The sequence below is a fragment of the Mesorhizobium sp. WSM4840 genome (assembly GCF_055811755.1).
Window position 1 is genome coordinate 1 of sequence record NZ_JBVVQD010000015.1, and the last position, 173,640, is coordinate 173,640.

A 173,640-nucleotide genomic window follows, 5' to 3' on the forward strand; every position below is an offset into this window, starting at 1 on the left:
GTGGGCGGGGGTGGGCGTGCCCGGATTGTAGGAAATCCTACGCGCGCCGGCTGCGTCGCGTCTACCAACCGGCGGTTGGAATGCTCAACTCGGTGAGCCTTGCTTTACCCGGTCCTACCGCCCCAGCGCTTGTTTCGAAACCGACAGAAGTTCTTCTTCGTCCACCACTCCGGCCATGTAGTTGGCAATAATTCGGGACGCGAGCGCTTCACGTCGATGCGCAGATTCACTGTCAATCTTCAACCGCTCGAACACCCGCGCCAGTAGGGCCAACTCGGTCGGGTTGAAGACACCCGCATGCTCGGCTTTTCCACCAATCGGCATGACAAACCCCCTTCGCCCAGAGATTTTGTTCGTGCGTCATTATCATACACCAAAAAACCGCACCCCGTTGCAGAATCGCAGACGCGAGATGCGCCCCTCGCGGAAGATCTGCGAGCGGGCGAGGACGACCCCACATCAGATCTTCAGCAACCCCGTCGAATTTCTTGAGGCCTTCGCTGGGAGGCTTCTGCTTATGAAGTCCCTGTTCCGTTGCAGCCGCCTCGAAAGCGGCGAACGCAGCTTGGTGACTGCAATGTCCGGCCAGGCATTCCTCGATCATTCGGATTGCTTCAAGCCGGGACGGGTTGTCCATGGATGGCCATGGTTGCTGAAGCGCTTTCGCAGCGCCGGCTATCGACGCGACCACCACCGGCGTGTGATTCAGGTAGATTGTAATCGGGACAAACGCCGTCATTTTTGTCGCTCACCAGGATCGAAGGCGGTTAAACGCGAAGACATGGCGGTGGTTGCATGAACATGCATCGTGAATTCAGAGCGGCGCTGCCCGACGCGATCGAGGCTGAACACGCGGTGCCAACACGCAGGGGTTGCACGTCCGACGAGCCTTGATCGTATCGGTGCCATGAACGAAGAAGCCCGCGCCCCACGGAGGGGAAGGACGCGGGCTGATCGGAGGGGACAATCCGATCTCGCAGCATTCCTATGTGCACAGGAAATATTACCGCAGGAGGCGAACGTCTTGCGCGTGCCAGTGTTCCATACGGAAACAAAAAGTCCGCCGCACCTAAAGCGCGACGGGGCGATCAAGCGATCATCGAGCGCGGGGTGGGTCGGGATTTGCCCGGTTCGCGAATCGTGAAAAATGATAGGCTGCCGGCTGCGTCGCGTCTGCCGACCCGACGCGGAGCATTTCGAGCATTGCCACTAGACAATCCTTCGGGCCGAAAGTGTTACCCATGTCTCCGGTATAAACCGTAACCTATGTGTCCAGAATGGACCTTGAAAATACTGGCGATCCCGACAGGATTCGAACCTGTGACCATCGGCTTAGAAGGCCGGTGCTCTATCCAGCTGAGCTACGGGACCGCTGGGCCGACGCCAAGGGCCGGCTGAGTTATGCGCTGGGACGGCTGCCCGGCATTTGCCGGTCAATGTGTCCAGGGCGTCCTGCGGTCATAGCGGAAATTTTCCGCATAGGAAATCTGGCGGCGCTTGGATTCCTTCGGCTCCTCGACACGGTAGGCCAGCCCCTCTTTCTCCGCATAGGCCACCGCCTCTTCCCGGGTATCGAAGGTGAGCCTGATCTGGCTCCGCATGTCACCCGACGTGGTATAGCCCATCAGCGGATCGATTTTCTTGCGCATCTCGGGATCGAATTCCAGCACCCAGTGGCCGGTCTTGGCCTTGCCGGACTGCATCGCGGTTTTGGCTGGGCTGAAAATGCGCGCGGACATGGACACCTCGTTGCTACGTGCAAGCGGCACCGCCGCTGTATTCCCGTCATTACTGCGCAATGCCGCCGGCGGCAAGGCCGCTGCCTGCCGTACCCCTTCGGTACGGCGGGCCACCGACGATGATCGCGCGAGGGTTCACGGCAAAAGAACCCATCCCCTCAATCAGCCTGAGCAGTTTGCTACAACGCAGAACTAACAAGGAGCGGCCACCGCTGTGGACGTTCGCCGGCCTGACCTTGCTAGCCGGCGGGCCTGCGGTTCTCGGCATGTGGCTCGGCAGCCTGGCCTATGCGCCGCAATGGTCGGCGCTGGCGCTTGCCATCGGCGCCGGGACGATCCTGCAGGTCATCGTCGAGGTCGGCGCCTATCTGATGCGCCGCAGCCAGAAGGGTCTCGATGCCTTCTTCACGCCGCCGGTCCTGGGTGGGCTGGCGGCCGGCGTCGCCTTCATGTATGCGACAGCCGCCTGGTGAAGGTCTGACCGGACAGGAACCTGGGCGCCGAGACGGCGCTGCGAAACCGTTGCGACCCGGCTGGCTGCATTTCCGGCCCCGCTCTCGGCTCGGGCCTACCGTTTGTTCCGTTCTCGTCTTTTCAAGGGGTTGCGCAGCCAAGCCCGCAACCTATAGCCCGCAAGGACTCGGGCCGCGGTAATCAGCTCTTAGCGGGAGCTGCCGACGAGCACGTTGTGTCGGGCGCCCAAGGCGCTTGGCCAATCCCAAAGCAAATCGTTCTCGTCTCGCTTTGGGACAATGGATTGGCATCTGAATTGCTACATCTGAATTGCTAATTGAGTCTCGCCAGCCACAGCGCTTGCGAAGGGGACGGAAATGGGCTTAGCCGAAGACTTGTCTGATGTTGCGCTCACATTCGAATGTCCGGATTGCTCGCATCCGGCGGTAAGGAAGGGCTCTGCGCTAAAAACGATCGCGCACTTCAGATGTGACGGGTGCAACGCCAAGGTGCGGATCACTTACCCGCAGAAGCTAGCGATCTTTGAAAAGCACAAGCTATTGGCTGCCCGAGGGGTGTTTGCGATTGGCTAGCTAAGCCTTTTCCAGGTTGTCGGTCGCGCGGATTTCGAGAACAAGATGCAGAATTCTGAGGATGGTCTCGTTGGTGGATCGCTCAATTCAAGCAGCTTTCTTGCTGGCGAAGCGGTTGATGTTCCAAGCACCGCCGCCGGTTGACGCGCCGCCGACTAGTTGAACGCGAGCCGGTAGCGCCAGAGGGCGACAAGGCGCGGCTACTTCATTTTTCTATCCATGAGGAGCGCGATGAACAGCCGTGGGACTTTTGGTGGACTTTTCGTGCAACTCCCTGTCACTGTATTGCGTTCGTTCCGTTTTTGTCGTTTCGGGGGTTGCCTTCCAAAGCCCGGAACCCTATAGCCCGCAAGGACTCGGAGTGTAGCGCAGCCTGGTAGCGCATCTGGTTTGGGACCAGAGGGTCGGGAGTTCGAATCTCTCCACTCCGACCATTCATTCACACCGCGACGAGCAGCAGCCGTGCCGGCGCAGCTGCGCCGGACAGCATCTGCGACGGACGAAGCACCCCAGCGACCGACGGGCGGCCCGTATTTCCGGGCGTGCCCGCCTGAAGCTGCGAGGCGTCAGCCTTGGATGAACGCCAGGAGATCCGGATTGATGATCTCCGGGTGGGTGGTGCACATGCCGTGCGGAAGGCCCTTGTAGACCTTGAGCGTGCCGTGCTTCACCAGCTTGGCTGCAAGCAGAGCGGAGTCGGCAATCGGCACGATCTGGTCGTCATCGCCGTGCATGATCAGGACAGGCACGTCGAGCTTCTTCAGGTCCTCCGTAAAGTCGGTCTCGGAAAAAGCCTCGATGCAGTCGTAATGGGCCTTGGCTCCGCCCATCATGCCCTGGCGCCACCAGTTGTCGACAGCCCCTTGCGAGACCTTGGCGCCCTCGCGATTGAAGCCGTAGAACGGGCCGGCCGGCACATCCCTGTAGAACTGGGCGCGGTTGGCGACCAAAGCGGCACGGAAGCCGTCGAAGACCTCGATCGGCAGGCCGCCGGGGTTACTGTCGGTCTTGAGCATGATCGGCGGCACCGCGCCGATCAGCACCGCCTTGGCGACGCGTCCCTCGCCACCGTAGCGGGCAACGTAACGCGCCACCTCGCCGCCGCCGGTCGAGTGGCCGATATGGACGGCGTTCTTGAGATCAAGGTGAGCGACCAGAGCCGCGAGATCGGCGGCATAGGTGTCCATCTCGTTACCGGTTGCCGTCTGTGTCGAGCGACCGTGCCCGCGCCGGTCATGCGCGATCACGCGATAGCCCTTGTCGAGGAAGAACAGCATCTGGTTGTCCCAGTCGTCGGCGCTGAGCGGCCAGCCGTGATGGAACACGATTGGCTGCCCTGTGCCCCAATCCTTGTAGAAGATCTCGGTGCCGTCCTTGGTGGTGAATGTGCTCATCGTCGTACTCCGTGATGTGGTTGGCTGGATGGGCGGGGGAAGGTTCGTTCCTTCTGTGGACAAGCTATTGCAACGGAGTCATGGTGAGGATTGGCAAAACAGACATTGTACATGGCAAAACTGACAAATGATTGCGGCGCGTGATCCGGTCGAAATCGGCCTCGTTGTATATCCTGGCGTTCAGGGAGCGGCCGTTCTTGGGCTGACCGATCTCTTCCAGCTGGCCAACCGGCTGGCTGCCGAACGGTCGCCGGACGTGCTGAGACTTCGTGTCAGCCATTGGCAGTTGCAAGAGGCGAGCCAAACCGTCATCCGCACCTTCGACAGCGAGCCCGGCCCCGGCCACGGACCTGCCATGGTCATCTTGCCTCCGACCCTGGGTGATCCGATTCCGCGCGAGGCGGCCGCGCCCTATGCCGACTGGCTCAGGGCCCGCCATGCGGCGGGCGCGACGCTCGGCTCGGTCTGCGCCGGCGCCTTCGTGCTTGCCGAGACCGGTCTGTTGTCGGGTCGTGCGGCGACCACGCACTGGGCCTATCGCGACGCGCTGGCGATACGCTTCCCCGACATCGTGCTGGATGCCGACAAGCTGGTCATCGACGATGGCGACATCATCACCGCCGGCGGCTACATGGCCTGGACCGATCTCGGCCTGAAGCTCGTCGACAGGGTGCTCGGGCCGACCGTGATGATAGAAACCGCCCGCTTCATGCTGGTGGACCCGCCGGGGCGCGAGCAACGCTTCTATAGCCCCTTTGCTCCCAGGCTGAGCCATCGCGACGAAGCTATCCTCAAAGTGCAGCACTGGCTCCAGGCGAGAGGCGCGCGCGATGTGACGCTTGCCACCATGGCGGAGCATGCGGCCTTGGAGGAGCGGACCTTTTTGCGCCGCTTTCGCAACGCCACCGGCCTCAAGCCGACCGAGTATTGCCAGCACCTGCGCGTCGGCAAAGCGCGTGAGATGCTGGAAGCGACGACCCGATCCATAGACCAGATCGCCTGGGATGTCGGCTATGACGATCCTGGCTCCTTCCGCAAAGTTTTCGCCAGGATAACCGGCCTGGTGCCCGGCGATTACCGCAGGCGCTTCGGCGTGGAACGGGCGGCGCCGCCGGACGGTGGGATCTGAACGTGGCGGCAGTGGCGGCACTACCCGACGGCTGCGCGAGGCGATCGGACTGAAACGGAAGCGCGGGTGAGCCAATGACTGACCGATCGATCACGAGTTGCGACGAATGCGGCAGCACATATTTCGTCGAAAGCAGCGCAATGACCAGCCTTTGTGCTGAATGCGCGTTTCATCTCTATGGATGCCCGCCTGCGAACATCAGTTCGAAAACGGCCGATGCACAGGCTGCGGGTGGAATGGCTCTCGGTCAAAATCTATCGCCGACATTATCTCGTGGGAGAGCTCATAGGCGGGAGCGTCGACCTCGTAGCATTGTCGCGCGCATCTGGCGCAGACAACCCATGTTTAACGAGCGCTTTCGACGAGACGATTTGCCTGTCCCTCAACCTGAGCGCCAAATTCTGCAATGGCAAACGAAATGATGCTGCTTAGGCGTGGCGCCATGCGTCGGTCACGGTGGTAGATGAGAGACATGGGCCGTTCATTCAGGTGCCAATCCGGGAAAAGCCGGACGAGAAGGCCAGCGCGTATATCCGAAGTCAGCAGTATGGATGGTTGCATAATCACGCCCAACCCAGCACGCGCAGCCATGCGGACAGCCTGACCACTATTGACGGTGATCGAGATTTTGGGAGCGACTTCGACCAGATCCTTGCCTTTCGATAGCCTCCAGGGCGACCGGGCTGCAGGGGTAAAGCCGATGGCTTCGTGGACGGAAAGCTCGCGAGGATGATCCGGGGTGCCCATGCGGGCAAGGTAATCCGGTGCAGCACAAATCATCATTCGATAGGGAGCAAGGTGACGAGCAATAAGGCGGCTATCCGGCAACGCTCCAATGCGAAACGCGATGTCGAAGCCTTCTTCCACGATATCGACATTGCGGTCGGTCAACGTGATATCCAGCGTCACGTCAGGGGCAATGTCGCGATAACGCTGCAAAGCTGGCATTAAAACCTCCGTCCCAAAAGTCGTCGGCGCTGTGATCCTCAGTTGCCCGCGAGGTATCGTCTGAGATGCCTCTGCGTCCTGATCCGCAACAGCCACACGATCCAGGATGTCCCGGCACTGCTCGACATAGCTCGTGCCAAAATCCGTCAAGCTCTGACGGCGGGTGGTCCTATTCAGAAGGCGTGTGCCGAGCCGCTCCTCCAGCGCGGCCACATGTTGCCCCACCATCGCTGGCGATATGCCGAGTTTTGCCGAAGCAGCGCTCATTGAGCCCTCTTGGACCGTCGCCACAAAAACCTGCATGGAGCGAAAAAGAGCCATTCGATACTTCTGCTTTCAAATGAATAAGCGTTTTGCCGAATTATCATGAGATAGCACAGGAATTACAGCTGCCATGTTGCAATTCACCGAAGGAACAAAGACATGGCACAAACCAGATTCATGGGCAAAACGGTTCTAGTTACGGGTGCGGGAACGGGTATGGGGCGGGCCGCTGCCCTTCGGCTGGCTGACGAAGGTGCACAGATTGCCCTTGTCGGACGCCGTTACGATCCGATCAGCCAATTGCAGTCGGACATCGAGGCAGCAGGCGGCAACGCAGTCGCGATTGCTTGCGATATTGCTGACAACGATGCAGTCGCGGCGACTGTAGGGATGACAATTGAACGCTTCGGGAGACTGGATGCCGTATTCGCCAATGCCGGAATTTTGGGCGACTTCAAACCATTGGCAGTGACCGACGCGGATGATTTCGACGTGTTGATCGGCACCAACCTTCGGGGGACGTTCTTTACGATCAAGCATTGCCTGCCGTTTCTGGAAGGCGGCAGCATACTCATCAACGCCTCCTGGACGGCGGGCGCAGTGATGCCGGGGGCCGGGGCTTACGCGAGTACAAAGGGCGCATTGCTTGCCATGATGCGTACGTTCGCGGTCGAGCAAGGCCCTCGGAACATCCGGATCAATGCCATCAATCCGGGTATCATTCTGACCCCGATGGCGGATGATGTCATAGGCCCTGTTTTTGCCAAGCGCCTAGCCGCCCACACGCCCCTCCGCCGTAACGGCGTATCAGAAGATATCGCAGGTACAGTTGCTTGGTTGCTTTCAGACGATGCAAACTTCGTCACGGGGCAAGAGATCACTGTCGATGGTGGGTACACTATCGGGGGGCTCCGGCCGTAGGTTGATCCAACCGGCATCCGTTCCCTGACCTAATCCAGGATCGCACCTTAAAGAACGCTTTCGATATCGGTCTTCGAAAAGTCATCAGCGCCGTAGAGGAAATCCTGGCTTCGCGCGGCGGATGGCCCGGCCTTTGCCTTTTCGGCGCCGGATGCCCGCATCGCCTCCAGCAATGCCCGGCAGCTTTTCCTGTCCGGCATCGCCTTGATGGCAACCAGGCGCACGGCCGCATGACCGTGACGGGTCAGAATGACTTCGTCACCTGCCTCGGCACGACGCACCAATTCTGTCAGCTGTCCCTTGGCGTCTGTAACGGATACCTGCATCGGCCCCTCTTCTATGGACCATCCTCTGGTCCATATTTACGAGGAAAATAGCCCGTTCACGGTCCATTATAACGGCCAAAGACGGCGCGGGACTACGTTTATCCGTGAGCGCGGTTGCCAGTGCCGTACGCGCGACTACCGACCCCTCATTGAAGGCAAGCTCGCCGGGAAGAGAACCCCAACCGCCTCATCTCCCGGCGAGCCTACAACCTGATTTGATACGCAATCAGGACCGGGGTTAGCCGGCAAGACTGACGTTGCAAGACAGATGCCAGTCTTCGTTTCCCGAAATGGAACACCGGCAGGGGTGGTCATTTTCCGCGTTCGACCAATCGGTGTTTCGACTTTGACGTAGCGTCCGGCGTCGTGTCATCCTGCGGGAACGGCGGGACGCCGATGTGAGGCGGGGCAAGTAGAATGAATGCTTCCTACCCTGGTGAAGAAGCAACAGCCGAACAGGTACTGGGACTCGCAAGCGAATTCAGAAATGCAGCGATCCGCCTGCTGGAACATCGACGCAAGGGTAACGCGCTTTCCCTGGTGCCCTGCCGTTTCACCGCCCTTCACGCAATCGAACTCTACCTCAATGCCCATCTCCTCCTGACTGGTTCTGATCATAAGGCGTTGCGTGGTCTGCAGCACGATTTTGCGACACGTACCGCAAAGGCGATCGCCTCGGGGCTGGTCCTGCGGAACGCACGGCACACCATCTGTCCCAACTTACTGGAAACCGAGAATATTTAGTGACGCGATACGGTCCAGAGATGACCACCGCCCTGTCGCAAATCAACAGGCTGATACGACTTTAAATGAAGTTGCGGCGAAAGTGGAAGAGCCTGCAGCCCTCCGAGGCAGCACGCCAAAGCCCACTGCAGTCTAAATCTCAAACTCGCCCTGCCCCTCATCCATGGCGCTGACGGTTTCGGCGGCGAGCGCCCTCGTGATCGGCGTCTTGCGCTCGAGCGCGGTGCGATCCAGCCGCTCCACCACCCGCATCGCTGTTGCCAGCGAGCGCTCGATGCGGCGCACCAGATATTGCACGACATGCGGCTCGACTTCGACCTGGCGGTCGGCGAACAGTTTGGTGATGACGCCGGCCAGCAAGAGATCGTCGGGCTCATGGATCTCGACTGTCGCCGCCGCCTTCAGCCGCGAAGCGAGGTCCGGAAGACTGACGCCCCAGGCGGACGGAAAACGCCGCGCGGTCAGCAGCAAGGTCGAGCCGGCCCCGCGCACCGCGTTGATCAGATGGAACAGCCCCTCTTCATCGACCGGACCGGCATCGACATCGTCGATCAGTGCCGGCCGCGCGCCGAGGCTGGCCATGCAGTCGCCGATCCGCCCGGCGTCGACCTTCACTGCGCCGGCGCGGGCGCGCCAGATCGAGGCCAGGTGGGTTTTTCCAGAACCAGCCGGACCGGCGAGCACGACCACCGGCGACGGCCAGTCCGGCCAGCGATCGACCAGCGCCACCGCTTGGCTGTTGGTGCCGGAGACGACGAGTTCGTCGCGCGAATAGCCGGTGCCGTGGCCGAGATCGAGCGGCAACTGGCGCGGCGGGTCGATCTTGTTGTTGTCCGGCATCTGGCTCAACTGCGCGGTCCACCGCTCCCGCGGCGACGCGCCGGCAGCGGCGGGACAGGTTCGGTGTTGTGGCCCTTGTAGAGCGGCGACTCCAGGTATCGAGCGATGGCAAAACGCACCAGAACGGCAACGGCGGCCGAGGCCGGCACGGCGATCAGCAAGCCGACGAAGCCGAACAGCGCGCCGAAGGCAAACAGCGAAAACATCAGCCACACCGGATGCAGGCCGACGCTTTTTCCGACCAGCCTCGGCTGCAGGATGTTGCCCTCGATGAACTGGCCGACGAAGAACACGCCGGCCACCGCCGCGACCATGGTCCAGTCCGGCCAGAACTGGACGAAGGCGACGCCGACGGCCAGCACCAGCCCGGTCAGCGAGCCGACATAGGGAATAAAGGAGATCAGCCCGGCGAACAGGCCGATGAGGATGCCGAAATTCAGGCCGGTCAAGGTCAGGCCGGTGGCGTACATGGCGCCCAGTACCAGGCACAGCGTGCCCTGGCCGCGCACAAAGCCGGCGGTGGCGGTGTTGATGTCGTTGGCGATTGCCCTGACGGTCTGGACATAGTCGCGCGGCACCCAGCTGTCGACAATCGCCACCATGCGGTCCCAGTCGAGCAGCATGTAGAAGGCGACGACGGGCGTGACGACGAACAGGCTGACCACCGACACCAGCGCCACGCCGGAGCTCCAGATCGAGGTGAACACCGTGGTCAGCAGGCCGAAGCCGGAGGTCAGCAGCGAGTTCAACCCTTCGCGCAGGCCATTGGCGTCGACGCCGAATTGCTCTTCCAGCCATCTCGGGTCGAAGCTGGTGATCAGGCTCTGCAGCCGGGTCAGGTATTCCGGCAGCTTGCTGGCGAAATCGGCCATCTGCGAAGCCAGCACCGGAATGAGGATGACGAAGGCCAGCACCAGAACGACGATGAAGGCAAACAGGATGACAATCGTCGCCATCAGCCTGGACAGGCCGAGCCGCTGCAGCCGGTCGGCGACCGGGTCGAGGAAGTAGGCGAGCACCATGCCGGCGACGAACGGCAGCAGGATGCCGCTGAAGACATAGAGAAAGATCGCGAGGATGATGGCGCTGATCAGCCAGAAGCGGATCTGGCGGCGAAACACGCCGGACGCGGCAGCATCGGCAGCCGCAGCCTCGGCCGCCGCGTCGATGTCCTGGTCAGGTGCCCGGTGTGGAGCCTTCGCCATAGCCGCTCATATGCCTCAGCCAAGCCACGAGATAGGCCGCGGCCGAAGCCACGGTCAAGACCCCGGACAGCAATATGAGTACCGGCCTGAGCGGGTCGAGATTGATGGCGAGGGCAAGTTCGCCCAGCACCACCGCCGCCAGCCCGATCTGGATGGCGGTGTTGGCCTTCGACACGAACAGCGGCTTCATCTCGACCGGGTGGGTCATGACGGTGGACAGAACGACGGCGCAGACGATCAGTGCATCGCGCGACACCATGGTGACGACCAGCCACAGCGGCAATTCACCGATGAAGCCAAGCACCACGAACACCGAGACCAGCAGCAATTTGTCGGCCATCGGATCGAGATAGGCGCCAAGCTGGGAAAACTGATTGAAATGGCGGGCAATGAAACCGTCGACGCCGTCGGAAATGCCCGCAATCAGGAAGCCGGCGAAAGCCCAGTCCCAGCGCGCCTGCAGCATGGCCAGCACCACGCCCGGCACCAGCACGAAACGCATGATCGTGATCATGTTGGGGATGGTCAAACGCATATCCCGTCGCTTCTGTTTTGATGATACATGATGGAGATGGGAGGGTAGGGCAAGTGAGAGCGACGCAGAAGCTGCCAATCTCGCCCCTTGTGGAGGAGAGATTGGCTGTGTTCAAGGCTTTCGCCAATCGCCAATGTTGGAGATTTGCCTGAAGCCTCTGTCCACTCTTTTGTGATGCCGAAAGTGCCTGAGCCAGCCGTTATCCTTGCGAGGCGCAGCCGTTCATGCGAAGAGCCCCGGAAAGCAGGAAAGAGTGATGAGCAAGCGCAAGAACGGGCTCACCTATGCCGAGGCGGGTGTCGACATCGATGCCGGCAATCTCATGGTCGAGAAGATCAAGCCGCTGGTGCGCGCGACGCGCCGGCCGGGCGCCGATGGCGAGATCGGCGGCTTTGGCGGCCTGTTCGACCTCAAGGCCGCCGGCTTCATCGACCCGGTGCTGGTCGCCGCCAATGACGGCGTCGGCACCAAGCTGAAGATCGCCATCGATGCCGGCAAGCACGACACGATCGGCATCGACCTCGTCGCCATGTGCGTCAACGACATCGTCGTGCAGGGCGCAGAGCCATTGTTCTTCCTCGACTATTTCGCCACCGGCAAGCTCGACCCCGACCAGGGTGCGGCGATCGTCGGCGGCATCGCCGAGGGCTGCCGGCAGGCCGGATGCGCGCTGATCGGCGGCGAGACGGCGGAAATGCCCGGCATGTATCACGGCAACGACTACGACCTTGCCGGCTTTGCCGTGGGCGCGGCCGAACGCGGCCAACTGCTGCCGACCGACGACATCGTCGAGGGCGACGTGCTGTTGGGACTGGCCTCGTCGGGGCTGCATTCAAATGGCTTTTCGCTGGTCCGCCGCATCGTCGCCACCAGCGGCCTTGCGTGGACCGATCCAGCGCCCTTCAACGATGAAGCCACGCTGGCCGAGGCGCTGCTCGAGCCGACCCGCATCTACGTCAAGTCGATCCTCAAGGCGATCCGTAACACGCATGGCATCAAGGCGCTGGCCCATATCACCGGCGGCGGTTTCCCGGAAAATATCCCGCGCGTCCTGCCGAAGGATTTTTCCGCCGAGCTCGACCTCGACGCCATCGAAGTGCCGGCGGTGTTCTCATGGCTGGCGAAGACCGGCGGCGTGGCGCCCGAAGAGATGATGCGCACCTTCAACTGCGGCGTCGGCATGATCCTCGCCGTCGCCTCCGGCCAGGCGGCACAGGTCGCGGCCGTGCTGCAGGAGGCCGGTGAGAGCGTGACGCCGATCGGCCGCATCGTGCCGCGCCGCAACGCCGGCGTGATCTATCGGGGCTCGATCGGCCTATGAGCGCGCGCAAACGCACCGTGGTGCTGATTTCGGGACGCGGCTCCAACATGACGGCGCTGATTGCCGCGGCCAGCAACCCGGACTATCCGGCCGAGATCGTCGGCGTCATTTCCGACCGGGCCAATGCCGCCGGTCTCGGTATCGCGGCGGCGCGCGGCATCGCCACCAAGGTGATTTCGCGGGCGGACTATAGCAGCAAGGAAGCGCATGACGGGGCGATTGACGCCGCACTTGTCTCGTTCGGCGCCGAGTTCGTGGCGCTGGCCGGTTACATGCGCATCCTCGGCGCGCGCTTCGTCGAGAAATGGCTGGGACGGATGATCAATATCCACCCTGCCCTGTTGCCGGCCTTCAAGGGGCTGGATACGCATGCGCGAGCTATCCGCGCGGGCATCCGCATCCATGGCTGCACGGTGCATTTCGTCACGCTGGACATGGATGACGGCCCGATCATCGCCCAGGCCGCTGTGCCGGTGATGGTCGGCGACAATGAGGATACGCTCGCCGCGCGCGTGTTGAAGGCCGAGCACCGGCTTTATCCGCTGGCGCTCGGGCTGGTCGCCGAAGGCAAGGCGCGAATGGAAGGCGGTCGCACCGTGCTGGCCCACTTCGCCGACGATGCCGACAACAGCACCTCCGTGGTGATGGCCCCCGATCCGCTGCGCGAGGAGACCGACCTCGAGCATCTGGCGCGCATCACGCCCTGAGGCCCATCCTTGAAGATGGTGGCAATTATTGCCACCATCTTGGCAAGGAGACAGTTTGATGGCGACAGTCGAAAAAGTCAGCGTGGCGCTTTCCCCGGAACTGCTGGACATGGTCAAGAGCGCGGCGGCCAGCGGGCAATACGGTTCGGCAAGCGAAGTGATCCGCGAGGCTCTCCGCGAATGGCGCCTTCGCCAGCCCTTGCGCGATGCGGAAGCGCAGCGGCTGCGGAAAGCCTGGACGGAAGGGCTGGAGAGCGGCCTCTTCGCGCCTTTCGACATCGAGGAGATCAAGCTGAAGGCGCACAGCCGGTTCAGCGACGCTGCCAAAAAAACACCACGGCGTGGCTGACATCCTCATTGTCCGCAGCCCGGCCGCCGAAGACGATCTGATCGACATCTGGTTTGGCATTGCGGCGGAGCTTGCCGCGGATCGCTTTCTGGACGCGATTGCGGCGCGCATCCTGCAATTGGAGACATTCCCGCAATCCGGTCGCCAGAGACCCGACATCGGTGCCGAAGTGCGAGCATTGACGATCGGCAATTATCTCGTGCTTTATCGCCTTGCCGAACAGCGCGTCGAAGTCGTTCGCGTCGCGCATGGCGCACGCGACGTCTCAACATTATTTTGACAGATGCAGACAGGCAAATGGATCTCTTCGACAGCGCTATGCGGGCAAAAGGTGATCTGGCCGGTGCCTTCGAGTATGATGAGGCAGACAATCCAACGAATGCCACGGCGTACTTCTATCTGTATCGAGTCGAGGACGGGCGAGTGGGTTCCGTCATCGATGCAATTCACATTCGATCGGGCGATTGGGCCATTACTGAAGCAGACATTTCGGTCAAGTGGGATAAGGATGAACGGCGCGTAGGTTTGTTCATCTTTGGTGCGCTTGGGCGACCTTTGATACCGCCATGGGCACAAAACATGGCGGCGGATATGGGAAAGACTTTCAGCCCGACATTCCTTGGTCTTAAATTGAACTCATGAAACAACTCCTTCTTCTGCGTCATGCCAAGTCGAGTTGGGACGATCCTGACCTTATTGACTTCGACCGGCCGCTTTCCGGGCGCGGGCTGAAGGCCGCGCCGCTGGTCGGGCGCGAACTGGCCAGGCAGGGCTGGCTGCCGGACCTGGCGCTGGTATCGCCCGCGTTGCGCACCCGCGACACATGGCGGCTGGTCTCGGCGGAATTGCCGGCGAAAACGCCGGCCAAATTTGTCCAGGCGCTCTACGAGGCCGGTGCGGCAGACATTCTCGCCAAGGTACGGCAGGCAAAAGCGGCAACAAGCAGCCTTTTGGTGATTGGCCATAATCCCGGCCTGGAGGAATTCGCGCGCCGGCTTGCGGGCGCCGGATCGGATGCCGCGGCACTCAAAAAGCTTGAAGAGAAATTCCCGACGGCAGCCCTGGCCCGCTTCGTTTTCGACGGTGACTGGGCACGGCTGGCCCTCGGCGATGCGCGGCTGACACACTGCGTTTGGCCGAAGGACCTGCGCTAAACGAGGGCTGTGACTTGATATACAAAAGCAGGAACGGCGGGCCAAGCCCGCCGCTCTTTGAGTTCCGAAGCTTGAGGATTTAGCGGCCCCAGTTGCCCCGGCCGGACTGAGGCACGACCGGTTCAGTCGTGCCGGGCTGGATCGTCGCGTTGGTATTGACGGTATTGTGCTCGGCCGTAAACGGCTTGCGGATCGAACCCGTGAACATATTATCGACAACAGGCGCATTGCCAACAGGCGCGGCCGGCTGGTTGACGCCGTCCGAACCATAATGGTCGCTGCCGGCAAAGGCGCTGCCCGTGGCAATGAGGATGGCGGCAGCGGTGAGAGCAATCTTGGTCATTTCAGGTACTCCAGTACTTTCATACTTTCAGTATTGTTGTCCGTCTCGTGGCGTGCCTTGGGAGGATTTCGCGTCGCTCGGACCACCCCGAGGTGGGTTGGCCATGCAGCAGTTTCCAATCACAAAGATGTTCCGGCCACGCCCTGAACCGGGTGCTTGAAATCCGCTAAAAGGCTTCCTTCGCCACAATCTTTGAACTTCTTCTCAATGCTTTAGGCGAATACGTCTGCCGCGCGGCCTGGCCATTTGCTGAGCCGACGTTCACTCTATCTTGCACAATGCGTCAACAAAAACGAACCGATCGGTTCGATTTCCTGCACAAATGAAATCGCAGATCCGCCGGTTTTGCGCTGCCGCTCTAGACGTGCACGTCACCAAAGGAGAGTTCGCCCTCGTCGCCAGCGGTCAGGAACGCCGTGACCAGCAGGCCGGCATATAAGGCGGCGACCAGCACGACGATGACCAAGCCGGGAATGGGCCCCAGAGCAGCGCCGGCAACGGCCTCGCGCACCGAGCTGACAAAGTCGATGCGGACACCTTCGGTTAGAAGACTGGGGGTCGACAGTTTCAGGATCCAGGCCAGCAGCAGGATCAGCAGCATGTGGATGTAGTTTCGACGCAGACGGCGCGCCAACGCCGCTCGTTGCGAAATGAGGAATTTTGGAGTGCGCAGGCTTTCGCCGACGACCAACAGCCAATCGGACGCGAAGTCCGGCTGCGGCGAGAATATCTGCGCGAAATAGTGCCGTTCGAACTGGCGCACGCGGGCCCGGTAAACGTCGAAGAAGCGATATCGCCGCGCTTCTATCCACAGCAGCAACAGGACAAGCAGCATGGCAAAAAGCAGCACGCCGTGATGCGCGCTGGCTGTCGAAAGCGAGATGGACAACATCGCCGCAACGACCGTTATCGCCCAATTACTCGTCCGGTCCAGGCGATCGCGCCACCCCGTCATGCGCAGAATCTCGGCGCGATGAAAGTGCGACATCGTGGTTGCGAGTTCGCCGGGCGAAAGCGTTCTTCCAATGGGGTCCGGCGCTGCCAACACTTCTGCCATCACCATGTCTCCACCGCCACGCAAAAACGGCTGGTTGGATATATCGTTCCGAGGCCTCACTTCGCCGCGCGCAGCCAGACCTTGTTGTCGTGGAACGCAGCACCGCCATAGGGCGCCGGCGCATCGGCGCCGGTCAGGACGTTGATGCCCTCGCCGCGCTCGTGGGCGCTGTTGGGCCAGATGCCTTCGGCGACCACGACGCCGCGCTTGACGCCGTCGAACAATCTTGCGTGCAGCACGACTTCGCCGCGCGCATTGCCGATCTCGACGCGGTCGCCATTGGCCAGCCCATAGGCTGCCGCATCGTCCGGATGCAAAAGCAGTTCCGGCCGGCCCTCCTTGGCCTTCGACACCGGCGTCTCCGAAAAAGTCGAGTTGAGGAAATTGCGCGCCGGCGAGGTGGTCAGCCTGAACGGATGCGCCGCATCCGCCACCTCGATCAGGTCGACGTGGTCGGGAAATTCCGGCAGGCTTGCCACCGGCCCGAACAGGCCCATGCTTCTCGGCGGCCGGTTGGGCGCCGCCTGCCCGGTCCAGTCGGCGCGGAAGCGGAATTTTCCGTCCGCGTGGCCGAAGCCGCTGATAAAATGCGCCGCCTCGAAATCCGGCTGCAAGTCGACCCACTTCTCTTCCTTGAGGCTCGAAAAACTACCCAGGCCGCGCTTGCCCAAAATGATGTCGATGTGCTGCTGCTCGGTCATGCCGAAGCCAGGCTTGTCGCCAACGCCCAGCCTTTTACCGAGTTCCTCGATGACGAAATGGTTGCTGCGCGGCCCTTCCGGCGGGTCGATCAGCTTCGGCCCGAGCGTGATGTGCTGGTTGCCGCCGCCCTTGTAGATGTCGTCATGCTCTAAAAACATCGTCGCCGGCAGCACGACATCGGCGAGTTTTGCGGTGTCGGTCATGAACTGCTCGTGCACGCAGGAAAACAGGTCGTCGCGCAGAAAACCCTGCTTCACCAGCCGCTGCTCCGGCGCGACATTGACCGGATTGGTGTTCTGGATCAGCAGCGCGGTCACCGGCGGGCCGCCATAGAGCGCATCCTCAGCGCCGGTCAGCACCGGGCCGATGCGCGAATGGTCGAGATGGCGGATCGAGGGGTCGCGCATCCGCGTGCCTTCCAGCAGTTCCTGGTTCAGCTTGAAGATGCCCGAATTGGAATGGAAGGCGCCGCCGCCCTCATACTGCCAGCAGCCGGTGACCGCGGCGATCGAGGCGGCGGCATGCATGTTGACCGAGCCGTTGCGCTGGCGCGAGAAGCCGTAGCCGAGGCGGAAATAGGTTTTCTTGGTCGTGCCGACGAGGCGGGCGAAGGCCTCGATCTCGTCGACCGAAAGCCCGGTGATATCAGCCGCCCATTGCGGCGTCCTCGTCTGAAGATGCGCTTCCAGACCGTGCGGGTCGTCGGTGTATTTTTCCAAATAGGCGCGGTCTGCCATGCCGTCACGGAACAGCACATGCATCACCGCGGAGGCCAGCGCGCCATCGGTGCCGGGCTTCAGCACCAGGCCGAGATCGGCCTGCTTCATCGTCGCGTTTTCGTAGACGTCGATGACGACGATTTTTGCGCCGCGTTCCTTGCGCGCCTTGATCGCGTGGGTCATGACGTTGACCTGGGTGACCACGGCATTGGTGCCCCAGACCACCACGCAGTCGGACTTGGCCATCTCGCGCGGGTCGGGACCGCGCAACGCGCCGGCGCCCATCATCCAGCCGGTCCAGGCCAGATTGGTGCAGATCGACCCGAAGAAGCCGGAATACTTTTTCGCGTGGCGCAGCCGCTCGATGCCGTCGCGCTGCACCAGCCCCATCGTGCCGGCATAGTAATAGGGCCAGACCGTCTCCGAGCCGTATTTTGCCTCGGCCTCGATAAACTTTTCGGCGACGAGGTCGAGTGCGGCCTCCCAACTCGCTTCCTTCCAAAGGCCCTCGCCCTTGGCGCCCGCGCGGATCAGCGGCTTCAGCAAGCGGTCGGGATGATGGACGCGGTCGGCATAGCGGGCGACCTTGGCGCAGATGACGCCTGATGTGTAGCTGTTGGCCCTGGCGCCATGGACGCGGCCGATGCGCTTGCCGTCGAGCAGCTCGACCTCGAGCGCGCAGGTCGACGGGCAATCATGCGGACAGGCCGAATGGCCGATCCTGAGCTTGGCGTGCTGATTCATGGGAGCAGACTAGTCGGTTGCGAAAGCGGCGTGTAGGGCCAGATGCAGCGCTAACTTGCTTCTCCTTGCTGAGGCAAGCTGAAAATCTGGCGACCGCCAGCGCGGAGCCGTTAGAACTGCGTCGTCAACGCCGTCAGCCACTCGGGCGAAGCGTTGACGAGTGCGGTTTCCAACGCCTTGTCGAACCCAGACAGAATCGCGGCGGCGGTCATCACCAGCAAGACGCCTAAAGCGACCTTCAGCCCGCTGCCGGCGCCTGCGATGTGGCTGCGCCAACTCAGCAAGGTCTCGCGGGACAGTAGTCCGAGGATCAGCAACGGCACGGCAGCACCGAGACCAAACAGCACCATGGTGACCCCAACCTGGCCAAGGTCTTGGCCCTGCGCTGCAAGGACGGAAGCGGCACCGAGAGTCGGGCCAACGCAAGGGCTCCACACCGCGCCGAGCAGCAGACCGACGCCGAACTGCCCCCAAAGGCCAACGGAGGAAAAGCCGCCAAACCGCTGCTCGACCCAGTTGCCGGCCGGACCGGCCGCAAGCGCGATATGCGCCAGGAATGCCGGCACGATCAATATCGTGCCGAGGACGAGCATCAGAACTGCGGCGGCGCTGCGAAAGACACCGCCGTCAAGCCCGACGGAGAACCCGATCGTGGCGACAAAAAGCCCTATGGCCGTGAAGGATATGGCAAGTCCTGCGGCCAGCGCGATGGGGCCATAGCGATGCTGACTGACGGCAGCACCGAGCACGACCGGGATCAGCGGCAGCACGCATGGCGACAGCGTCGACAGCACCCCGGCCAGGAACGAAAATATGAAGCCGAGTAGCATCGCCGCCGCTCAGATCGTTTTATCAAGCAATTGCTTGATGGCATCCGCCTTGGTCACGCCAACAAGCCGACCGACTTCCGTTGCGCCCTTGAAGGTGATCAGCGTGCTCTGCATCCGCGCACCAAGAGCCCGAACAACCTCTTTTTGGGAATCGAAATCGACTTCGAAAACGGCCAGGTTTGCGTGCTCGGGCGCAGGCAGCAACCGGCCGAGCACCCGCTTCTGCGCCTTGCAGATCGGACACCAGCTGGCGGTGATCTCGACCAGGATCGGCTTGCCTGCCTTTTGCGCCTCTTCGAAGGCCTGCCGTGTGTAGGCCATGCGGCTGGCAGCCAGCGCCGCCGGAGCCGAGGCGAGGCCCGATATTGCGGTCAGGCCGATGAGGAAGGTGCGACGGTCTAGCATTTCTTGACTCCTGAAGGTGTCGGCGGGCAAGTAATCCCGCCATGGCGGACATGAGGATACGGTCCGTTGTTCGCGCCAGCGACGGCGAACGTTACAGGCTCACGGTAATGTTACCGAGGCCGCCCTTCGCTTGTGTCCACGTGCATTCGACGCCGTCAGCAGCCATCAGGTGCTGACGCCAAGCGCACCAGTGGCTTCAGCAAGCGCTCGGGATGATGGACGCGGCGGCGTAACGGGCGACCTTGGCGCAGATGACGCCTGATGTGTAGCTGTTGGCCCTGGCGCCATGGACGCGGCCGATGCGCTTGCTGTCGAGCAGTTCGACCTCGAGCGCGCAGGTCGACGGGCAATCATGCGGACAGGCCGAATGGCCGATCCTGAGGTTGGCCTGTTGATTCATGAGGCCAAACTAGCCGTTTATGGCGGCGGCGTGTAGGGCCAGATGGGCCTTCCCTTCTCCCCTTGTGGGAGAAGGTGGCCGAGCCCACGGGTCTTGCCTCCGGCAAGCCCGAGGACAGGCTCCGCTCGGCCGGATGAGGGGTGCTCCAGCTTGGCACCGACCGCACTCCGTCCAACACCCCTCTTCCGGCTCGGCGCTACGCGCCGATCCACCTTCTCCCACAGGGGAGAAGGCAGAGGGGCGTCGCGCTACTCCGCGGTGCCTTCCTCGTATTCGGCCGACATCGACAGCCATTTTTCCTCGTGGGCGGCCAGCGTCTGGGCCAGCTGCGAGCGCTCCTTGGCCAGCCGCGTCGCCGTTGACGGATCCTTTTCATAGACCGCCGGATTGGCGAGCTCGTCCTCGATCAAGTCGATGCGCTTGCGGATGCGGTCCATCAGCGCTTCAGTGGCGCGGATCTCCTTGGCCAGCGGCTCGAAGGCGGCGCGGCGTGCGGCCGCATCGCGGCGGCGGTCGGCCTTCGAGGCCTTTTCGGCCTCGCGCTTGCCGCGGCGGTCGCCGGACACACCGGTGACCAGCGTCTTGTAGTCATCGAGGTCGCCGTCATAGGGGTTGACCGCGCCACCCTTGACCAGCCACAGCCGGTCGGCCGTCGCCTCGAGCAGATGGCGGTCGTGCGAGATCAGGATGACGGCGCCGGGAAATTCGTTCAGCGCATGGATCAGCGATTCACGGCTGTCGATATCGAGATGGTTGGTCGGTTCGTCGAGGATGAACAGGTTTGGCCCCTCGAACGCCGACAGGCCCATCAGCAGCCGCGCCTTCTCGCCGCCGGACAGGTCCTTGGCGGCGGTGTTCATCTTCTCAGTGGTCAGGCCGAACTGGGCGACGCGGCCGCGCACCTTCGATTCCGGCGCTTCCGGCATCAGCCGGCGGACATGCTCATAGGCATTTTCGTTCGGTCGGAGATCGTCGAGCTGATGCTGGGCAAAGATCGCCACCTTCAGCCCCGGTGCCACCGTCATGGTGCCGGTCTCCTGCTTCAGCCGGCCGGACAGCAATTTGGCGAAGGTCGACTTGCCGTTGCCGTTGGCACCGAGCAGCGCGATGCGGTCGTCGGCATCGATGCGCAGCGTCATCTTCTTCAGGATCGGCTCACCCTCGACATAGCCGACATTGACGCTGTTGAGCGCAATGATCGGCGAGGCCACCGTCTTCACCGGCTCGGGAAAGGAGAACGGCCGCACGTTGTCGTTCACAATTGCGGCGATCGGCTTCATCTTCTCCAGCGCCTTGATGCGCGACTGGGCCTGCCTCGCCTTCGAAGCCTTGGCGCGGAAGCGCTCGACGAAGGATTCCATGTGCTTGCGCGCGGCTTCCTGCTTGACCCTGCCCTTCTCCTGCAATTCGCGCTGCTCGGTGTATTGGCGCTCGAACTGGTCGTAGCCGCCGCGCCAGAAGGTCAGCTTCTTCTGGTCGAGATGGACGATCGAGTTGACGGCGCGGTTGAGCAGGTCGCGGTCGTGCGAGATCAGCAGCACCGTGTGCGGATATTTCGACACGTAGTTTTCCAGCCATAGCGTGCCTTCGAGGTCGAGATAGTTGGTCGGCTCGTCGAGCAGCAGAAGATCGGGCTCGGCAAACAGCACAGCGGCGAGTGCGACGCGCATGCGCCAGCCGCCAGAGAAGGACGAGGCCGGCCGCCGCTGGGCGTCGTCGTCGAAGCCGAGGCCGGCGAGGATGGTGGCGGCACGTGACTCGGCCGAATGGGCGTCGATATCGGCCAGCCGCATGTGGATATCGGCGATGCGGTGCGGATCGGTCGCCGTCTTTTCCTCCTCGAGCAGTGCGGAGCGTTCAAGGTCGGCCTTGAGCACGATCTCGATCAGCGGTTCCTCGGTGCCGGGCGCTTCCTGCGCCACCTGGCCGATGCGCGTGTTCTTCGGCAGGCCGATCGAGCCGGTCTCGGAGGCGAGGTCGCCGGTGATCGCCTTGAACAAAGTCGTCTTGCCGGTGCCGTTGCGACCGACAAGCCCTGCCTTGCTGCCGGCCGGCAAGGTCAGCGAGGCATGGTCAAGAAGCAGGCGTCCGGCCATGCGGAGCGAAAGGTCGTTAATGATCAGCATGGCCGCGCTTTTGCACGGGACGTCAGCGCTTCGCAAGACCTTGAGCGCCGCTTGGCCGCATAAGGTATGAAAATGCCCGCGCGGCCGGTTGCTTTATGCCGCGGTGGGGAAGACGATTGATCCGATCGCCGGCCTCGCCGGATCAGAGGCCAGCTTTGAATTGGGCCGGGACCCTGCTGCGACGGCGCGGCGCCTGGCGAGCATCGACTTCTCGCATCTGAAAATTGCAGTTTTGTCACATTTGTCAGTTGATTGCCTGTTCAAGGCGGTGGTCTTCCGCGATCACCCCATGACGCAACGGCAAGACTCAGCTATCTCTACGTATGCGGCGGACCTGATACCCGCCTGGCCGGCGTCATCGCTCCCCTCCCAAGCGGCGCCGGCCACCTTTCCTACTGCGTTCCATCACTGCGCCGACGGCGTGCCGGGTTGATCATCGCCTGACGTCGAGTTGGGTGCAGGGTCGACCTGCGGGTTTTGATCGGCGCCGGGGGCCTTTGTCGGTGGGATGTTGTTATCGCAAGCCGCGACAGCCAGCGCCACCGCCAAAGCCAGCGAGATTGATAGCTTGTTCATCGCAACCTCCTGTCACCGGGCAAACGAGACGGTGCCGATTTGGTTGCACGCTCAGGCAGAGCTCGGGGCCTTTGGAAAGCGGGGAACAAAACGCGGCCTCTTCGGTTGGTTCATACCAGTGGAGAAAATCATGATCCGTCTGCTCATAGCCGGAGCCGCGATTTACGTGGCCTACCGCATAGTCAGGGAAATCATTGACGAAGTGCCCGACGACTTCGATCCGCTGTTGCTGCCGCCTCCCGATGACGACAAGTCGTTGCCGCGGCAGTCGGCGGCGATGGGCGTAGAGCCCCAGCGCTAGGCCCAGTTCATCGGCTGGTGCGCCAGTAGAATCGGACGCATCGGTCGCAACTTTCACGTCGAGAGCGTTGCGAACAAAGCAGAAACGATGCTTGATGGGCAATGAACCTCGCTGCCCGTGATTCGACCTTCCGGCCTGCCTATCTCGCAAAGCTGAATGCCGAGCAGTGCCTTGCCGTCGAGCATGGCGACGGCGCGGTCGCCGGGCCGTTGCTGGTGATCGCCGGCGCCGGCTCCGGCAAGACCAGCACGCTAGCGCATCGCGTCGCGCATCTGATCGTCAGGGGCGCTGACCCCAGGCGCATCCTTTTGATGACGTTTTCGCGTCGTGCCGCATCGGAAATGGCCAAGCGGGTCGAGCGCATCGCCGGCGAGGTGCTCGGCCGGGACGCTTCCATTATCACCGATGCGCTGAGCTGGGCCGGCACATTTCACGGCATTGGCGCCAGGCTGCTGCGCGACTATGCGCTGGAGATCGGCCTCGATCCGGCCTTCACCATCCATGACCGAGAGGATTCGGCCGACCTGATGAACCTCGCCCGGCACGAACTCGGCTTCTCGAAAACCGAAGGCCGTTTTCCGACCAAGGGCACGTGCCTGGCGATCTATTCGCGTGCGGTCAACGCGCAGGCGCCGCTCGGCGAGATTCTCGGTTCGGTGTTTCCCTGGTGCGCGGGTTGGGCAGAACAGCTTAAGGCGCTGTTTGCCCGATATGTCGAGGCCAAGCAGGCGCAGAACGTGCTCGATTACGACGACCTGCTGCTCTACTGGGCGCAGATGGCCGGCGAGCCGGAGATATCAGCGCATCTGGGTGGGCGTTTCGACCATGTGCTGGTCGACGAATACCAGGATACCAACCGGCTGCAGGCATCGATCCTGACGGCGCTGAAGCCCGACGGATCCGGGCTGACGGTGGTCGGCGACGACGCGCAGTCGATCTATTCGTTTCGCGCCGCGGAAGTGCGCAACATCCTCGACTTCCCCAAACAATTCGCGCAGCCGGCCGAGATCGTCATGCTGGAGCGCAACTACCGCTCGACCGAGACCATCCTGGCCGCCGCCAATGCGGTGATCGGCGAGGCCTCGGAGCGCTTTACCAAGAACCTCTGGTCGGAGCGCAGATCGACCGAAAAGCCGAAGCTGGTCAGCGTTCGCGGCGAGGCCGAGCAGGCGAGTTACGTCTGCCAGGCGATCCTGACCGAGCGTGAGGCCGGCACGGCGCTGAAGGCGCAGGCCGTGCTGTTTCGCGCCTCGCACCACAGCGGGCCGCTGGAGATCGAGCTGACGCGCCGCAACATCCCGTTCGTCAAGTTCGGCGGGCTGAAGTTCCTCGACGCCGCCCATGTCAAGGACGTGCTGGCGGTGCTGCGCTTCGCCGAAAACCCGCGCGACCGCGTCGCCGGTTTTCGCGTGCTGCAGCTTTTGCCCGGCATCGGCCCTTCGGCGGCTTCGCAGATCGTCGACACCATGGCGACGTCGCTCGACGAAGCGATGGGGCTGGCGCGCTACCGGCCGCCGCAACGCGCCGCCGACGACTGGCCGGGTTTCGTCGCGCTGTTCTCGCAGCTTCGCACCGGGTCGGGAAAATGGCCTGTTGATCTCGAACAGGTCAGGCTCTGGTATGAGCCGCATCTTGACCGCATCCACGAGGACGCAACGACGCGCCGGGCCGATATTCTGCAGCTCGAACAGATCGCCTCGGGCTACGCCTCGCGCGAGCGTTTCCTCACCGAGCTGACGCTCGATCCGCCGGATGCGACCAGCGGCGAGGCCGGGCCGCCGCATCGCGACGAGGACTATCTGATCCTGTCGACCATCCATTCTGCCAAGGGCCAGGAATGGAAGAACGTCTTCGTGCTCAACACCGTCGACGGCTGCATCCCTATCGACCTCGCCGTTGGCAGCAAGGCGGACATCGACGAGGAGCGCCGCCTGCTCTACGTGGCGATGACGCGGGCCAAGGACGGCCTGCACCTGGTCATGCCGCAGCGCTTTTTCGTCCACGGCCAGGCGGCGCGCGGCGATCGTCACGTTTACGCTTCGCGCACCCGCTTCATCCCGGCCTCCTCAGCGCCTTCGAACAGACATCGTGGGCGAGCGTCCAGGTCAAGGACGATCCGCGCCGCCAGCCGCAAGTGCGCGTCGACCTTGGCGCCCGCATGCGTGACATGTGGAAATAGGCCGCCTCTTCGGCACGGCGCTCATGCCAGGGGACTTGGTGGCGAAAACCAAATTTCGGCAACATGGAACCTGATGCCGCAATCCGCGTTTCTGGGCGTCCGATTCAGATCGGAGAGCGGCGTCCGCCGTCACCTCCGCCCAATATGAGAGGCCAGAATGCACGACACGATGCCCTTCACCCCGGTCGCCGTTACCGTCGGCGCCGGCCATAAGCGCATGCTCGCTTCGCTCTTCGACATGCATGAGTTCCTGACCGAGTTTCCGCCATCGCGACGACGCCTGAGCTATGGCGCGGCCGTGAAAGCCTGCGAGGCGGCACGCGCCGGCGAGATCTCGCCCGAAGCGGCACGCGATGCCTTGGTCACCTTCGCGGTGACGGCAGGCATTCTCTGGCCTTCCGCCCAGCCGGCGGTCTCGGTCAAGCCGGTCGCCCGGGGCCAGGGCGGATACGCCGCCTGACTGGCTAGGCCCCTTTTTCGACTATGGCCCGTCGAAGATGCTGTTCGTCTTCGACGGGTTTTCCAGTCAATTCGATCCGGATAATCCGAAATCAGGCGTAGGCGCGCCCCTCTTCGCTCCTCTGGAACAGCGTCAGGTCGAGTGGCACCGAAGGCCGGCCAAGAACGGTCAGGATCGCGTGCGCCTGGCCGCGGTGATGGGTCTGGTGGTTGAAGAAATGATCGAGCGCCGGCGCCAATCGCTGCGAGACGGTGCGCATGTCGGAGACGGTCATGTAGGAGAAGCGGCCGGACAAAGCCTTGTCGCTTAACGCCCTGACCCAGTCGATGATCCTTTTGTCTTCGGCCTCGCGCGCTAGCCGCAAACCCGGCAAGGCACGGTGCAGGATCGTGTCGAGCCTGGCCGGCGCGTCGCCCTCGCCGGTAAAGCGCCTCATCCAGATGCGGTCGGCGGTCAGAAGGTGGTTGAGCGTGCCCATCATCGAGCCGAAGAAAACCCCGACATTGCGGTGGAATTCCTCCTCATCGAGATCGGCGGCGGCATCGTAGATGCGGCTATTGGCCCATTGATTGTAAGCCGCAAACATCATGAAGTGCTGTTTCATCTTTTTCTCCCGACCCGCGAGACCCCGTTTCGGGTGCCTACCCGCATCTGCCCGAAACATCGCTCTAGTAGACCGCAAGGAAGCTGCCGCCAATGACCATTCTGCTCTATGACCTCGTCGGACGCGATACCGCCCGTCCGTTCAGCCCGCATTGCTGGAAGGCGGCGATGGCGCTCGCCCACAAGGGGCTCGACATCTCCACCGTGCCGACACGTTTTCTCGAAGTGCCGACAGTTGAAGGCGGCGTTTCGAAGCTCGTTCCGGTGATCCGCGACGGCGAGAAGGTGGTCGCCGATTCCTTCGCCATCGCACTCTATCTCGACGAGGCCTATCCCGAGCGGCCGACATTGTTTTCCGGCGACGGCGGCAAGGCGATGGCGCGCTTCATCGAACGCTGGTCGCAACTGACCATCCATCCCTATGTCACCACTGCGGCGATCATGGACCTACACGCCATGCAGGACGAGGCGAACGCCGCCTATTTCCGCCAAAACCGCGAGCAGCGCTTCGGAAAGAGACTGGAAGAGGTCATGGCGGCGCGCGACGCCGGCCTTGGCGCCTTCCGCGCCTCGCTGGAACCGTTGCGCTCGACGCTCGCCTATCAGCCGTTCATCGGCGGCCAATCACCGCTGTTTGCCGACTACATCGTCTTCGGCGCGCTGCAATGGGCGCGCATCGCCTCCCCCTACCGGTTGCTCGACGACAGCGATGTGGTGGCGCAGTGGTTCGAGCGCTGCCTCGACCTGCATGATGGCCTCGGCCGCAAGGTGACGGCGGCCGCCGCCGCCGCATAGGGGAGTAAGGCAGTAAGGGAGTAGGAAGTAGGGAGTAAGGAGTAAGGAGTAAGGAGTAAGGAGTAAGGAAGTGCCGTAGTAGTTCTCAAAGGAGAAGGCCGTCAGGATGACGATCGTCGTCATCCACGGTGCATCATTCTTTCGGGGAAAGTTCAGGGCGCCGTTCAATGCCACAAAGATATCGATCGGCGCACTTGCCGTGGCAGCTGCCTTCACTGAAATGCCCGCTCTCTCGAGTTTTTCCAGGAAAGCCATCGTCACGAAGCCGCCCTGCGACCACCCGGCTAGGAAAAGTCCGGCGCTCCCAATCTTCAGATGATCAAGCACGGCCCGGCTTGCTGCCAGCATGTCGAAAGTGGCCTGGCCTGCTGATGGCTGCCCTTCACCAGATAACCCTCGGGCTCGTCGGAGTCCCCCAAACCAAAATAGTCCGCGCCGACAAGGACGTATCCTTGGCCGGCGAACTGAGCGATCATTAGCTGGGTTTCCGGGGACTGATCCGGAAATGAGGGCACTTCCTGTTTTCCATACGCGGTTCCGTGCTGGTATGAAATCATCGGGAAGGACGTCCCGTCCCTGTCAGGAACGGCAATGAGCCCGGTTGCGGTGATCGGCTTGTTGCCGCGCTCTGGAACAATGGACGAATAGGTGACGCGGTACAGCCGGACAGCGTTGCGGGCCGGACTGTAGGTCTCGGACAGCCCGGCGAACCGATGCGTATCGGTTTGGAGTATTTGGTTCAGCCGATCGACATCCCAGCGATCAAGATATTCGTATTGCACATCGGAGGTGACCCTCTGACCGGTCGCTCTCCTGTGCTGCGCAGGGCAAGCAAGCCAAGGCATTGGCTAGGAGAAGCGCAACGAATGCGAACGTCCGAACAAGACTCGTCATTTGTCGTGTCCCATCAACAGGTGGCGCGTCACTTCGATTGTCAGCGCGCCGATACGTCCCGCTGATAATACGACTTTATCGGGTCGTCGTGTAGCCGCTTTCTCCAATCGGCCGCTTAAAATGACAACCGAGATGCGCCAGAGTCTCCGCTAAATCAGAGCGCCGCTTGTCTCAAATTCCCTTGCGAAGTGTTGAGAACGAATGTCCTGCGCGCCATCGGCAAAAAAATGTCTGCCCCGGCGGGCAGACATCAATAAGCTGGATACCGGTAGGCGAAACCCTAATTCGCGATAATGAACACTCTCCAGACGTTCATCGCCATCATCGCGCCGCTCCTAATCCTCGTGGCAGCGTTGTATGTCCTGTCGTTATGGTTCTAAGTGATGGCGGTGGATCCGCTTGGGCCTTTCGGGCAGTGACCTCGAATGCAAGCCGCGCCTCTTCGCGATCGCCTTGCGTCAAGTCTGCTATCAGCATTTCGGCGGCCGCTTATTAACTCCAGTCGCACAACCGTGTCACCTTGAGCTGATAGACTACGGACCCTGACATCCTGCTCGGCCATCTCGGCCTTGAGCAGTTGCGACAGCTTCGGGATGGCGGGAGCCCTGTGAGTTCTGCGACGGCCTGTGCCATGCCGTGCATCTTGGCTTTCTGAGCATGCCGACGATGGCGGCGCTTGCGCGATCATGACGAGCATCAACCTAGCGTCCGCCGCTCTTCACGACATGGATAATGCCGCTGATTGCGCGACGAACATCGACGCGCGGCCTGCCTCGGGAGTCAGTCCGCAGATGTGGTTCAAGCAGCCCAAACTGCTCCTCGCCGAGCCAGAAATGTTCGCGATTGATAATTGGTCTCCCCCTCAGAGATCCGCGCAGCCTGCTGCTTATAATCACAGCCGTCTCGATCGACCGTTTAAGGCTTCAGGTTTCCAGGCTGCCCTTCGACTGTCAGGCCATCTTCCTCTCGCCACCCGCAGATTGCAGCGACCATCTGCACAGCGGCCGATGACCTATGGTGCCGCGATAGCCGGACAGGACTCTTGCCGACCTATCGGCAGAAGAATGGACGCGTGGGTTGTACTTGCGATCTGTCAGCCGCGGCGGTCAGGAACTCCCGATCGCGGGCAATTTAGCCCTGCAGCGAGGCGACCTGCTGCGTTTGGTCGGCCCGGAGCCGGTAGTGCAGAAAGCCGCTGCCACAATTGGCACCATCGTTGCTCCGCACCACGCTACCGATTTCATCGTGCTGGGCCTGGCGATCTTTTTCGGCGGTGCCGTCGGTGTCCTGCTGACTTTTTTGGTCGGCGGCATCAAAATCTCGCTAAGTACCAGCGTGGGCACTTTGCTCGCCGGGCTTCTGGTCGGCCATTTGCGGACTCGTTACCCGCTGTTCGGGCGCATTCCTGATGGCGCCATAGCGTTCATGACATCTCTTGGACTCGCAGCTTTCATCGGGCTGACCGGAATCCACGCCGGGCCGATCTTTCTGTCGGCTCTTAAGGAGGCGGGCCTCGGGTTGCTGCTCGGAGGCATGGTGGTGACCTTGGCGCCACAGATCGTGGGACTGGCGTTCGGCCATTTCGCCTTGCGCATGAATCCGATTCTCCTGCTTGGAGCGTTGACGGGGGCGCAGACGGTGACCGCAGCAATGGCCGCCATCCAGGAGCGATCAGGAAGTGCCGTAGCGGTGCTTGGCTACACGCCAGCATATCCAATCGCAAACATCCTGCTGACAACTTGGGGAACGATCGTGGTCGCGGTAATTGCTAGCTGAAAATGGCATGAAAAGGTTGCTAGGCGAGAACGACGTCGCCAATCCCATCAAAGTCTATCCAAGTGAAGCCCAGCGAGATGGTGTTGGAGATCAACGCTAACGTAATCACCTCGGCGGGGCGCTGATGTCCTTTAGGTTCGGACGGGATGAAACCTCCTATGGATTGCGGCAAGCATAGGATGCCGGGCTCGCTTACGCTGGCGCTACGGTCGAATTTCAGTAACGCTCGCTTCCCAACATGTCGCAGCATACAAAGGCCGGCGTCGAATTCATTCCCGAAAAATGGCGGAGGGTCCGGAGTGCGGCTGCGGAAGTCAAAATCCTCTGACGGATTGCAAACTTGAAATCGGAATGGCCAAGGCCATTCGATTCGCGTCGGGCGTCCAACACTCTGGTCCGCCAGCTTTCCGCCTTCCCTGAAACCGCGCTTGGGGGTATGGGACGCTTTCCACGATTTCGTAGCTAGAAATGCAGATAGATGCTCACTCCTGAGCCATTGTAATAGTGCGGGTAGTAACCACGGTGGCCGTAATAGGGGCTAAAGCCGTAATAGGGGCTAAAGCCGTAGTAGGGGCGATAAAAGGGTCGGTAGTAGGGCCTATAATAGCGGCGCGGGTAACACCCATAGTAGCCACACCCCCGCAATGCGTACCGTCGGTTCCAGTGACGACCACCCCGCCAGTGACCATAGTTGTGTCGCCAGTGTCTACGATGCCAAACCTGTTCGACGGCGCTGTTCTGCACCTGCTCAGATTTCGGAATAGAGAGAGGCGCGGCATTCAAAGGCAAGGCAAAAGCCGTACCGAAAACTGCGGCCACAAGGACAGACAAGAGCTTTTTCATGGCCCTCCTCCTTCGCTGGGCCAATGTTACACCATGGAACCTGAACCGCCGATGAACGCGGGCGCGCCTGATCCGACTGTGAACCAAAATAGCCCGGCCAGCATCGCCTGCCCTCCTGCCCTCTCCCCTACTCCCTTTAGCAAAGGCAGCACGACATCATGACCTCAGGACCGGAATTCCCAGACGATTTTCGCGCCGAGCTGGTCAATCTCTTCCTGTGGCGGCGGGACGTCAGGCGATTCAAGCCGACGCCGCTCCCAGATGGCGCGCTGGAGCGGCTGCTTGACGTCGCCAGCATTGCGCCCTCGGTCGGGCTGAGCCAGCCCTGGCGTTTCGTCATGGTCGAGAGTGCTCAGTGCCGCGCCGCCGTCAGGGCATGCTTTGAGCGCTGCAATGCGGAGGCGCTCGCATCTTTCGGCGGCGAACGCGCCGCGCTCTATGCGCGCCTGAAACTTGCCGGCCTGAACGAAGCGCCCTGCCAATTCGCGGTTTTCGCCGACCGCGCGACAGAACAGGGGCATGGGCTCGGCCGCCTGACCATGCCTGCGACCATCGAATATTCGGCGGTGATGGCAATCCACACCTTTTGGCTGGCGGCGCGCGCGGAAGGAATAGGCATGGGCTGGGTCTCGATCCTCGATCCGGCCGAAATAGCGACGATCCTGGACGCGCCGCCGGAGTGGACGCTGATCGGTTACTTCTGCGTTGGCTACCCGAGCGAGAACCACAGCGTGCCGGAACTGGAACGGGAAGGCTGGGAAGTCCGGCGCGCTCCGATGGTGATAAGGCGGTAGTGCAACGGCGACGCTGCCATCCTCTCTTGCAGGGAAGAATGGATATCATGGGATGGTTTCGCCGATCGCTGCGTTGCCAACAAGACACCATGGCAAAGCCAGCCGTGACGGCCTTGATCTGAGGAAGGGCACAAAATGTTTCGCTACGACGTGCAAGCCGAGATCTGGGTCTATCCAGGCAAGGGCGGCTGGCATTTTGTGACGCTGCCGCCGGAGCTTGGGGCACGGATCAAGACGGCGATGGCGGGGATGGCACGCCCCTGGGGCTCGCTTGGCGTGGAAGCCGTCATCGGCCAGACCAGATGGCGGACATCGCTGTTTCCCGACAAGAAATCCGGCAGCCTGCTCTTGCCGATCAAGACGGCAGTGCGGGTCCGCGAAGGCCTCCGGGCTGGCGACACGGCCAAGCTGACGATCGAGATGCAGTTATGACAACATTGGTTCGGGCCGACGGCGATGCGCCATCCGGCGCAGAAATGAGCGCCGCGCCGGCCTCCCCTTGGCAAGCCGGCGGGCGGCTTGTATAGAGCCCGCCACCCTCAATTCCACTCTCCATCACAAGGACGACCCTATGGCGCTCGAACGCACCTTTTCCATGATCAAGCCGGACGCGACCCGGCGCAATCTCACCGGCGCCATCACCCAGATGCTCGAAGAAGCCGGCCTGCGCGTCATCGCTTCCCGCAGGGTGTGGATGAGCCGCCGCGAGGCGGAAGGTTTTTATGCCGTCCACAAGGAGCGCCCGTTCTTCGGCGAGCTGGTCGAGTCCATGTCGTCGGGCCCGACCGTCGTGCAGGTGCTGGAAGGCGAGAACGCCATTGCCAAAAACCGCGACGTGATGGGCGCCACCAACCCGGCTAATGCCGCCGAAGGCACCATCCGCAAGGTACACGCGCTGTCGATCGGCGAGAATTCCGTGCACGGCTCCGACGCGCCGGAGACGGCCGCGCAGGAGATCAAATACTGGTTCTCGGATACCGAGATCGTCGGCTGAGTCGATAGTCCGTCACGACGTCATATGCAAAAAAGGCCAGCGCCATGCTGGCCTTTTTTTGTTGCGGCGATCCAGCGCCCGGACGCCGGGCCGACACCTCCAACTGCGCATGATGCTCAAAAACCGAAACCGGTTTTTTGAGCGATCAGGTCGCAGCATTGAACCGCAGGATGACGCGGTCGTCCTTGTCGACGATGATGAGCTTGCCGGCGTCGATATGGTAAGATGCCGCCTTGGCCAGCGCCGCGAACAGCGCCTTTTCCTCGGCCATGATCTCGGACGCGCAGGCCTTGAAGGTCGAACCGATGTCACTGACGGCGATCGTCGAACCATCGACTTTGGCGGTGGCGAAGTAGACGTTGCAAGGGCCGCTGCCGCCGGCCTTGCCGGCCTCGTCGATCCTGAACGTCGCCTGCGGCTCGGCGATCACACCAATGCCGTCGATATACTCGATCAGCCAGCTCTGCCCGAACACCGGGGCCGCTGCCGGCTCCTCGCTCGACGTCACCATCTTCAGCATGATGGTCTGCGGCGCGTCGCTCAGCGGATCGACCTGGTGGCGCGTATCGGAGATGAACAACAGCCTGTCGTCGACGGTGATGCGCGCCTGCAGCGCATAAGTCATATCAGGCCCGATCACCGACGGGTCGAAGCTGATCTCGAACTTGATCGGCACCTGGCCGGCCGGCGCCACCTTGTGCTCGCCGATGACAGCGGCCGGCGCGTCGGCCAGCGAGACATCGGCAAGCTGCACTGAAAGCACGGCGTTGGGCGGCAGCGCAATGCGCTCGCGATACGTCACCTCGCCCTTCAGGGTCTTCTCGGCAGCGACGGACAACCCAGGCACCACCAGTATACCAACGACCAGCGGCACGAGACCGAAGATGAAGAACTCGGCGATCCTGCCCAGCATGATCCTGCTCCCCATAGCGCACCAAACTGGTCGGAAGGTCTCGCAGGATTGCGGTAGTTCCGTGGCGCCCCACACGGACTATTCGCACGGCGGTGCCTTCCGGCGGCTTGCGGCCTTGTCGGCCTCCTTGGCGTGACCGGCAAAATTTTGCTCAAGCCAAGCCCCAGGCGATCACGAAGTCGTGTTCCCAAACAGATGTAACACAGGGAACTTCCGGACCGAACTGACCAATGCGCGCTTGAGGAACGGCGCGCTCAACAACCCAACCGGAGGTGAAATCATGTCAACAAGATCAACCGTGAGTGCGGCCCTTCTGGCCAGCGCCGTTGCCACGGCTCTTGCTTCTTTTGCGACGGCCGCGCCGCTGACCGAGGCACAGGTCAAGGCGGCGATGGATGCCGGCAAGGAGAAGTGCTTTGGCGTCGCCATGAAGGGGCAGAACGACTGCAAGGCAGGTGCGGGAACCACATGCCAAGGCACCTCGACTGTCGATTACCAGGGCAACGCCTGGAAGTTTGTCGACGGCGGCACCTGTACGACGATGGACCTGCCCGGCGACCGCAAGGGCTCGCCCACGGAGCTGACCCGCGACATCCCGTCGTAAGCAATGCAACCTGCCCGGAAAGCGGAGACGAAGATGAACGGACTGGCCACTTACCCAGCATCCCCCATGTCGAAAACCTCGCGCTTTCCGGCGCACCCGGTCGCCGGCCTTGCCGGCACCAGTTTCAAGCACGAACATTTGCAGGCAATCATTGCCGGCGGCAGTAAGGACGGTTTCTTCGAGGTCCACGCCGAAAACTACATGGGCGCCGGCGGCCCGCCGCACGATGCGCTGACTAAGATCCGCAGCGACTATCCCGTTTCGCTGCACGGGGTGTGCATGTCGATCGGCGGACCGCGGCCGCTCGACAAAGCGCATCTCGGTCGTTTCAAGGCGCTCGTCGACCGCTATGAGCCGGCGCTCGTTTCCGAGCATCTCGCCTGGTCGACCCACGACACCACCTATTACAACGACCTGCTTCCCCTGCCCTATACGCCGGCAACGGTTTCGCGCGTGGCGGATCACATCGACGAAGTGCAGGGGACGATCGGCCGCCCGATACTGCTCGAGAACCCCTCGACCTACGTCCTTTTCCCGGCATCGACTATGAGCGAGACGGATTTCATCCGAGAGCTGGTGCGGCGTACCGGTTGCGGCTTGCTGCTCGACGTCAACAACGTCTTTGTTTCAGCCACCAATCACGGCTTTTCAGCCCTTTCCTATCTCGCGGATTTCCCGCTTCAGAATGTCGGCGAAATCCATCTGGCCGGGCACGCCGAGCAGGAGGATGACGAGGGCGATCTGCTGCTCATCGACAGCCATGACGGCCCGGTCGCCGACGCGGTCTGGAAGCTTTTCGATGTCGTCATCGGCCGATGCGGGCCGCTGCCGACGCTGATCGAATGGGATAGCGACATTCCCGATTGGCCGGTGCTCAAGGCGGAGGCCGCCGCCGCCCAGGCGATCCTCGACCGTCATGCCGACAGCTTGTTCGGAAAAGCCCATGCCGCAGGATGAGCTCCAGTCGCGCGATCTCGGCCGCCGGTTCGACTATGCCGCGGCATTCACCGCCGGTTTGCTCGATCCTGACCGAGCCCCCCCTGAGGTTGTCTCGGGGCCGAACGGCAAGGCTCCGATCAAGCGATATGCCGTCTACCGCAACAACGTCACGGTCAGCCTGATCGATGCGCTGGCCGCCAGCTTTCCAGCGACGCTGCGCATCACTGGCCCGGACTTCTTTCGCGCGATGGCGCGCTTTCATGTCCGCGAAACGCCACCCACCTCGCCGCTCCTGTTCGAATACGGCCGCGACTTTCCCGATTTCATCGAGCGCTACGAATACGCGCAGTCGATGCCGTGGCTGGCCGACGTGGCGCGCATGGAGCGTGCCTGGCTCGACGCCTATCATGCCGCCGACGCGGAACCGTTGGCTTCCGGAGCACTGGCGTCGATCCCGCCCGAACGACTGGCCGATACCGTGTTTGTGTCGCACCCGGCAACGCGCGCCATTCGCTCGCACTATCCAGTCGTGACGATCTTTGCGGCCAACCGGAGCGACGGTCCTGTCGGGCGAATCGACGCGGGCGGCCCTGAAGATGCGCTGGTCACGCGGCCCGGGCTCGAAGTCGTTGTTCGCCGCCTGCCGCCCGGCGGCGCGGTTTTTCTGGATCGTCTCATGGCAGGCGAACCACTCGGCGCGGCGGCCGCAACAGCATTTGCGGAGCATGCCGAATTCGACCTTTCCGCCAACATTGCCGGCCTGCTGCAAGCAGGCGCCTTCACAGCGGCACACCAGGGAGGGTGAGCATGACGAACCATGAGCGGAACGTCAGCACCGGGCAGCGAGGGATCGCCGCCCTCGCCGAGAGGGTGAATGCCGCCCTTCGCACGAGTGCCACACCGTCGCTGACGCAGCTCGTCCTGCGCTGCGCGCTCGCCGTCCCGTTCTGGCGGTCCGGCGTCAACAAATGGGACGGTTTTTTGCAGTTGAACGATGTCGCCGTGCTGCTTTTCACCTCGGAGCTCAAGCTGCATCTGCCCGGCGGCCCTTACGACTTCCCGGCACCTGGGCTGGTGGCGTTCGCCTCAGGGTTGGCGGAAATCCTGTTGCCAATTCTTCTCGTTCTCGGCCTGGCGACACGACTGGCGGCATTCGGCCTGCTCGTGATGACGCTGGTCATACAGCTCACCGTGCCGGACGGCTGGCCGCTGCACATCACCTGGGCGGCTATGGCGCTCGGCATCATGGCGTGGGGACCCGGCCGGATTGCGCTCGATCACTGGATCGGCACTGACAACGGCTGATCGGGGGTTGATGGGATTCCCACCCCTGCGGCGATGACGCGAAGCATCAATTTCGTTTCGGCACGGCCTGCTTCCAGCGGCTTGCCGCCTCGTCGTCGGCCTCCTTGGCGTCGACCCAGCCGCCTTGCGAGCCGTCGGTATGGTGTTCCTTCTTCCAGAACGGCGCGCGCGATTTCAGATAGTCCATCAGGAAGCTCGCCGCCTCGAACGCCGCCTGCCGGTGCGTGGAGGCTGCTACCACCAGCACGATGTTCTCACCGGGCGCGATCCTGCCGTGGCGATGGATGGCGGTAAGCCCCTGCAGCGGCCAACGGCTGATCGCGTCGGCGGCGATGCGGCCGATCTCGGCCTCGGCCATGCCAGGATAATGTTCGAGTTCGAGTGCCGCCAGCCTGCCCGCTTCATCGCGGCAGAGACCCGAGAAAGTCACCACGGCGCCGATGTCGGCGCGGCCTTGCGTCATCTTGGCGATCTCGGCGGCGACATCGAAATCCTCCGCCTGGATGCGCACCATCGGCACCACCGCGCCGGGCATTTCAGCCACCCGTCATCGGCGGGAACAGCGCAATCTCGCGCGCGCCTGATATCTTCTCGCGGTGCTCGACATGTTCCTGGTTGATGGCGACGCGGATCACGTCAGGATATTGCAGCGCGTGCTCGTACTCCTCGCCGCGCGATTTCAGCCAGCGCAGCAGGTCGGCCACGGTCTCGATGCCGGCGGGCAGCTCGACATCCTCTTGCGGCTTGCCGATCCGCTCGCGCACCCAGGCGAAATAGATGAGCCTCGTCGACATCCTACTCATCCATGATGTGTTTGAGGCCGGCGCGGAAATAGTCATAGCCGGTGTAAAGCGTGACCAAGGCGGCGATCCACAACAGCACCAGCCCGGTCTGGGTGGTCAGCGGGAAGATCTTGTCGCCGGCAGGTCCCGCGAGCAGGAAGGCGATGGCGACCATCTGAATGGTGGTCTTCCACTTTGCCAGCTGCGTCACCGGTACCGAGACCTTCAGCGCCGCCAGGTATTCGCGCAGGCCCGAGACCAGGATCTCGCGGCACAGGATGATGATCGCTGCCCACAGCGACCAGCCGGCGATGCCGGCATGCCTATCGGTGTCGGCCGCCAGCAGCAGCAGGCACGTGGCGACCAGCAACTTGTCGGCGATCGGATCGAGCATCTTGCCGATATTCGAGGTCTGCTGCCAGGCGCGCGCCAGATAGCCGTCGAAATAATCGGTGATCGAGGCCAGCAGAAAAATGATCAGTGCCGACCAGCGGGCGAAGTCGCTCGACTTCAGATGCCCTTCGAGAAAAAAACACAGCACAACCAGCGGCACCGCGAGAATGCGGACGTAGGTGAGCATGTTGGGCAAGTTGAATGCGCGCTGGGCCATATTTTTGGGAACTCTTTCTGCCTGCCTACTCAAATCAGAAGCGAATGTGGGGGGTCAACAGGCGATAGTCGATGGATCAACTGAAAATAGCCGAATCCATCAGCTCTCGTGGAAATGGTTGTAGACCAGCTTCGCCACCTGCTCGGATATGCCGTCGACCTTGACCAAATCCTCGATCGCAGCGCGGCTGACCGCCTTGGCGGTGCCGAAATGCATGAGCAGCGCGCGCTTGCGGCCCGGGCCGATGCCGCTGATCTCGTCGAGCGGGCTCTTGACCATCTCCTTCTTGCGGCGGGCGCGGTGCGAGCCGATGGCGAAGCGGTGGACCTCGTCGCGCAGCCGCTGGACGAAATAGAGCACCGGGTCGCGCACGGGGAGCGAAAACGGCGGCTTGCCCCTCACGAAGAAGCGTTCGCGGCCGGCGTCACGGTCCTGGCCCTTGGCGATGCCGATGGCCTGGACACGGTCCTCGATGCCGAGATCGGCGAGTATCTTGCGCACTGCCGTCATCTGGCCCTGGCCGCCATCGATGAGGATGACGTCTGGCCAGGCCGGGAAGCCGCCCGCATCCTCGATACCGTCGCCCTGTTCGGCCAGGGTGTCGTCCGCCGCCTGTTCGCTCTGCGGCATATCGCCATGTTCCTTCAGCAGCCGGGAAAAACGCCGCTCCATCACCTCGCGCATCATGCCGAAATCGTCTCCCGGCGTGATCTCGGTCGAGCGGATGTTGAATTTCCGGTACTGGTTCTTCACGAAGCCTTCCGGCCCGGCGACAACCATGGCGCCGACGGCGTTGGTGCCCATGATATGGGAGTTGTCATAGACCTCGATGCGCACCGGTGTTTTTTTCAGGCCGAAGGTCTCGGCGAAGCCGGTGAGCAATCTCCCTTGCGTCGAGGTCTCGGCCAGCCGGCGGCCGAGCGCCTCACGGGCATTCTGCAAGGCGTTGTCGGTCAAATCCTTCTTTTCGCCGCGCTGCGGCACCGAGATCGCCACCTTGCGACCCGCACGGGTGGAGAGCGCCTCCGCCAGCAATTCTTGGTCCTCGACGCCATGCGATAACAGGACGGTGCGCGGCGTCGGCTTGTCGTCATAGAATTGCGCCAGGAACGAGCCCAGCACCTCGGCTGCGTCCAACGCCGGATCGGCCTTGGGGAAATAGGCGCGGTTGCCCCAGTTCTGCCCGGTGCGGAAGAAGAACACCTGGATGCAGACCTGGCCGCCTTCCTGGTGGATGGCGAAGACATCGGCCTCGTCGACGGTCTGCGGGTTGATGCCCTGATGGCTCTGCACATGCGACAGCGCCGCCAGCCTGTCGCGATAGATGGCAGCGCGCTCGAAGTCGAGGTTTTCCGCAGCCTGCTGCATGGCGGCGGAGATATCGGTCTTCACCTTCTGGCTACGGCCGGACAAGAAGTCCTTCGCCTCGGCGACCAGCCTGGCATAGTCACTATGCGAGATTTCGCCGGTGCACGGGCCGGCGCAGCGCTTGATCTGGAACAGCAGGCACGGCCGGGTGCGGTTCTCGTAGAAGGAGTTGGTGCAGCTCCTGAGCAGGAAAGCGCGCTGCAGCGAATTGATGGTGCGGCCGACGGCGCCGGCCGAGGCGAAGGGACCGAAATAGTCGCCCTTGCGCGAGCGCGCGCCGCGATGCTTGTAGATGCCGGGCGAGACATGATCGCCGGTCAACAGGATGTAGGGGAACGACTTGTCGTCCCGCATCAGCACATTGAATCGCGGCCGCAAGCGCTTGATAAGGTTGGCTTCCAGCAGCAGCGCTTCGATCTCGGTGCGGGTGACGACGAACTCCATCGTCGCCGTCTCGCGCACCATGCGGCCGATGCGGCTGGTGTGGAAACGGCCTTGCGCGTAATTGGTCACCCGCCTCTTCAGGCTGCGCGCCTTGCCGACATAGAGCACGTCGCCTGCGGCATTCATCATGCGGTAGACGCCGGGCGCGTTGGGCAGCCGTTTGACCAGCGTCTGGATGACTTCGGCGCCGACCATGCCGTCGGCATCGCCGGCATGCGGCGTCCAATCGATGGCCGTGAAGTCGACGTCAGGGCCGCCCGAACCAGGAGCTGACGGTTCGACGATCTCCTCCGCCGCCTCGTCCTCGAGGTCGACATCGGGGGGCAGATCGTCGGCGGTGCCGCCTTGTTTGTGTTTCTGGTCCATGGGACTCATTCGACAATGCCTGTCACATCCGGTGTCTGCCATGCAAGGTGCTGGCCGCCGTCGAGTGCGATCATCTGGCCGGTGACCGAGCGCGCGCCCCAGAGATAGCGGATGGTGGCGCCGAATTCAGGCAATTCCGGGCCGCGCTTCAGGATCAGCCCGTCGACCTGCGCGGCAAAGTCGCTGTCGTCCTGGCGCGCGCTCTTCAGCGTCGGGCCGGGGCCGATGGCGTTGACGCGAATGCGGGGTGCCAGCGCCTGCGCCATCATCTGCGTCTCTGTCCACAATGTCGATTTCGACAGCGCATAGGAGAAATAGCGTGGCGTCGGGCGCCAGACGCGCTGGTCGATCATATTGACGATCAGCCCTTCCTGGCCTTCCGGCAGCGCGCGGGCGAATTCTTGCGCCAAAAGTGCCGGCGCCTTCACATGGACGGCGAAGTGACGGTCCCAGGCAATCCAGTCGACGTCCTGAACCGTGTCGTCCACGAACAGCGAGGCATTGTTGACCAGCAGTGTAACAGGCCCGAGCGCGGCTGCGGCGCGGCCGATCAGGTCGCCGACCGCGGCCATGTCGGTCAGGTCGGCGGCGACCACAGCGGCGCGACCATCCTGGCCAAAATGGCCGCCGTTGATCCGCGCAGCCAACGCTTCCGCCTCGGCCCGCGAGCGGTTGCAATGGATGGCGACAGCAAAACCGTTCGCGGCCAGATCCTCGACGATCGCCTTGCCGATCCGCTTGCCCCCGCCCGTCACCAGCGCCGTTCCAGCGGCCTTGCTCATCCTGTCAATCCTCAATGGGCTTCGATTTCAGCCAGTCGGCGAAATATGGCCGGCCAAGCGTTAAATGCCGTTCGGACCTTGGGCAGCATTGTGGCAAAGCGGCCGGATCGGTCTTTCGACTGTGGCCGGGACTCGGCCGTCAGACCGCAATATAGGGCTCCGGACCCCTTGCTCCAAGCGGTGTTCAGCGCGGCACGGCAAAGCCTCCTGACACTATCTGTTGCGCAGATACAACGTCAAAATTCAGCCTCATTCGTGCCCGGTAATGACCCAAGTTCAGGTTCGCTTCAGCCGCATTTCGACACGACATTCGGAACCGTTGAGCGCCAGACCCGTTTATCCCCCCGGCGGGTTGAGGGCGCTTGTGAAAAGCAAGCCTGTGCCTGTGGCTTAAGGAGTAAAGAACAATGCAAGCCAATCTTAAATTTGCGCGACCGCTGGCGGTGGCGTTTGGGCTCTTCGCCCTCGGCGGAACCGCCTATGCTGCTGACGTCATCTCGGAAGAGCCGCCGGCACCCGCCCCGATCGCCGAACTTCCGGTCGCTTCCTGGGCCGGTCCCTATGCCGGTGTGAGCGTCGGCTACGGCTTCAGCGGTCACGCCGACGCCGAGGATATCGGCACTGACGTCGACACCGATGGATTCGTCGGCGGCGTCTTCGGCGGCTACCAGTGGCAGCAGGAGAACTTCGTGTACGGTGCTGAAGCCGATATCGGCTATAGCGGCATCGAGGGCGACGATGGTGGCGTCGAGGCCAAGGGCGGCTTCGAAGGCTCGCTGCGCGCCCGCCTCGGCTACGCCGTCACCCCGGAAATCCTGCTCTACGGCACCGCCGGTGGCGCGCTCAAGAACCAGGAGATCGAAGCCGCTGGTTCCAGCGACGAAAACACCATGCTGGGCTGGACGGCCGGCGTCGGTACCGACATCAAGATCACCGACAATGTGTTCGGCCGTGTCGAGTATCGCTACACCGACTTCGGCGACAAGGACTTCGACGGTATCGGCAAGGTCAAGTCGAGCGACAACCGCGTCACCTTCGGCGTCGGTATGAAGTTCTAAATTCGTCCAAGCCACGACACGAAAAAGCCGGGCCTCGTGCCCGGCTTTTTTTGATCTTTTCTCTGGCTGGGTGCCAACCAGCTCACGCCGGGACGCAGGGTTTCAGCTCCGGAAACTTCTCGTCGAAGCGCGCTGCCCAGCGGACCAGCCGGCTGCGGCCCTTTTCCCATTTTCCGGCAAAGCGCAGCGAGAGATAGCCAAGGCAGGCGCGCAGCGCCAGTTGGCCGGCGGTGATCTTCTTCGGCAGCTTTGGCGGATTGGCGTTGAGCAGATCGAGCGCGTTGGTTATCTTCGCCCACTGGCGGTCGAGCCAAGGCTGGTAGACCATGTCTTCGGGGCGCGTGCGCCGCTCATAGACCATCGACAGCGCGCAGTCGCAGATGCCGTCGGCCAGTGCCTCCAGCACTTCTGCCTCAAGGCGCCTGTCGGGATTGCGCGGGAACAGCGCGTTCTTCGACATGCGGTTGAGATGCTGGGTAATGGCGCGGCTGTCGTGGACCGAGCGGCCGTCGTCGAGCACCAGCACCGGGATCTTGCCGAGCGGATTGGTGTCGATCAGCTCGGCTGGCTTGTCTTCGGTTTTTATCGGCACGAGATCGACTGCGATGCCGGCATAAAGCGCGGCCATGCGTACCTTGGAACTGTAGGGGGACGTGGAAGCGTAGAGCAGTCTGGGCATGATCGGGTTCCTGGTTGCCGAGTACAGAGCGCGTGGACGCGCAAAGAATGCTGTAGCACTTAGAATTTGCGCATGATCCATTTCCGCGACACTGTTGGCCGGGCATGCCGGCATGATCAACAGCCCACAGGCGGAAAAACCGGGCGCCACGGCAAACGACCGTTCCTCTGCGATCTTGAGGCAATGAGCGGTACGGCAGTTGCAGCCCAAGAGAATCTGAACAGGTCAGACAGACCCGGAACCCAGTCACCGGTCTTGCACCGAGAATTCCTCTGCGGGCACAGAGAAATGCCCCACCGGACTTCGCCGTGCGGCGAAGTCCTGGGAGCTGCGAAAAGCTGTCTTCGCTCCGCCTCTATTCTTGCCCGAGCACTGACCCTGCGAGCGAGGCGCCTGTCCGGCACCCGCCCTTAACGGTCTTCTCCGCGAGCGAAGAAACGCGATTACTTCTTGGCCTTCGCCTTCGCGGGCGCTGCCTTCGCCTTCGGCTTGGCCGCCGGCGCTGCTTTCTTCACCGCTACCGAAGACTTCGCTGCAGCCGCTTTCTTTGCCGGCGCAGCCTTCTTGGCCGGTGCAGCCTTCTTTATCGGCGCAGTCTTGGCAGGTGCTGCTTTCTTCGTTGCCGGCTTCGCCGCGGCTTTCGCGGCCGGCTTCTTGGCCGGCGCTGCTTTGGCCTTGGCTGGTGCTGCTTTCTTCACTGCCGGTTTTGCCGCGGCTTTCGCGGCCGGCTTCTTGGCCGGCGCTGCTTTTGCCTTGGCCGCGGCGGCCTTCGGCTTGGCAGCAGGTGCTGCTTTCTTCACAGCGGCCGCGGCCTTTGCCGCCACTGCTTTTACTGGTGCCTTCTTTGCCGGTGCCTTCTTTGCCGGTGACTTGGATGCCGGCGCTTTGGATGACTGTTTAGCCATATCATGCCCCTTAGTTGTGCCGACGGCCGTTAATGACCCGGCGCGTAATGCATATCTGACTCGCGCTTGTCTAGCCAGCGAAGCATTAGCATGATTTTTTCAGTTTAAGTTTTGGTTACAGGCGACACACGCTCGTGCTGATTTCGCAAAATGCCGTTGCTGCTCTTCGATCTTTGCCGACGGTTTGCTACAGACATTGTGCGCGCTTTGCCGGACCAATCTTGCTACGAAGCGCTGAAGGTTAGCAAGCGTTTTGCTCGTTGATCATCGACCGGCAACACCATGATGCGGCTGCTTCAACGATCTCATCGTCTTGTCAACCGGACGATCTACACAAGCTGCAAAAGCAGAACGCGGGCCGCTCTGCGCCAGGACCTTGCCTGCGTTCGAGAGGGGCAATTTTTTGCTAAGGTTGACAGATTACTCTATTCGGCAGAGTATTCTGCAGTATCCGGGAGAAGCGCATGTCATTCGGGCAAGATCAAGCGGCGCTGTCCCAGATCAGTGAGACTGAACGCCGGACACCACAGCAGGCCCGATGATGGCTGCCGACGAAATCATCCACCAGAGCGTGCGTCTCAGGATCATGGCCACGCTGAATTCTCTGGAAAGGCGCAAAGCGCTGGAATTCGCCCGATTGAAGGCCATCGTCAATGCGACCGACGGCAATCTCGGCGCGCATATCGATACGCTTGCCAAGGCAGGATATGTCGATGTCGAAAAGCTGTTTGTCGGACGCCGGCCGCAAACGCGGGTCAAGGCGACGTCAATCGGACGGCGCGCCTTTCGCGGTCACGCCGCCTTCCTTCGCGCCATCCTCGATGAGGCGGAGCAGCCAGGTAAACGCGTTCAGCGCAGGACTCGGCAGCGGCCGTTGTAGACCATCCAGCGGTCGAAGCCCGAGACGCAGAATTCGACATTGTCGCCGATCGAGGCAAAGCCCTGCCCTTCCTCGATCAGATACCAGATGGTACGGGCGTGGCCGTCGGACAGGCTGACGGTGGCGCCGCAATAGCGGCGGCCGATCGGCCAGGTTTCGTTGGCCGGCAGATAGCGGTGCTGATGGATCCCCTGGAAATCGGCGATCTCAACATCGGGCAGGTTCGGGACGTGGTGCACCTGGTAGGAGAAGCGGCTGGTGATCTTGTTCAGCACCCAAGCCTCACCGCAAACGCCGCTATCTTCGTCGACGTAGACGGCAAGGTCGGCCGCCTTTGCTGCCTGTGTGACAGCGAGGGACGTGCCGAGCGGCGTGCAAAGGGCGATCAGTGCGGCAAGGGCGGATTGGGCGAAGCGAGTCATGGCAGCCTCTTATGGTCGATTGCGCGCACTGTGCGGATTCGCTTGCGCGCGGTCAAGCGGTTGTAGAGACAATGGTTTCCTAGTTCGAAATCGCCTTCAGCCAGGACAGGCGCGCGAATACCTCTGCCGCCCTACGCCGCCAGCCATTCCAGCGTCCAGTGCGCTGGTTTTTCAACGACAAGCAATGTGTGCAAGGCCGGCAGCAGCGTGCGCAATTCGCCCTCCAGCGTGAACGGCGGGTTGACCACCACCATGCCGCTGCCGTCGAGGCTGGGCTCGGCCGATGGCGGCCTGATCTCGAAGCCGATGTCGAGCAGCTTCGGGACGCCTGACTGCACCAGCGCCTTCCGGAAGGCGGCGACCGCCTTGCGGTCCTTGACCGGATACCACAAAGCATAGATGCCGCCGGGCCAGCGCTTATGGGCTTTCCGCAGCCCGTCGACGAGGCGATCGAACTCGCCCTCCTCCTCGAACGGCGGATCGACGAGTACGAGGCCGCGCTTTTCCTTCGGCGGCAGATGCGCGCCGAGCGCCAACCAACCGTCGAGCTCGATCACCCGGGTCTGGAAATCGCCTTGGAATAGCGCCCTCAGTTTCGCGGCATCCTGGCGATGCAATTCGATCGCCGACAGCCGGTCCTGCTTGCGCATGAGATGACGCGCGATCAGCGGCGAGCCGGGATATTGTTTCACGCCGCCTTCGGGATTGAGCGAACGGACAGCTTCCAGATAAGGTGCCAGTAGTGCTGCCGCAGGGGCGCCGATCTCGGCGCCGACCAGCCGGCCGATGCCGCCTTGCCATTCGCCGGTCTTTTGCGCTTCAGTCGACGCCAGGTCGTAGCGGCCGATGCCGGCATGGGTGTCGATGACGCGAAACGCCTTGTCCTTCTGTTTCAAATATTCGACGAGCCGGCTCAGCACGACATGCTTGACGACATCGGCGAAGTTTCCGGCGTGATAGGCGTGGCGGTAATTCACGAGCTAACTCGAGCCCCTGCCCCAGCGCGGCGGTGGCGGCTGCGAATTCGGATTTTGCGGTCGCCGCCCGCCGAAACGCAACGCCAGCAGCAGCCCGATCAGGCCGGCCGCCATCAGCGAGAAGCCGACCGGCCGCGCCCGGCGGTCGATCTCGCCGACACCGGAGCGCAGCACGAGATCCACCGCCCGCATCTCAATGCCTTCGGCGTCGCCGGGGCCGACGGTGAAGATGTAGGGGCCAGGGCTGACCATCGGGATCAGTCCTGCCTCGTCGCGAAAGATCTTGTCCGGCAGTTGCGGGCTGACCTGGCGCGGATTTTCCGAATGGGTGAACTGCAGTGTCGAGGCGAGCACCGTCCTGCCACCGGTGGCGGCGGTCAGCGTCAATACGGTGCGCTGTTGCGATACGACGATGCGTTCGGTCCTGGCGGTAAGATCGACCAGCACCCGCACCGGCGCGTCGCGGCCGGACAGCGGCACCGTCACCGGCCTGAACCGGCCCTGTTCGTAGACCCGCCAGGTGCCGATCTCATGGCCGGAGAAATTGGTCATCGCCCAGGGATAGACGACGCCGATGCCGGTGCCGGCGAGCAGGATCAGAAGAAACAGAAAGCGCATGCGCTCGACTACCTAGCCCTGTTGTTGTTTGACCATGATCTCGTCCGAAAACCGGTTCCCACTTTTTGCTTCGCTGACCTTCGGTTCGGGATCATGATCTAGCGCCGCCGCGGGCGCGTTCCATCTCGTCCCAGGAGCCATGTCGACGCCGAGATCGAATGTCGTATCGAATTCGGCGGTGCCAAGATAGGACAATAGCATCGGACCCAAAGGTGGGAACCGGTTTTGGGAAAATTCGAATGATCGGAACGGCCGAAAGGGGGGATCAGCCCTTCCCCTTCTGGAGGATCGATTCCGATGCGCGCTTTCCAGTCTCATCGAACAGATGCAAATGTTGCGGCGGGAATGCCACCGTCACCGTCGGACCGGCCGTGAGCGCGGCCCGGTCGAGCGTGAAGACGTTGAATGGCAGGCCATGCAGGCCGAGATGCAGGATGATGCCGAAGCCGGTCGGCTCGATCAGGTCGACCGTCGCCCTCAGGCTGCCCTCCGAGGCCGGCGATATCTCGACATGCTCCGGCCGGATGCCGAGCGTTACCGCCGCGCCTTCCTCGAGTTGATAGGCTGACGAAAGCGCAATCAGCGTTCCGTCAGGCAATCGTGCGCCGGCCGTGCCTGCGCCGACCTCGTAGCGTGCCGACAGAAAATTCATGGCCGGCGATCCGATGAAGCCGGCGACGAACAGGTTGGCGGGGCGATCGTAAAGCTCCAGCGGGCTGCCGACCTGCTGCACCACGCCCTCATGCATGGCGACGATCCGGTCGGCCAAGGTCATCGCCTCGATCTGGTCGTGGGTGACATAGATCGAGGTCGCGCCGAGATCGCGGTGCAGCTTCTTGATCTCTGCCCGCATCTGCTCGCGCAAGCGCGCGTCGAGATTGGACAGCGGCTCGTCGAACAGGAATGCCTTGGGCTGTCGCACGATCGCGCGGCCCATCGCCACGCGCTGGCGCTGACCGCCCGACAGTGCCTTCGGCCGCCGCGCAAGCAGCGGCTGCAGCTCAAGCTTCCTGGCCGCATTGCTGACAGCGGCCGTGATCTTCTCGCGGGCGGCCTTACGGATCCGCAGGCCATAGCTCATGTTCTCGGCGACATTCATGTGCGGGTAGAGCGCGTAGGATTGGAACACCATGGCGATGTCGCGGTCCTTGGGCGCCCGCTCATTGACGCGCATGCCGTCGATCCGGATCTCGCCTTCGGTCACCTCCTCGAGCCCGGCGATCATGCGCAGCAGCGTGCTCTTGCCGCAGCCCGACGGCCCCACCAGCACCACGAACTCGCCGTTCTTTATCGACAAGTCGACGCCGTGCAGCACGGAGACGATGCCGAAATTCTTGCGGACGTTGCGGATGTCGATCGATGCCATGAAACCTCACTCAGCCCTTGACCGCGCCGGCCGTCAGGCCCTGGACCAGATAGCGCTGGATGAACAGGAAGAAGAGGCAGGCCGGGATCAGCGCCAGTACGCCGGCCGCCATCATCTGCCCGAAATCGACCGAAAATTTCGACACGAAGGTGAGCAGACCGACCGGAAACGTTGCGGCGCTGTTGCCCGAAATCAGCATCAGCGCGAACAGCAGCTCGCTCCATGCGGCGGTGAATACAAAGCCCAGCGTCGCGGCGATGCCGGGCAGCGTCAGCGGCAGGATGATCTGGCGAAACGCCATGAACTGCGTGGCGCCATCGATCTTGGCCGCCTCCTCCAGTTCCTTGGGAATGCCGTCGAAGAACGACTGCATCAGGAACGTCGCGAAGGGGATGTTGAAGGCGGTGTAGACGACCACCAGCCCGGTCAGGCTGTTGGTCAGCCCGAGCGGCGAGAGCATCTTGAAGATCGGCGCGACCAGCATCACCAATGGAAACATCTGGGTGAGCAGCATCAGCGCGACCAGCCAGTATTTGCCGCGGAAGGTGAAACGCGACAACGCATAGCCGGAGAGGGACGCGAGCAGCGTCACGATCACGGCCGTTGCGCCGGCAACGATCATGCTGTTCCTGAAGAAGACCGGGAATGCGCTGTGGGCGAGCACGAAACGGAAATGTTCAAAGCTCATCCGCGACGGCCACATCCGCACGCCCTCCGAATAGAGCAGGTCGTTCGGCGTCACCGATACTTTCAACAGCCAGAACAGCGGGAACAGCGCAAAGACCACGTAGCAGAGGATCGCAAGGCGGTGCAGCGCGGTGCCGAAGGTCGAATACCTGTTCATCTGGTCATCCCCCGACCCATCACGACCGATCCATCAGGACTTGCCGCAGCATGACGATCAGCATCGAATAGGCGAGCAGCAGGACGAGCAGCACCAGCGCGATGGCCGAGGCGTAGCCGAAATCAAGGGCTCTGAAGGCCTGCGTGAAGATGTAGCTCGCGACGATCTGCGTGCGGTCGGCCGGCCCGCCGCTGGTCATGACGATGATCAGGTCGGCGAAGTTCGAGATCCAGACAGTGCGCAACAGCACGGTGATCGCAATGGTCGGCGCCAGGAATGGCAACGTGATCGACGTGAACCGCCTGATCGCGCCGGCGCCGTCGATCGCCGCCGCCTCGTAGAGGTCGCGTGGGATAGCCTGAAGCGCGGCCAGCAGCGTGATGGCGAAGAAGGGAATGCCCCACCAGACGTTGGCGATGATCGGTCCCCACATGGCGAGCTGCGGATTGGAAAGGATGTTGGCCGGCTCGCTCATCAGGCCGAGCGCATAAAGCCAATGCGGCAGCGGTCCGATGACGGGATTGAACAGCCACGCCCAATTGAGCCCGGTGAGGAAGGTCGGCACCGCCCAGGGCAGGAACACCAGCGCCTGCGCTATGGCGCGGCCGGCAAACGGCCGGTCGAGCAACAGCGCCAGGACCAGGCCGAATACGAACTGCAGGAAGACGGACGCGCCGGTCCACCACAGCGTGTTGCGCAGCGCCCGATAAAAATTATCGTCGTCATAAAGGGTTCGAAAATGATCGAGCCCGACATACCCGCCAGAGAAGGGATTAAGCAAGTGCACGTCACGGAAGGCGTAGGACAGGCCTAGCACCAGCGGCGCCAGCATGATGGTGACGATCAGAATCAGCGCCGGGGCGGTGTAAAGATATGGCTCGGCGTGGCGCGTGATCCGGTCGACCAGCGACCGGCGGCGCGATTCCGGGAACCCGGCGGTGGCGTCAAAAACCATCAGCTAACGCTTTCGTTCCAATTGGACATCCTTCCAATCGACCATGGACGAGGCCTATCGGAGCCACCCGGCGATGGGCGGCTCCGATGCTCTAGGTCCGCCGTTTATTTCTTGGCCAGGTACTTCTGCTGCGCCTTGGTCAGATAGTCGGCCCACTGGTTGGCCATTTCCTCGGGCGTGATGTCGCCGAGCAATGCCTGTTGACTGGTCTTGATGACCATCGAGTCCTTGAAGAAGGCGAACTCCTCGAGATAGGTCGGCATGACCGTCGGCACCGCATCCTTGTCCTCGAGTTCGGCGAACCAGCCCTTGAACTGCTCGCTTGCGTAGAAGGGATCCGTTTCGGCCGACTTGTGGACCGGCAGCGCACCGGTGCGCTTGTTCCACTCGACATTGCCCTCGGGCCCTTCAAGCGTTTCGATCAGCTTCCAGGAGAGGTCCTTGTTCTGGCTTGCCGCCATCATCGACCAACCGGCATAGCCGATGGTCGGGAACGTCTTGCCGGACGGCCCCTTCGGCATGGTCGTGACGCCGTAGTCTTCCGGCTTCATCCGCTCGGCGATTGCGATCAGCGCGTCTGGATCCTGATCAAGCATTGCGCAGGTGCCGGTGTAGAATCCGGCGACGATTTCGTTAAAACCCCAGTTGACGCTGTCCTTCGGTGCCAATCCCTTCTTGTACAGGTCGACGACCCAGGTCAGTCCCTTGACCCAGCCTTCGCTGTTCATCGTCGAGGTGCCGTCTTCATTGAAGAACTTGTTGGACCCGGCCATGGTTGCGCCGAACATGATCCAGCCGTTGAGGCCGCCCGGCCCGCCGCGCAGGCAGTAGCCATATTTGCCTGGAAGCTTGGATACTTTTTCCGATGCCGCCACGAACTCGTCCATCGTCTTGGGCGGCTCGGTGACACCAGCCTCCTGGAACAGCTTCTTGTTGTAGAACATCGCCCGGAGATAGAAGCCGTAGGGCAGCATGTAGGCGGTGTTGTTCACGTCGCGGCCGAGTTCGAGCGCGCGATCGGTGAGGCCCGAGGTGTGCTCCCATTTGGCAAGATAGGGTTCGAGGCTCTCGAGAAGACCGTTGTTGGCATAGAGCGACAGCCAGGTGTCCGGCATCTCCATGACGTCGGGGATTTCGCCGGCGGACACCATGGTCGCGAATTTCTGGAACGCCTCGCCCCAGGGCAGCGAGATGACCTCGACCTTCGTGCCCGGGTTGGCAGCCTCGAATTTGGAGACGATCGATTTCAGGGTTTCGGTGCGTTCGGGGCTGGTGATCACCTCCACGAGCTTCAGCGTCGTGTCGGCGAGTGCAGCACCCGACATCAGTACGGTGGCGAATGCGGCGATAAGAAGCTTCTTCATTTTCCGTTCCCTTCTTGTCTGGTTGCTTCAGGTCTTTTCTTCGGAAGCGGCTGTGATAGCCGTTTCCAGGTCACTCCACAGCGCCTCGGTTCCCTCGAGGCCGACATGGAGACGCACGGACCGCGGATGGACGCCGAACGCCATCGCGGAATTGGGTTGGGCCTTCTGCTGCAGCACGACCTCGCCGGGCACGATGAGGCTTTCGTGGCCGCCCCAGGACACGCCTAGCTTGAACAGCTTGAGGTGGTCGGCAAACGTCCGGATGTCGATGCCGTCGCGGAAGACAAATGAGAACAGGCCCGACGTGCCGGTGAGCCCCGCAGGAAGCAGGTTGGCCAACCCCGGATGGCAGACCTTCTCGACGATCGGATGATCCTGCAGGCGCCGTGCGATTTCGAGGCCGGAGGCCTGATGCGCGCGCATCCGGATCGGCAGTGTGCGCAAGCCACGAATCAAGAGCCAGGCGTCGAATGGCGACAGCTTGCCGCCGAGATATGGGTAGGCTTCGCCGCGGATGCGGCCAATCAAGTCCTTCGAGCCCGCGACCACGCCGGCGACGACGTCGCTGTGGCCACCCAGATACTTGGACGCGGAGTGGACAACCACATCGACGCCGAGCGACAGCGGCCGCTGGAAGACCGGGCTGGCCCAGCTGTTGTCGATGATGGTCGGGATGCCGCGGGACTTTGCCAGCGCAGCGAGCGCACCGATGTCATGGGTTTCCATGACCCAGCTGGTCGGGCTTTCCATATAGAACAGCTTGGCGTCAGGCAGGGCGCTCGCGACAGCGGCTTCGTCGCGCCCGTCGACATAGGTCACCTCGATGCGCATGCGCGCGAGCAGCGTCCCGAACAGCCGGAACGCGTCCGGGTAGATATGCCTGACCGCGACGATGCGGTCGCCCGGCTCGACGAAGCTCAGCACTGCCGACGAGATGGCGGACATGCCGCTCGCAAAACCGATCGCGTCCTCGGCGCCCTCCAGCTTTGCCAGCATTTCCTCGAACATGCGCACGGTCGGGTTTAGCCCGCGCGTGTAGGTCGGCCGCACCTTTTCGCCGCGGTACGTCTCGAGCATCTCGTCATAGTTCGGGAAGGTGAAGAGCGAGGTCTGCACGATCGGCGGCACGACGGCATCGAAGGCGTTGCCCTCGTCATGCGCGGCGATCAGCGATGCCTGGTCGAAAAAATCGGGACCGTTCATTTCGACATTTCCTCGATATCCTCTTCCACGATCTCGAGGATCTTCAGCGTTTTTCCCCGCGCCAGCTCCGCGTCCCTGGCGACGATGGCATCGAACAGTTCGCGGTGATACGGGAACGATCGCCGCGCGAAATCCTGCCGGTCAAAAGGATGGTCCCAAAAGCGCTCGAACGCTTCGCGCATCTGCCCCAGGAGCTGCCGGAAAAGCGGGTTGTGCGTGGCGTCGTAGACGGCCAGGTGAAAGGCCAGGTCTTCCGGACCCGACGTGCCGGTGGCGAGATGGACGCGCTCCATCTCGATGAGTTTTTCCTCGATCGTCCGCAGATCGTCGACAGTCCGCCGCCGCGCCGCGACCATGCTTGCCTCGGCCTCGATGCCGCGGCGTACCTCGAGGGTGTGCAAGAGACCATCGCGCAGCTCTGCCGTATCGAGCGACAGCGGCAAATGGATCGTGCCGGCGGATATCGGCTTGAGCAGATAGGTGCCGCTGCCTTTGCGGGTCTCGGTGACGCCGAGCGCTTCGAAACGCCCCATCGCCTCGCGTATCGTCGAGCGCCCGACGGAAAGCGCGGCCATCAATTCGCGTTCGGTCGGAAGCCGGTCACCGCTCTTCAACGCAGCGCGCTCGACATAGTCGGCCAGCGCTTCCATGACCTGCTTGCCGCGATCCAATGGCGGGAGCGTGGCGATTGCCACACGCGTAGCAGATGCCCCGGGCAGTTCGCCGCGCGCTCGCATGGGAACCTACATACAAAATTGGTCTGACATCTTAGCAGATTTGCGCGCGGCCGACCTTTCGTCAAGTGCCCTGGGCAGTGTCTCAGTTTGCATTTCGGCTCACGACCCGCTGTGGAACCTTAAACCTTGCCGCAAAGGCTTCCGCTGCGACGTTGCAAAAATCAGGTGCAAAAACTGTCGTTTAAACGGGGATTTTGCGACAGTCGCTTTGAGCCAGAGCTACCGTTCAGCCTCATCCTGGAGAGAGGCCATCGAGGAGGAAACCGAGGCCTTTCCGGAAGGTGCCGCCCCAATCGTTATCCAACAGCAGACGAGAGCGTTCGATTGTCGGGTAGCGTTCGCTGAGACGTGTAAGGCGTTGCTGCGCGGCGACCCTGTCGTCGTCCGAGAGGTCGAAGCTCGCCCGGGTGATGGTGGCGCCCATCACATAGTTCCAGAGCGACCATATCGCGACGTTCACATCTGCGTCCGCAACCCCGGCTCTGGACAAGGTGTTGCTCAGCAGTTCCAGGCGACTGAGTATGTTCGGGCCGAGTGCCCGGCGCGGCAACAGCGATGCCGACCAGGGATGGCGCAGCATGCTGGCGCGCCAGTCTTCGAGCATATGAACGACTTCTCCGCGCCAGTCTCGAGACTCAACCATTTGCGGCGGTCCGCGATATTCGAGCACCGAGTCGAGCGCCAGATCAAAGACATCCTCTTTGTTGTCGACGTGCCAATACAGGCTCATCACGCCCGAACCGAGGCGATCGGCCAGCCGACGCATCGTCAATCCGTCGACTCCCTGGGCGTCCAGCAGTTCTACCGCGGTCGCCACGATGCGTTCCCGAGAGAGCGGCGGTTCACTGCGCGGCTCCTGCACGGGCTGGAGCCGCTCATTTATCCCTCGTTTGCTCCGGGCGCCGCTGCGTTTTGCAGCCATCCGTCTCCCTCGCTGTTCAGAACGTCGATTTTGAACCGGCAACGCGACGAATGTCGATCTTGAACGATTGACTCGTACGGCGTACCATACGATGACTCGTACATCGCACGAGTCATCGTATGGGCGATACGGTTAAAGTTCAATCATGCCGGCCGCGAGGGTACGTTGCTCGCAGAGCCAAGAGAAAATCATGTCACGCGCAAATCAAGCATCTGCTTATCGGAGGGCTAATCATCATGACCATTGGAGTTCCCGCTGCGACAACAGCGAGTGAGAAGGATCTCAAGCTGACCATCGTCAATCCACAAAACCTCTACGACCCGTCGCCGAATGGCTACAGCACGGCGGTGATCACGCCCCGCGATGGCCGGGTGGCCTACATCTCCGGACAGGGCGGCCAAGACAGCACGGGAGCCTTGTCGCCCGACTTCGCTGTCCAGGTTGGGCAGGCCTACGCAAATTTGCGTACCGCCCTCGATGAGCTCGGTGCCAGGCCGGATCAGGTCGCCAAGCTCACGGTCTTCGTGGTCGATCACGATATGTCCAAGCTTGAGGTGTTGACCAAGAACGTCAAGAAAATGTTCGGTGAGGCGCTGCCGGCGCAGACCCTGATTCCCGTTCCCAAGCTTGCAATTGACCCCATGCTCTTCGAGGTGGAGGCCGTCGTCATTCTGGAGTAGTGATGCCGGTCGCCCTTCGCACATATCCTGAGCTTCGCGATAGTTTCACCCTGTCCATCCGGTCAATGGTTTGCCTGTCGCAAATGTCCCTCGCAAAAGTGGGTGTCTCGCGACCGATTTTTGCGACAGCCGCAAGAGGCGCTCGCCACCCGAATGCGACGGTCATGTATTGTGCGGATCGAGGAGCCGAATGTGATGGCATTGGATGGTGTACGTGCCTTGGTATTCGACGTATTCGGCACTGTCGTCGATTGGCGCAGCGGCGTGGCGCGCGAAGCTGAATCGTTCCTGAAGCGGCATGGAGCAGTATCCGCCATTCCTACCGCTTTCGCGGATGCGTGGCGCAGCCGTTACTCCCCAGCGATGGAGGAGGTGCGCAGCGGCCGGCGGCCTTTTACACGGCTCGACGTGCTGCATCGGGAGAATCTGGAAGCTGTTTTGCCAGAATTCGGGGTCGACCCGGCTTCGGTGCCAGCGTCCGAACTGGACGAACTGAACCTGGCATGGCACCGATTGGAGCCATGGCCGGACGCGGTGGCCGGCCTCACACTGCTGAAGGCCCGCTATATCATCGCACCGCTCTCGAACGGTAACATCGTCCTCATGCTCAACATGGCGAAGCGTAGTCGCATCCCCTGGGATGCGATCCTCGGCGCCGAAGTCGTGCAGGCGTACAAGCCGATGCCGCAAGCCTATCTTCGCACCGCTGACGTCCTGGCAATGAAGCCAGCTGAGATCTGTCTTGTGGCCGCCCACAATGGCGACCTTGCAGCGGCTCGGGCATGCGGATTGCGAACAGCCTTTGTCCCGCGTCCGACCGAGCACGGGTTAGCGCAGACCACGGACTTGCACCCTGATCAGGCCTGGGACCTGGTGGCCAGCGACTTCATTGACTTGGCTGAACGGCTTCAGGTGTAGCGCGTCTCAACGATCAGCAAACCACCCCCTTCAGTGTTCTTCCCGGTTTCGGTCCGATGCTTTCTTCGGCGTCGTGAGCCAATTGCTCCGCGATCTATCCCGGGTTGCGGATAGCCAAGATGGCAGGCTTTACTACGCCTTGCGTTCCCAGCGCCGGTCCCGCCCTTCACCGAGCGACTGCCAGAATCCCGAGCACCGACGCGACGGTAGCGAGCAGGATTCGAACGTTGTGGACCATGAGCCAGGTGTCTAGCCGGGCGGGCACCTGATCCAGGGGAATCGACTTGGTGGCGAATTGCGCGTTGGTCGGAAGGAACCAGGCCATAGTGAGAACCAGAACGGCAGCGACACAGGCGATCGCCCCGATCCACAGTGCACGTAGTCCTCCCTCGCTCCAGCTGAGCCAGAGCGAACCGATCAGGCCGATGAGGGTCGGAACGACGACAAGGGGGATCGTCCTTATGATGAACCGGTCGTTCTGGCTAAACCAATCGAGGAATTCGGCAGCCGGAAGGCTCTTCCAGTAGCCGCCCAACGTTACGCCGATCGTCAGCATGACGCCGGCGAACATCGCCGAACCAGAGATAGCGAGAATGTTGAATAGGAGTCGCAACGGAATCTCTCCTGCCTTTCTTTTCTTTCGATTTTGATGACTTCGAATTCTTGCTGACGCCACGCCTACGCGAGGCAGACGCCCGCCACGCCGACTTTTTGAAACAGGTGCGGGGAAGCGACCGCCGAAGCTTGATAGACTGAGAGTTTCGCCCTGAACTCCGGATGCATGAACGCAGTCCGGAAGTCTGCTGTCGATCCCCAGACGGCATAGTTCAGATAAGTAGGACTTTCGCCGACCGCGCGGTGAAGCTGGGTCGAGATGAAACCCGGCTGCTGTTTCATGAACAGCGCATCGTCCTGCCAGGCTCGGAGAAAGGTCTGTTCGTCCGCCTTGTCGAGCGTGAATACGTTCACGAGCACGACGGAAGCAGCATCGATTGCGATCTGACGTTCGATCGGGAATGCAGGGTCCAGTGGGCGCATAAGAGACATGATAGGTTCCTTTCCAATTTGGTTATACGATGTCGATCTGGTATGATGCACACGTAGCTAATTGACATTATAATGTCAATACCATCCTATGGTGACAAATGGACGAAACAACGAAGACCCCAAATCGAACGCCGGCGGGTGAAGCCTTGACCGATCTCATTCTCGGCCTGTTCAGGGTCAATAACCTGACTTTGACGTGGGGCGATCGGCTCGTGGCTCCGCTTGGGCTGACCAGCGCCCGTTGGCAGATCCTCGGCGCCATTGTCGCAGCCGAACGCCCGCAGCCGGTCGCGTGGCTCGCACGCGATCTCGGTGCCAACCGCCAGAACGTGCAGCGCATCGTCAACGATTTGGCGAAGGAAGGGCTCGTCAGGTTCGAACCCAATCCGCATCACCGCCGCGCGCACCTTGTCGTGCTAACCGATAAGGGACAGCAGACCTATGATGCCGCGATCAGATTGTACGAACCACGGGTCAACACGCTCGCGGAGGGGTTTCCCATCGAAGACCTCGAAACGGCCGGCCGTGTCATGAAGGCGCTGCGGAAGAAATTCGAAGGAGAAGAAGATGCTGAAGAGCAGAGCTGATCGCTACGGCACGATAGCGGTCTCAATTCACTGGCTGAGCCCCTTCTGATTCTGGCCCTGCTGGGCTCCGGCTTTCAGGCAGCGAAGGCCATGGATGCGGCCACCACTGCGGTTTCCTCCGTGTCACATTCCGGTAGCGATCATAGTCCTGCTTCTCTCACGGCCTTCCGTATCGTCTGGTGGCGGCGGTTCGATCGGAAGCCGTTTCCTCTGGAGGGATCGCCTCGCTCGCAGGAGCGTGTCGCGTGCTGGGTTCACGTCGCCTTCTACGTTGTCATTCTGCGTATGGCTGCCAGCGGCATCGGGATAGCCAACGCGGCAGCTTTACGCCTTGCGTTCCCAGCGCCGGTCTGAAGACTGCTGCCAGTAGGTGACCGCGTGGCCGGCTTCCTTCATCGTCTTCCAGTGCGTGCGCGCCGCCTCGACCTGGGCCGCATCGTGGCCGTCGAACAGGAACACGGCGCGTTCATAGCCGAGAAGCTCCGGCGGCACCGCGCCGTCGACCAGGAAGCGTATCTGCGCTTCGTTGGGGTTGTCCTGGCCGGTTGTCAAAAGGATCGGCTGCTCGGCCAGATAGGATTCGCGGTCGGTCGCATGCGCCAGGAAGGAATCGTCTCTGAAAATCCAAAGATGCTGGTCCAGCGCGTCGCGCCGCTCCTCGGTGCCGGTCTGCACCACGGCGCGCCAACCGCGATCGACGCTGCGCTCGAGCAGGCCGGGCAGCGCATCCTCCAGAGTCGATTCGGTCAGGTGGTAGAACAGGACGTCGGCCATGATTGCGCCTTGAAAGGCCTCACCCCTCGTAGTTGTCGCGCACCAGCCGGTCGAGCAGTCTGACGCCGAAGCCGGAGGCCCATGACTGGTTGATCTCGCTGGACGGCGCGCCCATCGCGGTGCCGGCGATGTCGAGATGCGCCCAGGGAGTATCCTTGACGAAGCGCTGCAGGAACTGCGCCGCGATGATGGCGCCGCCATAGCGGCCGCCGATGTTCTTCATGTCGGCATTTTTCGAATCGATCAGCTTGTCGTATTCGGTGCCGAGCGGCATTCGCCACACTCGTTCCTGCGTCGCCTGCCCGGCGCTCGTCAGCCTGTTCGCCAATTCGTCATTGTTGGAGAACAGGCCGGCATAATGCTGGCCGAGCGCGACCATGGTGGCGCCGGTCAGCGTCGCCAGATTGACCATGAATTTCGGCTGGAAGCGATCGTTGCAGTACCACAGCGCATCGGCCAGAACCAGACGGCCTTCGGCGTCGGTGTTGAGCACCTCGATGGTCTGGCCCGACATCGAGGTGACGATGTCGCCGGGGCGCTGCGCATGGCCGTCAACGGCATTTTCCACCAGCCCGATGACGCCGACGACATTGGTCTTGGCCTTGCGGGCGGCCAGCGCGTGCATCAGCCCGGTCACGGCCGCCGCGCCGCCCATGTCGCCCTTCATGTCCTCCATGCCGGAGGCCGTCTTTATCGAATTGCCGCCGGTGTCGAATGTGACGCCCTTGCCGACGAAGGCAATCGGGCTGTCCTTGGCCTTGCCGCCGTTCCATCGCATGACGGCCAGGCGGGCGCCACGCGGCGAGCCTTGCGCAACGCCGAGCAGCGCGCCCATGCCGAGCTTCTTCATCTCCTTCTCGACCAGGATCTCGACCGTGACGCCGAGCGCTTCCAGTTCGTTGACGCGGGCGGCGAATTCCACCGGCCCGAGTATATTGGCCGGTTCGTTGACCAGATCGCGCGCCAGCAGCACCCCGTCGATTACCGCCGCCTCGTCGGCGAATGCCTTTTTCGCCGCAGCCGGATCGGTGGTATGGATGGTCACCTTGACCGGCTTTTTGGGCTCGGCCTTGTTGCCGTCGCGCTGGCCGTCGCCATTCTCCTTTTTCGTCTTGTACTTGTCGAAGGCATAGCTGCGCAGAAGGATGCCCGCGGCAAGCTGTGCCGCTTGCCTGCCGCCGACGTCAGCACCCGGCAGATCGAGCACGACGGCCACCTCTGTCGCCTTGCGCAGGGACGCAGCGATGGTGCCGCCAAGCTTGAGCCAGGCATGGTCGTCGAGCCCCGAGACCTTGCCGGCGCCGACCGCCACCAGCCGGTCGAGCGATGTGCCCTCCGGCGCCAGCACTTCGACCAGGCCGGCGAATTTGCCGGAAAAGTCGGCCACCGGAAACGCCCGCTCCAGGGTCTTTGCCGGATCGCAAGCCTTTGCAGCATCGCCGAGACCGCCATCGTTGGCCGCCAGCACGAAGACACTGCCCTTTTTGGGCGCTGCGAATTTGGCGAAGGCGATCGAAGGTCTCGAAGTCATCATGTCCTGCTTTCGGGAACGGCGTTGGATTTTTGGGAGAGTGCCTTGGCGAAACTAGATATTTGGCTGTTTCCGATCGGAAGCACCACCCCAATTTTCAATCATCACCCCTGCCTGACGATCCTCCTGCGCGAATGCGTTGGCCTGAATTCGTGCGTTTGGCGAAGCAACCGCGAATGCTTGGCCGCATGCCGGTAAACCACAGGCCGGGCAATTTCGGGTTCGTCTCGCCGCCGTCGCAGCTACGGCGGCCAGGACCGTGATCGGCGCGACATTTGGTCGTTTTCCGGCATTTGGCAAGACTTTGCCGGAATCCGATCCCATATGGCGGATGGAATCGATGGCGATTCGTCGCGGCACGGCCCCGCTTTCCTGCCGCAACGTGTTGTTAACCATTGATGTTCGCCCTTTCTTATCCATTGCCGCCGACACTCCGGCCCACCGGAAATATCGATCTGGGACGGGAACCAGATCGAACCGCCAACGGACCGGTTGTAGAGTCGTCGCCGGGCGACTACCTTGTCTGGAGGCATGATGCCGTTCGGCAAAATCGAGAAAAGCCTTCATGAAGGTCGTTGAACGCTACATCATGCGTCGTGCGTTGGCGGTCTTCCTGGCAGCGCTCATCTGGACGCTGGCGATCGTGTGGACGACGCAGGTGCTCGCCCGCATCGACCTTGTCACCGACAGCGGGCAGTCGGCGCTGACCTTCTTCGAAGTCGCTGCGCTGATCATTCCGTCGATCGTCCCGATCGTCGTGCCTTTCGCCCTGGTGGTCGCGGTCGCCCAGACACTGAGCGCGATGAATTCCGATTCTGAGCTTGCCGTCTTGAACGCCGCGGGCGCTTCGCGCTGGACCATCGTCAGGCCGATCATGCTCCTGGCGCTGGCGGCCAGCATCTTTTCGTTTGCCGTCGACAACGGCGTCGACCCCTATGCACGACAGAAAAACCGCGAGCTGGTGGCGTCTTCGCGTGCCGATCTTCTGTCGCTGATTATCCAGGAAGGCACCTTCCGCAAGATCGACGACGGCTTGTTCCTGCAGATTGGCGAGCGGCTTCCGGACAACCGCCTTGGCGGCATTTTCGTCGCCGATTCACGCGAAGAGGGCGTCAACCTTATCTACTACGCCAAGAGCGGCGCCATCATCGATAGCGGCGACGAGAGGGTGCTGATGATGAACGACGGCGTTATCCATCGCGAAACGCTGGCCGGCGATCTTTCGGTCATCCGGTTCACCTCCTATGCCTTCGACCTGTCCGCCTTCATGTCAGCCTCATCGGACGTATTGCTCTTGCCGAAGGACCGGACGACCCAGTACCTGCTCAATCCCAGTCCGAACGACAAGATATTCCAGAAAAGGCCGAACAAGTACCTGGCCGAGCTCCACCAGCGTTTTTCCGAATGGTCCTATTCACTCGTTTTCGCGCTGATCGCGCTTGCAGTGGCGGGAGACGCGCGCTCCCATCGCGAGGCGCGCATTCATCCGCTGATCACGGCCATCGCGATTGCGCTTTTCGTGCGCTGGCTTGGTTTCTTTGCCGCCGGCAAGGCCGACAACGTTCCGCAATACACCTATATGGTCTACGGCGTCCCTATCGTGGCGTCCGCAGTCGCGACATGGTTCATCGTCTCCAACCGGACCATGGAGCTGCCGGTCGCCTGGGCCGACTGGATGACGAATTTCGCCGGCCGCTTCGGTGACGGCTGGAGCGCCCTGAAGCTCCGCTTCGCCAGGCGCGGCGCTTCTGGCCAAGGGGCCGGCTGATGGGCTGGATACGCTAATGGGCTGGACTCTGGGCAGATACTTCTTCTTCCGCTACGTGACGATCACCATCTGGTTCTTCATCGGCCTCCTGGCGCTTGTGTTCCTGATCGACTTCACCGAGCTTTCCGGCCGCACGACCGGCTTGCCGGGTTTTACCTACGGCACGGCGTTCGCCATTTCAGGGTTGCGGATGCCGATGATCATGCTGCAGACGGTGCCCTTCGTCGGCCTGTTCTCGGCGATGGCAACGCTGGTCTCGCTCAACCGCAGATATGAACTGGTCATCGCGCGTTCGGCCGGTGTGTCCGCATGGCAATTCCTGCTGCCGTGCTGCATCGGGGCGCTGCTGTTCGGGGTGTTGTCGGTCGGCGTCATCAACCCGATCGCTGCGCATGCGTTTTCCTGGTCCGAAAAAATCGAAACCCAGCTCCGCTCCGGCAAGTCGACCACCGTCTCGGCCGACGCCGAGCCCTGGATCCGGCAGAAAACCAGTTCCGGCGATACCATCATCGGCGCGCGCGCCATTCTCAATCAGGGCCTGGAGATGGCCGACGCCGTCTTCTTCGTCCTCAACCCGCAAGGTGACATCGTCGAACGCAAGGACGCGGCGCACGCCTTTTTGCGGGACGGCTACTGGGAACTGCAGGACGTCAAGGTTTTCCGGGACGGCAACATCCAGTCGGTGGCAAGCGACCGGGTGCCGACCAATCTCAAGCCCGAATTCGTGCAAGAGCGGCTGGCGCGCCCGGAAACCATTCCTTTCTACGATCTGCCCGGCAAGATCGAGGTTGCCCGCTCCTTCGGCCTCAAGGCAAATGCCTTTGCCATGCAGTTCGATTCGCTGGTGGCGCTGCCGTTCCTTCTCGTCGCCATGACGCTGATCGCCGCAACGGTGTCGATGCGATTTGCGAGGATGGGCCAATCCGCAACGATGATTCTGGGTGGCGTCCTGGCCGGGTTTCTGCTTTATGTCGTGACAGTGCTGGTCAAGGCATTCGGCGTGGCGGGATTCGTACCCACAGTCGTGGCTGCATGGGTTCCGGTTGTCGTGGCTATGTTCTTCGGGGTGACTTTCTTGCTGTACAAGGAAGACGGCTAGTGAGGGGGGCGGTTTTACGCATCCATAGGCAGGCCGGTTTGGCGCGCCTCTATGGGGCGAGCGCCTTGGCATGCCTGCTCGCTTGCGTCGTCCCGAATATCCCGGCTTTTGCCCAGGATATCAGCGACATGGCAGCCGACGTTCCCGCCGGCTCGCAAATGCTGCTGGCGGCGGATACGCTGGTCTATGACAACGACAACCAGACAGTGACGGCCGTCGGCGGCGTGCAGATCGATTACGGCGGCAACCGCCTCGTCGCCCAGCGGGTCGAATACAATCGCAACACCAAACGCCTCGTCGCCAGCGGCAATGTCGAGGTCATCAACAGCGACGGCACCAAGATCTATTCGCAGCACGTCGACATCACCGACGATTTCGCCGACGGCTTCGTCAACGCGCTGCGTGTCGAAACCGTCGACAAGGCTTATTTCGCCGCCGAAAGCGCGGAGCGCATGGGCGGCGTGTTGACGACGTTCCACAACGGCGTCTACACGGCGTGCGAGCCGTGCGAGGACAAACCGGACAAAGCGCCTACCTGGCGCATCAAGGCCAGAAAGATCATCTGGAACGGCGAAAAGAAGACGGTTCGCTTCGAGAATTCGAATTTCGAGTTCTTCGGCTTTCCGCTCGCCTATCTGCCGGCCTTCGAGATTGCCGACCCGACCGTCAAGCGCAAGAGCGGCTTCCTGATTCCAGGCATCGCCTACGAGAGCGATCTCGGCATCGGCGTCAAAGTTCCCTATTATTTCGCGCTCTCACCAACTTACGATCTCACCGTCACCGGCAGCGGCTATACCAAGCAGGGCTTCCTCGGCGAAGCCGAGTGGCGCCAGCGCTTCAACAACGGCCAGTACAGCCTGAAGATCGCCGGCATCCGGCAAGAGGATCCCGACGAGTTCATCAACAGCGACGGGCACAATGTCGATTCGGGTGCGCCCGGCGACCCGAACAAGTTTCGCGGCATGATGGGCACCAAGGGCCAGTTCGCTATCAATCCGCGCTGGGACTTCGGCTGGGATGTCCTGTTGCAGACCGACAAGAACTTCTCACGCACCTACGCCATCGAGGACTTCAACGACAGCGTGCATCGCTCCTCGATCTACCTGACCGGCCTCAACGGCCGCAACTATTTCGACGTGCGCGCCATGCGCTTCGAGGTCCAGGAAGAGACACTCCCTGACGATCCGACCGCACTCGCCGGCAAGCAGCCCTGGGTGCTGCCCTCGCTCGACTACGCCTACATCCCCGACATGGCGGTGGGCGGCGGGCAGTTGTCGTTCAATGTCAACGCGCAGACCATCAGCCGCGACAGGCTGGATACGGTCCTTGCCGATCCGAACAACAATGCATCCGTCAACAGAGTCCGCGGCATCGAGGGCCAGTCGGGCCGTCTCACCGCCGAAGCGGAATGGAAGCGCACCTTCACCACCGATGGTGGGCTGCTGCTGACGCCGCTGCTGGCGCTGCGCGGCGACGCAGGCTATGTCAATGCCTCTTCGGGATCGCTCAATGCCATCAATCAGATGGCGTCTAACCTCGGCGTCGACGACGATATGCGATCGTCGCTCGCCCGCTTCATGGCGACCGCCGGGCTGGAAATGCGTTGGCCGGTGCTGTTCTCGTCGACCAGTTCCAGCCACATCTTCGAGCCGATGGCGCAGGTGTTCGTGCGTCCGAACGAGCAATATGTCGGCGGCCTCGCTGTCCCCAACGAGGACGCGCAGAGCTTCGTCTTTGACGCCACGACATTGTTCGAGCGCGACAAGTTCTCCGGTTACGACCGCTTGGAAGGCGGCACGCGCGCCAATATCGGGCTGCGCTATTCCGGCGCCTATGACAATGGCTGGAGCACCAACGCGCTGTTCGGCCAATCCTACCAGATTGACGGCCAGAACTCCTTCGCGGCGCCGGACCTTGTCAACGTCGGCGCCGATTCGGGCCTCGAGAACGCGACCTCCGATTATGTCGGCCTTGTCGGCTTCAACAGCCCCAGGGGGCTTTCCGGCTCGGTCAGCGGCCGCTTCGACGAGCAGAGCTTCGAGGTTCGCCGCGCCGAGGTGAAGGCAGCCTATTCCGGCCTGCCGATTTCGTTCAGTGCCAAATACGCCTTCATCCAGGCGCAGCCACTCTATGGCTTCACGACCGATCGCCACGAGGTCACGCTCGGCGCGTCGACGCAACTTGCAGAGAACTGGCGTGTCTTCGGAACCGGCACCTACGATCTGGAGCAAAGCGTCCTTGTCAAGGACGGGGTCGGCTTTGCCTATAGTGATTCATGCTTCACCTACTTGATGACATTCTCGGAATCCCGCGACCTGAGCACCAAGGAAGTGTCGCAGAACATCGGTTTCAACCTGTCGTTCCGCACGCTCGGCGATTTCGGCTCGACACAAAGTTCCATCGACACTGTCCAGTAGCAGACGACTGGCCAGCAGCAGACGATCGGAACGGGCGGCCGGCCAACGCATCGGCCCGAAATCGGGAATTGATTTTCGGAAAGCACGATTCAAAGTGTCAGAGCGTATCTTGTACGTCCAAGTGGACGCACATCGCTTCTGACGACATCGTTTCGCCGCATAGGGCAGGCACGGATTCCAGCTCCCTCAAAATGGGATAGAATTGGGCCGGAACCGAGATAGAATTGGGATGCTTTCGATGAGGAAATACCTCTTTTCGGCAGGGTTCGCGCTGCTGGTGGCGGCGACCTCGGCCTCGATCACCATGATGACGCCGCCGGCTTTCGCCAGCCAGATAAAATACGTCGTCAACAACGTACCGATCACCACCGGCGACATCCAGCATCGGGCTGCCTTCCTGCGCCTGCAGCGCAAGAAAGGCGACGCCGCCGAGGAGATGATCGAGCAGACGCTGCGCGTCGCCGAAGCCAAGCGTCTCGGCATCCGCATCAGCGACGCCCAGGTCGACGCCGCCTATCAGCGCTTTGCCACGACCAACAAGATGCAGCTCAAGCAACTCGACGGCGTCATGGCGCAGTCCGGCGTCGGCAAGGAGCATTTCAAGGAATTCATCCGCTCCCAGATGGCCTGGAACCAGGCGCTGACCGCGCGCCATCGCTCCGACAGCGGCGGCGCCATGAGCGAGCAGGACGTGGTCAGGCGCATGCTCGACAATGGCGGCACCAAGCCAACCGCCATGGAGTACATGCTGCAGCAGGTCATCTTCGTCGTGCCGGCGGCCGAGCGCAGCGCGACGCTGGCCAAGCGCAAACGCGAGGCCGACGCCATGCGCGCCCGCTTCAACGGCTGCAACACCTCGCGCGAATTTGCCAAGGGCCTGATCGACGTCACCGTTCGCGATCTCGGCCGGATACTGGCGCCGCAATTGCCGCCGGACTGGGCCGACCAGATCAAGGCCACCAAGGTCGGCGGCGCCACCGCCACGCGCGAAACAGACCGCGGCGTCGAGTTCATCGGCATCTGCTCGTCGCGCGAAGTGTCCGACGACAAGGCCGCCCAGATGGTGTTCCAGAGCGAAGGCTCGAGCGGCAAGGATGCCGACGAGCTCACCAAGAAGTATGTCGAGGAGTTGCGGAAGAAAGCCCGCATCGTTGAGCGCTGAAGTCGCCAGAGGCAGAGCTTCCGCTGGCGCTGAGCGCCGGCGATCCATCCGGCGTCGGGCCGGAAATCGCCATTGCTGCCTGGCAGGCGCGCGACAGCGCCGGTGTGCCGCCCTTCTATCTTATCGCCGATCCGGCGTTGATCGCCGCACGGGCGCGCCTGCTCGGCGCCGATGTGCCAATCACGGAGACAATGCCAGCCGAAGCGGCGCGCGTCTTTACACGCGCGCTGCCCATCATGCCGCTTGCCATCCGCTTCGTCGACAGCCCCGGCCGGCCGGACCCAGCCAACGCCGCCGGCATCATCGAGGCGATCGACCGCGCTGTTGACGACTGCCTTGGCGGCCGCGCAGCAGCAGTCGTCACGTGCCCGATCGCCAAGAAGCCGCTCTACGATGCCGGCTTCCATTTCCCCGGCCACACCGAATATCTGGCGCATCTGGCGACGCTCCACACCGGCGCAGATGCGATGCCGGTGATGATGATCGCCGGTCCCGAGTTGCGCACGGTTCCGGTCACCATCCACATTGCGCTGCGCGAGGTGCCGAAAACGCTGACGACGGAGTTGATCGTCGCGACCGCCCGCATCACCGCCGCCGACCTCGAACACCGCTTCGGCATCGCCAAGCCGCGGCTTGCCATTGCCGGCCTCAATCCGCATGCCGGCGAAGGCGGCGCGATGGGCGCCGAGGACGAGCGCATCATCCGCCCGGCGGTCGACAGGCTGAGGGCGGAGGGCATCGACGCCTTCGGGCCGCTGCCGGCCGACACGCTGTTCCATGCCCGCGCCCGAGCCGGCTACGATGTGGCGCTGTGCATGTATCACGACCAGGCGCTGATCCCGGCCAAGGCGCTGGCCTTCGACGAGGCGGTCAACGTCACGCTCGGCCTACCCTTCATCCGCACCTCACCGGATCACGGCACCGCCTTCGATATCGCCGGCAAGGGCATAGCCCGGGCCGACAGCCTGATCGCGGCGCTAAGGCTCGCCCGCAGGCTTGCCGACACCGGGACGAGGGCTGCCGCCGCATGAGCCTGTGCATGAGAGCGGTCGCATGAGCATCGACGGGCTGCCGCCGTTGCGCACGGTGATCGAACGCCATGGGCTGCAGGCGAAAAAGGCGCTCGGCCAGAATTTCCTGCTCGACCTCAACCTGACCGGCAAGATCGCGCGCGCCGCCGGCGACCTGAAGGACGCCACGGTGATCGAGGTCGGTCCGGGTCCCGGCGGCCTGACCCGGGCGCTGCTTTCCCACGGCGCCGGTCGGGTCATCGCCATCGAGCGCGACGAGCGCTGCCTGGCAGCGCTCGTGGAGGTGTCAGATCACTATCCGGGCCGTTTGGAGATCATTGCCGGCGATGCGCTGAAGACGGATTTTGCAGCGCTTGCCAAAGGGGCACATGGGGGCAATGGATCTGTGAGGATCGTCGCCAACCTGCCCTACAATATCGGCACCGAACTTTTGATACGCTGGCTGACCGTCGCCGAGTGGCCGCCCTTCTACGCATCGATGACGCTGATGTTCCAGCGCGAGGTGGCCGAGCGCATCGTCGCCCGCCCCGGCAGCGATGCCTATGGCCGGCTGGGCGTGCTGGCAGGCTGGCGGACGGAGGCAAAAATCGCTTTCGACGTGCCGCCGCAAGCGTTCACGCCGCCGCCCACGGTTGTGTCGTCGGTGGTGCATCTGGTGCCGCGGGCGAGTCCCCTGCCCGCCGAGGTCAAGAAGCTCAGCCGCGTCACCGAAGCGGCCTTCGGCCAGCGCCGCAAAATGCTGCGGCAGAGCGTCAAGAGCCTCGGCGGCGAAGCCCTGCTCAGCCGCGCCGGCATCGATCCGACGCGGCGGGCGGAAACCTTGAGCGTCGAGGAATTCGTGCGACTGACCAACGCGGTGTGATTGCGCCGGCCCCTAGTCCGTCTTCTCGTCGAGCAACGCCGAGACGAAATCGAACAGGCCGGGCCGGCGATCGCGTCTGAGCCGCTCGGCGGTGACGATGCCGCGCACTTCGGCGAAGGCACGGTCGAGATCGTCGTTGATGATGACGAAATCATATTCCTTCCAGTGCTCGATCTCGTTGCGGGCGTTCTTCAGACGCGTCTCGATCACCGATTCCTGGTCCTCGGCGCGGCGCTTCAGCCGCGCCTTCAATTCTTTCATCGAGGGCGGCAGGATGAAAATCGAGACGATGTCGGCGCGCATCTTCTCCTTGAGCTGCTGGGCGCCCTGCCAGTCGATGTCGAACAGCATGTCGCGGCCCTGTGCCAGCGCCAGTTCGGCCGGTTCACGCGGCGTCGCATAGCAATTGCCATGCACTTCGGCCCATTCGAGCAGTTCGTCTGAATCGCGCAGCCGCTCGAACTCGCGCATGGTGCGGAAATGATAGTGGACGCCCTCGATCTCGCTGCCGCGGCGTGGCCGCGTGGTGACGGAGACTGACAGTTCGAGACTGGAATCGCTCTCCAGAAGATTGCGCGCGATCGTCGACTTGCCGGCGCCGGACGGCGACGACAGCACGAGCATCAGACCCCGGCGGCGAATGCGGGAACCCAAATCCCTGGCAACCATAGGCTCCTTGGCAACCATCAGGGTTACTCCAGATTCTGGACCTGTTCGCGAAACTGGTCGACCACCGCCTTCAGCTCCAGCCCTATGGCGGTGACACCAGCGGCGTTCGACTTCGAACACAGCGTATTCGATTCGCGGTTGAATTCCTGCGCCAGAAAATCGAGCTTGCGGCCGATGGCGCCGCCGCCTGCCAGCAGCACCCGGCCGGACGCCACATGCGTCTTCAGCCGATCGATCTCCTCGCGGATGTCGGCCTTGGTGGCCAGGAACGCCGCTTCCATATGCAACCGGCTGGCGTCGAGATTGGCGGAGGCATCCATCAGCAGCCGAACCTGCTCGGCAATCCGTTCGCGGATCACCGCCGGCTCGCGCGACGGATCGGCCTCGGCGCGCAGCGTCAGCGCCTCGATAGCGTCGATATGGCCGGACAGTAGCGAGCGCAGGGCGGCGCCCTCGCCCTGGCGTGCCTGCTCCAGCCCGCCCAGCGCCACTTCGAGCGCCGAGAGAATTGCGCTGTCGAGCACCGCCCGCGCCTCTTCGGTTTCGGTGGTTTCGGGGATGTCGAGCACGCCGCGTAGCGAAAGCAGCCCGTCGGCTGTCGCAGGCGCTGCGCCGAACTGCTCCTGCAGCCGCTTGGCCAGCCGTGCCAGATCCCTAAGGAAGACCTCGTTGACCACTGGCTGCGCCTGCTGGCCGGCGGCGCGGCCGACGGTCAGCGTTGCCTGGAAATTGCCGCGCGCAAAGCGCTTTTGCACCGTCTGCCTGACGGCCGGCTCCAGTCGCTCGAGGCCCTGCGGCAGCCGCAGCCTGACCTCGACGCTCTTGCCGTTGACCGACTTGACCTCCCAGGCGATCGACGTGCCGTCATGTTCGGCGACGGCCCGCGCAAAACCGGTCATGCTCTGCAAATTCATAATGCCCTTGCTTCCCCCTGGCGCATGATCCCGGAAGCGGTTCCGGGCCAGATCATGCGCGGCTTCAAAATGCCGGAGCGCCTCTTCGCGCCGGATCGGACGCAGACGCTCCTGATCTCAAAATCAGCACGTCCGCTGCCGTCAACGAATCGGAGGGACGATCCCAGAACCGTCCGGCGCTACTGCGGCGCCGCTCCCGCATCGCCATCGCCGCCGTCAACCGGCGCATCGGTCTGACCTTCCACCTTGGCGGCGTCGGCCTTGGCAGCACCGGCCTTGGCGGATTCGTCGGCCAGCTTCTTCTGCAGCGCCCGGTAACGGGCGACGTTCTCATTGTGCTCGGCGAGCGTCGCGGCAAAGACGTGACCGCCGGTGCCGTCGGCGACGAAATAGAGGTCGTCGGTCTTCGACGGGTTGGCTACCGCCTCCAGCGCCGCACGGCCGGGATTGGCGATCGGCGTCGGCGGCAGGCCATTGATCAGATAGGTGTTGTAGGGCGTCGGCTTCTTGATGTCCGACTGGTAGATCGGGCGGTCGGCGGGTTTGCCCTTGCCGCCGAACAGACCGTAGATAATGGTCGGATCGGACTGCAGCCGCATGCCCTTGGCCAGCCGGTTGAGGAAGACGGCGGCGACCCGTGAGCGTTCGTCGCCCTTGCCCGTCTCCTTCTCGACGATCGAAGCCAGGATGACGAAGTCGTCGACATTGGCCAGAGGCAGATCGGCGGCGCGCCGCTGCCAGACATCCTCGACCAGCTTCTTCTGATCCGCCAAAAGCTTCTCGACCATCTGCTGGCGTGTCGCGCCGCGGGTGAAACGCAGCGTGTCGGTGGCAAGGCTGCCCTCGGGTGGAATGGTCGCCGGCATATCGCCGTCGAGCGCTGCCTGATCGGCGATGCGCTGCAGCGCCTGCTCGACCGTCAGTCCCTCGGGGACGGTCAGCGAATACATCACCGACTTGCCGCTCTTCAGCAACTCCATGATGTCGCGCATGGAGGCCTGCGGCTTGATCTCGTATTCGCCGGCCTTCAGTTCCGAATCATTGCCAAAGGCACGCACGCCAAGGCGGAAGATGCGCGCGTCGCTGATCAGTCCGCGCCGCTCGAGCTGCTCTGCAATTTCCTGGACGCCGGTGTTCGGCTTGACCAGGAAGGTGTCGGCATTGGCCGACGGGCCGGGCTCGTTGAATTCCTGCTTGCCGAAATACAATGCAAAACCGGCCGCCAGAACCAACAGCATCACCAAGGAGATGACGAAGTTCATAAACACGACGAACTGGCTGCGCGAGGCGCGCGAGCGCTTGGGCGGCGGCGTGCCGGCTTCAGGCCGCAATGCTTCGCTGGCCGTCTTCGGCATGATCGGACCCGACGGTGCGGACCGTTGCCCGAATTCCCCATTGTCCGCCGAATTTGTGCTCATGGCGCCCTACCGTTTGATCGTGCAACGAATCCCCTTGGGCACAGTAGGGGCGAATATGGCAAAATTGACGGCACGCATAGACCGTGCCGGTCGGCGGACCGGTCAGCCATTGTAGCGCTGGAAGACCAGCGAGGCGTTGGTGCCGCCGAAGCCGAAGGAATTGGACAGCGCCACGTCGACCTGGCGGGCGCGCGGCTTGTGCGGCACCAGGTCGATCGCCGTTTCGCGCTCCGGGTTGTCGAGATTGATGGTGGCCGGCGCGATGTTGTCGCGAATGGCGAGGATCGAAAAGATCGCCTCGGCGGCGCCCGCCGCACCCAGGAGATGGCCTATCGACGACTTGGTCGACGACATCGATATTTTCGACGCGGCATTGCCTACCAGCCGCTCGACGGCGCCGAGCTCGATCGTGTCGGCCATGGTCGAGGTGCCGTGCGCGTTGATGTAGTCGACGTCTGCGGGCGTCAGCTTGGCCCGGTTCAGCGCCGCAACCATGCAGCGGAAGGCGCCGTCGCCATCTTCGGCCGGCGCGGTGATGTGATAGGCATCGCCGGTCAGGCCGTAACCGGTGACCTCGGCATAGATCTTGGCGCCGCGTGCCTTGGCGTGTTCCAGTTCCTCCAAAATGACGACGCCGGCGCCTTCGCCCATGACGAAGCCGTCGCGGTCGCGGTCATAGGGACGCGAGGCCGTTTCCGGAGCGTCGTTGCGGTCGGTGGACAGCGCACGGCAGGCTGCGAAACCGGCGATCGACAGCCGCGTCACCGGCGCCTCGGTGCCGCCCGCGACCATCACGTCGGCATCGCCCCACATGATCAGCCGAGCGGCGTCGCCGATGGCATGCGCGCCGGTGGAGCAAGCGGTGACGACGGCGTGGTTGGGGCCTCTCAGCCCATGCCGGATCGAAACCTGGCCGGAGACGAGATTGATGATCTGGCCGGGGATGAAGAACGGGCTGATGCGGCGCGGTCCGCGCTCCTTCAGGATCAACGCGTTCTCGGCGATGCCTTCGATGCCGCCGATGCCGGAGCCGATCAGCACGCCGGTGGCGCACTGTTCCTCATGCGTCTTCGGTGCCCACCCCGAATCCTTCAGCGCCTCGTCGGCGGCCGCGAGCCCGTAGAGGATGAAGTCGCCGATCTTGCGCAGTTCCTTCGGCTCGAGAACGGCCTCGGGATTGAAGGTGGCGTCCTCACCATTACCGCGCGGAATGACGTGGGCGACCTTACAGGCAAGATCCTCCACCTCGAACTCGGTGATGCGCTTGGCTGCGCTGCGGCCGGTAAGAAGCTCCTTCCAGCCATGCTCGAAGCCTACGCCGAAGGGCGAAAGCAGCCCAAGGCCCGTGACGACGACACGCCTCATCGCAGGTCCTCCTCGGTGATGACTGCAAATAGCGTCAGGCAGAAGCCTTATCGATGTACTTCACCGCATCGCCAACAGTCAGGATGGTTTCGGCCGCATCGTCCGGGATCTCGACGCCGAATTCTTCTTCGAACGCCATGACGAGTTCGACCGTGTCGAGACTGTCCGCGCCCAGATCATCGATGAAGCTCGCCTGCTCCGTCACCTTGTCGGCATCGACGCCAAGGTGCTCGATAACGATCTTCTTGACGCGCTCTGCGGTGTCACTCATTTGGGCATCCTCGTCTTTTGTTTGTCTGTCTTCGTTAGCGGGCAGAATGCCGCTAATCAAGCTGAAAGATGGTCCGGCCGGAAACGCAACAGCACCGGGCCGGTTTTTGCCCGAACCGCCGGGTTGCGGGCCGCATTACACGAAAATCGGCCTGGGTCCAAGGCGAAAAGGGGTGTTTTCCCGCAACTGTCAAATCATCGCCATGCCGCCATTCACGTGAATGGTCTGGCCGGTGACATAGGCAGCTTCGTTGGAAGCGAGGTAGGCGACGGCGGAAGCGACTTCGGCGCTGGTGCCCATGCGCCGTGTCGGGATCGCTGCCATGATCGCCTCTTTCTGCTTGTCGTTGAGCTTGTCGGTCATCGCCGATTCGATGAAGCCCGGAGCGACGCAGTTGACGGTGATGTTGCGGGTGGCGATCTCCTGCGCCAGCGACTTGGAAAAGCCGATCATGCCGGCCTTGGAGGCGCAGTAATTGGTCTGGCCGGGATTGCCGGTGACGCCAACCACAGAGGTGATGTTGATGATGCGGCCATGCCGGCGCCGCATCATCGGATGGGTCAGTTCGCGGGTCAGCCGGAACACGGCGGTCAGATTGACTTCGAGCACCGTATCCCAGTCGGCGTCCGCCATGCGTACGAACAGACCGTCCTTGGTGATGCCGGCATTGTTGACGAGAATATCGACGCCTTCGAGATCGGCCTCGACCTGCTGGCCGAGCGCCTTGACCTCGTCGCGATTGGAAAGGTTCGCCGGGAACAGCTTGACCCGCTCGCCGAGCTCGGCCGCCAGCGTCTCCAGCTTTTCGACGCGGGTGCCGTGCAGGCCGACAACGGCGCCCTGCGCATGCAGCACCCTGGCGATAGCCTCGCCGATGCCTCCCGATGCGCCTGTGACGAGCGCCTTGCGGCCGGTCAATTCGAACATGTCTTGTCTCCTGATCTAAGAGAACACCCTACACGGGTGGGGTCAAATCTCGGCGGTTATGCGAGCGCCGCCAGCGCCGCCTCGACATCCGCCGCCGTGCCGACAGCGCCGGTGGCGATATCGCGGTTGATGCGCCGCGCCAGTCCCGACAGCACCTTGCCGGCGCCCACCTCGTAAAGTGTCGCAATGCCATTTGCGCCGAACCACTCCACCGTTTCGCGCCAGCGCACGCGGCCGGTCACCTGTTCGACCAGGCGGCGGGCGATTGCGTCCGGATCGCTGGACGGGGTGACCGACACGTTAGAGACTACGGCCACCAACGGCGCGTTCTTCGTGACCTCGGCCAGCGCATTGCGCATGACCTTGGCCGCCGGTGCCATAAGCGCCGAATGGAAAGGTGCCGAGACCTGCAGAATCAGCGCCCGCTTGGCGCCTTTATCCGTGCACAGCCTCGCCGCCAGTTCGACCGCCGCCCTGGCGCCGGAGATCACCAGTTGGCCACCGCCATTGTCGTTGGCAATCTGGCAAACTGAATCTTTGGCTGAACCTTTGGCCGCTTCAGCGCAGGCGTCTTCGACATCGGCCTGTTCCAGCCCGATGATCGCCGCCATGGCGCCCTCGCCGGCCGGCACTGCCGCCTGCATGGCATTGCCGCGGATACGCAAGAGCCGGGCGGCATCGGCGACCGAAACGAAACCGGCGGCGGCAAGCGCCGAATATTCGCCGAGCGAATGGCCGGCGACATAGGCGACCTTGTCCTTCAGCGAGAAGCCGCGCGATTCCAGCGCCCGGATCGCGGCAAGTGACACAGCCATCAGCGCCGGCTGGGCATTGGCGGTCAGCGTCAGCGTCTCTTCCGGCCCTTCCCAGATCAGCTTCGACAGGTTTTCGCCGAGCGCGTCGTCGACCTCTTCGAAGATCTTCCGCGATTCCGGAAAGGCGTCGGCGAGGTCCTTGCCCATGCCGACAGCTTGGCTGCCCTGTCCCGGAAAGGTGAATGCAACGGCCATGTGTGGCTCCCAACCGGCTGATTTTTTCCTGCCTGTGACGCAAGGCGGGCGGGCAAGTCAAGTCCGGTATCGGCCCGACCCGGGCCACTCCGGCTCGGTATTGCTGGCCGAGTACCTGTTCCAAAAGGCTTTTTATCGATCACTCATGATGAAAATCGCTCACGATTCGTTTGCTGGCTCTTCTTATTTCAGCCACAGGCGCTAGCTTTTCGTGACATATCGATGACAGCTCAATGACGCTTTTGTGTATGGTCGGGGGAATTGTAAGGTGGCAAGGACTAGGAAGGGCGCTGGCAAAGCCGCGCCACAGTTTCTGGAAGGCGATCCGGCCACCGGCTATCTGCCGGGCCGGAAATGGCCTGTTATCCGTTATGGCCTCGTCAGCCTTCTCGCCGCCACCATCCTGGTTTTTGCGATCGAACTGATCGTGCGCGGCGACTTTGCCGGTACCGTCGCATTCTTCCTGCAGCCCTTCAAGCCGGGCTGGACCACCATCATCATCTTCGCGCTGATTCTGATCGGCCTCGACGCAGTGCTCGGCCGCAGCCACCAGAGCCTGATTATCGTCGCGCCGCTGACCCTGGCGCTGGCCTTCGTCGGCCATCAGAAATCGCTTTATCTCGGCGATCCGCTCTATCCGACCGATTTCCTCTATTCACGCCAGATCGTAGCGCTGATGCCGCTTCTGGTGCGCGAACGTCCGGGAACCGCCATCGCTCTGGCGGTCGGCATCGTTGGCAGCCTCTCGCTGCTCGTTTATGGCTGGCGGCTGTGGCGCCGCCGGGTACCGGCGCTCGGTCGCAAGGGGCGGCTGGCCAGGCTGACGCTGACCGTGCCGCTGCTCGCCTTCTTCGTGTCGATCATGGATTACGCGACGTTCTCGTGGACCCGCGACCGGCTGCAAATCATCCCGATCATGTGGGACCAGAAAGAAAATTACGCCTCCAACGGCTTCGCACTGGCCTTCGCGCTCAACGTGCCGATGGCCCATGTCCCCGCGCCTGCCGGCTACTCCGACAAAGCGATCGCGGCGATCGAAAGGCCTGATGTGAAGGCATCGGTACCGACCGAGAAGCCAGATATCATCATCGTCATGAGCGAATCCTTCTGGGATCCGACCGAACTGCCCGGCGTCACCATCACGCCCGATCCGATTCCCAACGTGCGGGCGCTGCGCTCTGGCCACGTATTCTCGCCCGAATTCGGCGGCATGACCGCCAATGTCGAGTTCGAGGCGCTGACCGGCCTTTCCAACGCCTTCCTGCCGGCCGGCAGCATCCCCTACCAGCAATATGTCCGCGCGCCGGTGCCGTCGATGGCAACGTTCCTGAAGAGCCAGGGCTATGAGACGCGCGCCATCCATCCGGGCACAAGCTGGTTCTGGAACCGAACGCCGGTTTATGCGGAGTTCGGCTTCGATGACTTCAAGTCCGAAGAAAACATGCCATATCTCGAAAAGCGCGGGCCGCTAGCGTCGGACGCGGCAATGACCGACGAGATCATCCGCGAAGCCGACGCCACGGACAATCCGTTCTTCTACTTCGCCGTCAGCCTGCAAAACCACGGACCCTACGAACCGAATCGCTACTACAATCCGACCCACAAGGTGCAGGCTCCGACCAGCCAGTGGGCAAAGGATTCGCTGCTGAGCTTCACGGAAGGCGCATCCGACGCCGACAAGAGCCTCGAGCGCCTTGTCGAATGGGCGAAGAACCGGCGGCGACCGACGGTCATCGCCTTCTTCGGCGACCATCTGCCGCCGCTCGGTCCTGTCTATGTCGAGACCGGCTTCCTCAAGGATAACGTCGCGCCACGCAAGGAGCCGCCCGACCAGATGCTGCTGCATCACCGAACACCGCTGATCGTATGGTCCAACCGCACCGGTCCGGTCGCGGACATGGGCACTGTCAGTCCAGTCTTTCTGCCCTACCATGTCCTGACCACGGCCGGGATCAGCCACCCCTATTACACCGGCTTCCTCGGCCAGATGCGCGAGCGCTACAGCGTCGTCGACCGCAATTTGTTGATGACGCCGGCGGGCGAGGCCACGCCGGACTGGGCGCGCAAGAAGAAAATCGACCCGGCCATTCGCGATTTCCGTCTGCTGCAATACGACATGATGTTCGGCAAGCGCCGCGCAGCGCCCGATTTCTTCCCGGAAACGGTGAAGAAGCTCGTTCCGCATACAAGCTGAAGATGCCGCGACATGTCGCCCTCGCGGCGGCGGATTTTCGGCTCGCCCTTGCCTTGCGGCCAAATTCCTGTATAGACGCCCGCAATCTGCCGGTCCTTGCTGGGGGCTGAACGGAGGGCCGGAGGTTTTTTCGAAACCTTCGTGTGGAGCCAGAAGCGCTTCCGCCTCCCGTGTCTCCGCTCTCGACCGTCTCGTCATGCTCCTTTCTTCCCCGCCCCCTAGGGATCGGCGGGTCAGAGAAGTTGCAGAGGCTTTTGCCGCCGGGAACCGGGAGAGAAACGAAGAAAGGCAATAGAACAATATGGCTCTTTACGAACATGTGTTTCTTGCCCGGCAGGACCTCTCGCAGCAGCAGGTCGATGCGCTTGTCGAACAGTACAAGGGCGTCATCTCCGCGAATGGCGGGTCCGTCGGCCGGGTCGAGAACTGGGGACTGAAGTCCCTCACCTACCGGGTCAACAAGAACCGGAAGGCATACTACACGCTGATGGACATCACCTGCCCGCCGGCCGCACTCAACGAGATGGAGCGTCAGATGGGCCTGTCCGAGGATGTGCTACGCTTCCTCACCATCAAGGTCGATGCGCATGAGGAAGGCCCGTCGGCGATGATGCAGAAGCGCGAGGAGCGCTCGGAACGCGGCGGCTTCGGCGACCGTGACCGCGGCCCGCGCTCGTTCGGCGACCGCGATCGCGGCGACCGTGGCGATCGCCCGCCGCGCAGCTTCGGTGGCGACGCCGGTGCAGAACGTGGTCCGCGCCGTCCGCGCGAAGGTGTTGAAGGGGGTGCAGAATAATGGTCGACATCAACCAGATCCCGACCCGGCGCCCGTTCCACCGCCGCCGCAAGACCTGCCCGTTCTCCGGCGCCAACGCGCCCAAGATCGACTACAAGGACGTACGTCTGCTGCAGCGCTACATTTCCGAGCGCGGTAAGATCGTGCCGTCGCGCATCACCGCCGTCAGCCAGAAGAAGCAGCGCGAGCTCGCCAAGGCGATCAAACGCGCCCGCTTCCTCGGCCTGCTGCCCTACGTGGTTCGCTAGCACTCTTTCAGCGGGCGGTTCGCCGCCCGCTTTTCCCACGGCGACGGGCGCCGCGGGGTTGCCATCAAATCCCGGGTTGAGGTGAAGACCTCTAACTGCCGCGACAGGCAGGACAGCGACACAGGCGGCGACGCCCTCAGCTTCCTGACCTGTTCCAAACAATTCGGCGTCGATGCCAGCGATTTGGCGCCCAAACGAAGGAACAAAACCATGGACGTCATTCTTCTCGAGCGCGTTTCCCGCCTCGGTCAGATGGGCGATACCGTCAAGGTCAAGGATGGATTCGCCCGCAACTTCCTGCTGCCGCAGGGCAAGGCGCTGCGCGCCAACGAAGCCAACAAGAAGAAATTCGAAGGCCAGCGCGCCCAGCTCGAAGCCCGCAACCTCGAGCGCAAGTCCGAGGCCATGCAGATTTCGGAAAAGCTCGACGGCAAGAGCTTCATCGCGGTGCGTTCGGCCGGCGAAACCGGCCAGCTCTACGGCTCGGTGTCGACCCGCGACATCGCCGAGTTGCTGACGGCGGAAGGTTTCTCGGTCAACCGCAACCAGATCCTGCTCAACCAGCCGATCAAGACCATCGGCCTTACCAATGTGGCGATCGCGCTGCATCCGGAAGTCGAGGTCACCATCACGCTAAACATCGCCCGCACGGCCGACGAAGCCGAGCGCCAGGCCAAGGGCGAGACGCTGACCACCGCCGAAGCCATCTATGGCGAAGACATCAACGACAATGCCCGCCCGGACAACTTCTTCGACCCCAATGCCGAGTTCGAAGGCGGCGAAGACAACGGCTGATTGCACGTCACAAGCGTCAGAGCGGCGCTTTAAAACGTTTCGTCGGCTTCCAATCATTTCTGGACCAATGCCCAGGCCCCTCGCCTGGGCATTTTTGTGCCAAAAGGAACTTTTCGAACCCCTATATGTTGAGGCAGACTACAGCGCCGCGCGTCCTTTGGACGCGGAAAGGATTCTGTAGAACTTTGGTTTGGCGCATGATCCTTTCCGAAAATCGATTTCGATTTTCGGGGTCATGCGCCAAGACAGCGTGTCTGACCGAGAGGGGACATTGGTCATGAATATTCTGCTGAAACGCATTCTCGACCGCCTGGTGCGCACCGGCAATCTCAAAGTCACCGGACCGAAAGGCCTCTCGGTGATCTTCGGCGACGGCAGCGGCGATCTGGTGCACATGCACATCAAGACCGCGCATGCCGAGCGCGCCATCACCTTCGATCCGATGCTGGCGGTGCCGGAAGCCTATATGGACGGTGAACTCGACATACTCGAGGGCGGCGTGCTGGGGGTGATGCGCATCGCCTTCCAGAACATGGGTAGCGGCGGCATCGACGCCACCTGGTCGAAGGCGATCGAGGGCCTGCGCCACGCCTTCCGCCGCCTGCAGCAGATCAACACGGCGGCGCGCGCGCGCCGTAACGTGCAGCGCCACTATGATTTGTCGGGCGACCTCTACCGGCTCTTCCTCGACGAGGACATGCAGTATTCCTGCGCCTATTTCGAGCAACCGGACATGACGCTCGATGAGGCCCAGGCCGCCAAGAAGCGCCACATCGCCGCCAAGCTCAGGCTGAAGGCCGGCCAGACGGTGCTCGACATCGGCTCCGGCTGGGGCGGGCTCGGCATCTATCTCGCCAAGTCCTTCGACGTCGACGTGCAAGGTGTGACGTTGTCGACCGAACAGCATGGCGTCGCCACCGACCGCGCCCATGCGCAGGGGCTGGAAAACCGCGTGCATTTCGAAGTGAGGGATTATCGCGAGCTCAACGAGCGCTTCGACCGCATCGTCTCGGTCGGCATGTTCGAGCATGTCGGCGTCAACCACTACCGCACCTTCTTCGACAAATCGGCGACGCTTTTGAAGCCGGACGGCGTCATGCTGCTGCACACGATCGGCCGCTCCGGCGCGCCGTGGGCAACCAGCGCCTTCATCCGCAAATACATCTTTCCCGGCGGCTACATACCCTCGCTCTCTGAAGTAATGCCTGCGATCGAAAAGTCGGGCCTCATCGTCACCGACATCGAAATCCTGCGGCTACATTATGCCGAGACGCTGAGGCATTGGAGCGAGCGCTTCGCCGCCAATCGCGACAGGGCCAAGGCGATCTATGACGAGCGTTTCTGCCGCATGTGGGAGTTCTACCTGGGGGCCTCGGAAGCAGCCTTCCGCTGGCAGGATCTGGTGATCTTCCAGATCCAGATTGCCAAGAAGAACGACACGCTGCCGATGTCTCGCGACTATATGGCTAAATGCGAGAAGGCGCTGGAGATGCGCGACATGGGACATCGCCCAAAAGCCCCTGCCGCCAAGCCCGCGCGGCGCCGCAAGGTGGCTGATACGGAATAGACTGTCGACGATCACGCCATTGCCGCTTGCCATTGCCGGCCGGCACGCTGAAAAAGGTCTCGTCGTCGCCGCGGGACCTTTTTTCATGACCTATCTCATCTACATCGTTGCTGCCCTTGCCGAGATAGCCGGCTGCTTTTCGATCTGGGCGTGGTGGCGGCTGGAAAAGTCACCGTTGTGGCTGGCGCCGGGCCTGGTCTCGCTCGCTTTGTTCGGCTTCCTGCTGGCGCTGGTAGACATCAGCGCGGCGGGCCGCGCCTATGCTGCCTATGGCGGCATTTACATCGCCGCCTCGCTCGGATGGCTGTGGCTGGTGGAAGGCGTTCGCCCCGACCGTTGGGACCTCGCCGGTTCCGCGCTCTGCATCGTTGGCGCTTCGGTCATCCTGCTCGCACCTCGGGGTGCCTGAGCTATGGAACTGCCTATCCCGCTTCGACAGGGCGTCGAGCGCCTCCTCGAAAAAGTGCCGCTGCCGACGCTGAAGCAAGCGGCAAAAACGCTGTCGGACCGCTACCGCGCCGAACTGCGCGACGGGCGCCTGCACATGGCCGAGGAGATGGCGGTCAAGGCCTATCTGGCGACGCGGCTGCCGGCAACCTATGCCGCCGTCCATGCCAGCCTCGATGCGGTCAGCGAGCCAAGGCCCGATTATGCGCCCAAAAGCCTGCTCGATGTCGGCGCCGGCCCTGGTACCGTGCTTTGGGCTGCGCTCGATCTCTGGCCCGACCTCGAGCAGGCGGTGCTGATCGAGGCGAGCGCCGCGGTGCGCCGGGTCGGCGAGGCGCTTGCCACTGAGGCGATGACGGCCAGGATCGCCTGGCTGGCCGGCGATGTCACCATCGACCTTGCCGATCTCAAGCCGGCCGAGCTGGTCACCTGCGCCTATGTGCTGGACGAGATCGGACCGGCGTCGCTGCCAAAACTCATCGACCGGCTCTGGCACCTGACCGACGACACGCTGCTGGTCGTCGAGCCGGGCACGCCGGCCGGATGGCAGCGCATTCTTGCCGTGCGCCGGCAACTGATCGAGGCGGGAGCGCATGTGCTTGCGCCTTGCCCGCATGAGGAGCCCTGCCCGCTCGTGCCGCCCGACTGGTGCCATTTTTCGCAGCGCGTCGCGCGTTCGCGCCTGCACCGGCTGGCCAAAGACGCCGACGTGCCATGGGAGGACGAGAAATTCATCTATCTCGCCGCCTCCCGCCAAGCTGTTGCCCCACCGCAGGCGCGTGTGATCGCACCGCCGAAATCAGGCTCCGGCAAGGTCCTGCTGAAACTTTGCGAAAAGGACGGCAGTGCCGATGAGAAACTGTTCACCAAGCGCGACGGCGATGTGTTCAAGGCCGCCCGGCGGCTGGGCTGGGGCGACGCGCTGCCGGAGTGATTGGCAGCTATTTTCCTGTTTTGTTCTCGCCCGAGAACGGCTAAGCTCGCCGTCTTGATTCGAGTCAATCAAGATTCTTTCCACCGAAAAACCTCGGCTGTGAATCGCGGGCACCAAAGCTGATTGGACGGGGACTGATGCAGATATGTCATCACCGACTTATCCCGTTCTGATATCGAAAGACCGGGATCGAAATCGGGGACATCATGGCAGAGGCAGCGCGAAAATTCGGCGTGGCGGAAACACCACTCTATCGGGAGGCGCCGAACAACATAGAGGCCGAGCAGGCGCTGCTCGGCGCCATCCTCGTCAACAACGACGCCTTCTACCGCGTCTCGGACTTCCTGAAATCCGGCCATTTCTACGAGCCACTGCATCGCAAGATCTTTGAAGTAGCCGCCGAGCTCATCCGTATGGGCAAGATAGCGACTCCGATCACGCTGAAGACCTTCCTGCCGGCCGACGAGAAGGTCGGCGACATGACGGTCGCGCAATATGTCGTGCGGCTGGCCGTTGAGGCGGTCACCGTCGTCAACGCCGCCGACTACGGCCGCGCCATCTATGATCTGGCCACACGACGCGCGCTGATCACCGTCGGCGAAGACATGGTCAACATCGCCTATGATGCGCCGGTCGACATGTCGCCGTCCGAGCAGATTGAGGATGCCGAGCGGCGCCTGTTCGAACTGGCCGAAACCGGCCGCTATGATGGCGGCTTCGAGAGCTTCACCGACGCGGTCAAAACCGCCGTCGACATGGCCAACGCCGCCTATATGCGCGACGGGCACCTGTCGGGCGTCGCCACTGGCCTGCGCGATCTCGACCGCCGGATGGGCGGCCTGCAGCCGTCCGATCTGATCATCATCGCCGGCCGCCCCGGCATGGGCAAGACATCGCTTGCCACCAACATGGCCTTCAACATCGCCGAGGCCTATGTGCCGGCGCAACAGGCCGACGGCTCGTTCAAGGCGGCCAATGGCGGCGTCGTCGGCTTCTTCTCGCTCGAAATGTCATCGGAACAGCTCGCCACCCGCATCATTTCCGAGCAGACCGAAATCCCGTCGTCAAAAATCCGTCGCGGCGAGATCAGCGAGATGGACTTCGAAAAGCTAGTCGCCTGTTCGCAGACCATGCAGAAGATCCCACTGTTCATCGACCAGACCGGCGGCATTTCTATTGCTCAGTTGTCTGCCCGCGCGCGTCGTTTAAAGCGCCAGCGCGGCCTCGACGTCATCGTCATCGACTATATCCAGCTGATGCAGGGTTCGAGTGCCAAATCCTCGCAGAACCGCGTGCAGGAGATCACCGAAATCACCACCGGCCTGAAGGCGCTGGCCAAGGAGCTTGCCGTGCCGATCATCGCGCTGTCGCAGCTGTCGCGCCAGGTCGAAAGCCGTGACGACAAACGCCCGCAGCTTTCGGATCTGCGTGAATCGGGCTCGATCGAGCAGGACGCCGACGTGGTGATGTTCGTCTATCGCGAGGAATATTATCTGAAGAACCGCGAGCCGAAGCCGGGCACCGACGAATACATCAAATGGGAACACGAGATGAACGAGATGCGCGGCAAGGCCGAGGTCATCGTCGCCAAGCAGCGCCACGGACCGACCGGCTCGGTCAGCCTCGCCTTCCAGGGCGAGTTCACCCGCTTCTCCGACCTCGCCGAAGAGCATCATATTGCGGAGAGGTTTGAGTAGACATGGGTAACCGTTTCGGGTTTCCGGCCTCTCTTGCTCACGCGCTCCTAGGCGCGGCTGTCTTGCCCGGGATCGCTTCCGCTTGTTCCATGCCTGCCGGCTGGACGCCGCAGCGAGCATTTGCAGAGGCGGCCTTGGTGTTCCATGGCCGGGTGACAGCCACGGAGCTTAGTTCAACAAAGCTTGGGGATGTCCCAGCCGACGCGGGCGATGGCCGGATACTGGTTAACGTACGCTACGAGACAATCGAGGTGTTCAAGGGCAAGCCGGAAGCGAGTGGTACGATCTCTACGACCACGCTGATCATGGGAGGATGTGGTGTACCCGTCCTAACCGGCCAGCATTTCCTGTTTTATGTTGACGGATTTGATGAGAAGGCGCGGAAAGGCCTGCCTGAACTTGCCGGCCAGACACAAGGTATGATCTCCATCTACGACACGCAGATGTTACCGCCCAATCCTGAGTTGCTCGACGAGGCGCTTGCCGAAGTCCGCGCTCACGCCAAGAAGCACTGAATTGCATCCACACTCTCCAAACCACGCTCGGATACGTGGACAGTTCCAGTCAGCCACCATTCAAAACTGGGTGCGGCTCCATGGCTAAATCCCGCATCCAGTTCATCTGCCAGAATTGCGGTTCGGTGCATCAGCGCTGGGCCGGCAAATGCGATGCCTGCGGCGAGTGGAATACGCTGGTCGAAGAAGGCACGTCCGGCGGCATCGGCTCGGGTCCGGCCAACACCCGCAATGCCCGCAAGGGCCGCGCCGTGGTGCTGACGACTTTGTCCGGCGATATCGAGGATGCGCCGCGTATCGTCTCCGGCATCGGCGAACTCGACCGCGCCACCGGCGGCGGTTTCGTGCGCGGCTCGGCCCTTCTGGTCGGCGGAGATCCCGGCATCGGCAAGTCGACGCTGTTGACCCAGGCTGCCGCAGCACTGGCGTCCAAGGGCCACCGCATCGTCTACGTCTCGGGCGAAGAGGCGGTTGCCCAGATCAGGCTGCGTGCGCAGCGGCTCGGCGTCGCCTCGACCCCGGTTGAGCTTGCCGCCGAAACCAATGTCGAGGACATCCTCGCCACCATCGCCGACGGCAAGCGGCCGGACCTCGTGATCCTCGATTCGATCCAGACCTTGTGGACCGACATGGCCGATTCGGCTCCCGGCACCGTCACCCAGGTGCGCGCCGCCGCCCAGGCGATGATCCGCTATGCGAAATCCACAGGCGCGGCGATCGTGCTCGTCGGCCACGTCACCAAGGAAGGCCAGATCGCCGGGCCGCGCGTCGTCGAGCATATGGTCGACGCGGTGCTTTATTTCGAGGGCGAAGGCGGCCACCACTACCGCATCCTGCGCACGGTCAAGAACCGCTTCGGACCAACCGACGAGATCGGCGTCTTCGAAATGTCTGATATGGGCCTGCGCGAGGTCGCAAATCCGTCCGAGCTTTTTCTCGGCGAACGCCATGCGAAGGCGCCGGGCGCCGCGGTTTTCGCCGGCATGGAAGGCACCCGCCCGGTGCTGGTCGAGATCCAGGCGCTGGTGGCGCCGTCGTCGCTGGGCACGCCGCGCCGCGCCGTCGTCGGTTGGGACGGCGCCCGGCTGTCAATGATCCTCGCCGTTCTCGAAGCCCATTGCGGCGTCCGCTTCGGCACGCATGACGTCTATCTCAACGTCGCCGGCGGCTACCGTATCTCGGAGCCGGCTGCCGATCTGGCGGTAGCGGCCGCACTGGTTTCCTCGCTCACCGGTCTTGCCCTTCCCGCCGATTGCGTCTATTTCGGCGAAATCAGCCTTTCGGGCGCCGTGAGGCCGGTTGCGCATGCGCAGCAGCGCCTGAAGGAAGCCGAAAAGCTGGGTTTTGGAAGCGCGGTTCTGCCCTTGGGCAGCGAGGAACTTGCCGGCGGGATAGGGGCCGGCGCTTTCCAGCCCACCGAGCTTGCCGATCTCGTGGCGCGCATAGCCGGCTCACGGCGCAGCCGCGCCGACGAGCAAGAGTGACGCGGCTCATGAAGTGGGGCAAAAGACATGCCGATTACGCTGCTTGACGGAATTCTCGTCGGCTTCACCTTGGTCTCGGCGATGCTCGCCATGGTTCGCGGCTTTTCGCGCGAGATCCTCTCCGTCGTCTCCTGGATAGCGGCGGCGGCTGCGGCGTTCTTCTTCTACCAACCGGTCCTGCCTTACGTTCAGCCCTATGTCGACAATGAGAAGATTGCCATGGTGGTGGCCGCCGGCATCGTCTTCATCGTCGCGCTGATCGTCGTCTCCGTCATCACCATGAGACTCGCCGACTGGATCATAGATTCCAGGGTCGGCGCGCTCGACCGCACGCTCGGTTTCCTGTATGGCGCGGCGCGCGGCATCCTGGTCGTCGCGGTGGCCCTACTGTTCTTCAACTGGCTGGCCGGCCCGAAGGCTCCGGGCTGGGTCGCCAACGCCAAGTCGCGGCCGCTGCTCGAATCGATCGGCGCCAAGCTCGAAAGCCTGCTGCCCGAGGATCCGGAAAACGCGATCCTCAACAGGCTCAATCCGAATCAGCCGGCACCCGAGACCGGAGCCGAGACACCTCCGGCGGCGGACGCACCCGCGGCGGACGCACCGGCAACCGGCGACGATGCTCCGGCGCTCGACGGCAGCGAGACCAACGCGCCACCAGCCGACAATGCACCGGCCAATCCGGCGCCGGCAAACTGACGATCATGTGAAAGCGGCAAACTCTACGTTGCTCTCGAGCAGTCATCACACTATATAGCGACTTTAGCGGAGCTGAAGATGGCAGACGCAGACGACTTGCTTTCCGCCGAAGCTGACGATCATTTCCATGACGAATGCGGTGTGTTCGGTATTTTTGGCCGGCAGGACGCCGCGGCTATCGTCACGCTCGGCCTGCATGCATTGCAGCATCGCGGCCAGGAAGCAGCGGGTATCGTTTCCTATGACGGCACCCAGTTCCATGTCGAACATCACGTCGGCCTGATCGGCGACACCTTCACCAAGCAGCGCGTCATCGACAGCCTGCAAGGCAACCGCGCCATCGGCCACACGCGCTACGCCACCACAGGCGGCGCCGGCCAGCGCAACATCCAGCCGTTTTTCGCCGAGCTCGCCGATGGCGGCTTCGCCGTCGCCCACAACGGCAACCTCACCAACGCCATGACCGTGCAGCGCGCGCTGCAGAAACAGGGCGCGATCTTCTCATCGACCTCCGACACCGAGACGCTGCTGCATCTGGTCGCTACCAGCAGGGAACGCGATCTCAACTCGCGCTTCATCGATGCGGTGCGCCAGGTCGAAGGCGCCTTCTCGCTGGTGGCGATGACTTCAAAGAAGATGATCGGCTGCCGCGATCCGCTCGGCATCCGGCCGCTGGTGCTCGGCGATCTCGACGGCGCCTGGATCCTGGCTTCCGAAACCTGCGCGCTCGACATCATCGGCGCGCGTTTCGTGCGCGACCTGAAGCCCGGCGAGATGGTCGTCGTCACAGCCAAGGGTATCGAGAGCCTGTTTCCGTTCGAGCCGCAGAAGACCCGCTTCTGCATCTTCGAATATGTTTATTTCGCGCGTCCGGATTCGTCGGTCGAAGGCCGCAACGTCTACGAAGTTCGCAAGCGCATCGGCGCCGAGCTGGCGCTGGAAAGCCCGGTCGAGGCCGACATTGTCGTGCCGGTGCCGGACAGCGGCACTCCGGCGGCGATCGGCTTTTCGCAAGCCGCGGGCATCCCGTTCGAGCTCGGCATCATCCGCAATCACTATGTCGGCCGTACCTTCATCCAGCCTGGCGATTCGATCCGCCACATGGGTGTCAAGCTCAAGCACAATGCCAACCGCCGCATGATCGAAGGCAAGCGCGTGGTGCTGGTCGACGATTCGATCGTGCGCGGCACCACCAGCCAGAAGATCGTGCAGATGGTGCGCGATGCCGGCGCCAAGGAAGTGCACATGCGCATCGCCTCGCCGCCGACGCGCGCTTCGTGCTTCTATGGCGTCGATACGCCGGAGAAGTCGAAGCTGCTTGCGTCGCGCATGTCGGTGGAAGAGATGGCCGAGTTCATCCGCGTCGATTCACTCGGTTTCCTGTCGATCGACGGGCTCTACCGCGCCGTCGGTGAGGCCGGCCGCGACAATGAGCAGCCGCAATTCTGCGACGCCTGCTTCACCGGGCAATATCCGACCCGGCTTGCCGACTTCGAAGGTTCGGACAATGTGCGCACGCTGTCGCTCTTGGCGGCAGGAGGTTCGTAGGTCTTGCTGCAACCCGCGAATTTCGCCGGTTTGCAAATTTCGTCGCGATTGCTGTGTCGCGCCCCCTCTGTCCTGCCGGACATCATAGAGCGCTAACCTTCGGAGCTGCCCGGTGACCCCTGCCCTCGACCTTTCCGGCCGCGTCGCGGTCGTCACCGGTGCCTCGCGCGGCATCGGCTACTTCATCGCCCTGGAACTTGCCGCTGCCGGAGCGCATGTCATCGCGGTTGCCCGCACCGTCGGCGGGCTGGAAGAACTCGACGACCAGATCAAGGCGGCGGGCGGACAAGCTACACTTGTGCCGCTCGACCTTGCCGACATGGCCGGCATCGACCGGCTGGGCGGCGCCATCCACGAGCGATGGGGCAAGCTCGACATCCTGGTCGCCAATGCGGCCGTGCTCGGCGTCATCTCGCCGATCGGCCATGTCGAGGCCAAAACCTTCGAAAAGGTGATGACCATCAACGTCACCTCGACATGGCGGCTGATCCGCTCGGTCGATCCGTTGCTCAGGCTCTCCGATGCCGGCCGCGCCATCGTGCTTTCCTCCAACGCCGCCCATTCGGCGCGGGCCTTCTGGGCGCCCTATGCGGCGTCGAAGGCGGCGGTTGAGACGATGATGCGTTCCTGGGCGCATGAGACAGAAAACTTGGCCCTCAGGGTCAATGCCGCCGACCCCGGCGCCACCCGCACCGCCATGCGGGCGCAGGCGGTGCCCGGCGAGGATCCGGAGACGCTGCCGCATCCTTCAGAGATCGCCAAACGCATCGTGCCGCTGGCCAGCCCTGCGCTTAGGGAAACCGGGCTGATCTTCCAGGCCAAGCACAGCCGCTTTGTCGCCTACCGGCAGCCGGAGTAGACGCATCGCGCATGTTGACGGAAGAATTGCGCCGCCACCGACGTTATTGGAACGCCAAATTTTCCCAAACGGAGGACCACCATGCGCAGACTGCTTGTCGTCACCGCCGCTGCATCGCTAGCAGCCGTCGGCGTCGCATTCTCACAGGATGCGACGATGAGCTTCTTCGTCACTAGCGTCGGCTCGGGCAAGGGCGCCGATCTCGGCGGCCTCGCGGGCGCCGATGCGCATTGCGGCTCGCTGGCTGAAGCGGCCGGCATCACGGGCAAGACATGGCGCGCCTATCTCTCGACCAGCGACACCGACGCACGCGATCGCATCGGCAAGGGACCGTGGTTCAACGCCAACGGCGTCAAGATCGCCGACGATGTCGCTTCGCTGCATAGCGATGCCAACGCCATCACCAAGCAGACGGCGCTCGACGAAAAGGGCGAAATGATCAACGGCCGCGGCGACAAGCCCAACCGGCACGACGTGCTGACCGGCTCCAAGCCCGACGGGACGAAAATCGCCGACCAGACCTGCGGCGACTGGACGCTCAGCGGAGCAGAAGGTGCAGCGATGACGGGCCATCACGACCGCACCGGTCTCGACGATTCGGCCGCCGCCAAATCGTGGAATTCCTCGCACGCCTCACGCGGCGGCTGCAGTCAGGAGGCGCTGAGGAGCACCGGCGGCGACGGCCTGTTCTACTGCTTTGCCGTAAACTGAGCCGTTCCAACAGACGTAGGACATTCACGCGGGCTGTGATGCCGTGGCGAACCACCGCGCCCGGCCGCGCTTTCGTCGATTGCCCAGAGTTGATAGGATCGCCCGACTCCCACAACAAACGAGGAAATCCCATGGCGGCTCCGAGCGTAGCGTTGGTCTGGTATCTGGTGATTGCCGGCCCGCAAGGCGGCATGGTGGTGCTGCCCAGCACGTTTGACACCCGCGAACAGTGCACCTCCGCCGTCACCGAATATCAGAAGCAGCCAACGCCGGCCGGCTGGTCGGTGCAGTGCGTGCCGAGCGCCTCGCCCTTCGCCGACGAGGGCGAAAGTGAATAAAACTGGCAGCGCGCGTTTCAGCGGCGCGCGCTCACCGTCAGTTCCGGCCTGGCATTGATGGTCTGGAACACCACGCAGTAGCGTTCGGTCAGCTTGAGCAGCGTGTCGACGCGCTCTTGTGGCTCGTCACTGTCGAGGTTGAAATTCAACCGGATGGCGCGGAAGCCAACCGGCGCATCTTTTGCCACGCCTAAAGTGCCGCGAAAATCGAGATCGCCTTCGGCCTCCACCGTGGCGGCGCCGAGCTTGAACTCCAGCGCCGTCGCCACCGCCTTCAGCGTCACGCCGGCGCAAGCGACCAGCGCCTCCAGCAGCATGTCGCCCGAGCACAGTTCGAGCCCGGAACCGCCGGTCGCCGGATGCAGCCCGGCAACGGCGAGCGCCCTGCCGGTCTCGACCTTGCAGGCGATCGACTGGTCGTCGATCGAGCCCTTGGCCCGAAGCGTGATCAGCGCGCGCGACGCGTCATCGCGATAGGCCTCCTTGAGCGGCGCCTGCATGGCCTTCAGTCCGGTCGCGTCCATGTCCAACCCTTTTCGGCAGTCGGCTTTATCGCTCGTCAGGATACTCGAATAGAACCGATACGGCCTAAAAACTTCGATTTCACGACGTTTGGACCGTAGTGACAAGCTGTCCAGACATTGCTGCGTCATTAGCAGAAAAAACGGTCGACCAGCAGGGCCACCGCGCCGCGAAGTGTTTCTTGGCGCGGCGCTGATCTTTGGGGCCGGCCTGCTGATCATCGGCAACGAACATTTCCACAAGCAGCTGTAGGATGCGCCAACCGCTGCTGACAGTACGATGTCAGGACAAGGCAGCATAGTCTGGTGACATGACGGGATCCCTAAGCATGCCTGACACCGCCGCCGAGCGCACCCTTGGCATCATCTTGGTTTCGGCGTCGGCGGCGGTGTTCGGCCTCACCGGCGTATTGACCAAGTCGATCCATGCCGACCCGCTCACCATCACCTGCTGGCGCGGCTTCGTCGGCTCGATCCTGATCACCCTCTATGTGCTTTGGCGCCGCCGCCGCTCCTTCAGGCGTGAAAGCCTGCGCCTCGGCTGGCGCGGCTGGCTGTTGGCGATCGAGGGCGCGCTGGCCAGCATCGCCTTCATCTCGGCGTTCAAATTCACCTTCGTCGCCAATGTCGCGATCATCTACGCCACCGCGCCCTTCGTCACCGCGCTGCTTGCCTTCATGCTGGTCCGTGAGCGCTTCCGACTGCAGACGCTTGCCGCCGCCGCCGTGTCGCTCAGCGGTGTGGCGATCATGGTCTGGTCCGGCTTCGGTACCGGCCATCTGTTCGGCGACGGGCTGGCGCTGCTGATGACAATCGGCAGCGCGCTCTACATGATCATGGTGCGCGCTTTCCGCGACACGCCTGTGGTGTGGGCCGGAGCGGTGTCGGCGTTTCTTTTGTTCGTGCTCGGCTGGTTCGTCACCGATCCACTGGCGGTTTCGGCCAGAGACGCAGTGCTGCTCGTCACCTTCGGCATGTCGTTCGCGCTGGCCTCGATCCTGTGGACGGAGGGCGCACGGCTCATCCCGGCAGCCGAATCCGGCCTGCTAGGCTCGGCTGAAGTACCGTTCGCGATCCTGTTCGCCTTCCTGTTCCTGGCCGAAGTCCCGCCGGCCGCCAGCATGATAGGCGGCGCCATCGTGCTCTGCGCTGTGTTCGCCCATGCCGGGCGCGACTGGCACGTGGCGAGGCAGCGCTCTGCCTGAGAAAAACTGCCCCTGAAATAAATTTGTAAAGTCATGGAACCATCATCGGGTTCAAGCATTGTTGGGTTCGACGGGTCACCCCAAGTCCCCCCAAACCCCTCGGCCCGTCTAACCTAGAGCCGACCGCAAGGTCGGCTTTTTCTTTTTGCGAAATCAGCTTGGTGCGCCTGCCAAGGCAAGGTTGCCGCTGAACAGCGCAGCCAGATGCTGTGCCGGGGGCTCGGCATCCTGGCGCAGCCGGATGGCGAACTCGGCGATGGGAACCGGCGGCAGGCCAAGGTCGCGCGGTGCCTCGACGATGCCGGAATGGGCAAAGCGCGCCGTCCGGAGCGTCAGAGCAATGCCGGCATTCACCGCTGTGCGCAGTCCTGCCAGGCTGGCACTGCCGGCGGCGATGCGGTAGCGGCGGCCGGTCGTGTCGAGTGCCGCGATCGCTGCTTCACGAAAGCCGCAACGCGGATCGAGCAGCGCCAGCGGCAGCTCGTCCTGGCGCGAAACCAGCCCCTTTTGCGAACAGAGCCAGACCATCGGCTCGCGGAGCACGCCGACTTCGTCCGGCGCCGGCGCCTGGCGCATGGCGATCGCCAGATCGAGGGTGCCGGATTGCAGCGCCTGCGCCAATTCGGCGGAGCGGCCGACGCGCAATTCGATCCTGACGCGTGGATGACTCACGGCGAAGGCCCTGAGCAAATCCGGCAGGCCGCTGTCGGCGAAATCTTGTGTCGTGCCTATGGCCACGCGCCCATCGGCTCGCACGCCCTTGAGGGCCAGCCACGCCGCGCGATGCACTGCCAGGATACGCCGTGCGTGGCCGACCAGATCCTCCCCGGCCGGCGTCAGGACGCGGCCCCGCCCCTGCGGCACCAGAAGCGGTTCGCCGACAATATCCTCAAGCCGCTGCATCTGCGTGGTCACCGCCGACGCCGAGCGGCCGACAACTGACGCCGCCTGCGCCAGCGAGCCGCCATCGACGAAGGCGAGAAAGGTTTTGAGGAGATCGGGGTCGAGCATTCGCATAATTCGATAATATCAAAGTGTTTGCCAAAAACAATTTGATTTTCATAATGAAAGAGCGATGGCAAAGATTTCTGACGGCGAAGAGATGCCGCGTAACCCGAGGAGAAAAATTATGCCGATCATCAATGTCAGCGTCACCGGCAGGCCCGATGCCGCTCTGTCCGCCACCATCGCCAGGGAAGTGACCGAACTGACCGCAATGCATCTGCGAAAGGATCCGACCATCACCGCGGTCGCCATATCCTATCTCGACCCGCAGCATTGGTTCGCCAGCGGCAAGTCGCTGGCCGAGCACGGCGCCAAGACCTTCTGGCTCGACATCAAGGTGGTCGACGGCACCAACACCAAGCTCGAATTGGAAGCCTATCTCAAGGCGATCTTCGCCGCCTTTGGCCGCATGCTGGGTGAGATGCACGAAGAAAGCTACGCCTTCGTGCACGAAGTGCCGCCCGCCGCCTATGGCTATGGCGGCAAGACACAGGAATTCCGTTTCATCAGCGGGAGGTTGAAAGCGGCTTGAAGGGCGCCGTTCAGTTCCACGCTCATCCCGCAAGTCATATTAGCGACGGTGAAGCGTAACAGGCCTGCAGCCAGCCCTGGTCGAGCAGCATTGACGTTGAGCCCACTTCGTCTAGGTTCTCATTGAAGCGGCCAGGAAAGAGCCGCGACGTGAGAATCCGTTGGGAGAGACGCGGCATGACCCTGACACTGGCGCTGCTTGCGGGCCTCGTCGCGGCCTGGCTGCTGATCGCCGTGGTGGAAAAATTCCGCCTCGGCCTGCGCTTCACCCAGGCGCTGCTCTACGTGCCGTTCAAGCTCGCCTACCGGGTCGCCGATGATCGTATCAAGATCGCCCGCAGAACAGCCGCCCCGGTCATTTACGTCATTTCGCACCAGTCGCGTCTCGAACCGGCGCTGATGCTGTCACTGCTGCCGGAAGACACCCTGCACATCCTCGACGAGGTCTCGGCGCGATCGCCCTGGCTCGAACCATGGCGCGAGCTTGGCCGCACCATCGCTTTCAACGCCGAGCATGTCTTCGTCAGCCGCCGGCTGGTGCGGGTGCTGAAGGGCAAGGGCCGCCTTGCCGTCTATCTGCCGGATGCGGTCGAGCCTGATATCAAGACATTTCGCCTGTTTCGCGCCGTCACCCGCATCGCCATGCAGGCCGACGCCCGCATCGTGCCGATCTTCGTCGCCGGTGCGCGCACTCTGCCGGTATCGCTGACGCCGGCAGACAAGGCGCCCCGGCGCTGGTTTCCCCTTCTGTCGATCAGTGTGCTGGAGCCAATGACCATCGCCGAGCTGGTGGCACGAAATCCTGAACAGTCCTCGAACACCAATGCGCTGTTCGACCGTGTCGCTGAAGCCCGCCTTTTCGGCAGCGATCTTAACCGCGGCCTGTTCCTCGCCATACGCGACGCCGCCGACCGTGTCGGCGCCTCGCATCCTATCGTCGAAGACGTGGTCAGCGGCACGCTGAACTACAGAAAACTGTTCATCGGCGCGCGTGTGCTGGGCCGCCGCTTCGAGGCGGTGACGGCGCCGGGCGAAGCGGTTGGACTGCTGCTGCCCAACGCCAATGGCGTCGTGCTGTCGCTCATTGGCCTGTTGTCGGCGAGCCGGGTGGCGGCGATGATCAACTACACCGCAGGCCCGGCCAGCGTGACCGCCGCCGTGCGCACGGCGGAGATCCGCACCGTGGTCTCGTCGCGCGCCTTTGTCGACAAGGCCAGCCTCGCTGACATCGTCGCGGCGGTAGAAGAAGGCGGCGCCAAGCTGTTGTGGCTGGAGGATGTGCGGGCCAGCGTAACCGTACTGGACAAGCTCGCTGCCGCCTTGCTGTGGCGCTGGCCGCTACAGCGGCAGAATGCCGCCAAGCCAGGGGTGATCCTGTTCACTTCAGGCTCGGAAGGCACGCCCAAGGCGGTGGTGCTGTCGCACAGGAACCTTCTCGTCAACGCCATGCAGGCCGAAGCCCGCATCACCATCTCACCGGCCGATATCCTGCTCAACGTGCTGCCGGTGTTCCACTCGTTCGGGCTCACCGGCGGCACCATCCTGCCGCTGGTCACCGGAGTGAAACTATTTCTCTATCCCTCGCCGCTCCACTACAAGCTGATCCCCGAGGTCGCACGCAAGGCAAGGCCGACCGTCATGTTCGGCACCGACACGTTCCTCGCCAACTATGCGCGCACCGCCAAGGACGGCGACTTTTCCAGCCTGCGCTTCATCGTCGCCGGAGCCGAGGCTGTGAAACCGGAGACACGCCGCGTCTACCGAGAGCGTTTTCAGGCCGAGATCATTGAGGGTTTCGGCCTGACCGAGGCGTCACCAGTCGTTGCCGTCAATACCGCCATCCACGGCCGCGACGGCACGGTCGGGCGGCTGTTGCCGGCCATGCGCATGAAGCTCGAGCCGGTCGAGGGCATTAGCGGCGCCGGACGGTTGTGGCTCGACGGGCCGAATTTGATGATGGGCTACATGACATCAGATAGGCCCGGCGAATTGCAGCCGCTCGACGGCTGGCACGATAGCGGCGACATCGTTTCGGTCGACCGCGAAGGCTTCATCACCATTCGCGGCCGGGCCAAGCGCTTCGCCAAGATCGCCGGCGAGATGGTGTCGCTGGGCGCAGTTGAGATGCTGGTGCAGTCGCTATGGCCGGAAGAGCACCACGCTGTGGTGGCGGTGCCGGACAGGCGCCGCGGCGAGCGCATCGTGCTGGTCACCACCGCTGATGACGCCGACCCCGATGAATTGCGCAAATTTGGCAGACAAGCCGGTGCCGCCGATTTGATGGTGCCGAACGACATCGTCAAGGTGGAGGAAATCCCGGTGCTGGGTTCAGGCAAGACCGACTATGTCTCGACCCGCAAGCTGGCGATTGACCGGCTGGGGCTCAGCGCGGCAGCTTAGCGCTTAGAGGACCACCACTGACAACAGCAGGATGAACCCGACCGCCATCATCAGCAGGCCCGGCCAGTTCTGCGACAGGCCGAGGAAACCGAGGCCGCGCCGCCGCGGCTCAAGTGTTGGGCCTGGCGTTACGAGATTTGGCGTCGAGCTATCCGCCGCCGTGCGAACAGGTGCCGGTTCGCTGAGCCGCCCGCGCCATAGGGCTGCGCCAGCCATGTACACAACGCCAGCGACAATGAGCAACGCACCAATGAGGACGACAGCCATTTCTCCTCACTCTTCTTCAACTCCTGCGCCTGGCACAGCAACTTGAGAGGTTGCAGCAAGGCGCTTCGCGAGGTCGCTCGCCTCGCCCGCTGAGACAAAACGGTCAAGATACCCGGCAGGTTCCCGCTAGAGCGGGATGCGTCCGAATTGAACTGGGCATCCCGCTCTATCTATTTGTTTTAGCCGCAATTTCTGCGACGCCAAGTGATTCCACTTGGCTGCAAAATGCTCGAGGTGACCGTCGGAGCGAATTGGCGACAGGCCTGTCAGCCGATGTCTGAAGGCGGCACCTTCTCGCCCTCGCGCTTGGCGCGCCTGGAATAGGCGCGCACGCTGAACGGCAGGAACAGCAGATAGCCGGCGACCGACGCTGTCAGCGTGTACCAGGGGTAGGTCATCAAAAGCAGGATATAGAGGACGACGCCGAGGATGATCGGCAGCACCTTGTCGCCCGGGACTTTCAGGCTCTTGCCGGAATAGACCGGCAGCCGGCTGACCAGCAGGAAGGCGACCAGAACGGTGAAGCCGGCGGCGACGAAGGCGGCAGGGCGGGACGGCTCCACGCCAAGCCGCAGGAAGTACAGATAAAGCGGCAGCATCACCAGCACTGCACCCGCCGGCGCCGGCACGCCGACGAAATACGAGGTTTGCCACTGCGGGCGATCTGTTTCTTCGTCGAGCACGTTGAAACGAGCGAGTCTCAGCCCGCAGGCGATGGTGAACAGGAGCGCGGCAATCCAGCCCGGCGAGCCGGCTTGGTCGAGCAGGAAGGCGTAGAGCACCAGCGCGGGAGCTACGCCGAAATTGACGATGTCGGCCAGCGAATCCATCTGCGCGCCGAATTTGGACGTCGCCTTCAGCATCCGCGCCAGGCGGCCATCGATGCCGTCGAGGAAGGCGGCGAGCAGCACCATCACCACTGCCGGCTCGAAACGGCCTTCGAAGCCGAAGCGGATGCCGGACAGGCCGGCGCAGATGGCGAGCACGGTGACGAGATTGGGCAGCACCATGCGCATCGGGATTTCATGGATTCGCGGACCGCCGCTGCCATGCGCCTCGAATTTCTTGAACGGCGCGCCCACGGCTCAGGACACCCGCACGAGCGGCGTTGCGGCAATGCCGCCGAATTCGGCCAGTATGGTTTCACCACCGACCGCGGTCTGGCCGACGGCGACACGCGGCGTTGCGGCCGACGGCAGGAATACGTCGACGCGCGAGCCGAAGCGGATCAGCCCAAAGCGCTCGCCGATGCCGATCGTGCCGCCGGTCTCGGCCCAGCAGACGATGCGCCGCGCCACCAGGCCGGCGATCTGCACCGCGGCCACCGTGCCGTTGGGGCTGTCGATGACCAGGCCGTTGCGCTCGTTGTCGGCGCTCGCCTTGTCGAGTGCGGCGTTGAGGAACTGGCCCGGCCGATGCTCGATCCTTGTGATGCGGCCGCGCACCGGCGCCCGGTTCACGTGGCAGGAAAAGACGTCCATGAACACCGAGATGCGGGTCATCTCGCCGCCGCCGAGGCCAAGTTCGCGCGGCGGCACGGCCGGACCGACCGCCGTGATGATGCCGTCGGCCGGGCTCACCACCAGCCGGTCATCGACAGGCGTGACGCGCTCGGGGTCGCGGAAGAAATAGACGCACCAGGCCGTCAGGATCAGGCAGACCCAAAACAGGATCGAAGAGAAATAGCCGAGGAAAAGCGTCACCGCTGCGAAGGCGGCGATAAACGGATAGCCTTCGCGATGGATCGGAACGAACGTTTTCTTGATCGTGTCGACGAGGTCCATGGAATGGAAACAGCCTAGTTTCAGGTCCGGCCTCAATAGCGGAAACACCCTGTGGCCGCAACGCAACAATGAGCGAAAGCCGGTTCGGCGGCGGTTGCGTTGGGGCACGTATCCGGTTCACGCATATTGGAACCGATCCGGCCTTTGCGAAAAACCGTCGCAGTTGTCGGCGCGCGGCATCCTCGCCCGTCCTTGGTGAGAGGCGCTTTATATCGGCCGAGTGGGGCGCCTACGGCACGAAACCTGGGAGCCCGCAATGCCGTCGCAGAAATTAGCAGCCAAAGAAGCAAATGTCGTGATGAACGGTCTGGCGTTCGGCGAGTCGCCGCGCTGGCATGATGGCAGGCTTTGGTTCTGCAACTGGGGAACCGGCCAGATCATCGCCGTCGATGCCGACGGCAACAGTGAGGTCAGGCTCACTGTGCCGGCCACCCTGCCCTATTCGATCGACTGGCTGCCGGACGGTCGCCTGGTCGTCGTCTGCGGGCGTGAGGGGTTGGTGCTGCGGCAAGAAGCAGACGGTACGCTGGCCACCCACGCCGATCTGCGGGGTTTTTCAACGAGCCCTTGGAATGAGATCGTCGTCGACGGGCGCGGCAACATCTACATCAATGGCGGTGGGCCGGCGCCCGCTCCCGGCCAGCATTTCGGCCCCGGCACCATCGTGCTGATTGCGCCGGACGGGTCGGTGCGGCAGGTGGCGGACAAGATCGCCTTCGCCAACGGGATGGCGGTGACGCCTGACAACAAAACGTTGATCGTCGCTGAATCCCACGCCAACAGGCTAACCGCCTTCGACATCGCCGCCGATGGCAGCCTCGCCAACCGGCGGCGATGGGCCGACCTCGGCAACGGCTTTCCAGACGGCATCTGTCTCGATGCCGAAGGCGCTGTCTGGTATGCCGACGTGCCCAACCGGCACTGCGTGCGCGTGCGCGAAGGCGGCGCAATGCTCGAGAGTGTCGATGCCGATCGCGGCTGCTTTGCCTGCATGCTCGGCGGCGCCGACGGCAAGACACTGTTCATCGTCGCCGCCGAATGGCGCGGCTTCGAACACATGATCAGCGATGCCCGCACCGGCCAGGTGCTCAGCATCGAGGCTTCCGCACCGGGCGCCGGCTGGCCATAAGGGCTACGACACTTCCGAGGGGCGGCGGCGGACGACGACGCCGAACTCGTCGCGCTCGCGAGCAATGCGCAGCCGCTCCTCGGCCTCGGTTGCCTCACGCTGGCGGTCCCACATCGACGCGTACAGACCGGCCTTGCGCATCAAGGCGGCATGCGTGCCACGCTCGGCGATCTGGCCGTCCTGCAGCACGATGATCTCGTCGGCCGAAATCACCGTCGACAGCCGGTGGGCGATGACGATGGTCGTGCGGCCCTTACTGACGAGGTCGAGCGCCGCCTGGATCTCCTGTTCGGTATGGCTGTCGAGAGCCGAGGTCGCCTCGTCGAGCATCAGGATCGGCGGCGCCTTCAAAATGGTGCGGGCGATCGCCACGCGCTGCTTCTCACCGCCCGACAGTTTCAGCCCGCGCTCGCCGACCATCGAACGGTAGCCGTCGGGCAGCCGCTCGATGAATGGCCCGATCTGAGCGAGTTCTGCCGCCTTGTGCACATCCTCCTCGCTGGCATCGACGCGGCCGTAGCGGATGTTGTAGGCGATGGTGTCGTTGAACAGCACGGTGTCCTGCGGCACCATGCCGATCGCCGCGCGCAGGCTCTCCTGCGTCACGTCGCGAATGTCCTGGCCGTCGATCAGTATCTTGCCGCCCTGGATGTCGTAAAAGCGGAACAGGAGCCGCGAAATGGTCGACTTGCCGGCGCCCGACGGCCCGACAATGGCAACCGTCTTGCCGGCCGGCACTTCGAAGCTGATGCCTTTCAGGATCTTGCGGTTGGGATCGTAGGAAAACTGCACGTCGCGGAACTCGACCTTGCCGGCGCCGACGACCAGCGGCCTGGCACCCGGCTTGTCGACGATCTCCTGCGGCACATCGAGCAGATCGAACATCTGCTCGATGTCGGTCAGACCCTGGCGGATTTCGCGATAGATGAAGCCGATGAAGTTGAGTGGCACCGAAAGCTGGATTAGCATGGCGTTGATGAAGACGAAGTCGCCAACCGTCTGCGTACCAGCCTGCACCTCCAGCGCCGAAAGGCACATCACGATAACCGTGCCGAGACCGAAGATGACGCCCTGGCCGAAGTTCAGCCAGCCGAGCGAGGTCCATATCCTGGTGGCGGCGGTCTCGTAGCGCGCCATCGAACGGTCGAAGCGCTCGGCTTCCATGCTCTCGTTGTTGAAATATTTGACCGTCTCGAAATTGAGCAGCGAATCGATCGCCTTGGTGCTGGCGTCGGTGTCGCTGTCGTTCATGTCGCGGCGAATGACGATGCGCCAGTCGCTCGCCCTGATGGTGAACCAGATGTAGAGCCAGACCGTCACCGCCACCACGGCCACGTATTTCCAGCCATAGGTGACGGCGAAGATGGCGGCCGTCAGCGCGAATTCGAGGATGGTCGGCAAGGTGTTGAGCACGGTGAAGCGGACGATCGTCTCGATACCCTTGGTGCCGCGCTCGATGATGCGCGACAGGCCGCCGGTGCGGCGCTCGAGATGGAAGCGCAGCGACAGTTGATGCATGTGGATGAAGGTGCGGAAGGCGAGCTGGCGCACCGCATATTGTCCGACGCGGGCAAACAGCGCGTCGCGCAGCTGGTTGAAACCGAGCTGCACCAGCCGCACGACATTGTATGCGATGACCAGCATGACCGGCGCCAGCAGGAAGGCCGGCAGCGGCGGCACCGACTTGGCATCCCCGGCTAGCGCATCGGTCGCCCATTTGAAGAAATAGGGGCCGGCAACCAGTGTCAGCTTGGCGACCACCAGAAGCACGGTCGCCCACACCACCCGCGCCCGGAGGTCGGCCCGGTCGGCCGGCCACATATAGGGCCAAAGATTGCGCAATGTCTTGACGGTCGAACCGGATTCAGCGGAAACGGTTTTTTCGGCCATTTTTATCGCCTTTTTCTTATATCTCACTGCTTGACCGTCACCTTTTCCGAAACCGGCTTCCACTTTTCGCTGACGCGGTCCTTCGATTCGGGATCATGATTAGCGGCCGGTGCAGCACGAATTGACGAGCGCGGCCAGCGATGCGGAAACATCGGCGAGCGCATCGCCGTCGACTTCATAGCGCGAGCGTTGCCGGTCCGGCTCGTAGCGGACCAGCCCGGCCTCGACCAATATCTTCAGGTGCTGCGAAACGGTGGACTGCGCCAGGTCGAGATGGTCGACGACCTCGCGGCAGCAGCAGGAGCGGCTGGCCGACAGATGCCGGAGGATCTCGATCCGGGCCGGATGCGAAAGCGCGGCGAGCTTCGCGGCGACGGACTGGCTGTCGGCGAAGCCACAGGTCTTCTCGGTCAAGGGAGCGTTCATCGTCTATCGGCGATAGACGATGAACGAACTTTCCGCAAGAGAGCCTAACGAAGAAAAAAGATTTCTGCTGGACCTCTAGTTGGACTTGGCAGGGGCGGTCGTCATCTGGTCGCCCATCGCCTTGAGGTTGGCGGCTTCGCCTTCCTGCGATTTTTCCGGGACCTTGAACACCTGCCCCGGCCAGATGCGGTCTGGATTCCTGATCTGATCCTGATTGGCGAGGTAGATGGTCGAGTAGCGCACGCCTTGGCCATAGACGCGCCGCGAGATCTGCCACAGCGTGTCGTGGCGGCGGATGATGACGGCGCCGTCGGCGTGTTCGAGCTTCGGTGCCGCGGTCTCGGGAATTTCAGCCGATGTGGCAGGTGGAGCAGGCGCGGTCGTGTCCGCGGCGGCGGGCGGCTTGGCAGGCTTCTGCTCGGCGGGCGCCACGGCGGCGACCGACTCGCCCGGCTCGCGCTCGAACGGCACGGCGGCACGGGCCACCACCTTGACCCCGTCGGCATCGAGTGCGTCGACATGGATGGTGTAGGTGCCGACCGGAATGTTGCGCGTCACCTCGACCAGGAAGTGGCCGTCGGGCGAAGTTTTCGCGTCGCCGAGCAAGATGTCGTTGGCATAGGCGCGCACCTTGCGGCCTGGATCGGCGAGCCCGGCGACGAAGATCTTGTTGCCGTCGATCTCGATCGCTTCGACGATGATCTTTGGCCCTGCAGCTGGTGTTGCCGGTGCGACCGGCACGTCCGGAGCCGGCACGGGGACGGCTTCGACAGTGGCCGGCGCCGTGGCAGCCGGTGCGCCTGGGGCTGGTGCCGCGGCAGCGGGGTCCCCGGCAGCCGGAGCGGCCGCCTTGTCGCCGGCAGGGCCTTCAGGCTTCTTCCCGGGTGTAGGAACGGTGAGCAATTCGGAGGGCTTGCCCGGCTCCTCGATCATCGCCAGCACCTGGCCAGCAGGACTCTGGGGAATCGAGACGACGGCTGTCTGCGCAGAGGGGGTCACGACATTGCCGGTCATCGAACGCAGCGCGATCGTGTAATCGCCGGGTTTCAGCGGATCGTCGAGAACGATGGCAAAAGCGCCATCGGCACCGGCGACCGTCGAGCCGAGAATCGTCGAACCGTTGAGAATCTCGACCTTGGCGTTGGGTGCGGCATTGCCGGCGACGACGATAGAGCCCTTGATTTCGACCCGAACGATATCGAAGGTCGGCGCGATCGCATCGGCCGCGGCCGGCGCTGCCGGTGCCATCGCATCTGAGGCCGGCGCGGGCGGAGGCGGTCCATCGGTCCCCGGCTCGGCCGGCTTCTTCACCGGCGGCGTCAGTGATGCCACTTCCGCCGGTGGCGCGCGATTGAGATACGGGTCGAGCGCGCCCGATACATAGGCGGTCCCCGCCGCGGCGACGGAGCCGCCGACGGCGAACAAAAGCGCCTTCATTGGATTAATCGTCATATTTCCCTGCCCTTAGCCACCTAATGCCGGTCTAGCCTGTTTTGCCCAAACCGACAAGAAAAAGGGGACTGACAAGAAAAAGGGGCCAGCAAGAAAAAGCCCGCCCGGGCTTGACCGCGAATAAAGACCCAATCACCAATCATCTCATGAACACGATTCGATCTATCTGCGTCTATTGCGGCTCGTCTCCAGGCCGCGATGAAACCTATGCCAAGGCCGGACACCTGCTTGGGCGTTCGATCGCCAAGTCCGGCCTGCGTCTGATCTATGGCGGCGGCACCAGGGGCATCATGGGAGCCGTTGCCGAAGGCGCGTTGCGGGCTGGCGGCAAGGTGACGGGCATCATTCCGCGCTTCCTGATCAACAGGGAGGCCACCGAAACCGCGCTTAACCGGCTCGACGAGCTCGTGATCACCGACAACATGCACGAGCGCAAGCATACGATGTTCGAGAAATCCGACGCCTTTGTGGCGCTGCCGGGCGGCATCGGCACGGTCGAGGAAATCATCGAGATCATGACTTGGGGCCAGCTCGGCCATCATCGCAAGCCGATCGTCTTCGGCAACGTTGGGGGATTCTGGGATCCGATGCTGGCGCTGCTCGACCATATGATGGCCGAAGGCTTCATCCATACCGCGCAGCGAGTCAGGCCGCTGGTGGTCGACGATCCGGAAGCGATCGTCGCCGCCATCATGGTCGCCGGATCATCGGTCGACGCACCGACCGAAGGTGTGCAGTCGGTAATCGACAAGCTTTAAGGCAATAGGGGAGTAGGGAGTAGGTAGTGAATGCCGCTCATGAACTCCCCTATTCCCCTATTCCCCTATTGCCGACGAAGGCGCCGTTGCCGTAGGCCGGACCGAGCGACGCGCCTTTGGAAAAGGTCAGTCCCAGCGAGGCGGTATGGGAACCCAGCGCATAGTCGGGCTTGACCGCCCTCGCCACGAGATCGGGGCGCTGCGGCTTGACGCGTTCGTCGACGTTCTGTCCGTAGTAGCTGTAAGGCCAGCCGTAGAAAGCGCCGTACCGAGGTCATGTAATCCGGCACGAGATCGTCGCCGATTTCGTCACGCCCGTTCACGGCGACCCAAAGCTCGCCAGTTTCAGGGCTCCAGGAAAGCCCGTTCGGGTTGCGCAGCCCTGACGCGAAGACCCGGGTACCGCGGGTCGACCGGTCCACTTCAAGGACGGCGGCGCGGTTCTTCTCCGCGGCCATGCCGTTTTCTCCAACGTTACTGTTGGAGCCGACGGTGACATAGAGCTTGCGTCCATCCGCACTTGCGATCACATCCTTGGTCCAATGATGATTGAGATCTCCGGCCGGTAAGTCGACGATCTTTTCCGGCGGCGTTGTGGCTCGGGTCTGGCCATTGGAGTAGGGGAAAGCGACAAGCGCGTCGGTATTCGCTACATAGAGCCTGCCTTTGGAAAGCGTCATACCGAAGGGTGAATTGAGGCCTTCTGCGAACGTCCTGCGCACATCCGCAATGCCGTCGCCATTGGCTTCTGGGTGGCGTCGGCGATATCGCTGGTTGTCGCGGCGGTCGTCTATCTGTTTGTCAGGCGGCTCGGTCGAGGGATATAGCGGCAACGGTTACAAGGTTGCGCGAAAGTCCTCGATGACAGTGCCGGCGGCGCGCACCTCCGCTTCGTGGTCCGGCTCGCGCCACGTCTCGGCAAGGGCTGCCGCGTACCATTCGCGCATCGCCGGCAGAGCCAGCAATCGCGCCGGATAGGCGGCAGCTGCGCCCTCGAAAGACAGTCCGTAGGACTGAACCCTAAACGCCACCGGGCCAAAGAAGGCGTCAACGGCGGTGAAGCGATCGCCAGCTAGGAACGGTCCGCCGAAGTGGCGCAGCCCATCGCCCCAGAGATCGCCGAGACGGAAGAGGTCGTGCTTCAGCGCATCGGACATCGGCACCGGCGCGACGCGGACACCGCAATTCATCGGACAGGAGCCGCGCAAAGCGGTGAAGCTCGAATGCATTTCGGCCGCAGCCGACCGCGCCCAAGCTCGCGCCTTCGCGTCGGCAGGCCAGACGCCGGCGTGGCGCTCGGCCAGATATTCGGCGATGGCGAGCGAATCCCAAACCGTCCAGCCGTTGTCGATCAGGCAAGGTACGCGGCCGCTGGGCGAGAACGGCCGGTAGAGGCTCCAGCTCGATCCGGTCGGAAACGGTGTCAGCCGCTCCTCGAAGGGGACGTCCAATGTCCGCATCAGCACCCAGGGCCGCAGCGACCACGACGAATAATTCTTGTTTGCTATGTGTAGCACGTACATCGAAAATCCCTCGTCCTAACGCACTGCCGGCCGGATCTCGCGGCCGCGGAACATCGACCAGGAGTAGATCGCCAGCGCCGTCCAGATCAGGCCGAAGGCGACGGCCTGGGTGCTGCCGAAGGGCTCGCCGAAGATCAGCACGGCAATCAGGAACACAATGGTCGGCGCGATATACTGCATGATGCCGATGGTGGAGAGGCGCAACAGCTTGGCCCCGAAGCCAAACAGCAGCAGCGGTACGGCGGTGACCGGGCCGCAGCCGATCAGCAGTGCGGTATCGTTCAGCGAACTGGAGACGAAATGGTCCTGCCCGGTGACGATGAGGAAGATGATGTAGCCGAGCGCCGGCACCGACAGCAACAGCACTTCGAGCAGAAAGCCCTGGCTCGGACCGATCGGCAGCGTCTTGCGGAAGAAGGCATAGGCGGCAAAGGAAAACGCCAGCACCAGCGACACCCAGGGCAGCTTGGCGGCGTCGATCGTCAGCACCGCGACCGCGATGGCCGCCAGCACCACCGCCGCGACCTGCAGCCGGTCGAGCCGCTCGCCGAGCAGCAGCGCGCCGACAACGACGCTGACAAGCGGGTTGATGTAGTAGCCAAGCGCGGTCTCGATGGTACGGTCGACCGCGATCGCCCAGACATAGATGCCCCAATTGACTGAAATCAGCGCCGCCGTCAGCGCCGCCATCGAAATGATGCGCGGGGAACGCAACGCCGCTTTGAAATCCGCCGTGCGGCCGGCCCAGATCAAAACGGCCGCCGCGATCGGCACTGACCAGACGATGCGGTGCGCGATGACTTCGACCAGCGGCAGATGTGCGACCGCCTTCATGTAGAAGGGCAGCAACCCCCACAGGAGATAGGCGCCCAGTGCCAGCAGAAACCCACGCCGGGCCTTTGAGTCTGCTTCGAGCTGAATTGCTTGCGTGGTCATGGCCCAACGCTATGCGCCAGCCGCCGTGCCAAGACCATCGCAAAGTTCTGATGGATCAATGGACTTTCGCTGATGGTTCAACCCTACTCTGCCGCGACCAGCCCAGCCAACTCGCGGTTCTTCATCAGCTTGTAGACGATCGAATCCATCAGCGCCTGGAACGAGGCGTCGATGATGTTTTCTGAGACGCCGACCGTCCACCAGCGGGCGCCGGTGCTGTCATGCGATTCAATCAGCACGCGGGTGATCGCCTCGGTGCCGCCATTGAGGATACGCACCTTGAAGTCGGCAAGCTCGAGGTCGGCGATCTCGTTCTGGAATTTTCCGAGATCCTTGCGCAGCGCGATGTCGAGCGCGTTGACCGGACCGTGCCCCTCCGCCACCGACATCTTCTCCTCGCCGTCGACCAGCACTTTGACGATCGCCTCGGAGACCGTCTTCAGCTGGCCGTTGGCGTCGAAGCGGCGCTCGACCATGCAGCGGAACGAGGTGACGCTAAAGAATTCCGGCAGGCCGTGCAGCATCTTGCGCGCCAGCAGCTCGAAGCTGGCGTCGGCGCCTTCATAGGCATAGCCCTCGGCCTCGCGCTCCTTGACCACTGATATTAGCGCATCGAGCCGGTGGTCGTCCTTCGGCATTTCGATGCCGCGCCGTTTCAACTCGGCGAGGAAATTGGCCTTGCCGCCCTGGTCCGAGACCATGACGCGGCGGCGGTTGCCGACCGCTTCCGGCGGCACATGCTCGTAGGTGGCCGGCTCCTTGGCCAGCGCCGAGGCATGGATGCCGGCCTTGGTGGCGAAGGCGGAAGCACCGACATAGGGCGCCTGCGCTTCCGGCGCACGGTTCAACAATTCGTCGAAGGCGCGGGAAAGGCGCGATATGCCGGCCAATGCTTCGGCCGAGATGCCTGTCATAAAACGGTTGGAAAAGGCCGGCTTCAGCGCCAGCGTCGGCACGATCGAGATCAGATTGGCGTTGCCGCAGCGCTCGCCGATGCCGTTCAGCGTGCCCTGGATCTGGCGCACGCCGGCCTCGACGGCGGCCAGCGAATTCGCCACCGCCTGGCCGGTGTCGTCATGGGCATGGATGCCGAGATGGTCTCCGGGAATGCCGGAGGCGATGACCTTCTCGACGATAGCACGCACTTCCGACGGCTGCGTGCCGCCATTGGTGTCGCACAGCACCACCCAGCGCGCGCCGGCGTCGTAGGCGGTCCTGGCGCAAGCGAGCGCATAATCGGGATGGGCCTTGAAGCCGTCGAAGAAATGCTCGCAGTCGACCAGTGCTTCCTTCCCGGCAGCAACCGCCGCCTCGACCGAGGCCTTGATCGCCTCGAGGTTTTCTTCGTTGGTGCAGCCCAGCGCGACGCGGACATGGTAGTCCCAGCTCTTGGCGACAAAGCAGATGGCGTCCGACTTCGACTGGACCAGTGCGGCAAGGCCTGGATCGTTCGAGATCGACACGCCTGCCCGCTTGGTCATGCCGAAGGCGACGAATTTGGCACTGGCCGTGCGGTGCTCGGCGAAGAAAGCGGTGTCGGTCGGATTGGCGCCAGGATAGCCGCCCTCGACATAGTCGACGCCGAACCCGTCGAGCAGCCCGGCGATGGCAATCTTGTCCTCGACCGAAAAGTCGATGCCCGGCGTCTGCTGGCCATCACGCAGTGTCGTGTCGAAGAGATAGAGGCGCTCGCGGCCCATGCTCATTTCCCCGCAAACCGATCCGTCGCCCGGATCAGCCGGTCGAGGATGCCCGGCTCCGAATAGGCATGGCCGGCACCCTCGATCAGGTGGAAATCCGCCTTCGGCCACGCCCTGTGCAGCGCCCAGGCATAGCGCGCCGGGCACGGCATGTCGTAGCGGCCATGAATGATGGTGCCGGGGATATCCTTCAACTTGAAGGCATCACGCAGCAATTGCCCTTCCTCCAGCCAGCCGGCATGGACGAAATAATGGTTCTCGATTCGGGCGAAGGCGACGGCGTAGTCGTCTTCGCCAAACCGGCTGCTGGTTTCCGGATCGGGCAACAGCGTGATCGTCTCGCCCTCCCACAGGCTCCAGGCGCGGGCGGCCTCGACCTGCGCCTTGCGGTCGCTGCCGACCAGCCGCTTGCGATAGGCGGCCATCATGTCGCCGAACTCGGCCTCGGGGATCGGCGCCAGGAAGCGCTCCCATTTGTCGGGAAACATTTCCGAGACGCCGAACTGGTAATACCATTCGAGTTCCGCGCGCGTCAGCGTGTAGATGCCGCGCACGACCAGTTCGCTGACCCGCTCGGGGTGCGTCTCGGCATAGGCCAGCGCCAGTGTCGAGCCCCACGAGCCGCCGAACACCAGCCATTTGTCGAAGCCGCACATGTCGCGCAGGCGCTCGATATCGGCGACCAGATGCCAGGTGGTGTTGGCCTCGAGCGAGGCGTTTGGCGTCGACTTCCCGCAGCCGCGCTGGTCGAACAGGATGACATCGTAAAGCTTCGGATCGAACAGCCGCCGGTGCTTCGGGGAAATGGTGCCGCCCGGTCCGCCATGCAGGAATACGGCCGGCTTGGCACCCCTGGTGCCGGAACGCTCCCAGTAGACCTGATGGCCGTCGCCGACATCCAGCATGCCGGACTCGTATGCCTCTATCTCCGGATAGAGGGTGCGCAGTTCACTGCTCATAATTTCAGGCCCTGCTGCGGCCAGTTGGCCGTCTCGTGATCCGGATGCTGGAAGGAGATGATCGATTCCTGCCGGGTGTAGTAGTCGGGATCGTCATGGACCGGCGCGTCGAAGATCTTCTCCACCCAGGGCAGCCGGGCGGCGTAGTTGACCTGGATCTGCGGTGCGAGGTCGGAGCGATCGTCAAAAGCGCCGATGGCGATCTCAAGCCCGCCGGGCTGCCTGTAGGTCAACGGCGTGCCGCAGCGGGCGCAGAAGCCGCGATCGATGTTGACCGACGACTGGAAATAGCTCGGCTCCTCGCGCACCCATTCGACGCCGTCCTTCGGCACCGTCACCAGCGCGCCGAAGAAGGAACCGAACTGTTTCTGGCACATGCGGCAATGGCAGATGGACGGGCGTCCAAGCGCCCCACGAATGCGGAAACGCACGGCGCCGCACTGGCAGCCGCCGGTTCGAACGGTTTCGGTCATGATCTTTCCTCCGGCGGCCATTGTTCGGTGTCGTGGTCGGGGTGCTGGTAAGAGACGAGGTCGGCGAGATACGAGGACGACGAAAAATCGGCCATCGTGTCCTCGCCGGGCAATTCGTGGATGTGATCGACATAGGGGAGTTTTGCTTCGATGCCCCACTGGATGGTCGGCGCGATCTCCTCCGGATCGTCGAAGGCGGCGATGGCGAGTGCGATGCCGTCGGGCGCCTCGAAGGTCAGCGGCGTGCCGCAATCGGCGCAAAAACCGCGCCATGCGGCGTTGGAGGAGCGGAAGCGTTTGGGCTCGCCGCGCGTCCAGTCGAGTTTTGCGCCACGCACGGACACCAGCGGCAGGTAGAAATTGCCGCTTGCCTTCTGGCACATGCGGCAATGGCAGACGGAGGCGTCACCCAGCGCGCCTTCGACACGGAAGCGCACGGCGCCGCACTGGCAACCGCCTGTGTAGACTGGTCTGTTGTCTAGGCTCATTGCTTCACTCCGGGGTATGGCAGACGGCTTCGACATTGTTGCCGTCGGGGTCGAAGACAAAGGCGCCATAGTAGTTCGCATGATAGTGCGGACGCAGGCCCGGCCCGCCATTGTCCTTGCCGCCGGCAGCGATGGCGGCGGCGTGGAAGGCATCGACCTCGGCGCGGCTGCGCGCGGTGAAGGCGACGTGCTGGCGGTCCTTCGGCTTGTCCTTGCCTTGATGCAGCCAGAACACCGGCCGGTCACGGCCATAGCCGCCGACCTTCGCACCGCCGGTATATTCCTGCGGCACCATGTAGAGCAGCGAGGCACCGAGCGGCGCCATCGCCTTATCATAGAACGCCTTCGACGCGTCGAAATCGGAAACGGTGATGCCAAGATGATCGATCATCTTTTTACCTCCCAGGTGGTGATGCGGGCGCTGGTGACGGGGTCCTTGCCGTCCTTCAACTGGATACCTTGCGCCAGCAATTCGGCGCGGATGCGGTCGGCCTCGGCCCAATTTCCAGCAGAGATGAGGGTCAGGCGTTTGGCGATCGCCCTGGCGATGGCGTCTTCATCGACTTTGGCCGGCGTAACGTCGAAGCCAAGGAACAGCAACGCCGCCTTCAGCGAAGCGGCAGCATCGTTGCCCGCTGCGGCAGCGTTACCGCCACCGGCAGCATTGAAATCCACAGCCTCGCCGGCCAACTGCGTCAGCACCTGGAACGCAGAATAGGTTGCGAGATCGTCCGACAGGGCTTCCACCACTTCCACCGGCAATTGCATTGCCGCCGCCGGTGCGATATCCGCCGCCCGCTTCCATTTACGCAGCGTATTTTCCGCCTCTTCCAGCTTGCGCACGGAAAAGTCGATCGGCTCGCGATAATGCGTCATCAGCATCGCCAGCCGCAGCACCTCGCCCGGCCATTTGCGGCCACCAAAGGTCTCGGTCTCCAGCAACTCGTTGATCGAGTAGAAGTTGCCCAAGCTCTTGGACATCTTCTGCCCCTCGACCTGCAGGAAGCCGTTGTGCATCCACACTTTTGCCATCACATCGGTGCCGTGGGCGCAGCGCGACTGGGCGATCTCGTTCTCGTGGTGCGGGAAGATCAGGTCGAGCCCGCCGCCATGGATGTCGAAGACCTCGCCGAGATAGGCGGCCGACATCGCCGAGCACTCGATGTGCCAGCCCGGCCGGCCCCTGCCCCACGGGCTGTCCCAGCCCGGCTCTTCCGGCGAGGACAGCTTCCACAGCACGAAATCGCCAGGGTTCTTCTTGTGTGGATCGACGGCGACGCGAGCGCCGGCCTGCTGTTCGTCGAGATTGCGCTTCGACAATTGGCCGTAGTCCGGCATCGAGGCCGTGTCGAACAGAACTTCGCCTGCCGCAACATAGGCATGGCCGCGTTCGATCAACCGTTGAATCAAGGAGATCATGTCGACTTTGCCATCGGCGCGCGGCTCGACGAATTCGGTGGCGCGCGGCTCGACCGTCGGTTCCAGGCAGCCGAGCGTTGCCACATCCTTGTGGAACTGGTCGGCGGTTTTTTCGGTGACCCGCCGGATCGCCTCGTTCAGCGACAGCTTTCCCGAGGCAATCTCGCCGCCGAAATCGCGCAGTGCGCGGTCATTGATCTTGTCGTCGACATCCGTGATGTTGCGTACATAGGTGACGTGCGCTTGCTCGTAGAGATGGCGCAGCAGACGGAACAGCACGTCGAAGACGATCACCGGCCGCGCGTTGCCGATATGGGCAAAGTCGTAGACCGTCGGGCCGCAGACATACATGCGCACATTGCGCGGATCGATCGGGAAGAAATCCTCCTTGGTCCGCGTCAGCGTGTTGTAGAGGCGCAGGCCCTGCGATGCGTCAGACATTCGTGCCTTCCCGGTGCGTTACTTTTTGGCTGGGCCCACTTGCGCCGAGACGCAAATCAGGCACCAGCCTGCTGGCCGGGGCGTTTGTCCACTCTAGAAGGAAGATAGGCGAAAACGTCCGGACCAGCGCGAAGCTAGCCAATAATGCAAATGCCACAAATGGCGAAAGACGTTCTCATGAGCGGCTTTATCGCCTCACCCAGTGTTGCCGTCAAGTCGCAACTTTCGGCAAAAGAGTCGCTGGATCACAGGTAATGACGCAGTGAAACATTTTATTAAACATCTCGGCACAGTCATGAAACATTCGCCGGCTAGATCACCAGATGTCACGATTTGGTCGGATTCGACCAGCAAACGCGGACACGAAGACGTTACCAGGGAAGAGAAAAATGCCCCGAACCAAGCAGGACTCCAGCAGTGCCAAGCAACCGGCGCTCGCCAGCCAATACCGGGCGATCGGCCCGGCCGCGATCGTCGCCGCCCTTCTCCACACAGCGAAGAAGAAGAAGCCGGTGCAGAAGATCATATCGCCGCGCGCTGCCTGATGTGACGTGCGGCCGGCCGGTCGCCAGTAAATGGGGTGCCGGCAATGAAGGCGCTGAAGCGCCCCAGGAAATAGCAGCTACTGCTAAAACAAGGTCATCTGATTGTCGTCCGCGCCGGGCTTCTGGCGCCTGGCCTTCCCGGGCTCCGGCCCCACGACGCCCCCCTGAATCTCCGGCCCGGTGTTGGCGACCTTGTTGACGAGGTCGGAAACCGGAACAGCCTCGAAGAAATCGAGCAGTGCCGGTCTGAGCAGGTCGGCCACGTCGCGCGGCTCCAGCGTGCGGCAATCCAGCCAGCGGGCGAAATCCTGCGGATCCATCACCACCGGCATCCGGTCATGGATATGGGCGATGTCGGCATTGGCGTTAACGGTCAGGATGGCGCCGGTGTCCATCTCCGAACCGCCCGGCTCGGCATAGGTCTCGATCAGCCCGGCGAAGGCGACAAGCCCGCCATGCTTAGGCCGCACCCAATAGGGCTGCCCCCTCTTGCCGCCCGATTGACGCCATTCGTAGAAGCCGGAAGCCGGGACCAAAGCGCGGCGATGGCGCATGGCGGTGCGAAACGAGACCTTTTCCGTTGCTCCCTCCGAGCGGGCGTTGAACAGCAGCGGAAACTCACGCGTGTCCTTCACCCAGGCTGGAATCAGTCCCCAGCGCACCAGCATCGGCTGCCGGTCAGGCAGATTCGAGCCTGACGCCTGCGGCAAGCCTGCAATCGCCATCAGGACCGGCTGCGTCGGCGCGATGTTGTAGCGGGCCGGAAAATCCTCCAGCTCCGTCAGACCGAGAAAGGCGGCAGTCTGGTCCGGCGTGGCGGTCAAGGCGAAGCGTCCGCACATAAGCTAAAAACTCGTTGAATTGGTCGGATGCGAAGGTGGCAATGGAACCGGCGTTGCGCAATCGCTAATGCTTCTTCAAGCCGACCGGTCCACAACGGGCTGCAGCAAATGACGATCGGAGATCCATGGACGAGATGCGCGAGATACTCCCGGCTGTCTCGGTCGCCATTGTCCGCGGCAACACGGTGCTGCTGGTCAAGCGGGCGCGGCAGCCTTCGCAAGGATTCTACGCGTTTCCAGGCGGCAAGGTCGAGGCCGGCGAGACGCTGCAACAAGCCGCGCAGCGCGAATTGCTGGAAGAAACCGGGTTGCAGGCTCACAACTACCGCCCACTTCGGGAAATCCACATCGACGGCGGCAGCGACGGACACCCGGTCGACTATCTGCTGACGGTGTTCGGCGCCACCTATGTCGGCGGCGAGCCCGTAGCCAGCGACGACGCCGAGACCGCCGCCTTCTATACGCTCGGCGAAATGACGGCGCTGCCGCTTGCCGCTTCGGTGTTTGCCGTTGCCGAAGAATTGCTCAGGAATGCAGGGGCGTAACCTCCAAAATCGCCTTGCAGCCGACAAATTGTTTGGCCACATAGACTTATGATCCGCGCATCGCTTTTCCTTGCAGCTTGCCTCGCCGCCAGTACGGCAATCGGCGCGCGGCCGGCGCTGGCCGCCGAGTCGCCGTTCGAGCCGGGGCTGATGCGGCTGGCGGAAGTGCTTGGGTCGCTGCATTTCCTGCGTAATCTGTGCGGCGAGAAGGGCGACCGCTGGCGGGTCGAGATGGAGAAGCTGATCGCTTCGGAAAATCCGGACCCGGAGCGGCGCGCCCGCTTCATCGCCAGCTTCAATCGCGGCTACCGCTCCTTCGGCGGCACCTACACGCAGTGTACCGCCTCGGCGACCGAAGCCATCAGCCGCTACATGAAGGAAGGCGAGACGCTGTCGCGCGACATCGCCTCGCGCTACGGCAACTGACCTTGGCACCCCCTGCTTGTGTCCGGTGGCGTCTTAGTGCAATCCTTGTGTTGCACTTCTGCAACGGCATTAACGAAACGTTACCGCGCGGATGTGGAATTAACTCAAACTGAAGGTTTTCATCCCGCTCGCCGGCCTAATCGGCTAAGTTTGAATCGGATCGAACGCAGGTTTGCAAAACGTGACGAGCCCTTGTCGAAACGACCCTAGAAATGTCGTATTTACAAGTACTTACTTAACCTGCGTGTAAAAGGGACAGCCCAAGCCTGATCCGCATCTGCCGGATCGCCGCTTGAAAAGGGTGGACATCGCAATGGAACATGGCGTCAACGACATCGACGCGCTGGTCAGGGAAGAAAAGCGCCTGACTGCCGTGGAAAGCCACAGCGAGGCCTGGGCGGAAGGGCTTTCGGCCGGAATCGAGCCGGAAATCATCGCCGAGGCGGCCCTTGAAACCGCGTTCGGCGAAATGCTGCGCGCCAATGGCGAGACCTCGGCCCTTGCCCTGCTCGACCGCATGCGTGAAAAGGTGATAGCCGGGGCCTTCGAACCAGGACGGCTGCGGCACTGAACCGGCATCAGGCTCTTTGACCACGTGCCGCTTGGGCGGTCATGCCCCGGGCACCTGGGCGGGCCTGGGCACCTGTAAGGGCCTGGGCATCTGTAAGGGCCTGGGCATCTGGACGGAATCATGGAGAGGCAGGCGGTGAACTTTTCGACGTCAGGCCAGCCGCGTGGCTTGGCCCTCAGCATCCGGCTCGCCGCTTTTTGCGCCGCGGTTCCGCTCGCGCTTTGCCTCGCAAGCAGCCCCGGATATGCGCTGAGTGAAATCAAGCGCGAGGACCTTCCTTCGCCGGTCGCGCCGCCCGCCGACGACGACATGCCGCCGCCGGGAACTGCGGTGCCGATGCCCGACCCGCTCGCCACGACGCCGCCTGCGGCTAGCCAGCCAACGCCCCCCGACGAGCGGGAACAGATCGAACCGGAGAGGCCAACAGACGATGGTGGCATAGCCAATCCGCAAGTCGACCCGGATGAACCCTTGCCCGAGGTCGTCTACGATCTCAGCAAGCTGCCGGAGCCGGTCAGGCGCATGCACGATCTGATTATCGGGGCCTGCAAGAGCGGCGACATCGAAAAGCTCCGGCCGCTGATCGGCCAGGGCGATACGATGACCCAATTGTCGCTGAGCGAGATCGAAGGCGACCCGATCACCTTCCTGAAAGGTCTTTCGGGCGACACGGAAGGCCAGGAAATCCTCGCCATCCTGGAAGAGGTACTCAGTGCCGGCTATGTCCATGTCGATGTCGGCACGCCGCAGGAGCTCTATGTCTGGCCATATTTCTTCGCGCTGCCGCTGGACAAGCTCGACGCCAGGCAGCGGGTCGAGCTGTTCAAGATCGTCACCGCCGGCGACTATGACAGCATGAAGCAGTTCGGCGCCTACATCTTCTACCGCGTCGGCATCACGCCGGACGGACAGTGGACGTTCTTCGTCGCCGGGGATTGAGCGGCTTGAAAGTCCGACGCTCTAGACCGCCAGCGCCTCGGAAAACTCCACCGCCCGGCCCTGCCCGGGCGTGACGATCTCGCCTTCCCACATCACGCGGCGGCCGCGCACGACTGTTCCGACCGGCCACCCGGTCACTTCTCTGCCGTCATAGGGCGTCCAGCCAGCCTTCGAGCCTGCCTGCGCATTGGTGATGGTCTCGCGACGTTTCAAATCGACGATCGTGAAATCCGCGTCGTAGCCGGCGGCGATGCGGCCTTTGCTGGCCATGCCGAAGATACGCTGCGGGCCGTGGCTGGACAGGTCGACGAAACGTTGCAACGTCAGCCGGCCGGCATTGACGTGGTCGAGCATGATCGGCACCAGCGTCTGCACGCCGGTCATGCCCGACGGCGAGGCCGGATAGGGCTTTGCCTTTTCGGCCAGCGTGTGCGGGGCGTGGTCGGAACCCAGCACATCGACGATGCCTTGCGCAATGCCGTGCCAGATGCCGTCGCGGTGGCGTGCTGCACGCACAGGCGGGTTCATTTGGATCAGCGTGCCGAGGCGTGCATAGTCGTCAGCGCTCAGCGTCAGATGATGCGGTGTCGCCTCGCAGGTCGCGACGTCCTTGTGCCGTTCGAGGAGGGCGATCTCCTCGGCGGTCGAGATGTGCAGCACATGGATACGCGCGCGGGCTTTGCGAGCAATGCGCACAAGGCGCTCGGTGCAGCGGAAGGCGGCGATCTCGTCGCGCCAAACCGGATGCGAGGCCGGGTCGCCCTCGATGCGTTCGCCGAGCCGCTCGCGCAGCCGGAATTCGTCCTCGGAATGGAAGGCCGCACGGCGGCGGGTATTCCTCAGGATCGAGGCGACGCCCTCATCGTCCTCGACCAAAAGGTCACCGGTGGACGAGCCCATGAATACTTTTATGCCGGCAGCACCGGGTAGCCGCTCCAGTTCGCCGGCATCCCCGGCATTGTCGCGGGTGCCGCCGACCCAGAAGGCAAAGTCGCAATGCATGCGGCCGGAGGCGCGCCGCACCTTGTCGGCAAGGGCTGCCTCGCTGGTGGTCAGCGGGTTGGTGTTGGGCATCTCGAAGACGGTGGTGACGCCGCCCAGCACAGCTGCCCGCGAGCCGGTCTCCAAATCTTCCTTATGCTCCAGCCCCGGCTCGCGGAAATGCACCTGGCTGTCGACGACGCCGGGCAGGACGTGCAGGCCACGACAGTCGACCGTCTCGCCGGCTGAAGTCTGGCCAAGATCGCCGATGGCGGCGATGCGCCCGCCGTTGATGCCGACGTCGCGCCGGCCCTCGCCGTCGTGGTTGACCACCGTGCCGCCTGTCAGGATGAGGTCGTAGGTCGTGGCCATGCTGATCCGGTCTCTTGCGGGGGGAGTGTGAGCGGCTTACGTAATGGCCGACTGTTTTGCAAGATCAGGTTCTTTTTCCGCCCATGCCCTTTGCCCTACTGAGAGATCGCGCACTCGTTTCCGTGTCAGGCCCGGATGCCGAGAACTTTTTGCAGAACATCCTGACCACCGACCTCGACGCACTGGCTGCCGGCGAAGCAAAGCCTGGCGCCTTGCTGACGCCGCAAGGCAAGATCCTGTTCGACTTCCTGATCTCCCGCGCTGGCGAGAATTCCTTCCGCCTCGAATGCCGAGCCGATGTATCAGATGATTTCATCCGGCGGCTGATGCTCTACAAATTGCGCGCCAAGGTCGAGATCGCCAAGGCAGATCAGGGACTTGTCGCTGTTGCGTGGGGGGATGACTCAACCGCTTCGCAGTTTGATTCAACGCCGGTTGCAGATGCACGGTTCCGCGACGCGTCCGTAACGCGCTTTTATGGCGGCACGGCCGCCGGCGGCGATCCGGCCGCATGGCAAGCTCTGCGCATCGCCCATGGGATTGCCGAAAGCGGCAGCGACTATCAGCTCGGCGACGCCTTCCCGCATGATGTGCTGCTCGACGAGACCGGCGGTGTCGGCTTCAGGAAGGGCTGCTATGTCGGCCAGGAGGTGGTCTCGCGCATGCAGCATCGCGGCACCGCCAGACGGCGGGTACTGATCGTTTCGGCCGAGCGGCCCCTGCCGGCTCCTGGTGCCGAACTGACAGTTGCCGGGCGACCGGTCGGCACGCTTGGTACTGCCGCCGGCACGGCAGGCCTCGCCATAGCCCGTATCGACCGAGTCAAGGCAGCGCTCGACGTCGGCCAGCCGATCATGGCGGATGACGTCACTGTGTCGCTCACCATCCCTGCCTGGGCGAAGTTCACTTTTCCGCTGGAAACCGTTGGCCCGCAGGAATCCGTCGGCGCGGAGGAGGCCTGATGGCGGCCGACCGTGCCGGCGCGCCGCCGCGCGCCTGGCAGCGCATGCTGTCGGGCCGGAGGCTGGATCTGCTTGACCCTTCGCCGTTTGATATCGAGATTTCGGACATCGCCCACGGGCTTGCCCGCGTCGCCCGCTGGAACGGCCAGACCAGCGGCGATCACGCCTTTTCCGTCGCCCAGCATTCGCTGCTGGTCGAGGCGCTTTTCGGCGAGCTGGCGCCGGACGCCCCGGCCGACGCGCGGCTGGCGGCTTTGCTGCACGACGCGCCGGAATATGTCATCGGTGACATGATCTCACCGTTCAAATCGGTGATGGGCGGCAGCTACAAGGAGTGCGAGCTGAGGCTGCAGCGCGCCATCCATCTGCGCTTTTCGCTGCCGGTCGAACCTAGTGCGGGCCTGCGCAAGGAAATCAAGCGCGCCGACCAGATCGCCGCCTATTTCGAGGCGACGCTGCTTGCCGGCTTTTCGACCGCCGAGGCGACCGAATTCTTCGGCCGGCCGCGCGGCTTCAATGCCGAACGCTTCGATTTCACCCCGCGTTCGGTGACCTGGGCGCAAAACGCGTTCCTCAAACGGTATGCGGCAATCGAGAAATCGCGGCGTCAAACGCTGCAGCCAGCCGACTGAAAAACGGTAAATTAACCGAAAAGGACAACAGTGCCGTGTTCGATCACGGTCTGCAGGCACGCCTCATGTCCGTCACTCATGCCAAGGCTGGTTCGCCCGTCCGCGGACGGAGGGCCGAAGGCATAGGCCTGCCGCGACGGATAGAGGACGAACTGCGCAAACAGGATGATCGTTTTTCGGCCGCCGTCGAGAACATGTCGCATGGCTTGGCCATGTTCGATGCCGACGAGCGTATGATCATCTGCAACGGCAATTATACCAGCATCTTTTGCCTCGACGCCGAGATCGTGCAGCCCGGCATCCGGTTTTTCGACATCCTCCAGCACAGCGTCGACATCGGTGTCGCCTCGCACAGCGCCGAAGAACTCTACGCCATCCGCAAGCCCTATATCGACCGGGCGAAACCCTCGACCTACGAGGAAACGCTGTCGGATGGCCGCATCATCAACATCTCGCACCGGCCGCTGGCTTCAGGCGGCTGGGTGTCGATCTACGAGGATATCACCGAACAACGGCGCGCCGAGCAGGAGCTGAAGGAGCAGCATCGACGCTTCGACGCGGCACTCGCCAACATGTCGCAAGGCCTTTTGATGTATGACGCAGACAGCAGGCTGATCGTGCGCAACGAACGTTTCCTGGAACTCTACCACGTGACGCCGGCCGATTTTCCGCTTGGCATGAGCCACGGCGACGCGCTTGAGCAGCTCGTGCGCCTGGGTATCTATGCAGAGATCGACATCGACAGCGAGATCTCGAAAACCGCAGCCTGCCTTCAAGCCGGGGAAATGCGGTCAACCTATCGCCATCTTGCCGATGGCAGAACGCTTTTGGTCGTGCGGCGGCCGATGAGTGGAGGTGGCTGGGTCGCAACTTTCGACGACGTCACCGAGCGCAGGCGCGTCGAAGAGCGCATGACCCACCTTGCACATCACGACACGCTGACCAATCTGCCCAATCGCTCGATGTTCCGCGAACGGCTCGACCAGGCCTTGGGCGAGGCCACGGACCTGGCGATATTCTCGCTCGACCTCGACCGCTTCAAGTCCGTCAACGACACCTGGGGGCACCCGGCGGGCGACTGGCTGCTGAAATGCGTGGCCGAGCGGCTGCAAAATTGCCTTCGCAACGAAACGGACGTGGTCGCTCGTTTCGGCGGCGATGAGTTCGTCATCATCCAGTTCAATACAAAAGGTGCCGGCCCAAAAGGTGCCGGCGATGCGGAAAAACTGGCAAAACGCATTATCGATATCATCGGAAAGCCATTTCGCGACAAAAGCCGCGACATGCATGTCGGCATCAGCCTTGGCATCGCCCTTTTCCCCAATGACGGCAGGGATGCCGACACGCTGCTAAAAAACGCCGACATGGCCCTCTACAGGGCGAAAAGCGAAGGACGCAACGTCTATCGCTTCTTCGAGCCAGGCATGGATGCGATGGTACGGGCACGACGCGCACTCGAAACCGACCTGCAGGCAGCGCTGCGGCGGCGGGAATTCGAGCTCGATTTCCAACCCATCATGAACATCGCCTCCAGCGAAATCGTCGGCGCCGAAGCGCTGATGCGGTGGCACTCGCCGGCACGCGGCTTGGTGCCGCCAGACGACTTCATCCCGGTCGCCGAAGAAACCGGGCTGATCGTGCCGCTCGGGGAATGGGCGCTGAGGAAAGCCTGCACGGTTGCGGCGGGCTGGCCGCATGGGTTGCGTATCGCGGTCAATGTCTCGGCTGTGCAGATCAAAAGTGGCACCTTTGCCCGCAGCGTGATCTCCGCGCTGGCATTTTCCGGCGTGCCGGCCGATCGGCTTGAACTAGAAATCACCGAAACAGTGCTGATGGACGAGAGCGATACCGTGCTCAAGACGCTCAGGCAGTTGCGCGACCTCGGCGTCCGAATCGCGCTGGACGATTTCGGCATCGGTTATTCGTCGCTCGGCTATCTCCGCCGCTTCCCGGTCGACAAGATCAAGATCGACCGCTCCTTCATCCGCGACATCGACAACCGCGACACGGCCGCGATCGTGCGCACGGTTATCGGGCTCGGTGCGCAGCTTGCAACGACCGTCACCGCCGAAGGCGTCGAAACCGGAGCGCAACTTGAATTCCTGCGCAGGGAAGGCTGTGTCGAGGCCCAAGGCTACCTGATCGGTGTGCCGTCGAATGCGGCGGATATCCAGCGCCTGCTGAAGTCGAGCGCGGTGGTCAGACAATCCGGTTGAACGCGACAGCGCCGAGCCAGTCATCGGCTCGGCCTGAGATACCTGCCATCAGCGCAATGTTTCGATATATTTTTCCTGGAAGCGCACGTAACCGGCTTCGATCTCCTTGAGATGGCGCTCGATCAGCGCGTGAAACGCCGGCAGTTGATGGAACGGCACACCCGGATAGGCATGATGCTCGGCGTGAAAGGGCATGTTCCAGGCGAGCTTGCGGACAAACCAGTTGGTCAGCGTCGTCCGGGTGTTTTCCAGCATGTTGGCCACGAAAGGGCAGCGGCCATGCTCGGCCAGCAAATAGAGGCGTAGGAACGGCTGCCCGAGAAGCGCCGGCACGATCCAGACATAGACGAGCGTGGTTGCCCGGAACCAGACGGCCAGCACAAGCATGACGGCATAGAAGGCAATCATGGCGCGGGCCTCGGCGCGCACCTTGGGCCGGCCTTTTGGCGGTACGCAACTGTCCTGGCATCTGCCAGTGGCGTTGATGTAGAGCCTCTTGAAGTGGCCCCACCACACCGGAATGCCGGAGACGTGGACAATATACTGCCGCAGCGTTTCCGGCTTGGGAAAGGCCAGTTCCGGGTCATTCTCCGGATCCTGGGTGAAGCGGTGATGAGCGAAATGGAAATAGCGGAACCAGTCGGCCGGCAACGCGATCGCCAGACTGCAGACCCGCGCCGCGCTATCGTTCAGCCGCTGTGTTTCGAAAGCCGTGCGATGAATCGTCTCGTGAAGAAGCGCGAACAGGAAAACGATCAGGATGCCTTGCGGCAGCATCAGAAGCGGCCAGAATGGGACCTTGGCGATGATCAGCAAGCCGATGACGACGATCGCGCCCCAATGACCGCCAAGCTGCAGCAGCCCGAGACGATCCGACTTGGCGGTCAGCCGATCGCGCTGTTGCTGCGTCAGCGATGCGATCACGTCGCGATGGTCCATTGGTTTCAATCCCGCACTGTCGATCAGATGAGGCTAATCGCCAAAGTAGCTTTCGCAAAACGAGGATTTCTGCAATTTAGATAAGCTTGACTTATCTATTGGTTGCCATGGTCGCACTTCCATCCTTGCGGGGACTCCAGGCTTTCGAGGCTGCAGCGCGCTGCGGCAGCTTTGCCGCCGCAGCCGAAGAACTTTCGATTTCCGCTGCCGCGGTCAGCCAGCTGATCCGGACCATCGAGGACCAGATGGGCCGCAAGCTCTTTCACCGGGTCAACCGCCGTGCCGTGCTGACCGATGCCGGCCGGGAAATGCTGCCTCGACTGACAACGGCCTTCGAGGAGATCGGCAGCGTGTCGCGCCAGCTCAGCGGCGCGGAGTTTCGATCACGGCTTGTCGTCTCGGTACCGCAATCCATGGCGATGGGCTGGCTCTCGACGCGCCTGAAGAGCTTTGTCGCCAGCCACGGCGCGGTCGACATATCGCTGAGAGGCGAAGACGATCCGGTGTCGTTCGACCGTGACCTGATCGACATACGTCTTTCCTATGGGCGCTCCCACTATCGCGACCAGGCAACGGAAGACATCGTGAGCGATGCCGTCTATCCCGTTTGCGCACCGGGCATGGCAAGCGGGATCGGCGGTTTTGAAGGCGCCGCCCTCGCCCGCTTGCCGTTGATCCATACGGATTGGGGGCCGACAAGCGCGTCCTTTCCATCCTGGCGCAACTGGTTCGAGACGGCCGGCATCGAGCCCGGCCGCGCGACCCAGCGCGGTCTGTCGGCGAATTCGTCACGGGCGGCCCTCGATTTCGCCATTTCGGGCCTCGGCGTCGCGCTCGCGCAGGGCGTCTTCTGCGCCGAGGCGGTGGAAGACGGTAGGCTGATCAGGCCCGTCGCACAGGCGCTGGAACTGCGCCAGCCCTATTGCCTGACGATCCCGCAACGAAGCTTGAGGCGCGACGCGGTGGCGGCGTTCAGGCAGTGGCTGATCGAGGAATGCCTGCGCTCGGTGCTATCGCCGGCTCTAGTCGCGAAACAAAACGCTAACTCCTGATGGCAGGAGGCGGCATTCGATTATGGCGAACCCGCAGCTTTTGCGCCTGCTCAGAGGTGCCCGCTCAATCCGTCCACCATGTCCTTGTTCGTTGCCACGGGAACAATCTCGAAATCCACCAGATCCGACCATTCGATGACCCAACGCTGCAGCAGCGTGACGTCATCCGCCTCCATCAGGATGAAGCAGCGGCCCATGTCCGCCGAGATCCAGCTGTGATGACGAAGCCCATCCGGCATCAGGCGACCACGGTCGCGGAAGCGACGGTAAATCTCCTTCCTATCGCGGCCGCGAAAATCCTCGATCACTATGAACAGCATCTCTCCGTCTCCCCAAGTGGAACGGTTACCGTCCCTGTCGGTCGAGCCGCTCCAGGAACCACTGCGTCAGCCGCACCCAGACCTCGTCTTTTTCGCCGGAATCCTCCCAGCCATGGTCGAGATTGGGATTGTCGTTGACCTCGATGACGAAGACACCGTCCCTGGTCTCCTTGAGGTCGACGCCGTAGAGGCCGTCGCCGATGCAGCGCGCTGCCTTCACCGCCGTCTCGACGACATGGGCCGGCGCCTCCTTCAAGGTAAAGGTCTTGATGCCGCCCTGGTCGGGCTTGCCGTTGGCCTTGTGGTTGACGATCTGCCAGTGCTTCTTGGCCATCAGATAGTGCACGGCAAACAGAGGCTGACCGCCGAGCACGCCGACTCGCCAGTCATATTCGGTCGGAATGAATTTCTGCGCGATCAAGAGATCGGAATCCTCCAGCCATTCGGTGGCAAGCGTCTTCAGCTCCTCGAAGGTGGCGCATTTCTTGACGCCGCGCGAAAACGACGAGTCCGGGATCTTCAGCACCAGCGGAAAGCCCAGCGCCTGCGCCGCAACTTCGAGGTCCGAGGTGCCGGCGATCATCACCGTCGGCGGCACCGGCACCTTGTTGTAGGTCATCAGCTCGTTGAGATAGACCTTGTTGGTACAGCGGATCATCGACAGCGGATCATCGATGACCGGCATGCCTTCCTGCTGGGCGCGGCGCGCGAAGCGGTAAGTGTGGTTGGAGATCGAAGTGGTCTCGCGGATGAACAGCGCGTCGTAATTGGCGAGCTTGGCCAGATCCTTTTTGGTGATCGGCTCGATTTCGACGCCCATCTTTTCGGCGATCTTGGCCCAGTAGCGCAGCGACGAAATCTCCGACGGCGGCAACTCCTCATGCGGATCGACCAATGTGGCGAAGGTATAGCGCGCCGGCGTGCGGCCCTTGGTGTCACGCCATTCGCGGTTGGTATAGGTCTCGAGGCACTGAAGGAAGCGCTTTTCTTCCTCCTCGGTCATCCTGGCCAGCGGATGGAAGCCGATCTTGCGGACCGACGCCCATTCGGCGCCGTCGGTGATGCGGACTTCCAGCGCCGGCGCTCGAAACCAGTCGAACAAAAGCTTGGCGAAGCGATCCCATATCCTCGACGGGCCGATGCCGAAGAAGATGCAGACTTTTTGCGGAAAGGCGCCGCCCAGATCCTTGCGGCATTTGTTGAGCGCGAGTTCCAGCTCCGGCAGCGCGTGATCGTAGAGCTTGCGCTCGGACAGGTCGATCATCGTCTCGACCGTCGGGATGACCTTGTGGCCGCGCGAACCGGCCAGCAGCGAGGCATAGTAGCCGCGGCTTTGGTAGCCGTAATTGTTCGACAGGTTGATGACCTTCGGCCGCTGTCCGCGAAACAGCGCAGGATGGGCAAGGTAGTCGCGATTGGTGATGATCTTGTGCGGTGTCGCCACCTGATCGAGATCGTTCTGCCGGCCGGTAAGGATGACCCAGGTCATTGTCTGTCGCGCTTTCCGAGGGTAATGGCGGCACGCAATCCGTCGCGGCCGAACTGCGCCATGTTCATGAAGATGCCGTAAGGCACGGGAATGTTGGCGGCATCAAGAATGGTCTCCTGTCTCTCGTCTTCGACCCAGGGATCGTGGATCAGGATATGGTCGCCGTCGTCGCCGATGGCCAGCACCCAGTGCGGAACCTTCTTGCCGAACATCAGGAAGCCGCTGATCAGGACCAACACCAGTTTCCCCTCGGCGATCGCGGTGCGGATATCGTCGATGGCGAATGGACGGTAATTCACCGGGATGCCGTAATGTTCCGCGCGCCGGCGAAAGTCGACCTGCGCCAGTTCCATCACCCGGCGCTTGTCTTGGCTGCGCACCGACTGCAGGAACAGCGCGCCATGGAAGGAGACATATATCTCGGCAGAGAGCCCGCTTTCATGGCCGGCAACGGCGAGGCCGAACGGCTCGCAGCCGCCAGGCCCCGACATCATGAAAACGGTGGTCGCCTCGCGCCACAAACGGATTTCCATGACCGGGTCGGGCACGAAGCCGGGCTCGAAATTGGCCATTGCCATCATCAGGCAGCACGGGCCGCAGGTGAATTCGCAGGTCTGCTGGTAGAACGGCACCCTGGTGGCGACCGGAATGTCGCCCCGCAAGGTCTTTTCGTAGCGCAGCGCCGAGGCGCCGTCCTCGTAATAGCCCGGTTCGCGGCCGATCTTGCGGTAGCCGCTCTGCTCGTAGATGCGAATGGCTCGGCTGTTGTCCTCGCGCACCTCGAGGCGCAGCATCATGCGGTTGTGTTCGAAGGCGGTCTCCTCCGCCGATGCCAGCAGCATGCGGCCAATGCCGAGCCCGCCGAAAAAGGGACCGATGGCGATGGAATAGAGCCGCGCGACGCCGCTGCCTTTGCGAAACAGCACGACCGCATAGCCGGCGACGCGGCCGTCGCTTTCGGCAACCAGCAGCTCGGCACTTTCGCGTTCGATCAACTGGCGAAAGGAGCGGCGGGAAATGCGATCGCTCGAGAAAACAGCCTTCTCGATGACGGCGAGGTCATCGACGTCGGACGCGCGGGCCGTGCGAATCTCGGCAGGCATGCGGGCTCGGAAAACCTCGATTGCGTTGTGGAAAAGGCCCTGGTCAGAAGTGTCGACAACACAGCCGAAGCGCCAGCATCCGTCAAGCGCTATCGCACCTCGATTCGGGCTCAATTGTGACAGTTTCGCCGGGTGCACGGCCCGAAAATCGAAATCGATTTTCGGAAAGGATCATGCGCAAAAATTAAAGTGCTACAGCGTCCTTTGCGCGTCCAAAGGACGCGCGGCGCTGTAGACGCAACCTTTGAAAAACAGGCGCAGCTCAGCTGGCCAGCCCGGCAAGAAGCTGGCTGTAGGCGCTCTTCGCCACCGCAGTCAGCTGCGCGCGCGGCAGCGAGCCGACGACGGCGCAGCCATAGCCCTTATCCAGCCAGTAGACGGCCTCGGGGCCGTTCTCTTCCGACCCATAGGTGCCCTTGGCCTTCTCGGCCGATTCGGCCGTGACGAACAGCGAGATGCGCTCGCCTTTGTCGTCCTCATAAAGCAGCATCGCGGCCTTGCTCTCGCCAGCGGGCAGCAGCCGGCCGCCGACGAGCTGGAATCCTTGCGCCGCCAGATCCGGTGCGACCAGCTTCAGGCCGACCCGATTGGACAGCCAGGTCTGCAGATGATCCTTGTCGCTGGCGGGCACTTCCACCGCATGTCGCTGCTCGGCGGCATAGATGACATGGGCTGCGATCGCCTGCTCGGCGAGTTGGTCCTCGGCGGGGTCTTCCAGGCCGAGATGGTCGATGCCGGCGAAATAACCGCCAACACCGCCAATGGCCAGCATCGCCGCTGCGGCAGCAGGGAGCCACCAGCGCGAGCCCAATGGCACCGTCTTGACCGGCGCCTCGCCGAACACCATCTTCTGCAACCGCGCCGGCACCGGCTCGTCGAGCACGCCGGCAAAGGCGGCACGAAGCGCTGCGCGGTCGGCGACATAGCGGGCGCTCCTCGCCTTCATTTCAGGATTGGCGTCGAGCCAGGCGTCATAAGCCACGCGCTCGTCAATCGGCAACTCGCCATCGAGGGCCATGTGGATGTCGCGTTCGGAAAAATCGCGCCGGGTCATTTCTCGACGATCCTTATCGCCCGGCGACGCGCGGCGTCATCCAGCAGCCCGCGCAACTCATCACGCCCGCGCGCGATGCGCGACATCAGCGTGCCGGCCGGCACGCCGAGGATGTTGGCGGCTTCGGCATAGGAAAAGCCTTCGATGGCGACCATGACCAGTGCTGCGCGCCGATCGGGGCTTATCGCCTGCAACGCGTCGATAATTTCGCGCGAGGCGATGCTCTCCACCTGCTCGGCTGGTGCTGCCTGCGCCTCGCTCGCTTCCAGCGGCAGCATCGCGGCTTCGCCGCGCCGGTTCACCTTGCGCATTTGGTCGATGAACAAATGATGCATGATCGTAAACAGCCACCTCCTGGGGCTTTCTCCAGTCTGCCAATTGTCGAGCCGCACAAGCGCCCGTTCGAGACAGTCCTGAACGAGATCGTCGGCGGAATCGCGGTCGCGCAGCAGCGAGCGCGCATAACGGCGCAGGCGTGGTATTTCGCCCAGGATTGCTGCCTTCTTTTCGTCCATGACCGCTGGTTCTGAGGTCGCCCTTGTTCATCCGATTGAACGCGCCTTCACGGCGCGGCGCAAGCGGCCAGCGCGAAGCGGTCCGCCGCCCCGGCCACCCAAGCAACAAGATAACGCGGCCGGCGGGCGATTTATTCCCGGCCGGCGCTGGAGGGCCACCTGTCAAGGCGCCGCACGCCATGAATGAGAGGTGTGAGGTTGAAAGCGCGCCCTGAAGGCGTATATTCGAAGTCATATATTTTGTATATTCGACTTGGAATATACGTTTGGAGAAATCGATATGTCTCTGTACATCCGCGATAACGAGGTCGACGCGCTGGCTCGTCAGTTGCAGTCCGCCATCAAGGCGCCCACGAAGACTGAAGCAGTGCGAATCGCTCTCAAGCGCGAGCTTGAACGAGCGAACTCTGTCCTTCCGCTGAGCGAGCGTATCAAAAAGTATCAGGATGCCGCGAGCGCACTTGGTCCCGATGACCCCACCTTCGATATGAAGAAATTCATGGACGAGGCCTGGGGGGAACCCGATGTTTCTTGATGCGTCCGCCATTATTGCGCTGATTTTGAGAGAGGCAGATGCGGCTCGTCTGCTGAGAAGGATTGAAGCTGCCGAGACGCTCTATTTCTCGCCGAGTTCCGCTTTTGAAGCTATCCTCGGAATCGCCCGCAGGAAATCTGTGGCTGAAAGCGGCGATCAAGCTCCGACACCGCCTGCTCTGATCGATCAATGCCAAACGATCGTCATCGGCTTCTTGGCCGAACTCATGGCCGTGGAAGTTCCACTGGATGCTGCCATTCGCGAACTCGCAGTAAAAGCCGCGCGCGACTACGGTCGATACGTCGGCCATCCCGCCAAGCTGAATTTCGGCGACTGCTTCAGCTATGCATGCGCCAAGGCCTACCGGGTACCCCTGCTCTACAAGGGCAATGATTTCTTGCAGACCGATCTGGCCTGAATACTATCCGGCATCGGATTTGACCGTTCTTGTCAGCAGACGCTGATAGAACAGGCCGATGCCGATCAGCACCGCGCCGAGGCCGATGAAGGACAGCGCCCTCAGCACGCCTTCCAGTTCCGACATGTCGAAGAGGAAGACCTTCAACACGGCGACCGAGATCAGCGCTGCCGACGCAATGCGCAGCGCCTGCGACTTCAGCCAGACGCCGGCGGTGAGCAGCGCCACGCCGATGATCAGCCACAGCGCGGAATAGGTGTAGGTCTCGAGCTGGCCGAGGCCGCTCCAGAGGCCAATGAACTCGCCCTTGAACAGCCGCCTCACCGACAGCGTCGCATAGGCGAAGGCAAGCAGTGCCGCCGCCAGCGCCAGCATCGCGGCGTACCATTTCGGCCGCTTGTCTCTGGTATAGAGCGCGAGCCCCCCGGCAGCGACGGCCGGCAAGAGATAGGCGAGGAACAGCAGGTTGAACACCAGGATTCGCCCGGTCGATTCGTCAGTAAACAGCGGGTTCAGCGCCACAAAATGCTGGATGACGATGAAGGCGACCGAGACCACGCCCGCGGCAAGCGAACCATAGCGCAGCACCGAGCTTGGCGAGCGCATGTCGATGGCGACCAGGATGGCGCCGGCGCCGATGGCGATCAGCGTATAGATTGCCTGCTCGGCGAGCGTGATGGCACCCGTGTCGATGACGCCGCCATGCATGGCGTGGCGCACCAATATCGCAACCGTGAGCAGCGCAAAGAGTGCTGCGCCAGCTTCCATGGCGAGGCGTGGCCGGCCATTTGTGGTGCGGGCAAGCTGCCAGGCGGCAAAGCCGAAGGCAAGCGCCGGCACGCCGTAGCCCGGCAGCAGCCAGTTGAATACCGGCGTCGTCGACAGGAATTCGGCGCCGACGATTGTCGGATCGAAGGCGACGCGGCCGAGCACCGCGATGACCGTACCGACCGAAATCCAGCCGAGCACCGGATAGGCGCGCCAGCGGGTGACCAGCGCCGGCACGATGGCCGCGGCACCCAGGAGGATGGTGGTCCAGCCGGACCCGAAAGCCATGTAGATCATCAGCAAGGCGGCGACTGCTGTCCCGCCAAGCGCGAAGGAGACGGCAGCACCGCCCTGTAGCGGCGGCTCTTCACCGCGCGCGATCCACTCGCCGCCGGCGGCGAAGACCACGACCAGAAGGGCTGCAACCGCCGCGTAGACAAGATCACGGTCGAGATTGCCGAAGGTGAACCAGAGCGCCAACAGAATGACCAGCGGCGCGACAGCGCCCCATGCCGCCCATGAGGCGGCGCGGATTTGTGCCGACGCGGCAAATTTGCGCGCAGCCCAGAATCCGGCGCCGATGAACATAAGTCCAAGAAAGATACCGATCCTGAGCATCAGCGTATCGGCAACTCCCGCCGGCAGACCTTCGACGTCGAGAACGCCACCTGAAAACTCTGCAGCGACGGAGGTTGGCGGAATAATGCCGAGATAGACCAGCACCGTCGCCAGCCCTGCGGCGTGCAGAAGCGCCAGCGCCAGCGGCCGGTAGAGCGCTACCGCGACCAGGGCTGCGATAAGGGCTGCTCCCGGCAGAGCATCGCCGGCAGCGTATGCCGGGTCGACGAACAGCGCCATCGCCGAAAGGCCGACGAAGAAGCCAGGTGCGATCGACGGCCAGTCGAAGCCCCTGGCGGGCTCTGCTTCGCCACCGCGACGGCCGAGCCAGACGAAGGCAAGCACGGCCAGGGTCACCGCATTGATGAAGAGGATGACAGGCAGGTCGGTGCCCGGCGCATCAGTCATGTAAAGAATGGTCCAGAGGCCGGTGCCCACAAACGCTGCCGCCATCAGCAATTTCCAGTCGCGCAGGCGGGCGATGACGCCGGTGGCGGCGAGCACGATCGCCAAATAGCCGAACAGCGCCCAAGGATTCGGTGCCTGCGAGGCGACCAGCATCGGCGTCACCACCGCGCCGAGCAGGCCGATGCCGGCCAGCGCCTGGCCGTGGACGAGGGCGGCCGCGATGGTCGCCACACCGATGGCGCCGAGCAGCGTGAAGGCGAGCGCCGGCCCGATGAAGCCGTAAACGCCATGCGCGGCATAAACCGTGCCGAACAGGATGAAAGCACCGGCCGCCGTCAGGATCGCCGGAATATAGGCGCCGGCGACGCCCTGCACCGGCACCCTGAAGCCGGTGCGGCGGATGAACTCGCCGACGGCGACCAGCACCAGCCCGAGCATTGCTGCCATGCTCAGCCGCACGCCGGGACCGAAAATGCCGGCCTCGATGGTGTAGCGGATCAGGAACAGGCCGCCCAGCGCCAGCGCGATGCCGCCGACCCAGACCGCCCATCGGGTGCCGAGCGCCGTTTCAATGTCAGGCTTTTGCGTCGCTTTCGCCGTCGCGGCGGCCGGTTGCGCAGGTGCAGATCCAGCCGGCGCCGCTTCGCCCGCAGCCCACGGTCCGGATACAATCTCCCCGGCTTCAACCTCTGTGGACGGCTTTTCCTCAGCCTCGCCCGCCGATGACGGGACAATTTCGGTCACGGCCGCAACTGCCGCGTCTGTTGGCATGCTGTCGTTTGCGGCCTGTTCTGCCGGCTTGGCCTGCGGCGGGGCCACATGCGCGCCCGAAAGCACGAGGCTGCGCAGCGCACCAAGTTCGCGCTCGATCAGGCCGATGCGGCTCTGCTGGCGCGAGATAATGACGAACAGCGCGATGATCGCGACTAGGCCGATCAGGCTTTCGAACATGGCGGTTCCCCCAAACCAAGCCAATAGTTACTGACAAATACGGCGGCCAGACGGCCAGCCGAGTCAGCGCGCCGCCAGATTGGCGGCCGGAAAGATCGAGCACGTTTCGGTGCCGAAAGCCAGCAGCTTGCCGTTGGCATCCTTCAGCGTTGCTTCCGAAACCGCCAATGTGCGGCCCTTGTGCACCACCCTGCCCTCGCACACCACCTCGCCGGTCTTCGGCGTGATCGGCCGTGTCAGGTTCACCTTGAATTCCGCCGTCGTATAGGCCTCGCCCTTGTCGAGCAGCGTTTGCACCGCGCAGGCAAGAGCCGAATCCAGCAGCGTCGCGGCCCAGCCGCCATGCACCCCACCGAGCGGATTGAGATAGCGCTCGTTCGGCATGCCGCGGAACACCGCGCGTCCTTCCGACACTTCGGTCAGGTCGAAACTGAGCTGGAACGAAATCGGCGGCGCCGGGTATTTGCTGTCGATGATGCGCTGGAGCAATTCCAGGCCGGTATATCTAGAGATGTCGCCGTGCGGAATGGTGCCGAGGCCGAGCGGCGAGACTCGGCCGGGATAGAGTTCCACTTCGCTCATGTAATGATTTCTCCGGCGGCGGTCTCGGCGCCAATCTCCTTGCCCGCCGCGTGGTGCTTGCGCAAGGCGGCGAGGAAGCCAGCGCGGGCGCCGGGCGGCTCGATGCCGCGCGCCTCGTAGACATGGCGGGTAAAAAAGAAGCCGGTCAGCCGGAAGGCATCCTCGATCGCCGCCGGATCGGCGCGCAGGCCGGAGCCGCGCTGCAGGAATGCGGGCAGCACCAGCATCTTGTCGCGCCATGGCGCGCCGGCCTGGCGCGACACGGCGCGCCCGGATTTCGGCGAGACATAGGCAAGGTCTTGCCTGGCGCCGGTCGCGGCACACTGGCTGAGATCGAGGCCGAAGCCGAGTTCGTCGAGAATGAGCAGTTCGAAGCGCGCCACCAGCTCGCCGGCGGCGTCCGTATCGTCGAGGTGAGCGATCATCACGGCCAGCGTCTCGTAGAGGCCGTCATGGGCGTCGCGCTCGGGCAGCAGGCGCAGATGCGCAGCCATGGTCTGCAGCCCATAGATGGCGACGGCGCTGTCCATGAGCCGGGCGGCGTTCATCTCGATCGCCTCGGCCTGGAAGGTGCCAAGGTGTTCGTCGAGCCGCGCCCGCCACAACAGGTCGACGCGGTTGCCGGGCTGCAGAACCGGCTGCTGCTTGCGCGAGCGGCCGCCGCGCACAAGGCCGAGGTGGCGGCCATGCGCACGCGTCATGACCTCAAGAATGGCGCTGGTTTCGCCATGCTTGCGGGTGCCGAGAATGATTCCCTCGTCGCGCCATTCCATGAACGGAGCTTGTCACCGCTTCAGTGGCGAAATCAAGATTGGGTTTTTCAGGCCCTCTGTGAGCCCCTTCCGTAGCGGTCCGCGCGCTGGTGATCGGCAAGCACTTCATTGATCACGCGTCGCGACTTTTCAACTTCGACTGGATTGATGTCTATATGGCCGGCGATCGTGATCAGCGCTTTCCATGTCGTCCAACCACGGCCCCGTGCCCAGGTTGCCTCATCGGCATGAAGAACCGCGCGAAACACCTCTCGGCTTTTCCCTTCGAGGAGCGCCCACGCAATCGCCAAGTCGCACGAGGGATCGCCCACGCCGGAAGTCCCGAAGTCGATCACGGCGCTCAAAGCGCCTTGCCTGACCAACAGGTTTCCCCAACTGACGTCACCGTGGAACCAGACGGGCGCACCATGCCATGTCGCGGCAAGCGCTGCTTCCCACACCGCGCGCGGCGCCAGTGTCGATCTTGCCGTCGAGGGCCGCAATTGCCTGCCGGGTCTCGCCGTCATAGACGCTCAGTGGTCCGCCGCGAAAAAAATTGTGCTGCCCTGGCGCCGGTCCACCGGCGGGATCGATCCGTTGCAAGGCGACCAGGAATTGGGCCAGGCCGGCCGCGAATTGCGGCAGGCTGGCAATACGCTCCAGCGTCGCCGTCTCGCCTTCGATCCAGCGGTAGACGGACCAATGCCAGGGATAGCCGTCGGCCGGGGCTCCCATCGCCAGCGGGACCGGGACAGGCAGCGGCAGCAGAGGCGCAAGCCTTGGCAGCCAGCGATGTTCCTTTTCCACTTGCAAGGCATAGGCCGCCGCACTCGGCAGCCTCACCAGCATATGGTCTCCGAGATGAAAGGTCCTGTTGTCCCATCCGCATGATGAAACCGGCCGGACAGCAAGATCCTTCCATCGGGGAAATTGCGTGGCGACCAACCGGCTCACGAGGGCTGTGTCGATAGTAACTTCGTGTTTGAGCATGATCTTTGCCGAAAACCGGCTCCCACTTTTCGGGAACATGCTCTAATGCGGAAACTCCAGCCCCATCTCGCGATAGCGCTCGGGGTCGTCGCCCCAGTTCTCGCGCACCTTGACGAACAGGAAAAGATGCACTTTCTGTTCGAGGATACCTGATATCTCCATGCGTGCCGCCTGGCCTATGGCACGGATCGTCTCGCCCTTGTGGCCGAGCACGATCTTCTTCTGGCTGTCGCGCTGGACATAGATGGTCTGGTCGATGCGCACCGAGCCGTCCTTCTTCTCTTCCCATTTCTCCGTCTCGATATGGGAGGAATAGGGCAGTTCCTGATGCAGCCTGAGATAGAGCTTTTCGCGAGTGATCTCCGCCGCCAGCTGACGCATCGGCAGGTCGGAGATCTGGTCCTCCGGGTAATACCAGGGGCCGGCAGGCAGGGTTTCGGCCAGATAGTCGAGCAGGTCCTTGCAACCCGACCCGGTTAGCGCCGAGACCATGAAGGTGCGCTTGAAGGGCACCCTTTCATTCGCTGCCGCGGACAGCGCCAGCAGCGCCTCGGGCTTGACCCGGTCGACCTTGTTGAGGATCAGCACCATCGGCTGGCGGACATCCTTCAGCCGTTCGAGGATCGCGTCAGCGTCGCCCCTGATGCCGCGCTCGGCGTCGATCAGCAACAGCACGATGTCGGCATCCTTGGCGCCGCCCCAGGCAGTCGTCACCATCGCCGTGTCCAACCGCCGCTTCGGCTTGAAGATGCCCGGCGTGTCGACGAAGACGATCTGTGCGTTATTGTGGATGGCGATGCCGCGCACGATGGCGCGCGTCGTCTGCACCTTGTGGGTGACGATCGACACCTTGGCGCCGACCAGTTGGTTTACCAGCGTCGATTTCCCCGCATTGGGCGCTCCGATCAGCGCAACGAAGCCAGAATGCGTGGCGGCGGCTTCTGTTGCCGGCGGGACGTCTTCGGTGGCGGTCATGCCGCGCTCCCCTTATTTAGCCAGACGCCTTCGCGCAACAGCAGTGCAGTAGCGGCGGCTTGCTCGGCCTCGCGCTTGGAGCGCCCGCTGCCGGTCGCCGGCGGATAGGCGCCGACCTTGACGCTGACGGTGAATAGCGGATCGTGGTCCGGTCCCTCGCGGCTGTCAATTATGTAGACCGGTACGGCGCCTGCCGCCTGATGCGCCCATTCCTGCAGTTCGGTCTTGGCATCGCGGCGGGCGGCACCGATGGCCTGCGAGCGCGGCCGCCAGTATTTGTGGATGAAGGCGCGGGCCGCCTCCAGCCCGCCGTCGAGATAGAGCACGGCGATCAGCGATTCCAGCGCATCAGCCCGCAGATTGACGCGTTTGCGCCCGTCCAGGCCGCGTACGTCCGAGCCGGCACGGATCAACTCCGGCAGGCCGATCTCCTCGGCGATGTCCGCCAGCACCTCGGCATTGACCAGCGCGTTGAGCCGGAGCGACAGCTCACCTTCGGCAGCGTCAGGATACGCCGCCAGCAGCATGTCGGCGACGACCAGGCCGAGGACGCGGTCGCCCAGGAATTCGAAACGCTCATAGTCGATGCCGGCATGGCTGCTGCGGGCGCTGGCATGGGTCAGCGCGCGCTGCAGGCGCTGGCGGTCGGCAAAGGCGTGGCCGGTGCGCTCCATGAGCGCTTCGGCGAGCGCGTCGACGGTCAGCCGTTTTGTTGCCGCCATGACCCTAATTGACGAAATGGAGCAGGCGCGACGCGCGCATCAGCGACGGCCATTTCCAGATTTCGAGCGGGCTGGCGCTGCCACCGATCGAGAAGAAGATGAGATTGGCGCGGCCAACCAGGTTGTCGTCGGGCACGAAACCGACGGTGAAGCGGCTGTCCGAGGAATTGTCTCTGTTATCGCCCATCATGAAATAGTGCCCGGGCGGCACGTCGAATTCCTTGGTGTTGTCACCGATCGAGTTGGGTATCAGGTCGAGCGTGTCATAGCTGACGCCATTCGGCAATGTCTCGCGATAGACGTCGACCGGCCCGCTCTCCTCGGTGATGTCGCGATTGTCGATCTGCCCGACCTTCTGGCGTGGCACGCCGACGCCGTTGATGAAGAGCTGGCCGTCCTTGACCTGGATCTTGTCGCCCGGCAGGCCGACGACGCGCTTGATGTAGTCGACGGAGGGGTCCGGCGGGAACTTGAACACCGCCACGTCGCCGCGCTTCGGCTCGGCGCCCCAGATGCGGCCCGAAAAGAGGTCCGGCCCGAACGGCAGGGAATAGCGGGAGAAGCCATACGACCATTTGGTGACGAAGAGATAGTCGCCTTCGAGCAAGGTCGGCCGCATCGACCCGGACGGGATAGAGAATGGCTGAAAAAGCAGCGTGCGGATGACCAGAGCGAGCAACAGCGCCTGGACGATGACGCTGACGGTTTCGCCAAGCCCGCCGGATTTCTTCTGGGATTTTTCAGCCACGCTCATGTCGTCCTCGATTATGCGTTGGTTGGTATAGAGTCTCGGCGTGCGCTGGGCAACGTCATGCCGGTGGTCAGATGCAATCAATATGGCGCTTCTTCGACGGGCAACGCCTCGATGATCACAAAGGCTTGAGCAAGCGGAAAATCGTCGGTGATGGTGAGGTGGATCGCCGCCCTGTGCCCGTCAGGCAGGATTTTGTCCAGCTGCGCCGCCGCTCCGCCGGTCAACGCCATGGTCGGCTGGCCGCTGGCCAGGTTGACGACGCCCATGTCGCGCCAGAACACCCCTTGCGCCATACCGGTGCCCAGCGCCTTGGCGCAGGCCTCCTTGGCAGCGAAGCGCTTCGCATAGGAAGCGACGCGGGCGCCGCGGTTTTCGGAGCGGGCCTGTTCAACCTCGGTATAGATGCGCTGGATGAAGCGCTTGCCATGGCGCTCCAGCGATTTTTCGATGCGTCTGATATCGATCAGGTCGCTGCCGATACCAATGATCATTCGGCGGGAACTTCCCGTCTGGCGATTCCGGCTCTGTCCGCCAGGCGCAGCGAGCGCGAGAACGAGCGGCATCGCCATAGATAGGTACGCACCCGCTCGAGAAAACCTTCAGGCTTGCGGCGTCGAAAAAGCACTCTGTTCCTGTCCTGATATCCAAAGCTGCCGCTCCGACCATCCCGGGCCGGGCACGACAGCTACACTTTGCGGCCGTCGAAAGGCAACAACGACCTTGATATAGCGATACGCTGGCCGCAGAACAACCGTAGCTGCATGCCGTCCGCTTGCTGTCGCCTGCGGGGCCGGCGTTTCGCCACTCCGGACACAGTATAATCGCGGCGGATTTGAGGAGGCGAGTCGCCGCAGAAATCGGCAGCAACTCCAGCTATCTACGGCCCATACTCGCTGACCTCGACGAGATTGCCGTCCGGGTCGCGGAAATAGACCGACATCATCGGGCCACGGGCGCCGATCCGCTCGACCGGCCCGACTTCGACGGCAACGCCGTTGGCCGCCAGGCTGGCGCATATCTCCGAGAGCGGACGGCCGGCGACCAGGCAGAAATCCGCGGAGCCCGGAGTCGGCGCCTTGGCCTTGGGCTCGAAGGTGCGCCCGACCTCATGCACATTGACCTTTTGCGTTCCAAACAGCAGCGCCGTCGGCCGGTTCGGCTCGTCGAGGCGCCTGAAACCAAGCACGCGCTGATAGAACGCGCAGGTGTCTTCGACGGAGCGAACCGTCAGTACGAAATGATCGATGCCTGCAATCACGGCAGCGCCTCAGTTAACGTTGTTCTATGCATGTCATTGTCCCAAAACCGCTGCGCACTTTTGGGCGACATGCATCAGATCGACATGCATCAGATATTGCGGCTGCCCGGCTTGACGGCCGGTATGGCGGCGAGCTCGGGCGGCAGCCTGTCGACCGGGTAGGCCGGAACCTCGTACTCGGCGAGCGCGATCAGCGGCACGCCGACATCCGTCTTGCCGGCCGAGCGGTCGATGATGCAGGCAGCGGCAACGACCTCGGCGCCAAGCGCGCGCAGGCAGTCGACGGTCTCGCGGATCGACAGGCCGGTGGTGACGATGTCCTCGACGATGACGACGCGCGAACCCTTGGCGATCTCGAAGCGGCGGAGCCTGAACTCGCCCCCTTCCCGCTCGACCCAGATCGCCGGTGCGCCAAGATGGCGCGAGGTTTCGTAGGCCGGGATCAGCCCGCCGATCGCCGGGCCGACGACGTAATCGATCCTGCCGGACACAGCAGCGCGGATCTTTTCGGCCAGCGCCTTGCACAGGCGCTCGGTCTTGTCGGCATGCATGAAGACCCGCGCCTTCTGCAGGAAGACCGGGCTTCGCAAGCCCGACGTCAGGATGAAATGCCCTTCGAGAACGGCACCGGCTTCACGGAAAATGCCCAGCACTTCGTCGGTGTTCATTGTTCGCTCCATGTCCATGGCGAATGGTGAATGGTGAATGGTGGTGAGTAGTGAGTAGTGAGTAGTGAGTAGTGAGAGCACCCTTCTTTCACTATTCACTATTCACTATTCACTATTCACTATTCACTATTCACCCATTCACCCGCCGCGCATCGCTGACGCTCGAATTGTCCTTGAGCTGCGACAGCAGCCGGTTCAGGTGCTTCAGGTCCCAGACTTCGAGATCGATCAGCATTTCGGTGAAATCGGGCGCGGTGCGCACCATCGACAACGTATGGATGTTGGCGTCGTTGGATGCAACGACCTGCGCGATGTCGGCCAGCGAGCCCGGCGCGTTGATGGCGGTGACCGAGACTCGCGCCGGAAATCGTTCCTTGGTGCGCTCGTCTATGTCCCAGCGCACGTCGATCCAGCGTTCGGGCTGGTCATCGAAGGCCTGCAGCGCCGGCGACTGGATCGGATAGATGGTGATGCCAGTTCCCGGCTGCACGATGCCGACGATGCGGTCGCCGGGCACGGCACCTTCCGGCGCGAAGCGCACCGGCAGGTCGCCGCGGACGCCGCGGATCGGCACGGCGCCGTCCTTTGGCTGGTCCTTGTCCTTGCGTGCGGCGCGGCCCGGAATCTGGAACAGCATGCCGGCGGCGTTGCGGATCTTCGACCAGCCCTCTTCGCGCTGCTTGGGCGCAACCAGCGTGACGCGCTCGTCCTTGTAGTCGGGAAACACCGCCTTCATCACGTCGGTGGAGGCAAGTTCGCCGCGTCCGACCGAAGCCAGCACGTCCTCGATGTCCTTGCGCGCCAGCCGGTGCAGTACCGACTTCAGGCTTTCCTTGGTGAAGGTCTTGCCGGACCGCTCGAACGCACGCTCCAGAATACGAACGCCGAGACCCGAATACTGCTTGCGGATGGCGGCCTTGGTGGCGCGACGGATTGCCGAACGCGCCTTGCCGGTGACGACGACCGATTCCCACGCCGCCGGCGGCACCTGCGCCTTGGAGCGGATGATCTCGACCTCGTCGCCATTCTTCAGCTCGGTCATCAGCGGCATGATGCGACCGTTGACCTTGGCGCCGACGCAGGTGTCGCCGACATCGGTGTGCACGGCGTAGGCGAAGTCGATCGGCGTGGCGCCGCGCGGCAGCGCGATCAGCATGCCCTTGGGCGTGAAGCAGAATACCTGGTCCTGGAACAGTTCCAGCTTGGTGTTTTCGAGGAAGTCCTCGGGATTGTCGCCTTCGGCAAGCTGCTCGATGGTGCGCCGCAGCCAGGCATAGGCGTTGGTTTCCTTCGAGATCGCATGGGCAGTGCCGTTCACCTTGCCGCCGCTGTCCTTGTAGATCGAATGCGCGGCAACGCCATATTCGGCAATCTTGTTCATCTGATAGGTGCGGATCTGCAGCTCGACGCGCTGGCGCGACGGTCCGACGATGGTGGTGTGGATCGAACGGTAGTCGTTCTGCTTCGGCGTCGAGATGTAGTCCTTGAAGCGGCCCGGCACCATCGACCATGTCGTATGGATGGCGCCGAGCGCCCGGTAGCAGTCCTCGACGGTGTCGACGACGACGCGAAAGCCGAAAATGTCGGACAGCTGCTCGAAGGACAGCGCCTTGGCCTCCATCTTGCGGAACACCGACCACGGCTTCTTCTGGCGGCTCTTGACCTCGGCCTTGATCGCATATTTGTCGAACAGCGTGGACAGCGCCATCTCGATCTCGGACAGCACGCCCTTGTTGCGCTCGAAGATTTCGGCGAGCCGCGCGGTGACGGCGCGATAGGCTTCCGGATTGATGAAGCGGAAGGCGATCTCCTCAAGCTCCTCGCGCATGCCTTGCATGCCCATGCGCCCGGCCAGCGGCGCATAGATATCCATCGTCTCCTCGGCGATGCGCAGGCGCTTGGCCTCGGGCACATGGTCGAGAGTGCGCATGTTGTGCAGGCGGTCTGCAAGTTTGACCAGCAGCACGCGAACGTCTTCCGAGATCGCCAGCAAGAGCTTGCGCAGGTTTTCAGCCTGCTCGGCCTTCTTGGAGACGAGGTCGAGTTTCTTCAGCTTGGTCAGGCCTTCAACCAGCTTGCCCATTTCCGGACCGAACAGCTCGTCGATCTCGGCCCTGGTCGCCGTGGTGTCCTCGATCGTGTCATGCAGCAGGGCAACCGCGATGGTCGCCTCGTCCATGTGCATTTCGGTGAGGATGGCGGCGACTTCGAGCGGATGCGAGAAATAGGGATCGCCGGAGGCGCGCTTCTGGTGACCATGCTTCTGCATGGCGTAGACATAGGCCTTGTTGAGCAGCGCCTCGTTGACGTCAGGCTTGTAGCGCTGGACGCGCTCGACAAGCTCATACTGACGCATCATGGGCGGGATCTCGCAAGGCTGAAATGAATCATGCGCCGCACTGGCGTACGGCGCATGTCATAGATAACCACGAAACCGCCGACGCGAAAGTGTCGGCAGCCGCGGCGAAGATCAATAATCGTCGCTTTTTTCCGGCGGCACCAGACCTTCGATGCCGGCCAGGAGATCTTCCTCGGTCATGCGGTCGAAGGTGATGTTGTCCTCAGTATCGTCGGCATCGGTTGCCGCGGCGGCGGTACCGGTCTGGTCGGCGATCGCCTCGCCATCGGCTTCCGGCTCGTCGACCTCGACATGCTTCTGCAGCGAGTGGATCAGATCTTCCTTGAGGTCGTCGGGCGACAATGTCTCCTCGGCGATCTCGCGCAGCGCGATGACCGGATTCTTGTCGTTGTCGCGAGGAACAGTGATCTGCGCGCCTTGGCTGATCTGACGGGCGCGGTGGCCGGCCAGAAGCACGAGCTCGAAGCGGTTGTCGACCTTGTCGATGCAATCTTCAACGGTTACGCGGGCCATGAGCTGCCCCTTTCATGCCTGGATTTGATGGAAAACAGGCGCGGTCCATAACCCGAACGCCGCCAAAATACAAGCTTTTTGGCAATGCCAAGATCGGGGCCAGGGCCGGGGCCGGGGCCAAGGCCGTCTGGGCGCGCGCCGCCTGCGACGATACGGCACCGATCACAATTGCTTGCTTGCAGCATCATACCCTTGGATTGCCGTAAAACCGGCGCTATCTCGAATGACGAAGGTCAGCCGGTTATTTCAAGCCGACCGATAGTCACGCGCATTTAGACGACCGCTTTTTTTCGAAAAGGAATATTTTCCATGTTCGACCCTCGCGAAAAAATCGCCCTTTTCATCGACGGTGCCAATCTTTACGCCACGTCGCGCGCGCTCGGCTTCGATATCGACTACCGCAGGCTTTTGTCGAGCTTCCAGAAGCGCGGCTATCTGCTGCGTGCTTACTACTACACCGCGCTCGTCGAGGATCAGGAATACTCCTCGATCCGGCCGCTGATCGACTGGCTCGACTACAACGGCTTCAAGGTGGTGACCAAACCGGCCAAGGAGTTCACCGACTCGACCGGCCGCCGCAAGATCAAGGGCAATATGGACATCGAGTTGACCGTCGATGCGCTGGAACTCGCCGATGTCGTCGATCACTATGTCATCTTTTCCGGCGACGGCGATTTCCGCACGCTGGTCGAGGCGCTGCAGCGGCGCGGGCGCAAGGTTTCGATCGTCTCCACCATGGCTTCGCAGCCGCCGATGATTTCCGACGATCTGCGCCGCCAGGCCGACCATTTCATCGACCTGATGACGCTGAAGAGCGAGGTCGGCCGCGATCCGTCCGAGCGGCCGGTGCGCCGGCCCGAGCCGGCCGAAGTCGACGAGGACGATTATTGACGGCGGCGGTCTTGACCGCTCCCCTGGTCGCATCCCCCGAGCCGGATCGCGACTGCCCGCTCTGCCCGCGGCTGCATGATTTTAGAGCGCAATGGCGGCAGCGCGAGCCGTCCTGGTTCAATGCGCCGGTGCCGACCTTCATGGCGCCCGAGGGCGAGGATACGGTGCGGCTGCTGATCGTCGGGCTGGCGCCGGGCCTGCGTGGGGCGAACCGCACCGGACGCCCCTTCACCGGCGACTATGCCGGCGACCTGCTCTACAACACGCTGATCGCACACGGCTTTGCGCGCGGCCAATTCAAGGCGCGGCCCGATGACGGGCTGGAGCTTGTCGGCACGGCGATCACCAATGCGGTGCGCTGCGTGCCACCGGACAACAAGCCGGTCGGCGCCGAGATTGCCACCTGCCGGAGGTTCCTGGTGCCGACGATCGCGCGGTTTAAAAACCTGCGCGCCGTGCTGGCGCTGGGCTCGATCGCGCACCAGTCGACTGTGCGGGCGCTCGGCCAGCGTGTTGCCGCCTACCCTTTCAGGCATGGCGGACAGCAGCAAACCAATGGCATCACGCTGTTTTCCAGCTATCACTGCTCGCGCTACAACACCAACACGGGCGTGCTGACGGAAGCGATGTTCGTCAACGTGTTCAGGGAGATAGCGGCGCTTCTCGAGAGATAGATTCGGGCGGCGGCGCAAACAGCTCGGCCAATTTCTCCTGCCCGCTCTGAAGGACATTCAGATCGACATCGCCAGTGATGCCGTCGACGCGACCCCTGTCGTGGTACTGCCAGTAGATCCACTCGTCATGACCTGGCTGTAGCGCCAGCGAACGAACCCAGTGCGGGCGGCCGACAATCTGCCCGGCATAGGCCCGCGCCGCGTCGTCGGTCACGTAAAGGATCGCCGTTTTGCCGAAGGCTGCTTCGACAGGACCAAGGAAAGCGGAGAGTTCGACATTCAATTCTTCGGGCGATGGCCGCCGCGGACAATTGCCGACGAATTCGATATCCACCACCGGCGGCAGCAGCGGTTGACCGCGCGGCACGACGGAGATGAAATTCTTCGCCTGATCGGCGCCAGGCCTGCAGAAGGTGAAGAAATGATAGGCACCGACCGCCAGACCGGCCGCACGGGCCTCACGTAGATTGGCGGCGAAGGCGTCATCAATATAGTCGCCGCCTTCGGTTGCCTTGATGACGGCGAAGGCGACATCATCGGCGGCAACACGCCGCCAGTCGATCTGCCGCTGATGATGGGAAACGTCGATGCCCCTGACCGGATATTTGCCGCGGTCCGGAGAAAACGGATGGAAATAGAAATAGCCGCCGACCGCGACGAGGCACGCCAGGATCAGGCTGGCCGCACCCCAAAAGACGATCCGGTTCTTCATCCGGTTCTTCAAAAGAGTGGCTCCCAGCCTACCCACGCTCCTTCAGCAGCCGGCCCTTCTCGCGCGACCAGTCGCGCTGCTTTTCGGTTTCGCGCTTGTCGTGCAATTTCTTGCCGCGGCCGACGGCGAGTAAAAGCTTCGCCCGGCCCTGGTCGTTGAAATAGATTTTTAGCGGCACCAGCGTCATGCCTTCACGATCGACGCTCTGCGCCAGCCTGGCCATCTCGCGCTTGTTGAGCAGGAGTTTGCGGCGCCGGCGCGGCTCGTGGTTGAAGCGGTTGGCCTGCAGATATTCCGGCAGATAGGAGTTGATCAGCCAGATCTCGCCGCCCTCGACCGAGGCGTAACTGTCCTGGATGTTGGCCTGGCCCTGGCGCAGCGACTTCACCTCGGTGCCGGTCAGCACCAGGCCGGCCTCGATCGTGTCGAGCACCTCATAGGAAAACCGCGCCTTGCGGTTTTCCGCAACGGTCTTGTTGTTGGGGTCGGCTTTTCTGACTTGATTCATGACGCCTAGAGTCCGTTTCGAAACTCGCTCCTGCGAGTCAGATGATGGTGGCACTAGAGCGCCGCGCGTTTTTCAAACGCGCAAAGGGCGCTCTAAAAGTCTGACTTTGCGCATGGTCCTTTCCGAAAGCGAACGCTTTCGGGGCCATGCGCGAACCGGAGCGGAGCGTACATATAGTACGTGAGCACCGGAAGCGCAGGTGACGCCTTCAGATGGCCGCAGGAGTAGAGTTTCCAAACGGGCTCGCTAATTAATCAAGCCGGCGTGCTTCATGGCCGCATCGATCTTCTCGGCGGTCGACTGCTCGACGGTGACCAGTGGCGAACGCAGCACGTTCTCCACCTTGCCCATCTTCGACAGCGCGTATTTCGCGCCGGACACGCCGGGTTCCAGGAAAATCGCCTTGTGCAGCGGCAGCAGGCGGTCCTGCAAATCCAGTGCCTTGGCGCTCTCACCGGAAAGCGTCGCCTCCTGGAATTCGGCGCACAGCCGTGGCGCGACATTCGCCGTCACCGAGATGCAGCCGACGCCGCCATGGGCGTTGAAGCCGAGCGCCGAGGCGTCCTCGCCGGAAAGCTGGATGAAATCCTTGCCGCAGGTGGCGCGCTGCTCGGAAACCCGCTCGACCTTGCCAGTGGCGTCCTTGACGCCGACGATGTTCTTGAAGTCATGCACCAGCTGGCCCATCGTCTCGGGCATCATGTCGATCACCGAGCGCGGCGGAATGTTGTAGATGATGATCGGCAGGCTGGTCGCCTTGGCGACGGCAGCGAAATGCGCATAGAGGCCGCGCTGCGTCGGCTTGTTGTAGTAGGGCGTGACGACCAGTGCCGCGTCGGCGCCCGCCTTCTCGGCATATTGCACCAGGCCGACCGCCTCTTCGGTGTTGTTGGAGCCGGCGCCGGCGACGACCGGAACGCGGCCCTTGGCTACCTCGATACAGACCTTGACGACTTGGCGGTGCTCGTCATGCGACAGCGTCGGCGACTCGCCGGTGGTGCCGACCGGAACCACGCCCGTCGTACCTTCGGCGATCTGCCAGGCGATGAAGGCGCGAAAGGCTTTCTCGTCGAAACGGCCGCTCTTTTCGAACGGTGTCACGAGCGCGGTAAGCGAGCCTCTCAGCATGTCGTCCAACTCCTTGGGACTGGCGCATGACCCGAAAATCGGTGTCGATTTACGGAAAGATCATGCGCCAAATTTAATGTGCTACAGCGTCCTTTGCGCGTCCGAGAAGACGCGCGGCGCCGTAGGTGTTTTGTCGTGCGCGCCTTCTAGCCGAAAGCGAAGCGGCGCACCATAGTCTCGACACTGTTGCGCGGCAAGCGTGGCGGTAGTGCCAGCAAGCGCAATTAGAAAGACCTCGACAGCCTTTATTTACGGGCTCTTCATCACAGCCAACTAGGCTTCAGTTGATCTGTGCCTGTTGGTAATGTGCAAGGCAGGAATGATGAAAGCCATGCCGACCAGGCAGCCTCATTTTTTCGCGCTGCTTGGCGCAATTCTCCTGTTGACGCCGAGCCTTGTGGCCGCCGGCAAAGTCGATGTGCAGGTCACTTCGGCCATTCCGATGCCAAACCTGCAGGATACGGGCCCGCAGGGTCCGGAATCCCCTCCCGCCAGTGTCGCCAGGCTGAAGAGCGGCCTCGATGCGCTGGCGGCAAACGACATTGCCGGCGCGCGTCGAGTGCGCGATGCCCTGCCGGTCAATTCGCTCGACCAGCACATCCTTGCCTGGTCGATCGCGCTCTATGGCGGCGACAAGGTGCCAAGCGGCGAGATCGCCGATGCTGCGAAAATGCTGCCGAACTGGCCGGGCATGATCGCCTTGCGCAGGAACAGCGAGCGCGCGCTCTACCGTGAAAACCCCGCGCCGGAGATCGTGGTGCAGGCTTTTGGCGGCAGCCAGCCGCAAACAGTCGAGGGCGTGGTGATCCTTGCCCGCTCCTATGTGTCGCACGGCAACGTCGAGGCGGCGCGCTCGGTGCTGTCGCCTTTCTGGCGCACCGAAAAACTGGAAGCCAGGGACGAGGCGGCGATCATCCAAGAATTCGGCAAGCTGATCGCCGCCGCCGACCACCGATTTCGCATGGAGCGCATGTTCTATGCCGACCGGATCAATTCGGCGCTGCGCGTCGCCGACCTTGCCGGCGCCCGGCAGCTGGCTGACGCCTGGGCGGCGGCGGACAGGGGCGACAAGAATGCGGCCAAACTGCTGAAGGCCGTGCCGGCCGCGCAGCGTTCGGCCGGCTATCTCTTCGCGCAAGCCCAATATCTGCGCAAGCAGGAGAAGTTTTCCGACGCCGCCGCTATGGTGATGAAGGCGCCGAGCGATCGCATCGCGCTTGTCGACCCGGATGCCTGGTGGGCCGAGCGCCGGGTGCTGTCGCGCGAACTGGTCGACCAGGGCGATATGAAGACCGCCTACAGAATAGTCGCCGCGCACGCCGCCGAAAGTGCTACCAACGCGGCGGATGCCGAGTTCCATGCCGGCTGGTACGCGCTGCGCGGCCTCAACGACCCCAACCCCGCTGCCAGGCATTTTACGCGGATCGCCGTTCTCACCCAGGGGCCGATATCGCTGTCGCGCGCCTATTACTGGCTCGGCCGTGCGGCCGAAGCCGGCGGCCCCGGCAGTGCGAAGGATTATTTCATCCGTGCCGCCGCCTATGGCACGACCTTCTACGGCCAGCTCGCCGGCGAGCGCGTCGGCCGGCAGGTCCTCAACATCGCCCATCCGCAGCCGAGCGCCGCCGATCACCGGAATTTCGCCAATCGCGAGGCGGTCAGCGCCATCAGGCGGCTGCAGGAGGCGGGCTATGAGCGCTACGCCGACACGCTTTACCGCGACCTCGCTGGACAGTTGACCAGCCCTGGAGAGCTGGCGCTGCTGGCCGCGATGGCGGAAAAGCAGGGCAATCACTTCCTGGCGCTGAAAGTCGGCAAGATCGCCGGCGCGCGCGGCATCGCTGTCGGGGCGCTGTCGCATCCGCTCGGCGTCATTCCCGAGACCGCCAACATTTCCGGCTCGGGCAAGGCGCTGGCCTATGCGATCGCCCGCCAGGAAAGCGAGTTCAACATCGGCGCCGTCTCCAGCGCCGGCGCGCGCGGGCTGCTGCAGCTGATGCCGGGGACCGCCAGGCAATTGGCGAAGAAGGCCGGGATGATCTTCTCGCAGGCGCGGCTGACCACCGACGCCGGCTACAATGCGACCTTGGGCGCCGCCTTCCTTGGCGAGCAGCTCGGCCGCTTCGACGGCTCCTATGTGCTGACATTTGCCGGCTACAATGCCGGCCCCAGCCGCGCCGCCCAGTGGGTGGCTAGATATGGCGACCCGCGCGGCAAGGACATCGACGCCGTCGTCGACTGGATCGAGCGGATTCCCTACACGGAAACAAGAAGTTACGTCCAGCGCGTGATGGAGAATTACGAAGTCTACAAGATGCGTATTACCGGTAAGTACGATATTGTCGGAGATCTGGTGAACGGGCGGAGTTGAAGGGCGCGATTGGACAAAAGCAAGCGATCTTTCGCGCCCCCCTCTGGCCTGCCGGCCATCTCCCCCACTTGGGGGCACTTGGGGGGGAGATTGGATGTCACTTCGGCCTTCGCCAATCGCCAACGTCGCAGAACTGGCGGGGCGCCCGAACTGCCAATCTCCCCCCAAGTGGGGGAGATGTCCGGCAGGACAGAGGGGGGCGCTGTCCCGCCGACGGCTAAGCCGATTTGACCACCCCCGCCCTCGCCTGTAGCAGTCTCGACGATCCGGCAACGGCGAGGAATCGAGTCCAAATGTCGAGCGGTTTTTCCGATTTTTTCTACCCCTCGCCGGACGGGCTGCAACTCCACGCCCGTATCTATGGCGAAGCGAACTCCGGCCACTGGCCGGTCGTCTGCCTGCCCGGCCTGACTCGCAATTGCCGCGATTTTCATGAGCTGGCGCTGCACCTGTCGCGACGGACGGAAAGTCCGCGAAAAATTATCGCCTTCGACTATCGCGGGCGCGGGCAATCCGCCTATGACCCCGATGTCGGCCACTACAATGTCGGCGTCGAAGCCGGTGATATCCTCGCCGGGATGGCGGCGCTTGATATCGAGGAGGCAGGTTTCATCGGCACGTCACGCGGCGGGCTGATCATCCATGTGCTCGGCGCGATGCGCCCGGCCGTCCTGAGGGCTGTCGTACTCAACGATATCGGCCCGGTGGTCGAGGCCGGCGGCCTCGCCCATATCCGCTCCTATCTCGAGAGCGTGCCGAAGCCGAAAACCCGCGCCGAGGCGGTCGGCGCCCAGCGCGGCGCGCATGGCAGCGACTTTCCTGCTCTGACCGAGGCGGATTGGGAGCGGATGGTATCGGCCCTCTACCGAGAGACGGATGAGGGGCAGGTGCCGGATTTCGACCCGAAGCTGGTCGACACGCTGGCGGGACTCGACCTGACCCAGAACCTGCCTGACCTGTGGCCGCAGTTCGAGGCGCTGACGGCGATTCCGTTGCTCGCCATACGCGGTGCCAATTCGAAGCTGCTGTCCACTGAGACGCTCGAACAGATGCGAAAGCGTCACCCTTGTGTCGAGACGATCATGGTCGAGGGCCAAGGCCATGCGCCTTTCCTCGAGACCGGCGGCCTGCCCGGCGCCATCGCCAACTTTTTTGATATGGCCGAGCAATGCTTCGCCGCAAAGTGAATTTTTGCGAGGGATGCGGACATTCACCACAGACGTTTGTTGGCGAAAGCGTGCCCGGAACCGGATTTAAGATAACGCTCGAATGAAGTCGCGTTAGCCTGGTTCGAGAAGGCGACATAGGTCACGATCCGCCATGGCATGAATTTGGAAGTATGGCTGGATTTTCCGGCGTTGTGCTCGACATTCCGTCGTTTCAGGTCGGAAGTTACGCCGATATAGCGCTCACCTTCGGCAGCCTTGCTTTCCAGCAGATATACATACCACACGAAATCGGCCCCTCCTTCCCTGCTTCGCGCTTCGCAGGACTACGCGGAGGGCATCCTGCTTCGCGAGAGGAACACTGCCAACCCTGTTTTGCAGCCCTCCTTCGCCAAGCCTTCGGAGGCATCCTGCTTCGCGCGGAGAGGGATTTGCTGGACTTGTCCTGCGAAGCGCGCAGCGCGAAGCAGGATGGATTTGCTGGACTTGTCCTGCGAAGCGCGAAGCGCGAAGCAGGATGGCGGAGAGGATGGGATTCGAACCCACGAGAAGCTTTTGACCTCTACTCCCTTAGCAGGGGAGCGCCTTCGACCACTCGGCCACCTCTCCGTTGCGCCGGTGGATAAAGAAAAGCGCCGGCACAATCAACAAGCCTGACCCATTATCGTTGAAAAAACCGGCTTCTGCCGAAACCGTGCTTTTGCCATGCGGCGATTCTGCGGCAATCCCTTGGCTGACGACTCACAACATCGTCGCAATTCCGGGAGGGGCAATTGCCGGAATCGGCCGAATTGCAAGGGCTCACCCAAGGGTCTCCGACAGCTCAATGGTTAATGGGAGCTTTCCGAGTGAGGCCAAATCGTGTCATTTGTGCAACAACGCAGGGGGATAGCACCCGCACAGACCTTTCGCCGATGCGATGGTGGTTGAACGCCGCCGCCTCATGGGTAATGTCGAATTCGAAGGAGCGGCGCGGTGCGCATCTTTTTCGGTAGTGGGGATGGGGCAGGGAACGCTGTCCTTCAGCAAAGAATACCCAGACCCGTTTTTTAACTTTTGACTGGAGGTCAGAAAATGAACATCAAGAGCCTTCTTCTTGGCTCCGCTGCGGCACTGGTCGCAGTTTCCGGTGCGCGCGCCGCCGACGCCGTCGTCGTTGCCGAGCCGGAACCAGCTGAATACGTCCGCATCTGCGACGTCTACGGCGCTGGCTATTTCTACATCCCCGGCACCGAGACCTGCCTGCGCATCGGCGGCTATGTCCGCTACGACATCGGCATCGGCGACGTCGGCTCGTTCGACGGTGCTGAGAACTTCGACGTCGAGGATGGCGACATCCAGGACACGTACTACAAGCAGGCCCGCTTTAACTTCAAGACCTGGACCGGCCAGGAAACCGAGCTCGGCACCTTGAAGACCTACACCGAGACCCGCTTCAACTTCGGCAACCGTAACCGGCACGTCAGCGCCACATACGTCCCCGGTCCCGATCCGGACGGCGCGGGTCCGCTGCCCCCGCTGCCAGGTGAGACGATCTATGTCTTTAACCCTGCCGAAAACAAAGGCATTTCGCTGAACTTCGCCTGGATCCAGCTCGGTGGGCTGCGCGTCGGTAAAGACGAATCGGCCTTCGATACGTTCATCGGTTATGCCGGCAACGTCATCCAGGATACGCTGGTTCCCTACGGTGGTTTCGACACCAACGTCGTTCAGTACTACTTCGATGCCGGCAATGGCTTCTCGGCCGTGGTCTCTCTCGAACAAGGTTATGGCGACTTCACGATCGACAGCTATGTTCCGAATGTCGTCGGCGGCGTGAAGTGGACGCAGGGCTGGGGCGCCATCACCGGCGTCATTGCTTACGACGCCAACTATGAAGAAGTCGCCGGCAAGGTTCGCCTCGACGTCACCCCGATGGAGAACCTGTCGCTGTTCATCATGGCCGGCTACGGCACCGACGACAACCTCACGGACGGCGGCTATGCATTCCCCGCCGCCGGCGGCCGCGGCTTCTACAAGCTGTGGTCCGGCAACTGGGCGGTCTGGGGCGGTGGCACTTACACCATCAACGAGAAGACCTCGTTCAACACCCAGATCTCGTATGACGAAGGTGAAAACCTCGGCATCGCCGCCAACATTGCCTATGACATCGTTCCCGGCCTGACGATCACGGCCGAAGTCGACTACCTGCACGCCGGCGAGTTCGGCGAGGACGGCTTCTCCAACTGGACCGCTGCGGACGACGAAGACAGCCTCGGCGGCATGCTCCGCTTCCAGCGCTCGTTCTAATCAGCAGCATTTGACTGAAATCGAACCCGGCGGGCAACCGCCGGGTTTTTTCGTGTCGGCGTGGCTGTCAAGGGCGGAATGTATGGCGCCGCCAATGCCGGCCAAGGTCGTTCGCTGCTGGATCTCGGTCTGTGATTTCTGACAGGTTGGAAGCCGATCGGCTGCGCAGAATGAAAGCAGCAGCGATCCTTCGCGCCCCCCTCTGTCCTGCCGGACATCTCCCACAAGGAGGGAGATCGGCAGCTTCGCTGACAGCGCCTGTTCATAAAGGTTGGAGATTAGCGAAAGCCGCAATGCCGGACATCTCCCCCCTCGTGGGGGAGATGTCCGGCAGGACAGAGGGGGGCGCTGTCCCTCCAGCGTCTTGAAAGATTCTGCACCGCAGCAGCGCTTGGAAGGAACAGGATAAGCCGTTCGCTCCGCCCTGCGAAGGCATGGTGGCCTGCGGCCAATCGCAGATGTTGGGCATTTGGCGGCTGAAGATCAGCCTATGCTCTTGCGACCCTCGCGGTCCACACAATGCGGACCGCCCGACCTCGAGTCAAATCTCTGCGAGATCGCCCAGCGACTGTATAAGCGGCTGAATTTCGTTTTCATAATTCTTCCAGCGCTTGACCGACGATTTATAAATCGGTTGACGAACCTGCCAGCGACTGGGCGTGTTGACCGAACCATCCCTGTCAAAAAAGCGCAGGCAGGCGTCGTCCCAAGGCAGCCCGAGGTAATCTATCAGGCGGCGTGACTGCGCTTCCTGGTCCTCGACCAGCGTCTCGTAGCGATTTTCGAAGATAAGGCCCGGAAAAACCTCGTTCCAATGCTGCATCAGGCGATCATACTCGCGATAGTACAGGCCTAGTGTTTTCAGGTCGGTGTTATAGCTGTGTGCCTCGCTAAAGTTGAGGACAAAGCAGGAGACGCAATTGTCGATGGCGTCGCGACGGCAATGAATGATGCGCGCGTTGGGGAAGAGAAGGCCGATAAGGCCGATCAGTTCAAAATTGTGCGGCATCTTATCCACGACGCGAAGCGCGGCAGGCGCCCGCTCCCGCAAATAGGACAGATGCTCTTCGGCCAGCGTTCTGGACAGGACTTCTGTGATCGACGTAATTGGCTGGTTCAAATCTCCAGCCGATGATGTCTTGAGGCCGATCGCATTCGCGACCCGCCTTAGTTTGCTAAGCTCCCCTGCACCATGAACATTTGGATGGCTGGCGCAGATCTGCTCCGTGAGCGTCGTCCCCGAGCGTGGCATGCCAACCACGAACACAGGCAGTTCGGAAGGATTTCCATAGCCGGCCCGAGCAGCTAAAAAATCCGGCGTGAAGGTTTCAATCATCGAATCGATCCACCGACGATACAAGTCGATGTCGAACTTGTAGCCGGAGGCCTGTTTCGCCCTGTTGAAATGGTCGAATGCCTCATCGTAGCGCTTGAGGTCGTTCAGCACCTTGCCGGCGGCGTGATGGAGTTGCTGCGCGGCTTCCGAACCAAGTTTCGGATTGCCAAGTTCACCAAGGATGGATTGGAGCTCCTCGGGCTCCTCGGTGAACTTTCGCGTCTGTACAAGGTCGTTGTAGGCAGCCGGCACCCCAATACGGCGATCGATCGCTTCTTTCAGATAGACGGCGGCTTCATCCATACGCCCCAGGCCGCTGAGCGCGCCGGCCAGCCCGGCTCGCACCTTGGGATGATCGCGGTTGATTTTCAGCGCCTTCTCGTAAAGCGGCAAAGCCATGTCGGGCTTGTCAAACGCCGTGTAGGTGAGGCCCAATGCGCAAAGTGCTTCGATAAGGCCGGGCTGCAGTTCCAAGGCGTACTGCATATGCCTGATTGCGGGCGAATACTCGCTGACCTTCACATAGGCCTCGCCCAGGCTGAGGTGGTAGTAGGGGTTTTTAGGTTCCTCGCCGACCGCCCGTGCGAAATATCGCAAGGCCCTCTCATCATCGTAACCCAGGTATACGGTCCCCAGGATGTACAAGGCGAGCGGATGGTTCGGCGTGCGCGCCAGAACCCGAAGGCATAGGTCCTGAGCCTCGTCGAGCCGCTTGGCCTGCTGAAAGGCATATGCCTGTTTCAGCAGCGCGTCGTCGGCCTGCGCACGCGACTGGGCGTTTCCTTTCTGCGGGCTCGCTAACGGCTTCGCTATCGGCACCTTCGCTTTCGGCGCGGGTCCGGGCTTGATGTGCTTTGACCAAGCAGGTGGGAGTCGATTGTTCATGAACATCTCGCTAGCAAAAAGAGATATCTCGCTAGCAAAAAGAGCGGGGGGAATCCAGCATGATGGTAGCAGCCAAGGCGGGAGCTTGCGCGGCCAACTGTGCCGCGCTAGCAAGAAGGCCCTTTTCGAACGAGCCTTTGCCATGCGCCAGCGCCCTTCCCTCACGCCAATCGTCAGTGCGCTTCCCTCGACGGTGCCGTTTGTCGGCCCGGAGGCGCAGGAACGTGACCGGGGCCGCGCGTTTCGCGCCCGCATCGGCGCCAATGAGAGCAGTTTCGGGCCCTCGCCGCGCGTCGTCGCCCGCATGGCCGGCATTGCCAGCGACATGTGGATGTATTGCGACCCCGACAATCACGATTTGAAGGTGACTGTTGCCGCGCATCTTGGCGTTAGCACCGAAAACGTGGTGGTCGGCGAAGGCATAGACGGGTTGCTCAGCCTGGTGGCGCGCATGTATGTGGCCCCGGGCGATGCGGTGGTCACCTCGCTCGGCGCCTATCCGACCTTCAATTTCCATATTGCCGGCGTCGGCGGCCGGCTGGTCGCGGTTCCCTACGAGAACGACCGGGAAAGCCTCGACGGCCTGTTGGCTGCTGTCGCCAGGGAAAATACGCCGCTGGTCTATCTGTCCAACCCGGACAATCCGATGGGCAGCTGGTGGGAAGCGGTCGAGCTCATCCGCTTCATCGAAGCCCTGCCGGAGACCACCATGCTGGTGCTCGACGAGGCCTATGGCGAATTGGGCCCGGCCTCAGCACTGCCGCCAATCGAGGTCGCGCGGCCGAACGTCATCCGCATGCGCACCTTCTCTAAGGCCTACGGGCTAGCCGGCATACGCTGCGGCTATGCGGTGGCCGAAGCCCAGGTGATCCGCGATTTCGAGAAAATCCGCAACCATTACGGCGTCAGCCGCATGGCGCAGATCGCCGGTGTCGAGGCGCTGGCCGATCAGGACTATCTGCAAAGCGTGGTGGCGCGGGTCGCTGCCGGCCGCCGCCGCATCGCTGAAATAGCCGAGGCGAATGGGCTGAAGCCGCTGCCCTCGGCGACCAATTTCGTCACCATAGACTGCGGCGGCGACGGCGCCTTCGCCCTGAAGGTGCTGCAGGCGCTGCTGTCGCGCGATGTGTTCATCCGCAAGCCGATGGTGCCGGTGCTCGACCGCTGCATCCGGGTCAGCGTCGGCCTCGACCACGAGCTCGACATCCTTGCTGAGGAGCTACCCGGCGCGCTGGCGGCGGCACGGAGGAACTGAGGATCGCAAAACATCGTTTCGGCCCTGCCGCTATTTCCCCCCGTCGCCGAGCAGGCACATGACCCGCTTCAAGGCGTCCGCAAGCTCGGCGGCTTCGTTGTCGGCCAGGCCGGCCGTCAGCCGGGTAAGATCGCGGTCCGCCGCCGCCTGCAGCGTGGCCAGTTCCGAGTTTCCCCGCGCGGTCAGCGACAGGATGCGCCGACGCCGGTCGTCCGGGTCGGCACGCAGTTCGATCAGGCCCATGGCGGCGAATTTTATGAGGATCCGCGCGACATAGGCAGGGTCCAGCCGGAGTTCGCCGGCAATCCCGGACGCCGCTGGCCCGAGATCGAGATGGAACGCTCGCGCGAGAAACCTTGCCTCGCCGCTCGGGTTGCTAGCGACGGCGCCCGCCCGGTGACCCAGCTCGAACAGCACCCGCGCCTCGGTCAGCGTGTAGGTGCTCTGCATCAAGGTCTCGTCGAGCAGCCCGATCAAGCTGGTGTAAAACCTGTTGAAATGGCGGATTTCGGTGACCATGGCATTCCGCTCATCCGGCATGGCAGGCTCCTTCTCAGGAGATTTCAACGCTGCAGGATCATCGCCAAATCGATTGACTACGTCAACTATTTAAAAGACGTGGTCATTTATCTTGGAATCGAATCCACGCTTGAATTAATTGAACGTTCGTTTTATTATTGCGCCACTCGAGAGGCGATCATGGCGCGCACGACCGGTTCTGACGGGGAAAAGACCGAGGCAGCGGTCCGCGAGGCGGCGGTCAGCCTGATCGCGCGTCTTGGCTACGAGGCAATGTCGATGCGCCAGCTGGCCGCCGAGGTCGGCGTGCAGGCCGCGGCGCTCTATCGCTATTTTCCGACCAAAGAAGACCTGTTGTTCACGCTGATGCGCGAGCACATGGAAGGGCTGATTGAGGCATGGAATGCGGCGCGCCCCGTCGTGGCCGATCCGGCGACGCGGCTCGCCGCCTATGTCGAAAACCACATCGCCTTCCACATCGAACGCCGCCACTCCACCCATGTCTCGAACATGGAATTGCGCAGCCTGTCGCATGATCGCCTGACGCAGATCCTGCGCATGCGCACGACTTATGAAAAGGAGCTGCGCGCCATTCTGCGCGACGGCGCAGAAGCCGGTGTCTTCGACGTCGAAGACACGGGGCTGACTGCCATGGCGCTGATCCAGATGATGACCGGCGTCATCGTCTGGTTCCGGCCGGGCGAGCGGCTATCGATCTCGGAGGTAACCGCCACATATCTTTCAATGACGATGCGCCTGGTTGGAGCAAAGGCCCGCAGTGCGACAACGACCTACAGCGCCGGGTGAGCAAACGACGCTGTAGCACTTTGATTTTGCGCATGATCCACCGCGAAAATCGAATTCGATTTCGGGGTCGTGCGCCGGGAGGAACGGCATGTACACGCACACACTTAACTTCGGGCTTGACGAAGACATCGAGGCGCTGCGCGACCTGGTGCGGCGCTTCGCCCAGGACAAGATCGCGCCGATCGCCGCCGAGATCGACCGCTCGAACGAATTTCCGGCGCATCTGTGGGCCGAGCTCGGTGGGCTCGGCCTGCTCGGCATCACCGCCGATCCGGATTTCGGCGGCACCGGCATGGGCTATCTCGCTCATGTTGTCGCTATGGAGGAGATTTCCCGCGCCTCGGCATCGGTCGGCCTCTCCTACGGCGCTCATTCCAACCTCTGTGTCAACCAGATCAATCGCTGGGCAACGCCGGCGCAGAAGCAGAAATATCTGCCTGCGCTGTGCACCGGCGAAAAGGTCGGCGCGCTGGCAATGTCGGAATCCGGCGCCGGCTCCGACATCGTGTCGCTCAAACTGCGTGCCGAAAAGCGCAACGACCACTACGTGCTCAACGGCACCAAGATGTGGATCACCAACGGCCCGGACGCCGAGACGCTGGTCGTCTATGCCAAGACCGATCCGGAGCTCCATTCGCGCGGCATCACCGCCTTCATCGTCGAAAAGGATTTTGCCGGATTTTCCGTCGCGCAAAAGCTCGACAAGCTCGGCATGCGCGGCTCCAACACCGGCGAACTGGTTTTTTCAGACGTCGAGGTGCCGTTCGACAATGTGCTGCATGAGGAAGGGCGCGGTGTCGAAGTGCTGATGTCGGGCCTCGACTACGAGCGCACCGTGCTCGCCGGCGGCCCGATCGGGCTGATGGCGGCGTGCCTCGATGTGGCGGTCCCCTATGTGCACGAACGCAAGCAGTTCGGCCAGCCGATCGGCGAGTTCCAGCTGGTGCAGGGCAAACTCGCCGACATGTATACGGCAATGAATGCCGCGCGCGCCTATGTCTATGCCGTGGCCGCCGCCTGCGACCGCGGCCAGACGAGCCGCAAGGACGCCGCCGCTTGCGTGCTGTTCGCTGCCGAGAAGGCGACGCAGATGGCGCTCGACGCCATCCAGCTGCTGGGCGGCAACGGCTACATCAACGACTATCCGACTGGGCGGCTTTTGCGCGACGCCAAGCTCTATGAGATCGGCGCCGGCACCAGCGAAATCCGCCGCTGGCTGATCGGGCGCGAAATCATGGCGGAGGCGATCTAGTGGTCCCTTTCTTGAATCTTTGCCATGAATAGGCAATTGTGCCATAATGACTAGAATGTGCCACATTGTTGGGAACGAGGCAGACTATGGCGAACGGAACCGAAAAGGCTGGGTTTGACGAAAATCCGCAAACACAATTCGAGGCCGGAGCTCGGAAAACTCCGCTCCGGGTTCCAGCGAAACGCGAGCGCGTTAGACTTGGCGAGGGCGGACGCTTCGTTATCCCGGCTGCGATGCGCGAGGAAATGGGCGTGAAGCCTGGTGAAGACTTGATCCTTCATGTCGAGAACGGCGAGTTGCGGGTAAGGTCGTGGCTTCGGAATCTCAGGCGCGTCCAGGCGGAATTGTCGGCGTTGAAAAGGCCGGGCGAAAGTGTCGTCGATGAATTTCTAAAGGAGCGGCGGGAAGAACAGCGCCGAAGCGATGAGCGTTTGGACCGGCTTCATGCCGAAGGAATGGCGAGGAAAAGGGCGAAGTGAAACCTTACGTCATGGACAGCTCGGCGGCGCTTGCGATCCTGCTCAACGAGAAAGGCACCGATATTGCCTTGGGTTTCGCGCCGGATGCGCAATGCAGCTCCGTCAATGCGGCCGAAATCATCGCCAAGCTGATCGACAGGGGACGCAGCATGGAAGAGGCCGCGGACGACCTCGCCAGCCTCGGCATGCCGGTCGCTGTTTTCGACGAAATGATGGGCATCGCCGCCGGTCAGCTTCGCGAGTTGACGCGGCATCGCGGCTTGTCGCTGGGCGATCGCGCCTGCCTCGCACTGGCAATTCGCGAGAACGCCATTGCCGTCACCGCTGACCGTGACTGGGGCGACCTGGATATCGGCTGCAAGATCGAACTGATCCGGTAACATCATGCCCACCCTCACTTCCCAGATCTCGCCCGCCTCCGGCACCTTCCGCGCCAATGCCGAGCGTATGCGGGCGCTGGTCGCCGACATTGCGGAAAAGGCGGCCACCATCGAGCGTGGCGGGTCGGAGGAAGCGCGTGAACGGCACCAGAGCCGCGGCAAGCTTTTGCCGCGCGAGCGCCTTGCCCAATTGCTCGACACCGGCTCGCCATTCCTTGAAATCGGCCAGTTCGCTGCATGGTCGATGTACGGCGAAGACATCTCATCGGCCGGCATCATCGCCGGCATCGGCCGCGTCGAAGGCACCGAAGTCATGGTCGTCGTCAACGATGCCACGGTGAAGGGCGGCACCTATTATCCGCTGACGGTGAAGAAGCATCTGCGCGCCCAGGAAATCGCGCTGCAGAACAGATTGCCTTGCGTCTATCTGGTCGACAGCGGCGGCGCCAATCTACCCAATCAGGACGAGGTGTTTCCCGACCGCGACCATTTCGGCCGCATCTTCTACAACCAAGCCAACATGTCAGCGGCCGGCATACCACAGATCGCCTGCGTCATGGGTTCGTGCACGGCGGGCGGCGCCTATGTGCCGGCGATGTCGGACGAGACGATCATGGTGCGCAACCAGGCGACCATCTTCCTCGGCGGCCCGCCGCTGGTGAAGGCCGCCACCGGCGAGGACGTCAGCGCGGAGGAGCTGGGCGGCGCCGACGTCCACACGCGGCTTTCCGGCGTTGCCGACCATTTTGCGCTGGACGACGAGCATGCGCTGGCGATCGCGCGCCGCATCGTCAAGAACCTGAATCGAAAGAAGGAGATCGGGCTGGCACTTCGCGATCCGAGTCCGCCACTTCATGCAGCCGATGAGCTCTACGGTATCGTGCCGACCGATCTGCGCCAGCCCTATGACGTGCGTGAAGTGATCGCCCGCATCGTCGACGGCTCCGACTTCGATGAGTTCAAGCAGAATTACGGCACCACGCTGGTCACCGGCTTTGCCCATCTCAATGGCATGCCGGTCGGCATCATCGCCAACAACGGCGTGCTGTTCTCCGAAAGCGCGCTGAAGGGCGCGCATTTCATCGAGCTGTGTTGCCAGCGCAAGATCCCGCTCATCTTCCTGCAAAACATCACCGGCTTCATGGTGGGGCGAAAATACGAGGCCGGCGGCATCGCCAAGGACGGCGCCAAGCTAGTGATGGCGGTCGCCACGGCCCGGGTGCCGAAGGTAACCATCATCATCGGCGGCTCGTTCGGCGCCGGCAATTACGGCATGTGCGGACGCGCCTATTCGCCGCGCTTCCTGTGGATGTGGCCGAATGCCCGCATTTCGGTGATGGGCGGCGAGCAGGCGGCCACCGTGCTGGCCGTCGTCAAGCGCGAGGGGATCGAGCGCAAGGGCGGGGAATGGAGCGCGGAGGAGGAGGCAAAATTCAAGAAGCCGATCCTGATGAAATACGAGCATGAGGGTCACCCGCTCTATTCCTCCGCCCGACTCTGGGACGACGGCATCATCGATCCGGCCATGACGCGCGAGGTGCTGGCGCTCAGCCTTTCAGCCGCGCTGAACGCCGAGATCGAGGAGACACGGTTCGGCGTGTTCAGGATGTGAGATGAGCGAAATCAATCAGAGGATTCGCGTTCATATCGGCGACATTACGAAGCTGGCGATCGATGCCATCGTCAACGCCGCCAACACGTCACTTCTGGGCGGCGGTGGCGTCGACGGCGCCATTCACCGGGCGGCCGGCCCTGAGCTTCTGGCCGAATGCCGAACACTCAATGGCTGCAAGGTCGGCGACGCAAAACTCACCAAGGGTTACAGGCTGCCGGCACGCTATATCATCCACACGGTCGGTCCGGTCTGGCAAGGCGGCGGCAAAGGTGAAGCCCATCTGCTCGCCTCCTGCTATCGCCGGTCGCTCGAACTCGCCGTCGCCAAGGATTGCCGGACCGTGGCATTCCCGGCGATCTCGACCGGTGTATACCGGTATCCAAAGGACCAGGCGACGCAGATCGCCGTTGGCACCGTGAGCGCCTTCGTCGGCCAGAACGCGGTTCCGGAAACTGTCATTTTCTGCTGCTTCGACCAGCAGACGGCAGAACTATACCAGCAGGCGTTGCTGCGCTTGGCGGGAGCGTGACCTGTCCCGATGAGAAATCCCATCCACACCCTTCAGACTCATTTTCAAACATCGAACTGGCCAGACGGAAAAATTGCGGCTATTGCTGATTTGCAATTTCCATGGGGATGGGGCGAAGATGAGACTGCGACTTTCTCAGAAAACTACTGTATCGATACTTGCAGGGCTTCTTATATTAGCTGCTCCAGGCGGCAGCGCTGCGGAATCACTGGCGGGCAACAAAGGCGACATCCGTTTCTACCCGACTTTGGCTGGAAACCCGAAGGATCCGTGTACCAAGACGTACAACGCCTATGTGGCGGCCAGCGGCCATTCAGCCTATGCAACGACCTTTTATTCGCGCGTCGTCGACATCTCCATCATTTGCGGCGCGCGGCTGAACGCACCGTCGCAAAAGGCGGCGGAAGATCTGGCGCTGCGGAACTGTCAGTCAGGCTTGAAAAAGTGGAAAGTCAGGCTTGCGAGCGGCGGCTGTCAGATCGCGCTTTCCAAATAGTCAGTCGCCTGGCTGACTGGCACCGCCCGCGGAAAATCCGGGAGGTTTCATGTTCGCCAAAATCCTGATCGCCAACCGCGGCGAGATCGCTTGCCGGGTGATCCGCACGGCGCGCAAGCTGGGCGTACGTAGCGTTGCCGTCTATTCCGACGCCGACGCCGGGGCTTTGCATGTCGAGATGGCCGACGAGGCGGTGCATATCGGTCCCTCCCCGGTCGGCGAAAGCTATCTGCGCGGCGACAAGATCATCGCCGCGGCTTTGGCCACCGGCGCCGAGGCCATCCATCCGGGCTACGGCTTCCTCTCGGAAAACCCCGATTTCGTCGATCAGGTGACGGCGGCGGGGCTCGTCTTCATCGGCCCGTCGGCCGCCTCGATCCGCGCCATGGGGCTGAAGGACGCGGCCAAGCGGCTGATGGAGAAGGCCGGCGTGCCTGTCGTGCCGGGCTATCACGGCGAGGCGCAGGAGATTGTGCTGCTCGCCTCCAAGGCACGCGAGATCGGCTATCCCGTCCTGATCAAAGCGCGCGCCGGTGGCGGTGGCAAGGGCATGCGGCGCGTGGAACACCCCGACGACTTTTCCGAGGCGCTGTCGGGTGCGCGGCGCGAGGCCAAGGCCGCTTTCGGCGACGACCGTGTGCTGGTCGAGAAATATATCGACAAGCCGCGCCACATCGAGGTTCAGGTATTCGGCGATATCTTCGGCAACGTCGTGCATCTCTACGAGCGCGACTGCTCGGCGCAGCGCCGCCATCAGAAGGTGATCGAGGAAGCCCCCGCCCCCGGCATGACGCCAGCATTGCGCAAAGCGATGACGGAGGCGGCGGTGAAGGCCGCCAAGGCGATCAATTATTCCGGCGCCGGCACGATCGAGTTCATCGTCGATGCCTCACAAGGGCTGAAGGCCGACCGCTTCTGGTTCATGGAAATGAACACCCGCCTGCAAGTCGAGCACCCGGTCACCGAAATGGTTACCGGTACCGATCTGGTCGAGTGGCAGTTGCAGGTGGCGTCCGGCGAAAAACTGCCGAAGACGCAGAGCGAGATCACGCTCTCCGGCCATGCCTTCGAAGCGCGCATTTATGCCGAGGACGCGGCAAAGGGTTTTTTGCCGGCGACGGGCACGCTGCATCACCTGAAATTTCCGGATACTGCGCCCGAGGGCGCCAGCATGCGGATCGAGACCGGCGTGCGGGCCGGTGATGCCATCTCGCCCTTCTACGATCCAATGATCGCCAAGCTGATCGTGCACGGCAAGGGCAGGCAGGCGGCGCTCGAAGCGCTGAGCATGGCCCTTTCGCAGACCGAGATCGCTGGCTCGACCGTCAACACCGCCTTTCTCGCCGCTCTTGCCGCTGACGCGGATTTTTCGGCAGGTGATGTCGATACCGGCCTGATCGGCAGGCATCAGCAAGCGCTGACCGCAGTGCCGCCGCCGAGCAGCGAGATCGTCGCCGCAGCCGCATTTGCAGCGTCCGGCGCCGGCGCTCAGCCGCCGTCCGACGATCCGTGGTCGTCGCTTGCCGGTTATGGACATTTTCACACCTTGGCGCGGCGCACGCGGCTGCGCTACGGCGAGGATGAGATCCTCGCGCTTGTGTCGGTGCGGCCGGACGGACGCTTCCAAGTGGCACTGGACGCACCTTATGACAGCGCGCTTGATCTGCGCGCTGGCTCTCGCCTTGCCCGCTGGCCGGGCCATGTCACTGTCTTTTCGGGCGCCGTCGGCTACAGCTTCGCGGTGCCGGACCCGTTGGCAAGGGCCGACGAAATCGCCGCCGGTTCTGACAGCCTGCGGGCGCCGATGCCGGGTCTGGTGAAGCTGGTGCGTGCAGCCAAGGGCGAGGCCGTCATCAAGGGCCAGCCGCTGTTGATCCTGGAAGCGATGAAGATGGAACACACGATTTCCGCCACCCATGACGGCACGATCGCCGAAATCGCAGCGGAAGGCGCGCAGGTCACCGACGGGACCGTGCTGGTGCGTTTTGCCGAGGAAGCCCACGGCTGACCGCTGTTCCCCCATTCATAAGGTGACGTTGAAGACACGCGCCACAAACGCATGCCCAAATGAAAATGAAAATGGCCGGTCTGACGCGGCCATTTCCGTTTTACCGCAAGCGACGCCAATTGTTACGGCTGGATCGGCGCGTATTTGCCGTCGTGCCACTGGTTGATGTCGTAGCTGACGTTCTTGAGGTCGCCCTTTTCATCGAAAATGACAGAGCCGACGACGGTGCTGATCGGCTCGCCGTTCTTCAACGCTTCGGCAACCTTGGCCGGGTCGTCGCTGCCGGCGCGCTTGATACCCTCGGCAAAGGCCTGGATCACGGCATAGGAGAACAGCGTAAAGCCCTCGGGCACGAAGCCGCCCGCCTTGATCTTTTCGATGGCTTCCTTGGCTTCGGGCTTGGCCCGCGGATCCGACGGGAAGACGAACATGGTGCCTTCGCCGGCCGGGCCGGCAACCTGCCAGAATTCCGGGGTGGCGATCGAGTCCGGCATGATCAGCTGGAACTTGAGGTTCTGTTCCGCCGACTGGCGCAGGATGAGGCCGGCCTCGGGGTGGTAGCCGCCGAAATAGACCACATCAGCCTTCAGTTCCTTGAGCTTGGTGACAAGCGCCGAGTAGTCCTTTTCGCCGGCGTTGATGCCCTCGTAGAGGATCTCGTTGAGACCGTTCTGGTTCATCGTCGCCTTGACGGCATCGGCCACGCCCTGCCCATAGGCGCTCTTGTCATGCATGATGACGACCTTCTTGCCGGCATATTTCTTGGCGATCCATGGACCGATGAACGCGCCCTGCGCATCGTCGCGCGTATAAAGGCGCATGATCGTCGGCCAGCCGGCTTTCGCCGCCGCGTCGGTCAGCTCTGGGTTCGATGAAGCTGGGCTCATCATCAGCGCACCGGCTTCGGCATAGACGGCCGAGGCCGGGATGCTCGAGCCCGAGCAGGCATGGCCATCGATGAACTTGACCCCGTTGGCGACGATGCGGTTGGCGACCGAAACCGCCTGCTTCGGATCGCACTGGTCATCCTGGACGTCGAGCTTGATCTGGCGGCCTTCGACACCTCCAGCGGCGTTGATCGCGTCGGCGGCGGCTTGCGCGCCCTGCTTGAACTGGTCGCCGATGGTGGCAAGCTGTCCGGTCATCGGTCCGACCACCGAAAAGGTGATGTCTTCGGCGAAGGCAATCGGCGCGCTCATCACCAGGCCGACAATGGCCGCGCTCAAAATAACCAACTTTTTCATGGCGATACAACTCCTCCACTCCGCGCACGGCCGCTTCGGCCGCGCCTCTTCCAGAATAGGTGGGAGAATTTCACCCCTCGCCAAGCCTGTCTAGGCGCATCGGCGGCACTCGATTGGGCCTGCAACCTGAGGCCTGAACACAAAAGCCGCGCCTGCCTTGTTCCGGCCGGTCGCGGCTTTTGTCGATCGAACGATCCCAAGCGCTCCCGCGTCCGAAAACCGCTCGCCTTCCCCGTCCGTCGCGCAGCTTGGCCGTATCCGGCCTGCCGCGTTCTTGTCATTGTTGGTACGACCGTCTTGCGCGGCCTTGTTTTTGCCGGTCCGGCCGTCTTGCGCGGCCTTGACCTGAAGCGTCCCTGTCGATGATCTCAGTGCCCGATCAACTCAGTGCCCGATGAACTCAGGGCCAACTTAGTGCATCGTCATCCATTCGCGGGCTTCGCGCAGCGCCCTGGCGATCTCGACCTTCGACATGGCGGCCGACAATTCCGAGCGCAGTTCCGCGGCGCGGACCGAGCCCTTGATCGCCGCGATGTTGAACCATTTGTGGGCGGCGACGACATCGGTCTCGCAATCGCGGCCGGTCGCATACATCATGCCCAATTCGAAAAGGATGTCGGCCTGGGCAGTTGCCCCCATGGCGCCGAAGCCGGCTTCAGGCATTTCAAAACGTGCCATTTCAATCCCCTGTTCTAGCCCCTGTCAGGCTCCCGAGAGCTGCCTCGTTCTGTCCCTTGGTGTCTGTTGATAACCCTTGGGGGTGGCCGCTCTTTCGATGCTTTCGAGAATGAACCGGAGGCTTGAATCCGCGGTTAAGTGGCGTGCTTAATTTGAGGAAAACAAAGCTAAAACAAGAGGTAAACACGAGAATTCGTTAAGGATGCAAAGCCAGCAATTGCGCCGGTTTGCACTAAATTTGACGAAAATTTGCGAGGCGAAGATCAAGACTCCGCTAACCACGGGAGACAAAGACGGAGTTGCGAACTTTTCATTTCCCACCGACGAGACCGCTTCGTGCGGCCAGAAAATCCTGAAGTCTTCCGCAGCGGCACCGCTTTTGTTTTGTCGGGAGGTGAATTAGCTTACGTTTGCGTAAAAGGCAGACAGGCGGGGCAGAACACCCGGCCGGATGCCCAGAGGGAGGAGAAACATGTTTCGCAAAATCAGCATGGCCCTTGCGGCCACCTTGATCATGGCCGGCGCGGCTTGGGCCGATCCGATCGAAGGCAACTGGAAAACGCAAGCCGGTTCGACTGCCGCCATCTCAAGCGGCGGCGGTGCATTTTCGATCACGCTCAAATCAGGCAAGTTTGCCGGCAAGCGCATCGGTTCGTTCAAGGTGTCCGGCGCCATCAAATATACGGGGACCATAGCCGACCCGGAGACCGACAAGACCTATTCGGGCAAGGCGTCGGTCTCGGGCGCTTCGCTCAAGATGAGCGGCTGCGTGCTCGGCGGGCTGATCTGCAGGAGCCAGACCTGGCACAAGCTCTAATCGTTTCCGCTGCCACAAATTGAAAACGGGGCCGCGAAGGCCCCTTTTTTTGTTTGCGCCGTCTGCTTGGGACAACGGATCAATCGTGCGGGCCGTGCCTTCAGCGCCCTAATAGCAATTTTACCCGCCCTTGTCGGCAGCAAGATTGGATGTCGGTAGCAAGACTGCGGCGGCGCTCGTGGCCGGCGACGGCGCGGTGGCGGCGGGCACTCGACCCTCCGTCGATAAATTTGAACCGCAGATGAACGCCGGCATCAGAACCGGTTCAGTTGCATAAGGGCATTGTCATGCGTGTTGAAGGAGACACCACGCAATGTTCGCCCGCCGCTTCACCATCGTCTGCCTGCTGATGAGCCTGTTCGGCATGTCGTTCGCCATCCTCGTTGCCGAGGCCGGCCGCCCAGCCCGCTCCTGGGACCAGGCCAATTCCTGCCGGTTCGGTTGCCCGAGCCACCTTCGCCATTGACGCCGACAGAAACCCTTAGAGAGAAGCAACACACCATGAACCGCATCATCGCCAACGCCCTCAAGACCCTTCGGCTTGTGCCGCGGGCGACGCTCATCCTGATGGTTCTTGCAGCGCCGGTTCTGGCCGTGCCCTCGATGCGCGCCGATGCCGGCTCGACGATCGAAGCGCCGGCGTTGAAGAAGACCGGCGTCGGCTTTGTGCTGTTGGTCAGCCTGCGGCGCGGCTAGGCGCAATCGGCCTTCATCGAAACTATCCAAAAACAAAAAACGACCCTTTGGCCCCTCCCAACCGCATGGCCAAGCCTCTATATTGGGTCATGGAAAAGCGAATCTATCCCCAAGCCATAGACTCAGTCGTGATGCCGGAGCCGTTTGGTCGGCAAAGCTTTAATGATGCAGGAAAGGCCGTCGCGGCCTTGCAGGTCCTCTACGATCGCAACACCAAATTCCTGCGCGATTCATTTACGGCGCTCGCCGCAGGCGGCGACAACAACAAGCGCTACCGGGCCTTCTATCCCGAGGTCGGCGTCACCACGACTTCGTTCACCCAGATCGACTCGCGGCAGGCTTACGGCCACATGCCGACACCTGGGCATTTCTCGACCACCATCACCCAACCTGCCCTTTTCGAACGCTATCTTACCGAACAGCTTGGTCTGATCATGCGCAATCACGGCGTTCCGGTCACGGTTTCGGAATCGACGACGCCAATCCCGCTGCATTTCGCGTTCCTGGAAGGCTCCCATGTCGACGGAGCGGCAGCCGAGCGTATCAGGCGGCCGATCCGTGACCTGTTCGACGTGCCGGACCTCGACGGCACCGACGACCAGATCGCCAACGGCACGTTCGAAGTGGCGTTAGGCGAAGCCAGGCCGCTGGCGGCGTTCACGGCGCAACGCATCGACTACTCGCTGCACCGGATGTCGCACTACACGGCGACCAGTCCGCAGCATTTCCAGAATTTCGTGCTGTTCACCAACTACCAGTTCTACATCGACGAATTCGTCGCCCGTGCGCACAAGCTGATGGCGAATGGCGGCGGCGGATACGTCGAATTCGTCGAGCCGGGAAACGTCGTCACCAAGGCTGGACAAAGCGCGCCTAGCGATGGGGTGGCACCGCCGCGCCTGCCGCAGATGCCGGCCTATCATCTGAAGAAGCCGAACCATGGCGGCATCACCATGGTCAACATCGGCGTCGGCCCCTCCAACGCCAAGACGATCACCGACCACATCGCGGTGCTCAGGCCGCATGCCTGGGTGATGCTCGGCCATTGCGCCGGGCTGCGTAACACCCAGGCGCTGGGCGACTATGTGCTGGCGCATGCCTACGTGCGGGAAGACCATGTTCTGGACGACGATCTTCCGGTCTGGGTGCCGATCCCGCCGCTGGCCGAAATCCAGGTTGCGCTGCAGGAGGCGGTCGCCGAAGTCACCGGCCTTTCCGGCTACGACCTCAAGCGCATCATGCGCACCGGCACCGTCGCCACCATCGACAACCGCAACTGGGAGTTGCGCGACCAGCGGGGGCCGGTGCAGCGGCTGTCGCAGTCACGGGCGATCGCGCTCGACATGGAATCGGCGACGATCGCAGCCAATGGCTTCCGTTTCCGCGTGCCCTATGGCACCTTGCTTTGCGTCTCGGACAAGCCCCTGCATGGCGAATTGAAGCTGCCCGGCATGGCGACCGAGTTCTACAAGCGACAAGTGGCACAGCATTTGACCATCGGCATCAGGGCGATGGAAAAGCTGGCCGAGATGCCGATGGAACGGTTGCATTCGCGCAAGCTCAGAAGCTTTTCGGAGACGGCGTTCCAGTAGCACCGATCGGCTTGCATCGACCGGACCTTGGTAACCGCGCGGCAGGGCATTTCGTAATCTTGATTTGGGCTGCATTTCTGCCGATAAACAAAGTAGATGGCACGCGTTCGAAACATGATGGCGTCGGCAGCATTCGTAGCAATGCTCGTCTTCTCGGTCGCGCTGGTGGCCGGGTTTTTCGGAACGCTGCATCCGGCCTTCGATTCCTTCGCTCATTTCCGCGCTCATCTTGCTGTGCTGATGGCGCTTTGCGCGCTGCCGCTGCTGGCGACCTCGTTTCGCCTGGAGGCGGCCACAGCACTGCTCTTTGCGGTGGCTGCCTTTGCCACCACCTCGAACGCCCTGTCGGTGCCCCGCCTGTGGCCGGTCCAGGCAGCCTACGAAGCCGAGGCCGGCGATCAGGCGGTCCCCGGTGACCAGGCGGTCTACCGCCTGCTGCAGATGAATCTGCGGTTCAACAATCCAACGCCTGAAAAAGTCCTGTCGCTGATCGGCCGGACCCAGCCTGATGTGATCACCCTCGATGAGGTATCTGACATGTGGAAGGCGAAGCTCGGCCTTCTCGCCAGTGCCTATCCTTACCGGATCCTCTGCCCCTACCCCAATGGCGTTTTCGGCGTTGCGCTGCTGTCCAGACGGCCGTTTGCCGCCGGCACGCAACCGCGCTGCGACAGCCGCGGTGCGATGGCCATCGCAACGGTCGATTTCGGCGGATCCGAGGTCGACGTCGCCGCCATGCACCTGACTTGGCCATGGCCGCGCAACCAATCATGGCAGATCGGCGATTTGTCGGATGAACTCGCCTCGCTTGGCGAGACATCGATCATGGCATGCGACTGCAATGCAGCGCCGTGGAGCGCCGCCGTCCGGCGAGTCGCAGATATCGGCAAGCTGACCGTGGCGCCTTCGCCGGGGCCGACCTGGCTCTATGTCGAGCTGCCGGATTTCCTGCGCTTCGCCGGACTGCCGATCGACCAGGTTTTCAGCAAGGGCGCGGTTCTCATCCATTCGGTGTCGAGGCTGGAAGGCACCGGCTCCGACCATGTTCCGCTGATGGTGGAATTCTCGCTCAGGCCGGAACAGAAAAAGCCGGTCGACGAACATGAAACCGCAACCGCCTCCGTGAGACAGGACGGCAGGACTCGAAGCTGAGCGGCTACTGCTTGCGCAACAGGGCACCGATGAGGCGTTCGACATGGCCGCCGGCGCGATGCTCGCGCGCGTCGAAAGCGTTCTGTTTCGCCTCGTATTCGGCATAGACAGCCTTGATCCGGCGCCTCGCCTCGCGATGCGTCTTGCTGCAAACCCAGTTGTCGGCGAGTTCCAGTCCGGTGATCGATTTCTCGGTCGCCCGCATCATTGTCCTGGCGATGCGGCCGTGGTTATGCTCGTGGGCACGAACGCCCGCGAAAAACCGCTTCCAGCGCTTCTGAAGCGCCGGCGTCGCGGCTGAGACCATGCGCGGTAAGGTGTAGGTGAGATCGAGTGTCCCATTGGCCTGCCGCAGACGGCAGACACCACCCTCCCTGGTGATCTCAAGGTCCCAATTTACCGTATAGGCGGCCAGCGCGATGGCGTGCGTCATGAAGCCGTGCCGCTTCGGACCTTTCCGGTCCATGGCCTCGATCAGGGCGGCGCCCGTGGTTCCTGATATGTCGTAGGTTCGGGTCTTGACCAGCACCTTCGTGTCAGCCGATGCCGATGGTGCGAAGCCGCACAAGCCACCAATAGCCACAAGGCACGTCAAAACCGCCAGGCGCATGGTCATTTCTCCGCGTCAGGAGGGAAGGGAACCACAAGCGCCGCGCCGCTTCAACGTCTTTTAAACGCCGCAAATATAACGGGCGTTCCCCGGCTTTCATTTTGGTCGACGGTTCCGGTGGACTTCACACGCTGACGTTGTGCTCCATTGATCCACGCATGACAGCGACGCATTCGATCGCACATTGAACTGGCCGGAACGTCTCTCGATCCAGAAGCGGACTTCCTGCGCTTCCGGGTTCTCGTACCCGAACATACGCTCTCGGAAACCACCATGTCGGCGCGGCCTGGCTTGAATCTCAACACACCCCGCGTTCCCGATGGTCCGCTGGCTGGCGCAAACGCGGCGTCTCTTAAGCGCCTGCGGCACGGAAAGGGGGCGACGCGTCATGCGTTCGGCAGCGCGGCGTGCTGCGCGCCAATCGCGATCCTTGCGGATTTCCTCAACGCGGCGGACCCGTCGATCCGCGGACCGCCAGCTCAACCGACATGATGATCTGCCTCGGCTGGCCGTTTTCAAACACCATCTGGGCAGCAAGGCGACCCTTCCCGACGATGTCATGCGTGACAGTGGTGAGTGGGGGCGTGGTGCGTGCCGATTCCGCGGTGCCATCGAAGCCCACAACCGACACGTGCTCGGGTATGTTTATGCCGCGACGAACCGCTTCGTCGAGCACGGTGATTGCCTGCCAGTCCGACATAGTCAGGATTGCCGTTGCTTCTGGAAATCGATCGAACACGACAGCTCCGGCCGAAGGCTCCCCAGGGGTGGTTTCGATGATCGGAAAATCATCGATCGACAGATTGACCTCCGCCAAGCCTTGGGCGAAGCCATCAAGCCTTTCATAGTCGAGTTGAAAGCCCGCGGTAATCTTGCCCTTGCCCGGCATGTGGACAATCGGTGGTCCGGATGTGCGCCGGATGGAGAGGATCACAAAATGCCGGTGCCCGAGAGCAGCCAAGTGCCCGACAGCCATCAGCGCTCCGCTCCTGCCGTCGATCCGGATCGAATTGATATCCGGGCCGGCATCGCTTTCGAGGATGACGAATGGCAAGCGCCGGCGCTGCGCCGAGGTGATCAGGTCGATGTCTACGCTATGGCCCAAAATGAAGCCGTCAACCAACGCCTCCCGGATGGTGGAGGTGCGCGTTTCTTCCGTACCGTTGACTAGGCTCAGCGTCGCCCCGGCCTCGTCGCACGCAAGCGAAACGCCAAGCACAAGTTCGCGTCCATATGGGCTTCTGATCACGTCGGCAATGGCATAGGCGCCCGGCGGCATAAACCCGATGGCGTTGAATTTGCCATTACGCAGTACCCGCCCCCTAGGGTCGGGACCATCATAACCAAGCTGGCGCGCCGCAGCTTCGACGCGCTCGCGCACGTCGGACCGCACCAGGTCCGGGTGATTGAAGACATTGGAGACAGTGCCGCGGGAGACCCCGGCAACTCTCCCGACATCCGCGAGGGTCGGCGTTTTGGAATGGTTCACCCCTTCAGTTAAACACTTTTTTGGAGCGCTCCAAGTTTATTCTTGACTCGTCATCATAAAAGGCAGACCCTACATTGGAGCGCTCCAATTAGCAAAATAGCAGATTTATAAGCATTCTGTGCCAGCGAAGGCTCGTGTGCCCAACTCTGGGCGTGTGAGCGCTAAATCATCACATCAAAGGAGGAATAGGATGGCTGCTACCAGTGGTGGGGCGACATCGCTCGTCGGGAAGACTTTCGACTGTGCATTCGGCCCGTTCGTGCCGCGGCTGACGGTTCTGTCGCCGACAGAATTGCATGTGCGGGCGACGCTCGGCGCTACTCAGATCGACGAGGTCGTGAAGAGCGATCTGACAGGCGTCCGCCCTGATCTGTTCATCATGAGCTGGACGGAGCAGAGCGGTAACTTCGTCGTGCAGGTTCAGGATCACGAGAACAAAGTCGTTCATAATTATGCGCGGCTGGCCGACGGGCAATTGTTCTGTGCGCAGGGGATCATTCAGCCGGTACCGGCGGCCTGACAGGGTATCACACCGCGCCGCGCGAACTACGCGAACTGTTGTGCGGCCACTTGAGGAATACAGGAGTACATTTCCCTCAATATAGACCCGTTCACCTTCAGGAGTGTCGTTATGAACACCCTTTCCGAACCAATCTTCGATGTCGCCCAGCTCGCGCATGTCGAATTGCTGACGCCCGATTTCGATGGGACATTACGCTTCTTCATGGACCTCATGGGTATGCAAGAGACCGAGCGGCGCGGCAAGTCGGTCTATCTGCGCGGCTATGAGGAGCAGTACCACCACTCGCTGAAGGTGACCGAGGCACAGCACGCCGGACTGGGGCACGTTGCTTGGCGAACGCGCAGCCGCAGGCGCTGGAGCGCCGAGTCGCAGCGGTAGAGGCGACCGGCCTCGGGCGAGGCTGGATCGACGGTGACGCCGGCCATGGCCGCGCCTTCAGATTCGCAACGCCCGAGGGGCACTCGATGGAGCTGCTGTGGGACGTCGACTATGTCAGCATACCGCCCGGGCAGGCTACGAAATTGCTTAATCGCCCGCAGAGACGCCCGCTCAACGGCATTCCGGTTCGCCGCATCGACCACCTGAACCTGATGGCCGCCAACACCGGCGCCTGCCGCGATTTCATGGTTGACGTGCTAGGCTTTCGCGAGCGCGAGCGGGTCGTTGGTGACAACGGGTCGGCGATCGCGAGCTGGCTCAGCGTGACCAACCTTTCGCACGATATTGCAATCGTCCCGGAGCCGACGGAGATGCGTGGACGCTTCCACCACGTCTGTTTCCACTACATTTCGGTGCAGCATCTCTTCGATCTGGCGGAGCTGGCAAGGGAAGCCGGCATTTCGATAGAGCACGGGCCGGGCCGGCACGGCATCGGCGGGGCAACGTTCCTGTACATGCTGGAACCAGGGGGCAATCGCATCGAGGTGATGGGCGATCCCGGCTACATGATTTTCGATCCGGCCTGGAAAACCGTGGTGTGGGAGGCGTCCAAGATCGCCGATGCCGTGGTCTGGAGCGGCTCTCCGGTTCCGGATTCCTTCTGGGTCTATGGAACGCCGGTGCCGCGGCCGGTGGAGGGTACGACCATCGCCGCCGTGGCGTAGATTCGGTATTTGCGCGAAGACCAGAACGGCAATTTTCTGGCATTCAATACGCTCGCCGGATCTGCTCGGCACGGCACCGCGCGATCCCACGTCGAGTGCAAGATGTGCCAGCAGTCTTGCCACTCGTTCTGTCAATTAGGAATAGCAAATATCTGACGCTACATGTTCTGGTAAACTGGGCCTTCGCCACCTTGTGGTGGCACCCAGGTTATGTTTCGGTTCGGGTCCTTGATGTCGCAAGTCTTGCAGTGGACGCAGTTCTGCGCGTTGATGACGAAGCGCACGTCCTTCGCCTCGGGATCGGCGGCGGCGTTGCCATCCTTGTCGACCCATTCGTAGACACTGGCCGGGCAGTAGCGTGTCGATGGCCCGGCATAGACATCGTGTTCGGAACGCTGCTGCAGATCCATATCCGCGACCAGCAGGTGGACAGGCTCGTTTTCCTCGTGGTTGGTGTTGGAGAGAAACACCGAGGACAGGCGGTCGAAGGTGAGCACGCCGTCCGGCTTCGGATAGGCGATCTTCTTATGCTTGGCGGCCGGCTCCAGCGTCGCATAGTCGGGCTTGCCGTGCTTCAGCGTGCCGAAAGGCGAGAAGCCGAACAGCGTGTTCAGCCACATGTCGAGGCCGCCAATGCCGACCCCGATGGCGGTGCCGAAGCGCGACCACAATGGCTTGACGTTGCGCACTTTCTTCAAATCCTTACCGATGTCGGTTGCCCGCCATGCCGCCTCGTAAGAAGCCAGTTCGTCATTGGCGCGGCCGGCGCCGATCGCCTCGGCGACATGCTCGGCCGCCAGCATTCCGGAGAGCACGGCATTGTGCGAGCCCTTGATGCGCGGCACGTTGACGAAGCCGGCAGCACACCCAATCAGCGCGCCCCCAGGGAAGGACAGTTTCGGCACCGACTGCCAGCCGCCCTCGGTGATGGCACGGGCGCCATAACCGAGCCGCTTGCCGCCCTCGAATGTGCCTTTGATCGCCGGGTGGGTCTTGAAGCGCTGGAATTCGTCGAATGGCGACAGATAGGGGTTCTTATAGTTGAGGTGGACGACGAAGCCGACCGCCACCTGGTTGTCCTCCAGGTGGTAGAGGAAGGAGCCGCCGCCGGTCTTCATGTCGAGCGGCCAGCCGAAGGAATGCTGGACCAAGCCTGGCCGGTGGTTCTCCGGCTTGACCTGCCAGAGCTCCTTGAGGCCGATCCCGTATTTGCCGGGCTCACGGCCGTCGGAAAGATGGTATTTTGCGATCAACTGCTTGGCCAGCGAGCCGCGTGCGCCCTCGCCGATCAGCACATATTTGCCCATCAGTGCCATGCCCGGCGCGAAGCCAGGGCCATGCGTGCCGTCCTTCTCGACGCCCATATCGCCGGTGACAACGCCGGTGACCGCGCCCTCGTCACTGTAAATGAGGTCCACGGCGGCAAAGCCCGGATAGATCTCGACGCCCAGCGCCTCGGCCTTGGTCGCCAGCCAGCGGCAGACATTGCCGAGCGAAACGATGTAGTTGCCGTGGTTGTTCATCAGCGGCGGCATCAGGATGTTGGGCAGACGGAACGAACCGGCGGGGCCGAGGACCAGGAAATGGTCTGCCGTGACCGGCGTCTTGAAGGGATGTCCTTCTTCGTCACGCCAGCCCGGCAGCAGCCGGTCGATGCCGATCGGATCGACGACGGCGCCGGACAGGATATGGGCGCCGACTTCGCCGCCCTTTTCAAGGACTACGACGGAAAGCTCGGGATTGACCTGCTTGAGACGGATCGCGGCGGCGAGGCCAGCCGGACCGGCGCCGACGATGACCACGTCGAATTCCATGCTTTCGCGTTCGATCTCGCTCATCAACATCTCACTGGCTACCGCATTTGCGCATCTTGCTGGCTTATCCGCTGCATAGCGCATCAATTCGCGACGTGAAACCGGCGCTGACGTGACAATGCCGATTTCGTCAAAAAGTCGCGCATCGTACTACAAAATCGCGGTTTGCGGTCCACCGGAACATCGATCCGGGCCAAGCCATTCCAAAGAGAGCCGGCGCCCTGACGTTTTTAATTGTTCGACGGCTTGCTTATCGGCCATACTTCGCACCATGCGCATTCCTGGGCCATCCGGCTTTTCATCGACGCGCTTTTTTTCGTCGCCCGGACGGATTTGCCGGGCGCTCGTTTTGGCCCTTTTGCCGCTGGCGTCCGTTGGCGCCCACGCCGAGCCGCAAAGGGTCTGGGTGGCCGGAGCCTACTCCTTTTCCGACGAGCTGGGCGGCTTCCGCATCACCAGCGCCTCGGGCATCGGGACAAAGGAGGACCCACTTGTCATCACCGAAGAGCTGAATTCGGCGACACCGGTGACACTGACGATCCGCACGACAAAGCCGATCCAGCCCTTCGGCACTGCGGGCCAATTTGCCAATGGCCTCATGTATATGCGCGTCGACGTGCTCAACAACAGCGGCCAGGCCTGGGTCGAGTTCCAGTTCGAGCTCCAGGAGATACTCCACCGGCCGAGCGTGTTCGGCGACGGCCTGTCGTTCGACCAGCGCAACAAAACGCCTGACAACATCTGGTCGAGCAGCTTTGCCGATTTCGATCGCGACTTCGAACCCTATGACCGGCTGCTGTTCAAGAGCGGCAAGATCGACCCGTTGAAGACAGCAAAATTCGATTATCTGATCACCGACTACACACCGCGCTGGACGTTCTATCTGGTGCAGGATCCGCGTATACCGTCGAGCTAAGAATCCTTGTTTTCGTCATGTCGTTGTCCCAAAACCGCTGCGCGCTTTTGGGCTACATGCATTACTTGCAAATTGCTGCCGCGCGGCGGAATGTGAAAGTATGACTGCCGTTTCCCGAGACGACCGACCAGATATCGCCGACCTGCTGGCCTTCTACGCCAGCGCCGGCGTCGATGAAGCGCTCGAAGACGAGCCGCTGAACAGGTTTGCTGAGGCTGCGTCAAAGCCGCCTGAGCGGGCGCCGGCGACAGTTCCGCCAGTTGGTGGAAGCGCCACACTGCCACGCTCGACAAGCCTGTCACGCGCCGGAATGGGCGAAAGGCAAGCTGCGGCACCGGCGGTGCGCGCCACGTCCGGGACGGCGACGGTGCCCGACGAGCAGCAAGCGGCCTTGGCGCGCCAATTGGCAACGACCGCGGCGACCCTGGACGAGCTTCGCCAGCACATGGCGGCATTCGACGGCTGCAATCTCAAATTCACCGCCAAGAACCTCGTGTTCGCCGACGGCAATCCGAATGCCGCGGTGATGCTGGTCGGCGAGGCGCCCGGCCGCGACGAGGACCTCGAGGGATTGCCGTTCGTCGGCCGCTCGGGCCGGCTGCTCGACCGGATGCTGGCCGCGATCGGCCTCGACCGGACGTCGGCCTATATCGCCAATGTCATCCCCTGGCGGCCGCCGGGCAACCGCACGCCGACGCCGCACGAGACCGAGATCTGCCGGCCATTCATCGAACGGCAGATCGAGCTGGTCAATCCGAAGGTGCTGGTCAATTTGGGCGGCCCCTCGGCAAAGACCTTGCTCAACACCACCGAGGGCATCCTGCGGCTGCGCGGCAATTGGCGCGTCCATACGGCCGCCTCCGGTATTGCCATTCCCGCCATGCCGACCCTTCACCCGGCCTATCTCTTGAGAACCCCCGCGCACAAGAAGCTGGCGTGGCGGGATTTCCTCGAGGTGAAGGCAAAGCTGCGGGCGCTGGGTTGAGGTGGGGCGCAGCTTCCCTTCTTCCCTTTGTTTGGACTGGGGACATCGCGAACAGGTGTGCGAGGACATCGCGAACAGTTTGCCATCCTATCGAGCCAGGGCATTGAGGTCGATGGTTTCTATTTTCTGGTGTCTGAACCAGGCGTCGAAGACGC

The 173,640-nt window shown here is 62.6% G+C and carries 184 protein-coding genes, 3 tRNA genes and 5 pseudogenes; 92 read left to right on the top strand and 100 right to left on the bottom strand.

Annotation, left to right across the window (positions count from 1 at the left end; all coding sequences use genetic code 11):
- Window positions 1-114: 114 nt before the first annotated feature.
- The 4 genes from AC0L3I_RS20080 to AC0L3I_RS20095 form a co-directional block, all read right to left on the bottom strand.
- Window positions 115-324 (bottom strand): hypothetical protein, encoded by a 210-nt coding sequence (locus AC0L3I_RS20080; RefSeq protein WP_473486754.1) that lies wholly within the window; start codon window positions 322-324, stop codon window positions 115-117.
- A complete protein-coding gene (locus AC0L3I_RS20085; RefSeq protein WP_473527995.1) occupies window positions 233-739 on the bottom strand; it encodes a DUF982 domain-containing protein in 507 nt (168 codons plus the stop codon). The genes AC0L3I_RS20080 and AC0L3I_RS20085 overlap by 92 nt, the downstream gene beginning before the upstream one ends.
- 555 nt (window positions 740-1,294) lie before the next feature.
- Window positions 1,295-1,371 (bottom strand) — tRNA-Arg (locus AC0L3I_RS20090).
- Window positions 1,372-1,433: 62 nt separating this feature from the next.
- Window positions 1,434-1,739, bottom strand: a complete 306-nt coding sequence (locus AC0L3I_RS20095) for an ETC complex I subunit (protein WP_027152615.1) — start codon at window positions 1,737-1,739, stop codon at window positions 1,434-1,436.
- Between the two features lie 176 nt (window positions 1,740-1,915).
- Between AC0L3I_RS20095 and AC0L3I_RS20100 the strand changes: the two genes are divergently transcribed.
- Window positions 1,916-2,212, top strand: a complete 297-nt coding sequence (locus tag AC0L3I_RS20100; protein WP_473527996.1) for a hypothetical protein — start codon at window positions 1,916-1,918, stop codon at window positions 2,210-2,212.
- Between the two features lie 930 nt (window positions 2,213-3,142).
- Window positions 3,143-3,219: transfer RNA gene (locus AC0L3I_RS20105), tRNA-Pro, on the top strand.
- 132 nt (window positions 3,220-3,351) lie between these two features.
- Here AC0L3I_RS20105 and AC0L3I_RS20110 read toward each other — a convergent pair.
- Window positions 3,352-4,179, bottom strand: coding sequence for an alpha/beta fold hydrolase (locus AC0L3I_RS20110; protein ID WP_473527997.1), 828 nt, complete (start codon window positions 4,177-4,179; stop codon window positions 3,352-3,354).
- Between the two features lie 127 nt (window positions 4,180-4,306).
- On the opposite strand from AC0L3I_RS20110, the gene AC0L3I_RS20115 reads away from it, so the two are divergent.
- Window positions 4,307-5,308, top strand: a complete 1,002-nt coding sequence (locus AC0L3I_RS20115; protein ID WP_473527998.1) for a GlxA family transcriptional regulator — start codon at window positions 4,307-4,309, stop codon at window positions 5,306-5,308.
- A gap of 345 nt (window positions 5,309-5,653) precedes the next feature.
- Here AC0L3I_RS20115 and AC0L3I_RS20120 read toward each other — a convergent pair whose 3' ends face one another.
- Window positions 5,654-6,577: a LysR family transcriptional regulator gene (locus tag AC0L3I_RS20120; RefSeq protein WP_473527999.1), complete on the bottom strand. Its 924-nt coding sequence runs from the start codon at window positions 6,575-6,577 to the stop codon at window positions 5,654-5,656.
- Window positions 6,578-6,679: 102 nt separating this feature from the next.
- Between AC0L3I_RS20120 and AC0L3I_RS20125 the strand changes: the two genes are divergently transcribed.
- Complete coding sequence (locus AC0L3I_RS20125) at window positions 6,680-7,441, top strand: SDR family NAD(P)-dependent oxidoreductase (protein ID WP_473528000.1); 762 nt, start codon at window positions 6,680-6,682, stop codon at window positions 7,439-7,441.
- Window positions 7,442-7,488: 47 nt separating this feature from the next.
- Here AC0L3I_RS20125 and AC0L3I_RS20130 read toward each other — a convergent pair whose 3' ends face one another.
- A complete protein-coding gene (locus tag AC0L3I_RS20130; protein ID WP_473528001.1) occupies window positions 7,489-7,767 on the bottom strand; it encodes a type II toxin-antitoxin system Phd/YefM family antitoxin in 279 nt (92 codons plus the stop codon).
- 417 nt (window positions 7,768-8,184) lie between these two features.
- Between AC0L3I_RS20130 and AC0L3I_RS20135 the strand changes: the two genes are divergently transcribed.
- On the top strand, window positions 8,185-8,511 hold the full coding sequence (locus AC0L3I_RS20135) for a hypothetical protein (protein WP_473486747.1): 327 nt from the start codon (window positions 8,185-8,187) through the stop codon (window positions 8,509-8,511).
- A gap of 132 nt (window positions 8,512-8,643) precedes the next feature.
- Here the strand turns inward: AC0L3I_RS20135 and hdaA are convergent, their stop codons facing one another.
- The 3 genes from hdaA to AC0L3I_RS20150 are packed head-to-tail and all read right to left on the bottom strand — an operon-like array spanning window position 8,644 to window position 11,085.
- Entirely contained in the window at window positions 8,644-9,351 is a 708-nt protein-coding gene (hdaA, locus tag AC0L3I_RS20140) for a DnaA regulatory inactivator HdaA (RefSeq protein ID WP_473486776.1), read from the bottom strand.
- A gap of 5 nt (window positions 9,352-9,356) precedes the next feature.
- The gene (locus AC0L3I_RS20145) at window positions 9,357-10,556 is read right to left on the bottom strand and encodes an AI-2E family transporter (RefSeq protein ID WP_473486746.1); all 1,200 of its coding nucleotides are present in this window, start codon (window positions 10,554-10,556) and stop codon (window positions 9,357-9,359) included.
- Window positions 10,528-11,085: a CDP-alcohol phosphatidyltransferase family protein gene (locus AC0L3I_RS20150; RefSeq protein WP_473486775.1), complete on the bottom strand. Its 558-nt coding sequence runs from the start codon at window positions 11,083-11,085 to the stop codon at window positions 10,528-10,530. Before AC0L3I_RS20150 ends, AC0L3I_RS20145 begins: the two co-directional genes overlap by 29 nt.
- Before the next feature lie 262 nt (window positions 11,086-11,347).
- Here AC0L3I_RS20150 and purM point away from each other — a divergent pair, with 262 nt between their 5' ends.
- The 6 genes from purM to AC0L3I_RS20180 are packed head-to-tail and all read left to right on the top strand — an operon-like array spanning window position 11,348 to window position 14,622.
- Complete coding sequence (gene purM / locus AC0L3I_RS20155; protein ID WP_123151294.1) at window positions 11,348-12,412, top strand: phosphoribosylformylglycinamidine cyclo-ligase; 1,065 nt, start codon at window positions 11,348-11,350, stop codon at window positions 12,410-12,412.
- Window positions 12,409-13,119 carry a phosphoribosylglycinamide formyltransferase gene (gene purN, locus AC0L3I_RS20160; protein WP_473486745.1) on the top strand — a complete coding sequence of 237 codons (711 nt, stop codon included), beginning with the start codon at window positions 12,409-12,411 and terminating at the stop codon, window positions 13,117-13,119. Before purM ends, purN begins: the two co-directional genes overlap by 4 nt.
- 58 nt (window positions 13,120-13,177) lie before the next feature.
- The gene (locus tag AC0L3I_RS20165; RefSeq protein WP_473486744.1) at window positions 13,178-13,468 is read left to right on the top strand and encodes a type II toxin-antitoxin system ParD family antitoxin; all 291 of its coding nucleotides are present in this window, start codon (window positions 13,178-13,180) and stop codon (window positions 13,466-13,468) included.
- The gene (locus AC0L3I_RS20170) at window positions 13,461-13,748 is read left to right on the top strand and encodes a type II toxin-antitoxin system RelE/ParE family toxin (RefSeq protein ID WP_473486743.1); all 288 of its coding nucleotides are present in this window, start codon (window positions 13,461-13,463) and stop codon (window positions 13,746-13,748) included. The genes AC0L3I_RS20165 and AC0L3I_RS20170 overlap by 8 nt, the downstream gene beginning before the upstream one ends.
- A 17-nt stretch (window positions 13,749-13,765) precedes the next feature.
- A complete protein-coding gene (locus AC0L3I_RS20175; RefSeq protein WP_473528002.1) occupies window positions 13,766-14,110 on the top strand; it encodes a hypothetical protein in 345 nt (114 codons plus the stop codon).
- Window positions 14,107-14,622 (top strand): SixA phosphatase family protein, encoded by a 516-nt coding sequence (locus tag AC0L3I_RS20180; protein ID WP_473486741.1) that lies wholly within the window; start codon window positions 14,107-14,109, stop codon window positions 14,620-14,622. The genes AC0L3I_RS20175 and AC0L3I_RS20180 overlap by 4 nt, the downstream gene beginning before the upstream one ends.
- A 79-nt stretch (window positions 14,623-14,701) precedes the next feature.
- On the opposite strand, the gene AC0L3I_RS20185 is transcribed toward AC0L3I_RS20180, so the two are convergent.
- The 7 genes and pseudogenes from AC0L3I_RS20185 to AC0L3I_RS20215 form a co-directional block, all read right to left on the bottom strand.
- A complete protein-coding gene (locus tag AC0L3I_RS20185) occupies window positions 14,702-14,965 on the bottom strand; it encodes a DUF680 domain-containing protein (protein WP_123151291.1) in 264 nt (87 codons plus the stop codon).
- 358 nt (window positions 14,966-15,323) lie between these two features.
- Entirely contained in the window at window positions 15,324-16,022 is a 699-nt protein-coding gene (locus tag AC0L3I_RS20190) for a DUF2270 domain-containing protein (RefSeq protein WP_473528003.1), read from the bottom strand.
- A gap of 56 nt (window positions 16,023-16,078) precedes the next feature.
- Window positions 16,079-18,187 (bottom strand): molybdopterin-containing oxidoreductase family protein, encoded by a 2,109-nt coding sequence (locus AC0L3I_RS20195; RefSeq protein WP_473528004.1) that lies wholly within the window; start codon window positions 18,185-18,187, stop codon window positions 16,079-16,081.
- Window positions 18,188-18,297: 110 nt separating this feature from the next.
- Window positions 18,298-19,017 carry a cytochrome c biogenesis CcdA family protein gene (locus AC0L3I_RS20200; protein WP_473528005.1) on the bottom strand — a complete coding sequence of 240 codons (720 nt, stop codon included), beginning with the start codon at window positions 19,015-19,017 and terminating at the stop codon, window positions 18,298-18,300.
- A gap of 9 nt (window positions 19,018-19,026) precedes the next feature.
- Window positions 19,027-19,422, bottom strand: coding sequence for a thioredoxin family protein (locus AC0L3I_RS20205; RefSeq protein ID WP_473528006.1), 396 nt, complete (start codon window positions 19,420-19,422; stop codon window positions 19,027-19,029).
- A 161-nt stretch (window positions 19,423-19,583) separates the two neighbouring features.
- Window positions 19,584-19,822 (bottom strand): annotated as a pseudogene (locus tag AC0L3I_RS20210) (molybdopterin oxidoreductase family protein); the annotation flags it as partial.
- A gap of 248 nt (window positions 19,823-20,070) precedes the next feature.
- On the bottom strand, window positions 20,071-21,948 hold the full coding sequence (locus tag AC0L3I_RS20215; RefSeq protein WP_473528007.1) for an ABC-F family ATP-binding cassette domain-containing protein: 1,878 nt from the start codon (window positions 21,946-21,948) through the stop codon (window positions 20,071-20,073).
- Between the two features lie 88 nt (window positions 21,949-22,036).
- Between AC0L3I_RS20215 and AC0L3I_RS20220 the strand changes: the two genes are divergently transcribed.
- Window positions 22,037-22,381 carry a hypothetical protein gene (locus AC0L3I_RS20220; protein WP_473528008.1) on the top strand — a complete coding sequence of 115 codons (345 nt, stop codon included), beginning with the start codon at window positions 22,037-22,039 and terminating at the stop codon, window positions 22,379-22,381.
- Here the strand turns inward: AC0L3I_RS20220 and AC0L3I_RS20225 are convergent.
- Window positions 22,354-22,524 (bottom strand): hypothetical protein, encoded by a 171-nt coding sequence (locus AC0L3I_RS20225; protein ID WP_473528009.1) that lies wholly within the window; start codon window positions 22,522-22,524, stop codon window positions 22,354-22,356. The two genes, AC0L3I_RS20220 and AC0L3I_RS20225, sit on opposite strands and share 28 nt — an antisense overlap.
- Window positions 22,525-22,654: 130 nt before the next feature.
- Between AC0L3I_RS20225 and AC0L3I_RS20230 the strand changes: the two genes are divergently transcribed.
- The 3 genes and pseudogenes from AC0L3I_RS20230 to AC0L3I_RS20240 all read left to right on the top strand — a co-directional run bounded on the left by AC0L3I_RS20230 (window position 22,655) and on the right by AC0L3I_RS20240 (window position 25,464).
- Window positions 22,655-22,825 (top strand): hypothetical protein, encoded by a 171-nt coding sequence (locus AC0L3I_RS20230; RefSeq protein WP_095496589.1) that lies wholly within the window; start codon window positions 22,655-22,657, stop codon window positions 22,823-22,825.
- A gap of 101 nt (window positions 22,826-22,926) precedes the next feature.
- A pseudogene (locus AC0L3I_RS20235) lies at window positions 22,927-25,004 on the top strand (ATP-dependent helicase).
- Window positions 25,005-25,161: 157 nt separating this feature from the next.
- Window positions 25,162-25,464 carry a DUF982 domain-containing protein gene (locus AC0L3I_RS20240; protein ID WP_473528010.1) on the top strand — a complete coding sequence of 101 codons (303 nt, stop codon included), beginning with the start codon at window positions 25,162-25,164 and terminating at the stop codon, window positions 25,462-25,464.
- A gap of 91 nt (window positions 25,465-25,555) precedes the next feature.
- Here the strand turns inward: AC0L3I_RS20240 and AC0L3I_RS20245 are convergent, their stop codons facing one another.
- Window positions 25,556-26,068, bottom strand: coding sequence for a DinB family protein (locus tag AC0L3I_RS20245; RefSeq protein WP_123151283.1), 513 nt, complete (start codon window positions 26,066-26,068; stop codon window positions 25,556-25,558).
- 92 nt (window positions 26,069-26,160) lie between these two features.
- On the opposite strand from AC0L3I_RS20245, the gene AC0L3I_RS20250 reads away from it, so the two are divergent.
- Together AC0L3I_RS20250 and AC0L3I_RS20255 are read left to right on the top strand one after the other, a co-directional pair.
- Entirely contained in the window at window positions 26,161-26,862 is a 702-nt protein-coding gene (locus AC0L3I_RS20250; RefSeq protein ID WP_473528011.1) for a glutathione S-transferase family protein, read from the top strand.
- A gap of 106 nt (window positions 26,863-26,968) precedes the next feature.
- Window positions 26,969-27,181: a hypothetical protein gene (locus AC0L3I_RS20255; protein ID WP_473528012.1), complete on the top strand. Its 213-nt coding sequence runs from the start codon at window positions 26,969-26,971 to the stop codon at window positions 27,179-27,181.
- Here the strand turns inward: AC0L3I_RS20255 and AC0L3I_RS20260 are convergent.
- Both AC0L3I_RS20260 and AC0L3I_RS20265 read right to left on the bottom strand, forming a co-directional pair.
- Window positions 27,174-27,644: a hypothetical protein gene (locus tag AC0L3I_RS20260; protein WP_473528013.1), complete on the bottom strand. Its 471-nt coding sequence runs from the start codon at window positions 27,642-27,644 to the stop codon at window positions 27,174-27,176. The two genes, AC0L3I_RS20255 and AC0L3I_RS20260, sit on opposite strands and share 8 nt — an antisense overlap.
- Before the next feature lie 816 nt (window positions 27,645-28,460).
- Window positions 28,461-28,604 (bottom strand): annotated as a pseudogene (locus AC0L3I_RS20265) (IS5/IS1182 family transposase); the annotation flags it as partial.
- A gap of 235 nt (window positions 28,605-28,839) precedes the next feature.
- Here AC0L3I_RS20265 and AC0L3I_RS20270 point away from each other — a divergent pair.
- Window positions 28,840-29,532: an aspartate-alanine antiporter-like transporter gene (locus AC0L3I_RS20270; RefSeq protein WP_473528014.1), complete on the top strand. Its 693-nt coding sequence runs from the start codon at window positions 28,840-28,842 to the stop codon at window positions 29,530-29,532.
- Between the two features lie 462 nt (window positions 29,533-29,994).
- Here the strand turns inward: AC0L3I_RS20270 and AC0L3I_RS20275 are convergent, their stop codons facing one another.
- Complete coding sequence (locus tag AC0L3I_RS20275) at window positions 29,995-30,375, bottom strand: hypothetical protein (RefSeq protein WP_473528015.1); 381 nt, start codon at window positions 30,373-30,375, stop codon at window positions 29,995-29,997.
- Between the two features lie 158 nt (window positions 30,376-30,533).
- On the opposite strand from AC0L3I_RS20275, the gene bluB reads away from it, so the two are divergent.
- The 3 genes from bluB to ndk all read left to right on the top strand — a co-directional run bounded on the left by bluB (window position 30,534) and on the right by ndk (window position 32,163).
- Complete coding sequence (gene bluB, locus AC0L3I_RS20280) at window positions 30,534-31,169, top strand: 5,6-dimethylbenzimidazole synthase (RefSeq protein WP_473528016.1); 636 nt, start codon at window positions 30,534-30,536, stop codon at window positions 31,167-31,169.
- Between the two features lie 135 nt (window positions 31,170-31,304).
- Window positions 31,305-31,601, top strand: coding sequence for a DUF1905 domain-containing protein (locus tag AC0L3I_RS20285; RefSeq protein WP_192362266.1), 297 nt, complete (start codon window positions 31,305-31,307; stop codon window positions 31,599-31,601).
- Between the two features lie 139 nt (window positions 31,602-31,740).
- Window positions 31,741-32,163 carry a nucleoside-diphosphate kinase gene (ndk, locus tag AC0L3I_RS20290; protein ID WP_095496596.1) on the top strand — a complete coding sequence of 141 codons (423 nt, stop codon included), beginning with the start codon at window positions 31,741-31,743 and terminating at the stop codon, window positions 32,161-32,163.
- A gap of 145 nt (window positions 32,164-32,308) precedes the next feature.
- On the opposite strand, the gene AC0L3I_RS20295 is transcribed toward ndk, so the two are convergent.
- A complete protein-coding gene (locus AC0L3I_RS20295; protein ID WP_473528017.1) occupies window positions 32,309-33,076 on the bottom strand; it encodes a YbaY family lipoprotein in 768 nt (255 codons plus the stop codon).
- Between the two features lie 280 nt (window positions 33,077-33,356).
- On the opposite strand from AC0L3I_RS20295, the gene AC0L3I_RS20300 reads away from it, so the two are divergent.
- From AC0L3I_RS20300 to AC0L3I_RS20315, 4 genes are read left to right on the top strand one after another with little or no spacing between them, the layout of a single operon-like run.
- Window positions 33,357-33,680, top strand: a complete 324-nt coding sequence (locus AC0L3I_RS20300) for a BufA1 family periplasmic bufferin-type metallophore (RefSeq protein WP_123149885.1) — start codon at window positions 33,357-33,359, stop codon at window positions 33,678-33,680.
- Window positions 33,681-33,713: 33 nt separating this feature from the next.
- Window positions 33,714-34,637, top strand: coding sequence for an MNIO family bufferin maturase (gene bufB, locus AC0L3I_RS20305; protein WP_473528018.1), 924 nt, complete (start codon window positions 33,714-33,716; stop codon window positions 34,635-34,637).
- A complete protein-coding gene (locus tag AC0L3I_RS20310; RefSeq protein WP_473528019.1) occupies window positions 34,624-35,424 on the top strand; it encodes an HvfC/BufC N-terminal domain-containing protein in 801 nt (266 codons plus the stop codon). The genes bufB and AC0L3I_RS20310 overlap by 14 nt, the downstream gene beginning before the upstream one ends.
- Before the next feature lie 2 nt (window positions 35,425-35,426).
- Window positions 35,427-35,924 (top strand): DoxX family protein, encoded by a 498-nt coding sequence (locus AC0L3I_RS20315; RefSeq protein ID WP_123149738.1) that lies wholly within the window; start codon window positions 35,427-35,429, stop codon window positions 35,922-35,924.
- A gap of 46 nt (window positions 35,925-35,970) precedes the next feature.
- Here AC0L3I_RS20315 and AC0L3I_RS20320 read toward each other — a convergent pair whose 3' ends face one another.
- The 5 genes from AC0L3I_RS20320 to AC0L3I_RS20340 form a co-directional block, all read right to left on the bottom strand.
- Window positions 35,971-36,459: a molybdenum cofactor biosynthesis protein MoaE gene (locus tag AC0L3I_RS20320; RefSeq protein WP_473528020.1), complete on the bottom strand. Its 489-nt coding sequence runs from the start codon at window positions 36,457-36,459 to the stop codon at window positions 35,971-35,973.
- A 1-nt stretch (window position 36,460) separates the two neighbouring features.
- Window positions 36,461-36,718: a molybdopterin converting factor subunit 1 gene (gene moaD, locus AC0L3I_RS20325; RefSeq protein WP_023800670.1), complete on the bottom strand. Its 258-nt coding sequence runs from the start codon at window positions 36,716-36,718 to the stop codon at window positions 36,461-36,463.
- Window position 36,719: 1 nt separating this feature from the next.
- Complete coding sequence (gene pgsA, locus AC0L3I_RS20330) at window positions 36,720-37,316, bottom strand: CDP-diacylglycerol--glycerol-3-phosphate 3-phosphatidyltransferase (protein ID WP_065008950.1); 597 nt, start codon at window positions 37,314-37,316, stop codon at window positions 36,720-36,722.
- 99 nt (window positions 37,317-37,415) lie between these two features.
- Window positions 37,416-39,503 carry an excinuclease ABC subunit UvrC gene (gene uvrC / locus AC0L3I_RS20335; RefSeq protein ID WP_473528021.1) on the bottom strand — a complete coding sequence of 696 codons (2,088 nt, stop codon included), beginning with the start codon at window positions 39,501-39,503 and terminating at the stop codon, window positions 37,416-37,418.
- Window positions 39,500-40,276 carry an SDR family oxidoreductase gene (locus AC0L3I_RS20340; protein ID WP_473528022.1) on the bottom strand — a complete coding sequence of 259 codons (777 nt, stop codon included), beginning with the start codon at window positions 40,274-40,276 and terminating at the stop codon, window positions 39,500-39,502. The genes uvrC and AC0L3I_RS20340 overlap by 4 nt, the downstream gene beginning before the upstream one ends.
- Window positions 40,277-40,683: 407 nt before the next feature.
- Between AC0L3I_RS20340 and AC0L3I_RS20345 the strand changes: the two genes are divergently transcribed.
- Window positions 40,684-41,334 (top strand): outer membrane protein, encoded by a 651-nt coding sequence (locus tag AC0L3I_RS20345; RefSeq protein ID WP_473486719.1) that lies wholly within the window; start codon window positions 40,684-40,686, stop codon window positions 41,332-41,334.
- An 82-nt stretch (window positions 41,335-41,416) separates the two neighbouring features.
- Here AC0L3I_RS20345 and AC0L3I_RS20350 read toward each other — a convergent pair whose 3' ends face one another.
- Window positions 41,417-42,013, bottom strand: coding sequence for a glutathione S-transferase family protein (locus tag AC0L3I_RS20350; RefSeq protein WP_473528023.1), 597 nt, complete (start codon window positions 42,011-42,013; stop codon window positions 41,417-41,419).
- Between the two features lie 450 nt (window positions 42,014-42,463).
- Between AC0L3I_RS20350 and AC0L3I_RS20355 the strand changes: the two genes are divergently transcribed.
- On the top strand, window positions 42,464-43,012 hold the full coding sequence (locus AC0L3I_RS20355; protein ID WP_473486717.1) for a hypothetical protein: 549 nt from the start codon (window positions 42,464-42,466) through the stop codon (window positions 43,010-43,012).
- 447 nt (window positions 43,013-43,459) lie between these two features.
- Window positions 43,460-43,798 carry a transcriptional regulator gene (locus tag AC0L3I_RS20360; protein ID WP_192362290.1) on the top strand — a complete coding sequence of 113 codons (339 nt, stop codon included), beginning with the start codon at window positions 43,460-43,462 and terminating at the stop codon, window positions 43,796-43,798.
- Here the strand turns inward: AC0L3I_RS20360 and AC0L3I_RS20365 are convergent.
- The 10 genes from AC0L3I_RS20365 to AC0L3I_RS20410 form a co-directional block, all read right to left on the bottom strand.
- Window positions 43,768-44,220, bottom strand: coding sequence for a hypothetical protein (locus AC0L3I_RS20365; protein WP_473528024.1), 453 nt, complete (start codon window positions 44,218-44,220; stop codon window positions 43,768-43,770). The two genes, AC0L3I_RS20360 and AC0L3I_RS20365, sit on opposite strands and share 31 nt — an antisense overlap.
- Before the next feature lie 131 nt (window positions 44,221-44,351).
- Window positions 44,352-45,197 (bottom strand): 23S rRNA (adenine(2030)-N(6))-methyltransferase RlmJ, encoded by an 846-nt coding sequence (locus AC0L3I_RS20370; protein WP_473528025.1) that lies wholly within the window; start codon window positions 45,195-45,197, stop codon window positions 44,352-44,354.
- Between the two features lie 3 nt (window positions 45,198-45,200).
- Window positions 45,201-45,815: a hypothetical protein gene (locus tag AC0L3I_RS20375; RefSeq protein WP_473486715.1), complete on the bottom strand. Its 615-nt coding sequence runs from the start codon at window positions 45,813-45,815 to the stop codon at window positions 45,201-45,203.
- 265 nt (window positions 45,816-46,080) lie between these two features.
- Window positions 46,081-47,181, bottom strand: coding sequence for an ABC transporter ATP-binding protein (locus tag AC0L3I_RS20380; protein WP_473486714.1), 1,101 nt, complete (start codon window positions 47,179-47,181; stop codon window positions 46,081-46,083).
- A 10-nt stretch (window positions 47,182-47,191) separates the two neighbouring features.
- The gene (locus AC0L3I_RS20385; protein ID WP_473486713.1) at window positions 47,192-48,025 is read right to left on the bottom strand and encodes a carbohydrate ABC transporter permease; all 834 of its coding nucleotides are present in this window, start codon (window positions 48,023-48,025) and stop codon (window positions 47,192-47,194) included.
- A gap of 19 nt (window positions 48,026-48,044) precedes the next feature.
- The gene (locus AC0L3I_RS20390; RefSeq protein ID WP_258118151.1) at window positions 48,045-48,980 is read right to left on the bottom strand and encodes a carbohydrate ABC transporter permease; all 936 of its coding nucleotides are present in this window, start codon (window positions 48,978-48,980) and stop codon (window positions 48,045-48,047) included.
- A gap of 104 nt (window positions 48,981-49,084) precedes the next feature.
- Entirely contained in the window at window positions 49,085-50,344 is a 1,260-nt protein-coding gene (locus tag AC0L3I_RS20395; RefSeq protein WP_473528026.1) for an ABC transporter substrate-binding protein, read from the bottom strand.
- Window positions 50,345-50,371: 27 nt separating this feature from the next.
- Window positions 50,372-51,547: a PLP-dependent transferase gene (locus AC0L3I_RS20400; protein ID WP_473528027.1), complete on the bottom strand. Its 1,176-nt coding sequence runs from the start codon at window positions 51,545-51,547 to the stop codon at window positions 50,372-50,374.
- Window positions 51,544-52,284: a FadR/GntR family transcriptional regulator gene (locus AC0L3I_RS20405; RefSeq protein ID WP_473486709.1), complete on the bottom strand. Its 741-nt coding sequence runs from the start codon at window positions 52,282-52,284 to the stop codon at window positions 51,544-51,546. The genes AC0L3I_RS20400 and AC0L3I_RS20405 overlap by 4 nt, the downstream gene beginning before the upstream one ends.
- A 232-nt stretch (window positions 52,285-52,516) precedes the next feature.
- The gene (locus AC0L3I_RS20410) at window positions 52,517-53,206 is read right to left on the bottom strand and encodes a TetR/AcrR family transcriptional regulator (RefSeq protein WP_473528028.1); all 690 of its coding nucleotides are present in this window, start codon (window positions 53,204-53,206) and stop codon (window positions 52,517-52,519) included.
- Window positions 53,207-53,442: 236 nt separating this feature from the next.
- On the opposite strand from AC0L3I_RS20410, the gene AC0L3I_RS20415 reads away from it, so the two are divergent.
- Complete coding sequence (locus AC0L3I_RS20415) at window positions 53,443-53,886, top strand: RidA family protein (protein WP_473486707.1); 444 nt, start codon at window positions 53,443-53,445, stop codon at window positions 53,884-53,886.
- A gap of 195 nt (window positions 53,887-54,081) precedes the next feature.
- Complete coding sequence (locus AC0L3I_RS20420; protein WP_473528029.1) at window positions 54,082-54,804, top strand: haloacid dehalogenase type II; 723 nt, start codon at window positions 54,082-54,084, stop codon at window positions 54,802-54,804.
- A 166-nt stretch (window positions 54,805-54,970) separates the two neighbouring features.
- On the opposite strand, the gene AC0L3I_RS20425 is transcribed toward AC0L3I_RS20420, so the two are convergent.
- The gene (locus AC0L3I_RS20425; RefSeq protein WP_123149753.1) at window positions 54,971-55,417 is read right to left on the bottom strand and encodes an anthrone oxygenase family protein; all 447 of its coding nucleotides are present in this window, start codon (window positions 55,415-55,417) and stop codon (window positions 54,971-54,973) included.
- 65 nt (window positions 55,418-55,482) lie between these two features.
- Window positions 55,483-55,851, bottom strand: a complete 369-nt coding sequence (locus AC0L3I_RS20430) for an antibiotic biosynthesis monooxygenase family protein (protein ID WP_473486704.1) — start codon at window positions 55,849-55,851, stop codon at window positions 55,483-55,485.
- 98 nt (window positions 55,852-55,949) lie between these two features.
- On the opposite strand from AC0L3I_RS20430, the gene AC0L3I_RS20435 reads away from it, so the two are divergent.
- On the top strand, window positions 55,950-56,438 hold the full coding sequence (locus AC0L3I_RS20435; protein WP_473486703.1) for a MarR family winged helix-turn-helix transcriptional regulator: 489 nt from the start codon (window positions 55,950-55,952) through the stop codon (window positions 56,436-56,438).
- A gap of 324 nt (window positions 56,439-56,762) precedes the next feature.
- Here the strand turns inward: AC0L3I_RS20435 and AC0L3I_RS20440 are convergent, their stop codons facing one another.
- Genes AC0L3I_RS20440 through AC0L3I_RS20450 form a run of 3 tightly spaced genes read right to left on the bottom strand, consistent with a single transcriptional unit; the run spans window position 56,763 to window position 59,163 of the window.
- Window positions 56,763-57,212: a DNA polymerase III subunit chi gene (locus AC0L3I_RS20440; RefSeq protein ID WP_473486702.1), complete on the bottom strand. Its 450-nt coding sequence runs from the start codon at window positions 57,210-57,212 to the stop codon at window positions 56,763-56,765.
- Window positions 57,213-57,231: 19 nt separating this feature from the next.
- Entirely contained in the window at window positions 57,232-58,743 is a 1,512-nt protein-coding gene (locus AC0L3I_RS20445; protein WP_473486772.1) for a leucyl aminopeptidase, read from the bottom strand.
- Between the two features lie 54 nt (window positions 58,744-58,797).
- Window positions 58,798-59,163, bottom strand: coding sequence for a hypothetical protein (locus AC0L3I_RS20450; RefSeq protein WP_473486701.1), 366 nt, complete (start codon window positions 59,161-59,163; stop codon window positions 58,798-58,800).
- Between the two features lie 145 nt (window positions 59,164-59,308).
- On the opposite strand from AC0L3I_RS20450, the gene lptF reads away from it, so the two are divergent.
- From lptF to rsmA, 6 genes are all read left to right on the top strand, one after another.
- Window positions 59,309-60,511, top strand: coding sequence for an LPS export ABC transporter permease LptF (gene lptF / locus AC0L3I_RS20455; RefSeq protein ID WP_473486700.1), 1,203 nt, complete (start codon window positions 59,309-59,311; stop codon window positions 60,509-60,511).
- Between the two features lie 16 nt (window positions 60,512-60,527).
- Window positions 60,528-61,610: an LPS export ABC transporter permease LptG gene (gene lptG / locus AC0L3I_RS20460; protein WP_473486699.1), complete on the top strand. Its 1,083-nt coding sequence runs from the start codon at window positions 60,528-60,530 to the stop codon at window positions 61,608-61,610.
- 128 nt (window positions 61,611-61,738) lie between these two features.
- Complete coding sequence (locus AC0L3I_RS20465) at window positions 61,739-64,027, top strand: LPS-assembly protein LptD (protein WP_473486698.1); 2,289 nt, start codon at window positions 61,739-61,741, stop codon at window positions 64,025-64,027.
- A 229-nt stretch (window positions 64,028-64,256) separates the two neighbouring features.
- Window positions 64,257-65,189, top strand: coding sequence for a peptidylprolyl isomerase (locus AC0L3I_RS20470; RefSeq protein ID WP_473528030.1), 933 nt, complete (start codon window positions 64,257-64,259; stop codon window positions 65,187-65,189).
- On the top strand, window positions 65,186-66,220 hold the full coding sequence (gene pdxA, locus AC0L3I_RS20475) for a 4-hydroxythreonine-4-phosphate dehydrogenase PdxA (protein WP_473486771.1): 1,035 nt from the start codon (window positions 65,186-65,188) through the stop codon (window positions 66,218-66,220). The genes AC0L3I_RS20470 and pdxA overlap by 4 nt, the downstream gene beginning before the upstream one ends.
- A 22-nt stretch (window positions 66,221-66,242) precedes the next feature.
- Window positions 66,243-67,082, top strand: coding sequence for a 16S rRNA (adenine(1518)-N(6)/adenine(1519)-N(6))-dimethyltransferase RsmA (gene rsmA / locus AC0L3I_RS20480; protein WP_473528031.1), 840 nt, complete (start codon window positions 66,243-66,245; stop codon window positions 67,080-67,082).
- A gap of 12 nt (window positions 67,083-67,094) precedes the next feature.
- Here rsmA and gmk read toward each other — a convergent pair whose 3' ends face one another.
- From gmk to fabD, 7 genes are all read right to left on the bottom strand, one after another.
- The gene (gene gmk / locus AC0L3I_RS20485) at window positions 67,095-67,769 is read right to left on the bottom strand and encodes a guanylate kinase (protein WP_473486695.1); all 675 of its coding nucleotides are present in this window, start codon (window positions 67,767-67,769) and stop codon (window positions 67,095-67,097) included.
- Window positions 67,770-67,774: 5 nt separating this feature from the next.
- Window positions 67,775-68,665, bottom strand: coding sequence for a YicC/YloC family endoribonuclease (locus tag AC0L3I_RS20490; RefSeq protein WP_473486694.1), 891 nt, complete (start codon window positions 68,663-68,665; stop codon window positions 67,775-67,777).
- A 179-nt stretch (window positions 68,666-68,844) separates the two neighbouring features.
- Window positions 68,845-70,083 (bottom strand): endolytic transglycosylase MltG, encoded by a 1,239-nt coding sequence (mltG, locus tag AC0L3I_RS20495; protein ID WP_473528032.1) that lies wholly within the window; start codon window positions 70,081-70,083, stop codon window positions 68,845-68,847.
- 102 nt (window positions 70,084-70,185) lie between these two features.
- Complete coding sequence (gene fabF / locus AC0L3I_RS20500; protein ID WP_473528033.1) at window positions 70,186-71,448, bottom strand: beta-ketoacyl-ACP synthase II; 1,263 nt, start codon at window positions 71,446-71,448, stop codon at window positions 70,186-70,188.
- 34 nt (window positions 71,449-71,482) lie between these two features.
- The gene (locus AC0L3I_RS20505; protein ID WP_006203723.1) at window positions 71,483-71,719 is read right to left on the bottom strand and encodes an acyl carrier protein; all 237 of its coding nucleotides are present in this window, start codon (window positions 71,717-71,719) and stop codon (window positions 71,483-71,485) included.
- A 189-nt stretch (window positions 71,720-71,908) separates the two neighbouring features.
- Window positions 71,909-72,646 carry a 3-oxoacyl-[acyl-carrier-protein] reductase gene (gene fabG / locus AC0L3I_RS20510; protein ID WP_473486691.1) on the bottom strand — a complete coding sequence of 246 codons (738 nt, stop codon included), beginning with the start codon at window positions 72,644-72,646 and terminating at the stop codon, window positions 71,909-71,911.
- 56 nt (window positions 72,647-72,702) lie between these two features.
- The gene (fabD, locus tag AC0L3I_RS20515; protein WP_473528034.1) at window positions 72,703-73,656 is read right to left on the bottom strand and encodes an ACP S-malonyltransferase; all 954 of its coding nucleotides are present in this window, start codon (window positions 73,654-73,656) and stop codon (window positions 72,703-72,705) included.
- A 268-nt stretch (window positions 73,657-73,924) separates the two neighbouring features.
- Here fabD and AC0L3I_RS20520 point away from each other — a divergent pair, with 268 nt between their 5' ends.
- The 15 genes from AC0L3I_RS20520 to AC0L3I_RS20590 all read left to right on the top strand — a co-directional run bounded on the left by AC0L3I_RS20520 (window position 73,925) and on the right by AC0L3I_RS20590 (window position 88,485).
- Complete coding sequence (locus tag AC0L3I_RS20520; RefSeq protein WP_473528035.1) at window positions 73,925-75,850, top strand: LTA synthase family protein; 1,926 nt, start codon at window positions 73,925-73,927, stop codon at window positions 75,848-75,850.
- 301 nt (window positions 75,851-76,151) lie between these two features.
- Complete coding sequence (gene rpsF, locus AC0L3I_RS20525; protein ID WP_292204681.1) at window positions 76,152-76,646, top strand: 30S ribosomal protein S6; 495 nt, start codon at window positions 76,152-76,154, stop codon at window positions 76,644-76,646.
- On the top strand, window positions 76,646-76,894 hold the full coding sequence (gene rpsR, locus AC0L3I_RS20530; RefSeq protein WP_006203718.1) for a 30S ribosomal protein S18: 249 nt from the start codon (window positions 76,646-76,648) through the stop codon (window positions 76,892-76,894). The genes rpsF and rpsR overlap by 1 nt, the downstream gene beginning before the upstream one ends.
- 210 nt (window positions 76,895-77,104) lie before the next feature.
- Complete coding sequence (gene rplI, locus AC0L3I_RS20535) at window positions 77,105-77,689, top strand: 50S ribosomal protein L9 (protein ID WP_095496637.1); 585 nt, start codon at window positions 77,105-77,107, stop codon at window positions 77,687-77,689.
- Window positions 77,690-77,966: 277 nt separating this feature from the next.
- Entirely contained in the window at window positions 77,967-79,256 is a 1,290-nt protein-coding gene (locus tag AC0L3I_RS20540; protein ID WP_473486687.1) for a class I SAM-dependent methyltransferase, read from the top strand.
- 85 nt (window positions 79,257-79,341) lie between these two features.
- Complete coding sequence (locus tag AC0L3I_RS20545; RefSeq protein ID WP_091590534.1) at window positions 79,342-79,665, top strand: YnfA family protein; 324 nt, start codon at window positions 79,342-79,344, stop codon at window positions 79,663-79,665.
- Window positions 79,666-79,668: 3 nt separating this feature from the next.
- Complete coding sequence (locus tag AC0L3I_RS20550) at window positions 79,669-80,637, top strand: small ribosomal subunit Rsm22 family protein (RefSeq protein WP_473528036.1); 969 nt, start codon at window positions 79,669-79,671, stop codon at window positions 80,635-80,637.
- Window positions 80,638-80,843: 206 nt separating this feature from the next.
- Window positions 80,844-82,334, top strand: a complete 1,491-nt coding sequence (locus AC0L3I_RS20555; protein WP_123149771.1) for a replicative DNA helicase — start codon at window positions 80,844-80,846, stop codon at window positions 82,332-82,334.
- A 2-nt stretch (window positions 82,335-82,336) separates the two neighbouring features.
- Window positions 82,337-82,849 (top strand): hypothetical protein, encoded by a 513-nt coding sequence (locus AC0L3I_RS20560; protein ID WP_473486685.1) that lies wholly within the window; start codon window positions 82,337-82,339, stop codon window positions 82,847-82,849.
- 80 nt (window positions 82,850-82,929) lie between these two features.
- Entirely contained in the window at window positions 82,930-84,333 is a 1,404-nt protein-coding gene (gene radA, locus AC0L3I_RS20565; RefSeq protein ID WP_292397778.1) for a DNA repair protein RadA, read from the top strand.
- Window positions 84,334-84,360: 27 nt separating this feature from the next.
- Window positions 84,361-85,029, top strand: a complete 669-nt coding sequence (locus AC0L3I_RS20570; protein ID WP_123149774.1) for a CvpA family protein — start codon at window positions 84,361-84,363, stop codon at window positions 85,027-85,029.
- A 78-nt stretch (window positions 85,030-85,107) separates the two neighbouring features.
- On the top strand, window positions 85,108-86,577 hold the full coding sequence (purF, locus tag AC0L3I_RS20575; protein ID WP_473486683.1) for an amidophosphoribosyltransferase: 1,470 nt from the start codon (window positions 85,108-85,110) through the stop codon (window positions 86,575-86,577).
- 112 nt (window positions 86,578-86,689) lie between these two features.
- Window positions 86,690-87,436, top strand: a complete 747-nt coding sequence (locus tag AC0L3I_RS20580) for an SDR family NAD(P)-dependent oxidoreductase (protein ID WP_473528037.1) — start codon at window positions 86,690-86,692, stop codon at window positions 87,434-87,436.
- A gap of 81 nt (window positions 87,437-87,517) precedes the next feature.
- A complete protein-coding gene (locus AC0L3I_RS20585; RefSeq protein WP_473528038.1) occupies window positions 87,518-88,147 on the top strand; it encodes a hypothetical protein in 630 nt (209 codons plus the stop codon).
- A 131-nt stretch (window positions 88,148-88,278) separates the two neighbouring features.
- Window positions 88,279-88,485: a hypothetical protein gene (locus AC0L3I_RS20590; protein ID WP_123149778.1), complete on the top strand. Its 207-nt coding sequence runs from the start codon at window positions 88,279-88,281 to the stop codon at window positions 88,483-88,485.
- A 17-nt stretch (window positions 88,486-88,502) separates the two neighbouring features.
- Here the strand turns inward: AC0L3I_RS20590 and AC0L3I_RS20595 are convergent, their stop codons facing one another.
- Window positions 88,503-89,009: an OsmC family protein gene (locus tag AC0L3I_RS20595; protein ID WP_473528039.1), complete on the bottom strand. Its 507-nt coding sequence runs from the start codon at window positions 89,007-89,009 to the stop codon at window positions 88,503-88,505.
- A 326-nt stretch (window positions 89,010-89,335) separates the two neighbouring features.
- Here AC0L3I_RS20595 and AC0L3I_RS20600 point away from each other — a divergent pair, with 326 nt between their 5' ends.
- Window positions 89,336-90,211: a DMT family transporter gene (locus tag AC0L3I_RS20600; RefSeq protein WP_473528040.1), complete on the top strand. Its 876-nt coding sequence runs from the start codon at window positions 89,336-89,338 to the stop codon at window positions 90,209-90,211.
- 153 nt (window positions 90,212-90,364) lie between these two features.
- On the opposite strand, the gene AC0L3I_RS20605 is transcribed toward AC0L3I_RS20600, so the two are convergent.
- Complete coding sequence (locus tag AC0L3I_RS20605; protein WP_473528041.1) at window positions 90,365-91,228, bottom strand: LysR substrate-binding domain-containing protein; 864 nt, start codon at window positions 91,226-91,228, stop codon at window positions 90,365-90,367.
- Window positions 91,229-91,340: 112 nt separating this feature from the next.
- On the opposite strand from AC0L3I_RS20605, the gene AC0L3I_RS20610 reads away from it, so the two are divergent.
- Entirely contained in the window at window positions 91,341-91,748 is a 408-nt protein-coding gene (locus tag AC0L3I_RS20610; protein ID WP_473528042.1) for a tautomerase family protein, read from the top strand.
- Window positions 91,749-91,924: 176 nt separating this feature from the next.
- Window positions 91,925-94,147 carry an AMP-binding protein gene (locus tag AC0L3I_RS20615; protein ID WP_473528043.1) on the top strand — a complete coding sequence of 741 codons (2,223 nt, stop codon included), beginning with the start codon at window positions 91,925-91,927 and terminating at the stop codon, window positions 94,145-94,147.
- A gap of 3 nt (window positions 94,148-94,150) precedes the next feature.
- Here the strand turns inward: AC0L3I_RS20615 and AC0L3I_RS20620 are convergent, their stop codons facing one another.
- From AC0L3I_RS20620 to AC0L3I_RS20630, 3 genes are all read right to left on the bottom strand, one after another.
- On the bottom strand, window positions 94,151-94,414 hold the full coding sequence (locus AC0L3I_RS20620; protein WP_473528044.1) for a hypothetical protein: 264 nt from the start codon (window positions 94,412-94,414) through the stop codon (window positions 94,151-94,153).
- A gap of 266 nt (window positions 94,415-94,680) precedes the next feature.
- Window positions 94,681-95,496 carry a CDP-diacylglycerol--serine O-phosphatidyltransferase gene (gene pssA / locus AC0L3I_RS20625; protein WP_473528045.1) on the bottom strand — a complete coding sequence of 272 codons (816 nt, stop codon included), beginning with the start codon at window positions 95,494-95,496 and terminating at the stop codon, window positions 94,681-94,683.
- 3 nt (window positions 95,497-95,499) lie between these two features.
- On the bottom strand, window positions 95,500-96,198 hold the full coding sequence (locus AC0L3I_RS20630) for a phosphatidylserine decarboxylase (protein WP_123149893.1): 699 nt from the start codon (window positions 96,196-96,198) through the stop codon (window positions 95,500-95,502).
- A gap of 256 nt (window positions 96,199-96,454) precedes the next feature.
- On the opposite strand from AC0L3I_RS20630, the gene AC0L3I_RS20635 reads away from it, so the two are divergent.
- Window positions 96,455-97,327, top strand: coding sequence for an SMP-30/gluconolactonase/LRE family protein (locus AC0L3I_RS20635; RefSeq protein ID WP_473528046.1), 873 nt, complete (start codon window positions 96,455-96,457; stop codon window positions 97,325-97,327).
- 3 nt (window positions 97,328-97,330) lie between these two features.
- On the opposite strand, the gene AC0L3I_RS20640 is transcribed toward AC0L3I_RS20635, so the two are convergent.
- The 3 genes from AC0L3I_RS20640 to AC0L3I_RS20650 form a co-directional block, all read right to left on the bottom strand.
- Window positions 97,331-99,217 carry an ABCB family ABC transporter ATP-binding protein/permease gene (locus AC0L3I_RS20640; RefSeq protein ID WP_473528047.1) on the bottom strand — a complete coding sequence of 629 codons (1,887 nt, stop codon included), beginning with the start codon at window positions 99,215-99,217 and terminating at the stop codon, window positions 97,331-97,333.
- A 99-nt stretch (window positions 99,218-99,316) separates the two neighbouring features.
- Entirely contained in the window at window positions 99,317-99,643 is a 327-nt protein-coding gene (locus AC0L3I_RS20645; protein WP_473486672.1) for an ArsR/SmtB family transcription factor, read from the bottom strand.
- A gap of 75 nt (window positions 99,644-99,718) precedes the next feature.
- Window positions 99,719-101,095 (bottom strand): LysM peptidoglycan-binding domain-containing protein, encoded by a 1,377-nt coding sequence (locus tag AC0L3I_RS20650; protein WP_473528048.1) that lies wholly within the window; start codon window positions 101,093-101,095, stop codon window positions 99,719-99,721.
- A 146-nt stretch (window positions 101,096-101,241) separates the two neighbouring features.
- Here AC0L3I_RS20650 and AC0L3I_RS20655 point away from each other — a divergent pair, with 146 nt between their 5' ends.
- The gene (locus tag AC0L3I_RS20655) at window positions 101,242-101,853 is read left to right on the top strand and encodes an LOG family protein (RefSeq protein WP_123149788.1); all 612 of its coding nucleotides are present in this window, start codon (window positions 101,242-101,244) and stop codon (window positions 101,851-101,853) included.
- A gap of 61 nt (window positions 101,854-101,914) precedes the next feature.
- Here AC0L3I_RS20655 and AC0L3I_RS20660 read toward each other — a convergent pair.
- The 9 genes and pseudogenes from AC0L3I_RS20660 to cysS form a co-directional block, all read right to left on the bottom strand.
- A pseudogene (locus AC0L3I_RS20660) lies at window positions 101,915-102,602 on the bottom strand (PQQ-dependent sugar dehydrogenase); the annotation flags it as partial.
- Between the two features lie 87 nt (window positions 102,603-102,689).
- Entirely contained in the window at window positions 102,690-103,376 is a 687-nt protein-coding gene (locus AC0L3I_RS20665; protein ID WP_473528049.1) for a glutathione S-transferase family protein, read from the bottom strand.
- Between the two features lie 15 nt (window positions 103,377-103,391).
- Window positions 103,392-104,312: an EamA family transporter RarD gene (gene rarD / locus AC0L3I_RS20670; protein WP_473528050.1), complete on the bottom strand. Its 921-nt coding sequence runs from the start codon at window positions 104,310-104,312 to the stop codon at window positions 103,392-103,394.
- An 83-nt stretch (window positions 104,313-104,395) separates the two neighbouring features.
- Window positions 104,396-106,012 (bottom strand): citramalate synthase, encoded by a 1,617-nt coding sequence (cimA, locus tag AC0L3I_RS20675; protein ID WP_473528051.1) that lies wholly within the window; start codon window positions 106,010-106,012, stop codon window positions 104,396-104,398.
- A 2-nt stretch (window positions 106,013-106,014) separates the two neighbouring features.
- Window positions 106,015-106,971, bottom strand: coding sequence for a prolyl aminopeptidase (pip, locus tag AC0L3I_RS20680; RefSeq protein ID WP_473528052.1), 957 nt, complete (start codon window positions 106,969-106,971; stop codon window positions 106,015-106,017).
- Window positions 106,968-107,444: a GFA family protein gene (locus tag AC0L3I_RS20685; protein ID WP_127313523.1), complete on the bottom strand. Its 477-nt coding sequence runs from the start codon at window positions 107,442-107,444 to the stop codon at window positions 106,968-106,970. The genes pip and AC0L3I_RS20685 overlap by 4 nt, the downstream gene beginning before the upstream one ends.
- The gene (locus AC0L3I_RS20690) at window positions 107,441-107,932 is read right to left on the bottom strand and encodes a GFA family protein (RefSeq protein ID WP_473486663.1); all 492 of its coding nucleotides are present in this window, start codon (window positions 107,930-107,932) and stop codon (window positions 107,441-107,443) included. Before AC0L3I_RS20690 ends, AC0L3I_RS20685 begins: the two co-directional genes overlap by 4 nt.
- Before the next feature lie 4 nt (window positions 107,933-107,936).
- A complete protein-coding gene (locus AC0L3I_RS20695; protein ID WP_473486662.1) occupies window positions 107,937-108,323 on the bottom strand; it encodes a VOC family protein in 387 nt (128 codons plus the stop codon).
- The gene (gene cysS / locus AC0L3I_RS20700) at window positions 108,320-109,792 is read right to left on the bottom strand and encodes a cysteine--tRNA ligase (protein ID WP_473528053.1); all 1,473 of its coding nucleotides are present in this window, start codon (window positions 109,790-109,792) and stop codon (window positions 108,320-108,322) included. Before cysS ends, AC0L3I_RS20695 begins: the two co-directional genes overlap by 4 nt.
- A 389-nt stretch (window positions 109,793-110,181) precedes the next feature.
- Between cysS and AC0L3I_RS20705 the strand changes: the two genes are divergently transcribed.
- Window positions 110,182-110,337, top strand: a complete 156-nt coding sequence (locus tag AC0L3I_RS20705; RefSeq protein ID WP_095496669.1) for a hypothetical protein — start codon at window positions 110,182-110,184, stop codon at window positions 110,335-110,337.
- A gap of 83 nt (window positions 110,338-110,420) precedes the next feature.
- On the opposite strand, the gene AC0L3I_RS20710 is transcribed toward AC0L3I_RS20705, so the two are convergent.
- A complete protein-coding gene (locus AC0L3I_RS20710; RefSeq protein ID WP_473528054.1) occupies window positions 110,421-111,179 on the bottom strand; it encodes an SOS response-associated peptidase in 759 nt (252 codons plus the stop codon).
- 125 nt (window positions 111,180-111,304) lie between these two features.
- On the opposite strand from AC0L3I_RS20710, the gene AC0L3I_RS20715 reads away from it, so the two are divergent.
- From AC0L3I_RS20715 to AC0L3I_RS20730, 4 genes are all read left to right on the top strand, one after another.
- The gene (locus tag AC0L3I_RS20715; RefSeq protein ID WP_473528055.1) at window positions 111,305-111,724 is read left to right on the top strand and encodes an NUDIX hydrolase; all 420 of its coding nucleotides are present in this window, start codon (window positions 111,305-111,307) and stop codon (window positions 111,722-111,724) included.
- 48 nt (window positions 111,725-111,772) lie between these two features.
- Window positions 111,773-112,150, top strand: a complete 378-nt coding sequence (locus AC0L3I_RS20720) for a TIGR02301 family protein (protein ID WP_123149796.1) — start codon at window positions 111,773-111,775, stop codon at window positions 112,148-112,150.
- Between the two features lie 313 nt (window positions 112,151-112,463).
- Window positions 112,464-112,721 (top strand): hypothetical protein, encoded by a 258-nt coding sequence (locus tag AC0L3I_RS20725; protein WP_077381793.1) that lies wholly within the window; start codon window positions 112,464-112,466, stop codon window positions 112,719-112,721.
- Between the two features lie 135 nt (window positions 112,722-112,856).
- Window positions 112,857-113,660 (top strand): hypothetical protein, encoded by an 804-nt coding sequence (locus AC0L3I_RS20730; protein ID WP_473486658.1) that lies wholly within the window; start codon window positions 112,857-112,859, stop codon window positions 113,658-113,660.
- A 21-nt stretch (window positions 113,661-113,681) separates the two neighbouring features.
- Here AC0L3I_RS20730 and AC0L3I_RS20735 read toward each other — a convergent pair whose 3' ends face one another.
- Window positions 113,682-115,013, bottom strand: a complete 1,332-nt coding sequence (locus AC0L3I_RS20735) for a dihydroorotase (RefSeq protein ID WP_473528056.1) — start codon at window positions 115,011-115,013, stop codon at window positions 113,682-113,684.
- Window positions 115,014-115,096: 83 nt separating this feature from the next.
- Between AC0L3I_RS20735 and ygfZ the strand changes: the two genes are divergently transcribed.
- From ygfZ to AC0L3I_RS20750, 3 genes are all read left to right on the top strand, one after another.
- Complete coding sequence (gene ygfZ / locus AC0L3I_RS20740) at window positions 115,097-115,975, top strand: CAF17-like 4Fe-4S cluster assembly/insertion protein YgfZ (RefSeq protein ID WP_473486656.1); 879 nt, start codon at window positions 115,097-115,099, stop codon at window positions 115,973-115,975.
- Entirely contained in the window at window positions 115,975-116,607 is a 633-nt protein-coding gene (locus tag AC0L3I_RS20745) for an HD domain-containing protein (protein WP_473486655.1), read from the top strand. The genes ygfZ and AC0L3I_RS20745 overlap by 1 nt, the downstream gene beginning before the upstream one ends.
- 65 nt (window positions 116,608-116,672) lie before the next feature.
- Window positions 116,673-118,823: a putative bifunctional diguanylate cyclase/phosphodiesterase gene (locus AC0L3I_RS20750; RefSeq protein WP_473528057.1), complete on the top strand. Its 2,151-nt coding sequence runs from the start codon at window positions 116,673-116,675 to the stop codon at window positions 118,821-118,823.
- A 48-nt stretch (window positions 118,824-118,871) separates the two neighbouring features.
- Here the strand turns inward: AC0L3I_RS20750 and AC0L3I_RS20755 are convergent, their stop codons facing one another.
- Window positions 118,872-119,762 (bottom strand): fatty acid desaturase family protein, encoded by an 891-nt coding sequence (locus AC0L3I_RS20755; RefSeq protein ID WP_473528058.1) that lies wholly within the window; start codon window positions 119,760-119,762, stop codon window positions 118,872-118,874.
- Window positions 119,763-119,869: 107 nt separating this feature from the next.
- Between AC0L3I_RS20755 and AC0L3I_RS20760 the strand changes: the two genes are divergently transcribed.
- Entirely contained in the window at window positions 119,870-120,814 is a 945-nt protein-coding gene (locus AC0L3I_RS20760; protein ID WP_473528059.1) for a LysR substrate-binding domain-containing protein, read from the top strand.
- Between the two features lie 50 nt (window positions 120,815-120,864).
- Here the strand turns inward: AC0L3I_RS20760 and AC0L3I_RS20765 are convergent, their stop codons facing one another.
- From AC0L3I_RS20765 to AC0L3I_RS20785, 5 genes are all read right to left on the bottom strand, one after another.
- On the bottom strand, window positions 120,865-121,122 hold the full coding sequence (locus AC0L3I_RS20765; protein WP_473528060.1) for a DUF3303 domain-containing protein: 258 nt from the start codon (window positions 121,120-121,122) through the stop codon (window positions 120,865-120,867).
- 37 nt (window positions 121,123-121,159) lie between these two features.
- Entirely contained in the window at window positions 121,160-122,623 is a 1,464-nt protein-coding gene (locus AC0L3I_RS20770) for a RimK family protein (RefSeq protein WP_473528061.1), read from the bottom strand.
- Complete coding sequence (locus AC0L3I_RS20775; RefSeq protein WP_473486770.1) at window positions 122,620-123,819, bottom strand: peptidase C39 family protein; 1,200 nt, start codon at window positions 123,817-123,819, stop codon at window positions 122,620-122,622. The genes AC0L3I_RS20770 and AC0L3I_RS20775 overlap by 4 nt, the downstream gene beginning before the upstream one ends.
- Before the next feature lie 169 nt (window positions 123,820-123,988).
- Window positions 123,989-124,780, bottom strand: coding sequence for an anti-sigma factor family protein (locus AC0L3I_RS20780; protein ID WP_473528062.1), 792 nt, complete (start codon window positions 124,778-124,780; stop codon window positions 123,989-123,991).
- Window positions 124,777-125,295 carry a sigma-70 family RNA polymerase sigma factor gene (locus AC0L3I_RS20785; protein ID WP_135936357.1) on the bottom strand — a complete coding sequence of 173 codons (519 nt, stop codon included), beginning with the start codon at window positions 125,293-125,295 and terminating at the stop codon, window positions 124,777-124,779. Before AC0L3I_RS20785 ends, AC0L3I_RS20780 begins: the two co-directional genes overlap by 4 nt.
- A gap of 280 nt (window positions 125,296-125,575) precedes the next feature.
- Between AC0L3I_RS20785 and AC0L3I_RS20790 the strand changes: the two genes are divergently transcribed.
- The gene (locus tag AC0L3I_RS20790; protein ID WP_292216872.1) at window positions 125,576-125,830 is read left to right on the top strand and encodes a type II toxin-antitoxin system VapB family antitoxin; all 255 of its coding nucleotides are present in this window, start codon (window positions 125,576-125,578) and stop codon (window positions 125,828-125,830) included.
- Entirely contained in the window at window positions 125,820-126,248 is a 429-nt protein-coding gene (locus AC0L3I_RS20795; protein ID WP_473486651.1) for a type II toxin-antitoxin system VapC family toxin, read from the top strand. Before AC0L3I_RS20790 ends, AC0L3I_RS20795 begins: the two co-directional genes overlap by 11 nt.
- Before the next feature lie 3 nt (window positions 126,249-126,251).
- Here the strand turns inward: AC0L3I_RS20795 and AC0L3I_RS20800 are convergent, their stop codons facing one another.
- From AC0L3I_RS20800 to rpoZ, 12 genes and pseudogenes are all read right to left on the bottom strand, one after another.
- Complete coding sequence (locus AC0L3I_RS20800) at window positions 126,252-128,993, bottom strand: DUF2339 domain-containing protein (protein WP_473528063.1); 2,742 nt, start codon at window positions 128,991-128,993, stop codon at window positions 126,252-126,254.
- A gap of 63 nt (window positions 128,994-129,056) precedes the next feature.
- Window positions 129,057-129,575 carry a PaaI family thioesterase gene (locus AC0L3I_RS20805; RefSeq protein ID WP_473528064.1) on the bottom strand — a complete coding sequence of 173 codons (519 nt, stop codon included), beginning with the start codon at window positions 129,573-129,575 and terminating at the stop codon, window positions 129,057-129,059.
- Window positions 129,572-130,348, bottom strand: coding sequence for a DNA repair protein RecO (recO, locus tag AC0L3I_RS20810; protein WP_473528065.1), 777 nt, complete (start codon window positions 130,346-130,348; stop codon window positions 129,572-129,574). Before recO ends, AC0L3I_RS20805 begins: the two co-directional genes overlap by 4 nt.
- Window positions 130,349-130,395: 47 nt before the next feature.
- Window positions 130,396-131,317, bottom strand: a pseudogene (locus AC0L3I_RS20815) (aminoglycoside phosphotransferase family protein).
- A gap of 42 nt (window positions 131,318-131,359) precedes the next feature.
- Complete coding sequence (era, locus tag AC0L3I_RS20820; protein WP_473528066.1) at window positions 131,360-132,292, bottom strand: GTPase Era; 933 nt, start codon at window positions 132,290-132,292, stop codon at window positions 131,360-131,362.
- The gene (rnc, locus tag AC0L3I_RS20825) at window positions 132,289-133,014 is read right to left on the bottom strand and encodes a ribonuclease III (RefSeq protein ID WP_095496687.1); all 726 of its coding nucleotides are present in this window, start codon (window positions 133,012-133,014) and stop codon (window positions 132,289-132,291) included. The genes era and rnc overlap by 4 nt, the downstream gene beginning before the upstream one ends.
- A gap of 4 nt (window positions 133,015-133,018) precedes the next feature.
- A complete protein-coding gene (lepB, locus tag AC0L3I_RS20830) occupies window positions 133,019-133,768 on the bottom strand; it encodes a signal peptidase I (protein WP_123149901.1) in 750 nt (249 codons plus the stop codon).
- 77 nt (window positions 133,769-133,845) lie between these two features.
- Window positions 133,846-134,259, bottom strand: coding sequence for a holo-ACP synthase (gene acpS / locus AC0L3I_RS20835; protein ID WP_473528067.1), 414 nt, complete (start codon window positions 134,257-134,259; stop codon window positions 133,846-133,848).
- Window positions 134,260-134,645: 386 nt separating this feature from the next.
- Window positions 134,646-135,026, bottom strand: a complete 381-nt coding sequence (locus AC0L3I_RS20840) for a VOC family protein (protein WP_123149812.1) — start codon at window positions 135,024-135,026, stop codon at window positions 134,646-134,648.
- An 89-nt stretch (window positions 135,027-135,115) separates the two neighbouring features.
- Window positions 135,116-135,694: an orotate phosphoribosyltransferase gene (pyrE, locus tag AC0L3I_RS20845; RefSeq protein WP_123149813.1), complete on the bottom strand. Its 579-nt coding sequence runs from the start codon at window positions 135,692-135,694 to the stop codon at window positions 135,116-135,118.
- Between the two features lie 130 nt (window positions 135,695-135,824).
- Window positions 135,825-138,053 carry a RelA/SpoT family protein gene (locus AC0L3I_RS20850; RefSeq protein WP_123149814.1) on the bottom strand — a complete coding sequence of 743 codons (2,229 nt, stop codon included), beginning with the start codon at window positions 138,051-138,053 and terminating at the stop codon, window positions 135,825-135,827.
- A gap of 111 nt (window positions 138,054-138,164) precedes the next feature.
- Window positions 138,165-138,566, bottom strand: coding sequence for a DNA-directed RNA polymerase subunit omega (rpoZ, locus tag AC0L3I_RS20855; protein ID WP_029354482.1), 402 nt, complete (start codon window positions 138,564-138,566; stop codon window positions 138,165-138,167).
- A 309-nt stretch (window positions 138,567-138,875) separates the two neighbouring features.
- Here rpoZ and AC0L3I_RS20860 point away from each other — a divergent pair, with 309 nt between their 5' ends.
- Together AC0L3I_RS20860 and AC0L3I_RS20865 are read left to right on the top strand one after the other, a co-directional pair.
- Complete coding sequence (locus AC0L3I_RS20860; RefSeq protein ID WP_123149816.1) at window positions 138,876-139,457, top strand: LabA-like NYN domain-containing protein; 582 nt, start codon at window positions 138,876-138,878, stop codon at window positions 139,455-139,457.
- On the top strand, window positions 139,454-140,131 hold the full coding sequence (locus tag AC0L3I_RS20865; RefSeq protein ID WP_473486642.1) for a uracil-DNA glycosylase: 678 nt from the start codon (window positions 139,454-139,456) through the stop codon (window positions 140,129-140,131). Before AC0L3I_RS20860 ends, AC0L3I_RS20865 begins: the two co-directional genes overlap by 4 nt.
- Here AC0L3I_RS20865 and AC0L3I_RS20870 read toward each other — a convergent pair.
- The 3 genes from AC0L3I_RS20870 to dapA all read right to left on the bottom strand — a co-directional run bounded on the left by AC0L3I_RS20870 (window position 140,100) and on the right by dapA (window position 142,479).
- Window positions 140,100-140,843, bottom strand: a complete 744-nt coding sequence (locus AC0L3I_RS20870) for a glycoside hydrolase family 25 protein (protein ID WP_473528068.1) — start codon at window positions 140,841-140,843, stop codon at window positions 140,100-140,102. The genes AC0L3I_RS20865 and AC0L3I_RS20870 overlap by 32 nt on opposite strands.
- A gap of 28 nt (window positions 140,844-140,871) precedes the next feature.
- Entirely contained in the window at window positions 140,872-141,351 is a 480-nt protein-coding gene (gene smpB / locus AC0L3I_RS20875; protein ID WP_473486640.1) for an SsrA-binding protein SmpB, read from the bottom strand.
- A 246-nt stretch (window positions 141,352-141,597) separates the two neighbouring features.
- Window positions 141,598-142,479 (bottom strand): 4-hydroxy-tetrahydrodipicolinate synthase, encoded by an 882-nt coding sequence (dapA, locus tag AC0L3I_RS20880; RefSeq protein ID WP_473528069.1) that lies wholly within the window; start codon window positions 142,477-142,479, stop codon window positions 141,598-141,600.
- 331 nt (window positions 142,480-142,810) lie between these two features.
- Here dapA and AC0L3I_RS20885 point away from each other — a divergent pair, with 331 nt between their 5' ends.
- Window positions 142,811-144,850: a lytic transglycosylase domain-containing protein gene (locus AC0L3I_RS20885; RefSeq protein ID WP_473528070.1), complete on the top strand. Its 2,040-nt coding sequence runs from the start codon at window positions 142,811-142,813 to the stop codon at window positions 144,848-144,850.
- 293 nt (window positions 144,851-145,143) lie between these two features.
- Window positions 145,144-146,037, top strand: coding sequence for an alpha/beta fold hydrolase (locus AC0L3I_RS20890; protein ID WP_473486637.1), 894 nt, complete (start codon window positions 145,144-145,146; stop codon window positions 146,035-146,037).
- A 23-nt stretch (window positions 146,038-146,060) separates the two neighbouring features.
- On the opposite strand, the gene AC0L3I_RS20895 is transcribed toward AC0L3I_RS20890, so the two are convergent.
- The gene (locus AC0L3I_RS20895) at window positions 146,061-146,303 is read right to left on the bottom strand and encodes a GIY-YIG nuclease family protein (RefSeq protein ID WP_473486636.1); all 243 of its coding nucleotides are present in this window, start codon (window positions 146,301-146,303) and stop codon (window positions 146,061-146,063) included.
- 231 nt (window positions 146,304-146,534) lie between these two features.
- A tRNA-Ser gene (locus AC0L3I_RS20900) sits at window positions 146,535-146,625 on the bottom strand.
- A 465-nt stretch (window positions 146,626-147,090) separates the two neighbouring features.
- Between AC0L3I_RS20900 and AC0L3I_RS20905 the strand changes: the two genes are divergently transcribed.
- Window positions 147,091-148,305 (top strand): porin, encoded by a 1,215-nt coding sequence (locus AC0L3I_RS20905; RefSeq protein ID WP_473528071.1) that lies wholly within the window; start codon window positions 147,091-147,093, stop codon window positions 148,303-148,305.
- Window positions 148,306-148,846: 541 nt separating this feature from the next.
- Here AC0L3I_RS20905 and AC0L3I_RS20910 read toward each other — a convergent pair.
- Complete coding sequence (locus AC0L3I_RS20910) at window positions 148,847-150,526, bottom strand: tetratricopeptide repeat-containing sulfotransferase family protein (protein ID WP_473528072.1); 1,680 nt, start codon at window positions 150,524-150,526, stop codon at window positions 148,847-148,849.
- A 142-nt stretch (window positions 150,527-150,668) separates the two neighbouring features.
- Here AC0L3I_RS20910 and AC0L3I_RS20915 point away from each other — a divergent pair, with 142 nt between their 5' ends.
- On the top strand, window positions 150,669-151,781 hold the full coding sequence (locus AC0L3I_RS20915; RefSeq protein WP_473528073.1) for a pyridoxal phosphate-dependent aminotransferase: 1,113 nt from the start codon (window positions 150,669-150,671) through the stop codon (window positions 151,779-151,781).
- A gap of 30 nt (window positions 151,782-151,811) precedes the next feature.
- Here AC0L3I_RS20915 and AC0L3I_RS20920 read toward each other — a convergent pair whose 3' ends face one another.
- A complete protein-coding gene (locus AC0L3I_RS20920) occupies window positions 151,812-152,231 on the bottom strand; it encodes a MarR family winged helix-turn-helix transcriptional regulator (protein ID WP_473528074.1) in 420 nt (139 codons plus the stop codon).
- Between the two features lie 249 nt (window positions 152,232-152,480).
- Between AC0L3I_RS20920 and AC0L3I_RS20925 the strand changes: the two genes are divergently transcribed.
- From AC0L3I_RS20925 to AC0L3I_RS20960, 8 genes are all read left to right on the top strand, one after another.
- The gene (locus AC0L3I_RS20925) at window positions 152,481-153,107 is read left to right on the top strand and encodes a TetR/AcrR family transcriptional regulator (protein ID WP_473528087.1); all 627 of its coding nucleotides are present in this window, start codon (window positions 152,481-152,483) and stop codon (window positions 153,105-153,107) included.
- An 88-nt stretch (window positions 153,108-153,195) separates the two neighbouring features.
- A complete protein-coding gene (locus tag AC0L3I_RS20930) occupies window positions 153,196-154,359 on the top strand; it encodes an isovaleryl-CoA dehydrogenase (RefSeq protein WP_473528075.1) in 1,164 nt (387 codons plus the stop codon).
- Window positions 154,360-154,445: 86 nt separating this feature from the next.
- Window positions 154,446-154,838, top strand: a complete 393-nt coding sequence (locus AC0L3I_RS20935; RefSeq protein WP_473528076.1) for an AbrB/MazE/SpoVT family DNA-binding domain-containing protein — start codon at window positions 154,446-154,448, stop codon at window positions 154,836-154,838.
- Window positions 154,835-155,218, top strand: a complete 384-nt coding sequence (locus tag AC0L3I_RS20940; protein WP_192356790.1) for a PIN domain-containing protein — start codon at window positions 154,835-154,837, stop codon at window positions 155,216-155,218. The genes AC0L3I_RS20935 and AC0L3I_RS20940 overlap by 4 nt, the downstream gene beginning before the upstream one ends.
- A gap of 4 nt (window positions 155,219-155,222) precedes the next feature.
- Window positions 155,223-156,830 (top strand): carboxyl transferase domain-containing protein, encoded by a 1,608-nt coding sequence (locus AC0L3I_RS20945; protein WP_473528077.1) that lies wholly within the window; start codon window positions 155,223-155,225, stop codon window positions 156,828-156,830.
- Window position 156,831: 1 nt separating this feature from the next.
- Window positions 156,832-157,362, top strand: a complete 531-nt coding sequence (locus tag AC0L3I_RS20950; RefSeq protein ID WP_473528078.1) for an O-acetyl-ADP-ribose deacetylase — start codon at window positions 156,832-156,834, stop codon at window positions 157,360-157,362.
- A gap of 118 nt (window positions 157,363-157,480) precedes the next feature.
- The gene (locus AC0L3I_RS20955; RefSeq protein WP_473528079.1) at window positions 157,481-157,858 is read left to right on the top strand and encodes a hypothetical protein; all 378 of its coding nucleotides are present in this window, start codon (window positions 157,481-157,483) and stop codon (window positions 157,856-157,858) included.
- A 49-nt stretch (window positions 157,859-157,907) separates the two neighbouring features.
- Window positions 157,908-159,866: an acetyl/propionyl/methylcrotonyl-CoA carboxylase subunit alpha gene (locus AC0L3I_RS20960; protein WP_473528080.1), complete on the top strand. Its 1,959-nt coding sequence runs from the start codon at window positions 157,908-157,910 to the stop codon at window positions 159,864-159,866.
- A gap of 122 nt (window positions 159,867-159,988) precedes the next feature.
- On the opposite strand, the gene AC0L3I_RS20965 is transcribed toward AC0L3I_RS20960, so the two are convergent.
- Together AC0L3I_RS20965 and AC0L3I_RS20970 are read right to left on the bottom strand one after the other, a co-directional pair.
- Window positions 159,989-161,110, bottom strand: coding sequence for an ABC transporter substrate-binding protein (locus tag AC0L3I_RS20965; protein WP_473489804.1), 1,122 nt, complete (start codon window positions 161,108-161,110; stop codon window positions 159,989-159,991).
- A gap of 411 nt (window positions 161,111-161,521) precedes the next feature.
- Window positions 161,522-161,788: an SEL1-like repeat protein gene (locus AC0L3I_RS20970; protein WP_027152750.1), complete on the bottom strand. Its 267-nt coding sequence runs from the start codon at window positions 161,786-161,788 to the stop codon at window positions 161,522-161,524.
- Between the two features lie 472 nt (window positions 161,789-162,260).
- Here AC0L3I_RS20970 and AC0L3I_RS20975 point away from each other — a divergent pair, with 472 nt between their 5' ends.
- The 5 genes from AC0L3I_RS20975 to AC0L3I_RS20995 all read left to right on the top strand — a co-directional run bounded on the left by AC0L3I_RS20975 (window position 162,261) and on the right by AC0L3I_RS20995 (window position 166,045).
- A complete protein-coding gene (locus tag AC0L3I_RS20975) occupies window positions 162,261-162,605 on the top strand; it encodes a DUF2147 domain-containing protein (RefSeq protein WP_473528081.1) in 345 nt (114 codons plus the stop codon).
- Window positions 162,606-162,918: 313 nt separating this feature from the next.
- Window positions 162,919-163,071 (top strand): hypothetical protein, encoded by a 153-nt coding sequence (locus AC0L3I_RS20980; protein ID WP_165848692.1) that lies wholly within the window; start codon window positions 162,919-162,921, stop codon window positions 163,069-163,071.
- Window positions 163,072-163,106: 35 nt separating this feature from the next.
- A complete protein-coding gene (locus tag AC0L3I_RS20985; protein ID WP_473489802.1) occupies window positions 163,107-163,301 on the top strand; it encodes a hypothetical protein in 195 nt (64 codons plus the stop codon).
- 131 nt (window positions 163,302-163,432) lie between these two features.
- On the top strand, window positions 163,433-164,893 hold the full coding sequence (locus AC0L3I_RS20990) for an AMP nucleosidase (RefSeq protein WP_473489801.1): 1,461 nt from the start codon (window positions 163,433-163,435) through the stop codon (window positions 164,891-164,893).
- A gap of 96 nt (window positions 164,894-164,989) precedes the next feature.
- Window positions 164,990-166,045, top strand: coding sequence for an endonuclease/exonuclease/phosphatase family protein (locus AC0L3I_RS20995; RefSeq protein ID WP_473528082.1), 1,056 nt, complete (start codon window positions 164,990-164,992; stop codon window positions 166,043-166,045).
- Between the two features lie 4 nt (window positions 166,046-166,049).
- On the opposite strand, the gene AC0L3I_RS21000 is transcribed toward AC0L3I_RS20995, so the two are convergent.
- A complete protein-coding gene (locus AC0L3I_RS21000) occupies window positions 166,050-166,655 on the bottom strand; it encodes a DUF922 domain-containing protein (RefSeq protein WP_473528083.1) in 606 nt (201 codons plus the stop codon).
- 442 nt (window positions 166,656-167,097) lie between these two features.
- Window positions 167,098-168,144, bottom strand: coding sequence for a LacI family DNA-binding transcriptional regulator (locus tag AC0L3I_RS21005; protein ID WP_123149869.1), 1,047 nt, complete (start codon window positions 168,142-168,144; stop codon window positions 167,098-167,100).
- A 190-nt stretch (window positions 168,145-168,334) separates the two neighbouring features.
- Here AC0L3I_RS21005 and AC0L3I_RS21010 point away from each other — a divergent pair, with 190 nt between their 5' ends.
- From AC0L3I_RS21010 to AC0L3I_RS21020, 3 genes are all read left to right on the top strand, one after another.
- On the top strand, window positions 168,335-168,664 hold the full coding sequence (locus AC0L3I_RS21010) for a MoaF-related domain-containing protein (RefSeq protein WP_133254826.1): 330 nt from the start codon (window positions 168,335-168,337) through the stop codon (window positions 168,662-168,664).
- A gap of 111 nt (window positions 168,665-168,775) precedes the next feature.
- A complete protein-coding gene (locus AC0L3I_RS21015; protein WP_473528084.1) occupies window positions 168,776-169,045 on the top strand; it encodes a VOC family protein in 270 nt (89 codons plus the stop codon).
- Entirely contained in the window at window positions 168,997-169,770 is a 774-nt protein-coding gene (locus tag AC0L3I_RS21020) for a VOC family protein (RefSeq protein WP_473528085.1), read from the top strand. The genes AC0L3I_RS21015 and AC0L3I_RS21020 overlap by 49 nt, the downstream gene beginning before the upstream one ends.
- Before the next feature lie 158 nt (window positions 169,771-169,928).
- Here the strand turns inward: AC0L3I_RS21020 and AC0L3I_RS21025 are convergent, their stop codons facing one another.
- Window positions 169,929-171,608: an electron transfer flavoprotein-ubiquinone oxidoreductase gene (locus AC0L3I_RS21025; RefSeq protein WP_473489797.1), complete on the bottom strand. Its 1,680-nt coding sequence runs from the start codon at window positions 171,606-171,608 to the stop codon at window positions 169,929-169,931.
- A gap of 247 nt (window positions 171,609-171,855) precedes the next feature.
- On the opposite strand from AC0L3I_RS21025, the gene AC0L3I_RS21030 reads away from it, so the two are divergent.
- The gene (locus AC0L3I_RS21030) at window positions 171,856-172,500 is read left to right on the top strand and encodes a hypothetical protein (protein ID WP_473489796.1); all 645 of its coding nucleotides are present in this window, start codon (window positions 171,856-171,858) and stop codon (window positions 172,498-172,500) included.
- A gap of 100 nt (window positions 172,501-172,600) precedes the next feature.
- Window positions 172,601-173,485, top strand: a complete 885-nt coding sequence (locus AC0L3I_RS21035; RefSeq protein ID WP_473528086.1) for a uracil-DNA glycosylase — start codon at window positions 172,601-172,603, stop codon at window positions 173,483-173,485.
- Window positions 173,486-173,640: the final 155 nt, after the last annotated feature.

Bases quoted from the DNA above. Each gene is read 5' to 3' on its own strand.
- AC0L3I_RS20555 (WP_123149771.1), top strand. From the start codon at position 80,844: ATGGCAGAGGCAGCGCGAAAATTCGGCGTGGCGGAAACACCACTCTAT.
- AC0L3I_RS20920 (WP_473528074.1), bottom strand. From the start codon at position 152,231: ATGCAGAGCACCTACACGCTGACCGAGGCGCGGGTGCTGTTCGAGCTG.
- AC0L3I_RS20080 (WP_473486754.1), bottom strand. From the start codon at position 324: ATGCCGATTGGTGGAAAAGCCGAGCATGCGGGTGTCTTCAACCCGACC.
- fabF (WP_473528033.1), bottom strand. From the start codon at position 71,448: ATGAGGCGTGTCGTCGTCACGGGCCTTGGGCTGCTTTCGCCCTTCGGC.
- cimA (WP_473528051.1), bottom strand. From the start codon at position 106,012: ATGGGCCGCGAGCGCCTCTATCTCTTCGACACGACACTGCGTGATGGC.
- AC0L3I_RS20975 (WP_473528081.1), top strand. From the start codon at position 162,261: ATGTTTCGCAAAATCAGCATGGCCCTTGCGGCCACCTTGATCATGGCC.
- AC0L3I_RS20505 (WP_006203723.1), bottom strand. From the start codon at position 71,719: ATGAGTGACACCGCAGAGCGCGTCAAGAAGATCGTTATCGAGCACCTT.
- AC0L3I_RS20130 (WP_473528001.1), bottom strand. From the start codon at position 7,767: ATGCAGGTATCCGTTACAGACGCCAAGGGACAGCTGACAGAATTGGTG.
- AC0L3I_RS20375 (WP_473486715.1), bottom strand. From the start codon at position 45,815: ATGCGCTTTCTGTTTCTTCTGATCCTGCTCGCCGGCACCGGCATCGGC.
- AC0L3I_RS20145 (WP_473486746.1), bottom strand. From the start codon at position 10,556: ATGGCGAAGGCTCCACACCGGGCACCTGACCAGGACATCGACGCGGCG.
- AC0L3I_RS20420 (WP_473528029.1), top strand. From the start codon at position 54,082: ATGGCATTGGATGGTGTACGTGCCTTGGTATTCGACGTATTCGGCACT.
- lptG (WP_473486699.1), top strand. From the start codon at position 60,528: ATGGGCTGGACTCTGGGCAGATACTTCTTCTTCCGCTACGTGACGATC.
- AC0L3I_RS20135 (WP_473486747.1), top strand. From the start codon at position 8,185: ATGAATGCTTCCTACCCTGGTGAAGAAGCAACAGCCGAACAGGTACTG.
- AC0L3I_RS20870 (WP_473528068.1), bottom strand. From the start codon at position 140,843: ATGAAGAACCGGATCGTCTTTTGGGGTGCGGCCAGCCTGATCCTGGCG.
- AC0L3I_RS20785 (WP_135936357.1), bottom strand. From the start codon at position 125,295: ATGGACGAAAAGAAGGCAGCAATCCTGGGCGAAATACCACGCCTGCGC.
- AC0L3I_RS20745 (WP_473486655.1), top strand. From the start codon at position 115,975: ATGGCGGCCGACCGTGCCGGCGCGCCGCCGCGCGCCTGGCAGCGCATG.
- ndk (WP_095496596.1), top strand. From the start codon at position 31,741: ATGGCGCTCGAACGCACCTTTTCCATGATCAAGCCGGACGCGACCCGG.
- AC0L3I_RS20230 (WP_095496589.1), top strand. From the start codon at position 22,655: ATGATCCGTCTGCTCATAGCCGGAGCCGCGATTTACGTGGCCTACCGC.
- AC0L3I_RS20645 (WP_473486672.1), bottom strand. From the start codon at position 99,643: ATGAACGCTCCCTTGACCGAGAAGACCTGTGGCTTCGCCGACAGCCAG.
- AC0L3I_RS20960 (WP_473528080.1), top strand. From the start codon at position 157,908: ATGTTCGCCAAAATCCTGATCGCCAACCGCGGCGAGATCGCTTGCCGG.
- AC0L3I_RS20985 (WP_473489802.1), top strand. From the start codon at position 163,107: ATGAACCGCATCATCGCCAACGCCCTCAAGACCCTTCGGCTTGTGCCG.
- AC0L3I_RS20635 (WP_473528046.1), top strand. From the start codon at position 96,455: ATGCCGTCGCAGAAATTAGCAGCCAAAGAAGCAAATGTCGTGATGAAC.
- AC0L3I_RS20925 (WP_473528087.1), top strand. From the start codon at position 152,481: ATGGCGCGCACGACCGGTTCTGACGGGGAAAAGACCGAGGCAGCGGTC.
- AC0L3I_RS20750 (WP_473528057.1), top strand. From the start codon at position 116,673: ATGTCCGTCACTCATGCCAAGGCTGGTTCGCCCGTCCGCGGACGGAGG.
- AC0L3I_RS20180 (WP_473486741.1), top strand. From the start codon at position 14,107: ATGAAACAACTCCTTCTTCTGCGTCATGCCAAGTCGAGTTGGGACGAT.
- AC0L3I_RS20205 (WP_473528006.1), bottom strand. From the start codon at position 19,422: ATGCTAGACCGTCGCACCTTCCTCATCGGCCTGACCGCAATATCGGGC.
- AC0L3I_RS20410 (WP_473528028.1), bottom strand. From the start codon at position 53,206: ATGGCTGCAAAACGCAGCGGCGCCCGGAGCAAACGAGGGATAAATGAG.
- AC0L3I_RS20690 (WP_473486663.1), bottom strand. From the start codon at position 107,932: ATGAGCCTAGACAACAGACCAGTCTACACAGGCGGTTGCCAGTGCGGC.
- AC0L3I_RS20385 (WP_473486713.1), bottom strand. From the start codon at position 48,025: ATGAACAGGTATTCGACCTTCGGCACCGCGCTGCACCGCCTTGCGATC.
- AC0L3I_RS20655 (WP_123149788.1), top strand. From the start codon at position 101,242: ATGAACACGATTCGATCTATCTGCGTCTATTGCGGCTCGTCTCCAGGC.
- AC0L3I_RS20540 (WP_473486687.1), top strand. From the start codon at position 77,967: ATGAATATTCTGCTGAAACGCATTCTCGACCGCCTGGTGCGCACCGGC.
- AC0L3I_RS20195 (WP_473528004.1), bottom strand. From the start codon at position 18,187: ATGAATCAGCACGCCAAGCTCAGGATCGGCCATTCGGCCTGTCCGCAT.
- AC0L3I_RS20400 (WP_473528027.1), bottom strand. From the start codon at position 51,547: ATGAACGGTCCCGATTTTTTCGACCAGGCATCGCTGATCGCCGCGCAT.
- recO (WP_473528065.1), bottom strand. From the start codon at position 130,348: ATGGAATGGCGCGACGAGGGAATCATTCTCGGCACCCGCAAGCATGGC.
- AC0L3I_RS20450 (WP_473486701.1), bottom strand. From the start codon at position 59,163: ATGGATAAGAAAGGGCGAACATCAATGGTTAACAACACGTTGCGGCAG.
- AC0L3I_RS21010 (WP_133254826.1), top strand. From the start codon at position 168,335: ATGGCTGCTACCAGTGGTGGGGCGACATCGCTCGTCGGGAAGACTTTC.
- AC0L3I_RS20165 (WP_473486744.1), top strand. From the start codon at position 13,178: ATGGCGACAGTCGAAAAAGTCAGCGTGGCGCTTTCCCCGGAACTGCTG.
- fabG (WP_473486691.1), bottom strand. From the start codon at position 72,646: ATGTTCGAATTGACCGGCCGCAAGGCGCTCGTCACAGGCGCATCGGGA.
- AC0L3I_RS20255 (WP_473528012.1), top strand. From the start codon at position 26,969: ATGACGATCGTCGTCATCCACGGTGCATCATTCTTTCGGGGAAAGTTC.
- pip (WP_473528052.1), bottom strand. From the start codon at position 106,971: ATGAGCAGTGAACTGCGCACCCTCTATCCGGAGATAGAGGCATACGAG.
- AC0L3I_RS20685 (WP_127313523.1), bottom strand. From the start codon at position 107,444: ATGACCGAAACCGTTCGAACCGGCGGCTGCCAGTGCGGCGCCGTGCGT.
- AC0L3I_RS20440 (WP_473486702.1), bottom strand. From the start codon at position 57,212: ATGGCCGACGTCCTGTTCTACCACCTGACCGAATCGACTCTGGAGGAT.
- AC0L3I_RS20755 (WP_473528058.1), bottom strand. From the start codon at position 119,762: ATGGACCATCGCGACGTGATCGCATCGCTGACGCAGCAACAGCGCGAT.
- AC0L3I_RS20910 (WP_473528072.1), bottom strand. From the start codon at position 150,526: ATGAACAATCGACTCCCACCTGCTTGGTCAAAGCACATCAAGCCCGGA.
- AC0L3I_RS20620 (WP_473528044.1), bottom strand. From the start codon at position 94,414: ATGGCTGTCGTCCTCATTGGTGCGTTGCTCATTGTCGCTGGCGTTGTG.
- AC0L3I_RS20560 (WP_473486685.1), top strand. From the start codon at position 82,337: ATGGGTAACCGTTTCGGGTTTCCGGCCTCTCTTGCTCACGCGCTCCTA.
- AC0L3I_RS20640 (WP_473528047.1), bottom strand. From the start codon at position 99,217: ATGGCCGAAAAAACCGTTTCCGCTGAATCCGGTTCGACCGTCAAGACA.
- AC0L3I_RS20380 (WP_473486714.1), bottom strand. From the start codon at position 47,181: ATGGCATCGATCGACATCCGCAACGTCCGCAAGAATTTCGGCATCGTC.
- AC0L3I_RS20705 (WP_095496669.1), top strand. From the start codon at position 110,182: ATGCCCCGAACCAAGCAGGACTCCAGCAGTGCCAAGCAACCGGCGCTC.
- AC0L3I_RS20710 (WP_473528054.1), bottom strand. From the start codon at position 111,179: ATGTGCGGACGCTTCGCCTTGACCGCCACGCCGGACCAGACTGCCGCC.
- AC0L3I_RS20320 (WP_473528020.1), bottom strand. From the start codon at position 36,459: ATGCCCGGCGCGGTGGTGCCGATGGTGCGCATCCAGGCGGAGGATTTC.
- AC0L3I_RS20225 (WP_473528009.1), bottom strand. From the start codon at position 22,524: ATGAACAAGCTATCAATCTCGCTGGCTTTGGCGGTGGCGCTGGCTGTC.
- rsmA (WP_473528031.1), top strand. From the start codon at position 66,243: ATGAGCATCGACGGGCTGCCGCCGTTGCGCACGGTGATCGAACGCCAT.
- AC0L3I_RS20275 (WP_473528015.1), bottom strand. From the start codon at position 30,375: ATGAAAAAGCTCTTGTCTGTCCTTGTGGCCGCAGTTTTCGGTACGGCT.
- AC0L3I_RS20600 (WP_473528040.1), top strand. From the start codon at position 89,336: ATGCCTGACACCGCCGCCGAGCGCACCCTTGGCATCATCTTGGTTTCG.
- AC0L3I_RS20760 (WP_473528059.1), top strand. From the start codon at position 119,870: ATGGTCGCACTTCCATCCTTGCGGGGACTCCAGGCTTTCGAGGCTGCA.
- AC0L3I_RS20430 (WP_473486704.1), bottom strand. From the start codon at position 55,851: ATGTCTCTTATGCGCCCACTGGACCCTGCATTCCCGATCGAACGTCAG.
- AC0L3I_RS20490 (WP_473486694.1), bottom strand. From the start codon at position 68,665: ATGAATTTGCAGAGCATGACCGGTTTTGCGCGGGCCGTCGCCGAACAT.
- rpoZ (WP_029354482.1), bottom strand. From the start codon at position 138,566: ATGGCCCGCGTAACCGTTGAAGATTGCATCGACAAGGTCGACAACCGC.
- AC0L3I_RS20120 (WP_473527999.1), bottom strand. From the start codon at position 6,577: ATGGCTCTTTTTCGCTCCATGCAGGTTTTTGTGGCGACGGTCCAAGAG.
- AC0L3I_RS20365 (WP_473528024.1), bottom strand. From the start codon at position 44,220: ATGACTCGCTTCGCCCAATCCGCCCTTGCCGCACTGATCGCCCTTTGC.
- AC0L3I_RS20095 (WP_027152615.1), bottom strand. From the start codon at position 1,739: ATGTCCGCGCGCATTTTCAGCCCAGCCAAAACCGCGATGCAGTCCGGC.
- acpS (WP_473528067.1), bottom strand. From the start codon at position 134,259: ATGATCATTGGTATCGGCAGCGACCTGATCGATATCAGACGCATCGAA.
- AC0L3I_RS20085 (WP_473527995.1), bottom strand. From the start codon at position 739: ATGACGGCGTTTGTCCCGATTACAATCTACCTGAATCACACGCCGGTG.
- AC0L3I_RS20110 (WP_473527997.1), bottom strand. From the start codon at position 4,179: ATGAGCACATTCACCACCAAGGACGGCACCGAGATCTTCTACAAGGAT.
- AC0L3I_RS20190 (WP_473528003.1), bottom strand. From the start codon at position 16,022: ATGGCAGAAGTGTTGGCAGCGCCGGACCCCATTGGAAGAACGCTTTCG.
- AC0L3I_RS20725 (WP_077381793.1), top strand. From the start codon at position 112,464: ATGGAACATGGCGTCAACGACATCGACGCGCTGGTCAGGGAAGAAAAG.
- AC0L3I_RS20200 (WP_473528005.1), bottom strand. From the start codon at position 19,017: ATGCTACTCGGCTTCATATTTTCGTTCCTGGCCGGGGTGCTGTCGACG.
- AC0L3I_RS20295 (WP_473528017.1), bottom strand. From the start codon at position 33,076: ATGCTGGGCAGGATCGCCGAGTTCTTCATCTTCGGTCTCGTGCCGCTG.
- AC0L3I_RS20595 (WP_473528039.1), bottom strand. From the start codon at position 89,009: ATGGACGCGACCGGACTGAAGGCCATGCAGGCGCCGCTCAAGGAGGCC.
- AC0L3I_RS20390 (WP_258118151.1), bottom strand. From the start codon at position 48,980: ATGGTTTTTGACGCCACCGCCGGGTTCCCGGAATCGCGCCGCCGGTCG.
- AC0L3I_RS21025 (WP_473489797.1), bottom strand. From the start codon at position 171,608: ATGAGCGAGATCGAACGCGAAAGCATGGAATTCGACGTGGTCATCGTC.
- lptF (WP_473486700.1), top strand. From the start codon at position 59,309: ATGAAGGTCGTTGAACGCTACATCATGCGTCGTGCGTTGGCGGTCTTC.
- AC0L3I_RS20445 (WP_473486772.1), bottom strand. From the start codon at position 58,743: ATGACTTCGAGACCTTCGATCGCCTTCGCCAAATTCGCAGCGCCCAAA.
- AC0L3I_RS20585 (WP_473528038.1), top strand. From the start codon at position 87,518: ATGCGCAGACTGCTTGTCGTCACCGCCGCTGCATCGCTAGCAGCCGTC.
- AC0L3I_RS20715 (WP_473528055.1), top strand. From the start codon at position 111,305: ATGGACGAGATGCGCGAGATACTCCCGGCTGTCTCGGTCGCCATTGTC.
- AC0L3I_RS20950 (WP_473528078.1), top strand. From the start codon at position 156,832: ATGAGCGAAATCAATCAGAGGATTCGCGTTCATATCGGCGACATTACG.
- AC0L3I_RS20310 (WP_473528019.1), top strand. From the start codon at position 34,624: ATGCCGCAGGATGAGCTCCAGTCGCGCGATCTCGGCCGCCGGTTCGAC.
- AC0L3I_RS20850 (WP_123149814.1), bottom strand. From the start codon at position 138,053: ATGATGCGTCAGTATGAGCTTGTCGAGCGCGTCCAGCGCTACAAGCCT.
- AC0L3I_RS20795 (WP_473486651.1), top strand. From the start codon at position 125,820: ATGTTTCTTGATGCGTCCGCCATTATTGCGCTGATTTTGAGAGAGGCA.
- AC0L3I_RS20915 (WP_473528073.1), top strand. From the start codon at position 150,669: ATGCGCCAGCGCCCTTCCCTCACGCCAATCGTCAGTGCGCTTCCCTCG.
- gmk (WP_473486695.1), bottom strand. From the start codon at position 67,769: ATGGTTGCCAAGGAGCCTATGGTTGCCAGGGATTTGGGTTCCCGCATT.
- AC0L3I_RS20695 (WP_473486662.1), bottom strand. From the start codon at position 108,323: ATGATCGATCATCTTGGCATCACCGTTTCCGATTTCGACGCGTCGAAG.
- AC0L3I_RS20770 (WP_473528061.1), bottom strand. From the start codon at position 122,623: ATGACCTGGGTCATCCTTACCGGCCGGCAGAACGATCTCGATCAGGTG.
- AC0L3I_RS20720 (WP_123149796.1), top strand. From the start codon at position 111,773: ATGATCCGCGCATCGCTTTTCCTTGCAGCTTGCCTCGCCGCCAGTACG.
- AC0L3I_RS20240 (WP_473528010.1), top strand. From the start codon at position 25,162: ATGCACGACACGATGCCCTTCACCCCGGTCGCCGTTACCGTCGGCGCC.
- AC0L3I_RS20215 (WP_473528007.1), bottom strand. From the start codon at position 21,948: ATGCTGATCATTAACGACCTTTCGCTCCGCATGGCCGGACGCCTGCTT.
- AC0L3I_RS20115 (WP_473527998.1), top strand. From the start codon at position 4,307: ATGATTGCGGCGCGTGATCCGGTCGAAATCGGCCTCGTTGTATATCCT.
- bufB (WP_473528018.1), top strand. From the start codon at position 33,714: ATGAACGGACTGGCCACTTACCCAGCATCCCCCATGTCGAAAACCTCG.
- uvrC (WP_473528021.1), bottom strand. From the start codon at position 39,503: ATGAGTCCCATGGACCAGAAACACAAACAAGGCGGCACCGCCGACGAT.
- rpsR (WP_006203718.1), top strand. From the start codon at position 76,646: ATGGTCGACATCAACCAGATCCCGACCCGGCGCCCGTTCCACCGCCGC.
- moaD (WP_023800670.1), bottom strand. From the start codon at position 36,718: ATGTCGACGAGGCTCATCTATTTCGCCTGGGTGCGCGAGCGGATCGGC.
- AC0L3I_RS20570 (WP_123149774.1), top strand. From the start codon at position 84,361: ATGCCGATTACGCTGCTTGACGGAATTCTCGTCGGCTTCACCTTGGTC.
- AC0L3I_RS20780 (WP_473528062.1), bottom strand. From the start codon at position 124,780: ATGACCCGGCGCGATTTTTCCGAACGCGACATCCACATGGCCCTCGAT.
- AC0L3I_RS20465 (WP_473486698.1), top strand. From the start codon at position 61,739: ATGGCAGCCGACGTTCCCGCCGGCTCGCAAATGCTGCTGGCGGCGGAT.
- AC0L3I_RS20350 (WP_473528023.1), bottom strand. From the start codon at position 42,013: ATGCCCAGACTGCTCTACGCTTCCACGTCCCCCTACAGTTCCAAGGTA.
- AC0L3I_RS20935 (WP_473528076.1), top strand. From the start codon at position 154,446: ATGGCGAACGGAACCGAAAAGGCTGGGTTTGACGAAAATCCGCAAACA.
- AC0L3I_RS20905 (WP_473528071.1), top strand. From the start codon at position 147,091: ATGAACATCAAGAGCCTTCTTCTTGGCTCCGCTGCGGCACTGGTCGCA.
- AC0L3I_RS20315 (WP_123149738.1), top strand. From the start codon at position 35,427: ATGACGAACCATGAGCGGAACGTCAGCACCGGGCAGCGAGGGATCGCC.
- fabD (WP_473528034.1), bottom strand. From the start codon at position 73,656: ATGGCCGTTGCATTCACCTTTCCGGGACAGGGCAGCCAAGCTGTCGGC.
- AC0L3I_RS20805 (WP_473528064.1), bottom strand. From the start codon at position 129,575: ATGAGCGAAGTGGAACTCTATCCCGGCCGAGTCTCGCCGCTCGGCCTC.
- purM (WP_123151294.1), top strand. From the start codon at position 11,348: ATGAGCAAGCGCAAGAACGGGCTCACCTATGCCGAGGCGGGTGTCGAC.
- rnc (WP_095496687.1), bottom strand. From the start codon at position 133,014: ATGGCGGCAACAAAACGGCTGACCGTCGACGCGCTCGCCGAAGCGCTC.
- AC0L3I_RS20415 (WP_473486707.1), top strand. From the start codon at position 53,443: ATGACCATTGGAGTTCCCGCTGCGACAACAGCGAGTGAGAAGGATCTC.
- AC0L3I_RS20965 (WP_473489804.1), bottom strand. From the start codon at position 161,110: ATGAAAAAGTTGGTTATTTTGAGCGCGGCCATTGTCGGCCTGGTGATG.
- AC0L3I_RS20970 (WP_027152750.1), bottom strand. From the start codon at position 161,788: ATGGCACGTTTTGAAATGCCTGAAGCCGGCTTCGGCGCCATGGGGGCA.
- AC0L3I_RS20550 (WP_473528036.1), top strand. From the start codon at position 79,669: ATGGAACTGCCTATCCCGCTTCGACAGGGCGTCGAGCGCCTCCTCGAA.
- AC0L3I_RS20930 (WP_473528075.1), top strand. From the start codon at position 153,196: ATGTACACGCACACACTTAACTTCGGGCTTGACGAAGACATCGAGGCG.
- AC0L3I_RS20340 (WP_473528022.1), bottom strand. From the start codon at position 40,276: ATGAGCAAGGCCGCTGGAACGGCGCTGGTGACGGGCGGGGGCAAGCGG.
- AC0L3I_RS20610 (WP_473528042.1), top strand. From the start codon at position 91,341: ATGCCGATCATCAATGTCAGCGTCACCGGCAGGCCCGATGCCGCTCTG.
- bluB (WP_473528016.1), top strand. From the start codon at position 30,534: ATGACCTCAGGACCGGAATTCCCAGACGATTTTCGCGCCGAGCTGGTC.
- AC0L3I_RS20665 (WP_473528049.1), bottom strand. From the start codon at position 103,376: ATGTACGTGCTACACATAGCAAACAAGAATTATTCGTCGTGGTCGCTG.
- lepB (WP_123149901.1), bottom strand. From the start codon at position 133,768: ATGAGCGTGGCTGAAAAATCCCAGAAGAAATCCGGCGGGCTTGGCGAA.
- rarD (WP_473528050.1), bottom strand. From the start codon at position 104,312: ATGACCACGCAAGCAATTCAGCTCGAAGCAGACTCAAAGGCCCGGCGT.
- AC0L3I_RS20345 (WP_473486719.1), top strand. From the start codon at position 40,684: ATGCAAGCCAATCTTAAATTTGCGCGACCGCTGGCGGTGGCGTTTGGG.
- mltG (WP_473528032.1), bottom strand. From the start codon at position 70,083: ATGAGCACAAATTCGGCGGACAATGGGGAATTCGGGCAACGGTCCGCA.
- AC0L3I_RS20175 (WP_473528002.1), top strand. From the start codon at position 13,766: ATGGATCTCTTCGACAGCGCTATGCGGGCAAAAGGTGATCTGGCCGGT.
- AC0L3I_RS20800 (WP_473528063.1), bottom strand. From the start codon at position 128,993: ATGTTCGAAAGCCTGATCGGCCTAGTCGCGATCATCGCGCTGTTCGTC.
- AC0L3I_RS20890 (WP_473486637.1), top strand. From the start codon at position 145,144: ATGTCGAGCGGTTTTTCCGATTTTTTCTACCCCTCGCCGGACGGGCTG.
- AC0L3I_RS21030 (WP_473489796.1), top strand. From the start codon at position 171,856: ATGCGCATTCCTGGGCCATCCGGCTTTTCATCGACGCGCTTTTTTTCG.
- ygfZ (WP_473486656.1), top strand. From the start codon at position 115,097: ATGCCCTTTGCCCTACTGAGAGATCGCGCACTCGTTTCCGTGTCAGGC.
- pyrE (WP_123149813.1), bottom strand. From the start codon at position 135,694: ATGAACACCGACGAAGTGCTGGGCATTTTCCGTGAAGCCGGTGCCGTT.
- hdaA (WP_473486776.1), bottom strand. From the start codon at position 9,351: ATGCCGGACAACAACAAGATCGACCCGCCGCGCCAGTTGCCGCTCGAT.
- AC0L3I_RS20995 (WP_473528082.1), top strand. From the start codon at position 164,990: ATGGCACGCGTTCGAAACATGATGGCGTCGGCAGCATTCGTAGCAATG.
- AC0L3I_RS20735 (WP_473528056.1), bottom strand. From the start codon at position 115,013: ATGGCCACGACCTACGACCTCATCCTGACAGGCGGCACGGTGGTCAAC.
- AC0L3I_RS20185 (WP_123151291.1), bottom strand. From the start codon at position 14,965: ATGACCAAGATTGCTCTCACCGCTGCCGCCATCCTCATTGCCACGGGC.
- AC0L3I_RS20650 (WP_473528048.1), bottom strand. From the start codon at position 101,095: ATGACGATTAATCCAATGAAGGCGCTTTTGTTCGCCGTCGGCGGCTCC.
- AC0L3I_RS21015 (WP_473528084.1), top strand. From the start codon at position 168,776: ATGAACACCCTTTCCGAACCAATCTTCGATGTCGCCCAGCTCGCGCAT.
- AC0L3I_RS20980 (WP_165848692.1), top strand. From the start codon at position 162,919: ATGTTCGCCCGCCGCTTCACCATCGTCTGCCTGCTGATGAGCCTGTTC.
- AC0L3I_RS21035 (WP_473528086.1), top strand. From the start codon at position 172,601: ATGACTGCCGTTTCCCGAGACGACCGACCAGATATCGCCGACCTGCTG.
- AC0L3I_RS20990 (WP_473489801.1), top strand. From the start codon at position 163,433: ATGCCGGAGCCGTTTGGTCGGCAAAGCTTTAATGATGCAGGAAAGGCC.
- AC0L3I_RS20245 (WP_123151283.1), bottom strand. From the start codon at position 26,068: ATGAAACAGCACTTCATGATGTTTGCGGCTTACAATCAATGGGCCAAT.
- AC0L3I_RS20590 (WP_123149778.1), top strand. From the start codon at position 88,279: ATGGCGGCTCCGAGCGTAGCGTTGGTCTGGTATCTGGTGATTGCCGGC.
- cysS (WP_473528053.1), bottom strand. From the start codon at position 109,792: ATGTCTGACGCATCGCAGGGCCTGCGCCTCTACAACACGCTGACGCGG.
- AC0L3I_RS20250 (WP_473528011.1), top strand. From the start codon at position 26,161: ATGACCATTCTGCTCTATGACCTCGTCGGACGCGATACCGCCCGTCCG.
- rpsF (WP_292204681.1), top strand. From the start codon at position 76,152: ATGGCTCTTTACGAACATGTGTTTCTTGCCCGGCAGGACCTCTCGCAG.
- dapA (WP_473528069.1), bottom strand. From the start codon at position 142,479: ATGCTGAGAGGCTCGCTTACCGCGCTCGTGACACCGTTCGAAAAGAGC.
- AC0L3I_RS20285 (WP_192362266.1), top strand. From the start codon at position 31,305: ATGTTTCGCTACGACGTGCAAGCCGAGATCTGGGTCTATCCAGGCAAG.
- AC0L3I_RS20470 (WP_473528030.1), top strand. From the start codon at position 64,257: ATGCTTTCGATGAGGAAATACCTCTTTTCGGCAGGGTTCGCGCTGCTG.
- AC0L3I_RS20395 (WP_473528026.1), bottom strand. From the start codon at position 50,344: ATGAAGAAGCTTCTTATCGCCGCATTCGCCACCGTACTGATGTCGGGT.
- AC0L3I_RS20435 (WP_473486703.1), top strand. From the start codon at position 55,950: ATGGACGAAACAACGAAGACCCCAAATCGAACGCCGGCGGGTGAAGCC.
- AC0L3I_RS20405 (WP_473486709.1), bottom strand. From the start codon at position 52,284: ATGCGAGCGCGCGGCGAACTGCCCGGGGCATCTGCTACGCGTGTGGCA.
- AC0L3I_RS20945 (WP_473528077.1), top strand. From the start codon at position 155,223: ATGCCCACCCTCACTTCCCAGATCTCGCCCGCCTCCGGCACCTTCCGC.
- AC0L3I_RS20360 (WP_192362290.1), top strand. From the start codon at position 43,460: ATGGCTGCCGACGAAATCATCCACCAGAGCGTGCGTCTCAGGATCATG.
- AC0L3I_RS20630 (WP_123149893.1), bottom strand. From the start codon at position 96,198: ATGGACCTCGTCGACACGATCAAGAAAACGTTCGTTCCGATCCATCGC.
- AC0L3I_RS20605 (WP_473528041.1), bottom strand. From the start codon at position 91,228: ATGCGAATGCTCGACCCCGATCTCCTCAAAACCTTTCTCGCCTTCGTC.
- AC0L3I_RS20790 (WP_292216872.1), top strand. From the start codon at position 125,576: ATGTCTCTGTACATCCGCGATAACGAGGTCGACGCGCTGGCTCGTCAG.
- era (WP_473528066.1), bottom strand. From the start codon at position 132,292: ATGACCGCCACCGAAGACGTCCCGCCGGCAACAGAAGCCGCCGCCACG.
- purF (WP_473486683.1), top strand. From the start codon at position 85,108: ATGGCAGACGCAGACGACTTGCTTTCCGCCGAAGCTGACGATCATTTC.
- AC0L3I_RS20860 (WP_123149816.1), top strand. From the start codon at position 138,876: ATGTTCGACCCTCGCGAAAAAATCGCCCTTTTCATCGACGGTGCCAAT.
- pgsA (WP_065008950.1), bottom strand. From the start codon at position 37,316: ATGGCCCAGCGCGCATTCAACTTGCCCAACATGCTCACCTACGTCCGC.
- AC0L3I_RS21000 (WP_473528083.1), bottom strand. From the start codon at position 166,655: ATGCGCCTGGCGGTTTTGACGTGCCTTGTGGCTATTGGTGGCTTGTGC.
- AC0L3I_RS20885 (WP_473528070.1), top strand. From the start codon at position 142,811: ATGCCGACCAGGCAGCCTCATTTTTTCGCGCTGCTTGGCGCAATTCTC.
- AC0L3I_RS20615 (WP_473528043.1), top strand. From the start codon at position 91,925: ATGACCCTGACACTGGCGCTGCTTGCGGGCCTCGTCGCGGCCTGGCTG.
- smpB (WP_473486640.1), bottom strand. From the start codon at position 141,351: ATGAATCAAGTCAGAAAAGCCGACCCCAACAACAAGACCGTTGCGGAA.
- AC0L3I_RS20125 (WP_473528000.1), top strand. From the start codon at position 6,680: ATGGCACAAACCAGATTCATGGGCAAAACGGTTCTAGTTACGGGTGCG.
- AC0L3I_RS20545 (WP_091590534.1), top strand. From the start codon at position 79,342: ATGACCTATCTCATCTACATCGTTGCTGCCCTTGCCGAGATAGCCGGC.
- rplI (WP_095496637.1), top strand. From the start codon at position 77,105: ATGGACGTCATTCTTCTCGAGCGCGTTTCCCGCCTCGGTCAGATGGGC.
- AC0L3I_RS20300 (WP_123149885.1), top strand. From the start codon at position 33,357: ATGTCAACAAGATCAACCGTGAGTGCGGCCCTTCTGGCCAGCGCCGTT.
- purN (WP_473486745.1), top strand. From the start codon at position 12,409: ATGAGCGCGCGCAAACGCACCGTGGTGCTGATTTCGGGACGCGGCTCC.
- radA (WP_292397778.1), top strand. From the start codon at position 82,930: ATGGCTAAATCCCGCATCCAGTTCATCTGCCAGAATTGCGGTTCGGTG.
- AC0L3I_RS20955 (WP_473528079.1), top strand. From the start codon at position 157,481: ATGAGACTGCGACTTTCTCAGAAAACTACTGTATCGATACTTGCAGGG.